General features: G+C 43.0%; 172 protein-coding genes and 1 rRNA gene (1 of these 173 cut by a window edge). 96 read left to right on the forward strand and 77 right to left on the reverse strand.

What is annotated here, in order from left to right; translation table 11 throughout:
- Positions 1-24 precede the first annotated feature (24 nt).
- From rrf to OS173_RS00075, 15 genes are all read left to right on the forward strand, one after another.
- Positions 25-139: ribosomal RNA gene (gene rrf, locus OS173_RS00005) — 5S ribosomal RNA — on the forward strand.
- A 379-nt stretch (positions 140-518) separates the two neighbouring features.
- Complete coding sequence (locus tag OS173_RS00010) at positions 519-1,085, forward strand: hypothetical protein (RefSeq protein ID WP_267182213.1); 567 nt, start codon at positions 519-521, stop codon at positions 1,083-1,085.
- Positions 1,086-1,361: 276 nt separating this feature from the next.
- Entirely contained in the window at positions 1,362-3,050 is a 1,689-nt protein-coding gene (locus OS173_RS00015; RefSeq protein ID WP_267182214.1) for a M14 family metallopeptidase, read from the forward strand.
- Between the two features lie 344 nt (positions 3,051-3,394).
- Positions 3,395-16,957, forward strand: coding sequence for a beta-propeller fold lactonase family protein (locus tag OS173_RS00020; protein WP_267182215.1), 13,563 nt, complete (start codon positions 3,395-3,397; stop codon positions 16,955-16,957).
- Positions 16,954-17,961 (forward strand): peptidylprolyl isomerase, encoded by a 1,008-nt coding sequence (locus OS173_RS00025; RefSeq protein WP_267182216.1) that lies wholly within the window; start codon positions 16,954-16,956, stop codon positions 17,959-17,961. The genes OS173_RS00020 and OS173_RS00025 overlap by 4 nt, the downstream gene beginning before the upstream one ends.
- The gene (locus OS173_RS00030; RefSeq protein ID WP_267182217.1) at positions 17,958-19,763 is read left to right on the forward strand and encodes an HAD family hydrolase; all 1,806 of its coding nucleotides are present in this window, start codon (positions 17,958-17,960) and stop codon (positions 19,761-19,763) included. Before OS173_RS00025 ends, OS173_RS00030 begins: the two co-directional genes overlap by 4 nt.
- A 10-nt stretch (positions 19,764-19,773) precedes the next feature.
- Positions 19,774-28,110 carry a hypothetical protein gene (locus OS173_RS00035; RefSeq protein WP_267182218.1) on the forward strand — a complete coding sequence of 2,779 codons (8,337 nt, stop codon included), beginning with the start codon at positions 19,774-19,776 and terminating at the stop codon, positions 28,108-28,110.
- Between the two features lie 2 nt (positions 28,111-28,112).
- Positions 28,113-30,386: a Calx-beta domain-containing protein gene (locus OS173_RS00040; protein ID WP_267182219.1), complete on the forward strand. Its 2,274-nt coding sequence runs from the start codon at positions 28,113-28,115 to the stop codon at positions 30,384-30,386.
- 129 nt (positions 30,387-30,515) lie between these two features.
- A complete protein-coding gene (pheA, locus tag OS173_RS00045; protein WP_267182220.1) occupies positions 30,516-31,601 on the forward strand; it encodes a prephenate dehydratase in 1,086 nt (361 codons plus the stop codon).
- A 211-nt stretch (positions 31,602-31,812) separates the two neighbouring features.
- Positions 31,813-32,925 (forward strand): Glu/Leu/Phe/Val dehydrogenase dimerization domain-containing protein, encoded by a 1,113-nt coding sequence (locus OS173_RS00050; RefSeq protein WP_267182221.1) that lies wholly within the window; start codon positions 31,813-31,815, stop codon positions 32,923-32,925.
- A complete protein-coding gene (locus tag OS173_RS00055; protein WP_267182222.1) occupies positions 32,925-34,091 on the forward strand; it encodes an acyl-CoA dehydrogenase family protein in 1,167 nt (388 codons plus the stop codon). Before OS173_RS00050 ends, OS173_RS00055 begins: the two co-directional genes overlap by 1 nt.
- A gap of 8 nt (positions 34,092-34,099) precedes the next feature.
- Positions 34,100-35,296, forward strand: a complete 1,197-nt coding sequence (locus OS173_RS00060; protein ID WP_267182223.1) for a thiolase family protein — start codon at positions 34,100-34,102, stop codon at positions 35,294-35,296.
- The gene (locus OS173_RS00065; protein WP_267182224.1) at positions 35,293-36,900 is read left to right on the forward strand and encodes a carboxyl transferase domain-containing protein; all 1,608 of its coding nucleotides are present in this window, start codon (positions 35,293-35,295) and stop codon (positions 36,898-36,900) included. Before OS173_RS00060 ends, OS173_RS00065 begins: the two co-directional genes overlap by 4 nt.
- Before the next feature lie 183 nt (positions 36,901-37,083).
- On the forward strand, positions 37,084-37,878 hold the full coding sequence (locus OS173_RS00070; RefSeq protein WP_267182225.1) for an enoyl-CoA hydratase/isomerase family protein: 795 nt from the start codon (positions 37,084-37,086) through the stop codon (positions 37,876-37,878).
- A gap of 214 nt (positions 37,879-38,092) precedes the next feature.
- Complete coding sequence (locus OS173_RS00075) at positions 38,093-39,118, forward strand: energy transducer TonB (protein WP_267182226.1); 1,026 nt, start codon at positions 38,093-38,095, stop codon at positions 39,116-39,118.
- Here OS173_RS00075 and mutS read toward each other — a convergent pair.
- Positions 39,115-41,676 carry a DNA mismatch repair protein MutS gene (gene mutS, locus OS173_RS00080; protein ID WP_267182227.1) on the reverse strand — a complete coding sequence of 854 codons (2,562 nt, stop codon included), beginning with the start codon at positions 41,674-41,676 and terminating at the stop codon, positions 39,115-39,117. The two genes, OS173_RS00075 and mutS, sit on opposite strands and share 4 nt — an antisense overlap.
- A 310-nt stretch (positions 41,677-41,986) precedes the next feature.
- Here mutS and recA point away from each other — a divergent pair, with 310 nt between their 5' ends.
- From recA to yaaA, 4 genes are read left to right on the forward strand one after another with little or no spacing between them, the layout of a single operon-like run.
- Positions 41,987-43,036: a recombinase RecA gene (gene recA / locus OS173_RS00085; protein WP_267182228.1), complete on the forward strand. Its 1,050-nt coding sequence runs from the start codon at positions 41,987-41,989 to the stop codon at positions 43,034-43,036.
- The gene (locus OS173_RS00090; RefSeq protein ID WP_267182229.1) at positions 43,036-43,488 is read left to right on the forward strand and encodes a regulatory protein RecX; all 453 of its coding nucleotides are present in this window, start codon (positions 43,036-43,038) and stop codon (positions 43,486-43,488) included. The genes recA and OS173_RS00090 overlap by 1 nt, the downstream gene beginning before the upstream one ends.
- Positions 43,489-43,491: 3 nt before the next feature.
- Positions 43,492-44,748 carry an adenosylmethionine--8-amino-7-oxononanoate transaminase gene (bioA, locus tag OS173_RS00095; protein ID WP_267182230.1) on the forward strand — a complete coding sequence of 419 codons (1,257 nt, stop codon included), beginning with the start codon at positions 43,492-43,494 and terminating at the stop codon, positions 44,746-44,748.
- The gene (gene yaaA / locus OS173_RS00100) at positions 44,745-45,521 is read left to right on the forward strand and encodes a peroxide stress protein YaaA (protein ID WP_267182231.1); all 777 of its coding nucleotides are present in this window, start codon (positions 44,745-44,747) and stop codon (positions 45,519-45,521) included. Before bioA ends, yaaA begins: the two co-directional genes overlap by 4 nt.
- Before the next feature lie 483 nt (positions 45,522-46,004).
- Here the strand turns inward: yaaA and OS173_RS00105 are convergent, their stop codons facing one another.
- Entirely contained in the window at positions 46,005-48,434 is a 2,430-nt protein-coding gene (locus OS173_RS00105; protein WP_267182232.1) for an EAL domain-containing protein, read from the reverse strand.
- A 307-nt stretch (positions 48,435-48,741) separates the two neighbouring features.
- Positions 48,742-49,509, reverse strand: coding sequence for a hydroxyacylglutathione hydrolase (gene gloB / locus OS173_RS00110; protein ID WP_267182233.1), 768 nt, complete (start codon positions 49,507-49,509; stop codon positions 48,742-48,744).
- 76 nt (positions 49,510-49,585) lie between these two features.
- Here gloB and rnhA point away from each other — a divergent pair, with 76 nt between their 5' ends.
- The 13 genes from rnhA (at position 49,586) to OS173_RS00175 (ending at position 61,306) form a co-directional block, all read left to right on the forward strand.
- Positions 49,586-50,032 (forward strand): ribonuclease HI, encoded by a 447-nt coding sequence (gene rnhA, locus OS173_RS00115; protein ID WP_267182234.1) that lies wholly within the window; start codon positions 49,586-49,588, stop codon positions 50,030-50,032.
- A complete protein-coding gene (gene dnaQ / locus OS173_RS00120) occupies positions 50,029-50,718 on the forward strand; it encodes a DNA polymerase III subunit epsilon (protein ID WP_267182235.1) in 690 nt (229 codons plus the stop codon). Before rnhA ends, dnaQ begins: the two co-directional genes overlap by 4 nt.
- Before the next feature lie 68 nt (positions 50,719-50,786).
- Positions 50,787-52,070, forward strand: a complete 1,284-nt coding sequence (serS, locus tag OS173_RS00125; protein ID WP_267182236.1) for a serine--tRNA ligase — start codon at positions 50,787-50,789, stop codon at positions 52,068-52,070.
- A gap of 56 nt (positions 52,071-52,126) precedes the next feature.
- Positions 52,127-52,915 (forward strand): FHA domain-containing protein, encoded by a 789-nt coding sequence (locus OS173_RS00130; RefSeq protein ID WP_267182237.1) that lies wholly within the window; start codon positions 52,127-52,129, stop codon positions 52,913-52,915.
- Positions 52,916-52,995: 80 nt separating this feature from the next.
- On the forward strand, positions 52,996-53,799 hold the full coding sequence (locus OS173_RS00135) for an enoyl-CoA hydratase-related protein (protein WP_267182238.1): 804 nt from the start codon (positions 52,996-52,998) through the stop codon (positions 53,797-53,799).
- Positions 53,799-55,268 (forward strand): 3-hydroxyacyl-CoA dehydrogenase, encoded by a 1,470-nt coding sequence (locus OS173_RS00140; RefSeq protein ID WP_267182239.1) that lies wholly within the window; start codon positions 53,799-53,801, stop codon positions 55,266-55,268. Before OS173_RS00135 ends, OS173_RS00140 begins: the two co-directional genes overlap by 1 nt.
- Positions 55,265-56,476, forward strand: a complete 1,212-nt coding sequence (gene pcaF, locus OS173_RS00145; protein ID WP_267182240.1) for a 3-oxoadipyl-CoA thiolase — start codon at positions 55,265-55,267, stop codon at positions 56,474-56,476. The genes OS173_RS00140 and pcaF overlap by 4 nt, the downstream gene beginning before the upstream one ends.
- Positions 56,477-56,533: 57 nt before the next feature.
- Entirely contained in the window at positions 56,534-57,502 is a 969-nt protein-coding gene (paaA, locus tag OS173_RS00150) for a 1,2-phenylacetyl-CoA epoxidase subunit PaaA (RefSeq protein ID WP_267182241.1), read from the forward strand.
- Complete coding sequence (gene paaB / locus OS173_RS00155; RefSeq protein WP_267182242.1) at positions 57,499-57,771, forward strand: 1,2-phenylacetyl-CoA epoxidase subunit PaaB; 273 nt, start codon at positions 57,499-57,501, stop codon at positions 57,769-57,771. Before paaA ends, paaB begins: the two co-directional genes overlap by 4 nt.
- Positions 57,771-58,523 carry a 1,2-phenylacetyl-CoA epoxidase subunit PaaC gene (paaC, locus tag OS173_RS00160; RefSeq protein WP_267182243.1) on the forward strand — a complete coding sequence of 251 codons (753 nt, stop codon included), beginning with the start codon at positions 57,771-57,773 and terminating at the stop codon, positions 58,521-58,523. Before paaB ends, paaC begins: the two co-directional genes overlap by 1 nt.
- Positions 58,523-59,002, forward strand: a complete 480-nt coding sequence (gene paaD / locus OS173_RS00165) for a 1,2-phenylacetyl-CoA epoxidase subunit PaaD (protein WP_267182244.1) — start codon at positions 58,523-58,525, stop codon at positions 59,000-59,002. Before paaC ends, paaD begins: the two co-directional genes overlap by 1 nt.
- Positions 58,995-60,047, forward strand: coding sequence for a 2Fe-2S iron-sulfur cluster-binding protein (locus OS173_RS00170; RefSeq protein WP_267182245.1), 1,053 nt, complete (start codon positions 58,995-58,997; stop codon positions 60,045-60,047). Before paaD ends, OS173_RS00170 begins: the two co-directional genes overlap by 8 nt.
- Before the next feature lie 5 nt (positions 60,048-60,052).
- On the forward strand, positions 60,053-61,306 hold the full coding sequence (locus OS173_RS00175) for an arginine deiminase (protein ID WP_267182246.1): 1,254 nt from the start codon (positions 60,053-60,055) through the stop codon (positions 61,304-61,306).
- Between the two features lie 3 nt (positions 61,307-61,309).
- Here OS173_RS00175 and mgtE read toward each other — a convergent pair whose 3' ends face one another.
- From mgtE to OS173_RS00190, 3 genes are all read right to left on the reverse strand, one after another.
- Positions 61,310-62,662, reverse strand: a complete 1,353-nt coding sequence (mgtE, locus tag OS173_RS00180) for a magnesium transporter (RefSeq protein ID WP_267182247.1) — start codon at positions 62,660-62,662, stop codon at positions 61,310-61,312.
- A gap of 193 nt (positions 62,663-62,855) precedes the next feature.
- Positions 62,856-63,893, reverse strand: coding sequence for a GGDEF domain-containing protein (locus OS173_RS00185; RefSeq protein ID WP_267182248.1), 1,038 nt, complete (start codon positions 63,891-63,893; stop codon positions 62,856-62,858).
- A 66-nt stretch (positions 63,894-63,959) separates the two neighbouring features.
- Positions 63,960-64,997, reverse strand: coding sequence for a GGDEF domain-containing protein (locus tag OS173_RS00190; protein ID WP_323373160.1), 1,038 nt, complete (start codon positions 64,995-64,997; stop codon positions 63,960-63,962).
- A gap of 128 nt (positions 64,998-65,125) precedes the next feature.
- Here OS173_RS00190 and ggt point away from each other — a divergent pair, with 128 nt between their 5' ends.
- Positions 65,126-66,814, forward strand: coding sequence for a gamma-glutamyltransferase (gene ggt, locus OS173_RS00195; protein WP_267182250.1), 1,689 nt, complete (start codon positions 65,126-65,128; stop codon positions 66,812-66,814).
- A 30-nt stretch (positions 66,815-66,844) separates the two neighbouring features.
- Here ggt and arsH read toward each other — a convergent pair whose 3' ends face one another.
- The 8 genes from arsH to OS173_RS00235 all read right to left on the reverse strand — a co-directional run bounded on the left by arsH (position 66,845) and on the right by OS173_RS00235 (position 74,318).
- Positions 66,845-67,567: an arsenical resistance protein ArsH gene (arsH, locus tag OS173_RS00200; protein WP_267182251.1), complete on the reverse strand. Its 723-nt coding sequence runs from the start codon at positions 67,565-67,567 to the stop codon at positions 66,845-66,847.
- Positions 67,564-68,568 (reverse strand): ACR3 family arsenite efflux transporter, encoded by a 1,005-nt coding sequence (gene arsB, locus OS173_RS00205; RefSeq protein ID WP_267182252.1) that lies wholly within the window; start codon positions 68,566-68,568, stop codon positions 67,564-67,566. Before arsB ends, arsH begins: the two co-directional genes overlap by 4 nt.
- A 12-nt stretch (positions 68,569-68,580) precedes the next feature.
- The gene (locus tag OS173_RS00210; protein WP_267182253.1) at positions 68,581-69,006 is read right to left on the reverse strand and encodes an arsenate reductase ArsC; all 426 of its coding nucleotides are present in this window, start codon (positions 69,004-69,006) and stop codon (positions 68,581-68,583) included.
- Positions 69,006-69,359 carry an ArsR/SmtB family transcription factor gene (locus OS173_RS00215; RefSeq protein ID WP_267182254.1) on the reverse strand — a complete coding sequence of 118 codons (354 nt, stop codon included), beginning with the start codon at positions 69,357-69,359 and terminating at the stop codon, positions 69,006-69,008. The genes OS173_RS00210 and OS173_RS00215 overlap by 1 nt, the downstream gene beginning before the upstream one ends.
- Positions 69,360-69,477: 118 nt before the next feature.
- Entirely contained in the window at positions 69,478-71,715 is a 2,238-nt protein-coding gene (locus OS173_RS00220; protein WP_267182255.1) for a DNA internalization-related competence protein ComEC/Rec2, read from the reverse strand.
- 59 nt (positions 71,716-71,774) lie between these two features.
- On the reverse strand, positions 71,775-72,467 hold the full coding sequence (gene lolD, locus OS173_RS00225; protein WP_267182256.1) for a lipoprotein-releasing ABC transporter ATP-binding protein LolD: 693 nt from the start codon (positions 72,465-72,467) through the stop codon (positions 71,775-71,777).
- Entirely contained in the window at positions 72,460-73,704 is a 1,245-nt protein-coding gene (locus tag OS173_RS00230) for a lipoprotein-releasing ABC transporter permease subunit (RefSeq protein WP_267182257.1), read from the reverse strand. The genes lolD and OS173_RS00230 overlap by 8 nt, the downstream gene beginning before the upstream one ends.
- Positions 73,705-73,838: 134 nt before the next feature.
- The gene (locus tag OS173_RS00235) at positions 73,839-74,318 is read right to left on the reverse strand and encodes a hypothetical protein (protein WP_267182258.1); all 480 of its coding nucleotides are present in this window, start codon (positions 74,316-74,318) and stop codon (positions 73,839-73,841) included.
- A 172-nt stretch (positions 74,319-74,490) separates the two neighbouring features.
- Between OS173_RS00235 and OS173_RS00240 the strand changes: the two genes are divergently transcribed.
- Positions 74,491-76,311, forward strand: coding sequence for an ExeM/NucH family extracellular endonuclease (locus OS173_RS00240; RefSeq protein WP_267182259.1), 1,821 nt, complete (start codon positions 74,491-74,493; stop codon positions 76,309-76,311).
- A gap of 55 nt (positions 76,312-76,366) precedes the next feature.
- On the opposite strand, the gene OS173_RS00245 is transcribed toward OS173_RS00240, so the two are convergent.
- A complete protein-coding gene (locus OS173_RS00245; RefSeq protein WP_267182260.1) occupies positions 76,367-77,566 on the reverse strand; it encodes a DesA family fatty acid desaturase in 1,200 nt (399 codons plus the stop codon).
- A gap of 77 nt (positions 77,567-77,643) precedes the next feature.
- On the opposite strand from OS173_RS00245, the gene OS173_RS00250 reads away from it, so the two are divergent.
- Genes OS173_RS00250 through pdxH form a run of 4 tightly spaced genes read left to right on the forward strand, consistent with a single transcriptional unit; the run spans position 77,644 to position 80,953 of the window.
- Complete coding sequence (locus OS173_RS00250; RefSeq protein ID WP_267182261.1) at positions 77,644-78,378, forward strand: ATP-binding cassette domain-containing protein; 735 nt, start codon at positions 77,644-77,646, stop codon at positions 78,376-78,378.
- Positions 78,359-79,126 carry an ABC transporter permease gene (locus OS173_RS00255; RefSeq protein ID WP_267182262.1) on the forward strand — a complete coding sequence of 256 codons (768 nt, stop codon included), beginning with the start codon at positions 78,359-78,361 and terminating at the stop codon, positions 79,124-79,126. Before OS173_RS00250 ends, OS173_RS00255 begins: the two co-directional genes overlap by 20 nt.
- Positions 79,127-79,137: 11 nt before the next feature.
- Positions 79,138-80,304, forward strand: coding sequence for a hypothetical protein (locus OS173_RS00260; RefSeq protein ID WP_267182263.1), 1,167 nt, complete (start codon positions 79,138-79,140; stop codon positions 80,302-80,304).
- Between the two features lie 13 nt (positions 80,305-80,317).
- Positions 80,318-80,953 (forward strand): pyridoxamine 5'-phosphate oxidase, encoded by a 636-nt coding sequence (gene pdxH, locus OS173_RS00265; protein WP_267182264.1) that lies wholly within the window; start codon positions 80,318-80,320, stop codon positions 80,951-80,953.
- Positions 80,954-81,007: 54 nt separating this feature from the next.
- Here the strand turns inward: pdxH and OS173_RS00270 are convergent, their stop codons facing one another.
- A complete protein-coding gene (locus tag OS173_RS00270; RefSeq protein ID WP_267182265.1) occupies positions 81,008-82,576 on the reverse strand; it encodes a SulP family inorganic anion transporter in 1,569 nt (522 codons plus the stop codon).
- A gap of 318 nt (positions 82,577-82,894) precedes the next feature.
- Here OS173_RS00270 and sstT point away from each other — a divergent pair, with 318 nt between their 5' ends.
- Together sstT and OS173_RS00280 are read left to right on the forward strand one after the other, a co-directional pair.
- Positions 82,895-84,106 carry a serine/threonine transporter SstT gene (gene sstT, locus OS173_RS00275; protein ID WP_267182266.1) on the forward strand — a complete coding sequence of 404 codons (1,212 nt, stop codon included), beginning with the start codon at positions 82,895-82,897 and terminating at the stop codon, positions 84,104-84,106.
- A 72-nt stretch (positions 84,107-84,178) separates the two neighbouring features.
- Positions 84,179-84,559 carry a VOC family protein gene (locus OS173_RS00280; RefSeq protein ID WP_267182267.1) on the forward strand — a complete coding sequence of 127 codons (381 nt, stop codon included), beginning with the start codon at positions 84,179-84,181 and terminating at the stop codon, positions 84,557-84,559.
- Here the strand turns inward: OS173_RS00280 and OS173_RS00285 are convergent.
- Positions 84,556-85,908, reverse strand: coding sequence for a M12 family metallo-peptidase (locus OS173_RS00285; RefSeq protein WP_267182268.1), 1,353 nt, complete (start codon positions 85,906-85,908; stop codon positions 84,556-84,558). The two genes, OS173_RS00280 and OS173_RS00285, sit on opposite strands and share 4 nt — an antisense overlap.
- Positions 85,909-86,053: 145 nt before the next feature.
- The gene (locus OS173_RS00290) at positions 86,054-87,496 is read right to left on the reverse strand and encodes a hypothetical protein (RefSeq protein ID WP_267182269.1); all 1,443 of its coding nucleotides are present in this window, start codon (positions 87,494-87,496) and stop codon (positions 86,054-86,056) included.
- A 175-nt stretch (positions 87,497-87,671) separates the two neighbouring features.
- Between OS173_RS00290 and OS173_RS00295 the strand changes: the two genes are divergently transcribed.
- On the forward strand, positions 87,672-88,964 hold the full coding sequence (locus tag OS173_RS00295) for a right-handed parallel beta-helix repeat-containing protein (RefSeq protein WP_267182270.1): 1,293 nt from the start codon (positions 87,672-87,674) through the stop codon (positions 88,962-88,964).
- A gap of 29 nt (positions 88,965-88,993) precedes the next feature.
- Here OS173_RS00295 and OS173_RS00300 read toward each other — a convergent pair whose 3' ends face one another.
- From OS173_RS00300 to OS173_RS00320, 5 genes are all read right to left on the reverse strand, one after another.
- Positions 88,994-89,647, reverse strand: coding sequence for a glutathione S-transferase (locus OS173_RS00300; RefSeq protein ID WP_267182271.1), 654 nt, complete (start codon positions 89,645-89,647; stop codon positions 88,994-88,996).
- Between the two features lie 6 nt (positions 89,648-89,653).
- Entirely contained in the window at positions 89,654-89,845 is a 192-nt protein-coding gene (locus OS173_RS00305; protein WP_267182272.1) for a YwbE family protein, read from the reverse strand.
- A 20-nt stretch (positions 89,846-89,865) separates the two neighbouring features.
- Complete coding sequence (locus OS173_RS00310; RefSeq protein WP_267182273.1) at positions 89,866-90,591, reverse strand: SDR family NAD(P)-dependent oxidoreductase; 726 nt, start codon at positions 90,589-90,591, stop codon at positions 89,866-89,868.
- Positions 90,588-91,484 carry a TIGR01777 family oxidoreductase gene (locus tag OS173_RS00315; protein ID WP_267182274.1) on the reverse strand — a complete coding sequence of 299 codons (897 nt, stop codon included), beginning with the start codon at positions 91,482-91,484 and terminating at the stop codon, positions 90,588-90,590. The genes OS173_RS00310 and OS173_RS00315 overlap by 4 nt, the downstream gene beginning before the upstream one ends.
- Positions 91,485-91,545: 61 nt before the next feature.
- The gene (locus OS173_RS00320) at positions 91,546-92,430 is read right to left on the reverse strand and encodes a DMT family transporter (RefSeq protein WP_267182275.1); all 885 of its coding nucleotides are present in this window, start codon (positions 92,428-92,430) and stop codon (positions 91,546-91,548) included.
- A 100-nt stretch (positions 92,431-92,530) separates the two neighbouring features.
- Between OS173_RS00320 and OS173_RS00325 the strand changes: the two genes are divergently transcribed.
- The 6 genes from OS173_RS00325 to OS173_RS00350 all read left to right on the forward strand — a co-directional run bounded on the left by OS173_RS00325 (position 92,531) and on the right by OS173_RS00350 (position 100,183).
- A complete protein-coding gene (locus OS173_RS00325; protein ID WP_267182276.1) occupies positions 92,531-95,740 on the forward strand; it encodes an amidohydrolase family protein in 3,210 nt (1,069 codons plus the stop codon).
- Positions 95,741-96,039: 299 nt separating this feature from the next.
- Positions 96,040-97,410 carry a hypothetical protein gene (locus OS173_RS00330; protein ID WP_267182277.1) on the forward strand — a complete coding sequence of 457 codons (1,371 nt, stop codon included), beginning with the start codon at positions 96,040-96,042 and terminating at the stop codon, positions 97,408-97,410.
- Positions 97,407-98,063, forward strand: coding sequence for a maleylacetoacetate isomerase (gene maiA / locus OS173_RS00335; protein WP_267182278.1), 657 nt, complete (start codon positions 97,407-97,409; stop codon positions 98,061-98,063). The genes OS173_RS00330 and maiA overlap by 4 nt, the downstream gene beginning before the upstream one ends.
- Positions 98,064-99,275 (forward strand): BaiN/RdsA family NAD(P)/FAD-dependent oxidoreductase, encoded by a 1,212-nt coding sequence (locus tag OS173_RS00340; RefSeq protein ID WP_267182279.1) that lies wholly within the window; start codon positions 98,064-98,066, stop codon positions 99,273-99,275.
- Between the two features lie 333 nt (positions 99,276-99,608).
- Positions 99,609-99,887, forward strand: coding sequence for a type II toxin-antitoxin system RelE/ParE family toxin (locus OS173_RS00345; protein WP_267182280.1), 279 nt, complete (start codon positions 99,609-99,611; stop codon positions 99,885-99,887).
- A 14-nt stretch (positions 99,888-99,901) separates the two neighbouring features.
- Complete coding sequence (locus OS173_RS00350; protein WP_407659803.1) at positions 99,902-100,183, forward strand: HigA family addiction module antitoxin; 282 nt, start codon at positions 99,902-99,904, stop codon at positions 100,181-100,183.
- Positions 100,184-100,354: 171 nt separating this feature from the next.
- On the opposite strand, the gene OS173_RS00355 is transcribed toward OS173_RS00350, so the two are convergent.
- The 4 genes from OS173_RS00355 to OS173_RS00370 form a co-directional block, all read right to left on the reverse strand.
- On the reverse strand, positions 100,355-100,942 hold the full coding sequence (locus OS173_RS00355; RefSeq protein WP_267182282.1) for an acyltransferase: 588 nt from the start codon (positions 100,940-100,942) through the stop codon (positions 100,355-100,357).
- A gap of 124 nt (positions 100,943-101,066) precedes the next feature.
- Positions 101,067-101,630, reverse strand: a complete 564-nt coding sequence (locus tag OS173_RS00360) for a hypothetical protein (protein WP_267182283.1) — start codon at positions 101,628-101,630, stop codon at positions 101,067-101,069.
- A 25-nt stretch (positions 101,631-101,655) separates the two neighbouring features.
- Positions 101,656-105,312, reverse strand: a complete 3,657-nt coding sequence (gene metH / locus OS173_RS00365) for a methionine synthase (protein WP_267182284.1) — start codon at positions 105,310-105,312, stop codon at positions 101,656-101,658.
- Positions 105,309-106,229, reverse strand: a complete 921-nt coding sequence (locus OS173_RS00370) for an ArsR/SmtB family transcription factor (RefSeq protein ID WP_267182285.1) — start codon at positions 106,227-106,229, stop codon at positions 105,309-105,311. Before OS173_RS00370 ends, metH begins: the two co-directional genes overlap by 4 nt.
- 334 nt (positions 106,230-106,563) lie before the next feature.
- Between OS173_RS00370 and OS173_RS00375 the strand changes: the two genes are divergently transcribed.
- A complete protein-coding gene (locus OS173_RS00375; protein WP_267182286.1) occupies positions 106,564-111,480 on the forward strand; it encodes an NAD-glutamate dehydrogenase in 4,917 nt (1,638 codons plus the stop codon).
- Between the two features lie 138 nt (positions 111,481-111,618).
- Here OS173_RS00375 and OS173_RS00380 read toward each other — a convergent pair whose 3' ends face one another.
- From OS173_RS00380 to OS173_RS00390, 3 genes are all read right to left on the reverse strand, one after another.
- Positions 111,619-112,431, reverse strand: coding sequence for an SDR family NAD(P)-dependent oxidoreductase (locus tag OS173_RS00380; protein WP_267182287.1), 813 nt, complete (start codon positions 112,429-112,431; stop codon positions 111,619-111,621).
- Positions 112,432-112,435: 4 nt separating this feature from the next.
- Positions 112,436-112,729 (reverse strand): c-type cytochrome, encoded by a 294-nt coding sequence (locus tag OS173_RS00385; RefSeq protein ID WP_267182288.1) that lies wholly within the window; start codon positions 112,727-112,729, stop codon positions 112,436-112,438.
- Positions 112,730-112,794: 65 nt separating this feature from the next.
- Entirely contained in the window at positions 112,795-113,121 is a 327-nt protein-coding gene (locus OS173_RS00390; RefSeq protein WP_267182289.1) for a c-type cytochrome, read from the reverse strand.
- 255 nt (positions 113,122-113,376) lie between these two features.
- Between OS173_RS00390 and azu the strand changes: the two genes are divergently transcribed.
- Positions 113,377-113,829, forward strand: coding sequence for an azurin (azu, locus tag OS173_RS00395; protein ID WP_267182290.1), 453 nt, complete (start codon positions 113,377-113,379; stop codon positions 113,827-113,829).
- A gap of 70 nt (positions 113,830-113,899) precedes the next feature.
- Here the strand turns inward: azu and murB are convergent, their stop codons facing one another.
- The 6 genes from murB to OS173_RS00425 form a co-directional block, all read right to left on the reverse strand.
- The gene (murB, locus tag OS173_RS00400; protein WP_267182291.1) at positions 113,900-114,889 is read right to left on the reverse strand and encodes a UDP-N-acetylmuramate dehydrogenase; all 990 of its coding nucleotides are present in this window, start codon (positions 114,887-114,889) and stop codon (positions 113,900-113,902) included.
- Positions 114,873-115,904 carry a quinone-dependent dihydroorotate dehydrogenase gene (locus OS173_RS00405; RefSeq protein ID WP_267182292.1) on the reverse strand — a complete coding sequence of 344 codons (1,032 nt, stop codon included), beginning with the start codon at positions 115,902-115,904 and terminating at the stop codon, positions 114,873-114,875. Before OS173_RS00405 ends, murB begins: the two co-directional genes overlap by 17 nt.
- A gap of 61 nt (positions 115,905-115,965) precedes the next feature.
- A complete protein-coding gene (gene amaB / locus OS173_RS00410) occupies positions 115,966-117,492 on the reverse strand; it encodes an L-piperidine-6-carboxylate dehydrogenase (RefSeq protein WP_456085692.1) in 1,527 nt (508 codons plus the stop codon).
- A 4-nt stretch (positions 117,493-117,496) separates the two neighbouring features.
- On the reverse strand, positions 117,497-118,429 hold the full coding sequence (locus OS173_RS00415; RefSeq protein WP_267182294.1) for an electron transfer flavoprotein subunit alpha/FixB family protein: 933 nt from the start codon (positions 118,427-118,429) through the stop codon (positions 117,497-117,499).
- Entirely contained in the window at positions 118,426-119,178 is a 753-nt protein-coding gene (locus tag OS173_RS00420; protein ID WP_267182295.1) for an electron transfer flavoprotein subunit beta/FixA family protein, read from the reverse strand. Before OS173_RS00420 ends, OS173_RS00415 begins: the two co-directional genes overlap by 4 nt.
- 83 nt (positions 119,179-119,261) lie before the next feature.
- Complete coding sequence (locus tag OS173_RS00425; protein ID WP_267182296.1) at positions 119,262-120,209, reverse strand: glycosyltransferase family 2 protein; 948 nt, start codon at positions 120,207-120,209, stop codon at positions 119,262-119,264.
- Between the two features lie 142 nt (positions 120,210-120,351).
- Between OS173_RS00425 and rfbB the strand changes: the two genes are divergently transcribed.
- From rfbB to OS173_RS00470, 9 genes are all read left to right on the forward strand, one after another.
- Complete coding sequence (gene rfbB / locus OS173_RS00430) at positions 120,352-121,428, forward strand: dTDP-glucose 4,6-dehydratase (RefSeq protein ID WP_267182297.1); 1,077 nt, start codon at positions 120,352-120,354, stop codon at positions 121,426-121,428.
- Positions 121,425-122,303 (forward strand): glucose-1-phosphate thymidylyltransferase RfbA, encoded by an 879-nt coding sequence (rfbA, locus tag OS173_RS00435; RefSeq protein WP_267182298.1) that lies wholly within the window; start codon positions 121,425-121,427, stop codon positions 122,301-122,303. The genes rfbB and rfbA overlap by 4 nt, the downstream gene beginning before the upstream one ends.
- Positions 122,300-122,857 carry a dTDP-4-dehydrorhamnose 3,5-epimerase gene (gene rfbC / locus OS173_RS00440; RefSeq protein ID WP_267182299.1) on the forward strand — a complete coding sequence of 186 codons (558 nt, stop codon included), beginning with the start codon at positions 122,300-122,302 and terminating at the stop codon, positions 122,855-122,857. Before rfbA ends, rfbC begins: the two co-directional genes overlap by 4 nt.
- Complete coding sequence (rfbD, locus tag OS173_RS00445) at positions 122,854-123,744, forward strand: dTDP-4-dehydrorhamnose reductase (RefSeq protein WP_267182300.1); 891 nt, start codon at positions 122,854-122,856, stop codon at positions 123,742-123,744. Before rfbC ends, rfbD begins: the two co-directional genes overlap by 4 nt.
- On the forward strand, positions 123,720-125,186 hold the full coding sequence (locus OS173_RS00450; RefSeq protein ID WP_267182301.1) for a mannose-1-phosphate guanylyltransferase/mannose-6-phosphate isomerase: 1,467 nt from the start codon (positions 123,720-123,722) through the stop codon (positions 125,184-125,186). Before rfbD ends, OS173_RS00450 begins: the two co-directional genes overlap by 25 nt.
- Positions 125,186-125,962: an inositol monophosphatase family protein gene (locus OS173_RS00455; RefSeq protein ID WP_267182302.1), complete on the forward strand. Its 777-nt coding sequence runs from the start codon at positions 125,186-125,188 to the stop codon at positions 125,960-125,962. Before OS173_RS00450 ends, OS173_RS00455 begins: the two co-directional genes overlap by 1 nt.
- On the forward strand, positions 125,959-126,741 hold the full coding sequence (gene cysQ / locus OS173_RS00460; protein WP_267182303.1) for a 3'(2'),5'-bisphosphate nucleotidase CysQ: 783 nt from the start codon (positions 125,959-125,961) through the stop codon (positions 126,739-126,741). The genes OS173_RS00455 and cysQ overlap by 4 nt, the downstream gene beginning before the upstream one ends.
- Positions 126,742-126,820: 79 nt before the next feature.
- A complete protein-coding gene (locus OS173_RS00465; protein WP_267182304.1) occupies positions 126,821-128,581 on the forward strand; it encodes an autotransporter assembly complex protein TamA in 1,761 nt (586 codons plus the stop codon).
- On the forward strand, positions 128,581-132,162 hold the full coding sequence (locus tag OS173_RS00470; protein WP_267182305.1) for a translocation/assembly module TamB domain-containing protein: 3,582 nt from the start codon (positions 128,581-128,583) through the stop codon (positions 132,160-132,162). Before OS173_RS00465 ends, OS173_RS00470 begins: the two co-directional genes overlap by 1 nt.
- Positions 132,163-132,286: 124 nt before the next feature.
- Here OS173_RS00470 and OS173_RS00475 read toward each other — a convergent pair whose 3' ends face one another.
- On the reverse strand, positions 132,287-133,027 hold the full coding sequence (locus OS173_RS00475; RefSeq protein WP_267182306.1) for a hypothetical protein: 741 nt from the start codon (positions 133,025-133,027) through the stop codon (positions 132,287-132,289).
- Positions 133,028-133,109: 82 nt separating this feature from the next.
- Between OS173_RS00475 and OS173_RS00480 the strand changes: the two genes are divergently transcribed.
- The 3 genes from OS173_RS00480 to OS173_RS00490 all read left to right on the forward strand — a co-directional run bounded on the left by OS173_RS00480 (position 133,110) and on the right by OS173_RS00490 (position 138,066).
- Positions 133,110-136,373, forward strand: coding sequence for a S41 family peptidase (locus OS173_RS00480; protein ID WP_267182307.1), 3,264 nt, complete (start codon positions 133,110-133,112; stop codon positions 136,371-136,373).
- A 316-nt stretch (positions 136,374-136,689) separates the two neighbouring features.
- The gene (locus OS173_RS00485; RefSeq protein WP_267182308.1) at positions 136,690-137,151 is read left to right on the forward strand and encodes a hypothetical protein; all 462 of its coding nucleotides are present in this window, start codon (positions 136,690-136,692) and stop codon (positions 137,149-137,151) included.
- A 27-nt stretch (positions 137,152-137,178) separates the two neighbouring features.
- A complete protein-coding gene (locus tag OS173_RS00490; protein ID WP_267182309.1) occupies positions 137,179-138,066 on the forward strand; it encodes an EamA family transporter in 888 nt (295 codons plus the stop codon).
- Here the strand turns inward: OS173_RS00490 and OS173_RS00495 are convergent.
- Complete coding sequence (locus OS173_RS00495) at positions 138,063-138,488, reverse strand: HIT family protein (RefSeq protein ID WP_267182310.1); 426 nt, start codon at positions 138,486-138,488, stop codon at positions 138,063-138,065. The two genes, OS173_RS00490 and OS173_RS00495, sit on opposite strands and share 4 nt — an antisense overlap.
- Before the next feature lie 128 nt (positions 138,489-138,616).
- On the opposite strand from OS173_RS00495, the gene OS173_RS00500 reads away from it, so the two are divergent.
- Positions 138,617-140,044 (forward strand): leucine-rich repeat domain-containing protein, encoded by a 1,428-nt coding sequence (locus OS173_RS00500; protein ID WP_267182311.1) that lies wholly within the window; start codon positions 138,617-138,619, stop codon positions 140,042-140,044.
- A gap of 3 nt (positions 140,045-140,047) precedes the next feature.
- Positions 140,048-140,437 (forward strand): hypothetical protein, encoded by a 390-nt coding sequence (locus OS173_RS00505; protein ID WP_267182312.1) that lies wholly within the window; start codon positions 140,048-140,050, stop codon positions 140,435-140,437.
- Positions 140,438-140,566: 129 nt separating this feature from the next.
- Here the strand turns inward: OS173_RS00505 and OS173_RS00510 are convergent, their stop codons facing one another.
- From OS173_RS00510 to OS173_RS00525, 4 genes are all read right to left on the reverse strand, one after another.
- Complete coding sequence (locus OS173_RS00510; protein ID WP_267182313.1) at positions 140,567-142,666, reverse strand: choice-of-anchor Q domain-containing protein; 2,100 nt, start codon at positions 142,664-142,666, stop codon at positions 140,567-140,569.
- A gap of 340 nt (positions 142,667-143,006) precedes the next feature.
- Complete coding sequence (locus tag OS173_RS00515) at positions 143,007-144,905, reverse strand: InlB B-repeat-containing protein (RefSeq protein WP_267182314.1); 1,899 nt, start codon at positions 144,903-144,905, stop codon at positions 143,007-143,009.
- Positions 144,906-145,221: 316 nt separating this feature from the next.
- On the reverse strand, positions 145,222-145,560 hold the full coding sequence (locus OS173_RS00520; protein ID WP_267182315.1) for a PAN/Apple domain-containing protein: 339 nt from the start codon (positions 145,558-145,560) through the stop codon (positions 145,222-145,224).
- Positions 145,561-145,622: 62 nt separating this feature from the next.
- Positions 145,623-147,620 carry a right-handed parallel beta-helix repeat-containing protein gene (locus tag OS173_RS00525; protein WP_267182316.1) on the reverse strand — a complete coding sequence of 666 codons (1,998 nt, stop codon included), beginning with the start codon at positions 147,618-147,620 and terminating at the stop codon, positions 145,623-145,625.
- 182 nt (positions 147,621-147,802) lie between these two features.
- Between OS173_RS00525 and OS173_RS00530 the strand changes: the two genes are divergently transcribed.
- Both OS173_RS00530 and OS173_RS00535 read left to right on the forward strand, forming a co-directional pair.
- Entirely contained in the window at positions 147,803-147,970 is a 168-nt protein-coding gene (locus OS173_RS00530; protein WP_267182317.1) for a hypothetical protein, read from the forward strand.
- Positions 147,971-147,978: 8 nt separating this feature from the next.
- Positions 147,979-148,266 carry a GIY-YIG nuclease family protein gene (locus OS173_RS00535; RefSeq protein ID WP_267182318.1) on the forward strand — a complete coding sequence of 96 codons (288 nt, stop codon included), beginning with the start codon at positions 147,979-147,981 and terminating at the stop codon, positions 148,264-148,266.
- A gap of 204 nt (positions 148,267-148,470) precedes the next feature.
- Here OS173_RS00535 and OS173_RS00540 read toward each other — a convergent pair whose 3' ends face one another.
- On the reverse strand, positions 148,471-149,022 hold the full coding sequence (locus OS173_RS00540; protein ID WP_267182319.1) for a hypothetical protein: 552 nt from the start codon (positions 149,020-149,022) through the stop codon (positions 148,471-148,473).
- A gap of 17 nt (positions 149,023-149,039) precedes the next feature.
- On the reverse strand, positions 149,040-149,462 hold the full coding sequence (locus tag OS173_RS00545; RefSeq protein WP_267182320.1) for a hypothetical protein: 423 nt from the start codon (positions 149,460-149,462) through the stop codon (positions 149,040-149,042).
- A 166-nt stretch (positions 149,463-149,628) separates the two neighbouring features.
- Here OS173_RS00545 and OS173_RS00550 point away from each other — a divergent pair, with 166 nt between their 5' ends.
- The gene (locus OS173_RS00550; RefSeq protein ID WP_267182321.1) at positions 149,629-150,162 is read left to right on the forward strand and encodes a sigma-70 family RNA polymerase sigma factor; all 534 of its coding nucleotides are present in this window, start codon (positions 149,629-149,631) and stop codon (positions 150,160-150,162) included.
- A complete protein-coding gene (locus OS173_RS00555) occupies positions 150,159-152,630 on the forward strand; it encodes a serine/threonine-protein kinase (RefSeq protein WP_267182322.1) in 2,472 nt (823 codons plus the stop codon). Before OS173_RS00550 ends, OS173_RS00555 begins: the two co-directional genes overlap by 4 nt.
- Before the next feature lie 8 nt (positions 152,631-152,638).
- Here the strand turns inward: OS173_RS00555 and OS173_RS00560 are convergent, their stop codons facing one another.
- The 4 genes from OS173_RS00560 to mfd all read right to left on the reverse strand — a co-directional run bounded on the left by OS173_RS00560 (position 152,639) and on the right by mfd (position 158,375).
- Positions 152,639-153,424: an enoyl-ACP reductase FabI gene (locus OS173_RS00560; protein WP_267182323.1), complete on the reverse strand. Its 786-nt coding sequence runs from the start codon at positions 153,422-153,424 to the stop codon at positions 152,639-152,641.
- 37 nt (positions 153,425-153,461) lie between these two features.
- The gene (locus OS173_RS00565; RefSeq protein ID WP_267182324.1) at positions 153,462-154,076 is read right to left on the reverse strand and encodes a YceI family protein; all 615 of its coding nucleotides are present in this window, start codon (positions 154,074-154,076) and stop codon (positions 153,462-153,464) included.
- On the reverse strand, positions 154,073-154,894 hold the full coding sequence (locus OS173_RS00570) for a CsiV family protein (RefSeq protein ID WP_267182325.1): 822 nt from the start codon (positions 154,892-154,894) through the stop codon (positions 154,073-154,075). Before OS173_RS00570 ends, OS173_RS00565 begins: the two co-directional genes overlap by 4 nt.
- A 79-nt stretch (positions 154,895-154,973) precedes the next feature.
- Entirely contained in the window at positions 154,974-158,375 is a 3,402-nt protein-coding gene (mfd, locus tag OS173_RS00575; protein WP_267182326.1) for a transcription-repair coupling factor, read from the reverse strand.
- 208 nt (positions 158,376-158,583) lie between these two features.
- Here mfd and rpsF point away from each other — a divergent pair, with 208 nt between their 5' ends.
- The 18 genes from rpsF (at position 158,584) to OS173_RS00665 (ending at position 177,489) form a co-directional block, all read left to right on the forward strand.
- Positions 158,584-159,045 (forward strand): 30S ribosomal protein S6, encoded by a 462-nt coding sequence (rpsF, locus tag OS173_RS00580; RefSeq protein WP_267182327.1) that lies wholly within the window; start codon positions 158,584-158,586, stop codon positions 159,043-159,045.
- A 2-nt stretch (positions 159,046-159,047) separates the two neighbouring features.
- Positions 159,048-159,302: a 30S ribosomal protein S18 gene (gene rpsR, locus OS173_RS00585; RefSeq protein WP_267182328.1), complete on the forward strand. Its 255-nt coding sequence runs from the start codon at positions 159,048-159,050 to the stop codon at positions 159,300-159,302.
- 14 nt (positions 159,303-159,316) lie between these two features.
- Positions 159,317-159,775: a 50S ribosomal protein L9 gene (gene rplI, locus OS173_RS00590; protein WP_267182329.1), complete on the forward strand. Its 459-nt coding sequence runs from the start codon at positions 159,317-159,319 to the stop codon at positions 159,773-159,775.
- A gap of 126 nt (positions 159,776-159,901) precedes the next feature.
- Positions 159,902-161,308 (forward strand): replicative DNA helicase, encoded by a 1,407-nt coding sequence (dnaB, locus tag OS173_RS00595; RefSeq protein ID WP_267182330.1) that lies wholly within the window; start codon positions 159,902-159,904, stop codon positions 161,306-161,308.
- Entirely contained in the window at positions 161,308-162,390 is a 1,083-nt protein-coding gene (alr, locus tag OS173_RS00600; RefSeq protein ID WP_267182331.1) for an alanine racemase, read from the forward strand. Before dnaB ends, alr begins: the two co-directional genes overlap by 1 nt.
- Positions 162,371-163,663, forward strand: coding sequence for an NTP/NDP exchange transporter (locus OS173_RS00605; protein WP_267182332.1), 1,293 nt, complete (start codon positions 162,371-162,373; stop codon positions 163,661-163,663). The genes alr and OS173_RS00605 overlap by 20 nt, the downstream gene beginning before the upstream one ends.
- Positions 163,664-163,757: 94 nt before the next feature.
- Entirely contained in the window at positions 163,758-166,637 is a 2,880-nt protein-coding gene (locus OS173_RS00610) for a penicillin acylase family protein (protein ID WP_267182333.1), read from the forward strand.
- Positions 166,638-166,751: 114 nt separating this feature from the next.
- On the forward strand, positions 166,752-167,141 hold the full coding sequence (locus OS173_RS00615) for a hypothetical protein (protein WP_267182334.1): 390 nt from the start codon (positions 166,752-166,754) through the stop codon (positions 167,139-167,141).
- Positions 167,142-167,300: 159 nt separating this feature from the next.
- Positions 167,301-167,801, forward strand: a complete 501-nt coding sequence (locus OS173_RS00620) for a DUF411 domain-containing protein (protein WP_267182335.1) — start codon at positions 167,301-167,303, stop codon at positions 167,799-167,801.
- Positions 167,798-169,204 (forward strand): TolC family protein, encoded by a 1,407-nt coding sequence (locus tag OS173_RS00625; protein WP_267182336.1) that lies wholly within the window; start codon positions 167,798-167,800, stop codon positions 169,202-169,204. The genes OS173_RS00620 and OS173_RS00625 overlap by 4 nt, the downstream gene beginning before the upstream one ends.
- Positions 169,197-170,990 (forward strand): efflux RND transporter periplasmic adaptor subunit, encoded by a 1,794-nt coding sequence (locus OS173_RS00630; protein ID WP_267182337.1) that lies wholly within the window; start codon positions 169,197-169,199, stop codon positions 170,988-170,990. Before OS173_RS00625 ends, OS173_RS00630 begins: the two co-directional genes overlap by 8 nt.
- Positions 170,983-174,123: an efflux RND transporter permease subunit gene (locus OS173_RS00635; RefSeq protein WP_267182338.1), complete on the forward strand. Its 3,141-nt coding sequence runs from the start codon at positions 170,983-170,985 to the stop codon at positions 174,121-174,123. Before OS173_RS00630 ends, OS173_RS00635 begins: the two co-directional genes overlap by 8 nt.
- Positions 174,120-174,503, forward strand: coding sequence for a copper resistance CopC family protein (locus OS173_RS00640; RefSeq protein WP_267182339.1), 384 nt, complete (start codon positions 174,120-174,122; stop codon positions 174,501-174,503). Before OS173_RS00635 ends, OS173_RS00640 begins: the two co-directional genes overlap by 4 nt.
- Positions 174,504-174,510: 7 nt before the next feature.
- A complete protein-coding gene (locus tag OS173_RS00645; protein WP_267182340.1) occupies positions 174,511-175,410 on the forward strand; it encodes a copper resistance D family protein in 900 nt (299 codons plus the stop codon).
- Positions 175,411-175,433: 23 nt separating this feature from the next.
- On the forward strand, positions 175,434-175,907 hold the full coding sequence (locus OS173_RS00650; RefSeq protein WP_267182341.1) for a YybH family protein: 474 nt from the start codon (positions 175,434-175,436) through the stop codon (positions 175,905-175,907).
- A gap of 77 nt (positions 175,908-175,984) precedes the next feature.
- A complete protein-coding gene (locus tag OS173_RS00655) occupies positions 175,985-176,434 on the forward strand; it encodes a DUF305 domain-containing protein (protein ID WP_267182342.1) in 450 nt (149 codons plus the stop codon).
- Positions 176,435-176,438: 4 nt separating this feature from the next.
- Positions 176,439-176,717 (forward strand): GNAT family N-acetyltransferase, encoded by a 279-nt coding sequence (locus OS173_RS00660; RefSeq protein ID WP_267182343.1) that lies wholly within the window; start codon positions 176,439-176,441, stop codon positions 176,715-176,717.
- Between the two features lie 31 nt (positions 176,718-176,748).
- A complete protein-coding gene (locus OS173_RS00665; protein ID WP_267182344.1) occupies positions 176,749-177,489 on the forward strand; it encodes a MauE/DoxX family redox-associated membrane protein in 741 nt (246 codons plus the stop codon).
- Between the two features lie 96 nt (positions 177,490-177,585).
- Here the strand turns inward: OS173_RS00665 and OS173_RS00670 are convergent, their stop codons facing one another.
- Together OS173_RS00670 and OS173_RS00675 are read right to left on the reverse strand one after the other, a co-directional pair.
- Positions 177,586-177,789: a CsbD family protein gene (locus OS173_RS00670; RefSeq protein ID WP_267182345.1), complete on the reverse strand. Its 204-nt coding sequence runs from the start codon at positions 177,787-177,789 to the stop codon at positions 177,586-177,588.
- A gap of 137 nt (positions 177,790-177,926) precedes the next feature.
- Entirely contained in the window at positions 177,927-178,973 is a 1,047-nt protein-coding gene (locus OS173_RS00675; RefSeq protein WP_267182346.1) for a phospholipase A, read from the reverse strand.
- 244 nt (positions 178,974-179,217) lie between these two features.
- Here OS173_RS00675 and pyrC point away from each other — a divergent pair, with 244 nt between their 5' ends.
- Positions 179,218-180,261: a dihydroorotase gene (pyrC, locus tag OS173_RS00680; protein WP_267182347.1), complete on the forward strand. Its 1,044-nt coding sequence runs from the start codon at positions 179,218-179,220 to the stop codon at positions 180,259-180,261.
- Positions 180,262-180,306: 45 nt separating this feature from the next.
- Here the strand turns inward: pyrC and OS173_RS00685 are convergent, their stop codons facing one another.
- Complete coding sequence (locus tag OS173_RS00685; protein ID WP_267182348.1) at positions 180,307-180,702, reverse strand: MerR family transcriptional regulator; 396 nt, start codon at positions 180,700-180,702, stop codon at positions 180,307-180,309.
- A gap of 509 nt (positions 180,703-181,211) precedes the next feature.
- Here OS173_RS00685 and OS173_RS00690 point away from each other — a divergent pair.
- The 4 genes from OS173_RS00690 to OS173_RS00705 all read left to right on the forward strand — a co-directional run bounded on the left by OS173_RS00690 (position 181,212) and on the right by OS173_RS00705 (position 187,073).
- Positions 181,212-182,528: a TolC family protein gene (locus OS173_RS00690; RefSeq protein WP_267182349.1), complete on the forward strand. Its 1,317-nt coding sequence runs from the start codon at positions 181,212-181,214 to the stop codon at positions 182,526-182,528.
- The gene (locus OS173_RS00695) at positions 182,525-183,439 is read left to right on the forward strand and encodes an efflux RND transporter periplasmic adaptor subunit (protein WP_267182350.1); all 915 of its coding nucleotides are present in this window, start codon (positions 182,525-182,527) and stop codon (positions 183,437-183,439) included. Before OS173_RS00690 ends, OS173_RS00695 begins: the two co-directional genes overlap by 4 nt.
- Before the next feature lie 11 nt (positions 183,440-183,450).
- On the forward strand, positions 183,451-186,555 hold the full coding sequence (locus tag OS173_RS00700; RefSeq protein ID WP_267182351.1) for an efflux RND transporter permease subunit: 3,105 nt from the start codon (positions 183,451-183,453) through the stop codon (positions 186,553-186,555).
- Between the two features lie 236 nt (positions 186,556-186,791).
- Positions 186,792-187,073, forward strand: coding sequence for a hypothetical protein (locus OS173_RS00705; RefSeq protein WP_267182352.1), 282 nt, complete (start codon positions 186,792-186,794; stop codon positions 187,071-187,073).
- An 896-nt stretch (positions 187,074-187,969) separates the two neighbouring features.
- On the opposite strand, the gene OS173_RS00710 is transcribed toward OS173_RS00705, so the two are convergent.
- The 7 genes from OS173_RS00710 to ribD form a co-directional block, all read right to left on the reverse strand.
- On the reverse strand, positions 187,970-188,527 hold the full coding sequence (locus tag OS173_RS00710) for a hypothetical protein (protein ID WP_267182353.1): 558 nt from the start codon (positions 188,525-188,527) through the stop codon (positions 187,970-187,972).
- Between the two features lie 165 nt (positions 188,528-188,692).
- The gene (locus OS173_RS00715) at positions 188,693-189,028 is read right to left on the reverse strand and encodes a type II secretion system protein GspG (RefSeq protein WP_267182354.1); all 336 of its coding nucleotides are present in this window, start codon (positions 189,026-189,028) and stop codon (positions 188,693-188,695) included.
- A 306-nt stretch (positions 189,029-189,334) separates the two neighbouring features.
- The gene (gene ribA, locus OS173_RS00720; protein ID WP_267182355.1) at positions 189,335-189,913 is read right to left on the reverse strand and encodes a GTP cyclohydrolase II; all 579 of its coding nucleotides are present in this window, start codon (positions 189,911-189,913) and stop codon (positions 189,335-189,337) included.
- On the reverse strand, positions 189,910-190,344 hold the full coding sequence (gene ribH / locus OS173_RS00725; RefSeq protein ID WP_267182356.1) for a 6,7-dimethyl-8-ribityllumazine synthase: 435 nt from the start codon (positions 190,342-190,344) through the stop codon (positions 189,910-189,912). The genes ribA and ribH overlap by 4 nt, the downstream gene beginning before the upstream one ends.
- A gap of 2 nt (positions 190,345-190,346) precedes the next feature.
- Positions 190,347-191,438, reverse strand: coding sequence for a 3,4-dihydroxy-2-butanone-4-phosphate synthase (ribB, locus tag OS173_RS00730; protein WP_267182357.1), 1,092 nt, complete (start codon positions 191,436-191,438; stop codon positions 190,347-190,349).
- Positions 191,439-191,441: 3 nt separating this feature from the next.
- Entirely contained in the window at positions 191,442-192,044 is a 603-nt protein-coding gene (locus OS173_RS00735; protein ID WP_267182358.1) for a riboflavin synthase, read from the reverse strand.
- A gap of 1 nt (position 192,045) precedes the next feature.
- Positions 192,046-193,167: a bifunctional diaminohydroxyphosphoribosylaminopyrimidine deaminase/5-amino-6-(5-phosphoribosylamino)uracil reductase RibD gene (gene ribD, locus OS173_RS00740; protein ID WP_267182359.1), complete on the reverse strand. Its 1,122-nt coding sequence runs from the start codon at positions 193,165-193,167 to the stop codon at positions 192,046-192,048.
- Between the two features lie 70 nt (positions 193,168-193,237).
- Here ribD and nadC point away from each other — a divergent pair, with 70 nt between their 5' ends.
- The 3 genes from nadC to OS173_RS00755 are packed head-to-tail and all read left to right on the forward strand — an operon-like array spanning position 193,238 to position 196,377.
- Positions 193,238-194,065 carry a carboxylating nicotinate-nucleotide diphosphorylase gene (nadC, locus tag OS173_RS00745; RefSeq protein WP_267182360.1) on the forward strand — a complete coding sequence of 276 codons (828 nt, stop codon included), beginning with the start codon at positions 193,238-193,240 and terminating at the stop codon, positions 194,063-194,065.
- Positions 194,066-195,721 (forward strand): NAD+ synthase, encoded by a 1,656-nt coding sequence (locus OS173_RS00750; protein ID WP_267182361.1) that lies wholly within the window; start codon positions 194,066-194,068, stop codon positions 195,719-195,721.
- On the forward strand, positions 195,718-196,377 hold the full coding sequence (locus OS173_RS00755; RefSeq protein WP_267182362.1) for a nicotinate-nicotinamide nucleotide adenylyltransferase: 660 nt from the start codon (positions 195,718-195,720) through the stop codon (positions 196,375-196,377). Before OS173_RS00750 ends, OS173_RS00755 begins: the two co-directional genes overlap by 4 nt.
- Positions 196,378-196,694: 317 nt before the next feature.
- Here the strand turns inward: OS173_RS00755 and OS173_RS00760 are convergent, their stop codons facing one another.
- The 6 genes from OS173_RS00760 to OS173_RS00785 all read right to left on the reverse strand — a co-directional run bounded on the left by OS173_RS00760 (position 196,695) and on the right by OS173_RS00785 (position 199,719).
- Entirely contained in the window at positions 196,695-197,423 is a 729-nt protein-coding gene (locus tag OS173_RS00760; protein ID WP_267182363.1) for a hypothetical protein, read from the reverse strand.
- 112 nt (positions 197,424-197,535) lie between these two features.
- Positions 197,536-197,847 carry a type II toxin-antitoxin system RelE/ParE family toxin gene (locus OS173_RS00765; protein WP_267182364.1) on the reverse strand — a complete coding sequence of 104 codons (312 nt, stop codon included), beginning with the start codon at positions 197,845-197,847 and terminating at the stop codon, positions 197,536-197,538.
- Positions 197,835-198,092 carry a type II toxin-antitoxin system Phd/YefM family antitoxin gene (locus OS173_RS00770; protein ID WP_267182365.1) on the reverse strand — a complete coding sequence of 86 codons (258 nt, stop codon included), beginning with the start codon at positions 198,090-198,092 and terminating at the stop codon, positions 197,835-197,837. Before OS173_RS00770 ends, OS173_RS00765 begins: the two co-directional genes overlap by 13 nt.
- Positions 198,093-198,178: 86 nt before the next feature.
- The gene (locus OS173_RS00775; RefSeq protein ID WP_267182366.1) at positions 198,179-198,706 is read right to left on the reverse strand and encodes a hypothetical protein; all 528 of its coding nucleotides are present in this window, start codon (positions 198,704-198,706) and stop codon (positions 198,179-198,181) included.
- Positions 198,707-198,779: 73 nt separating this feature from the next.
- A complete protein-coding gene (locus OS173_RS00780) occupies positions 198,780-199,436 on the reverse strand; it encodes an SdpI family protein (RefSeq protein WP_267182367.1) in 657 nt (218 codons plus the stop codon).
- 1 nt (position 199,437) lies between these two features.
- On the reverse strand, positions 199,438-199,719 hold the full coding sequence (locus OS173_RS00785; RefSeq protein ID WP_267182368.1) for a metalloregulator ArsR/SmtB family transcription factor: 282 nt from the start codon (positions 199,717-199,719) through the stop codon (positions 199,438-199,440).
- 349 nt (positions 199,720-200,068) lie between these two features.
- Here OS173_RS00785 and acs point away from each other — a divergent pair, with 349 nt between their 5' ends.
- The gene (gene acs / locus OS173_RS00790; protein ID WP_267182369.1) at positions 200,069-201,997 is read left to right on the forward strand and encodes an acetate--CoA ligase; all 1,929 of its coding nucleotides are present in this window, start codon (positions 200,069-200,071) and stop codon (positions 201,995-201,997) included.
- Between the two features lie 542 nt (positions 201,998-202,539).
- Here acs and OS173_RS00795 read toward each other — a convergent pair.
- The 3 genes from OS173_RS00795 to OS173_RS00805 form a co-directional block, all read right to left on the reverse strand.
- Positions 202,540-203,958, reverse strand: coding sequence for a right-handed parallel beta-helix repeat-containing protein (locus OS173_RS00795; RefSeq protein WP_267182370.1), 1,419 nt, complete (start codon positions 203,956-203,958; stop codon positions 202,540-202,542).
- Positions 203,959-204,239: 281 nt separating this feature from the next.
- Positions 204,240-206,588: a penicillin-binding protein 1C gene (pbpC, locus tag OS173_RS00800; protein WP_267182371.1), complete on the reverse strand. Its 2,349-nt coding sequence runs from the start codon at positions 206,586-206,588 to the stop codon at positions 204,240-204,242.
- Between the two features lie 3 nt (positions 206,589-206,591).
- On the reverse strand, positions 206,592-211,517 hold the full coding sequence (locus OS173_RS00805; RefSeq protein ID WP_267182372.1) for an alpha-2-macroglobulin family protein: 4,926 nt from the start codon (positions 211,515-211,517) through the stop codon (positions 206,592-206,594).
- A 305-nt stretch (positions 211,518-211,822) separates the two neighbouring features.
- On the opposite strand from OS173_RS00805, the gene OS173_RS00810 reads away from it, so the two are divergent.
- A complete protein-coding gene (locus OS173_RS00810; protein ID WP_267182373.1) occupies positions 211,823-212,755 on the forward strand; it encodes a transposase in 933 nt (310 codons plus the stop codon).
- A 254-nt stretch (positions 212,756-213,009) separates the two neighbouring features.
- On the opposite strand, the gene OS173_RS00815 is transcribed toward OS173_RS00810, so the two are convergent.
- From OS173_RS00815 to OS173_RS00860, 10 genes are all read right to left on the reverse strand, one after another.
- Positions 213,010-213,336 (reverse strand): hypothetical protein, encoded by a 327-nt coding sequence (locus OS173_RS00815; protein ID WP_267182374.1) that lies wholly within the window; start codon positions 213,334-213,336, stop codon positions 213,010-213,012.
- Positions 213,337-213,368: 32 nt separating this feature from the next.
- Positions 213,369-214,934: a phospholipase D family protein gene (locus tag OS173_RS00820; protein WP_267182375.1), complete on the reverse strand. Its 1,566-nt coding sequence runs from the start codon at positions 214,932-214,934 to the stop codon at positions 213,369-213,371.
- Positions 214,931-218,044 carry a DEAD/DEAH box helicase gene (locus OS173_RS00825; protein WP_267182376.1) on the reverse strand — a complete coding sequence of 1,038 codons (3,114 nt, stop codon included), beginning with the start codon at positions 218,042-218,044 and terminating at the stop codon, positions 214,931-214,933. The genes OS173_RS00820 and OS173_RS00825 overlap by 4 nt, the downstream gene beginning before the upstream one ends.
- 82 nt (positions 218,045-218,126) lie before the next feature.
- Complete coding sequence (gene proC, locus OS173_RS00830; RefSeq protein ID WP_267182377.1) at positions 218,127-218,957, reverse strand: pyrroline-5-carboxylate reductase; 831 nt, start codon at positions 218,955-218,957, stop codon at positions 218,127-218,129.
- Positions 218,954-219,340: a VOC family protein gene (locus OS173_RS00835; RefSeq protein ID WP_267182378.1), complete on the reverse strand. Its 387-nt coding sequence runs from the start codon at positions 219,338-219,340 to the stop codon at positions 218,954-218,956. Before OS173_RS00835 ends, proC begins: the two co-directional genes overlap by 4 nt.
- Before the next feature lie 44 nt (positions 219,341-219,384).
- Positions 219,385-221,349 carry an exodeoxyribonuclease V subunit alpha gene (gene recD, locus OS173_RS00840; protein WP_267182379.1) on the reverse strand — a complete coding sequence of 655 codons (1,965 nt, stop codon included), beginning with the start codon at positions 221,347-221,349 and terminating at the stop codon, positions 219,385-219,387.
- Positions 221,346-224,888, reverse strand: a complete 3,543-nt coding sequence (locus OS173_RS00845) for a UvrD-helicase domain-containing protein (RefSeq protein ID WP_267182380.1) — start codon at positions 224,886-224,888, stop codon at positions 221,346-221,348. Before OS173_RS00845 ends, recD begins: the two co-directional genes overlap by 4 nt.
- Positions 224,885-228,571 carry an exodeoxyribonuclease V subunit gamma gene (locus tag OS173_RS00850; protein WP_267182381.1) on the reverse strand — a complete coding sequence of 1,229 codons (3,687 nt, stop codon included), beginning with the start codon at positions 228,569-228,571 and terminating at the stop codon, positions 224,885-224,887. The genes OS173_RS00845 and OS173_RS00850 overlap by 4 nt, the downstream gene beginning before the upstream one ends.
- A 37-nt stretch (positions 228,572-228,608) precedes the next feature.
- Positions 228,609-229,577 carry a GGDEF domain-containing protein gene (locus OS173_RS00855; protein WP_267182382.1) on the reverse strand — a complete coding sequence of 323 codons (969 nt, stop codon included), beginning with the start codon at positions 229,575-229,577 and terminating at the stop codon, positions 228,609-228,611.
- Between the two features lie 132 nt (positions 229,578-229,709).
- A complete protein-coding gene (locus tag OS173_RS00860) occupies positions 229,710-230,102 on the reverse strand; it encodes a DUF6165 family protein (RefSeq protein ID WP_456085693.1) in 393 nt (130 codons plus the stop codon).
- Positions 230,103-230,217: 115 nt separating this feature from the next.
- Between OS173_RS00860 and mltF the strand changes: the two genes are divergently transcribed.
- Positions 230,218-230,686, forward strand: partial view of a membrane-bound lytic murein transglycosylase MltF gene (gene mltF, locus OS173_RS00865; protein WP_267182384.1) — the beginning only. Its footprint extends 965 nt past the window's final position; only the first 469 of its 1,434 coding nucleotides appear in the window; its start codon is at positions 230,218-230,220; its stop codon lies off the right edge, out of view.

Consider the following 230,686-nt stretch of genomic DNA (forward strand, 5'->3'; position numbering starts at 1 on the left):
GAACATCTCTTAAGCGACCAGTTTTCTGGTGAAAATAGAGCTATGGTACCACCTGATCCCATCCCGAACTCAGAAGTGAAACGTAGCATCGCCGATGGTAGTGTGGGAGTTCCCATGTGAGAGTAGGACATCGCCAGGATTTTATTTAAAGAAAAGCCTCAACACAAGTTGGGGCTTTTTTTTGTGATTAATAAAACAGAGTATGCAGTGATTTCAACATTTATATGATTGGATAACTTGTTTAACTCTGTAAAAACAAAGCCAATCATGAATAACCAAAGATTTTAAATTTATGCTATATTAATAGAGTCCTTTGCATAAATCGTGAATCGTGTTAAAACTAAAAGTAGGGCTTTTGGAAGGCAGTCTAAAATTCCACCAGTCTACGTTATGAAACTTACTAATAACGGCGTATTGGATTAAATTTTATGCTTTAACTGGTGAAATTTTAGCTCTTTTTACCTTCGATCCAGAATTATGCAAAGGTGTCTGGTAAAGATTTTTTAGGGGGTTAAGCGATGTCAGTTTCATTAGCTAGTTTGTGGTTACCAATTTTATTGAGTGGTGTGTTTGTCTGGATTGCCAGTGCTTTCATTCATATGGTCTTGAAATACCATAATTCAGATTATAAGCAATTAAATCAAGAACACGAAGTTGCAAAGGCTTTACGTCAATCTGCAGATAATCCCGGACTTTATAGCACACCATATTGTTCTGATATGAAAGAAATGAACGATCCTGCGGTGCAACAACGCTTTAAGGATGGTCCAGTTGTGATGATGACTGTAATGAATAAAGGTATGCCGCCTATGGGTAAATTGTTGGGTCAACAGCTGTTGTTTTTTATTTTTGGCAGTATTTTAATTGCCTATATTGGAACAATGGCCTTACAACCCAGTGAAGAGTTTATTCATGTTTTTCATGTTGTGTTTGTCGCAGCTTTTTCTGTTTATGCCTGGGCTTCCGTTCCATATAGTATCTGGTTTGGCTATCCATGGTCTGTCACGGTTAAATATTTTATTGATGCGGGAATTTATGCTGTTGTTATCGGTATAACATTTGCTTGGCTTTGGCCGACAATTTAGTGTCATAACTCAATCATAAAAATATCTTCAATTGATACGTAAATTTTTAAAACATTCACCACAGTAAAAATTGATGTTTGATTGACAAAAATTTGATTAACTAATCACTGCCTGTAAAAATCACCAAAGACATATTTATTAGAACGGGTATTTATGTCCTTCTTATGGGTTGAAAATATGTAAGTCAGTTATCCCAGGGTTTAATTACAATTTTTTAATGGATTTATATTTATGTGTCACTTGAAAAATATTTTGCATATAATTTTATTATTATTTTTGACCAATGCAAACTCTAAAACCCAATTACAAACCCCTTTTGAACAAGGCAACGGTAACCAAACAGCAAGCTATGAGCAGATAATCAATTTTTATCATCAACTCGCTACAAATTACAAAAGTATTTCAATAGAAACTGTAGGTATCACAGATGCTGGATTACCTTTGCATATAGTGACTTATCGACCGAATACGGGTTTTTCTGAAAAAGAAAATAATACTGATTTACTGACTATTTTAATTAACAATGGCATTCATCCCGGTGAGCCTGATGGTATTGATGCCACCATGATGCTGTTTCGTGATTATGCTCAGGGCACTATAAAGGCAGCAAAGAACACGCTTTTAGTGACGATTCCTGTCTATAACGTTGGCGGTGCGTTAAACCGTAATACAACAACACGCACCAATCAGAATGGTCCCGAAAGCTATGGTTTTCGTGGCAATGCCCGAAATTATGACTTAAACCGGGATTTTATTAAAGCCGATACCCACAATACACGCGCATTTATGGAGATATTTCATCGCGTTAATCCCGATGTGTTCATTGATAACCATGTCAGTAATGGTGCGGATTATCAATATGTGTTAACGCATTTAATGACGCAACATAATAAACTGGGTGGTGAACTCGGTGAGTTTTTAAAAAATAACTTTCAGCCCAGCGTGGAAAACGAGCTGACAAAGAAAGGCTGGCCCATCACGCCGTATGTCAATGTTTTTAACCGACCACCTGAAAAAGGTTTTAATCAGTTTTTTGATAATCCACGTTATTCCACGGGTTATACCACTTTATTTAATACCCTGGGAATGATGCTTGAAACCCATATGCTAAAACCGTATGCCGAGCGTGTAAAAGGCAGTTATATTTTCATGCATACCGTCATTAGACAGGCAGATAAATCACATCAGTTGATTAAAGATTTACGCAAGAAATCCTTTGCCCATTATCAGGTTGGGGATCAATATCCTTTGCAGTGGCAGTTGTCTGAAGAGAAATTTTCAATGATTAATTTTCTCGGTTATGAATCAGAAGAAATAATCAGTGATGTAACCGGTTTACAGCGACTTAAATATCACCGCAATAAACCTGTTAAGCAACAAATTCGCTACCAGGATACCTATGTACCGACATTATCTGTCACCATTCCTAAAGCCTATCTGATTCCACAAGGATGGCACCAGGTCATAGATTTATTAAAGAGTAATCGTATCTATATGAAACCGTTTAATCAAGACACCGTACTGACTGTCGAGACCTATCGAATTCAAGATTATTCAACGCAAACGAATGTTTTTGAAGGTCATTATGTTCACGATACCGTGACCCTTGATAAATCTACAGAGCGCGTTCAATTTAAGGCCGGAGACTTTTATGTCCCAAGCAATCAAAAAGGTGTCCGATATTTACTTGAAACCTTAGAACCCGAAGCCACCGACTCCTTTTTCAGGTGGAATTTTTTTGATACGATATTGACACAAAAAGAGGGTTTTTCTCCCTACGTCTGGGAAGACAAGGCTCGACAACTGTTAAAGGAAAACCCATCGTTAAAACAAGCCTTTGAAACCAAGAAAAAACAGGATGAGGTTTTTTCTAATAACGCTTATTTGCAATTACAGTGGCTGCATCAACACAGCGAACAGTATGAAGCTGCGCACAGACAATATCCTATTTATCGACTTAATTAGCACGTTTGTTTTGTTTCAAGCAGTATTTGTCAAAAGTTCAGTCAAATTGAGGCACAATTAGGGTTATGAACACCATCAATAATTTTTTATGCTATTTATAAAGTCCTTAATTATAATAAAAAACTTGCTAATAGGATTTTATTTTGATTAAATGTTTTTAGGTCATTACAAATTTGTAATGAGCGGGGGATAATAAAATGTGTGTAATTAATCAATATTTTCTGAGATTTCTATACCTAAAATAGACTGCCTAACTTACTAAGGCGGTTTTTTTGTGTCTGCTGTTCAGAACTTTTTTGCAATGACAAAAATAATTATTTGTCAGCTTAATAGTGGGAAAACACATGTTTCTGGGCACATATAAAAAACTTTCAGGTCTCGCCTTTCTGGCGTGTTCGTTATTTTCCGTCTCGGTCTGGGCCGATGACATTGCCGTCAGTATTTCAAAAAATCCGACTAACTTCACGCCCGGAGCATCAGCTTCAAACGCGTATGAAATTATGGTCAGTAAAACTGGCACAGGCACTGTTTCAGGTATTGAGGTTGATCTTTCTTTTGCTTCCACATCTGGTGTAAATGGTTTTAACTGGAGTTGTTCCGGTGTTGGAAGTTCTGCTTGTGTTTCTGCAAGCGGTTCGACCAATAATGCCATGGATACCATCACCATGACTTTGGATGGCACTAATGCGGTGACCATCGAATTAACCGGTGTTGATTATGAGGCTGAATTTTTCCAGGATTTAAATTTTTCGGTTGACTTGATCGATGAAGGTAGTGGTAATACTGATAATAACGCCAGTAACGATTCAGACAGCAAAACCATTAATCGTGCCTCAGAAACTGACATCAGTTTAACTGTTAGTGATTCTCAAACCACGTATACACCGGGTGAAAACAGCACCTATATCATAAAAGTATCCAACATCGGACCAAGTGCAGCCAAAGACCTCAATGTCAGTGATTTTGTGGCCACTGGTTTTAACATAACCGCTTGGCAATGTACGCCTTATACAACACCGGTTGCTAACAGTATTTGCTCAAGTAATGGTGGAAATAACGCCAATGTCAATCCAACCTTACAGCTTGGTGTTAATGATATTGCCACCATTACAGTGAATGCAGATTATGCGTCCTCGGCGACTGCAGACCCCATGGATTATGAAGTGCGTGTTGTACTTGGGGACACGCAAGCCACTGACCCAAACAATACCTCACCACTGAGTCAAAAAGACAGCAATACGCCAATTTTTGAAAGTCAATTGGATGTGATGGTAGAGACCTCACCTGTAAGCACTGAATACGTGCCCGGTGATAATCAGGTTTACACGGTTACTGTAACAAACAACGGTCCCAGTGACGTTAATAATGTGTCGGTGGTGGATAATAATCCAACACCGATAACATCGATATCGTGGAACTGTTCAGCCAGCACTGACAGTCACTGTGATTTAGGCAGTGATAATAACTTCATCAATACCACTGTTGATTTGGAGAGTGGTGGTGTGGCGACTTTTACAGTGACAGCTCAATACGATTCAGGTGCCACCTTAAACCCTTTGGTTTATGAAGTAACCGCCACCAACCCGTCAACGCATACACCAAGCACTGCGGTGACAGGTAGCGTTTCATTGCAACCGAATCCATTTTCACAATTCACAGTGTCCTTATCAGACAGTGACACAAAATATATACCCGGAACCACAGGACGAACATATATTTATACACTCACCAACATTGGCCCTTCTGATGCCATTGCTGTGAATGTGACCGATAATGCTTTACCTGAGTTTGAAAGCATTGCTTGGAGCTGTGATAAACAAACAAGTGGTACAAGTTCTTGTGATGATGCCAGTGGTACAACTGCCATTGATACAAGTGTTAACGTGGTAGCAGGTGAAACCTTGACTTTTACCATCGTCGTTGATTATTTCTCTAGTGCAGTAACCAATCCATTGGTTTACACCATAACAGCCGACAACCCGAACAACACTTCAGTTCCGCAATCAGTTGCCAATGACAGTGACGATTTGGAACGTCATGTCGATTTATCTATCAGCAAGCTGGGTAAAGTCGGCTCGCTGGTTCCTAATGAACCATTTACTTACGTTATAACAGTGGCCAATGCCGGCCCCAGTGATTTGGGTGCAGGTACTTTGCCCGGTGGTGATCCGGAGATTGGCACCTTATTAACTGACCAGCTGGATTCCATGTTAATCGATCACCCGACCAAGTGTTCCAATAATAATAGTGAACCCTGTTGGGAGTGGTGTGAATCTGATGAAGGTATTCCAGATAGTCAAATCAGTCCTGAAAACTGTTCCAGTAATGTTGAAGTTTCTTCCGCATCAGGCACGTTGCTAAATGTGCCGATACAATTATCAGCAGGAAGCCAATCTCAAATTTTTATACATACCCGTATTGCCAATGGTACTTATACAGAGTGTGACAGTAACATTGCCGGTAGCAATGAAATCTGTAACAGTGCACAAATAACTCTTCAGGATAGTGAAACCATTGATGCTGGTGGTCATATAAAAACTGATTTCACCAGTAATGAAATTGTTATTGGTACTGACTTAGTTGTTAGCAAAACGGATAACCAATTAACAGCGACACCCGGTAGCCAGGTAACGTATGAAATTGAAGTTACTAATGACGGTTATATCAATGTTGGAGGCATCTCAGTTGTTGATATATTACCTACATTTCCGCACCATACCGCAGGACTTATTCCCGGTACGATTCAGTGGTTTTGTGAGACCAATGATGTTGGTGCCTGTTGTACGTCCGGTACAGCAGCTTGTGGGTTAAATGCGCCAACGACGACAATCGTAGATGATGAGCTGCATGCCACCGTCGATTTAGCTGCTCAAACTTCAGTTAAATTTACAGTTGTTGGTACCATTGACAGTCAAGCCTCAGGCACCCTGAGCAATACTGCAGAAGCTGTTTTACCTGCTAATATTTTAGAAGCAGATCCTTCAAACAACAGCGCCGAAGATACCACTGATTTAGTGGGTTCTTCTGATATTGAGTTGCGCAAGAATATTATTGCCTCAGCCGTCAATAATAATTCAGATGTGGTTGATTTGACATACGAGATTCGTGTTAAAAATCTAGGTCCGTCACGAGATACAAATATACAAGTGATGGATAATCTCAATAGCAGCAAATTGGATTTAACCACGGCGTCATGGACTTGTGAGGTCACTGGAGTCGGCTCTTGTCTTCAGCCGGGTCCGATAACTGCAACCGGTATAAACACAGAGGTGGATTTAGCTGTTAATTCAGAGGCTGTATTTACAATTCATGTCAGTACACTTTCAGGTGCCAATGGTCAGGTCTATAACAGTGGCAAAACCACAGCTTCAGGTGTTGATGATAATACACTTAATAATGAAGACTATGCTGAATACTCGCTTTCGGGACAAGCAGAATTACTGATTGATCATGACGATGCCAGAACCACTGCGGTTCCTGGTGATGTCATATCTTACACCATGCGCATTTCGAATCAAGGTCCAGATGATTTATTTGGTGCTCAGGTAGAGAATATATTCCCGCCACAATTACAAAATATCAACTGGACATGTGATGCTGTCTCACCGATACCGGGTGATTTAACCTGGATGCAAAATTCACTGAAAACACTGCCCGGTTCAGCCATGGGTATCAGCCATGACGGTAGTCACATTTATGTGGGCAGCCCCGATACTGATGGTGCAGGACCTATTCATGGTGGTATTCAAGTTTATGAGCGAAGCACTTTATTAAATAGTCAGTTTGGACAAATTTTTAATATTCAAGAGTTGAAGCAAGCTGAAAATGGTCTTGAAGGAATCGAAATGCCAAAACAAATTGTGGTCTCTCCATCAGATCGATTTGTGTATGTGTTATCGCTTAATGAATCAGGCAATGTACCAATTGCGGAGGTGGCTGTATTTGCGCGTGTCAAAGACTCCCAGGCTTCAGATTTTGGTGAATTAAGTTATCAAGGCATTGTCACCGATCACATGCCGGAAGCACCTCAAATGATGCAAATAAGCCCAGATGGTAAGCATGTATATTTAAGTGGTGATGGTTTAATTCAGGTATACAATCGTGATGCAAATACCGGGGCTTTAAGCTTTAAAGAAACCGTGAACCATGCCAATGCCGGTGCCATTATTATGAGTTATGACGGTACAGCGTTGTATGTGGCGGATGCTCATGGTGCTAATGTGACTGCTTATAGCCGCAACAATGACAATCAATCGCCTCAGTTTGGTGCTTTAGTTGATTTAAACGTTTCAGTCACATTATCTGGATTATCCGCTATTCATGATATGGCCATGAGTGGTGACGACAGGCATTTATATTTAGCTGCAGAAGGTAGCCAACAAGCCTTAGTAATTAGTCGAGATGTATCTGACAACAGTATTTCTTTGACGGTTTCTTATGCAGGCAGTGATTTAAATTTTCAGGGTACGGAAACGCTTGCTGGGGTAGAGGCTGTTTCAGTGAGTGCTGACGGTGAGCATGTTATTTATGCCAATCACAATGACTCATCCATGTATGTATTATCTAGAAACAGCCAAGGTTTTTTGAGCCGGAGTCAACAAGTCACATATACCGGGTTAGCCGGATTGAGCGATGCTCAGTTTACTCCTGACGGGCGTCATGTACTGACCACAGCGCGCGGCAATAACCCAAAAACACTGTCTGTTTTTGAACGTCGTCAACCTGACCCATTATTTGCTTTTATGGAATCTGAGCGTAATGGTGATTATCTTTCCGGTCAGTCCGGTGGCCAGGTGGACGGCTTATTGGGTGCCAGCGCCATCGTTATGAGTCATGACGGCAAAAATATTTACGCCACCGGTCTTGGTAGTGATGCAGTGGTTCAGTTTAGACGTGACTCAGACAGTGGCACAGTACCGGCAACCGCTGCAGATCACTTAACTTTTGAACACAGTTATTTTAATAATTATGGCAATTTTACAGACCTCAAAGATCCTGACAGTATCGCCATTACACCCAATGATCAATTTGTGTTTGTGGCCAGTTCAGACCAAAGTACTTTAACTGTATTAGAACGTGATAATCAGGGTGATTTGAGTTTTGTTACCAGTTATGCACACCAAGCCAATCAAGATGACGGACTGTTGGGTGTATCAGATATGGTGATTGACAACAGTGGCCAAAATCTTTATATAACAGCGCGTTATCAAGCATCAGTAAGTCATTATAAAATTGCAAATGATGGCAGTTTAAGCTTGCAAAGTAGCATTGCTAATGGTGATCCCGGGGTATCCGGTTTAGCAGGAGCCATGGCATTAACTTTATCGCCGGATCAAGCACATGTATATGTGGCATCTGCGATAGATGATGCTGTGGTTATTCTGTCGCGAAATGTCAGTAATGGAGGTTTGCAATTTAAAGGTCGTAATTTGACTGCCGGAGATCAGCCTCGGGATGTGGCGGTCAGCAATGATGGCGCCCACATTTATGTGGTATCAGCCAACGACAGCAAAATTTCAATTTTTCAGCGCATAGCTAACCCCGTCAGCGATCAGTTTGGTCAGTTGTCACTGATTAAAACCTATCAAGATGGCACCGGCGGTTTTAACTACCTAAGCGGTGTTAGACGCATTGCCATTAGCCCGGACGACACCCGCATTTATGTGGCGGCAGAATTTGACGATGCCATTACTATATTAGACCGAGATGACAATCCCAACAGTGCCAGTTTTGGTTATTTAACCGTTGTTGAAACTCAGTTAGATGGTTTAAATAGCGATTATGATTATGCCCAGCCTTATGACTTAATCACCAGCTATGATGGCCGGCATGTCTATGTGGCAGGTTTTGCTGATCATGCCATTAATGGTTTTATATTAGGTTCCGGCTCCAGTTGTGCAGCTCAAGGCAGTGGTAATATTCAAGACCGTGTCGATATTGGAGCCAATGGTACCTTGACCTATCATATTGATGCCACCATTCGGCCCAATGCAGTGGGCCAATTAATGACCCAAGGTCGTGTTATTCCGCCGCCTAATTTCACCTTTATTAATAATGCGGATAATTGTCCCACAGACTCGACTCAGGATGTCTGTGATGCGGATTCCACCGCTTTAACCCCGATGTACGATTTAAGCTTAAGTAAAGACGATGGTCGTATCTCAGCGGTACCGGGTCAAAGCAGCGTTTATGAAATTGTGGTCAGTAATCATGGACCCAGTGACGCCATCAGTCGCCAGCAAGAAACGATTCAGGTTTTCGATGTGCTTAATCAAAAATTTGATTCTAATTCCGTTAGTTGGACATGTGAAGCCATCGGTTCAGGTTCCTTACAACAAACCCAGGTGATACTTAACAGTGACAGTAATGTATCAGGTTTATTTGGGGTTGCGGCAACTGCCTATAGTGAAAACCTGGCAGGATTGGGTCCTCATTTATTAACCGTCAGTGTTTTAGACAATACCGTCAGTGCATTCGCTGTTGATGAATTAACCGGTGAATTGACACAGGTGGCTCATTTAGCTGCAGATGGTTTGAATTATTTAGCCGGTGCCAGAGATGTATTGGTGCTTGATGATGATATTTATGTGACTTCACAAGTGGCCGATGCCGTTGTGCAAATTTCTGCGGTGGAGAATGGCGGAAGCTTGCAGCTGCAATTTCAACAAGCCCATCATTTTGCAAACGGAATCATCGGATTAAATCAAGCTTTGGCACTGGCAGCTTCGGCTGATGGTGCCTACCTTTATGCCGCTGGCGCCAATGATGCTTCCTTGGTGGTATTTAGAAGAGATTTAATTAGCGGTACCTTAACATTTGTTGAAACCATTCAACAGGGTATGAATGGTGCGGATGGTTTATCCGGTATTAATGATGTGGCTGTTGCTCAAGATGGTTTGTCTGTTTACACATTAGGTCTCAATCAATCAGCCATTGGAATTTATCAAAGGGACACAAGCAATGGTGAATTAAATTTTCAGGTATTAATTGATGAAACATTGACCGGGGTTAATATGTCCGGTTTATCTGCCATATTGGTGAGTGGCGATAACCGTCATGTGTATGCTACGTCCGCCGGTCAAAACAAACTCTTTGTGTTTTCACGTGAAATCACCCACGGCAGTCCAAATTATGGTGAAATTAGTTTATTGGCTACGGTTTCGCAAGGTCATGACAATGTTGTTGGATTATTAAGTCCTGCTAACCTTAATTTAAGCGCCGATGGTCGTCACTTATATGTGGCTGCAGAGCAAGCTGATGCTTTATTGTGGTTTAGCCGTGATACCGAAACCGGTTTACTAACATTTGCCGGTATTCTGAGCGATCGTGCCGGTCAGACAGATGGATTAAATGGTGTGATGGACATCGCGATTAGTGATGATGGTTCAACTGTTTATGCGGTCGCCAGTCAAGATCATGCTATTAGTGCTTATCAGCGCCGTGCCGATTCTCAATGTCCCGCATCGGGAACCGGTAACATCAGTTTGAACAGTGACACCGCAGGTGTGCCTGTGAGTATTGCAGCCCAAGGACAAGTTGTGTTTCGTTTGACTGCGGAAGTGGCCAGTAATGCCAGCGGCCAAATTATCAACGAGGCTGGGGTCTTTGCATGTCCCCAAGGTTTTTCTGGCGCCATAACTGATTGTGTCGGATCAGAAACTGATACCAGCAATAATACTGATAATGATATTAATGAGGTCAACACCAGTGCAGACTTAAGTATCACTAAAACGGATGGCTTGGCATTGTATGATGGTTTATTGGGTGCTGTCAGAGTCACTGGTAATAATGAACACCTCTACACAGCAGCACGCGGTGATAATGCCATTGGTGTATTTAGTCGTATCAATAATCAGGGTAGTTTAGAGTTTGGACAATTACATTTTGAGCAGTCTGTCAGCAACGGACAAGCCGGTGTGTCTGGTCTGTTATCGGTTTCTGATGTCATACTGCATCCACAGGGTGAAACGGTTTATGCCGCCGGTAGCGGCGATAATTCTGTGGTGGCTTTTAGACGAGATTTGAATTCTGGTCAATTAAGCTTTTTAGAAAAACAAAGCAGTGGTGTCTTTGGTGTTGAAGGACTGGAGGGTGTGAGTGACTTGGCGATTAGTGCCGATGGTGCGCACTTATACGCCACCGGCCCTTTGACAGGCTCTTTAACTGTCTTTGCGATTGACCAAAACAGCGGTGTTAATGTTGGTCGTTTAAGTTATAAACAGAATTTACAAAATGCCGTGGCCGGTGTTTCCGGGTTAGCGACCATCAGTGATGTGGTTGTGGCGCCTGATGGCAAGCATGTTTATGTGGTTTCAAACAGTGATAATTCCGTATCTGTATTTTTGCGGAATCCAAACGCCAATAGTCAAGGTTATGGTGAGTTGAGTTATGTGCAAACCTATCGTCAGGGCGATTCCGGTATTGGTGGTTTAGTGGGGCCAACCGAAATGATTATGTCGAGCCAAAATGGTGGCGATTTTGTCTATATTTTAGGTGCTGCAGATGCCTCTCTGGTGGTGTTCTCACGTGATCCGAGTAATGGTGATCTGAGTTTTGTTGAATATAAACAAAATGGCACCAGTCAGGTTGAAGGGTTAAGTAATGCCAGCCATTTGGTACTAAGTGCAGATGAATCGGCATTATATGTCGCCGGCCAATTAGAGGACGCACTGGTTCGATTTGATCGTGATATGTTGAACGGAACCCTACAGTTTGCACAAGCGATTCATCAAGGTGACCCATTGGGGCAGCCGGGCGAATCCGTTCGTGGCTTAGATGGTGTCAGTGGTTTATTTGCCACTTCTGATGGCCGTCAGGTCTTCACTGCTGCAGCACAATCCAACGCTTTAAGCAGTTTTTCAGTGGCTGATAGCGGACCTGCTTTAGGTGCTTTAAGTTACGCTTATTCGTTGGTTGACGGAGAAGGTGGTGTGGCCCCCGGTTCACTGGTGACTTATGTCATTATTGCCCGCAATGACGGCCCCAGTGATGCCGAAAAAGTTATTGTTAAAGATATTTTCCCACCTGAGTTTTCCACTGTTAGTTATGAATGTTTTCCGGTTAATGGTGCATCATGTCGGTCAGGTCAAGTCTATCAGGGCAATGTTAACGAAGTTGTTGATTTACCGGCCGGTTCTCAGGTGGAAATTATCGCCACCGGTCAGTTACGACCAGATGCCATCGGTTTATTGTCAAATACCGCCACGGTGATGTCTTCGATGTTGCCTGATTATGCCATCAGTGATCCAAATATGGACAATAATGCTGCCACGGATAACAACACCTTACTGGCACCGGCAGTCGACTTAGTGGTCACAAAAGACAATGGCCTCACTGAGGTTATTCCCGGAACACAAGTGACCTATGAAATCATTGTCCGCAATGAAAATACCTCTCACGTCAGCAGTAATCCGGCTGTATTACCTTCAGATGCTCGGCAGGTACTTGTTACTGATATCGCACCTGAGTCCATCAGTGATATCAGTTGGACATGTTCAGCCTATCCTGAGGTCGGTTTGTTAGAACCCGGTGAAGGTCTGACTGATTTTGTTTACTATCAAGATTTAGACAGCTATGCAGATGTTGTTGTCACGGTCAACGGAGCCGCTGCGTATGCCTTAGGACAGCTTGGTACAAATACGGTTCTAATCAGCTACGAACGTGATTCTCGTGATGGTGAATTGATTGAGGTTCAGCGTATTCTAAGCAGCGACAGTGGTATCAATGGTCTGGTTGGCGGCAATCAATTGGCTCTTAGTCACGATCAGCGTCACCTGTATGTCAGCTCACCGGTGGATGATGCCTTATTGACCTTTTCAATAAATGCTGCTGGTGAGTTAAATTTTGAGCAAGTTTTAATCGATGGCGTTTCCGGTGTCAACGGTTTAGGTGGTGTCGCAGATATTTTAATCTCAGCGGATGATCGCTTTATATATGCCGCCGGTTCATTTGACGACGGTATTGGCATTTTTAGTCGTTCTTTATCAACAGGGTTGCTAACACAACAAGGCTTTATTACCGGAACTGAGGGGCTCAATGGGGTGCAATATTTGGCTCTACATGGTAATGGTCAACTCTTGTTTGCCACCGCTGAACTGAATGAGTCATTAGCCGCATTTGAACGTAATCACAGTGATGGTTTATTAACACCAAAAGCGGTTATTCAGAATTTCCAATTGCCACAAGGTGGTTTATTACAACCCACTGACATCACAACCCTAGATAATAGGGTACTGGTAACAGATGGCAGTGGAAATCAGTTGACTGTATTTAATTACGAGGGTGATACAGACCAATGGTCAGTTGATCAACAGCTGGCATTGCCTAACGCGTCCAATCCATCGGCTGTTGTCACAGCCCATCAAGGTCAACAGGTTTATCTGGCTTCGGCGGGATTAGAAGCGGTGAGTTTACACCCATGGCGATTGGATAACTATCAATCCGCTTCAGCCACTTATGATTCCACTGATAGTGCCGGATTAGTATCAGTACAACGTTTAGTGCTATCTAGTGACGGCGCCTACATCTATGCTTTTGGTGACAATTTGGTGGTCATGGCTGTGCAAGATGGTTCCAGTTGTAAAGCCTCAGGCAAAGGCCAGTTATCTGATGTCGCTGACATTGTCGCCAATGGTTACATTAGTTATCAATTAACCGGTTGGGTGTTAGATAGTGCCACCGGTCAATTAACAAACTCAGCCACGGCCTTAACCCATGCCGATACCATAGAACTTTATCCTGCTGATAATACTGCCACAGACAGCGATATTTTAGAACCACATAGCGACCTTAGTATTACTAAGGATGATGGCTTAAGCGAAGTGGTGGCCGGAACTGATTTAAGCTATACATTAGATGTATTTAGTACCGGTCCAAGTGCGGTATTCCCGCTTTTAGAAGATGATATTCCAATCTTCCCAGGTAGTCCGGCAGGCATGGAAAGTGGTACGGTTCAGTGGACTTGTGAAGCACCTGATCCAATTGGTTTGAACATTGAATATGACAGCAATGATTTTGTTGTGCTTGATGCACCCACTGCCATGCAAATGAATGGTGCCGGTGATCGATTATTGATAGCCGGTGGTTCACCCGCACGAATTTCATTGTTTGAAAAAACCGCTGCCGGTGAGTTGTTATTATTAGACGAAGTGGTGGAGGGTGATAACTTCGGTGAAGATAACACCTTAACCGGTTTAACAGCTGTTTCTGATATACGTTACGATCAACAAGAAGAATTTGTGTATGTGGCTGATACCCACAGTGATGCCATTTACATCTTTACTTTGGCTCATGATAACTTACAGCTCATCGGACAGGTTAATGCCAATGATGATGGGGTTGTGGGTTTACTTGATCCGGTTAAACTACTAATCACGCCAGATAATTCTGGCATGTATGTGGCCGCCAAAGGATCTCATGCCATCACCGTTTTTAGTCGCCATCAAACCACAGGACAATTGACTTTTGTGGAGCGCGTTAAAGATGGTTTCGGGACCATTGTTCCGGCCAGTAATGTCATCATTGGAATTAATGATTTGGCCATGACTCCCGATGGCCGCTATCTTTACACTGCAGCAGGATTTTCAGATGCCATTGCTATATTTTCTAGAAATCTCAGCAGTCAAGTTTTGACTTTCGAAGCAGTACTACGAACAGGCGATAGTAACAATGGTGGTTCCTTGCCAGCTATGGATGATTTGAATCAGCTTATGCTGAGTCCTAATGCGGCGTTTTTATATGCCTTGTCACCTGGTGCTCAGCGGCTTTTGATATTCAGACAAACCCAGCAAACCGGTGCATTGAGCTATGTTGGAAGTATTGATGGTGCCACCAATAATGGTGGTTCATTAATACTGCCTGCCTCAATAACGCTGTCACCTGACAGTGGCAATTTGTTGTTATCCGATGAAATTGGGGCAGCTATAAACTTATATGAAAGGGATGAAAACAGTGGTTTATTGAGTCGTGTAGATACTTACTTTGCCACGGATGATCCAGGCCTAGCGATGACATCGCCGGAATCCATGGTAACAGATGGTGATTATGTATTCACTTTGAGTCCTAATGATAATACCTTGACAGTATTAAGACTAGTCGCCGAAGCAGACTGTTTAACACCATCAGGTCAGGCAGATAATGTGGCGGTCAATCTTTACATGAAACCAATTTCCTCAGCCCAAACAGTGGTCAATGCCCGTGTGCATCCATCAGCACGTGGTGAAATCATTAATCAAGCCACAATCATTATGCCACCGGGTTCTGTGGAAGATAATCCGATTGATAATTTGGCCGAGGATCGCACTCAAATTATTATTGAAACGGATGTCGCGATTAGCAAGTCAGCACCGTTAGAAATTATCGCCGGTGAAACCATTGAGTACATTATTGTTTTAACCAATTCAGGACCTTCTGATGCCTTGGGCGTCCAGGTTATTGATGACTTAGACAGTCATTTAACTCAGGTTAGTTGGGTCTGCGAAGCCACCGGCCGATCAATATGTCAAACACCCAGTGGCAATGGTGATTTAGCCGAAACCGTTAATGTTACGATTGATGGAACGGTTACCTTTACCGTCAATGCGCTGGTTGATCCTTACTTTACCGGTCAAATAAATAATGGTGTTGAAGCGGTGGTGTTTGAAGAAGGCTTTAATACGGATACTGACTTATCCAATAATACATCAAGTGTCACCACTGATGTCAGACAAGAACTTGATATGTCAGTCACCAAAGAATTGTTGACCAATCCGGTTGTCGCGGGTGAAACAGTTGATTTTGAGATTGTGGTTAGCAACCATGGCCCCAGCGCCAGTGATCAGGTTATGATCATTGATACCCTGATGAATGGGTTGAGTCATGCGTTCTGGACATGTACACCAAGCGGTCTTGCGGTCTGTAATTTAAGTGGTCAAGGTGGATTGAATCAGCTGGTTGATATTCCGCCGGGTGAAAAGGTAACGTATTTAATCAATGCCATGTTAAATGCAGACGCCTTAGGCAGCCTTGAAAACACGGCCAGTATCCAAGTACCGAACCCCGTGGTTGACGTTGATTTAAACAATAACAGTGATTCAATATCAGCTGCCATTACGCAACTGGCTGATGTTGAAGTTCAGATTACAGACAACATTGATCCTTTTGATCCGGATTCATCACAACGATTGATTTATAACTTGAAATTGTTAAATCACGGACCATCAACGGCACGAGATGTTTATAGTATCAGTACGATACCTGCTCTACAGGATGATATTTTAATTGTCGCACCGGGAAACAGTTGTCAGTTAAATACAGGTCAATTGATATGTGTTGTTGATGAGTTGGCTGTAGATGATTTCACAAGCACAGATGCCAGCATGTTGTTACTGGCGACCGCACCTGGGCAAGTTGTATTTGAAAGTGAAGTCAGCTCAGCTTATGCGGATCCTTATCTGATGAATAATGAGGCCATTGAAACCACAGATTTAATCTCAGGTATCGATGTGAGAATACAAAAGACCAATAATTTAGAAATTGTGGAACCGGGGGCTTGGGTTGAATACCAAATTACTGTCGATAACATCGGTTCAGTTGATGCCGGTGATGTCATCATTTCTGAGAATTTACCGGCCGGATTGATTCATGCCAGTTGGCAGTGCCAAGCTTATGGCGATGCAATCTGTATTAATGTCAATGAGACTGCAATAACAGGTGGCGCAAATCTACCTGCCGGTACTGCAGTTGTCTTTAGCTTAAAAGCGCAAGTTGATCCGGCGTTGGCTTACACATCTGAAACTGAAGTGGTTAATGAAGTGACTGTACAACTGGTTTCAGGCACTGAAACTTCATTGACAAATAATATCGCTAAGGATATTGATGCCTTAATTCTCTATATTTTCAAAAATGGTTTTGAGCAGGTGATACCATGAAAAAACAGTACATTGTCGTGGCCGCTTTGATGATTATTTCAGGTGCAGCAGGTTGGTTTTTATCCAGCATTAATTGGTCAACAGGCACACCTGAAATAAATGATAAGGTGTTGGCGGTGATTAATGATTCAGTTATTACGGAAGATGATTTCTTGACGCAAATGAAATTACGTGGAGGCAAAAATGCCGGCCAATACCACGACATCAAACAAAAACAAGTATTATTGGAATACTTGATCAATCAAAAGTTATTGATGAGTAAAGCTTTACAGTCAGGTACCGACCAAGATCCTTTGGTACAAAAAATTTATCAACAGACTGTTATTGATAAGTTTTTAGAGGCCGGGCTCAATGACGAATTAACCAAGATAAATGTGACCACGGCTGAAGTCGAACGCTATTTTGAAGAACATAAAAATAGTTATAACCGTCCGGCCAGACGTCGAGGTGCCATTATTTTCAAAAAAACATCCGACGATATGACGAATGCCAATAAACAAGCACTAAAAGATGAACTGTTAGCGGTCAAACAAGCAGCAATTCAGCTGCCTTCACACCAAACACACTTTGGAGAATTAGCGCGAATTCATTCAGATGACCGTGCCTCAATGTATCAGGGTGGCGTTATCGGCTGGCTGATTGAAAGTCCTAACAGAGCCTATAAGTGGCCACAAGCGGTCACAGATACACTTTTTAGTTTGTCTGAAAATGGAGCCTTATCCGATATTGTTGAGACCGATAAAGGTTATTATTTGGTGCGTTTAGTGGGCGCTGAAAATACCAAAGAAACTGAGTTTAAGCTCATCGCCAGCGGTATTAAGCAGAAGATATTATCAGACAAACAAGCGGCTGCCAAAAAAGCATTTTTAGCAGAGATACAAGCCAATGCCCACATTGAAATAAATGAGGCATTATTGCAATCCATTAATCCCATTAATCCAGAGCCGAAAGATGACAGCAACCAACCACCGGCTATGCCCGTTCAAGCAGGAGTTCAACCATGAATAATTACCGCAATAAAATAGTTAATTCTCATAAGCAGGCTTGGTTGAGCATTTATGTCATTTCTGCGGTTTTGATATTGAGCTTTGGTACATTTCAAACCGGTCATGCTGGCATTGCAACGGTTACTCAAACCATCGAATTAGAACCTGGTTGGAATGCAGTATATCTAGAAATACAGCCACAAAATAACAAAATTGAAAGTATTTTTTCGGGTATTCCTGTGGCCAGTGTTTGGCGATGGATCCCTGAAAAATTGGGTCGGGATTTTATTGTAAATCCGGCGGAAGGGTTACTCAATTTAGAAGGTTGGTACGGTTACTTTCCTGAACCTAAACCTGAAGCATTCCTTTCAAATTTATACACCTTATCAGCCAATACCGCTTATTTAATCAAGTTAGAAGGGTCTGTAGCAAAAACCATTGAAATAAGCGGCCAACCTAAGTTTGTTAAGAAAAATTGGCGCACCAACGGCTTTACTCTAACAGGCTTTCCTCTGGTGAAAGGAAGTGAGCCCAGTTTTGGTGACTTTTTTGCCAATTCTTCAGCCCATCAGGGTCAACCCATTTATAAGCTAAATCCACAAGGTGTATGGGAGGCAGTTTCTGATCCATACCTTGAACGTATGAAGTCAGGAGAAGCTTATTGGTTCTACACAAATGGCACTTCACGTTATCAGGGTATGATTAATTTAACCATCCAGCAAGGTGAATCTATGGAATATAAAGAAGCCTTTACTGAAATGGATTTGGTGCTTAGTAACTTAAGTGACGTTACCAATTTTGTAAGCTTAAACCGCTTAGAAGGTTCTTCTCTACCGATGAAATTTTTAAATGAAGACTTAGAAACCGGAGAAATAGCCTGGCCTGATTTACCCATGACCAAAGTTTACGAGATGCAACCGGGCGAAGATTTGGTGGTGACATTGGCTGTCGATCGATTGTCTTTTGTTGAGCAACGCATGGAGCAGGTATTTTCTATAACCAATGAACAAGGTGCAAAGGTTTTGCTGCATGCCGGTGGCAACACCATGCAACCTCTGGTTTTACCTTCAGGCAGCAATCAGCGTGGCACCCTAAAGTCTAATAGCAGTCAAAATTCTTATGCCGGATTATGGGTAGGGACTGTTCGAGTCAACGCGGTCAGCCAAGCACAATCAGGCGGGGTCAACCCTTTACCTGTGGGGAAGCCATTTTCACTACGTGTTTTGATGCATGTTGATGCCACCGGGCGGGTGAAGTTAATTAAAAACATCGTTCAAATGTGGGAGGAGGGCACCTATCGGGTGAGTCCGAAAAACCCGGATTTATTAGAAGTGGATGTCCCCGGGCGATACGTGTTGTTGACCCGGGATGAATTGATTCCAAATTATTCCGGGGTAACACGACGAAGTGGTCAATCGGCCGGCATCCGTTATAGCACAGTGGCCTATGATTTCAATGGGCCTGATATTGAAATGAACGGTGATTTTTCAATGAATAATCAAGTCAATGTCAGTCTCTTGATTGATCCTGATATGCCGACCAACCCTTTTCGTCACAAATTCCATCCTGACCATGATAATTTAGATGCCCAATATTTAAATTACAAACAAGAAGCCTTTCAGGTCACACGTGAAATGGAGTTCGTATTTGGAACCAATAATCCACAATATCCGGATGTTGCTAATCCGCCCGGTTGGGGCGTGAATCTAATGGGTGGGACGTATCGAGAGACGCTCACCGGGTTACACAAAAACGCCATTTTTGTCAGTGGTGACTTTCGGGTCACACGGGTCTCTTCAACTGCGATTTTAAATCAGTAAGGTGATAACAATGTTTAATCAAAAAAAGCTTATGAAAAAATCAGTGTTCAGTCTTTGCGCTCTACTTATGCTGTTGTTAACACCTGTTTCTCAAGCTGCCTGGCCGAATGGTGGTGGTGGCGCTGGATATGATAATGCGGTTGCCATTGAGACATCTGCATCTGGGAATACCTATGTTTTGGGTCAGTTCGAGGGCACTGCTTATTTTGGTGACTTTGAACTAAATAGCGCGGGTCTAAAAGACATTTATTTACTTAAAGTTAAATCAAATGGTGATATTGAGTGGGCCATTAAGGCTGGAGGCTCTTCGCAGGACACGCCCACAGCTTTAGCTGTTGATGAGGCTGATAATATTTACATCGTTGGTTCTTATTATGGCGTGGCTTTTTTTGGGGTTGATGATTTATCAACATCTACTAATCAAAATGGATTTGTCAGTAAAATTAATGCCGATGGTGAATTTAAATGGACTAAGAATGTCGGAACTTCAGGGCGCGAGTTAGTGGTTACGGACGTTGATCTGATCGCAGGTGATAATGCTGTCATTCCGCCGGTTGAAGGATCTGTAATTATTGGTGGTTACTATAAAACTCATGCCACCTTTGGAAATGCAGCGGGATCACCATTAAGCTATACGCCTAATACCAATTTGCACTCAGATTTATTTATTGCCAGATTAGAGCAGGATGGTGACTGGCAGTGGGTGAGAAACCGGGGTAATAATTCAACTTATGCTGAAAAATTAAATCATATGGAAGTCGCCAGTAATGGTCGGGTTTATGCCTTTGCTAAAACCAATCAAACCCAAGTTGACTATTTTGAGAATTTTTCATCAACAGCGCAAAATACAATTCCATCAGGTTGGAACAGCGATGTAGTCGGTAGTTGCAAACATGGTGTCTGGCCTCATAAGTTACCAGGTAATCACAGTCCTAAGTTAGAATTTGCCGGCGCTAATGAGATTAATTCTCAGGCACCTGTTCTCAACACGAGTGGGCTTGATCATATTGAAGTGTCATTTGATTTATGGGAGGGCAGAGATGCTTATGAGGGCAGTGAAGATCCTGATGGTGGCGAAAATCTTGAAATTTATTACCTCAACAGCTCAGGTGTACGTAAACAACTAGATGTCTTTGAAGGCGGTCCTCCAAGATCTATCGAATCGTTGTCATATGTGTTGCCAGCAGATGCTGCACACAATGGTTTTCGCGTGGTTTTTAAATACACGGGGGGGTCTCTGGATTGTTATGATTACTGGCATATTGATAATTTGAAGGTTGTGGGCAGCTATCAACAAAATATTGCCTTTCAGGTGAGTTCGACATTGAGTACGCCACAGGTTGGCCCAGCCACTAATTTACCATTAGGTATTGAAATTAATGATGTGGCCTACAATGATGCCACCAGTCGTTTGATTTTGTCAGCCACTAATAAACAAAGCAATCTGAATTATTGTGGGTTCCAGTCGCAGATTAAGCGTGGTGCTTTTGTGGCCAGTTTAAACATGTCTATGACACCCGCTTTCAATTGCGAATGGGTGGCGCATGCCCAAAATGACAGTGAGTCTCAAGCTGGTGGATTAACATTAGATAGTGAAGGACGTATTTACCAAATAGGTACATTTAAAGGTACGCTGGAATTTAATCCTGTTGATAACCAGTGTTTAGGCAATAGTCAGACCACAGGCCCCGAAACACTGGTTAGTCATGACAATACAGATGATGTATTTTTGGTTTCATACCAAACCAATGGTGTCCAGTGCTGGGCTACCGGCGGTGATAGATTTGATGCCAGTGATTCCTACCCGGCGATTATTGGAGAAATTGAACAGGAGCAAGGTATAGACATCAGTACCGATGGTTTATCAGCGCTATACATTACGGGTAATTTTAAATCCAGTATATTGTTTGGTGAGGTCATGCGCTTTAACGGCCAAGGCAAGACCGATATGTTTGTCACCAGTTGGGGCTTAGATGGCAGACCTTTTCAGGTGGAATCCTGGCCGGTAGGCGTGCCGTTAACAGCACCTGCCAATGCCTACCTTGAAAGCGCCACATTATTACCTGATTTTTATAGGGACGGTGTCAAAATCGATGCCTTAACAGAAAAATTATTTTATTGGGCTCAGCCGATACCCGGGCAACCCAAAGGCAGATTAATTCCGCTACAACCTTTCACTGAAATAGAAGTGCATTGGCGAGTCAGTAGCGTGGCACAAAATGAAAATCGTGTGATTACCATTGGTGGTGCTAACTGGCCCAATGAGTCTTGTAGTGACAGTGTTATCTCAAACTGTTATCAAGTTCATGTATCCGGTGCTCCGGTAGAAATTGAACCGGCCTCTGGCGATTCGTTATTTTTTGAATTGGCTTATGCCGGCGGGGCTGCACAAATTAATAATCGTGTGTTTAATAATGTTACCTCGGGATTTTCCACCTTAACTTATTTTAATGGACCTACGCCTGATCCCAGTCAATATTCTGTCAGTGTTGAGGTTGTCAGAACATTACCATTTAGTGCGACACCTAAGTTTGAAGATAATAAGGCCGCCACCATCGGCACCAAAGTCACCGATTCATATCACAATGAAATCGGTCGCAGCGGTTATGTCGTTAATGAGTTGGCTTTCTATGATGGTGTGGGCACCAGTGCTGCTTATAGTCGTGCGGCAAGAACCGGGAACATTATTCCGGTTAACCGAGTTGCTTCATCAAGACCACAAGATGTTGGCCGATCTTTGGTTGTTGCCTGGTATCATAATAATTATCGAGGTGTATATTGGCCTGATAAGCCGGTTCGGTATAATCCGCAATGGCCCTTTGACCCTGATAAGATTATTATCGCCAGTGAACAAGGTGGCGAAGTATTGGGGCAATTACCATTAGATTCTCAATTGTTTCCATCGGTCAGGCTTTATATACAAGATGATCCGAATTTACCGGGTTATAACCCCAATGATGAACACGCATTGTTTGCGCCGTCAAACACCGGTAGTGGTCATGAAGCTATTTTTGCATTACGATCGGATTTCGGCAGTCAGTTGGTGGGCGATGAAAATGCCGCTTCAGACCCCTATGTTATGGTCAAATACTATGATGAAGTTAGCCAAGAATGGCGTTTTCGGGTATATGAGGTATTGGCAACGGGAGCCGGCTTTAATCAGTTTAATTATACAGGAACTGCGGCCACCACAGTGGCACCACCTTATCCGGTTAAGTTGTTGCCAAGTTGTGGCGAAAGTCGTGCAGTAGGACAGGCTTTCGGTGAACAACCGCCACCCCCATTTTTCCAAGATTATAAAAACCAGATGTGGGCTAAATCTGCGGGCAGTGGTGCTTTAATGTACTATTATCCCTTACAGCCTGGTTATTTCTATGATCTGGATAATAATGACATTCAAGATGATGTTAATAATGATGGAACCCCTGATTTAGATGGTACTTGCGTGCCCTGGTTGGCGAGATTGTCAACGGCTGAGGGCGGTTCTGCTAATCCAACATCCCCCATTGAAGTCAGTTATAACATTACCTGGCCATCTGACGTTCCCCAATTGGTTATTGGTGAAACACTATTGACACCGAAGCGCGGGTTGCCTGATATTAAAAACCAAGCTGCCGTTGAAGTGGTTTATGATGACTTTTATAGCCAGCAAAGCGATCCTTTACCGACCGATACCCTGGCGCAAATGATTGATCCATTGTCGCCACGTTTTGTTCGTTTGGCAGCCATTCCTACTGAGATTGCCAGTGAACAGCAAACTGATGGCAAAAAAGCCATTTTAGGCTCTGCTGACGGCACCATCAAACTGCCGGCTTCTGTCAAAAAGCGGTTGTCGTTTGATCCGCTTAATCAGCGATTAACCTTGGTGGGTTTGTTTAATGAAACCGGTGCCGGAGAACCACTTTTGGTGCCTAATGTGTTGTCAAAGAATGATCGGCTTGTGTTAAAGAAACTTAATGGTGGTGATGGCAGCGAAGAATCCTCATTTAACGGCAATTGTGCGACTGTTGGTTGTAGTTGGGACCAAGCTGTGGAAGCTTTATTCCGGTATTCACGTAATTCTAATGGTATAGTAGAAATTTGTACATCCTCAATCATTCAAGATGGCCAGCGTATTTGTCAGGCCAGTCGCCCGGTTAGTCCGGACGATGTTTTGATTGGTTTCCAAGACAGTAATAACGATTTTGTCCTTGAACCTTATCAAGCGGTGGGTGTGGCCGGTGCTTTAACCGCCGGAAATTCTCAGGGTAGTGGTTTTATGACGGTGGCCTTTAACAATGATCCGGGTTTGAATCCTTTACCGGTTAGTTTGAATGTTATTCGCGTTGACTGTTTGGTTTATCCAGAACCACCGGTAACACCGGACTTAATAAAAACCTACCAGGGTCAATTAAATGTTATTGCACCTGAAAATATATTTGATGAGCAAATCGTCTTGCGTCACAGTGGCGATTTTGGTGGCAATCCTGATTCTCTTGAGTTTGAATGGTTTTTCCATCCGGATGAGGACGGCACACCTCCGCAACCCTTGCCAAACCCTGAAAGCGGTCAACTGAATGGATGGATTAAATATTCTGTGCCCAATGCCATGGGTGCTAATGAAATCACCATTTCCGGTGCCAATATTCAAACTTTATCTGATAACTGGTATGTGGCCAGGTATCGTGGTCTGCCGGCGTGTAATAACACGTCTGATTGGAGTTTATGGGCTGGTCAACCGGGTGGCACGCCGTTAAATGAGCGAGCGCAATTGGCCGAAGGTTGGGTTAAGCGGGTTTTAAATCGGTTAAATCCATTTGAAGCACGGGTGCAAAATTTCGCACAAGCGGCAACCAATAATTATGCCAGTATGCTGATTCAGCTCGGTGAACGTTACGAAGGTGATATTGCCATGAATAACGATCCAAATAACCTGAACAACATAGGATTAATCGAGGCTTATACCACGGTCATGAATCGTGCCATGGATTTGAGTGTTGATGCCACGCCTCCGGTTAATTATCCGCCGGCCAATAAGGCCATTTTACAGGTGGCTTCACGTTTGGTGGATTTTTATACCTTATTAGGTAATGAGGCCTATGCAGATGCCCAAGACCCCATGATTGGTATATCCAGTGATGGTGGTACCATGACCATTGCCAGCACTTTATTTAATTTCCAGAACCAACTGGATTCTTTACTCAGTGAAGAATTGGTGCTGTTACGTGGCCGTGATGATTCACAAGGACCGGTGTCAGCTAATCCGGTCTATAACAGACTGTACTGGAATTTCACAACCGGAGACGGTGAGGTGGCTTATGCTTTGAGTTACAATATTTCAGATCAGGATGATTCAGGGATATTGGATGAATATGATGCTCGGATTCAATTCCCACAAGGTCATGGTGATGCTTGGGGACATTATTTGACCGCCATGGATGTTTACTACAATTTGTTAAGACACCCATTTTATTCCTGGGGTACCACCACCGAAGCAATTACCATTGCAGGGGTACCCAATCAAGTGGACTTTCTTGATGAACGGCAATTTGTAGAAACAGCGGCCGCCAAGGCGCGCACCGGTTCTGAAATTGTACAATTAACTTATCGTTATGCCTATGTGGAAGATCCGGCGGGTCAATACCAAGGTTACGTTGACAGTGATGTTGATCGTGCTTGGGGTGTTAGTGGTTGGGCCAGACGGTCGGGTAGTGGTGCTTATTTTGATTGGGTGACTGCGAACGCCATTATTCCTGATGAAGATAATAATCCTGATCATCAAGGAATAGAGGTTATTAAACGCTCTAATATATTGGATCTCAATGAAATCATTGCCAGTTATAACAATATTCAGGCACAAATTGATAAGGCTGATCGAGGTCTGAATCCATTGGGCTTGGCCTCCGGCGTGGTGCCTTTTGATATTGATCCTGATGCCGTTAGTAATGGTGAAACCCATTTTGAGCAAGTTTATGCGCGTGCCATCGAGGCCATAGATAGCTTGGTGGATGTCTGGGACTTCGCCAACCAAATCACCAACTTAATGCGTCAAAATCAAGACGGCGTCGAAGAAATTGCCCGTGATTCCAGAGCCACTGAAAATGATTTTAATAACCAATTAATTGAAATCTTTGGTATGCCATATGAAGATGATATCGGCCCCGGCGGCACTTATCCCGCTGGTTACAGTGGTCCTGATATGTATCATTATATGTACATTGATGCACCTGCTTTAGCCGGTACGGAGTTTGACTTTAGTTGTACTGAAAGTAACGCTAACGGTGATTGTGTCGGGTATGATCCAAACAACAATAAAGTCGGTGTGGTGAAAGAATTCACCGGATCCTTTAGTCCGGTTGCCGGAGGAATTAACTTTTTCGATATGGGACCGGCACCCATCAATGCGCCACCTGCGCGTAGTCCTCAATGCGCTAATAATCCATTGGGTAAAGGTTGTGCCTTGGGTGAGTTAAATGTAGATGATTCCCTTGATGTGAAATATCGAACAGTTGAATCAGCTGATTTGGGTTTTGCATTTGCAAAACCACCTGAATGGACCACATCTCGTCGTGCAGTTGGTCGTTTGCAAGAAATTCAGCAAGAAATGGTGATGGCTCGTGTAGCCGTCAGACAAGCTTTAATTGATTACGATATATTACGTCAAGATATCCAAGATAGTATCGATGGATTAGAAGCGACATTCAATATCAGCGAAAGTAATATTGATATTCAAAACCAGGCGTCTGCAACAATTAAAGGTTTACAGGCAACAACCTTTACTTTGGAAAAAATTGCTGCTGTTGGTCACTTTGCGGCGGAAGTCATCGATACTTCATTCGAGAATACGGCGGAATGTATACCCAGGAACATGATAGCCGGTTTAGCTGCCGGTGGTGACGTTGCATCCGGTGCCGTATGTTCCATTAATTTCGGTGGTGATGCCACAGCGTTTGCCATTGATAAAGTGGCTGACGGTCTAGAGCAAGTGGCCAGTATGACTGACTACGCCGCTGAATTGGTTGGCAATGCCGCTGAAACAGAGGTAATACTCAATGAAACGGCTTTGGACTTATATGATGCCTCAGGTGAAATTTCAGCTTTATTACGACAAGAGCCTGCTTTGCGTGCTGAAATATATGCCCGTGCTGAGGCCGCGAAACAGTTGATTGGTCAGTACAATACGGCTCTGAGTGATGGTCTCGAGGTCTTTGAGCAATTGGTCTCATTCCGTAGAAAAGGGGCGGCAGAAGTTCAAGAGTATCGTTATGAAGATATGGCATTTCGAATTTTCCGTAACGATGCCTTACAGAAATACCGGGCGGCTTTTGATAATGCTGCGCGATATGTCTATATGGCAGCCAAGGCCTATGATTATGACACCAATCTATTGGGTTCTGATGCCCAGTCAGGGCAGGGCTTTTTAACCGATATCATCCGTGAACGGAGTATCGGACAAATAGTTCGTCGCGAACCACTTGTGGGATCTAAAGGGTTATCTGATCCAATGGCCCGTATGAAGCTTAATTTTGATGTCTTAAAAGGTCAAATGGGCTTCAATAATCCACAAATTGAAACCAATCGTTTCTCGTTACGTTATGAGTTATTCCGAGTGCCCAAAGATGATAGCAGTGATGAAACCTGGCGACAAATATTGGCCGATCATCGGGTCGATAATTTATGGGATTTACCTGAATTCAGACGCTTTGCCCGTCCTTTTGCGCCGGAAAGTGCCGGTCCGCAGCCTGGTATTGTTATTACTTTTGATAGTAACGTCTTATTTGGACTGAACTTTTTTGGCAATAAATTAGGTCCCGGTGACAGTGCCTATGATGCCAGTCAGTTCAGTACCCGTGTGCGCGGAGTGGGGACTTGGTTTGAAGATTATACCGGACTGTCTTTATCGAATACCCCTCGCATGTATCTATTCCCAGTGGGTGCAGATATTCTTAGATCACCATCGGCCAACGATTTTAGTATGCGAGAGTGGCAAATTGTGGATCAAAAAATTCCGGTACCATTGCCTTTGGGCTCTGGGGATTTAGATGCCTTTGATTGGTTACCCATTATTGATAACCAAATTGGTAATAGTACTGATATTCGCCGCTTTTCACAATACCGAGCGCACCATTTCAGTGAACCTTTTGATGGTGGTGAAATTATTTCCAGTTCGCGTTTAATAGGCCGCTCTGTATGGAACCGTAAGTGGATGATGATTATTCCCGGCGCCAGTTTCCTTAACGACCCCAATGAAGGATTAGATACTTTTATCGAGGGTAATTTAATTCAGGGTAGCGGGGGTGATCGCGATGGCAATGGGGTCAGTGACATTCACCTGTTCTTTACAACCTACTCATACTCAGGAAATTAATTATGAATAAGCAATTAATGATAAAAATCGCGCTGTTTGTATGTTTAATATCTTTCAGTGTAGAAAAAATTGAGGCCAAACTGTCTCAGCCTGATTATGTGCTTTATGGAACTGCCACATGGTTTGGTGGTCCTTTGGCAGTGGAATCTGAGATTTCATTGTATTTAGAAAACCAACTGTTGACAGTTACAAAATATTCCATGGGTACCGTAGATGCTTTGAACGGGTTATATGCGCTACGTGTGCCGATGGATAGTTTGGATCCGCGCAGTTATGGTAAGGCGCGTCCAGGCGACCCTGCGACTATTTTTATCAATGGTAAAAAAGTGGCTGAAATAATAATAGGTGAATATGGTGTTGCAGAACGTTTGGACATTGATCCAAGTAATTTAGCCGGTGACCAGTCGGTGGTTAACATCATGGACGGTCAAATCAAGGAAGGGGATTCCGGTCAAACGGATGTTATGCTAACCCTGACTTTATCAAAAGCATCAACTGAGTTGGTAACAGTTGATTGGACAACCTTAGAACAAACAGTTGCAAATGCGGCGCAGGGTGGTGAAGCGTGTGACTTTGATGTAGACTTTATCCATTCAAATGGAACTGTTGAGTTTGCCATTGGTGCTACAACCACTTTTGTTTCAGTTCCAATTTGTGGTGACTCAATAATTGAACCCAGTGAAACTTTTGAAGTGTTTATTAATAACTCGCAAAATGCCATGACTCAATTTGATAGAGCCATAGCGACCATTCTTGATGATGATGGTCAGCCTCAGTTGAGGGGGTTTGATCAAGTCATCTTTGAACCTGAAAGTGGGATGATAACGCAGTCGTTTAATGTTAAATTATCACGTGCTTATGAACAAAATGTCACCGTCAATTACATGACCCAAGCCGTTTCAGCGACTCCTGGTAGTGATTTTATACCCGTTTCAGGGATGCTGACCATTCCGGCAGGTGATCAAGAAGCATTTATTAATATCGATGTTTTGGCAGATAATGATGATGAAGGGATTGAGGTATTTCGTCTGGTGTTAAGTGAACCAGTAAACGCCACTTTAGTCAATAACCCGATGACGGCTTTTATTATGGATGCCAATCGAGACGAACAAACCAAACCGGATCAAGATCGAGGTGTTAATAATCAAGATGTACCGGCATTAACCAGTCCCACAGATGTGGTTTTCGCACCTAATGCTCATGATGTTTATGTGGGTACTTTGTTCCAGGGTGGTCATATTGTTCATTTGGGCTTTGATAACGGTCGTCTGCCTTTAAAACAGGTCATTAATAACCAATTAGTTGGTTTTGAATCGGCTTTATTAAACAAAATTAGAGACGTAAAAATGGCCGCTGACGGCACAACGTTGTATGTTGCAGCCAGTGGCGATCACGCCATTAATGTCTTCAGTCGGGATACGCAAACGGGTCAGCTTAGTTTGCTACAAGTAATTGAAAATGGCAGTCCAGATGATATGGGATTAGGAGAAGTTTATGCCATGGCATTGAGTCCTGGTGGTGCTCACTTATATGCTGTTGGAAGTTTATCTGATTCTGTGGCTGTGTTTGCGGTTGACGCGCTGGATGGTCAACTAAGCTACGTTGAACATGAGACCAATTCGGTTAATGATCCAAGTGATGTTGGACCACCGGTTGTTTTTATGGATCGACCAATAGATATTAAAGTTGCAGCGGATGGTTCTGCTGTATATGTTGCTGCTGACTATTCTTCAGCGCTGGTTGTTTTTGAACGTGATGGTACTGACGGCTCTCTAAATTTTAAAGAGAGTTTTAAATCTGGTGTCAATGGTGTTCAAAATTTAGGTGGTGCAGCTGCCTTGTGGGCCACCAATGATAATGAAAATGTTTATGTCGTGGGTCGTGCAGATAATACTGTGGCCCGTTTTACAGTGAGTGCTTCAGGGCAGTTAAGCTATGCCGATGCAGTGACTCAGGTTGATGCTGATTTTATTGGATTAGATGCGCCGACTGCCATTATGGGTAATGGTGATAACAGTCGAATTTATGCCCTTGGATTTGACGATTCCAGCATGGTTTCATTTAACCGTGATGTGATTGATGGGCATTTAATTTTTGCGGATATTGAACAAGATAATATCAAAGATGTGACAGACTTAGCCGGACCCATTGGTATGGATTTAAGTGCGGACAATCAATGGATATTAGTGGCGGCAGCGATAGACAATGCCATTATGGTTTTTAGAACACATCTTAATGATCTTATCTTTGATGATGGTTTTGAGGAACAGCCTTAAACTTAATTTTAAGCATTTGAGTTATAAAGCCGATTGTTATAACGATAAACTTTCGGCTTTTTTTATGTATTCAATGAAGCTTTTACAAATGTAACGTGTAAAATGTTGGTTTTGCCGTTGTATAACGCTATGAATGACCAACAACTGCCCGATCTGAATATTTTACGAGAACAAATTGATGGCATAGATGCACAAATTCAGTCGTTAATAGCACAACGTGCCGGAATTGCCAATCAGGTGGCGGCCAGTAAACGTAGTGATAAGAATGCCATTTATTACCGACCGGAAAGAGAATCACAGGTGTTAAGAGCGGTCAAAGCCCGAAATAAAGGGCCTTTATCAGATGAGGTTTTGGTGCGACTTTTTCGTGAAATCATGTCAGCCTGTTTGGCTCAGCAAAAACCCCTCAACATTGCTTTTTTAGGACCGGAAGGCACTTTTTCAGAAATGGCCACCTACCGCTATTTTGGTCATTCAGTACAAGCCATGCCTGAAGCCAGTATTGATCAGGTTTTTTCGGAAGTGGAAGCCGGAGTGGCTGATTTTGGGGTGGTGCCGGTGGAAAACTCCACGGAAGGGGCTGTTAACAGCACTTTGGATATGTTTTTATCCTCGCCTTTAAAAATTTGTGGTGAAATTGATTTGCCGATACATCATTATCTGATGAGCAAGCAGGAAAAGCTTAGCCAGGTTAAGGTTATTTTCTCTCATCGACAATCCTTAGCCCAGTGTCGCGCTTGGCTGAAAGCCAACGCACCGGATATTGAGACGGTTGCGGTATCAAGCAATGCAGAAGCGGCACGTCGAGCCGCTTATAGTGAATACGCCGCAGCCATTGCCGGACAAGCCACTGCGGCAATTTATGGTTTGTATATATTGCATCAGGAAATTGAAGACCAGGCCGATAATGCCACTCGGTTTTTAATCATTGGTCGACAATTATTGGCTGCCAGTGGTGACGATAAGACCTCCTTAATGATTGCAGCTAAAGATGAACCCGGATTGTTATATCATATTTTAAGACCGATGAATGAGCAGGGCGTCAGTATGACTCGCATAGAGTCAAGACCCTCAAAAAGAGGGCGGTGGGATTATGTGTTCTTTATAGATATGGAAGGTCATGTTGACGATGAGCCGATTGTCAAAACATTGAAAGAAATACAGCGTTTTACCCAACATGTTAAAGTACTGGGCTCTTATCCTAAGTCTGTCTGAACGAATGCGCTGTGGATGCAATAAAAACATGATTACTGTATAATGGCGCACGCTCTGAGGAGCGTTAACCCGAATATAAACAGACTTATTCAAAAGGCCCATAAGTGACCCGATGGTCAATCTTCTGGGGGACACCCGATGATTTTTTATAAAAAATCTTTCACATAATCAAGCGCAAGCCCTAATAAGGCTTGGGTCATGAGGAAATAGTATGAATATTTTTGAAACCATTGATAAAACTGAACACGAACAAGTTGTTTTTTGTCATAACAAGGATGTTGGTTTAAAAGCCATTATTGCCATTCACAACACCGTTTTAGGCCCGGCTTTAGGTGGCTTACGTATGTGGCCTTACAAAACTGAACAAGAAGCGGTCAAAGATGTACTGCGTTTATCCAGAGGAATGACGTACAAAGCTTCGGTCTCCGGATTAAATTTGGGTGGCGGTAAAGCCATTATCATCGGAGATCCAAAGAAGGATAAATCAGAAGAATTGTTCCGTGCTTTTGGACGTTTTATCAATTCCTTAGGTGGTCGTTATATCACTGCTGAAGATGTGGGTATAGACGTTAACGACATGGAATATGTTTTTCAAGAAACCAAAAATGTGGTGGGAGTTCATCAGGTTCATGGTGGTAGCGGTGATCCATCACCATTCACAGCCTATGGAACCTACCAAGGCATTAAAGCCAGCTTAGAAAAACGTTATGGTAATCAAAATGTGGGCGATTATAGTTTTGCCGTTCAAGGCGTTGGTCACGTGGGTTTGGAGTTGGTTAAACTGTTACATAAAGATGGTGCTAAAGTTTTTGTGACGGATATTGATAAAGAAGCCGTTCAATTTTGTGTTGATGAGTTGAATTGTGAAGCGGTTGGTTTGGACGATATTTATGATGTTCAAGCAAATGTTTATTCGCCCTGTGCTTTGGGCGGTACAATTAATGACGATACCATTAATCGCCTTAATTTTGATATAGTTTGTGGTAGTGCTAACAATCAATTAGAAGAAAATCACCACGGCGATGAATTAGAATCAAAAGGCATTGTTTATGCCCCTGATTATGCGGTTAATGCCGGTGGTTTAATGAATGTGTCGATAGAATTGGAAGGTTATAACCGTGAGCGTGCATTACGCATGACCCGTAACATTTATTACAACATTAAGCGAATTTTTGATATTGCTGAGCGTGATGGTATTCCTTCATGGAAAGCAGCTGATCGCATGGCTGAGGAGCGCATTGAGAAAATGGGTCGGGTAAAACTACCTTTTATGAGTCAGAATCATGTGCAGTTTTCAGGTCGTACTAAAAACGGGAACCAGTAATGGATTTTGATGTAGCCGTCAGTGAAGAGCTTGAGTTATTGCGAGACACCGTCCGTAAGTTCACTCAGGAAGAAATTACACCGCGAGCTGAGCAAATAGACCGAGATAATTTATTTCCTGCCGATTTATGGCAGAAAATGGGTGATTTGGGTTTGTTGGGTGTAACGGTTCCAGGTGAATACGGTGGTTCTGATTTGGGTTATTTGGCTCATTTGCTGATTATGGAAGAAATTTCTACCGGCTCTGCTTCCGTGGGTTTATCGTATGGGGCGCATTCAAATTTGTGCATTAATAACCTTTATAAGCACGCCACTGAAGAACAACGAGAAAAGTACTTGCCGAAATTATGTTCCGGTGAATATGTGGGGGCTTTGGCCATGAGTGAGCCGGGTGCCGGATCAGATGTGGTGGGCTCCATGAGTTGTCGAGCAGTTAAAGACGGTGAATACTGGGTCGCAAACGGCACTAAAATGTGGATTACTAATGGTCCTGAAGCCGATGTGCTCATTGTCTATATGCGTACCGCCGGAGAAGAAGCCGGCTCTAAGTGTATGACGGCTTTTTTAGTGGAAAAAGGTATGCCCGGTTTTTCCACTGCTCAAAAACTCGACAAACTCGGTATGCGTGGTTCCAATACCTGTGAGCTGGTGTTTGAAGATTGTCGCATTCATGAATCACAAATTTTAGGTGAAGCCAATCAAGCGGTTAGAATTTTAATGTCAGGTTTAAACACTGAGCGCCTGGTGTTATCCGGTGGACCATTAGGCATTATGCGGGCGGCATTAGACGTGACGGTTCCTTATGTCAGTGACCGCAAACAGTTTGGTCGTGATTTGGGTTCGTTTGGTTTAATGCAAGCTAAAATTGGTCAAATGTACAGCCAGTATCAAGCCGCCAAGTATTTTGCTTACGGTATTGCCCGTGATTATGATGCGGGTATTGAGTCCCGTTTAGATCCCGCAGCCTGTTTATATTTTGCATCAACCCGCGCTGTTGATGTGGCATTAGAAGCGATTCAGGCACTGGGTGGAAATGGTTATATTAATGAATACCCAACCGGTCGTTTATTACGTGATGCCAAATTATATGACATTGGCGCCGGTACCAATGAAATTCGTTTAATGCTGATTGGTCGAGAACTCTATCGACAAGCTAAACTTAATTGAGAAAACAGATGACTGAAATAAATCCCCAAGATGTCTATATCGTCCATGCCAAAAGAACCCCAATTGGTTCATTTCAAGGCAGTCTAGGAACAACGCCTTCACCACAATTAGGTGCCGCTGTTATTCGGGCATTAATGTCTGAATCAGGTATCAACACCGCTGATGTTGAAGAGGCCTTAATTGGTTGTGTGTTACCTGCAGGTGTTGGTCAAGCACCAGCCAGACAGGCTGTGTTAGGTGCTGAGATGCCCATGAGTGTGCGTTGTACAACAGTTAATAAAGTGTGCGGTTCTGGTATGAAAACCGTGATGATGGGTTACGACACTGTTAAAGCAGGTTCTGCACAGGTGGTGTTATCCGGGGGCATTGAATCCATGTCAATGGCACCTTATTTGTTGCCAAAAGCACGCAGCGGCTACCGAATGGGACATGCACAAATGCTCGATCATATGTTTTTTGATGGTTTACAAAATCCCTATGATGGCAATATGATGGGCCACTTTGCAGAATCTTGCGCTGATAAGTACAACTATAGTCGTGAAGCACAAGATGAATTTTCCACTGAGTCTGTTAAACGAGCTGTCAAGGCCATTGAAAGTGGCGCTTTTAAAGCTGAAATTGTACCTGTGACTGTTAAACAACGTCGTGATACTGTGGTGGTTGATACTGACGAGGAACCAGGTGGTATCAATTTATCAAAAATCAGTCAATTACGACCGGCATTTAAGCCAGAAGGTGGCACAGTAACAGCCGCCAATGCCTCAAAAATTTCTGATGGCGCATCCATGACCTTGCTGGCCAGTGGTGAATATATCCAACAGAACCAACTGAAACCGATGGCCAAGATTGTTGGTCATACTCAGTTTGCGCAAGCGCCGGAATGGTTTACGACAGCACCTGTAGGTGCCATAGATAATCTTTTGAAAAAGATTAACTGGTCCGTAGAAGATGTTGATTTATTTGAGATAAATGAAGCCTTTGCCGTAGTGACTATGGCCGCCATGGAGGAACTTAATATTCCCCACGATAAAGTCAATGTTAATGGTGGAGCCACCGCCTTAGGACATCCAATCGGTGCTTCAGGAAACCGAATTTTGGTGACTTTATTACATGCTTTAATAAACCGCGGCTTAAAACGTGGTATCGCTTCATTATGTATCGGCGGTGGAGAAGCCACAGCCATAGCTGTTGAGATGTGTGAATGAAAGTAATTGACAGTCAAATCGATGCTTTAAGTGGTGCGTTCTTAGAAAATAATGCTTTTATGACTTCCTTGGTGGATGATTTAAAAACACAATTGGCTAAAACAGCCCAAGGTGGTTCGGAGAAATCTCGAAAAAAGCACCAAGACCGCGATAAACTTTTGGTGCGTGACCGCATTAATTTATTACTCGATCCCGGTAGTCCATTTTTAGAAGTGGCGGCACTGGCGGCACATAATATGTACGACAATGCAGCGCCGGCTGCTGGTATGGTGGCAGGTATTGGTCAGGTTCATGGTCAACAAGTGATGATTGTGGCTAATGATGCCACCGTAAAAGGTGGTACTTATTTTCCAATGACTGTTAAAAAACACTTGCGTGCACAAGAAATTGCGTTAGAAAATCATTTGCCATGCGTTTACTTGGTGGATTCAGGTGGGGCTTTCTTACCTTTGCAGGACGAGGTGTTTCCCGATAAAGAACATTTTGGTCGAATTTTTTATAATCAAGCACAATTATCCGCAAAAAACATACCACAAATAGCTGTGGTCATGGGTTCCTGCACGGCCGGTGGTGCTTATGTGCCGGCGATGTGTGATGAGGCCATCATTGTTAAAGAGCAGGGTACCATTTTCTTGGGTGGTCCGCCTTTGGTAAAAGCCGCCACTGGTGAAGAAGTGGATGCCGAGTCCTTAGGTGGTGCTGAAGTACACTCCAGTGTGTCCGGCGTTACCGACCACTTTGCTGAAAATGATGAACATGCCTTGCAAATGGCGCGTAACGTCTTAAACTTTTTAAACAGACCGAAACAAGATTGGTTAAAGCAACAAGAACCTCGTAAGCCTCTTTATCCGGCACATGAGTTATATGGCATTATTCCGCAAAGTACCCGCACACCTTACGATGTTCATGAAATTATTGCACGTTTAGTGGATGGTTCTGAATTTCAGGCGTTTAAAGCTAAATATGGAACCACGCTGGTGTGTGGTTTTGCTCATATCAATGGCTATCCTGTAGGTATTGTAGCCAATAATGGTATCTTATTTTCGGAATCTGCATTGAAAGGTGCTCATTTTGTTGAATTGTGTAATCAACGCAATATACCTTTGGTATTTTTACAAAACATCAGTGGTTTTATGGTGGGAAAAAAATACGAAAATGAAGGTATCGCCAAGGCCGGTGCTAAAATGGTCACTGCGGTGGCTTGTGCAGCCGTACCTAAATTTACCGTCGTGATAGGGGGGTCTTTCGGAGCCGGAAATTACGCCATGAATGGCCGCGCTTATGGTGGACGTTTTATGTGGATGTGGCCCAACGCCCGAATATCGGTCATGGGCGGTGAGCAAGCCGCTTCAGTATTAGCCACCATAAAACAAGACGCTTATGACAAAGTCGGTAAACAATGGCCAGGTGATGATAAATCAGAATTTACCCAAACCATAAAGCAACAATATGAAGATCAAGGAAACCCCTATTACGCAACAGCTCGGTTGTGGGATGATGGCGTTATTGATCCTGCCGATACCCGCACAGTACTGGCATTAGCCCTTGAGACCAGCTTAAATGCCCCGGTAGAAGATACCCGTTATGGTATTTTTAGAATGTAAGAGACCTTTGAGTAAATCTGGATCGGTTGATAAAGTGATAAAATGCCACCTATCAAGGTGAGAATGTAGTTAATAGTGGTTCTATTGACAAATTTATTGGCATTTTAGCCTTTTTAACTCGATTACGATTCTTACAAAATCTTTGCAAATTAATTCAATTCAATTCAATTATCAGGAGTAACTATGCAATCATTTAAAACCCTCACATTATCTGTTGATAAAACAGGCTTGGCGACTGTGACCATGAACCGTCCTGAGGTTCATAATGCCTTTAATGCGGAGATGATTGCCGAGCTCACCCAATGTTTTCGTCAGTTACATGCCGATAAAACTGTGCGGGTTATTCTGTTACAAGCGGCCGGTAAATCATTCTCCGCAGGTGCAGACATTAATTGGATGAAAGGCATGGTTAATGCCACTCAGGAAGAAAACAAACAAGATTCCCATAAGTTAGCTGAATTACTGCGCACCATTAATTTCTGCAGTAAAACCACTGTGGCTAAAGTCAACGGTTTGGCTTTTGGTGGCGGTGTCGGTTTAATTTGTTGCTGCGATATTGCCATTGCCGAAAATAACGCTAAATTCGGTCTTACAGAAGCTAAATTAGGTTTAGTGGCTGCGGTGATTTCACCATATGTGATTGATGCCATTGGTATGCGAAAAGCCAGACGTTATTTACAAACAGCCGAGGTTTTTGATGCTGAACAAGCCCACAAATTAGGTATCATTTCTGAATTGGTTGACGGTGATGATTTGGACGAAAAAACCCAGGAAATAATCAAAGCCTTGACGAGCACCGGTCCCAATGCCAAGGAAATCAGTAAAAAATTAGTTATGTCGGTGGTCGGCCGCACTGTTGCACAACAGAAAAAAATTGACGAATACACCACTCAGGTGATTGCAGCAGTGCGCGTTTCTGATGAGGGTCAAAAAGGTCTTAAAGCCTTTTTAGAGAAGCAAAAGCCTGATTGGCACTAAGTCAAGTAGTGAGTCTAAACTAAAGTACCAGAATAACATCATTACGGTGCCGATTTGTGGCACTTTGTTGAGTCCTTTTCTCGTTTAAATCATTAAATTATAATTATTCATGCATTGGCAATTAAAAAGATTGCAAAGGCCGTCACAGTTTGTAGAATATAAATAAGTATATCAGCTAAATTTGAAATGGCTTGATATTTTAAAAACCTGTTGTATGAGAATGGTTATGTTGAAAGTGGTGATGATTTTTATGTTGTTTTTTAGTGGTTGGGCAGCAGCACAAAATGATGATGATCAAAAAGACCAACCAGAGGAACAAACCCGACGGCCAAGTTGGTCTTCAGGCTTGCCTGAAAGGCAAAAGGCAGATCCCATTGGAAGACCGGGTTTAAGTAATGAGTTTAAAGATGAACTTACCATTGACCGCTCTGAATTGGGTTTGCAACGGCCTGAAATAAGCATATCTTCCGAGGTAGATGATTCCGCGACTTCTGAAGAAAGTCCAGAGGTGATTGCTGAACCGGAGGAGCAGCCGGCGATTGAACAACAACCTATAGAAGAGTTGCCGGTTGTGGTTGAGGAACCTGTGGTTGAGCCGGAACCAGAGCCAGTAACTTATGAATGGCTTGTTCTGGAACAAGCCGATGTGGAATTCCCAACAAGAGGAATCAGAAATCAAGTGTCCGGTTGGGTTGATGTTGAAGTAACTTTAAACCCGCAGGGTGATGTGGTAAATGCCGAAGCGGTTGCTAATTCAAATGGTGCTGCGATTTATGTGGATTCGGCGGAAAGGTCAATTCGTAATTGGATTTTTCAGGCGCCTCAAGAACAGGGTGTCAATGAGTTGGTCAGCAAAGTCTATCGCATTGATTTTGTACCGCCACCCATTGAACAGGCGGTATCAACACAACCTGAGGTTTCGGTGAGTGAAGAGTTAACAGCGGATAGTGCTTCATCTATAGCAGCCGATGACTATCAGTGGCGTATCTTAAACCAAGTCCCATTAGATTATCCCATGGCTGCCGCCAGAAAACGGTTAGAAGGTTGGGTTGATATATTGGTGACCATTAATGCCGATGGTGAGGTGATTAATCTTGAGGAAGAAAATTATTCATCCCGTGGCCGTGTTTTTGTTGAGCCGGCTAAGGATTCGTTACAACAATGGCAGTTTGAACCACCCAAAAATAGTGGTATTACACAAAATTTAAGCAGAAGCTATCGAATTGAATTTAAACTTTAGTTCTGATCATTCATTAATTCAAGTAAGTGATAGAGAGCGTCTAAAGCTTGTTTAGGTGAGAGTTCATCGGGATTAAGTTGGTTTAAATATTCAATAAATTCCGGTGACTCTTGTTTTGCCGGCGGTATTTCATGGCTAAATAAGCTCATTTGTTTGGATTGATGGCTTAATTCTGATTGTTCTAATTGTTTTAAGTAAGATTTCGCCTGTTGTAAGGTTTTTTCAGGCAATCCTGCTAAAGCGGCCACTTGAATACCGTAACTTTGACTGGCAGCGCCATTCTTAACCTTATGCAAAAAGACAATGCGATTTTTATGTTCCACGGCAGTTAAATGGACATTTATAACGCTTGGTAACTCGTTGGCAAGTTCAGTAAGCTCAAAATAATGAGTGGCGAATAAGCACATGGCGCGATTATCTTTGGCCAAATGATTAGCGCAAGCATAAGCCAACGACAAACCGTCATAGGTACTGGTACCTCGACCAATTTCATCCATTAAAACCAAAGAGTGTTCGCCTGCATGGTGCAAGATGGTTGCGGTTTCACTCATTTCCACCATAAAGGTTGAACGCCCGCGACTTAAATCATCGCCGGCACCAATCCGTGTGAAAATACGATCAATATCACCGATTATGGCTTTTTGTGCAGGCACAAATGAACCGGCTTTCGCTAACAGCACAATCAATGCCGACTGTCGCATATAGGTGGATTTACCGCCCATGTTGGGGCCGGTAATAATGTGCATACGTCGTTGTGCATTCATGGCCAGATCATTGGCTTCGAAAGGTGTGGTTAAATGGTGCTCCACCACTGGATGACGGCCTTGAATGATTTCAATTTTAAGGTCTTGAATTAAGGTTGGTCGGGCGTAGTTGTGAAGCACCGCATGGGCGGCTAAATTACAAGCAATATCAATATCACAAACTAATTCAGAGGTTTTTTGCAAGTCACTGATAAAAGGTGAAAAATAATCAAGTAATTCTTCATATAATTGTTTTTCATAAGCCAGAGATTTTTCTTTACTGCTCAGGACCTTTTGTTCGAATTCTTTAAGCTCCGGTGTGGTATACCGCTCCGCTGCCTTCAGTGTTTGTCGTCTGATGTAATGTTCCGGTACTTTGTCACTGTGTTGTTTTGTAACTTCAATATAATAACCATGGACTCGGTTATAGCCGACTTTGAGGCTATTAATGCCGGTTTCTTGTTGTGCTTGCAATTCAAAATCTAATAAATATTGGCCTGCGTCGGTACTGATGGTACGTAATTCATCAAGTTGGGGGTCAAAACCATCAGCAATGACACCACCGTCACGAATAAGAACCGGGGGATTATCTTTTATGGCTTTATCTATATACTGCACAATGGCATCATGGCTCAGTAAAGCTGTCCCAAGATGTGATAAAACTGCGTTATCACTGGCTAATAATTGATCCTTGAGGTCTTTGCAGGCGATTAATGCCACTTTCAAACCGGTGATATCCCGTGGTCGGGCTGTTTTTAAACTAATGCGAGACACCATGCGTTGCATATCGCCCATGGTTTTTAAATGTGTTTGACAGTTTTCGTAGCTGGCTGAATTAATAAAAGCTTCAATCAAATCTAAGCGTTTATTTAATGTGTGGTTATCACGCAAAGGTTGTTTTAATTGAGCCCGTAATTTTCGAGAACCCATGGCGGTGCTGCAGTGATCCATAAATCCACACAGTGTTAATTCGTCTTTATTATCTGCATGGTAATCAATTTCTAAATTTTTACGGGATTGTGCATCAATGTGTAAATAGTGATGAAGTTGCTCAACCAGAGGTGGTTTTAAATGGCTTAAATCAACTTTTTGCGTATGTTCTATATACTGCAATAAGGCGCCGGCAGCTGGTAGTACAATATCATCAGATTCAATGTCAAAACCTCCCAAATCATGCACTTTAAATAAGTTTGTAAGTCTGTTGAGTGCGCTTTCACAGTCAAAATCCCACGGCGGTCTTTGCTGAATGTTGTACTCATCCAGATGCGTCATGACATGACTGCCTTCACTGATTAATAATTCACTGGGGTTTAAGCGACTTAATTGAGCCAGTAAAGTGCTGATGTCATCAATGCGTTGAACCAAGAAGTCACCGCTGCTCATGGACAAGTAAGCTAAAGCCAGCCGCTTTTTATCACTGTGTATGGCCACCAAAAGATTATCATTTCTGGCATCCAGTAATGCTTCTTCAGTGATGGTTCCCGGTGTAATAATGCGCACCACTTCACGCTTAACAGGGCCTTTTGATTCGCCCGCAGCTTCCATTTGTTCACAAATCGCCACTGATAAGCCTTTTTTAACGAGTTTTGCCAGATAATTGTCGGCCGCATGGTATGGAATACCGGCCATCGGTATTGGTTTGCCGCCGGATTGACCTCGCTGGGTGAGGGTGATGTCCAATAATTGAGCTGCCTTTTTAGCATCATCAAAAAACAGCTCGTAAAAATCACCCATTCTATAAAACAACAACATATCCTGATAATCCGCTTTAATCTTAAAGAATTGTTGCATCATTGGTGTATGTTGTTGTGTCATTAGGCGGTTTTATTCATTTCAAAGAAGCGGCTTATTCTATCAAATTAAAAGGGAGAGCTCGTGTTGATCAAAGCAAGAAAGTAACTTTATTGGCCAATATTTTGTCGGATTTTATGTTTTAATGGCGCTTATGACGCGCATACATTCAAAGCATTATGCACAGTCTCACTTTTTGCGACTGGTATCGATAAAATACTACATGGGTGAGAAAAAATAGACATCTTTTTATGGTATATGCGATTTTTTTCTCCATCAATAACTGCGATAATAGATCATTAAATTTACTGTACAAATTTGTAAGGAGCAAACAATGGATGACAACAAAAAGAAAGCCTTGGCAGCTGCGTTAGGGCAGATAGATAAGCAATTTGGAAAAGGTTCGGTGATGCGTATGGGTGACAATCTGGCGTTAACCACGGATGTTTACTCCACTGGTTCACTGGGGCTGGATGTGGCATTGGGTATTGGTGGTTTGCCACGTGGCCGAGTGGTCGAAATATATGGCCCTGAATCCAGTGGTAAAACAACCCTAACATTGCATGCTGTGGCAGAGTGCCAGAAAAAAGGGGGCACCGCCGCTTTTATTGATGCTGAACATGCCTTAGACCCAAGTTATGCCGCAAAATTAGGTGTCAATATTGATGATTTGCTGGTGTCACAACCTGATACCGGCGAAGAATCTTTGGAAATTTGTGATATGTTGGTGCGCTCAGGGGCTGTGGATCTGGTGGTTATAGACTCAGTGGCAGCCTTAACACCAAAAGCTGAAATTGAAGGTGAAATGGGGGACTCACACATGGGTCTACAAGCACGATTAATGTCACAGGCCTTGCGTAAATTAACCGGAAATATTAAACGCACCAATTGTATGGTGATTTTTATTAACCAAATTCGCATGAAAATTGGTGTGATGTTTGGTAGTCCTGAAACCACAACCGGTGGTAATGCACTTAAGTTTTATTCCTCCGTGCGTTTGGATATCCGTCGCATTGGTGCCATCAAAAAGGGTGATGAGGTGATTGGTAATGATACCCGGGTTAAAGTGGTTAAAAACAAATTAGCACCACCGTTTAAACAAGCTCAATTTGAAATTCTGTATGGGCAGGGTATATCGTTATTGGGTGAACTGATTGATTTTGGCGTGGAACATGATTTGGTTTCTAAAGCCGGTGCCTGGTATAGTTATGGGGAAACCAGAATAGGCCAAGGTAAAGAAAATGCCAAACAATATTTTAGAGATAACCCTGAACAAGCAATTGAATTAGAAGCTAAAATTCGTAAAATCTTATTACCTAGCCCAGAGGATATTAAGGCTCAGTTAGCGGAACAAGAGCAAGAGCAACCACAAGAACAAGAGTAATGCCTCAAAAAGCAGATGATCTAAATGCCAAGGCCAAGGCATCGGCTTTGGCTTCTTTGGCCATGCGTGAACACAGTGTCTTTGAGTTGCGCCAGAAGTTATTGCGTAAAGAAATACCTGAACAGATTGTGACAGACCTGTTGCTTGATTTACGGCAACAAAATTTACTCAGTGATTCGCGATTTGCTGAAGTTTATTGGCGGCAACGCGCCGGTAAGGGCTTTGGTCCCAATAAAATTGCTTACGAGCTTCAGCAAAAAGGCATTGACGATGCTTTAATTCAGTCCTCACAAGCCACCACTGAAATTGATTTTAATGATGTTATCAAGCAGGTTTATGCAAAAAAGTACCGTTCTCAGCCATGCCATGATTTAAAAGAGAAAGCCAAAAGACAGGGTTTTTTATATCGTCGTGGCTTTTCGGCAGATTTAATTAAAACAGTTTTGGATTAATGCATGGACGTAGATTTCGATTATCACCATATATGGCACCCTTACAGCCAAATGCCTGCACAATCAAAACCTTTGCCGGTGGTTTCAGCGGAGGGGGTTTATCTCAAATTAGCGGACGGTCGACAATTGATCGACGGTATGGCCTCTTGGTGGTCTTGCATTCATGGTTACAATCAACCACGATTGAATGAATCTCTGAAATTACAACTAGATAAAATGGCCCATGTCATGTTTGGTGGTTTGACCCATCAACCTGCCATATCTTTGGCAAAAAAACTGGTTAATATAACCGCCGAACCTTTGCAACACGTTTTTTTTGCTGATTCCGGTTCAGTGGGTGTTGAGGTTGCCATGAAAATGGCCGCTCAGTTTTGTTTTGAGAATGGCTTAGCGCAAAAAAAACGTTTTTTAAGTTTCAAAAAAGGCTACCATGGTGATACTTTTGGTGCTATGGCAGTGTGTGATCCGGTAACCGGGATGCATCATAAATTTAAGCGTTTATTAAACAAGCATATTTTCATCGAATCACCGCAATGCGGTTTTTATGAACCTTGGCAGCCACATTATATGGATGAGCTTGAACAGCAATTGGCTGCCCATCATCAAGACATTATTGCTGTCATTTTTGAGCCGGTGGTACAAGGTGCCGGTGGTATGAATATCTATCACCCTCATTACTTAAAAGCCGCACGTGAATTATGTGATGAATATAATGTGTTATTGATTTTTGATGAGGTTGCCACCGGTTTTGGTCGTACCGGAGAACTATTTGCTTATCAACATGGGGATGTTGTTCCTGATATTTTGGTTTTGGGTAAAGCCTTAACCGGTGGTTATATGACCTTATCCGCGGTATTAACTGGTTCAAAAATTGCCCATGGAATAAAAGAACCATTTATGCACGGACCCACTTTTATGGCAAATCCATTGGCTTGTGCAGTATCCTTGGCTTCGATTGAACTGCTGTTAAGCCAAGATTGGCAAGCCAATATTAAACGCATTCAACAACAATTAACGACACAATTATCACCTTGCAAAACCTTGGATAATGTTCAGTCCGTCCGGGTATTGGGCGGCATCGGTGTGGTGGAGCTAAAAGAAACACCTGATTGGTCCGCTATTCACGATTATTTGGTCAATAATGGCGTGTGGCTCAGGCCTTTTAAAAATTTGCTTTATATGATGCCACCTTATATCATTACTGAACAACAACTGACGCATTTAACTGAAACACTTTTTCAAGCACTCAAGAAAACATGATTATTTTATTATCACCTTCAAAAGGTCAAAATTTTGAACCATCTCAAGTTGATGAGTTTAGCCAACCCCAATTGCTGTCGGCCAGTGAAAAACTTATGGCAAAACTTAAAACCATGAAACAGTCAGAAATTCAGTCACTGATGTCTATTAGCGAAAAATTGGCTGAATTAAACCATGAACGATTTCAGCAATTTAAAACACCGTTTAAATTAGGCACTGCCAAACAAGCGGCTTTGGCTTTTCAGGGAGATGTGTACAGTGGTTTAAAGGCAGAAGAAATGGATTCGGATGATTTATCGTTTGCACAAAAGCACCTGAGAATTTTGTCGGGTTTATATGGATATTTAAAACCTTTAGATTTAATTTTGCCTTATCGCTTGGAGATGAAAACCAAATTAGCGGTTGCCGGTGATGAAAATTTATATCAGTTTTGGGGCGATACCTTAACCGAATGTTTAAATGACGAATTGGCGACAAAAGATACTGTGATTAACTTAGCATCTAATGAATATTTTAAGGCCATAAAACCCAAAAAGGTCAAAGCACCAATTATAAATATTAACTTTAAAGACAGTAAAGAGGGTAAGACAAGGGTGGTCGCTATTTACGCTAAAATTGCCCGCGGAGCCATGGCACGAGCGATAATTACTAACCGCATTGATAACCCTGAGGCCATTAAGAAATTGGTGGTTGATGATTACCGCTATCAAACAGATCTATCAGATGATTTGAACTGGACATTTACCCGTCAACAGCCGCCACCTAAATCGTAGTTTTTTGAGAAAAGTTAAGTTTAAATTTGCACCTAAACTATCCACCTCATTAAGTTTTTTTGTGCTTTATGGGATTATGGCTGTTTTATTTCAGGGTAGAAAATCAGATTCATTGAGAAGTGAATTTTTACTTCGGCTCTTTCCTGATATGTATCAACATATATCTAATTTCACCCTCAGTTATCTATTAATTGCGGGTATTGGATATGTCTGGATATTGACCGAGGTTAATTACTTATATATTTCATGGATGGTCTTGGTCGTTGTGGTGTTAAATTTTATCTATGAACTTTGCATTCCTATCCTAAATACACCGGATATTGTCGATGCTTATTATGGTTTAGTCGGCAGTGTTATGGCTTATGTTTTTCTGATAATTAGTAAACGATTTGGTCTTTTGAACATACAAAATTCCTCACTCAGTTAAAGACTTTGTACTAATCTTAAAACCCGTGAAAAGAAATCTAACGGCGGAAAAATCTATCAGGGTTGGGTTCCAATAATTAATTGCTCAGTGGGTTTTGCAAAATAGAACCCTTGATAGTAGTCACAATGCAGTGATTTAAGAAATTGATATTGATCTTGGGTTTCAACACCTTCAGCCACAATTAGTAATCCCATGGCGCGTGCCATGGCAATAATGCTCTGTATCATCGCCGCATGGCCGTCATTATTTGGAATGTCTTCAATAAATGAACGGTCAATTTTTATTTTATCAATAGGCAGTTGTTTAAGGTGAGTGAAGGATGAATAACCTGTTCCAAAATCATCAATGGCAATACGAATACCCATTAATTTAAGTTGATTAAGCATTTCCGAGGCTTGTTTACTTTCATACATTAAAATAGACTCGGTAATCTCAAATTCCAGAGATCCTGGTGTGATGTCATAGCGGTTAATCAATTGACTGATGTTGTCAATGAAATGCCGGTCTTTTAGCTGGCTCATGGATAAATTGGCACTGATATAAAAAGCATCATTCGGTGTTTGCTTTTTGTGACTTTGTATCTTTTGGCACACTTGTTCAATCACCCAATAACCAAATTCTCGCATCATTGATGTTTGCTCAATAATGGGTATAAACGTATCGGGTAAAAGCAGACCACGTTGTGGGTGTTGCCAACGCGCCAATGCTTCCCATCCATGATGCAAATTACTGTCAAATGTGAGAATAGGTTGGTATAGCATTTTTATATCATTATTTTTCAGGGCCTGATGAATGTCTGTTTCTAAGGCATGACGTTCTTTAACAGCATCTTCCATTTCTTTGTGAAAAACACGAACTCGACTTCGGCCTCGGTTTTTGGCTTCATAAAGCGCGGTGTCAGCGCGCTGTAATAAAGTGGTTACCCGCTCACCGTCCCGAGGGTAGATACTTAGGCCAACACAGGCTGTTACATGATAGGTTTTATGGGCAAACAGGATAGGTTCACAGACCCGGTCACAAACTAAATGAGCAAATTCGAGGGCTTTTTGTTCCGCCAAAGTGACGTCTGCATTGAGGTTTGATAAGTGCAAGATAAAAACATCACTACTGAGGCGACCGACCAAATCATTGACACGGATAAGATTTGATAATCGCTTTGATACCGTTTTAAGTACCACATCACCGAAGCGGTGGCCTTGGGCGTCGTTCAGGGTTTTGAATTGATCGATATCAATAATCAACAAAGCACCGTTACATGATTTTTCGGCACATTCCTGTAAACCGTTTTGCAAGTGTTCACGAATCAAATTGATATTGGCTAAACCGGTAAGTTCGTCGTGTTGAACCAGGTATTTAATTTTATTTTCAAATTGGCTGATTTCAGTCACATCGACAGCCACTGTTAACATTAAGTCATTTTTGCTGGGGTTATTTGACAGCAAAGTTTTTGAAACCATCAGCTCCCTGATTTCTTTTTGGTTGTTTTCAATTTTGATTTCATGGTGAATGTTATTGCTTGCTGCCGAGTGTTCAATTAAATCTTTATATTGTGGGCGGTTTGTTACAAACTGATAAATGTTAAGTGGTTGCTCATCAACAAGGGGTAGTCCTAAAAACTCTGCAGCACTGTGGTTTAACAAAACCACATCACCACGGTAATCATGCACAAAAATCAAGTGTGGCATGTGATTAATAATTTGTCTTAATTGTTTTTGTTGCGCCAGAATAATGGCCGTTGATTTGCGGAATTTTCGGTGAAAAATAATTGCGGTTATAAGGCTGCCCAAAGCGATGAAAAGTACCGAAATCATGGCAAAATAGAACCACTGTGGTAATTGATTTTTGGGTGATGAATCCAGCCATTTTTGCCGACTCTGATAATAATAAGAGTTTGGATCCTGCTTCCATGCCACTATGTTGCGATCGAAGGCTGATAAAAAGGTTTTGTCACGGTCTCTGTTTTGTGTGATGTACACCTTAAAGGGATCGAACATAATATTACTGGCAAAAAATGGATATTTTTTTGCCATGGCCAAACCGTAAACATTATTGGCCACCACAGCATCCACTTTGGCATTTTTTAGTAGTTCAAATACATCATTATAGGAATCGGCATACGTGGGGTGGCAAGTGACTTCGTATTCGTGACATTGTTTTAGAAAGTTTTGACCGTTGATGCCGTTTTTGAGCAAGCCGATGGTTTTATCTTGGAGGTCTAAAATGGTTTCTACTTTGGAATTCGTGGGTAAAAACACTTGGCCCCACACATTGGCAAATGATTCCTGACTATATATTAACCGCTGGGCACGTTCCTCGGTGTATCCCAAACCCGGCAGGATATCGATGGCGCCTAATTTGATGGCCTCCATGAGCGTAGGAAATTCACCATATTGCCATTGTATGGCGAGCTGGTTTTCTTCTGCAACGCGATTAATTAAATCGATAATGAAACCTTCCGGCTCTCCTGATTCATTAAGATAACCCATTGGGGGAGCATGGAAAAAACCAATGATCCATGGTTGGTTATCAGAAGTGGCGGGGAGTGATTCAGGTTTATTTTGATTTTGCGCAAGAGCTGAACTGCTTAACCAAAAGCCTATTATGAGTAGCCTCGGTATGAGTTTGTATCTATACACACTAACCTCAAAAAATCATGTTATTATCATAACTTATTTAAGGTAACGTTTGTGACGATTTAAAAAAATAATTGATACTTATCTCAGTAATCAGTTTTTCACAAAAGCCCCGTCTTTTCTTTTTTACTTAATGTGCGAAGGTTTCTTGAAGCGGGGATTAAAAACGATCTTTCCAGGCTCTTAACACAGCAAAGCAACTAATCTCATCTTTAATGGATATATTGTGTTGTGCTTCTAAATTTTTTTGTAATTCAGGATCATCTGTACGTAAAAATGGATTTAGTTGTTGTTCAATCAATAAAGATGACGGTAAAGTTGGTTGTTTTTTGCGCCGTAAATCATTGATATGACTGCAGAACTCTTTTAGTCGGTTAGAATTGGGTGATACTGTCAGTGCAAATCGACAATTATCCTGTGTATATTCGTGACCGCAATAAACCGCCAAAGAATCGGGTAGTGCTTTAATTTTATTCAGTGATGACACAAACATTGCCGGGTTACCCTCGAACATACGACCACAGCCCAGTGAAAACAGCGCATCACCGGAAAATAACCAGCTGTCGTTATAAAAAGCAATATGCGTTAGGGTATGGCCGGGAATAAACAGTACTTTTAGTTGGCTCTCCAGTTCTTTAAGCGTAACAACATCGTCTTCATAAACGTTCGTTAATTCGCCTGCGATGCGATCATCCTCAGGGCCCCAAGCCGGAACGTTATGTTGTTTTTGTAAAGGCAATAATCCACCCACATGATCGCCATGATGGTGGGTGATTAAAATGCCTGACAGGATTAATTGGTGTTTGGCGATAAATTCATTTACCGGATCAGCTTCACCCGGATCAACCACATAACAATGTTGTTTATCGTGAATGGCCCAAATATAATTATCCGTTAACGCTTTAATCGGTGAAACTTGAATTGTCATGTTATCATTTCTTTTTTTCTAACCACCCTTATAATGCCCATTATTTCATCAGCTTGCAAGCCACAGGATAATCGTTTTGAGTCAGATTAATAAACAAATTACCATTCATACCGATGGCTCATGTTTGGGTAATCCGGGGCCCGGCGGTTGGGCGGCACTGTTGCAATTCAATGGCCATGAAAAGTTAATAACCGGTGGTGATACCGATACCACCAATAACCGCATGGAAATGATGGCGGTTATAAAAGCCTTGGAATCATTGCGTCAACCTTGTGATATAGAGTTGTACACCGATTCTAAATATGTCATGGATGGTGCCACCCGATGGTTAAAAGGTTGGCGTGCCAATGGTTGGCGAACCAGTCAAAAAAAACCTGTTAAGAACATAGAATTATGGCAGCAGTTAGACAAATTATCAGAACCCCATAATATTGATTGGCACTGGGTTAAAGCGCATGCCGGTCACGAACACAACGAGCGGGTCGATGAAGCGGCCAGGCAACAAGCGGAACAACGATTATGAGTGATAAAAGATTAATTATGCTGGATACCGAGACCACTGGTTTTAAACCCGAAGAAGGGCATCGGGTGATTGAAATTGGTGCGGTGGTTCTCGAAAACCGTCAAATTACCAACCAAACTTACCATCAGTATGTAAACCCTGAATTTGCGGTTGATCAAGGGGCGTTAGAGGTTCATGGTATCAGTAATGAGTTTTTGCAAGATAAGCCTAAATTTCACGAGGTAATGGATGACTTCATGGCTTTTATTGATGATTCAATTTTGGTCATGCATAACGCACCGTTTGATGTGAAGTTTTTAAATAATGAACTGAAACTGACGGGCGCATCCAGGCGGTTAGAGCAAGTGGTTGATGTTGTCGACAGCCTGGTTATTGCCAAGCAAAAGCACACAGGTGCACGCAATAACTTAGATGCGCTATGCAAACGTTATGGGATTGGCAATGCCCATAGAACCTTGCACGGTGCATTATTGGATGCGCAGATATTGGCGCAAGTTTATTTGGCCATGACAGGTGGTCAAATAGGTTTGGATTTAGACCATGAATCTCAATCAGCAGATTCCGGCTTGCGGTTTGATTTGTCACAATTGCCACCTTTGAAAAGTGTTCATGCAAGCTCGGAAGAGCAGCGGTCTCATCAAGAATGGATTGCCCGACATCTTAAACATGATCCTTTTCAAGTTTAAGTTTACAGGCTTCTCTTAGACACTGAACTGGGCTAAAATGACGGGCTTATAAATACAATGATAAAAGCATGTTAGACCCTCAACTATTAAGAGATAACTTAGCAGCCGTGGCGCAAAAGTTAGCCGATCGCGGTTACCAATTAGACGTCGCTGCTTGGCAAAAATTAGAGCAACAAAGAAAGGCTCTACAAGTAGAAACCGAGTCCTTGCAAAGTCAGCGCACCAAAATTTCTAAAACCATCGGTCAGGCCAAGGCCAAAGGTGAGGAGGTACAACCCTTGTTAGATCAGGTCTCTGAAATTGGTGAGCAATTAGAATCCTCCAAAACCGCTTTGCAACAAGTGTTTGCTGATATGGAGCAGGTCACCTTATACACACCAAACTTGGCTCAAGATGATGTGCCGGTTGGTCAAGATGAAGCGGATAATGTTGAAATACGTACTTGGGGTGAGATTCCGAAGTTTGATTTTGCCGTTAAAGATCATGTGGATTTAGGCGCAATGAGTGGCTTCTTAGACGCTGAAGCTGCAGCGCAAATTGCCGGATCCCGGTTCACAGTTTTGTCACAAGATTTGGCCCGATTACAACGGGCGCTGACTCAGTTTATGTTAGATACACACATAAATTCGCATGGCTATCATGAATATTATGTACCTTATTTAGTCAATGATCAAGCCATGTTAGGTAGTGGTCAACTGCCTAAATTTGCTGATGACGCGTTCATCACAGAAGATGGTCGTTTCCTGATTCCCACGGCTGAAGTGCCGTTAACTAATTTAGTGGCAAACAGTATTCTTGAGGTAGAAGATTTACCCATTAAAATGACTGCGCATACACCATGCTTTAGACGTGAGGCCGGTAGTTACGGCAAAGACACCAAGGGTATGATTCGACAACATCAATTTGATAAAGTTGAGATGGTCCAAGTTGTGCATCCCGATCAGTCCGATCAGGCCTTAGAAGAAATGACCGGTCATGCGGAAAATATTTTAAAAGCCCTAAAGCTACCATATAGAGTCATTGTGTTGTGTACCGGTGACATGGGTTTTTCAGCCAGTAAGACCTATGATATTGAGGTTTGGGTGCCGGCTCAAAACACCTATAGAGAGATTTCATCTTGTTCAAATTGTATGGACTTCCAGGCTCGTCGAATGCAGGCCCGGTTCAGAACACCGGAAACCAAGAAACCACAGTTACTACATACATTAAATGGCTCTGGTTTAGCTGTTGGCCGCACCTTGTTGGCGGTCATGGAAAATTATCAAAATGCCGATGGTGGCATTCGGGTGCCGGAGGTTTTACAACCTTATATGGGTGGTAAAAAGGTGATTAACCAAGTGTCATCGCTTTAGTTGCTTGATAACTTGTCTTTGCATATAATAAATAACGACTTATACGGAAAACAAATATGAAACTGCACTTCCCCCACGGTGAACACCCTGATGTTATGTTGGAAAGTGGCCAATATACCATTGGTGGCGACAACGCTGCTGACATAACCATCGAGGATAAAGGTTTAGCGGATATACATGTGACACTGACCGTCAAAGGATCAGATTATTCAGTTTCAGTGCCAAATGAAGCCAGTTTAGTGTCTATAAACGGCAAGTTAGTAAAAGATGATAAAGAAGTGCGAGCCGGTGATTTACTGATTGCATCGCAAGTTCATATGAAGTTATTAGATCCAACTGCCAAAGAAAAATCTGAAGATGATGGTAAAACCAGAATCCGCATGGCTTTACCTCAGTTTATTTTAAGAGGTGTGTCCGGCGCTTATTTTGGTAAAACCTATCCGTTACGCGGCACCACCACCATTGGGCGTCATTCTGACTGTCATATATGCGTCAATGCTGATGGGGTGTCACGTCGCCACATGCAGATTGATGCCGACGCCACCGGCTTAGTGATAAAGGATTTAGACTCATCCAACGGTACTTTTGTGAACGGGAAAAAAGTCAAAACTCAGGAATTACAAGTGGGTGACGAAATTCGCATTGATAATATTCGTTTTTTGGTACAAACCCCCGGCATGAGTGATCCCACTTTAGATCAAACTGACAAAAAGCCCAAACAACGCACTGAACCTCCTGCAAGCTCGGGTGGTGGTGCTGCCAAGTGGATTGTGACTTTAGTCATACTTGGTGGAGCAGTCGCTGCTGCTTGGTATTTTGGTTATTTAGACGGCCTGTTAGGCTAATTTCAATGGCCGTGATCGGCCTTATATTGAATCCATGACTTGGCGACATCAGTCGCCAAGCAACTTCAAACGCAAAAAATATGACTGATACCTTAAAGAACCTCAAGACCATTGAGCTGTCTCTGGACGCCTCAGTGGCGCGCATATATTTAAACCGACCTGATAAACTGAATGCTTTTAACAATCAAATGCATGAAGAACTTCAAAGCGTCCTTGATGTGATTAGCCAGCGTGATGATATTCGCTGCGTATTTTTGTCCGGCAGAGGTCGTGGCTTTTGTGCCGGCCAAGACCTGGCTCAACGACAATCTGTAGATGGTAAACCGTTAGATTTAGGTAACACACTTGATCAGGGTTTTAATCGAACCATTCGCTTACTAAAGCGTGTTAAAGCACCGATTATTTGTGGCGTCAATGGTGTGGCCGCCGGAGCAGGCGCCAATTTGGCTTTAAATTGCGATATTGTGGTGGCTAAATATTCGGCCCGCTTTATTCAATCTTTTTCATCTATTGGGCTGATTCCGGATTGTAATGGCACTTGGATTTTACCGAAACTCGTGGGAATGGCGCGTGCCAAAGCCATCACATTGATGGCCACACCTGTGGAGGCCGAGCAAGCAGAACAGTGGGGCATGATTTATGCGGCAGTCCGAGATGAGGCTTTTGATGATTGGGTTGAAGCGCGGATAAAAGAACTTTCCAATCGACCGACCAAAGCGCTGTATCATATTAAAGCATTGATGGACGAATCAAATACTTCCGAATTTGATGCTCATTTGGAGCTTGAGCGAAATGCCCAACGATTATGTGGTCTGAGTCATGACTTTAAAGAAGGGGTGAGTGCTTTTAATGAAAAAAGACCACCTCAGTTCAAAGGACACTGATGATGATCACTCGTATAGCTATACTGGGTGCCGGCACCATGGGCATAGGTATTGCTGAAGTGGCCGCTGCCCATGGTTGTCATGTAAAGTTATATGACATTGACCCATCAGCGGCTAATCAGGCGATAAAAAACTTATCGACAAGACTTGATAAGCGCATTGCTAAAGGCAAAATTACCGATGATGATAAGCAATCGATTTTAACCAATATTTTATCTGTTGATGCCTTGGACGCGTTACATGACCGCGAGTTGGTGATTGAAGCAGTGGTTGAAAAATTGTCCGTAAAACAGGATTTATTCCAGCAATTAGAACAAATTTGTTCTGCTCAAACCATATTAGCCTCTAATACTTCGTCGATATCGATTACCGCGATTGCAACACATTTACAACATCCTCAGCGGATTCTGGGGCTGCACTTCTTTAATCCGGCTCCGATTATGAAGTTGGTGGAAGTTATCGCCGGTATTAAAACCGCTGAAGTGGTGCTTGATAAGGCTGTAACACTGGTTAAGTCCTGGGGTAAGGTGGCGGTCAAAGCCCAATCAGGCCCGGGTTTTATTGTTAACCGGGTGGCGCGACCTTTTTATGGTGAAGCTTTGAAAATGAAGCAAGAACAATTGGCGGACCCTGCCACCATTGATGCTTGTTTACAGGCTGCTGCTGGCTTTCGCATGGGGCCCTTTGCCTTAATGGATTTGATTGGCATTGACGTTAATTTTCAAGTCAGCAAAACCGTCTATCACGCCATGTTTGAAGATCCACGCTATCGACCTTCATTAATTCAATCAGAAATGGTGGCTGCCGGACTGTTAGGCCGAAAGTCTGGCCAGGGCTTTTATCATTATAATCAACAAAAAACAGATCAATCATCACCTTACAGTGGAACGCAAAAGGATTTACCTAAAAGCATCCAATTGAATGAATCTGACCATCCTTTTGAACAATTATTGAGCGAAGTTCGGGATATCTGTCAGGTGCACTCCGGTGGGCTTAATCAGGTAGGTGATACCGTATTATTTCAAACCGTTGGTCACTGTGCTGGAACCTTGGCACAGCAGCTGAAAAAGCCGGTGTGTTTGGTTGATTGGTCATTTGATTATCAACAGGCTAAAGCAGTTAATGTCTGTTTCAGCGAACAGGTCATTGACATCGACAAAAACCATATTATTGCCATGTTTCAAGCAATTAATAAACAGGTTGTTACTATCGATGATATGCCAGGAATGATTAATGCACGGGTACTGTCGATGCTAATTAATGAAGCCGCGGATGCCGTATTCAATGGTGTGGCAACGGCTGAAGATGTGGATTTGGCCATGCAGTATGGCACCAATTACCCACAAGGTTTGCTGGCTTATGCTGAGTATATTGGTTGGCAAAATCCGGCGTCGGTACTGACTGAATTACAGCAATGGTTTGGTGATGACCGTTATCGCTTATCGCCCTATATCAGGAGACAACTATGAAACCGGTTTATATTTGTGACGGCATCCGAACACCCATCGGTCGATTTGGAGGCGCATTGGCTTCTGTGCGGCCTGATGATATGTTGGCACATGTGATTAAAACTGTTATGCAAAACAACCCACAATTACCCATCGATGCCATCGATGACGTGATGGCCGGTTGTGCCAACCAAGCGGGTGAAGATAACCGTAATGTGGCCAAAATGTCGGCTTTATTGGCGGGTTTGCCACCGACGGTACCGGGTGTGACTGTTAACCGCCTTTGTGCCTCGGGATTGGATGCCATAGCCATGGCGGCACGTACCATTGCCTGTGGTGATGCGGAGGTGATTATTGCCGGTGGTGTCGAGTCCATGTCACGGGCACCCTGGGTTATGGCCAAGCCGGAACAGGCCTTTTCACGGCAGCCCGAAGTTTTTGACACCACCATCGGCTGGCGTTTTATTAACCCAAAATTGCAACAGCAATACGGCACCGATTCAATGCCGGAAACGGCGGAAAATGTGGCTGAAGATTATAAAATCAGCCGTGAAGACCAGGATCAGTTTGCCTATAACAGCCAACAGAAAACCCATCGGGCGCAACAAAGCGGCTATTTTAAGGATGAAATTGTGCCGGTCAGTATCCCACAACGTAAAGGCAATGCCATTGTGGTGGATCAAGATGAACACCCCAGAAGTGATACCCAATTAGACAAGCTGGCTCAATTACGCACACCGTTTAAAGCCAATGGCAGTATCACCGCCGGTAATGCCTCCGGTGTTAATGATGGTGCGGCGGCACTTATTATCGCCTCAGAACAAGCGGTGTCAGACTATGGTTTAACGCCATTGGTTAAAATTTGTGGCGCTCGGGTTGCCGGTGTAGAGCCACGGGTCATGGGCATTGGTCCGGTACCGGCCACTGAACAATTGTTGAAAGTCCACAATTTAACCATCGATGATATGGATGTCATTGAACTCAATGAAGCCTTTGCCGCTCAATCTCTGGCGGTGTTAAGGGCATTGGGGGTGGCCGATGATGATGCGCGGGTCAATCCCAACGGCGGTGCCATTGCTTTGGGTCATCCTTTGGGTATGAGTGGTGCGCGTCTGGCATTAACAGCAGCCCGGCAGTTAGCAAAGCAAAAAGGGCGATATGCTTTGGTCACCTTGTGTATTGGTGTTGGTCAGGGTATGGCGATGTTACTTGAGCGCGTGGATGACTGAAATAAATACGTCATTCTGTTAAAATCAATGACCCACATTAAGCAAGGTTTATAAATTATGTATTCACAAGGTTTACAAGATGCCAAAGGTGGCCCGGAGCCGGAAGGTTTACTCAAAGCATTCCAAAAACGCATTGATAACGAAGAAAAAATCGAACCGCGGGACTGGATGCCGGAAGCCTATCGAAAAACGTTGATTCGGCAAATGTCACAACATGCCCATTCAGAAATCGTTGGACAGTTACCTGAAGGCAATTGGATTACCCGTGCACCAACCTTAAAACGTAAAATGATTCTGTTGGCTAAAGTTCAGGATGAAGCCGGTCATGGTTTATATATTTATTCAGCCACAGAAACCTTAGGCATTACCCGTGATGAAATGACCCGTCAGTTATTAAGTGGTGAAGCCAAATATTCCAGTATCTTTAATTATCCGACACCCAGTTGGGCCGATATGGGCGCCATTGGTTGGTTAGTGGATGGTGCGGCGATTATGAATCAGGTACCGTTGTGTCGTGCGTCTTATGGACCTTATGCCCGTTCCATGATCCGGATTTGTAAAGAAGAAAGTTTTCACCAGCGCCAAGGTTACGATATCATGACGGTGTTGGCGCGTGGCACTGCCGCTCAAAAGAAAATGGCACAGGACGCCTTAAATCGGACTTGGTGGCCTGCCTTGATGATGTTTGGACCCAGTGATAAAGATTCAAAACATTCAGCCCAATCCATGCAATGGAAAATTAAGCGTTTCACCAATGATGACCTCAGACAAAAATTTGTCGATGCCACCGTACCGCAAGCGGAACATCTGGGATTAACCATTCCCGATAAAGATTTAAAATGGAATGAAGATCGTGGTCATTATGATTTTGGCGAAATCGATTGGCAAGAATTTATGGAAGTTATTAAAGGCAATGGCCCGTGTAATAAGCAACGTTTACGAGCTCGCCAAAAAGCCCATGATGAGGGCGAATGGGTTCGTAAAGCCGCTGAAGTTTATCAACAAAAACAACAGGATGCCGCATGAAGTTATATGAAGTTTTTATCCGAGCTAAATCCGGACTTAACCACCGGCATGTGGGTTCGTTGCACGCTGCCGATGCGCAAATGGCGCTACAAAATGCCAGAGACGTGTATACTAGACGTGAAGAGGGTGTCAGTATTTGGGTGGTTGAAGCAGCTGCCATCAGCGCCTCTAACCCTGAACAGTCAGAAGAATGGTTTGATCCGGCCATGGACAAAGTTTATCGCTATCCAACCTTTTATCCTTTAGATAAAGAAGTGGACAACATGTAATGAATAAAGCCATTGAACATTATTTACTGCGGTTAGCAGATACCGCCTTAACCCAATCGCAACGCATTGCCGAATGGTGTGGCCATGGCCCGTTTTTAGAAGAAGACATTGCACTCACGAATGTGGCGCTGGATTTGTTGGGTCATGCCAAACTATTGTACGAACAAGCTGCAGAGGTTTCAGAGCAAGACGTCAGTGCCGATGATTTGGCTTTTTTGCGTGATGTGGATGCTTTTAAAAACCCCATACTTACAGAACTACCTCGTGGTGATTTTGCCTTTACCACATTAAAACAGTATTTTGTAGATCAGTTTAATGTGTTGCTCTATCAGGCTTTGATGGACAGCCAATATCAACCGTTGAGTGATATTGCCACAAAAGCTTTAAAAGAGGTACGTTATCACTTAACCCGCAGTCGTGATTGGTGTTTGCGTTTATCGTTAAGTACCGATGAAGCCAAGCAAAAAATGCAAGCAGCCTTAGATGATTTATATTTCTATACCCCCGAATTATTTGAAACCGACGATCAGCTAAATCAGTTGATGGCTGAAAGCATCATTCCTGATATGTCAGCACTTCACAACCAGTGGCAACAACAAGTCGATGAATTACTTAACAAGTGCCAATTAAAAACCCCAACATCAGGCTGGCTTGCCACTGGTGGCTTGCGTGGTGAGCATTCAGAACATTTGGGTTATATGTTGGCTGATATGCAATTTTTACAACGTGCTTATCCAGGTTGTGAGTGGTGATGACAAAAACCACAACCCCACTTTCAGAATCACAGGTCAAAGCCTGGCTTGGTGACGTGAAAGACCCCGAAATTCCGGTGATTTCCATTGCTGACTTGGGTGTTTTGTACGACGTCACGGTAGACAATAATGAAGTGCTGGTAACTATTTTGCCAACTTATTCAGGCTGTCCGGCCATGGACACCATGCAAGAGGATATTGTTGAGCACCTGAAGCAACAAGGTGTTGATCAGGTTCGTGTGGTCGTCAAAAACACACCTGCTTGGACCACGGATCGTATCACCAAGCAGGGCCGCCGGCAACTACAGGCCTATGGTATTGCACCCCCACTAGAGAAAAGTGGTCAACCCATCTCTTGCCCCCAATGCGGTTCCACTAACACCACTTGTATCAGTCAATTCGGCTCGACAGCCTGTAAAGCTTTGTACCGTTGTGAAGACTGTTTAGAACCTTTTGATTACTTTAAATGCCATGTCTGAATTTCACACCTTAACCATAGCGGCTGTCAGCCAACAACCCAACGCCGTTATTTGGCATTTTGATATTCCTGAAAAACTTCAGGAAGAATATCGTTATCAAGCCGGGCAGCATTTAACCTTTAACCAAACCATCGACGGTGAGCAGCTTCGGCGCAGTTATTCAATCTGTTCTTCAAGCCTTCATCCCAATCGTTTGTCGGTGTTAATTAAGCACATCCCGGGAGGTCAATTCTCATCATGGGCACAACAGCAAAGTCCCGGCAACCAAGTGTCGGTATTGCCACCCACTGGTCGGTTTATACTTAAACCGGAGGAAGGGAAACGCTATGTGGGGTTTGCCGCCGGAGCCGGTATCACACCGATAATGGGTATGATGTATGCAGTATTGGAACAAACTGAAACTGCTGAGTTTATTTTGTTTTTTGGTAACTCGACAGCCAAAAATGTATTATTGCAACAGCATATTTCTGCTTTAAAAGACCAGTATGGTGAGCGCTTAAGTGTGCATTACTTTCTCACCCAACAGCAGGTTGATATGGCCTTTAACCAGGGCCGATTTGACACCCAAAAAGTGACTGATATTTACCAAAATCTGTTAAAAAATTTGTCGGTCGACGGCTATTACGTTTGCGGACCGGGATTGATGATTGATGATTTATGTAACTGTTTGCAGTCCTTGGGTATTGAACAATCGAAAATTCACAACGAACGCTTCCTAAGTGAAGGCCAGTTCATCAAAACTGAACGTAAACCGGCTGCCAAAGATGCCGATGTTAAAGTCACCATGGATGGCATCGAGCAACAATTTAATTTAAAAGCCGGTAGTGAAAAAACGCTGTTAGAGTCAGCTGAAGATGCCGGTATTGCTCTACCATATTCATGCCGCGCCGGTGTATGTGCCACCTGCCGTTGTCGTTTGTTGGACGGTGAAGTGGATATGATTAATAACTATTCTTTAGAGGATTGGGAAATCAAAGCCGGTTACATTCTTAGCTGTCAGTCAATGCCCCGATCTAATAAAATTCACATCTCTTTTGACGAGTAAATAACATGCAAAAAACCCCGATATCCAATCATTCAGAAATTGGTAAGTTAAACACGGTTATCATTCATCAACCGGGCCCGGAAATGGAAAACATGACCCCGGAAACCGCCCATGAGGTCTTATTTGACGATATCATTAGTTTAGATTTGGCGTTGGCAGAGCATGCTCAGTTAAGTGGAGTACTTAATAAGGTTTGTGGTGATGTATTGGAGTTTTCAGACTTATTGGCTGACGTGCTGACCGATGAACGTGATAAATTGGATGTATTAGAGGCAGTATGCCAGTTACATTCACAACAAGAATTGGTGGATGATCTAATGGCCTTGGATCCCAAACCCTTGGCTGCCCAATTATTTGAAGGCACGTTAATGGTCAAAAATAATTTGGAAAAATTCCTCAGTCCTTCTCGTCACGCCATACCACCACTTCCTAACGCCTTTTTTACACGAGATGCGGTGATGTGTGTGTATGACAAAGCCATTATTGGATCCATGGCTCATCGGGTGCGTTTAACAGAAGCCATTTTATTAAAATCCATCTTTAATGATCATCCCAAACTAGAAAGTCGTGGCTTTCATTTTGATGGAACCCGAAAAGACAATAACGATGTGACCATTGAGGGTGGTGATTTACTTGTGATTCGCGATGATTTATTGGTCATTGGTTTTTCTGAGCGCACCTCTGCTAACGGTATTGATCGTTTGGCGGAACGCTTGTCTAAAAATAAAGAAAAACTCGATATCATCGTGGTTGAACTACCTAAAATTCGCGCCACCATTCATCTGGACATGATTTTTACCATGCTGGATGTGGATACGGTGATGAGTTTTGCACCGTTGATTACCGGCCCCAATAAATGTCGGGCTTTTCATATGCACTGTCAACAAGGTGAAATTAAGCAGATCACAGAATATTCTGGACTTCCCAAGGCCTTGCTAAATTTTGGTTTGGAGCTTAATTTTGTTAACTGTGGCGGTGATGATGCCTTTACCCAAGAACGAGAGCAGTGGACCAGTGGTGCAAACTTTTTCACTTTTGCCCCGGGCCATGTCATCGGCTACCAACACAATAAAGCCACGTTGGAATCATTAAATCAAGCCGGCTTTGAAATCATCTCTGCCAATGATATTATCAATGACAAGATAACTATGCCCATCGGTAAAGCCGCTGTGGCCATGCAAGGTTCAGAATTATCCCGTGGTGGCGGTGGTTGTCGGTGTATGACCTTACCGGTGCACCGTGATCCCGTTAATTGGTAAATATTATAAGCCCAACCACCAGTTAGCAATTGAGAAGTAAATGATGACTCCCGAAATATCAGCTATCGAGGTGATTAGGGGGGCACTGGCTGTGGCTGGGTCAACGCCGACACGGGTAAAGATAAAAGGCAATGATAAACCCACCAAGCTACCGACCATAACGATAGCAACCATGGTCATCGCTACCACCGGTACCACTTCCGGGGCGCGTAAGCCTGCAACCGCAGCGACCCCTACGGCCATGGTTGAGCCAAGTAATAATGCCACCGGTATTTCTTTGGCGATGAGTTTTAGCCAGTCTTTCATATAAGCCTCTCCAGTGGCTAAGGCGCGCACCATGATGGTGGCTGACTGGCTACCGGCATTACCACCGGAATCAATCAATAACGGCAGAAAAAATACCAAAGCCACTGCCGATTGGATGGTGCTTTCAAAACTGGCGATAGCGGCTCCAGAAAACACATTAACCATGACTAAGACAAACAACCAAACGATGCGTTTTCGATACAAAAAGCCCACCGTGGCTTCCAGTGGGTTAAGCACACTGTCTTGTAATGAACCGAATTTATGAAAATCTTCCGTTGCTTCCTCTTCAGCCACATCTAACACGTCATCAACAGTTACAATGCCAATCAAAACGCCTTTACTGTCAGTCACTGGCAAGGCAATGCGGTCATACATTTTAAAGGATTGGATCGCAGTTTCTTGATCAGCATCCGCCTGTAAGGCAACAAAACGGTTATCCATTAATTTTTGTATTTTAATTTTTGGGTCAGCTAAAATGAGGTCTCTGATGCGTAAATCATCAATTAAACGATAATGGTCGTTAATGACATAAATGACGTTAATTGTTTCAGAATCGATGCCATATTTACGAATATGATCAAGGGCTTGATTAACTGTCCAGTAATCCTTAACGGCAACATAGTCGGTGGTCATCAAACGACCAATACTGTCTTCCGGGTAACCCAATAAACGAATGGCGGCAGTTTGCTCCTTTTCGTTCAACATGGTGAGCAACTTTTGGGTAATCTCACCAGGTAACTCCCCAAAAAACGCCGTCCGGTCATCCGGTGATATGGTGTTAAGTAAATCTGCCAAACGTTTGCGTTTACCGGCCAAGGCTTGAATCAATGCTTGTTGATGTTTGTGGGATAAATTTTCGAACACTTGAGCGGCTTTCTGACGTCGTAAGAGTCGAAACAGTAAAACCGCTTGATCGTCTGATAAAGTCTCAATTAAAACCGCGATATCAGAAGCATTCCAATCTTCAACAGCACGTCTTAGCGCAAAAAATTTCCCAGATTCTAAATACTCTGTAAATATACTTTTTAAGTTTTCTTGGTGTTGAAGCATGGCAATCTCTTGGCTATTGATTTGAGTGAACTAAAATTAAGGATTCATATTAGCATTTATAAACAGTTATCAGCAGGTGATAAAGTTTAAATGACAGTAAAATGTCATTAACCATAAATTTTACGATTTAATTGATAAAACTGCCAATGCTTTGGTTGGTAGAACGTGCCTATATCTGGGGTTTATGTGAGCGTTATACAACGATACGATTTCTGCCGGAATGTTTCGCTTGATACATTTTTTTGTCAGTCTCTTTGAGCAGGTTGGTCATTGAGCAATGGCGGTTTGAACATTCAGTCATGCCTATACTGACGGTGACGGATACGTGACCGTTTTCTGAAGAAATATCTAAATTCTCGGTCGCTAAACGGATTTTTTCGGCAATCTGAAGACATTCATTGAGCGATATCTGTGAAAAAATGACACAGAATTCTTCTCCGCCTAAGCGAAAACAGCTGCCATGCCGGCCACTGTATCGATTGAGTATTTCGGCAAATTGCTTAATGACCTGGTCACCGATGTCATGGCCGTGTTTATCATTAATCTCTTTAAAACGGTCTAAATCAGCCACCAACAAACTGATGGGTGTTTTATTTTCTATGGATTCATGAAGTTTTATTTGGAAAATTTCTTTGAGCATTGAACGATTAAACAGGCCGGTTAAAAAATCTCTACTGGCCAAAGAAATTAATTTTTCTTTATATCTCTCATTGGCTTGTTCGTAACTGAAAGACAATCCCCATATCAACAAAGTAACCGTGATGATATTGGCTATGGCGGCAGGGTGGTTAAAAACTTCGTGATTGATGTAGCGATACAGAAAAACCAACCCACTTAACATTAAAAAAAAAGTGGTAATGACCAGCCCGGTTTTTGTCCCTAATAGCAAATGAGCCAATAAAGGAATCAATAGTGCGAAAGTAAATACGGTGATGGATATACCGCCCTGAGAAAATGCAATGAGCATAATACCGCAGAACATGCCAACAAACAAAAGAGCTGCCAATTTAAAGTGGCTGTCATTATGAGAATTCTTAAGGTATATGAATAGCCCCAAGGACACCAAAGAAGCCACAATTTCCGTGGTGGCCAATAAGGTCATGCCTCTCAAGTAATTTATACTCGCAAATACAAAGCCACCAATAAAAGTAAATAGTAGCAATACATTTAAGACGCTTTTTTTGTGGCTATCAATGTGCTTGTTAAAAGTCAGTTTCTTTGACGAATTCATCAAGGTATATTAGCTTATTGATAACATTGTTGGCAAGAAAAACCCTTAAGTCAAAAAAACAATCCGTTAACCTACCACTTGATTACGGCCTTGTTGCTTGGCTTTGTATAGTTTTTGGTCGGCCAATTCTAATAAGTTGGACATTTCACAGGACATATTATGACAAGCGACTATGCCAATGCTGGCAGTCACCGGAATGGAGGACTTATCTGAATTGAGGGATATGGATTCTGTGGCCTGACGAATGTTTTCAGCAATTTCTCGGCAACGTTCGATATCCGTATTCGATAAGATAACACAAAACTCTTCGCCACCCACACGAAAACAAGCACTGTTAGCACCACTGTGTTGTTGAAGAATTTCCGCAAACTTTTTAATGAACTGATCGCCCGTCTTATGGCCATATAAGTCATTAATTCTTTTAAAGTGATCTAAATCAGCCACCAGCAGACTTAACGGTTGCTGGTTTCGAACGGATTTGTTTAATTTATAATGAAACACATCATTTAACATGGTGCGGTTATATAAACCAGTGAGGTAATCTCGACTGGCCATACGAATTAATGTCTCTTTGGCTTCTTCATTGGCTTGTTCATAGCTATAGGCCAAACCCCATATAAGCATGGTTACAACAATAAGGTTATAAAAGCCGGTTAAATCATTAAATATGGGATGCGTATGATATGACTGAAAGAAAATCACACCGGTCAAACATATAAAAATGGCCGTTATCACTAAACCGACATTGTTACCCAGTAGTAGATGTGCCATAAAAGGCATGAGAAGCACAAAGGTGTAGGCAGTTATGGAAATGTCTAATTGCCAAAAAGCAAACAGTAAGAAACCACAAAACATCACAACATAAGCAAAAGCAATGCGTTGAAAGTGTATGATGTTGGTTATACTTTTTAAAAAATACCACATCATAAAAGAAATCACGCCGGCCACCAATTCAATGCCAACTAACAGATATTTACCGCGTTGATAATTAACCAAAGCAAATATAACCAGAGAAATAGTAGTGAAAATTAACAGCACATTAAGCACCTTTTTTTTATGACTGTTAAATTTTTTGCTGATCTGGTTTTTGTTGTCTACATTCATATTCTTATAGTTTATGGTTATTGTTAAATAGGAATTGGGTGAAAATTAGTGGTTCTCAATGGAAAAATACTGATTAAATGATCCGGCTTGTTTTACAATAACTATTTCTTTTGTTCATTATAGAGAATATGTTTCAGATACTCACCATATGTTTATTGATGTTATCTACCTCGGCATTGGCCGTGGATCGTGTCAGCGGAGAAACCTTTGCTACACGATCACCTGTTTTAGCGTCTGAAGCGATGGCTGCCACATCCCAGCCTTTGGCTACCCAAGTGGCTTTACAGGTTATGCGAGAGGGTGGCAATGCCATTGATGCCGCGATTGCCGCCAATGCGTTGTTAGGACTGGTCGAGCCCACCGGTAATGGTATGGGTGGTGATATTTTTGCCATTGTTTGGGACGCCAAAACTAAAAAACTCTATGGATTAAATGGTTCAGGACGTTCGCCAAAGTCTTTGAGTTTACAATGGTTTAAAGACAATGGTTACGACAAAATACCTTCACACGGACCTCTGCCGGTGACTGTTCCCGGTGCGGTTGATGGTTGGTTTATGTTACATGATCGATTTGGCGAGTTACCCATGCAACAAGTTTTACAACCGGCCATTGATTATGCGGAAAAGGGCTTTCCGGTGACACAACTGATTGCTTATTATTGGAACCGCTCGGTGCCCATACTTAGTAAATGGCCGGGCTTTGCAGAACAAATGACGCTTGCTGGCAAAGCACCGCAGGAGGGTGATATCTGGAAAAATCAAAATCTGGCGAACACCTTAAAATTAATTGTTAAAGAAGGTCGGGACGCCTTTTATAAAGGCAAAATCGCACACACCATCGCCGAGTATATGCAAGCCAATGGTGGTCATTTAAGCTATCAGGATATGGCGAATCATCGGGGTGAATGGGTTGAGCCGGTCAGTACCAACTACCGTGGCTATGATGTTTGGGAATTACCACCCAATGGTCAGGGGATTGCGGCATTGCAAATACTCAATATTTTAGAGCAATTTGAGGTGGCTAACATGACGCTCGATTCGGCAGAATACGTGCATTTGTTTACCGAAGCGAAAAAACTGGCCTTTGAAGATCGCGCCAAGTATTACGCCGATCCGGCTTTTAACACCATCCCTGTGACTGAGCTTATCAGTAAATCTTATGCAAAAAAGCGGGCTAAATTAATTGATTTGAATAAAACAGCAAAAGCCTATCCGGCCGGTAATCCGGCCCTTGAAGCCGGTGACACCATCTATTTAACCACGGCTGATAAAGACGGTAATATGGTTTCTCTTATTCAAAGCAACTACCGTGGCATGGGTTCGGGTATGACACCGCCGGGCTTGGGTTTCGTTCTGCAAGATCGCGGTGAAATGTTTTCCTTAGATAAAGACCATTTCAATGCCTTTGAAGGCGGTAAGCGACCTTTTCACACCATTATTCCGGCTTTTATCACCAAAGATGATAAGCCTTATATGAGTTTTGGTTTAATGGGTGGTGCCATGCAACCCCAAGGTCATGCCCAAATTGTGGTTAATATGATAGATTTTGGACTGGATATTCAAGCCGCCGGCGATGCCCCACGAATTCACCATACCGGTTCCTCGCAACCCACCGATGAAGTGATGGCTGATGGCGGCGTATTGAATTTAGAAAGTGGTTTTTCTTACGACACCATTCGTGGACTTATGAGAATAGGTCATAAAGTTGAATTTGCCAATGGTCCTTATGGTGGTTATCAGGCGATTATGAAAGCCGACAATGGTGTCTATTGGGGCGCTTCTGAAAGTCGTAAAGATGGTCATGCCGCAGGTTATTAATTGTATCTGAATGCCAGTCAATGACGCGTATTATTGTAACGGGTCATCAAGCCGTTGTTTAAATTGCGCGTGTGATTCTGTTCGTTCAGAATAACGATCAACTAGGTGATCTTTGATATCTCGGGTTAGTAAGGTGAATTTAACCAGTTCTTCCATGACATCGACAATGCGATCATACAGAGCCGATGGTTTCATGCGATTGTCATCATCGAACTGTTTCCAAGCCTTGGGCACTGAAGATTGGTTTGGAATGGTCAGTAATCGCATCCATCGTCCTAAGATTCGCAATTGGTTTACGGTATTAAATGATTGAGAGCCGCCACTGACTTGCATCACGGCCAAGGTTTTTCCTTGGGTGGGTCTGACAGCACCTAAAGTGAGTGGAATCCAGTCGATTTGGGATTTCATAATGCTGGTCATGCTGCCATGTCTTTCTGGTGAGCACCAAACCATGCCTTCGCACCATTTAACAAGTTCATGGAGCTCTTTGACTTTGGGATGTTGGGAATCTTCACTATCCGGTTGTGGTAAGCCAATCGGGTTAAAGACTTTGGTTTCAGCACCCAGTTGATTAAGAATGCGTTGGGCTTCTTCCATGGCCAATCGACTAAATGAGCGTTCACGAATGGATCCATATAATAATAAAATCTTAGCCGGATGGGTGCTGACAGCACTTGGTTTTAATTGATTCAAATCACTTTGATTAAAGGTTGCTTGGTTGATGTTGGGTAATGAATTTATTTGTGTTTTCATGGTTTGAACCAATTCTGAGTGCGATTACTAAATGCCACCAAAGACAGCATCACCGGAACTTCAACCAGAACACCGACAACGGTGGCCAAAGCCGCACCTGAGTTGAGGCCGAATAAAGAGATGGCGACCGCCACGGCCAATTCGAAAAAGTTTGAGGTGCCAATTAAACAAGCCGGTGCAGCAATGTCATAGCTTAAACGCATTTTCTTGGCCACAAAATAAGCGATAAAAAAGATGCCGTAAGTTTGAATGAGTAGCGGAATGGCAATTAATACAATGGCCAGCGGTTGATGAATGATTTTCTCCGCCTGAAAACCAAACAGCAGTATCACAGTAGCCAGTAAACCAATGATGGACCAAGGCTTTAATGTTTTAAGCAAGCCTTCGACTTGGTTGTTGAGCAGCTTCCGTGTTAGCCAACCGGCCAACATGGGCAGTAAAACGTACAATACCACAGACACCGTTAAGGTTTGCCAGGGTACATGAATATCTGTTACACCCAACAACAGTGCGGCAATAGGGGCAAAGGCAAATATCATAATAATATCGTTAATCGAGACCTGAACCAATGTGAAGTTCGGATTGCCTTTAGTTAATTGACTCCAAACAAACACCATGGCGGTGCAGGGTGCCACGCCCAACAAAATCATACCGGCGATGTATTCTGTGGCATCGCCGGGATCCACCCAAGCAGCAAAAAACACCTTAAAAAACAAATAACCCAATGCCGCCATACTAAAAGGTTTAATGAGCCAGTTAATGACCAACGTTAACAACAATCCCTTTGGATTATTACCACTGTCTTTTATGGCGCTTAAATCCACTTGCACCATCATTGGATAAATCATAATCCAAATAAGTACAGCAATCACTAAATTGACATGGGCATATTCAAGCGCAGCGACTGTACTGAAAATGCTCGGAAAGAAATAACCAACTGTAACACCAACAGTGATGCAGATAGCCACCCATAATGATAAATACCGTTCAAATAAGCCCATTTGTATTCTCCGTTAGTTGAGGTGTTGTTCTATCTGCTTGACAAATGTTTTGATTTCATCACGTACACGGCGGTAGCAATCTAAAACTTCAGACTCTTCAGTTAAAGATTTAGCTAATGTTGGCGGGTCATCAAAGCCAACGTGTATGACTTGAGCTGAACCTGGAAAATAGGGGCATGTTTCATGTGCATGCCCGCAAACGGTGATCACGTAATTAAATTTTATATCCGATAAATCATCAAGACTTTTTGAATGGTGGCTACTCATATCGACATCAACTTCAGCCATTACCTGAACAGCCATGGCGTTAAGTCCATGTTGTTCAATACCGGCAGAATAGGCATTAAACTGCGTTGATTTTAAATGTCGCAACCAGGCTTCTGCCATTTGCGAACGACAACTGTTACCGGTACATAAAAATAAAAGGTTCTTTTTCATCAGCAAATGGGTTTAAGTTTTTGCATACGCATAATGTCCTGACGAAAGGGTGACTCGTTGGCAGCTTGTTGCAAACAAGTTTGAATTAAGGCCCAGCGGTTTTTAGGCATAGACTGATTTAATCGATAATGCACCCATTGGTCCTTCTGCTCAGTGGTGACTAAGTTCAAATCCCGCAATTGCTTAAAATGGCGTGAGATCTTTGATTGCGGGCAGTCAAGCAGTTCCATAAAATCACAAACACAGAGGCTGTCCGGGTACCTCATGGCGAGTAAGTTGAGAGACCGTAAACGAATCGGGTTGCCAAGCACTTTAAATAAATTGACTAATTCCATAATACTGAATATGCGCATATACGAATAAGCAGTATTATAAAAGTCAGTCATTATTTGTCAAGTTGTGTTTAGCTTATCCTGCTCTATGTGATTATCTACATTTGGCTCGATATAGTGAAAAATTTTAAACAGATTGTTATCTGCGCCAAAATCTGGGGTTTTGATGGCGGAATCGTTCAATTTGAAATTTATCTGTTGAATCATGCGATGTTGTCAGGGTAATGCGACCGCTGTTTTGGGTGTCAACCATTGGGATGTTTAAATCATCATAAACCGCTTTAACTTGTTCAGTTGGGTGTTTGAATTGATTGTATGCACCCGATGAATTGATGGCGATTTTGGGGTTAACGGTAGCTACAAATTCAGGTGTTGAAGATGTGTTGCTGCCATGGTGTGGTATTAATAGGATATCAGCACCAATGTCTTTAGTGTGATGTTGCGTTAATCGGTATTCTACTGCTTGTTCGATGTCACCTGTTAATAACAGTGAAGTCGTTGGGGTGCTCACCTTCAATACACAGGAACTGTCATTTTTAAAATTTGGATATAAATTATAGGGACTCAATACTTCAAAATTAACGTTATCCCATTGCCATTGTTGACCAACAATACAATGTTTATGCTGTCCATCCGTGCTTAAAACCTGTTCAATATTAATGCCTTGTGCTAAATAAGGATAGGCACCGGCATGGTCATTGTCATCATGTGATAGGATGACAACATCTAGTTGATTTATACGAAGCTGTTGAAGCATGGGTAAAACAACCGCATCCGCGATGTTGAAACCACTTGGAAAGCGGGCACCAACATCATACAGAAGATGGTGGTTTTGGGTACTGATTAATACCGATGTACCCTGTCCCACATCAAAAAACTCTGCCCGAAACTGACCTGCTGATAGATGTTTTGTCGCAGGCCATAAGGCAATGGCTATCAATAACAGTGCCCAATAGCGCTGGGGGACGGCTTTCGGCAGCAATAGAATCACAGCTGCCAGTGTCAATAAAGCAAATGACCAAAACCCATTGACCGGCCAGCCCCAGGCGACTTTATCCAGATGAGAAAAATGGTCAAGAAAACGCCAAAACAATTCACTGATGAAGCTTAGATAACTGACAAGAAAATCTGGAATATGTCCGCTTAATCCAGCCACTAATAAGGTTAGTAATAATACCGGAATATATAAAAATGTCATGATTGGAATCACCATTAAATTAACCAATGGTGCCCAAATTTTTAAACTGCCAAATTGCAGTAAGCTTAACGGCATCATACCGATGAGTAATAGCCATTGAATCTTGATGAAATCAATCAATTGTGATGATTTTGCCGGTCTGCCTTGAAATGCTAATATCAGTACCGCCACCGCCCAAAAGGATAGCCAGAACCCGGCATCCAAAATATTTAACGGATCGATTAACAGTACCAATAATAAACTAATTGACCACACATCCCAGGCGTAGGCACTGCGTCTACGCCACTTAAACCAACCATAAACAGCCAACATAATAAGCGCGCGCTGGGTTGACACGGAAAATCCGGCTAAGCCGGCATAAATAAAAGCCAGCGTTAAGCCCATCATAACTTGTATCAATGGGCGTGGAAGTCTTTGTTGCGGGAACAGGGCAAAGACTAACCAACCTAAAGCCGCGCCGATGGCGGCCACCATACCAATATGAAGCCCCGATATGGCAATTAAATGAGCGGTTCCGGAGATGTGCAGTAAGTTGTAATCACCGGACTCTAGACGGCTTTTATCACCAATGGACAAAGCATGTAGTAAGGCGTTGGTTCGGGTGTTAGTAATATTATTATCAAGCAATTGAGAAATTTGATATCGCCAATGATTTATTTTGCTGTTGATTGCCTGGCTCAAAGATATTTTATATGGCTCGATGGCTTGTGCATGTCGAATGCTGCCAACGCCATCTATTCCGTGACGAAACAACCACCGTTCACGGTCAAAGCCGGTGCCATTGGCAGTGCCATGCGGTGGCTTGAGTGATAATTCAAAGCGGTAATAGTCTCCGGGTTGATAGTTTGGCAGTTGTTTTGGTGGTGTTGAATTCTGATAACCACGGTAATGGCTTATCAAAAAGCGTTGATTACTGTGGCGGGTTTTGATTGTGAAACTAACTTTTTGTGGTGACACCAACGGTAAATCAGTGATAAAGGCATCTACCGTGCGATAGTCGTTTTGGGAAATTTGTTGTTGTTTCTGGGTGTTGGCAGCGGTTACCACCAGCAATAAACCCAATAAAAAAGCAATACTTGCTTTCTTAAAACCTGCGAAGAAATGGCTTACTAATAAACAAAACGGGATACTGACAATAAACAACAGACCACTGCTTAACACATCGGGCAACCACAACATCGGAATACAGCCGCTTAAAAAAGCCAGCGCAAAACCGGGTGTATAAACAGGTCGGGTTGTTAATTTGACAATGGCTGTAACTCTCCATGTTTTAAATGATAAGTGGATTGCATCATATTCGCCACTTGGCGATCATGGGTCACCACAATTAAAGCCGTTTGCTGTTGTTGGTTGAGCGCGATAAATAAGTTCATAACAGCTATGGCTGTGTCTTCATCTAAATTACCAGTTGGTTCATCCGCTAAGATGCAATCAGGATTGGTCACTAAAGCCCTTGCTATTGCGGCTCGTTGCCGTTCGCCACCGGATAATTGTCCGGGCCGATGAGTGAGGCGTTCACCTAAACCCACTTGCTCAAGAATGTCAGTGGCTTTATTCCGTGCCGCGGTTTTATGTTCACGGCCTATAAGCAGAGGCATCATGACATTTTCTAAGGCGGAGAACTCAGGTAATAAATGGTGAAATTGATAAACAAATCCCAAGTGCTCATTGCGTACTATGCCACGTTTTTTTTGAGTTAATTTTGCCATGTCATGACCACAAACACTGACTTGTCCGGAAGTTGGAGTATCTAAACCGCCTAACAGATGCAATAAAGTACTTTTACCGGAACCTGAGGCACCCATAATGGCAATGGTTTCACCAGATTGGATGCTGAGATTTAAATTTTCAAAAACCGATATTTTACGGTTTGCATCCATAAAATGTTTACTCAGGTTACGACATTCGATGACACTGTCTTTTTTATTCATAGCGTAGGGCCTCCGCCGGCTGAACCCGTGAGGCGCGCCAGGCCGGGTATAGTGTGGCCAACACCGTTAAACTGAAGGCCACAGCCACAATAGTGACGATATCCATGGTGTGCAAGTCAGCACTTATTTCCGTCACATAATAAACATCCTTGGCTAAAAATTCAGTGTTAAACCAACTTTCCAAGGTGGCAATAATGCTATTGATATTGATGGCCATTAAAATACCGGCAATGGCACCAATGATGGTGCCGATTAAACCGAGTAGGGTGCCGGTTACCATAAAGACACCCATAACTTGGCCGCCTGACAGGCCTAAAGTACGCAAAATGGCGACATCTGACTGTTTGTCAGTAACTAGCATGACCAACGTGGATAAGATATTAAAAGCAGCCACAGCCACAATCATAGATAAAATAATAAACATCATGGTGCGTTCAGTTTTAGTGGCCTTGAAAAAGTTAACATGTTCTTGTGTCCAATCACGAATGCGATAAAACCCTTCTAACTGAGGGCCTAATTCTCTGACTATCCGTGGTGCCTGCATTAAATCAGTGACTTTAATGCGCACACCTGCAGCGGCACCTGGAGGAATACGTAATAAAGTGGCCGCATCCTCGAGGTGAATAAGCGCCATTTTAAAATCGTATTCATACATCCCCATTTCGAAAATTCCGGACACGGTAAAACGTTTTAGTCTTGGGGTGATGCCGACAGCTGTGGTGCGAAATTCAGGCACATACAAGGTTACTTTATCTCCGGGACCAACGCCTAAATGCGCAGCTAAATCAATTCCAATAATGATTTTAAATTCCCCCGGTTGAAGGTCCTGTAACTGTCCATAACGTAAATTATCTTGGAACTCAGTTACTTTGATTTCATCATCAGGCAAAATTCCTTGAACAATGGCGCCTTCCGTGTTCATGCCTTGTAACATACCTTCGGTTCGAATATAGGGTGCTGCGCCAATGACTTCAGGATGAGCGCTGACCTGGTCAATGGCTTGTTGCCAATCGTTTAAATATTCGCCCTTAAAAGCTGAAATGGTGGCATGAGAAACGCTGCTGAGCATACGATCCTGAAATTGCTTATTAAATCCATTCATAACCCCGATCACCACAATAACGGTCATGACGCCAATGGCAATGCCACCCATGGATATCAAAGAAATAAAAGAAATAAAATGGTTTTTTCTTTTGGCGCGGGTATAACGCAATCCAATAAGAAGCGGTAAATTCATAGTTAATTATCCGAAAGTAGCGTTATATTTTGACTGATTGTGTTTATTAACTCAACATTATTACAAAGGTCTCTTTTACTGGAATAAAAAAACCACCGACGATGCGGTGGTTTTTTTGATAAGATTTTACAAAGTTAGACAGAAGGATTTGGTTCTTCTTTTAATTCTTCTTCTGCTTCTTCAGCAGCTTCTTCAACTTCGTCAGCAGCGTCTTCAGCAGCGTCTTCGGTATCATCCATCATGTCTTTGGCTTTTTCTTTGCCATCTTCGTACATTTCTTTGGTACCTTCTTTGGCATCTTCATACATGTCTTTGCTGCCTTCTTTAGCTTTCTCATACATATCTTTTGAGCCTTCTTTGGCATCTTCGTACATATCTTTGGCACCTTCTTTACCTTCTTGGTAAAGTTCTTCGGTCTTATCGGCGGTGTCTTCAGCAGCGTCTTCAATGGCATCGGCAGCATCGCTGGCAGCTTCTTTAGTGGCGTCAGCCGCTTGATTTAATTCAGTTTTTGCTTTGTCCATGGCTGATTCGCTGTCGGAATCTTTATCGTTACAGGCCGTTAATACCAGACTTAAAAGCGCTAAAATCAGCAGAGTTGTTAGTTTTTTCATTTTTTCCTCCAAATAGAAATAATTGTGAGCACATAAGTTATGGGTTAATGCTTATAAAGTCAATAGACAATTATTTGAAAATAGCTTTGAGATAAGCTAATCCCATATGATTTAACGTGGAATTTACATATTAAACAGGCGATAATACCGCTTTATAATAATTATTGTTGCCATGAAACTCTTGTTATTCTGTTTGTTGATATTTGTTGAGTCAACCTACGCTGCTGATTGTGATGGTACTTTTACGTCTATCGCTGTTATTCAAGGTCAACAAGATAAAAGTCCTTTACTGAACCAAAAAGTGGTTGTTAAAGCAGTGGTTACAGGCGTATTTACAGAAACCGGCGGATTAGATGGTTTTTTTGTACAATCTATGCAGCCCGATAATGATTTAAATACTTCAGAGGGTTTATTTATTTACACCGGCCGTTGGCAGCCCGATGTTACTCAGGGTGATGTGGTTGCTATTTCCGGTCGGGTATCAGAGTTACATGACTTAACACAGCTACAAGCCATTGAAGGCATCACATTATGTGAGTCTCAGCATAATTTACCGGAACCCAAAAATATTCAGCTGCCTTTAGATGACTTTAATCTTGAGAACGTGGAGAATATGCGGGTTACAGTTACTGGTGCCATTATTACTGACATCTATCAGTACCTTAAATTTGGAGAGTTGACGGTGTCTTCTGAACGGATGTTCTCGACCACAACGTTGGTAGAACCCGGTTTGGCAGTACCACCTTTAATGGCATTCCAGCAACGTGATCAGTTGGTTATTGATGATGGGCGCTTACAGGCTTACGCCAGACCATTTAGTGTTGGAGAGGATGGGCAAGCTTCGGTGGCAGCTGATAATCCGATTCGAACCGGTTATATGCTTGATGCTGTTGGGGTATTAAACTATGCCTTTGGCCAATATAAGTTACAGCCCACACAAGCCTTGAAAATCAGCCCGCAATCAAATTTTAGAGAACAACAACCTGATCGTCCAAACGGTAATTTAACAGTCGCCACTTTTAACATTGAAAATTGGTTTACTGATTTTAATGATGGTTCAGACCAATGTGGGAATATTAAGGGCATGGGATGTCGTGGTGCCCGTAATGAATTAGAACAGCGACGTCAGCTGGCTAAACTGGTCACCGTGATAAACCGTTTGGATGCCGCAGCCATTGGCTTGCAAGAATTACAAAATAATCAAAATGAATCATTACAGCGATTAGTAGAAGCCTTAAATGAAACCGCTGAATTTAATAAATGGGCTTATATTAATGCCGGCCAATTAGGCCAAGACGTGATAAAAGTGGGTATTATTTATCAACCACAACTGGTCGAACCTCAAGGTGAATATGCGTTGCTAAACAGCGAATCATTACCTGAATACGAAGACCACCGAAATCGAGTGGTGTTGGCGCAGACTTTTCAACATAATAATAGTCAACAATTATTTACCTTGGCATCATTGCATCTGAAATCAAAGGGCTGTCGTGATGCTGTGGGATTAGATATGGCTCAGAAAGATGGTCAAGGGTGCTATAACCCGACTCGTTCAAAAGCCGCTCAACAAATCGTCAACTGGTTAGATACTGATCCCACAAATATGGGCGCGGAATTACGTCTGGTGGTGGGCGATTTTAATTCTTATCAAAAAGAGGATCCGATTGTTGTATTTGAGAAAGCAGGTTATGTTAATCTGGCGCAAGAGTTTTTAGGTGTTGAAAACTGGACCACCTCCTATCGTGGCAAAGTGGGCTCATTGGATTATATTATGGTCAACAAGGCCTTAGCGGAGAAAGCCTCAGGCGTGACACAATGGCACATTAATGCCGATGAGATACGTGATTTTGGCTATCGGATTTCACCGTTGGCTGAGGGGATAGCGCGTCCGGTAAGCTTTTATCAAGCATCACCGTTTTCCTCATCCGATCACGACCCGGTCATCGCCGGATTTGAATTGTCGCTGAAACCAGTCCCCAGTAACAAAAAATAATCATAAAAAAGCCGCGATTGAAGCGGCTTTTTAAGGGTTTTTCTTGATGTAAGGTTTAGACCGATTTTAATTGCAGGCGATACTGCTGCATAGAACGGGCAAATTCTTGTAACATCTGAATGCCACTGGCTTCGGCTTTCTGGCACCATGCCTTCAGAGCCACAATCATGTCTTCCGTTGATTGACCGCTTTTATTCCAAATGGCTTGTAATTCCTGTTTGTAGCTCATCAAGATTTGGATGGTTTCGCTGCTGTTAAACTGAGAGTGTAACAGTCGGCTTTTGCGGCGTAAATAGCGGCTATCTAAAGACAAAAGTCGGCTATATTTTCGCATTTTGCGGCGCATGGCTTTTGATGCTTGACTGTACTCTTGGTTTAATTGTGGTTTGATCACATCGTTGATGTATTTTTGTAAGACGTTATATTTGTGGGTTACTAAAGCCTTCACTGTTTCGTTGTTAATGTCTTGTGATTGACTGTCGATACATAATTCCGGGATGGTTTTTTTGATTTCACATAAACCCAGCTTGTTCAATAACCGAATGGTGTACCAGCCGATGTCATGTTCACCTTTTTTATGGGCAAACTTACAAGAAGCCGGGAAGGCGTGGTGGTTATTGTGCAATTCCTCACCGTAAATAAAGAAGGCGAAGCGGGTTAAGTTTTGTGAGCTGTCATCGGTTCTATAGTTGCGGTAACCCATAAAGTGTCCTAAGCCATTGATGACGCCGGCGGCAAAAAACGGAATCCATGCAACCTGAATGGCAAATACGGCCAATCCGATAATACCGAATAAAGTCACATTGACGACAGCCAATAATAGAATACCTAAATAATGAAAGCGCGTATAAATGTTACGCTCTAACCAATCATCCGGGGTACCTTGTCCGTATTTATCCAGAGTTTCCTGGTTTTTACGTTCTTGGGTGTATAAATCCACACCATCAAACAGCACTTTTTTGATACCATGAACTTGTGGGCTGTGTGGGTCATCTTCGGTTTCACAAAAAGCATGGTGTTTTCGGTGAATGGCCACCCAGTCCTTGGTTAACATGCCGGTGGTAAACCACAACCAGAAACGATAAAAATGTTGTAAAACAGGGTGCATTTTAATGCCACGATGCGTTTGCTCGCGATGTAAATAGAGGCTAACACCGGATAAAGTGATTTGCACAGCAATAAAAGTGATGAGGATAATTTGCCAAGCGGATAGGTTAAGCAGACCTTTGTCTAAAAAATCGAGTAATGGGTACATAAATTAGGGGTTTTGTTTGTTTGATAAGCTTACTATAATGAAATCTCTATTTAATAGCCAGAGAAATTCGTTTTCACATGAATACAAGCGCCCATCAGTCATCTCTCATTCAGCTTCACAATCTGACGGTGCAGCGCCAAGGCCGTGTTTTGATTGATGAAATGAGCTTGCGTTTGCCATCTACCGGACTATGGGTGCTGTTGGGCGCCAACGGTGCCGGTAAATCGAGTTTACTGCGGTTATTGGCGGGTGTCAGTACCGCCACCTCCGGTCAGATTGAGTTTGCTGATGGTGTAGAGATTGGTTGGATGGCGGAACCGGCACGTTTTTATCGACAATTGACAGTGCTTGAACACCTGCGGTTACAAGCTGATTTATTGGATTTAGCGAACCCTGAACAGGCGGTGCAAAGGGTATTGGAGGAGTGGGGTTTAAACACGGTGAAAAATCAATTAACCGAACATTTATCCTTAGGCTATCGACAACGGTTATCACTGGCGGGTGCTTTACTGGCGCCGGTGAATGTGTTGTTACTGGATGAACCGATGAATGGCATGGATCCGATGCTAATGAAACACTTTAAATCATTTTTAGCCGAGTTTAAGCAACACAATCTAGTTCTGATGGCGACACATTTAATGGCTGAGGTCAGTAAATTAACCGATTGTGCCGTGGCGATGCACCAAGGCCAATTATTAGCCCAACACGATTTTCAACAACACGCTGTGACGGCAGTGGATTTATTACATTTTTATCAAAATAGTTTTGCAGACTGGCAAAAGATAATTACAGATGAAAAAGCAGCGATTTAGTTTCTACCATAAAGAGCAGAAAACCTTATGGGGCCGCAGTCGGGTGTGGTTGATATTGTCGCTTTTGGCTTTTGTGGTGAGCTGGTTGTTCTTACACATGTTAGACCGCTATATGGCGCTGCAACCTGAACTGCTTAAATTATCGGTACCACCAAACATCACCGAAGCGTTGTTATTGCCCTTAAGTCAAAATTTAATGACAGTGATGTTATTGGTGGTGGCAGTCACTGCAGGTGGCAGTGTTGCCCAGGAACGGCAAGAGGGAACCCTTGACTACTTGTGGCGAATACCGGCGAAACCGTGGTTTCACTTGCCGATTATGGCGAAGTTTAAAAGTCATTTATGGCTTACCGTGTTCCCGCTATTAATGTTGTTTGCGGTGGCTGCTTTATTGACTTTGGGTGGTGATGTCGATTGGCTCTTGGTGAGTGCCATGGGTTTGGCTTTATTACTGGGTTGCGCCTGGCTTATTGCCCTGGCTTTGTGGTTATCTTCTTTGGCCAATCAGGCTGGTTTTGCAGTGTTGTTAACACTGGTGGTTTTTATACTTATGTGGGTTATTGGCGGGCAATCTGCTTTGGATGAATATGGTATTAACTGGTTGAATTTGTTGTTGCCGGAGCAGCACCTTAATTGGCTTAGCCAGGGTAAAATAAACTTGTCTTCGTTGTTATATTTTGTTGGCGGCACGACGTTGTTTCTGTTAATGGCTCAGTTGCAAATTAACAATTTAAAGAGGCAACGATGAAAGTGGCTGTTATGACAAGAATTCTGTTGGCCGTTTCGTTATTGGTTTTGGTTCTGGTAGGCGCACTTTATGGGCCGCAAATTAATTTGAAAAGTGCTTATTTTGATCATTTGGATAACACCGATGTGGAGCATTGGTTGCAACAGGTGCCTACTTTAGAGATTGAAGTTATGGCTGCTGCCGATGGTCCTGCTGCCGGTTATGTGGCTAATTTTTTGGCGCCTTTAAATGACTATTGGTCCTCATTAACGATTCGTTATACTGATCCGACTAAATACCCCGATAAAGTCCGCGAATATGGCATCAAGGCCCGTGGAGAAATGGTTATTCATCATCAAGATAACTATTTTGTGTTATCCAGTTTATCCTATGAAACTTTATTTAATGGATTACAGCGATTATTGAACCCGCCCGATGGATGGGTGGTGATGTTGGATGGTTTTGGTTCACAGTCTTTGAGCTCTGACAGCACAGATGGTTTAGGCTTGTGGCTTAGTATGATTAAACAATTAAATTATTCTGTGGCGGCACTTCGGTGGCAGTCTGATATGACACTGCCGTCAGAAGTGAAGCTTATTGTGTTAGCCAATCCAACCCAGCCCATCAGTGATGAAGCGTTTCAATGGCTTCAACAACAGCTTAATCGCGGTGTTAATTTATGGTGGTTAAGCAACCCGGAAAGTATGGCGCAACAAGCTCAACTGTCGCTGTTGTTTGATGCTTTACCGACTGATCATGCAATCCGAGAAATTCCGGCATTAAATCAATACCCCAAGCATACCATTACCCAACAATTTGATTACCCAACCACATGGCGCGGGGTGGTGCCATTTGTAAGTTCCGGAGAAACAGTTTTGATGGCTGATGACGATCAGGTATTTGCTGCGTCACAAAACATGAACCAGAGTCGGTTACTGGTTATTGGTGACAGCGATTTTATTAACAACAGTTTGCTTAGAAGTGGTGGCAATCAGGCCTTGTCTTTACGGATGCTGGATTGGCTTATGCACCATGATAATCGCATCAATATGCCTGATTTGAGTGCACAACAAACCGGTTTATTTTTAACGGCACAGCAGGTGGTGATTATCAGTGTTGTGCTATTAATTGCTATACCCGGATTATGGTTGTTAGGTGCTTTAATGGTGATTTTTAATAACAGTCGACGACGACAATAACAAGGTTAGTAACATGGATATCTCAGATATAAGAACAGAATACGTTAAATATGGCTTGCAACGTGCTGATTTAGCAAATAATCCTTTAGATCAATTTACCACATGGTTCAGTCAGGCGCGGGCTGCAGAGTTGGCTGAAGTTAATGCCATGTCCTTAGCCACAGCGGATGCCAATGGCCGGCCGGATGTGCGCACAGTGCTATTAAAAATATTTGATGAGCAAGGCTTTGTGTTTTTTACCAATTACAAAAGTGCCAAAGCCAGACAATTACAAGACAACCCACAAGCGGCTTTATTGTTTCCCTGGTTAGCTCTGGAGCGTCAAGTCCGGATTACCGGTTCGGTTGAAAAAATCAGTGCCGCTGAATCATTTAAGTATTTTAGTTCCAGACCCCGTGGTTCGCAATTGGGTGCCTGGATTTCCGAGCAAAGCCATCCCATTAAAAACAGAGAGAAATTGAATAAACTGTTTCATACCATTAAAGAACGATTTAAAGAAGGTGAAATTCCTTTACCCAGCCATTGGGGTGGTTATCGGGTTATTCCCAATCACTTTGAATTTTGGCAAGGTCGCTCAAGCCGTTTGCATGATCGATTTAGCTATACCAAAACAGATAAAGACTGGCTCATTGAACGATTGGCGCCTTAATGAGCACTTAAACCCGCTGGTCCAAATCGGATTACCAAGGCCGCGATTCAAATGCTAATTTGAAACCTTAAGTGACGGGTTCGCGACTTTGTAATTTGGATCTTCGATTAGATTGACTTCCACTAAATCACCGGCTTTGCGTAGCATGCCCACACATTCTGCACTTAAATGTCGGTAGTGAACGGTTTTGCCGTGTCGCTGATAACGGTCCGCCAATTTGTCTAAGGCTTCTATGCCCGAATGGTCATAAACGCGGGCGTCGAGAAAATCAACAATCACATCCTCAGGATCGTCAGCCGGTGTGAAAATATTTTGAAAATTATGAATGGAGCCGAAAAACACCGGTCCCGACAAGTGATAGATTTTAGAACCATTCTCATCAATATGGGTGTCGGCATCAATGCGTTTGGCACCTTTCCAGGCAAACACCAAAGCACTGACAATCACCCCAACAATCACAGCAATGGCTAAATCTGCAATAACAGTAATACCAGAAACCAAAACGATGATAAAAATCTCTGACTTTTGTACTTTGGTAATCATACGCAAGCTGGCCCACTCAAAGGTGCCTAAAACCACCATAAACATCACACCCACTAAAGCCGCCAGTGGTATCATCTCAATCCATTTTGAGCCAACCAATATAAATAACAATAAAGCAACTGCTGCGGTGATGCCTGATAGTCGGCCACGGCCACCGGATTTAATGTTAATCATACTTTGACCAATCATGGCACAACCACCCATGCCGCCAAAAAAACCGGTGGTAAAGTTAGCGATGCCTTGACCCAGGCATTCGCGGTTGCCATTACCGCGGGTTTCGGTGACTTCGTCAATTAAGCTCATGGTTAATAAAGATTCGATTAAACCCACGGCGGCTAAAATTACCGCATAAGGTAAGATAATTTTAAACGTGGCCATGGTTAATGGCACTGCCGGAATAGAAAAAGTCGGCAAGCCGCCGGCTAATGTGGCGGCCGGGTTACCTGACTCAGCGCGCATATAATCGATGACATTGGGAATAGGAATATCTAACAAAATAACCAAAGCAGCGACCCCAACTATCGCCACCAGAGAAGCCGGTACCGCACGGGTGAGTTTGGGTAAAAAGTGGATAATGAGCATGGTTAATAGCACCATCGCAAGCATCCAGTATAAGGTGCCACCGCTCATCCAGACTTTAATGCCTTCATCGTTAATGACTTTAAATTGACCCAATTGGGCCAAAAAGATAACAATCGCCAAGCCGTTAACAAAGCCCAACATCACCGGGTAGGGCACCATCCTGATAAACATCCCCAAACGAAACACACCGGCCAGCATTTGAATAATACCGGTTAACACCACCGCGGCAAACAGATACTCAACACCATGTTGCGCCACCAAAGACACCATCACCACGGCCATGGCACCGGTGGCGCCTGAAATCATACCCGGACGACCACCAAATATCGAGGTTAACAAACCCACCATAAAGGCCGCATACAAACCCACAAGCGGATCAACACCCGCCACAAACGCAAACGCCACCGCCTCGGGAACCAGGGCCAAAGCCACGGTGAGACCGGATAGAACATCATTTTTAACGCTGTATTGGATGCGTTTTGAGAACAGATTAAACATCGGGGAAGTGGTGTTAAAAGGCGAGGTATCCTACCTGGATTTCCACAAAAGTCAATCATTTCATAGGCTTTGTTCGTTGTTGACTTCACTTAAAAACGACAACACAACTTCTATAAGAATAAAGAACTGCTTTTACCGCAATGCAGCAAATAGGATCTTTGAAAGTGAACTAAGTGTGGTCTTTATAAGCTTTGCGATAAAAGAAACACCGAGAAAAGTTTAAATTGTTACCGAAAGCAACAGAGGTGTGCTTTACAATACGCCCTTGATTTGGCACCAAGTCCTTTATTTATTAGCCACAGAACGGGAGTGTTATTAATGACAAAATTTATGCGTTGGCTGCAGTCCGGTAGTTTAATTCAACAAATTATTGTGGCTTTAATTTTAGGGATTCTATTAGCAGTTATCTGGCCACAAGCGGCACTATCCAGTGGCATATTAGGTCGATTGTTTGTGACAGCCTTAAAATCAGTGGCGCCGATATTGGTGTTAATTCTGGTGGCTGATGCCATCTCTAAACACCGAAGCGATCAGCCTTCCAACATAAAAAGTATCCTTGTATTGTATCTGTTTGGTACCTTTGCCGCGGCCATAACCGCCGTGGTCATCAGTTTTTTATTTCCGACCACACTTGATTTAAGTCTGGTGGAATCTGACATTTCACCACCCGGTGGCATAGCTGAAGTACTGAAAACCCTGGCTTTTAATGTCGTTGATAACCCGGTGCATGCCTTATTGAATGCCAATTACATTGGTATTTTAGCCTGGGCTATTTTAGGTGGTCTGGCATTACGACACACCGATGGCACCAGTAAACAGGTTCTGGCAGACGCTGCATTTGTCATCAGTAAGATTGTTGGTTGGGTGGTGCGCCTGACACCAATTGGTATTTTCGGGCTGATTGCCTATGCCATTGCCGATACCGGTTTCGAGGTGTTGGCGACGTATACAAAACTGATTGTGGTATTACTGTCAGCGATGTTGATTGTGGCTTTATTGTTAAACCCATTGATTGTCTTTATTAAGCTAAAACGTAACCCCTATCCACTGGTTTTCAAGTGTTTGTCGCAAAGTGGTATCACTGCTTTTTTTATGCGCAGTTCCGCTGCCAATATTCCGGTAAACATGAAATTAGCCAAAAACATGGGCTTGCGTAAAGAAACCTACAGTATTTCCATTCCTTTAGGTGCCACCATTAATATGGCCGGTGCGGCGGTAACCATCACGGTCATGACCCTGGCGGCTGCTCATACAGTCGGCATTGACGTTAATATAGTCACCGCTTTTTTGTTGTGTTTATTGGCCACCATTGGCGCCACAGGCGCATCCGGTGTGCCCGGTGGTTCTTTGTTATTGATTCCCATGGCCTGTAGCTTATTTGGTATAGATGACAGTGTCGCCGCGCAAGTGGTGGGTATTGGCTTTATTATCGGCGTCATTCAGGATTCGGCAGAAACCGGTCTGAATTCATCCACCGATATTTTATTCACCGCCGCCGCTGATTTAGCGGACCAGGACAAGAGGGTCTAGTAAGAAATACAATTGACCAGTGGGCATATTTTAACAAATAATAGATGTGCTTTTGATAATGAGGAATAAACGATGAACAAGCCCTTTAACGCGGTTGTCTGGTTTGAGATTTATGTGCAAGATATGACACGCGCGGTACAATTTTATCAAAACCTTTTTAACATTAAGATGGAGGCTTTAGATTCACCCACAGACGATGACATGTGGTCTTTTCCCGGTAATATGGAAAATACGGGCGCCAACGGTGCTCTAGTGAAAATGAAAGGTGTTGATTCCGGTGGTGGCGGTACCTTGGTGTATTTTTCTTGTGACGATTGTGCAGTGGAAGAATCACGGGTTGAAACCAATGGCGGTCAGGTAATTAAGTCAAAATTCAGTATTGGTGAGTTTGGTTATATTTCATTGATAAGCGACACTGAAGGCAATATGGTGGGCTTACATTCAATGCATTAATTTTCAAAGCCATTCATAAAAATGAAATCATCGGCTGCGGGTGTAATGCATTGTGGGTTCGATATGAATTGGCTTACGACATGGCTGCGCATTTTATTGGGTACCCGTTGGGGTTGATTGCCAAAGGGATGATTTTTACCCAAGGTCAGCGAAATATTATTTAATCCACCACCCAGTAAATGACAATAACTCATGATGGTGCCGCTGCCTTGGTTGATTGGTCCCGGTAGCGTTTCGGTTCCTGAAAAGCAACCTGCTTCATCGTTATAGCATTCATCAACCGGGTTGTTATAGCAATGGGTGTGTTCAGAATTAAAGTTATGTCCAATTTCGTGTGACACCACAACGATATCCCAAACTGGTTGTGGATTGGTGGGATTAAAACTACCTGATAAACTGGTGCTGACTCCATAAGCGCCACCATAATTACCGTAATCATTGCTAAACCCACAGTTGGCATTAGTGATATCAAGATTAAAGGAACCCCGGCAAAGCACACCTTTCCATGCGATACCACCCCATAAACTTTTACCACTGATAAAATGGGTGATGGCGCGGTTAATATTTCCATGTGTATCATTCCAATATTTGCCAACCTCATACAAAGCACAATCAGTTTTGGTTGCATCCCAGGGATCATTGGATGTAGTCCAGACACTGACATGACTTAATAGCACAAAGGTATTAATTTCGTTGTAATACATAAATGATAAATAACCGATCAGGCCACTGATGTAATCAATTTCATCACCAATGTCATTGAAGAATTGATAAAACTCATAATCAGTTTCAATGGCGATATTTAATTGATAATCAATGTTCGAACCACGCTGCTCTGTCGTAAGAGTACGTTGTTGAATGACTTCCGACTCGGGTATTTCAATGAAGTCTTTGGGATTAAAGTAACGGCTATCGCTTTGGGTCAGGGCATCAGTATCCGGTTTATCAAGTTTAAATTGATGACCCTTCATCCGATTCAATTGATATTTAGTACTATCATCGGTTTCTATAATGCCGTCAATATCACCATTTTCCAAGAAGCCGATAAAAACCCGGCTACCTTTTAAACCGTGAATGTCACCACTAAAATAGACATTATTCGGCATGGCTTGTCTTGTTGTGCCTTGATCACCATGAATCAGCACCTCGGCATTATCGGCAAACACTTTAAAGCGTTTTAAATTCAGTGTTACTGTACCTAAATGGTCTAAATCGACATCCGTGACTTGAATTTGTTCTCCGAGTGACACTGATTTAATGGCTGTTAGACTGTTGTGATCGGTTAATGACAGTTCCTTACTATGGGCAACAGAAGTGAAAATAATTAAGCACAGTAGAATGGTTTTCATGGGTTTTTCTCAATCGGGGGTTTTATTTTAGCGATTTAAGCCATAAACAACCATGGTTTTTAATGTTTGTGTGCGTGAGCGTTCACATTTAAAAAGGCCACATAGATGCAATGTAGCCATTGAATCGCCTGTCAATTTATAAAAACTACTTCTGTTTTGTCTTTGTATTAAATGGTTTTGGACCTATGTCACGGTCATTTTGTCTGTCTTTTTTAATTTGACGAACATAGCCTTTTTTCTTATTACCTGGGCTTGGGTCGCCGCCAAATGTGTCGTTGTCAAAGCGAATGGTGCCGGTAAAATCCTGAATAAAATAATATTTATTATTGGCACCATAGGCTAAGTCAACCGGCCGATTAAAGGTTCTGCGTTCATTCTCGTTGGCAATGAACTTATAGTCATTAATATTTTGACTGTGATTCTGAGAAGGTGGTACTTCTGACAATTTCATATAACCGGCTTTATTGACGCCTTCAATGGGGTCACCGCCAAAAGTCTTGTTATCAAAACGAATGGTTCCGGTAAAATTTTCTATGAAATGGTATTGGCCATTGGCACCATAAGCCAGATCCACCGGCTGATGAAAGGTTTTGCTCTGGTTTTCTGAGGCAACACGTTTATAGTCACTGATGTCCTGAGAACTGTGTGATTGTTCATCTGTTCGTTTGACGTAACCAAATTTAGACACGCCTCCAATGGGATCGCCATCAAAAGACTGGTTATCAAAGCGAATGGTGCCGGTAAAGTCATAGATATAATGGTATTGGCCTTTGGCACCGTAAGCTAAATCCACAGGCTTCCTGAATGTTTTGGATTCACCTTCTTTAGCCACCAGCTCATAATCATTTATATTGCTGTGTTGTTCAGGCTTGTTGCGGTATTTTACATAGCCGGTCTTTGTCACACCTTCAATGGGATCGCCACCAAAGGTTTTATTATCAAAGCGAATGGTGCCGACAAAATCATTAATGTAATGGTATTGACCATTGGCGCCATAAGCTAAATCAACCGGTCGTCGAAATGTCTTTGTTTCATTTTCATTAGCGGCGAATTGGTAATCATTAATTTCCTGGTCATTAGGATTGTTATCTGCAACATTGCGATGCGGTTTCATATAACCGGCTTTGGCAACGCCTTTGATGGGATCGCCGCCAAAAGTTTCATTGTCAAAGGTTATGGTGCCGATAAAGTTATCAATGTGGTGATATCGATCTTTGGCGCCGTAAGCCAAATCCACGGGCTGACGAAAAGTCATGGTTTCATTTTCATTGGCAACCAATTCATAATCACGAATAGGTCGGTTATCAGAGGACGTCACAGAGCTATTTTTAACATAACCGGCTTTTTCGACACCTTTAATGGGGTCGCCGCCAAAGGTTTTATTATCAAAACGAATGGTACCGACAAAATCATCTATATAATAATACTGACCATCTGCTCCATAGGCCAAATCTACCGGATAATTAAAAGTTTTACTTTGGTTTTCTTCGGCGATAAAAGTATAACCATCGGGGTTACTATGAGCGTAACCGGCAATCAATGTGAGCAGTAAAGCGAGAGTGGTATTTGTTGAAGTTAAATATCTCATGTGCAGTCCTAACAGTTTAATATGTTAAGTATTATAGAGCATGGGATATTAATTGCTCATTAAACTCATATACATAAACGTGATTATTGATTTTGTGAGCGATTATTCATTTATTTTTAATAAATAGATATATGCTCGTCATTTAATACCAAAGTTTTTAAATAAGACCAATCTAATGAGAAATGAATTGATAGGCTTAGGACTTATTATTACGCTGTCAATGGTTGCAAACAGCTTATTTGCTTCTAATCATTGTTTAAATGCGTCTCCATTACCTGAGCCAACAGGTTATATTGTAATGGTATCAAATGCACAGCAGTTACATGATGCCATCGATAACTTGCAAGCCAACACCACAGTTTTAATACAGCCGGGAGATTATGTTTTAAACAAAACGTTATATATTCAAGAAAACAATATTACCCTCAGAGGCAACAGTAATTACTGCGACCAGGTTAACTTGATTGGCCAAGGTATGGAACAAGCCAACTATGGCAATGTACCTCACGGTATTTGGACAAATGCCAGTAATTTAACAGTGCAGAATCTGACCATCCGTGATGTATATTTTCACCCGATACAATTTGATGCCAATGCTGATTCACCGACACTCTATAACCTGCGTTTACTTGATGCCGGCGAACAATTTGTCAAAGGCAGTTCAGGTGGTGGTTTGGGTACGGGCGTTGATAATGGTGTCGTTGAATACACCATTATGGCTTATTCGGTTTCGCCTCCAAACACAGATCATGGCGGTGGTGGAACAGGTTACACCAATGGTATTGATATCCACGGCGGTGATGGTTGGCAAATAAGACATAATTTATTCAAAAACTTCCACACCCCAGATGGTAGTGACCATCTGTGGAATCCAGCGATATTGATGTGGAACGGATCCAGTAACACCTTAACTGAAAACAATGTATTTATTGATGTAGATCGCGCCATTGCTTATGGCTTGACTAACCGGGCTTCGGGCAACGATCATTATGGCGGTATCATCAGAAATAACATGATTTACACAACACCAGGGATTTACAGTTCAACCCGACGGGCCAATTCAGATGCCATGATTATCGTCTGGGATTCACCCCAAACCCAGGTTTTGCACAACAGTATTTTGACTAATCTAAATCAGCGTTTCTCGATAGAATTTAGATTTGACACCACCGGCGGTCAGGTCAGAAATAACCTCAGTGATGCCGACATTGGCGACAGAAACGGTGCAACTTACAGTCAAAGCGGGAATTTAAGCAGCGCCAATCCAAATATGTTTATTAACCCGACCTCTGGTGACCTGCATTTAAAACACACGGCCACCGACGCCATCGATCAAGTGGCACCACCGGCCGATGCCATGCGTGACTTTGATCATGAACTTCGCCCGCCTGGGAATAACGCCGATATCGGTGCCGATGAATTTAGCTTGAGTTATGATCTTATTTTTAAGGATGGGTTTGAAAATTAAAAGAATGTAATGTTGGTGATATTAACGGCTTACATTTGCTCATTTCTGAGAAAATCATAGCGATAACCATCATTAAATAATTTAAACTTGGGCATGATACGTTTAAACAGTGAACTGTTAAGGTGTTTGTCCAGCCAGTCTTGCAAAGCCGGCCAATCTTGTTGGTCGAACCATTGTTTATCGACAAAAGCGTATTGTCGGATAAAGGGCATGATGGCGATATCGGCGAGTTGAATGTTGTCACCTAACAAATGGTCAGAGTTTTCAAGCTTTTGGTTGAGTGCGATTAAATAAGGCAAGGTGTTGGCCCGGTGTTCATCGAAGCTGAGTTCAGGATAGCCCACATGGTATTTATAACGGTCAAGCAGAGGCTTGAATTGAATGTCATATTCTTCAATCAGGCTAAGACTATCGGCTTTATAGAGCAACCAATTTTGCGGATCATTGAGTTGTAACACATGCAACATGATTGCCAGACTTTCGTCGATCACTGTGCCATCCTCTAAAATCAAAACCGGAACGGTGCCTTTGGGTGATGCTTTGAGCATGGCTTCGGGTTTATCTTTTAAGATAATTTCACGGAGTTCACAGCGATAGTCACTGACGGCGATGGCCATGCGTGCGCGCATGGCGTAAGGACAACGGCGAAAGCTGTATAAAACAGGTAAGTTCTGGTTACTCATAAATACTTAAACGATGGATTGAACGCGACCGACTTCACCACTGGTGAGTTCGACCTTAATGCCATGGGGGTGTGATGGTGATTTGGTTAATACGCGTTTGACCGTGCCTTCGGTGAGTTCACCGCTGCGTTGGTGGTGTTTTTGTACGATACTGACTTCGGTACCGGGTTGGATGTCTTTTCTAAGTGGTTTTTGCATACCCCGTATTGTAACAAAAATTACCAGGGAATGGTTTTGCCGGCGTAATCCAAAAACAGGGCTTCTTTGTGTGTATGCTGTTGGTGTTTCTCAATCTGCTCAATCAACATATCCGCAGTTTCATCTGCCGTTTGTAGCTGTCCCTGAGGTAATCGTTTCTGGAAAGGTTTGGATAAAGGTGTGTCGGTGGTGCCCGGATGAAGAAGCATAAATTTTATCTGCGGATGTTTTCGGGCCCATTCAATGCTGAGGGTTTTGATGCCCATATTTAAGGCTGCTTTACTCATGCGGTAGGCATACCAGCCACCCAGGTGATTGTCTTCGATACTGCCGATGCGGGCAGAAATGGACACCGCTAAGCCATGCTCAGCGTGGCTGAGCAACTTTTCGGCCTGTTTTAAAGCCAGTAAATGGCCCACGGCGTTGACTTGATAGCTATGCAAAAGATTATTCTGATTAACCTGCTGCAGAGATTTTTCAGGTTGATAATTGGCGTTATGCAATACGCCGGCACAGTTAATAATCCAATCAAGGTAATCAACCTGTTGTTCAATATAGTTAAAAGCAGCTGAGATGGATTCCTCCTGACTTAAATCACAGTTGACATGAAACAGACCCTCCGAAACTTTCTCCGGTTCATCAAACCGCCGTGATGTGATAAAGAGGTTATTTGCGTTGGTTGCCCATTGAGTCGCCAATGCCTGGCCAATACCCTGGGCACCGGCAATGATTAAAATATTTTTCATAGTGCGGCTTTCAGTCCCTCTGGAATACTTGGATGTTCAAAGCGAAAACCGGCATTTTGCAGTTTATCGGGGACAACATGGGCGTCGGCCAGTAAAAGTTCATCGGCCAGGTCTTTAAAGATTAAGCGAGCCATCACTTCAGGCATGGGCAGAAAAGCCGGACGATGGAGTTGTTTGGCTAAGGTTTGGGTAAAGGTTTTATTGGTGACAGCGTTGGGCGCGGTTATATTGACCGGACCGGTCATGGGCTTTTGCAATAGAAAATGAATGGCACGACTCACATCGGCTAAACTCACCCAGGAATACATTTGCTCACCGGAGCCGATGCGACCACCCAAACCCAGTTTAAAGGGCAACAACATGTTTTTTAAGGCACCGCCGGATCGGTCTAACATTAAACCAAAGCGCAGGTTTGTGACGTTGGTTTGTGGGCTTTGTAATTGTTGGGCGCTGGCTTCCCAATTTATTGATAAGTCAGCGACAAAATTATCACCGGCGGGGCTGTTTTCGGTCAGTTGTTCACCCGGTCGATGGCCATAATAGCCAATGGCTGAGGCACATAAAAATAATTCAGGTTGTTGTGACTGATTTTGGATGGTGTTGACCAAGTCATTGGTGCCATGAATTCGACTGTCAAAAATGAGCTTTTTATAGGCATCAATCCAGCGTTTATCGGCAATACCGGCACCAGCCAGATGAATCACCGCATAGGGTGCTTTAATCTCATGTTTTACTAAGGCTTGTTGGTAATTCCAGCTGGGTCGGTGCGGATCTGATTTGTCACGTTGTAACGCCACCGGCTGATAGTCTGCCGATAAATCAGCCATCAGTTGTTGCCCCAACATACCGGAAGCTCCGGTGATAAAAATGACAGGTTTACTGGTATCAGACATAAAAACACTTTGATTAAAGAATTTATTTTAACAAATAATCGGTGCAGAAAATGTCAAACTCTTAACCGGCCATTTGTAATACCATTAATACGCCGGCCACACTGATAATGGCACCGGTTAATTTACGAGGGTTCATGTCTTCTTTTAGTAACAGCCAGCCTAAAATAAAGATAAATACGGCTGCGGTTTCATTCAGTATTGAGGCGATTGAGGCATCGGTGTATTTATAACCGGCGACCCAGACCATGGTGGATAGGTACTGGCCCAAAAATGCACCGATTAATAACCACCATTTACCTTGATTTCGCCAGACGGAGAGTGGATTTAAACTGCGGTTTAAGAGGGCGTTAAAAATCAGCATGGTGGCTAAACCACCGATGGTTCGAATAAAAATAATCCAAAAAAACGGCAGTTCCGTGGTGATGGGTTTAACAATGACAATGCCTAAAGCCGTGCAAAAGACCGCCATGGCAGCAAACACAAAGCCAATTTTTGGCGGATGCGCGATGGCCAATGATTTTTTCCGTAAGCTAATAACTGCGACACCAACCATAACCAGTATCATGCCAAAGATTTGCCAGCCATTCAGACGTTCACTTAAATAGAAAAATGATATAAACACCACAAATGGGCTATAGAGGGAACCCGTGATGCCGGTGAGGCCTGCGCCAATTAATTGTAAAGCGCGCAAATAAAACATATCCGCCAGCATAATCCCGAAAAAGCCACTGATTAGCAGAATCATCCAATCTTCGCTGCTCAGTTCCGGTGGTATAAAACCGTCGGTAAAATACAAGGTCGGAATCATCAACAAAAAAGTCAGGACGATTTTAAACAGATTCATGGCACTGACGCTGCTGTGCTCACCGGCTTTACGATAACAAATGACCGCAAGTGCCCACAATAAAGCACACAATAACGACAGTATTTCACCTAAACCAAACATACGCTTTTAAATCATGCCAAAAAAGTTCGGATTGTAAGCGATTTTCTCTGCGAAACCTTTATAATTATGCGTTTTGGTAATCATAACTTCGAGGTTAAGCATGTCTTCAAAAATCAAATATTCTTTGACTCTTCTGGTGTTATTAGTAGTCATTTCGGTTTCAGCCGCCACAGATAAGCCTGAAGCCGATAAAGATAAATGGGATGTTAACAACCCACCCGGTGAAAAACAAATGATTGATATCAATACCGAAACCGGTACCTGGATGAACCTCGATGTCAGTCCGGACGGTCAAACCATTGTTTTTGATTTGCTCGGAGATATTTATACCATGCCGATTACCGGTGGTGAGGCCAAGAATATCACCAACTCCATGGCCTGGGATATGCAACCTCGATTTTCACCGGATGGCACAGAACTGGCATTTACCTCCGATCAGGGTGGTGGCGATAATATCTGGGTTATGAATGTCGATGGCAGTGATGTCCGCGCCGTGACCGATGAAAAATTCCGTTTATTAAATTCACCGGCCTGGTCACCGGATGGTGATTATATTGTCGCTCGTAAACATTTTACCGGGATGCGCTCTTTGGGTGCCGGGGAAATCTGGTTGTACCATAAATCCGGCGGCCAAGGTGTGCAGTTGAACAAACGACCCAACGAGCAAAAGGATTTGGGCGAACCTGTTTATACACCGGATGGACAATATGTTCTTTTTTCAAGAGATTCCACCCCGGGTCAATACTTTGAATATTCAAAAGATTCGAATAACCAGATTTACGAAATATACGCCATTGAGCTGGCCACCGGTGACATTAAACCGTGGGTATCAGGACCGGGTGGGGCGGTTAGACCGACACCTTCACCGGATGGTGACTCCTTGGCTTTTGTGCGTCGTATTCGTGCTGATACCGCATTGTTTATCCAAAATCGTAACAGTGGTGAGTTAACCCCAATTTTTGATAACTTAACCCGTGATATGCAAGAAACCTGGGCCATTCATGGTGTTTATCCTAATTTTGCCTGGCTGCCGGATGGCAAAGACATCGTGTTTTACGCCAAGGGCGGCATTCACCGCATCAATGTGGCTTCCAAAGAAGTCACTCAGATTCCTTTCAAAGTGGCAGATCAACGTGAAATTCGACAGGCTGTGACAGTAAGTAACGAAGTGGCTAAGGATGAGTTTACAACTAAAATGCTGCGCTGGTTACAAGTCAGACCTGATGGCAAGCAAGCTTTATTTCAGGCTTTGGGTTACCTTTATACCGTCAACTTGCCTAACGGTCGACCCGAACGCTTAACCAAACAAACAGACCATTTTGAATTATATCCACGTTACAGTGCCGATGGTAAGCAGATTATTTACAGCACATGGCATGATAAAGACTTAGGCACAGTGCGTTTGGCCAAACTCAATGGCCGCAGTCAACAACTGACAAAACAACCAGGTCATTATGTTAATCCGGTGCTGTCACCAAACGGTCAAACTGCGGTTTTTCAAGCCATTAAAGGCGGTTATTTAACCAGTCCCTTGTATTCCCATGATACCGGTATTTTTAAAGTTGATATTAAATCCGGTGAACAGAATAAACTGGCCGAATCAGGCAGTGAACCGTTTTTTACCGGCAACAACGAGCGTGTCTACTTCACCGGCGGTGATAAAAAAGGTGAAGTGTTTACCGGTCAACTGTACTCAACAGATTTAAGCGGTAATGATAAGCAGCAACATTATCAAGGTGAATGGATCAGTCATTTTAAAGTGTCTCCGGATGAAAAATGGCTGGCCTTTATCCAGAATTTCCAGGTCTATGTCACGCCATTTGTTCGTAACGGTCAGTACATAGCCACCGGCTCCGGGGCAAAGAATTTACCGCTACAGAAATTCTCGACCTATGCCGGCAAAAACCTCACCTGGAGCCAGGATTCAAAACAGTTAAGTTGGGCTATGGGGCCTAATCTTTATCAACAACCATTGTCAGCTGTGTTTAATTTTCTCAATGACAAAGCTGTTGAAGACAAACCTGAACCGCAACAAACCACCATTGAACTAACCGCGAAAACCGATAAACCTAAAGGTTTGGTGGCATTAAAAGGTGCGAAAATCATTACCATGGAACAAGTGGATGGTGCACAACAGGTGATTGACAATGGTGTGATTATTATTAAAGACAATCGGATTCAAGCGCTTGGTGCTGATATTGAAATACCAGCTGATGCTGAAGTTTTGGATGTCAGCGGAAAAACCATTATCCCGGGCCTTGTGGATGTCCATTGGCACGGCCCTTATGCCAATGACCAAATCATTCCCCAAGAAAACTGGAATGCCTATGCCTCATTGGCGTTCGGTGTCACCACCACCCACAACCCGTCGGCCAACACCGAAGCGATTTTTGCCGCATCTGAAATGCAGCAAGCGGGTTTAATCACCGCACCAAGAACCTATTCGACCGGTACCATTTTATATGGTGCAACCCATTACATCACCGCCAAAGTTAATAGCCTGGACGATGCCATGGGACATCTAAAACGCATGAAAGCCGCCGGTGCCTTTAGTGTCAAAAGTTACAACCAACCCCGCCGCGATCAACGCCAACAAATCTTAGAAGCCGCTCGCCAAACCGGTTTAATGGTGGTGCCTGAAGGTGGCTCCTTATTTATGCACAATATGAGCATGATTATCGATGGTCACACCGGTATTGAGCATTCCATTCCGGTGGCATCTATTTATGATGATGTCAAACAACTGTGGGCGGGTTCAAATACTGCCTATGTACCGACATTGGGCGTCGGTTATGGTGGCATTTGGGGTGAGCGTTATTGGTATGATAAAACCGATGTCTGGAAACACCCGATATTATCCAAATATGTACCGGCCAACATTCTTGAACCGGCATCGGTCCGTCGTTTCAAAGCACCCTTAGAGGACTACAATCATTTCAACAATGCGCGGGTCGCCAAAGAATTACAAGACGAGGGTGTTGATGTTCTATTAGGTGCGCACGGTCAGCGTGAAGGTTTAGCCGCCCATTGGGAAATGTGGATGTTTGGTCAAGGCGGCATGGAACCTTTGAACATTATTAAAGCGGCCACCATCGATGGTGCCAGATACATTGGCATGGACAATGACCTGGGCTCATTGAAAGTCGGTAAACTGGCTGATTTAGTCATCTTAAACCAAGACCCGATGCAAGACATCGAAACCAGTGATGATATCCATCAGGTGATGCTCAACGGTCGTTTATATGATACAGACACCATGAATCAGGTTTATCCAACAAAAACAAAACGAGGGGCTTTTTATTTTGAGTGAATATAGTCAACTTTTAAACCACATACTGGTTTGCTGAATATAAAAAAAGATAACCACAGAGGACACTCAGGCACGGTGTTGATGCAACGCATTGCACCGCCGTACCGGCGCAGGCCGGTAACCAGTGTCTTTGAGAAATGAGTTTAAAATTATTAAATAACCCAACATCTTTGTCATCGTGCTGAGACCCTCGGATCTGCGTCCGAGAGAGACGATAATCTGGGTTATTTTTGCTATATGATTTTTGCGGTTAATAAATGGTAACCACAGAGACACAAAGTTCACAAAGGAAAAATATTTTGAGTAAAAACCATCGAACAGAGATTGATAAAGCCATTAAGCATTTAATGGATTTTCAGCAAAAAGAGCCTTATATCAACGATTTCCAGATTCTTGAAAGCCAGCTTTGGCAGGAAGTCGGTGAATTTATCGGCGAGGATCCCATGGACTTTCGCCAATGGCTATATGCTGAATCGGGTATGGGTCACATGGCTTTTGGGTTTTTGTTTGAACGCTGGGGCAGTGTTATTTGGGGTGAGGGTGATCAAACGCCGATTGAAATATTTTTAAAAAACCGGGGTTGGCGTGAAGCACCCGCCGGCAGACAGTATTTAAAAAAATTGAATGACGCCGCCGTTAAAATCTATGAGGTGACCGACGTCAAGCCAGGCGAATACATAGTTGTTCGAGATATCGACCAACCGGATAAAAAAATTAAAGTTATCGAAAAGAAAGGCTCAGAAAACATCGTGCCCTGGACTTATCTGGCCGGCCGGGTTATTCATATGCGCGGACAATGCATGTTTACCGGTGCCTTTTTGCCACTATCGCACCAAGCGGTTGAAAACATAAAAGATCGATTGGAATATACCAAAAAAGATGGACTTACTTTCCTTAAACAAGCCATGGAATCTGAAGACATACATTTGTTACCAGACATGAAAGCCGCGCTGATGGCAGAAATTGAAGGCAATTTAGCGGATTATGTGTTCGTTGATTGGGTTATGGATATGATGGATAAAACATCACCGGAACAACCGATTGTTACGAATCGTGATGGTGATATTGTGGAAGATATGACCTTGCGGTTTACCATCGCCGTCAAGCCCAAAACCATAAAAAAGTATTTGGATGAAAGTGATCAGTTGATGCCGGAACCTAACCAGGATGATTGTTGGTTATGGCTGGACAGGGCGGCGCATGAACACGATCAACAAGTGCCCATTTGGGGTGTGCTGACGCTGGGTGAGCAGGATTTAACCATTCGGGTTAATTCACGCGGTCGCGCCAACAAAGCTAAAAAGTATTTAAAATCCCTGCTGGGCACGCGCATTAAACAGCCCATGATGGTCTATAACAATGATCAAAAAACTCAAAACACTCAAAACACTGGTATAGAAGATGTGATGTCCGATGACATCTCGCCTGAAGATCGCCTGGCCATCATTAAGGATTATATGATTCAACATTATAAAGACACCTTGGATCAGCCGATTCCGATGCTGGATAACCTCACACCGAGGGTTTGCGCTAAAAATCCCAAAAAGCGCCATAAAGTCATCGCCTGGTATAAAGAAATTGTCTCCCGCAGTGAAAAATTTCAGCCAGGTTCCGCCGAGGATTTGGCCTTTATTTTAGATGAACTCAATATCAGCCCGGAGGAGTTATGACATTAACACTGTACAGCTACTGGCGCAGTACCGCGGCGTATCGTGTCAGAATTGCCTTAAATTTAAAGGGCTTAGATTATGAAACTAAAGCAGTTCATCTGGTTAAAAACGGTGGTGAACAGCATCAGGCCGGTTACCGTGAAGTCAATCCACAGGGGTTGGTGCCGAGTTTAGTTACGGAGGATGGACATGTCATTACCCAATCCATGGCGATACTTGAATACTTAGAAGAATATCAGCCCGCGCCATCGATATTACCGGAAGATGCCATCAGTAGAGCGCACTGCCGCGCCGCTGCCCAAACCGTTGTCTCTGATATTCATCCTTTGGATAATTTACGGGTTTTACAATACCTGAAAAAACAGGGCTGGCAACAAGACCGTGTTGATACCTGGTATGCCCATTGGATTCATGAAGGTTTTAAGGCCTTAGAACAGCAAGCCAGTTCGGGTAAAACTCAATTCATGCATGCGGATTATCCCTGTATCTCAGATATTTGTCTGGTGGCACAAATCTATAATGCCAATCGCTTTCAGGTGCCCTTGAATGCTTACCCGCGATTGACTGAAATCTATCAACACTGCATGGTATTGGATGAATTTATCAAGGCTTCACCGGAACAGCAACCGGATGCCCCTGAGGTTTTAGCTTAATTGGACGCAAACACAAAAACCGACGCCTATGATGTCATTATCTTAGGCGCCGGAGCCGCCGGTTTAATGTGTGCCAAAACCGCGGCCGCTCGCGGTTTAAAAGTATTGCTACTGGAGAAAGCCAATAAACCGGGTAAAAAAATTCTGATGTCCGGTGGCGGTCGCTGTAATTTCACCAATATGCATTGTGCCCCGGACTATTTTTTATCCGCCAATCCACACTTTATGAAATCCGCCTTAAGTCGCTACTCTCAGTGGGACTTTATACAGTGGGTGGAAGACCATGATATTGGCTACCATGAAAAGGAGCTCGGCCAGTTATTTTGCAATCGCAGCGCCAAAGATCTACTGAACGCCTTATTAGATGATTGTCGCGAGCAGGGCGTTGATCTCCATTGTGATGTCAGTATTGAGCAATTAGCAATCGGTCAGCCGGTAACTGTGAAAACCAATATCGGACAATTCACTGCACCACAATTGGTGGTGGCCACCGGTGGTTTATCGATTCCGAAAATGGGTGGCTCGGATTACGGCTATCAACTGGCCGAACAAATGGGCTTAACGGTGTTGCCTAAACGTGCCGGTCTGGTGCCACTGATGTTTTCCGATCAGCACCAAAAATTGTTTTCTGACTTAAGTGGCAGCAGTGTGCAGGCTGAAGTCAGCGCAGAAAACGCGCAATCCTTTACCCATCAAGTGTTGTTCACACACCGTGGTTTAAGTGGTCCGGCGATTTTACAAATCTCCAGTTACTGGCAACCGGGTGAAAGCATTTATATTAATCTCATTCCGGATTATGATTTTTTGGCAAATTTAATCGAAGCCAAACTTAATACGCCGCAATTATCAATGCTACAAGTACTGCAGCGGTTTTTACCAAAACGTCTTGCGGAAACACTGGGGAAATTTATCAGTGGTGATGATTTACAACGTGAACTGCAAACATTTAATCAAAAGCAACTCGCTGGACTTGCTGAGAGCTATACCAACTGGGTGCTGAAACCGGCAGCCAGTGAAGGTTATCGCACCGCTGAAGTCACTTTAGGCGGGGTCGATACCAATCACCTATCATCCAAAACCATGGCCGTTAAAAGCCACCCCAATATTTACTTTATCGGCGAAGTGGTCGATGTCACCGGCCACTTAGGCGGCTTTAATTTCCAATGGGCCTGGTCGTCTGGTTTTGTGGCGGGGATGAGTTTAAAAAGTTAGACATGAAAGTTTTTTATCCTTCTTGAATAATACAAGACTGAAGTTTTAATAATAGCCGTAGGTTGGGCTGAGCAAAGCGAAGCCCAACTCAAAACCCTGCATAAAGAAAAATGTTGGGCTTCGCTGAGCTCAGCCCAACCTACCATTTAGTATCATTATCTTGATTCAAAAGAAACGATAATAAACTGTTATTGGATAAAATATAGGGAAGAGTTTCTTAATAATTCTCAAAAACCCATCAAATCATGGTGAAAATAATTAATACCTTTATACCATTTATGAATTAATTTACATTCATTTGACACCTGTAACGTTACAGGTTATATTTGTGAAATGATACGGAGCTTCAAGCATAAAGGCTTAGCAAAATTCTTTCGTTCCGGTAGCACGGCCGGGATTCAGGCCATCCATGCAAAGAAACTTCGTCTAATACTCGGTCGCTTAAATGTTGCCCATAAAATAAAAGATATGGACTTGCCCGGTTTAAGGCTTCATCAATTATCTGGTAATCGATCCAAAGAATGGTCAGTTATGGTTAGCGGCAATTGGCTAATAACCTTTCTTTTTGATGAAGGAAATGCGGAGGATGTAAATTATGAAGACTACCATTGAGATATAAAATGTTCATGTATAACCCACCACATCCCGGTGAAGTGATTAAAGAGCTTTACCTTGAGCCATTAGAACTGTCCGTGACTGCTGCTGCAAAGGCACTTGGTGTCAGTCGTAAGACCTTAAGTGCCATTATTAATGGCCATGCCGGTATTAGTCCGGAAATGGCGATTCGACTTTCAATTGCTTTTAACACCTCAGCTGAAAGTTGGGTTAACCAGCAAGCCCAATATGAACTTTGGCAAGCCGAGCAAAATCGAGACAAGTTAAAGGTCGAAAAATTAATAACAGCTTAAAAACACTTAAAATTCAGTAGGTTGGGCTGTGCAACGCGAAGCCCAACTTAAATTCTTAGCTGCAAGCAAAATGTTGGGCTTCGCTGAGCTCAGCCCAACCTACCAGTCAGCGCCTACCTTTCATATGAATTTCTTTCTGTATTCGTGATCTTTGTGGGTAATTAAAAGATTTTATTTCATGGGTTTGAATTTTGGTACGTCGAGGTCTTTTTTTTGCTGACCTATATCATTCAGGGGTTGGCAGGCGCGGAAGCTTTTGAGGCAGCGTTCGGTGAGGTTTTGGTAGACTTGGGTGCCGCGGGTTTTCCATTCGAGTTCGTGGTCTTTAACAGCGCGTTTGACTTCAGCCGGGGAGCCGTGGATGATGCTGCGGTCGGGGGCTTTGAAACCGGGCTTCACATAACTTAACGCACCGATAATACACTCTGCACCAATTTCGGCATTGTCCATAATCACGGTTTGAATACCGACCATGGTGTTTTCACCAATCACACAGCCGTGTAACACCGCACCGTGGCTAATATGGCCGTTTTTGCGGATACGGGTTTCACCGCCCGGAAAACAATGGGCAATGCAGCCGTCTTGCACGTTGACACCATCTTCAAGCACAATGCGACCGTAATCTCCACGCAAACTGGCATGGGGGCCGATGTAACAATTCTTGTCGATAATGACATGGCCGATAATGGACGCCGTTGGGTGCACAAAACTACTGTCATCGATCACCGGTCTAACACCGTCAATTTCGTAAAAACTCATAACTTTATTAAACCTTTTTGAATGTTAATATTTAAAATCATTTTTCTTAAGCCTATCAGTATCATAACAATAAACACACGCATGAAAACAGTGGCCAAATAGATAATCTATCATTTTGGTTGGGTTAATTAATAGGGGTCGAAGATAATAAACGGTATTTAAAAGTAAAGTGAGTGGTAATTACAATAAGCAATATTAAAAATACTAAAGCGATATCTGACATCGTATTGATAGCTAAAGGTTCGGAAACTCTAAAAGTTAAAATTGAACCATACTGAAGTGGTTGAGTATCAGGTGGCAAAGGGAAATATGAAATAGGAGTTATTAAACCAGTTCTCAATGAATATTCTCCCGCAGGCAATTCACCAAGCTCATAATATTCTCTTGGAGCAGGGGTCACCGGAAAAGGATTACATAATGGTATGCTTTCAGCAACCACAATTAAATCTATGTGATTTTCGGGGTATGAGGGTAAGCTGTTATTAAATTCGAACAAGTGGGTTTCACCATCCAAATTTTGTACCGGCAAAATTAAACAAGGGTAATGATAAGTATGAAATAAACCCACACGAATGGTATCACCAACCAGTGGATTAGGGGGATCAATAATAACCGGTGGTTCAAATTGAGCCTGGGCTGATGCCGCTAAGCATAATCCTATAAGTAATAATAACTTTATTCTTTTCATTAGACCATTATAAAGCAATCAAAACTTAGCGTGATAAATTGGCTCTCAGTATTTTACGGGCTTTGTCTTCAGAAATCCCGGCTCTTTGCGCATAATCCCGGGCTTGGTCATCGTCAATTTTGCCGACTACGAAATATTGTGATTCCGGGTGCGCGTAATAAAAACCACTGACCGAGGAGGCCGGATACATGGCATAACCTTCAGTGAGTTCGATGGCGGTGTGTTGGCTGACATTGAGCAAGTCAAACAGCACATCTTTTTGCGGATGATTGGGGCAGGCGGGATATCCCGGTGCCGGTCGGATGCCCCGGTATTTCTCTTTAATGAGCGCTTCGTTATCCAAATCCTCATCGACGGCATAGCCCCAATAGCGGGTGCGGACCTGGTGGTGCATGTATTCAGCGTAACTTTCAGCCAGACGATCGGCCAGGGCTTTTAGTAAGATGGCTTTATAGTCGTCATTATCGGCTTTAAAGCGTTCAATATGGGGTTCAATGCCGACTCCGGCGGTGACTGCAAAGGCGCCGATATAATCCTGTAAGTCACTGTCTTTGGGGGCGATAAAATCGCTTAAGCATAAGTTGGCTTTGGGCTTGTCGGCCTGTTGACGCAGGTTCAAAAGCCGATGGCTTTGTTCCTGATGTTCGATGATAACATCATCACCGTCTCTGTACGCCGGGAAAAAACCAATCACGGCTTCTAAAGACAGCCATTTGTGATCGATGATTTGTTGCAGCATGGCTTGTGCATCCTGAAACAATTCGCGGGCGCTATCACCCACCAGTTGATCGTCTAATATGGCCGGGTATTTGCCGTGTAATTCCCAGGCCTGAAAAAACGGTGTCCAATCAATAAAGGGTTTTAAATCCTCAATGGGCGTATTTTTAATGACTTTAATGCCGGTGAAGCTCGGTTTCGGTGGTTGGTAGTGAGTCCAATCCAGTTGTAAAGCATTATCACGGGCGGCTTGTATTGAAATGATTTTCTTATTTTGATCACGGTTTTTGCGCCGCTCTCTGAGCTCTTCATATTGGGCTTTGATGTCCTGACAAAAATCATCGCGGTCTTTTTCCGATAATAACTGTTGTACCACATTGACGGCCCGTGAAGCATCCTTCACCCACACGGTGGCGTGCTCATAACCCGGTTCAATTTTAATCGCAGTATGGGTGCGTGAAGTGGTGGCGCCACCAATCATCAGCGGTAAGTTCATACCACGTTCCTGCATTAATTCAGCGACATAGCACATTTCATCCAATGACGGTGTAATTAAGCCCGACAGACCGACAATATCGGCTTGTTGTTCGACCGCGGTATCAAGAATTTTCTGCGCCGGAACCATCACCCCTAAATCAATGATTTCATAGTTATTACAACCCAGGACCACGCCCACGATATTTTTACCGATGTCATGGACATCGCCTTTAACGGTGGCCATCACCACTTTGCCTTTGGTTTGTTGACGGCCTTTTTTGGCTTCAATAAAGGGTGTCAGATAGGCCACGGCTTTTTTCATAACGCGGGCGGATTTCACCACCTGTGGCAGGAACATTTTACCGGCACCGAATAAATCGCCCACCACATTCATACCATCCATTAATGGCCCTTCAATGACTTCGATGGGCTCTTCCAGATCTTGTCTGGCTTCTTCGGCATCCTGTTCAATGTAATCACTGATACCGTGGACCAATGAATGGCTAATTCGTTGATAGATCGGTAAGTCACGCCAGGCAGTTTTATCGCTGTTATCGGAATGGCTTTGTTGTAGTTCCTGAGCAAGTACCATAAGATCTTCAGTGGCATTGGGGTCACGGTTAAACAACAAGTCTTCAATTTTATCGCGAATATGAGCCGGAATATCATCATACACAGTCAGCTGGCCGGCATTGACGATGCCCATGTCCATGCCGGCTTGAATGGCGTGGTATAAAAACACCGAATGGATGGCTTCGCGCAGTGGGTTATTGCCACGAAATGAGAAGGAAATATTAGAGACGCCGCCGGAGACATGCACATGCGGCAGATTCTGTTTTATCCAGCGGGTGGCTTCGATAAAATCCACGCCATAATTATTATGCTCGGCAATACCGGTGCCAATGGCGAAAATATTGGGATCAAAAATAATGTCTTCCGGCGGAAAATTGACTTCCTGGGTGAGTAAGTCATAACAACGCTGGCAGATTTCAATGCGACGCTGTAAATTATCCGCCTGTCCTTGTTCGTCAAAGGCCATGACAATCACCGCAGCGCCATATTTCATCGCCTGGCGTGCATGTTCAATAAACTCCGCTTCACCTTCTTTTAAACTAATGGAATTAATAATGCCTTTGCCTTGAATCAGCTGTAAGCCGGTTTCCAGGACGCTCCATTTAGACGAATCAAGCATAATGGGCACTTTTGAAATATTCGGTTCTGAGGCAATCAGTTTTAAAAAGGTGGCCATCACCGCTTCAGAATCCAATAAGCCTTCATCCATATTGATGTCAATAATTTGCGCACCGTTATCCACCTGATGTTGCGCCACCTCCACCGCGGCATCAAGTTCATTGTTTTTGACCAGGCGCTTAAATTTAGCGGAGCCGGTGACATTGGTGCGTTCACCGACATTGATGAAGTTGATTTCCGGGGTGATGGTTAATGGTTCCAGCCCGGACAAGCGGCACAAGGGTTTTAAATCGGGTAGGGGACGCCCTGAATTGTTTAAATCCAAATCCGCCATTGCCTTGATATGCTCCGGTGTGGTGCCGCAACATCCGCCCATAATATTGATGTGCCGATGGCCAATCATGTCCTTTAAAATTGACGCCATGTGTTCAGGGCTCTGGTCATATTCGCCCAATTCATTCGGCAAACCGGCATTGGGATGAACACTGATATAACATTCGCAGATGTCATTCAGCTCTTTGATGTATGGAATCAAGTCATCAGCGCCGAGGGCGCAATTTAAGCCGATACTAAAGGGTTTGGCATGGCGTATGGCATGGTAGAACGCAGTCAGCGTTTGCCCCGATAAGGTGCGGCCACTGGCATCGACAATGGTGCCAGAAATCATAATTGGTACATCTATGCGGCGTTCATCTAAAATAGTTCGAATAGCAAATAAACAGGCTTTGGCGTTCAGGGTATCAAAGATGGTTTCCACCATCAGGATATCGGCACCACCATCGAGTAAACCGTTAATGGCTTCACTGTAGGCATCGGTTAATTCGCTAAACGTGACATTGCGAAATTCGGGTCGGTTAATGTCCGGTGAAATGGAGGCGGTGCGATTGGTGGGTCCCAGCACACCCACCACCCAGCGTGGTTTGTCCGGTGTATTGTATTTATCACAGGCTTGTTTCGCCAACTGGGCAGCGGCTTTGTTGATGTCGTAGCTGTAATCTTCTGTGTCGTAATCGGCTTGGGCGATGCGCGTGGCATTAAAGGTGTTGGTCTCAATCAGGTCACTGCCGGCGGCTAAATTCTGTTCATGGATATCTCGAATCAGATTCGCCTGGGTGAGCGATAAAATATCGTTATTGCCTTTTAGATCAGAGGCATGACCTTTAAACAGCTCGCCACGAAAATCAGCTTCATTAAGTTTTAAATTTTGAATCATGGTGCCCATGGCAGAATCCAACAATAAAATACGTTCTTTAACGGCTTGTGTCAGCGCTTGTCGGGCTGTGGCTGTGGTATTCATTTAATGGCCTCGGCAGTAATGATTTCAAAATGGGGCAAACGCTGTTCTTGAGAGGTGATCCGAGCGTGAACCGATTGACAGTTTTGTTGTTTAAAATAGGATTCAATGGTCTCGGTTTTAAAACCCATGTGAATATGGCCATATTCTTTTTGTACGTGCTGATGGGCGTGTTTATTGAGTGTCGCTAACATGATACGGCCTTTGGGTTTGGTGACACGAACAGCTTCTGAAATGGTTTTTTTGGGGTTTTCGGCATAGGTCAGAACTTGTAGCAATAACACACAATCAAAGGCGTTATCTTGGAACGGCAGCTGATGCATATCAGCTTCTGCGAATTGCACATTATCAAGATGGTGTAAGCGTTTTTTGGCTGCTACCATGGCTTTGTGGTTATTATCCACACAGGTGTATTGCTTTGATTGTGGTGCCATGAGTTCAGCCAACACACCATCACCGGAGCCAATATCCAAAACATTGTCTAACGCAATCATTTGGGCAATTAAGCGGGTGGTGGCTTCCCAGGTTCTGCCCGGTGAATAATGTCGCTCCATATCCCCCGCAACGCTGTCCACCCATTGATTGCCCTTGGCTTGTTGGCTGAGAACTTGTTTTAACCTTTTTTGGTCCTGTGCCACCAAAGGATTATTGTCGTAATGGTTGTCTAATAATGACAAAAACTCGGGATATTTTTGTGCAAAAGTACCGGCATTGATTCGATAATAAGCAAAAACACCTTGTTTTCGGACAATCACTAAGTCATTTTGTCGCAACAAAGATAAGTGTGTAGACACCCGAGGTTGTGGCATTTGTGTAATTTCAGAAATTTCGGCCACAGTCAATTCATTGTCTTGTAACATCAGTAATAATCTAATTCGTGACTCATCGGCCAATACTTTAAATAATTCGTTTAATTCCATATATCTATATATACGAATAAAGGGATATTATGAATTTTAGTGGGATTTGATAAAATTACAAGTTTATTTTTTGTTAAGCTGTTGTGAATGTTTGTGTTAGGTCAAGGAAATCAGAAATAGCCGTTTTCATCCTACCTTTTCAATGGTTAAAAAGTTACAATTCAATCAAATTATTGGTCGTCTCATAGATGACAGATTCGTGGTCTTTATTAGACCAATTGTTAATATTATTAAACGAGATCTTTGCCAAGGTCTCTAACCTGAGTGAAGATGTTTGAACGTTCGGGATGGTATAAATTCCGTGGTTAAAACAACTTCATAGGATGAAATTATCATGCATTCACTACTGACTTCTGATCATAAAAAGTTTATAAAAAAATTTGCGGCTCATTTAAAAAAAAATAAACAACCCTACAGCGACAGCGCTGAACAATTAGCCAAACAACTATTTACCCACATGACCATGGATGAGGTCAATTCTCACGATGTGGAATATTGGGTCGAAGTCATCACAAAGATGATTTCGGCAATGAGTGATTCTTCTTTGAAGAAACCTGTTATTAAAGTCACTGACTTTACCGATGATCAGTTGATATCACATATATTTTTAGTTAACGATAATATTCCGTTTCTGGTGGATTCTGCCACCATGGCCTGCGCTGAATTCGGGCTTGAGGTTAAATTAATTTCTCATCCAATTATTCAAATACAAGGTGAAGATAAGGATCGGGTATTGATTGATAAGCCCAAGAAAAATGATACCCAAGTCAAATCATTAATTTATATCGAAGTCTCACAAATCCACGACAAAAAAGAACAGCAAAAATTACAAACCTATCTAAATAATGTTTTTACACAAATTCGTTATGCTGTGGCCGATTGGAAACCGATGTTGGCTAAACTTGAGGAAGCCAAAGACAAGTTGGGCAGTTTGGGTGATGATACCTGTCAAAAATCCCAACAAAAATTCCTCGATTGGTTGGCTAATGATAATTTCACCTTTTTAGGTTACCGACGTTATCAAAAACAAAAGGATTATTTGGTGGCTGAGGAAGATTCCGGTTTGGGCTTATTGAGTCAAAAATTAGATGCTGATTCCAATGATGCCAGCCAAATTAAAGTCAGTGATTATAAAGTCAAAAAACAATCCGATTTGGTGGTACTCACCAAAGTCAATAAATTATCCAAAATTCATCGCAAAGGTAACCTAGATTATATTGGTGTATTGGAGACCAATGACCAAGGGGAAGTGGTGGCCGAACACCGCTTTATCGGCCTATTAACATCTCAGGCCATGAACACCAGCCCCTTAGAAATTCCTTACATTAAAACCAAAATAAAACAACTCATTAAACAATTTGCTTTTGAGGACAACTCTCATTCAGAAAAAATGTTGATGCACATTATCGACAGTTTTCCGCGAGATGAGGTGATGCAAAGTAACACCAAAGAATTGTTTTACGCCATATACCAATCTCTGGCGATACAAGAAAAAGTCACCACCCAAGTGATCGCAAGAATTGATAAATTTGGGCGCTATGGATCCTTCATGATTTATGTCCCCCGTGATTTATTTAATACCAAAGTCCGGCTTAAAATTCAAAAATTAGTCACTGAAGCCGTTGATGGTGTTGAGGTCGAATATGCGGTCTCTATTGATGACTCCCATTATGCGCGTTTGTATTTAGTTATCCGTGATATTAACAAGTTTGATAGAAAGTTAATTGATGAGCTTAAACAACAAATTATTGAAGTTGTAAAAACTTGGGAAGATCAGTTGCGTATGGTGTTGATTGAGCGTTTTGGTAACGAGCAAGCACAACCTTTGATGGCTAAATTTAAAGGTGCGTTTCCGGTGGCTTACACAGAAGATGTCAGTCCCCGGGTGGCGTCTTATGACTTAGAGCATGCCAATAAATTAACAGATGCGGATGATTTACAGGTTAGTTTGTATATGCCGCGTGTTAAACAGCAAGGAGAGTTTCGTTTTAAAGTGTTTCGCTTTAATAAGACCATGCCTTTGAGTGAAGTTTTGCCCGATTTGGAGAATCTGGGATTACAAGTGGTTAGTGAACGGCCTTATGAATGGCAGCTTGCGGATGGTCGCGTTATCTGGGTCCAGGATTTTGATTTGAATTTAGCCTCTGGGGCATCTTTGAAACTGGAGCTGGTCAGAGAGCGTTTTCACAGTACATTTGCTAAAGTATCTCGCAAAGAGCTGAGTTCTAATCCGCTCAATAAACTGGTTATTTTAGGTGGCTTAAATTGGCGTCAAATTTACTTTATTAATGGTTTAGTTAAATACTTACTACAAACCGGATTACCTTACAGTCGAGATTACATCGTTAAAGCTTTGGTTAATCAACCCCATATTAGTCGTTGGATTGTGGAATTATTCACCATTCGATTTAGTCCGGCATTGGATCAGTTGGATGCCTCAGAGATTCGCGATTACTTTAAAGCATTTCAGCAGAAATTTGGTGATCAGATGCATCACCTCAATATTACTTTAAACGAAAACCAACAAGCCTGTGTTGATAAGTATTTCCGTAGTCGAAAATTGGATCGTGAGAGCTTATCTGACAAAGTAGAAAAGGTTATTAATGCCTTATTGGTGAGTGTTTCATCGCAAGATGAAGATCGCATTATTCGTTATGTCACAGAAACCATTCGTGCCGTTATTCGAACTAACTTTTTCCAGAAGGATGCAGAGGATAAATTTAAACCGGCGATGAGTATAAAAATTAATTCATCGGCGTTGTCTTTTATCCCAAAACCGATTCCTTACCGGGAAATTTTTGTGTATTCGCCGGATGTGGAAGCCATTCACCTGCGGATGGGGGAAGTGGCGCGTGGGGGACTTCGTTGGTCAGACCGCTATGAGGATTTTAGAACCGAAGTGTTGGGCTTAATGAAAGCCCAACATGTTAAAAACTCAATCATTGTACCGGTTGGTTCAAAAGGTGGTTTTGTGGTTAAACGCTTACCCCAAGGTGACCGTGATGCCGTGATGGCAGAAGTTAAACGTTGTTATCAGATTTACATTGGTTCAATGTTAGATATCACCGATAACATTGTTAATGATCAGGTTGTTTATCCCGATAATGTGGTTCGTTATGATGACGATGATCCTTATTTAGTGGTGGCTGCAGATAAAGGCACAGCCACTTTTTCAGACATTGCCAATGGTATTTCAATTGAACGCAACTTCTGGTTGGGTGATGCTTTTGCATCCGGTGGTTCTGTGGGTTATGACCATAAAGGTATGGGTATTACTGCACGTGGAGCCTGGGAGTCGGTCAAACGCCATTTCAGAGAAATGAATATTGACTGTCAGAAACAAGACTTTTCAGTGGTTGGTATTGGCGATATGGGCGGTGATGTGTTTGGTAATGGTATGTTGTTATCAAAACATATTTGTCTAAAAGCGGCATTTAATCACATGCACATCTTTTTGGATCCAAATCCAGATTCAGCCAGCACTTGGAAAGAACGCAAACGTTTGTTCGAGATGCCGCGATCTTCTTGGGAGGATTTTAATCAAAAACTCATATCTAAGGGTGGTGGTGTTTATTCCCGTTTTGATAAAGCCATACCACTATCTAAGGAAGTCAAAGATTGGTTAAAACTGAAACAAGATGACATCGCGCCACAGGATTTAATTAAAAAATTACTGCAATCTGAAGTGGATTTAATTTGGAATGGTGGTATCGGTACCTATGTGAAAAGCAGCGAAGAAAGTCACGCTGATGTCGGAGACAGTGCCAACAACAGTTTACGTGTGAATGGCAATGAGCTGCGCTGTTTGGTGTTCGGCGAAGGCGGCAACTTAGGTATGACTCAGCGTGGCCGGATTGAATACGCAAAAACCGGTGGTCGATTGAATGCCGACTTTATTGATAATTCAGCCGGTGTGGATTGTTCTGACCACGAAGTTAATATTAAAATTTTATTACAGCAAATGGTTAAAGACGGCCAGATGGATTTACCGGCTCGAAATAAATTGTTAGCTGATATGACATCAGAAGTGAGTCGTTTAGTGTTAACCAATAACTACCGGCAAAATAAAATTTTATCTTTTATGTTGCATGTGAGCCCTGAACGTATCGGTGCGAAGGCACATTTAATTAAAACTTTAGAAAATAATGGTTTGTTGGATCGCGAAGTGGAGTTTTTACCCTCAGAAGCTGAGTTGAAAACACGACAACAAAATGGTGAAGGTCTTTACAGTCCTGAACTTTGTGTGGTGTTATCTTATTCTAAAATTGACTTGTTCAAAAAGCTGTTGGCATCTGATGTATTGGAAGATCCCTGGTTACGCGATGTGATGGTGCATTATTTCCCGAAACAGTTACAAAGTATTGATGCCAAGTATCTGGATAATCATCAGCTGAAAAGAGAAATTATTGGCACGGTTCTCACCAGTCAAATTGTTGACCGCATGGGTGCAACTTTTATGATGCGTATGAATGAGGATACCGGTGCTGATGTGAGTACCATTGCCTTGGCATACTTTTTGGTGGTTGAGCTCTTTAATTTAAATGATTTGTGGCAGGCCATTGATGATCATGATGGTGTTGTGATGGCGGACGATCAGCTTAAAGCACTCAAATCCATCTGGTCATTTGTACGTCATGGTGTGCGGTGGACGTTAAATAATATTGGTCACAATATAGATTTACAGGCCCAATTAAAACAATTGCAATCGGGTGTTAACGCCTTCAAAGCAGACTTTGAGCAATACATTACTCCCGCTGATAATCAGGTTTTTGATCGTGAACTTAAATCATTAGCAGATAAAGGCTTCCATAAAAAAATTGCTCGCCAACTTGCTGCTTTACCGTATATTAACGCCGCTTTAGATGTGGTTAAGGTCGCAAATGATGAAAAAGTCTCGGTTAAAAGTGCCGCTGATATGTATTTCCCATTGGGTCAATACCTGAATTTGGTGTGGCTCAACAGTATGGTTGAAAAACTGCCGGTAGACAGTCACTGGCATGTCCATGCCAGAGGCGATTTACGGGATGATCTCAGTGAACATCATGCCGAATTAACGGCCGCATTGATACGCCGATACGGAACCAAGAAGTCCGCGCAGAAAGTGATGGACCAATGGTTACATGATCAGCAGAAAATGGTTGATAACGTTAAGCAACTGATGACCAGTATTAAAAGTGATAAACAAGCCGACTATGCAACTGTAATGGTGGCAGTAAATTCTTTAAGTAATTTGGTATCAGCGACAAGATAATCCATATCTGATATGTGAATTAAAAGCAGTCTGTGCTTACTGTCAGGCTGCTTTTTTTATAAGCTAAAAAAACATGAAAACACGGATACACTGTCATTGCTTGAGGCTATTATAATCTTTTTAGACAGCTAAGAAAAACTAAGACTCGTTACTGCGTTTGCGGTATTTATTAATGTTTTTTTGAAATAGGGCACGGATAATTTTATCCGGCAATAAACGCGTCATCAGGGCAATTAATTGATTGCGCCAGCCGTTAATTTTCACTGCTTTATTGGCTTCTACTGCTGCAATTCCTTCTGCCACTACCTCGTCAGCTGACATCCACAGTGATTTGGATAGTTTGTTCATACGATGACGGGTACCATTGGCATCGTGGAACTCAGTGTAGGTAAAACCTGGACAGAGGGCTGAAACGTGCACCCCAAAATCTTTGCCTTCTAAATGCAACGAATGTGCAAATTTAATAACAAAAGACTTCATGGGGGCATACAGTGTGTGTCCTGCAGTCGGTGGTGCCAAGCCGGCTAATGAAGCCACCTGAATAATGCGTCCATAGCGGGCTTTTTTCATGGCGGGATAAAATAAATAAGTAAGTTCCACCAAAGAGTTAAGCATCACATTCAGTTGTGCTTGATGTTGCGGCCATGAGGGCTCGTCAAAGTCACCGGGCAATCCATAGCCGGCATTATTAACCAGCATGGCCACTGACCATTGTTGTGTTTGGCAATGTTGGTAAATTTTTTGGGCGGCATCAGCTTGAGCTAAATCGGCGGTTATGATTTGCGCATCAATGTTATGTTGATGTTGAAGTTGTTGCGCTAATTGTTGTAGACGGTCGGTGCGACGTGCGATTAGGATTAAAGACCAGCCACGTTGTGCCAGTTGCTGTGCAAAACAAGCCCCTAAACCGGCAGAAGCGCCGGTTATCAGGGCATATTTGGTTTGACCCATTGTATTATTTAATGTCTAAGGTCGGCAATCTTTTATCTTTTAAGGTGGCGTAGTAATAAGCCAGATTTTGAATGTCTTCATCGCTCAATGTGGCAGAAAACCCAGCCATAATGGCATTGCTGCGTACACCGGAACGGTAATCTTTCAGTGCCTTGATTAAATAATCAACATACTGCCCCGCCAGATTAGGGTAGGTAGGAATGATACCGACACCATCTAAGCCGTGACATGAGGCACAAACTTGTTCAGCTTTGGCTTTACCGGCTTCTGCATCAAAGGCCATCGCCGGTGATGCCATGAGGAAGCAACCTATAATCAGACACGATGTAAAAATGGATTTTCTGAGGTTAGTGTATAAATAGTTCATTGTTTATCCTGTTTTGCTTCACCAAATTGAGAAAAATAAGCGGCAATATCGCTGATGTCTTGGTCACTTAAACTGCCGGCTTGTGCCTGCATGGTACCGTGTTGACGAGCACCATCACGGTAGTCTTTAAGTGCCGTTTCAATATAAGCTGCATTTTGCCCACCAATTTTAGGTACATGGTAATTTGGGTAGGAGTTTTTATATTTCGGAATGCCATGACAACCCGAACAGGTATAGGCAATTTTTTCACCGCGATCCGCATCGCCTTCAGCCAAAACTGGACCGAAAGAAAATAACAAGCATAACAATAAAATTTTTTGCATGATGAACAATGAAATTAAAACGTACATTATATGCAGTAATGACAAGTGACTCAATTGTTAAAAGCCATTTTTACCCTGCAATGATCAAAAAAATTAAATTTTATTAAGAAGTTATTAACGTTCTATTAAGTTATGGCGGTTATAATATCGCCATTAAATTTAAAACATTATTTAACTATTTTATCGCGGTTGTTAGTCTTGATTTAAAGTGAGTTAACAACCATATTTATTGTACTTTTATTAGAAGGTTTTATTATGAAAAAATTAATCACATTAACTGTATTGCTTATGTCATTTGGTTTGGTTTCTGCTGTTAACGCAAAGACCTGCGAGTTGGAAATTGACAGTAATGATCAAATGCAATTTGATAAGTCAGAATTATCCATCGGTGCAGATTGTACCGAAGTTAAATTGACTTTAACCCATTCAGGCACTATGGCTGCCAATGTCATGGGTCATAACTGGGTATTGACGCAAACTGATGACATGCAGTCAGTGGCCACAGCCGGTATGTCAACGGGCTTAGAAAATGATTACATGCCTGAAGATTTGTCTAAAGTGATTGCCCACACTGAAATCATTGGTGGTGGTGAGAGCACTTCAGTTACATTTGACGTATCTGAATTGTCAAAAGACGTTAATTATTCTTTCTTCTGCAGCTTCCCAGGTCATTGGGGTGTTATGAAAGGTAAATTCATCGTTGAATAACATCGACATAAATGAGTTATTTAAAATCCCGGGGTTTCCCCGGGATTTTTTTGCCTAAAGTTAGTTGAATTTAAACAATTCGGACTTCTTCTTCGAGGGTGATTCCGAATTTTGATTTGACGGCTTTTTTGGCGGCTCGGCTTAAGTTTTGTAAATCTTCGCTGCTGGCCTTTCCATGATTCACTAAAATAAGGGCATGCTTGTCGTAAAAGCCGGCATCGCCAATTCGCTTCCCTTTAAAGCCACACTTTTCTAATAACCAAGCAGCACTGGTTTTCACCATGTCCTGTTTGTCATCCAAATTAAAAAACGACATGTCTTTGTATTTTTTTTGTAACCTATGGGCTAAATCTTGGTCAATAATCGGGTTTTTGAAAAAACTGCCGGCATTGGGTAGCTCTTTGGGGTTAGGAAGTTTGGATTGGCGAATTTCTGTAACGGCTTTAGCGATATCCGCATAACTTGGTTTTTTGTTTCTTGTCAGCTTGTCTCGTAAAGCCGGATAACTGAGATTAACAGGCCGATTCGGTCGTAAATCCAAACCGATTCTACTAATGACCCAAGGTCGATCATGGTACCTGAAAATACTGTGACGATAGCTGAAGTGGCATTCTTCGTTACTCAGACGGTGATATCCACCGGTTTGCCAATTATAAATTTCCACCCACACCAACACATCTTTTAGTTCTACGCCATAGGCACCGATGTTCTGGATGGGTGCAGCCCCAACAGTTCCCGGGATTAATGCCAGGTTTTCAATACCACCCAGTTGATGACTGACGGCCCAGACAACCAATTCATGCCAAGAGGTTCCCGCCCATGCGACCACTAAATTATCGACCACCTCAATGTGGTCGCGGGGTTTGATGTGTGCCACAAATCGGTTAATTTGGGGGCTTAGCAGTAAATTACTACCACCTGCCAGAACCAACATGTCAGATACTTTTAAGTCCCTTGGTAACGATTCTAAGTCACTTAAAGATTGAATGCTTAGGTATCGTTCACAGGAACTGTCAACGGCTAAAGTATTGAATTTTTTAAGATTATGGAGACGTGACATGCGTTTGTGTTAACCAGGCATTGATGTTGTTGATTAAAGTCGGACCTTGATATACAAAGCCGGTATAAATTTGGATTAAATCTGCGCCACAATCAAACCGCTGTTGGGCGTCGGTAACACCCATGATACCACCAACGGCGATAATTGGGAAATCAGTTCCCAGTAGCTGGCGCATGGTTTTTAGGGTTATGAATGATTTGTGTTTTAAAGGTGCGCCACTGAGACCGCCGGTTTCATGGATTAGCTGTTGGTTACTTATCAGTGTGTCAGGACGGCTAATTGTGGTATTGGTGCATATCAAGCCGTCGATTTCATTTGTTTGCAACACCCCGGCAATGGCTATTAGTTGTTGCTGATCCTCATCCGGTGATATTTTCACCACCAAAGGTGTGTATTGGCCACTTTGTTGTTGTGCTTTAAATTGTGCTTCTTTGAGTCCTGATAATAATTGATTAAGACTGTGTTCGCTTTGTAAAGCCCGTAAATTAGGTGTATTTGGCGAGGATATATTAATGGTAACATAATCGGCATAGCTGTGGGTTTTATTAAAACCAATCAGGTAATCATCCAAGGCCTTGCTGTTGTCGGTATCTTTGTTTTTACCAATATTAATACCTAATACACCTTGGTAAGATGTATTTTTAATTTGCTTAACTAAATAATCAACACCTTTGTTATTAAAGCCCATGCGGTTAATAATGGCGCGATCTTGTTTTAAACGAAATAACCGTGGTTTGTGGTTCCCGGATTGGGGTTTAGGGGTGACGGTGCCGACTTCTAAAAAACCAAAACCCAAACGACTTAAACCAGAAACCGCATCTGCATTCTTATCAAAACCAGCGGCCAAGCCAACCCGACCGGGAAATTGAATGCCCATTAATTTAACAGGCGCAGCCGGTTCGGCACAACCGGCTAATTTGGCTAACGGGCTGCCCAAAGAGTGAATTGCCATATCGTGGGCAGTTTCAGCGGGCAATTGCTGTAATAAGCGACTGTATAACTTTGAGATTATCATGATAAAAAAACCTCAACAAACAAGGCGTTTGATGAGGTTTTTTTTAAGCCTTTAATCATCATTAAATATCGAACTTGATACCTTGTGCCAAAGGCAATTCAGTTGAATAGTTAATGGTGTTGGTTTGGCGTCGCATGTAGGCTTTCCATGCATCAGAGCCGGCCTCACGACCACCACCGGTTTCTTTTTCACCACCAAATGCACCCCCAATTTCAGCACCGGAAGTACCGATATTGATATTGGCAATACCGCAATCGCTGCCATAAGCCGATAAAAACTGTTCAGCGTGGCGAATGTCGTTGGTAAATAAAGCTGATGACAAACCATGCGCGACACTATTATGCTGCTCAATAACCTCATCTAAATTTGAAAAAGTCATGACATATAAAATAGGGGCAAAGGTTTCAGTTTGTACGATTTCCCAATCAGACTCCGCTTTAATGATACACGGTTCAACAAAGAAACCCGGGCCATCACCATAAGGTTTACCGCCTGTTAAAACTTCGCCGCCGGCTTCTTTTGCGCGATTAACGGCATTTAAAAAGGCCTGTACTGATACGCCATCAATCAAAGGACCCATGAGGGTATCTTTGTGCAATGGGTTACCAATTTTAACTTGTTTGTAGGCGTGTACAATTTTGTCGATGAGCTCATCGGCAATGTCCTCGTGAACAAATAGACGTCGGGTGGTGGTACATCGTTGACCGGCTGTTCCCACAGCACCAAACACAATGGCCGGAACCGCTAACTTTAAATCTGCTGTTTTATCAACAATTAAACCGTTATTACCACCTAACTCTAACAGTGAACGTCCCATACGTTTAGCCACTTGCACACCCACTTGCTTACCGACTTGGGTTGAACCTGTGAAAGACAGTAAATTAACCCGCTCATCATCAACAAACTGTTTGGCTAATTCATTACCGCCGTCATTAAACATCATAAAAATGGGTGGAAAATCATGGTCTTTTAACGCTTGGTTACAAATGTTTTGAACTGCAACACCACAAAGTGCCGTTTTTGGGCTGGGTTTCCAGACCGAAATATTGCCGGCTATGGCCGCAATAAAAGCATTCCACGACCATACGGCCACCGGGAAGTTAAAGGCAGAAATAATTCCAACTACGCCCAAAGGATGCCATTGATCATACATGCGATGACCGGGACGTTCTGAATGCATGGTATTACCATACAACATGCGTGATTGACCCACAGCAAAATCTGCCATATCAATCATTTCTTGTACTTCGCCGTCACCTTCGGATTTGATTTTGCCCATTTCAGCGGACACCAAAGAACCCAAGGCATCTTTATGTTTTCGTAAGGCGTCGCCAACAATTCGGACCGCTTCACCGCGTCGAGGTGCCGGAATTTTGCGCCATTCTTTGGCTGCATCTTGGGCGGTCTTAATAACCTGTTCATAATCAGCTTCACTGGCGGAATATACTTTACCTAAAAGTTCACCGGTGGCTGGGTTATGTGATTCAATTAAGCCCGCTGATTCATCTTTTGACCACTCGCCAATACTGGTACAAGTGCCTGGGTTGATGTCTTTAAGACCCAATTCTTTTAAAAAATCCATCATAATCTCCTTAAACTTTTTCTATCATCTCGGGAATGACTTTAAATAAATCACCCACCAGGCCAATATCGGCCACTTCAAATATCGGGGCGTCGGCATCTTTATTGATGGCAACGATGGTACCGGCATCTTTAATGCCTGTTAAATGCTGGATGGCGCCTGAAATACCGAAACACATATAGAGGTCAGGGGCAATAATTTTACCGGTTTGACCCACCTGCATGTCGTTAGGAACATAGCCAGCATCTACTGCTGCCCGAGAGGCGCCGGTGGCGGCTCCGATTTTATCGGCCAGTTCAAAAACCATATCAAAATTTTCTTTGGAGCCGACACCGCGACCACCTGAAATAACTTTACTGGCTGTTTGTAAATCCGGTCGATCTGAATCACCGCTGGCTAATTTAACAAAGGTGGTGTGATCAGCTGCTGTGCTTAATGTACTTTCTTTGATTTCAGCAGAGCCACCGGTGCTTTTATCGGCTTCATAAGAAGCGGTTCGTACCGTGGCCACCTGGCGATCACTGTCGGTGCTGACGGTAATAATGGCATTACCGGCATAAATAGGTCGTTTATAGCTGGTATTATCAATCACTTCCATGATGTCGCTGATTTGATTGACGCCGAGTAGGGCGGCCACGCGCGGCATGATGTCTTTACCAAAAGTGGTTGACGGTCCCCAAATATGGCTGTAGTTTTGAGCCAAATCAGCAATCGTGGGAGCAATCGAAGCAGCCAATTGATCATGGTTGTCCTCACAGCTAACAACATGGACTTCAGAAACACCTTCATATTGTGCCAATTCAGAAGCCAATTCGGCATTCGGTACAAAGAGCACCATATCGATACCATCAGTCTTTAATTGTTTGGCGGCAGTCAGAACTTTGGCGGTTGACTGGTTAATGCTGTCACCATTGTGCTCAGCGAGAATTAATACTTTGCTCATGATAATAACCCCTTGTCTTTTAACATTGTGACGAGTTCATCAACAGACTCCACCATCACGCCTTTTTGACGTGGTTGTGGTGGTTCGTAATGGTTGGCCTTAATGTGGTGATCACTGCGTTCAGGTGCCAACTCGTCAATCGCCAAGGTCTCAAGTGGTTTTTTCTTGGCTTTCATAATATCCGGCAGTTTCACAAAGCGCGGCTCATTGAGACGCAGATCCGTGGAAATAACCGCCGGTAATTCAACTTCAATGGTTTCTAAGCCGGCATCCACTTCTCGGGTGGCTTGTAAGCCCTTGTCAGTGAATTCAATTTGTGACACAAATGTGGCTTGTGGTCGATTCCACAAAGTGGCCAACATTTGAGGTGTTTGGTTGTTATCATCATCAATGGCTTGTTTGCCGGTGATAACGAGGCCCGGTTGTTCTTTTTCAATGACTTTTAATAACACTTGTGCCGCTTGCAGAGGTTGAACGGCTTTATCTGTGTTTACCAAAATGGCGCGATCCGCGCCCATGGCCATGGCTGTTCGTAATTGTTGTTGTGACTCGTCGCCACCAATGGTGACCACCACAACTTCATCGGCTTTACCTTGCTCTTTAATGCGCAGCGCTTCTTCAACAGCAATCTCATCAAACGGATTAATGCTCATTTTGACGCCATCAATGGCAACCCCGGAGCCATCGGGTTTAACCTGAACTCGAACGTTGTAGTCAACAACGCGTTTAATTGCGACAAGTATTTTCATAAATTAGTTACGGTTATAAAAGGCGCTGAATTATATCACTTTTACTTTAATATTTCATTAGGCAGGGTGGCTTGATTCAGTGTTTAATCGGATTTTTTAAAACCATGTTTAATATTTTTTAAATAGCGCTGAAAAATCAGTCTCCGCGACACAAAAACAGGTTTGGGTATTGGCCAGGATAACAGCCATCCCAGTAACAATTCTGGCACATACTTGAGCCCAACAAATACTTGTGCCAGATATTTTTTCCAGCCGATGAAGTGTTTATTTATATAGATATGCTTGGCGGCCAGTGCAGCGCTTTTACTGCGTACGCGGTCACTGATTTGGTATTGCCCCGATACACCGTGATGGTGTAACCATTGGGTGCTGTCCGTGACGGCGACTTTTAGACCCAGCAGCGATGCGCGGCGACATAAATCCACATCTTCCATGAACATAAAAAAGTCCTCATCCCAACCGTTTAAGCGCTTGAAATCTTGATTTTTCATGAGAATAACCGCACCTGAAATCCAGTCACAATAGCTGACATTGTTTTCGTATTTTGTTGTTTTCGATTGTTTAAAAACCCCTCCCATTATCGGTATATAGCGATAAAGTGAAGGAAAGCGTCCGCAAACCCGCTGTGGTTTTCCTTGAGCATTAATCTGTGAGGGTGTCAACAAATCAACCCGTCGTTGGCTGTAAACCTGCATGAGATTATTCAATCCTTGTTTTGGGATTTCAATGTCCGGATTACAAAACAACAGTAAATCTGTTTTTGCCTTGGCAGCACCCATGTTACAGCCACTGGCAAAGCCAACATTTTCAGTGTTGTTAAGCCATTGGACTGTTATGTTTTGCTGGTCAAGTTGTTGGTTTAATGAACTAAAGTCAGGTTTAGCTTGGCTTGAATTATTGTCAACAATAATAACGTTTAGATCACGAATCAAATCCGCTGCAAGGGTTTGTTCAGTCAAACTTATCAGCAGTTGGGTTAATACCTGCCAGCTGTTGTAATTAACAATAATGATTGACACAGAAGGTGGCATGTGTGAGTTAATGGCAGTCTAAAAAATCGCCATTATAGCGTAACAAGCTGTGATGTTTTTTGTAAAACTTGTTTGTTGTCTTGGGGCTGACCCATTGTCACTGTTCTGCTATAATTGACGGTTTTCACGGATACCCATAACGATGCAGGAAAAATGGTTAGTAACCGGTGGTGCCGGCTTTATTGGCGGTAACTTTGTGTTGCGACAAGTCTTACAACATAACCGATTTATTGTTAATCTTGATAAGCTTACTTATGCAGGGAATTTGGATACTTTGGCTGCCGTGGCTGATGATCAACGCCATCATTGGGTGCAGGGTGATATACAAGATCAATCATTGGTGACTCAATTACTAAAACAACACAAGCCGGAAGTTGTGGTTCATTTTGCCGCCGAATCCCATGTAGATCGTTCCATTGAAGGGCCACAGGCATTCATTGATACCAATATAATGGGTACTTTTCATCTGTTACAAGCGGTTTTGGCTTATTATCAAAGTTTAACGGATAAGCAACAACAGGCTTTTAAATTTTTGCATGTTTCCACTGATGAGGTTTATGGCTCTTTGGGTGATACCGGCTTATTTACTGAAAGCACTGCGTATGCACCTAATTCTCCATACTCTGCATCAAAAGCCGCTTCCGATCACTTAGTACGCGCCTATCACCATACTTACGGTTTACCGGTGCTAACCACCAATTGCTCCAATAACTATGGGCCTTATCAATTTCCGGAAAAGCTGATTCCGTTAATGATTGATAAAGCATTAACCGGTCAGGATTTGCCGATTTATGGTGATGGTAAAAATGTTCGGGATTGGTTGTATGTGGAAGACCATTGTCGCGCCATCGAAACAGTTATCGAGCAGGGTCGATTAGGCGAAGTCTATAATGTCGGTGGTAATGAGGAATGGCAAAATATTGACATTGTCCATGCTGTTTGTGATTGCTTAGATCGCTTAAGACCGGCGTCGCAATCTTATAAAGAACAGATTACTTTCGTCAAAGATCGTCCGGGTCATGATAAAAGATATGCCATAGATTCCAGTAAGTTACAGAATGAACTTAACTGGAAACCTAAAGAAACATTTGAATCAGGCTTAGAAAAAACCATCCAATGGTATTTAGATAATCAAAACTGGGTAGAGCGTGTTAAAGATGGTAGTTATCAGGGACAAAGATTGGGTGAAGACCTTAAACAGTCACAGGAGACAGCATGAATCGTAAAGGCATTATTTTGGCCGGTGGATCGGGCACCCGATTATATCCTTTAACCCATTCCATCAGTAAGCAACTGTTGCCGGTTTACGATAAGCCGATGATTTACTACCCGTTAAGCACTTTAATGGGTGCCGGTATAAGAGAGGTGCTGATTATTAATACACCCCATGAACAACCACTGTTTAAAGCGCTATTAGGTGATGGTTCCCAATGGGGTATGACTTTACATTATGCGGTGCAGCCGGAGCCCGGTGGATTGGCACAGGCATTTTTAATAGGTGAGGATTTTATCGGTGATAATCCATGTTGTTTAATCTTGGGTGATAATATTTTTCATGGTGCCGGAATGCGTCAGTTAATGCGCAATGCCGGAGAGCGTGAAAGCGGTGCCACGGTGTTTGGTTATCGGGTACATGATCCTGAGCGCTATGGTGTGGCGGCTTTTAACGAAGCCGGTCAAGTCATTGATTTAGAAGAAAAACCTAAGAATCCAAAATCAAATTTTGCGGTTACGGGGTTATATTTCTATGATAATCAAGTGGTTGAAATCGCTAAAGCTTTAAAACCATCACCCCGCGGTGAATTAGAAATTACTGACTTAAATAAAGTCTATTTACAACAACAGAATCTACAAGTTGAATTAATGGGGCGAGGTTTTGCCTGGTTAGATACTGGTACCCATGACTCCCTGGCTGAAGCCACCAACTTTATCTCCACCATTGAACGCCGCCAAGGTATTAAGATTGCTTGCCCTGAAGAAATTGCCTACAACCAAGGTTGGATTGATGCTGATCAGGTGTTAAAACTGGCCGAACCCATTAAGAAAAATGGTTACGGACAATACCTAATCTCTCTGATCAAATATAAACAATGAAAGTCATTGAAACAGCGTTACCGGGCGTGTTAATCATCGAACCTAAAGTATTTGGCGATGAACGTGGGTATTTTATGGAATCTTGGCAACAACAACGTTACCGGGACATTGGCATTGAGCGAGATTTTGTACAGTCAAATGTCTCAAAATCAGCGTACGGTGTGTTACGGGGTTTACATTTTCAAAACCCAAACCCCCAAGGCAAATTGGTGTCGGTTCTGGTGGGTGAAGTGTATGATGTGGCGGTGGATATTCGTCACGGTTCGCCGACTTTCGGTCAGTACGTGGGTGTCACCCTAAGTGCTGAAAATCACCGCCAGTTTTATGTTCCGGAGGGTTTTGCCCATGGTTTTTGTGTGACTTCAGAGAACGCCATTTTCAACTATATGTGTACTGATTATTACCATGCAGAATCTGAAGCATCGATTGCCTGGAACGATAAAAACATTGGTATAGATTGGCCGATCGATGAGCCTAAATTATCTGCCAAAGACCAAGCCGCTAACCATCTATCAGATTATCCACTCAATAAATTACCAACTTATCAACCATGAAAATTTTACTCACCGGTGCCGATGGACAAGTGGGATTTGAATTGTGGCGAACGCTGCAATTTAATCGTGAAGTAATTCCAACCACATCAAACGGCCGTGATGTGAATGGTATGAGTACCATTAAATTTGATCTAAATGATGCGGATGATGTCAATAATAAATTAGAAGCCATCGCGCCTGATGTCATTTGTAATGCGGCTGCTTATACGGCGGTTGATCAAGCAGAAAGTGATGTTGCTAATGCGCAGCGCATTAATTCTGAGGCGGTGGCGCAAATGGCTGAATTTTGTTGCCAAAATAAATTGCTCATGTTGCATTATTCGACCGACTATGTCTTTTCTGGCGAGCATCGTTTTGCTTGGCGAGAACAGGACCCGATTAATCCACAATCTGTCTATGGCCAGAGCAAAGCGGATGGTGAACAGGCTCTAATTAATAGTGGCTGCGAATACATGATTTTTCGCACCGCGTGGGTGTATGCCAGCCGTCGGCATAATTTTTTAAAAACCATGCTAAAACTGGCACAAACACGTGATGCGTTAAACATTGTGAATGACCAGCAGGGCACTCCGACATGGGCTAATACCATCGCTTTGGCGACCATGCTGGCTTTAAATATTCCCGAAACCGGTGTTTATCACTTAACTGCCGCTGGCCATACAACGTGGTATGGTTTTGCAAAACGTATTTTTGAGCAAGCAGTGCGCATTGGATTACTGGAAAAGATGCCAAAATTAACCCCTGTTACAAGTGATGAATTTCCCACTGCGGCCACCCGACCAAAATATTCCGTACTTGATTGCCAAAAATTTTCAGGTACCTTTAATGTTAAACTGCCACATTGGCAAACAACTTTACAGCTATGTATGCAAAGGATGAATCCATGAACATTATTCCCGTTATTTTATCCGGCGGTGCCGGCACCCGATTATGGCCGGTATCTCGTCAAGCTTACCCGAAACCTTTTATGCAATTGTCAGATGGGCAAAGTCTGGCTGCCTTAACCTTTGATCGGGCTTTAAAAGTAGCTACCGATAACACGGTGTTGACTGTGACTTCTCGTGATTATTATTTTTTGTGCAAAGACATTTATCAAGCCAACCCACAAGCTGATATGCGTAAGCAGTACTTCTTGTTAGAACCCAGCGGTCGAAATACCGCCCCGGCGATTGCATTGGCGGCACTACAAACCCAACAGTTGTATGGAAATGAAGCGATAATGGTGGTGATGCCATCAGATCATCTCATTAAAGATGAGGAATTGTTCATTGATACAGTTAAAACAGCAGCGCAACAAGCTTCGCAAGGTTTCTTAACCACTTTTGGTATTTATCCGACCGCGCCTGAAACCGGTTATGGTTATATCAAAGCCGGTCAATCATTGACAGCAGAGGGGGTTTCGGAAATCGCAGAGTTTGTTGAAAAGCCCGATTTAGCCACTGCTAAAAAATACCTGGCTTCCGGCGAATATAGTTGGAATTCAGGCATGTTCTGCTTCCAGGTGGGTGCTTTGCTGCAGGCATTTGAAGACACAGCGCCGGATGTGTTGGCTGCGGCTAAAAACTGTTTTGACGCGGTTGATAGCAATCAACAGCAAATTGAGTTCAATGCCGATTTATTCACTCAGTTACCGGATATTTCCATTGATTATGCCATTATGGAAAAAGCCAAAAAGCGGGCGGTGGTTGATTCGCGTTTTGATTGGAATGACATTGGTTCATGGAATGCCATGGCAGATTTGTTAGAAGGTGACGAAAGTGGTAACCGCATTGAAGGCAAAGCGGTGGTCATTGATGCCAATAATAACTACATTCGAGCTGGTGATCGTTTAGTGGCGGTGGTCGGGGTTGATGATTTGATGGTGGTAGACACCACTGATGCGGTTTTAATTGCGCATAAAAATAAATCCCAAGGAGTTAAAGATGTGGTGCAATTTTTAAAAGCAAAATCCCATGAAGCCGCGGTTTATCACACCACAGTGCATCGTCCGTGGGGCAGTTATACCATCTTAGAAGATGAGGATGACTGTAAGGTTAAACGTCTGGTGGTCAAACCGGGACAAGTCTTGTCATTACAAAAACATTATAAGCGCAGTGAACATTGGACTGTGGTCACCGGTACTGCGAAAGTCAGGGTGGGTGATGATGAGTTTATGCTCAATGAAAATGAATCGGTGCATATTCCGGTGGAAACTTTACATCGATTAGAAAATACCACTGACACGGATATTGCCTTGATAGAAGTGCAATGTGGCAGTTACTTCGGAGAAGATGACATTGTTCGTTATGAAGATATTTATGGACGTGTCGCCAATAAAAAAGCCAATTAATGATGAATCAAGAGCAATTACAAAAAGCCACCGAGATGGCACGTTATGCAGCGGCCCAAGCGGCCGGTTTAATTCGTTCTTATTATATGAATCGAGATAATATCACCGAAGTGAAATCTGATAACAGTCCCGTAACCATTGCTGATAAGGAAGCTGAAAAAACCATTATCCGAATAATTAAAGAAGCCTATCCTGATCACGATATATTTGGTGAAGAGTATGGTCGTGATGGCGAAAACAGTGATTATTTGTGGCTGATTGATCCCATTGACGGTACCAAAAGTTTTGTTCGTGGTTATCCCTTTTTCTCAACTCAAATTGCGCTGATGTTCAAAGGTGAGTTGGTGTTGGGAGTATCCCATGCGCCTTTAATGGATGAACAAGCCTATGCGTATAAAAATGGTGGTGCTTATTTAAATGGTGAACCATTAAAAGTCCAACAACAATGGAGTGAACACAGCTCTTGCGTATCCACCGGAAATATCCAAAGTTTAGTGCATAATAATTGGCACAAGTTAGGCCAACTTTTGTTAAAATTCAGTAAAATTCGCGGTTACGGGGATTTTTATCATTATCACCTGTTAGCCGGTGGTAAGATTGATTTATTGATTGAAAGTGATGTTAATATTTTAGACATCGCGGCGTTAACCGTTATCGTTCGAGAAGCCGGTGGTTTAATTACCGACTTAAACGGGCATAACATTGGATTGGATACCACGGACGTGGTGGCCGGTAATCAACAAACACATGCTTTGGCAATGGATTATTTATCATGAAAACCTTATTAAATGCAGTAGAACAATTGGCTGTAAAAGCCGGTGATGCCATTATGGACATTTACCAGTCCGATGATTTTTCAGTGGAACATAAAGCAGATGATTCTCCGTTAACCCGTGCAGATTTAGCCGCCCATCATTGCATTGTAGAAGGCTTGCAGGCTTTGCAAGAAAACTACCCCATTTTATCCGAAGAATCTGCAGACATTGATTATGAAGAGCGCCGTCAATGGCAGCGTTATTGGCTGGTTGATCCTTTGGATGGTACCAAAGAGTTCATTAAAAAGAATGGCGAATTTACGGTTAATATTGCTTTAATTGATGACGGTAAGCCGGTTTTATCAGTGGTCTATGTCCCGGTACAGAAGTTGTCCTATTCAGCGGCCGAAGGTGTGGGTGTATTTAAACGCGATAACGGTCAAAAACAATCCATTAAAGTCATGAAAAACAGCCGTTATAAGCCCACAGTTGTTGGCAGTCGATCTCATCCCAGTGATGAATTAAAAGACTATTTAGAGCGCTTGGGTCAACACGAATTAGTGGCCATGGGCAGTTCCTTAAAATTTTGTATCGTCGCTGAAGGTAAAGCCGATTTATACCCACGCTTGGGACCCACCTCTGAATGGGATACGGCTGCCGCACAATGTATTGTTGAGCAAGCAGGTGGACATGTGGTGACCTTAGAAGGTGAACCTTTACGTTACAACCAAAAAGAATCCTTACTCAATCCGCATTTTATGGTGTTTGCTGATACCGGAAAAAACTGGGTCGGTGTATAAAATCAAATTGCTAAAATACAGAGTCAGAACAGTCTAAGTTGATACCTTATATTCAGCTTGTTGTTGTTATAATAAGGCCATGAAATCCACGATTGTTCTGGCAAAATACAGCCTCATTGCTTGGTTGTTATTACTGACATTGACTGTCTATGCGGCTGAAGACGAGCCTACATATCGTTTTAATGTATCCGGCGTGGATAAACCATTAGCCGATAATATTCTTATATTCCTCAATAATTTAACGCTTTCTTGTGACACATCTGAAAGCATGCGCCAAGCGGTTAAAGAAAAAATTCCCGAACAAGTACAGTTGGCGCTGCAACCATTTGGTTATTACCAAGCCACCGTTGAAAAAATTGATATTAGTGCCACTAAAGGTTGTTGGCAAACCGAGATTAAGGTGACGGCCGGTGAACCGGTTGTGGTTCGTGACATCGATTTTTCAGTGACCGGCCCGGGTTCTGAACACCCCAAAATTAAAGACATTAAGGTCAATAAGTACATAGAGAGCGGGCGGGTCTTTGTTGATCCTGACTATCAGCAATTAAAACAACAACTGCGTCAATGGGCCAATAATTATGGGTTTTTAGATGCTGAATTTAGTGAGCAAAAAGTCGATGTTTATCCCGCACAGCTGGCAGCGGATATTAAACTCACATTTGACACCGGCCCACGTTATCAACTTGATAAGGTGGTGATTGAGCAAGACCCGGATTTTATGCGTCCACGCTTTCTGCAAGGCTTGGTCGGTTTAGAGACGGGTCAATATCTCAATAATCAAACCTTAATTGATGTCCGAAAACGCCTGGTTGGTAGCCAATATTTTGGTAACATCAGTGTCACTTTTGGTGAGAAAGATCATCAGGCGGCCACTGTACCGGTGTTGGTCAAACTGACGCCGGGTTATCGCATTGATTACTCAGTCGGCCTGGGTTATACCACCGATACCGGGGCCCGTTCGACCTTTGAATATCAGCACCATCGTTTGAATGATCGCGGCTTTCAGCTGAGCACAAAATTACAATTGGCCGAAGTCAACAATGAATTCATCGCCCGCATGAAATTTCCGTCTTTAAGTAATCCCGATGAAAAGTGGTATCAGACTGAACTGGGTCATCGTCAGGAAAAAAATGATGTGTATGAAGCCGATACCACAAAAATTGGTCTCTCTCAAACCCGTTTACAATCGGACAGATGGCAAAACATCAACTTTATTGATGTCCTACAAGAAGATTATATTTTTGGTGATCAAAAGGGCAGTACCCGTCTTTTGGTACCGGGCACTGCCTGGACCTATCAGCACGTTGATGATCCGTTGAACCCGCGATTTGGATTTAAAGCCCAAATGGATTTTAAATTGGCCACCGAAAGTCTGCTTTCGGATATGAGCATGGTGCAAATAAGTGGTCGGGTTAAGACCATTTTACCGATTGCTGATGAGGATCGTTTGATTTTACGGGCGGAAATTGGCACCACCGCCACCAGTGATTTTGATCAATTACCGGCCTCTTATCGGTATTTTGCAGGTGGTGATCAATCTGTCAGGGGATTCGATTATAAAAATTTATCACCCTTGAATGATGAAGGTGATTCAATTGGTGGTAAACACTTAGCAGTGGCCAGTGTTGAGTACGAGCACCGTCTTTACGACAGTTACGCGCTGGCGGTATTTGCCGATGGTGGTAATGCATTTACCAATGATTTTAAAATGGCCGGTAGTGTCGGTATTGGCTTTCGCTGGTTTTCGCCCATAGGACCGTTGCGGGTCGATTTAGGTGTGCCTGTCACCGAAGCTGACCATGATTTTAGAATTCACCTGTCTCTGGGTCCGGATTTGTAATGACGGATAAAGACTTAAATAACGCAAAAGATACCAAGAAGCCGCGCTTCCGGCGTTGGATTGGCTATATGCTGGTCACATTGTTTGTTTTGCTTGGACTTCTTTTGATGTTGCTTTATGGCTTGCTCTATACGGAAACCGGAAGCCGTTGGGCTGTTGCTAAAGCTCAGGACTGGTTGCCTTTACATATCCGGCAAAGCGGCGGACGTTTGGCCGGCGAAATGACCGCCTTAAACCTTACCTATCAACAAGACGGCGTAACCGTCAAAGTCGATCGACTGACGTATCAAATCGCTGATATCAACTGGTGGCAAAGGCACATTGTTTTTGATAATGTTCACATCGGTCAGGTCAGTATTGAATTAGCCGATAATGACGCAGAAAAAGTAACCGAACCGTTGCCTGAAGGGGCAACGATTGAATTACCATTAAGTGTCGATGTCAACGAACTCTTTATCCAAAATATTGATATCAACAAGGGTCAAATTGCTTACGGACCAATTTGGTCGAAAGCGGCCTTACTAAAAGAAACCATAGAGATTGATACGCTACAATTATTAGACGAAGAGATTAGCCTGAAACTATCCGGTGAAGTCACTTTACATAACCGTTGGCCTTTTAATGTCAACACGCATTGGTCTTACAAGCCAGAGCAAATCAGCGGGCAGGGCCGTATCACCGGTGATATCACTGCTTTGAATTTATCACAACAAACGCACTTTAGTAACATCTATGCAGAAGGTGATGCACACATAGAGAGTCAAGTTACGCTGTACCCGACATTTTTAGTTGATGCCCATATAAGCAGTGACCAATTATCTATTTCATCGGCTAATACGCAACAAGTCAGCACCCGGTTTACCGATGTATTAATGACCGCTGATGGTGGATTAACGGATTATCGTTTAACCGTTAAAGCCACCGCTGAGCAGTCCATTAAATCCTTAATGACCGCATCGGAACAAAAAGCTGAACCGGCGACGTATTACAATGAAATAAACCTCACGGCTCAAGGCAGCACAGAACAGCTCAATGTGGACGCATTGACCATTGCGGGCGACTTTGGCCGCTTACATGCCCAATCAAAAATTAATTTCACGCCCAATCTTCAGGTGACAGCCAGTTTTGATACAGATGCATTTAACCCACAATGGCTGATGCCCGAATGGCCGGGTAAGCTCAGTGGTGCCGGGCAGTTGAGCTTGGCACAAACAAATACAGAATCATGGCAGTTGGCTTTAAATAATTTTAATGTGCAAGGTCAATTAAAAGGTCAGGATTTAACATTATCAGCCGATGTCGATTGGCAAGATGATTTATTGGATTTAAAGCCATTGTCTTTGCTGTGGGGTGATAACCAGATAAAACTGCAAGGTCAAGTCAGTTTAGCCGAGCAGGCGGCTTCGCAACAGCTTATGTTTGATCTGAAAATACCACAACCGCATTTATTTGTAGCTGAGTTGAGTGGTGATATTCAGGCCAAAGGACAATTATCAGGGTCCATTAATGCTTTGGATTATGATGTGAATTTACAAGCTCAAACACTCAATTACATGGATCAACAGATTAAAACCCTGGACATCTTAGGCAAAGGTCAATGGCCGAATCAATTACAGGCAAAAATTACAGCCACAGACATCCTAAGTGCCAATCAATACCTGCCTGCAGCCGAGCTCGAGTTAAATGGCAATCTGCAACAGCACCAATTACAAGGTGACATTTTGCATCAGGATTTCACCACACAATTGACCTTGGTAGGCGGCTGGTTGAATGATCAGCAAATCTGGCGCGGTCAAATTGAAAAAAATGCCATTCGTCTTAACGACAGTGACATGCAGTGGAACTTACAAGCCCCTGCGAAGCTGGTGATTGGGCAACAGATGCATTTGTCACCGGCGTGTTGGCAGTCACTCAATGGTGAAGGTGAAGCCTGTGCTGAACTGGATGTGCAAACCCAGGCAGTTACGCAGGTTTTGGCCAAGGTACAGCTCAGAAATTTACAGGTTAAGCTGTTTCAGAGTTTGTTGCCTCAGGGTTTAAAACTGGATGGCTTGATTCAGGGCAGCGCAGATCTGAATTATCAGCAACAAGCCTTGTCACTGACCGCTGATTTAAAAACGGAACAAGCCAATATTTATTACCGTGAAGGTCAAAAAAACAGCTACCAGGTGGCCATTAACAAAGCCACACTCACTGCGCGTCAGGACAACGGCCGCACTGAAGTGAATACCGTCATTACTTTGGATGACGGTGGCTATCTTAACGCTTCCGCCACGCTGGATGACATAGCAGATTCTCCTTGGCCTGAGGTTAATGCTGACATTGATGGTGTGATAAAACACACCCGTTTTTTGGTGGCTTTATCACCAGAATTAGAACAATTGCAAGGTGAATTTAGTGTCTCAGGAGAGGTTACGGGTCCTCTCAATCAGCCCGCTATTAATCTAGATTTAAAACAACAAACCGGCTTTCTTGTGTTAAGACAAACCGGCAGTCGTTTAACTAATATTGCGCTGCTGGTTAGCAGTCAAAAACCCGGTTTAATTGATTTAACAGCCAACGCTGACAGTGACACCGGTTCCATAGAAATTACCGGTGAATTAGATATTCAACAAGCAGATGACTGGTCTTATTATGGGCAAATCAGCGGCACTGATTTTCGATTATTGACCTTACCGGAAATTAAAGTCAATATTGACCCGAATTTAGAAATTGATGCCACGCCCAAAGCAGTTAACATCACCGGCAAACTGTCATTACCGATGGCCGAAGTTAATATAAAAAATCTTCCGCCATCAGCCACCACCACTTCCGATGATGTGGTTATTCATTACCCTGAACAAGACACCCCGGAAAGCAGCACATCGATACCCATTAATTACGATGTGACTGCAGAAATTAAAGAGCCCATCAACATACAGTTAATGGGCTTAGAAGCCAAAATGGCCGGACAGTTACGGGTTTTTAATGTCCGTAAACAAACCCATGCAGAAGGACGTCTTAACTTGACCGAAGGTTTTTATAAACTTTATGGTCAGCGTTTAGATATTGAGCGTGGTGAATTGATTTTTAATGGCCCGATTGACAATCCGGCCATTGATGTTAAAGCGGCGCGTAAATCTGATGATGGCACGGTGACTGCGGGTATTTTAATCTCAGGAACTGTGAACCAATTGCAGTCAACCCTGTACTCAGAACCGGCCATGAGTCAGTTAGAAATCTTGTCTTATTTAGCGACGGGCAGGGGACTTAATGAAAGTGGCGGTGGCACCAATGGCGAACAACTGGCACAAGCCGCTATTTTACTGGGCTTAAAGCGCAGCGATTCGGTGTTCTCACAATTGCAAAATGCCTTTGGCATCGATGTCCTCACCATTAAACAAGGCACCAATAACCAGGACAGCTACATCGAAGCCGGCCAAAATATCGGTGATGATCTCTACGTGGGTTATTCACAAGGCCTGTTTAATCGCCTGGGTTTTTGGATTTTACGCTATAAGATCAGCGAAGCCTTACGCTTAGAAACCACCCAGGGTGAGAATCAAACGGTCGATTTAATCTACGTGCGTCGAAAAAAATAAACCGTGAAATGATCAATGTCAAAAATAATACTTTGAATAGTATTGCCGGTTTTTAAAGGCTGTTTTTCACCAACAGACACTGGATACCGGCCGGCACCCAGCGTCTTTATGAATATACCTTATATTAACGATAATAATGGGCTTGAATCGGCTGTCGAATATACAGACCTAACAAGAAAACAAATACCACCAACGATATCCATAACATAATTCTCCAGGGGCTTATCATGGTATCTATAATGCTGGCCTGTTCCACCCAGATGGTTTCACAAGCACCATTGCCGGTATCAGTCCGAGTGATACTGGTTTTACGAAGATAGCCTTTTGGGTTGGTGTAATCCGCTAAATAACCGCGTAACACAATTTGGTCACCGATGTTCGCTTCGGCTAAAGTTTTACGAACGGATTTGTTCACCGATAAGACATGATTGTTGGATAACTGATTGGGGTTAAAAGCTTGCCAGGCCGTTTCGCTTCGAGTTTGATATTGACAGGTAAATTGACCGTTGCTGAATGTGAAATGTTTCAGAATCTTTGGATTGGTGTTTTCACCCCAAACCACACATAAATCTGCCACATTTAAGTAGTCTTCACTCAAGCCATGAAGTGAGCCTTTATAATCGGCTTGATGAACACGTTTTGACACCACCACACCATATAGCTCATAGTTAAAACGAGGCTGTACAGTATATGTTAAATCGTTATATTTAACTGTTTGCGAGACGTGATTAAGTGGTGATTGTTTGGGTTCAAAAGCCAATGCCTCAGCCAGAGGCAACTCGTCTGGCCAGCTGTTCCTGTTCCAAAAACTAAGGATTAATAGGATGCCGCTAATCAGCAAACCATATCGTATGAGTGAATTCAATTTAAAAATGACCTTCGGCCTATTATCAAAGGGCTTGTTTAAATGTTACCATTATCAACATTTTTAAGTACTGGAAATGTCCATGTTTCAAATTTTATCACGTAACGCCATTCAAGTTTTTGTTATTGCTTGCTTTAGCCTTATTTCAGGCTTGGTTGCAGCGCAAGAAACATCATCAGGCACTGCACTTTTACGCTTTGCCGATATCCATCAAGATGCAGTAACCTTTGTCTATGCCGGGGATATTTATATTGCTGATATCAATAACGGTGAAGCCAAAAGACTAACCTCCGATGTGGGTTTTGAAACCTTTCCTAAATTTTCGCGGGATGGTCAACGCATTGCCTTTTCAGCGGAATACACCGGCACCCGTCAAGTTTATGTGATGAATAAGGACGGCAGTGAGTTAAAGCAACTGACCTGGTATAACGATGTGGGACCGATGCCGCCACGCGGTGGTTATGATTACCGCATTTTAGATTGGTCTGCTGATGACAAAAATGTATTGGTGCGTGCCAATCGCTTGCCGTGGGGCGAGCGCATGGGACAACCTTACTGGGTACCTGTGGATGGTGGCATGGCGCAGCCTTTAGCGATTCCTGAAACCGGTGGTGGTATGTTATCACCGGATGGCACAAAATATGTGTACACCCCGATTGACCGTGAATTTAGAACCTGGAAACGTTACAGCGGTGGCCGTGCCCAGAATGTTTGGGTTTATGATTTAGAAAATAATACCTCAAAACAATTAACCACCAACCCCACCACCGATCATCAACCGGTGTGGGTGGGTGATGACATTTACTTTATCAGTGACCGAGATTACCGCTTAAATTTATACCGTTATAACCCTGAGGGTGAACCGGTTAAAGTTACCAACCATGATGAATATGACAGCTTGTGGGCATCAGCAGGACCAGATTCTATCGTCTATGAAAATGGTGGCTATTTATGGCGTTTTGATCCAAACACACAACAAACCAAACAGCTGAATATTCGCATCACCACCAATCAGGAAAACCTGATGGCACAGTATAAAAACGTCAGTGATTATATTGAATCCGGTGATATTTCTCCGGACGGTAAACGGGTGATGATTGGTGCCCGTGGTGAAATGTTTTCCGTGCCTGCTAAAGATGGTGAAATCAGGAACATCAGTAACACAGCGGCGGCCCGTGAAATAGCTGTTAAATGGTCACCGAATGGCCGTTATGTGGCTTATTTAAGTGACAAAAGTGGTGAGTATGACGTTTATATTTACGATATAAAATCCAAACAACATAAACGCATCACCGATGATGGCCATATCTGGCGCTTCGATCTGAAGTGGTCACCTGACAGTGAGAAAATTGCTTTTTCTGATAAAGATCATGTGCTGTGGTCGGTGGCCATCGATGGCGGTAAGCCGCAACGTCTGGACAGCTCAACCACCAATGACATTGAACATTACCGCTGGTCACCGGACAGCCGTTGGCTAACGTATACAAAAACAGAGAATACCGGCTTTTCTTCTATTTTTGTCTATGATTTTGATAACAAAAAAGCCCACAAATTAAGCACCGCTGCCTATCATGATTATGAGCCGGTGTTTGATGACAGTGGTCAGTACCTGCTGTTTTTATCCAACCGTGATTACAATTTAGCGTTCAGTGCTTATGAGTTTAATTACTTATACACCGATGCCACCCGTGTTTATGCGGCACAATTAACGACGCAATCACCGGCCTTATATCCTTTCAAAAATGACCAAGTCGATTTATCGACTGACAACAAAGGCAAAGATAAAAAGAAAGACAAAGATAACAAGTCAGTTAAGGTTGCTATAGATTTTGAGGGTTTTAATAATCGCATTACCGCTTTGCCAGCACCGTCCGGTAATTACCGTGGCTTACAAACTCACGGCGATCAGGTGTTTGTACTGAAACAAAATGACAACAGTGCCACTTTACAATTAATGAGCCTTGACAAAGATGATAAGCCTAAAACGGTTATTGCCGGTATTAACAATTACCGCTTAGCCGCTCATGGCGAACACATTCTGTTGCAAAAGGGCAAAAATTTAGCGATTGTCGAAGCCAAAGCCGATCAATCTATGGATGATTCTCAATTGGACTTAAGCCACTTAGCGATGAACATTGACCCGCAAACCGAATGGCAACAAATGTACAGCGATGCCTGGCGCACATTGCGCGATTGGTTCTATGATCCGAATATGCATGGCATGGACTGGACAGCCATAAAGGTTAAATATCAGCCTTTGGTTGATGCCGCCACCCACCGCAGTGATTTAGATTATATCCTGGGTGAAATCGCCGGTGAAATGAACTCCGGTCATATTTATGTCAATTCCGGCGATATGCCGAGCGTGAAGCGCCGGGAAAATGGCTTACTGGGTGCTGAATTTGAGAAACACGCTAGCGGTTACTTTAAGATCAGTAAAATTTTTGCCGGTGAAAACTGGAATAAAGACCGCTATTCGCCTTTAACTGACGCCGGTGTTAAAGCCGAAGAGGGCGATTATGTGTTGGCCATTAATGGTCACAGCACACAAGAGGTCGCCAATATCTACGAATTGCTTGAGCATCAGGCTGATCGAACAGTGACATTGACATTAAATAATAAAGCCAGTGCTAAGGGCAGTTGGCAGGCGGATGTCAAAACCATTACCTCCGAAGGTGAGTTGCGTTATTTGAACTGGGTGAATGAGCGCCGTGCCATGGTGGATAAACTATCTGATGGTCGCATCGGCTATGTGCATTTACCGAATACCGCGATTGAAGGTAATCGAGAATTGTTTAAGCAAATGTTACCGCAAATTGGTAAAGACGCTTTGATTATTGATGACCGTTACAATGGTGGTGGCTTTATCCCCGACCGCATGATTGAACTGTTGTCTCGCAAAACCTTGAGTTATTGGAAGCGCCGCAATTTGGATATTAACAGTATGGCCACACCGATGATTGCCCATGATGGTCCTAAGGTGATGCTCACCAATGGTTTATCCAGTTCCGGTGGTGATGCCTTACCGTATTACTTCCGTAAAATGAATTTAGGCAAAATCATTGGCACCCGAACCTGGGGTGGTTTAATTGGTATCAGCGGCAATCCAGGCTTGGCTGATGGTGGTTCTGTGATTGCCTCCACCTTCCGTTTTATGGATACCGAAGGCAATTGGGCCGTTGAAAACGAAGGTGTAACTCCGGATATCGAAGTCATTGACCGCCCGGAATTAATTGCCAAAGGCCAGGATCCAACCTTAGAACGCGGTGTTGAAGAGCTGTTAAAAGAACTCAAAACCAATCCCCGCAGCACCATTCAATCACCCCCGGAACCGACTGAGTTTTAAAACAATAAATTTAACCGGCAACCCTCAATTTTTGAGGTTGCCGGTTAAGTTCTCAAGTAATAGCTGTTCGCAAACACATTTTGTAAGGTCCAAGACCCTTTAAAGACGCTGGATGCCGGCCTGCGCCGGCAAGGGTAGTTGAGTTGAACGAGAAATATGTTATTAAAACCAGTTGAGTTTCAATATTTTTTACTGAATACAATCAACCTAAACAGAACATTTACTTGCCGGCGCAGGCCGGCATCCAGCGTCTTTTGCGATGCACTTAATGATAAGTCGTTTAAAAATTGGGATTATTTGCTGGTAAACTACGAACATGCCTAGTCACTCACAAGAAACCCAAAACAGTCGTAAATTTGCTGTTGGCAATGCCTTTATTGCTTGTGTTTTAGCGGTTGTACTACTGGCTTTTGTCATGCCAATAGGGATTGTTATTTTTAGTTTTATTGATGGTGGTGGAATCAATATTTTTAGTATTGATTTTCTATCTACCTATTTCATGATAAGCCTATTTTTTGGATTTTATGGTCTGATTTTATCAACTGTATTGGGTGTTCCTACGTTGTTGGTAGCGAATCACTTACGACTTAACCATCCTCTTTTATTGTTTGTCGTTGGAAGTATCTATGTGATATTAATCCTTGCGGTGTTTGCGGGTGGTTTTGACTTTATTTATAAATCAGCGTTAATTTGGTTTTATATTTTTTGTGGCGGTATCTGTGGTTTTCTCGCCAGTTATCTATTTAACAAAAAATGCCAACAACAATTGGCTGATTAACATCAAATTCATTGGACGATAACCTCTATGGATAAATTAAAGGGCATTCTTTTTGTTGCTTTTGGTGCGGCCAGTTACGGCTTGTTGGCGACCATGGTGAAGGTCGCTAATTTGCAAGGTTTGTCCACGGCGATGCTGACTTTTTATCAGTATCTCTTGGGTTTTTTAGTGCTTTCCTTGGCGGCTTATCATGTTGTGCGAAAGAAACCACCGGCCTTTCAACGCGGTGATAAGCGGTCTTTGATTTTATTTGGTTCTTCTTTGGGCTTTACCAGCAGTCTCTATTATCTATCGATTCAATATGTGCCGGTTTCAGTGGCCATTATCCTTTTGATGCAAACCATCTGGATGGGTGTGGTGGTGGAGTTGTTGATCAGCCGGCAAAAACCGCAGGCGTTAAAAATTATTGGTGCTTTGGTGGTGTTAATCGGGACCTTTTTAGCGGTGGATGCCTTTGATAATCTGGATCAGCTCAATTTAACCGGTGTATTTTATGGTGTTGCGGCAGCTGTTTCCTTTACCGTAACACTGACTGCCACCAACCGCATTGCCACCCATCTACCTAACATCATTCGCAGTCAGTATATGGTTTTGGGCGGTGTTTTGGCGGTGCTATTATTCTGGAACTTCAATCTCATCAGTTCTGAAATTTTCAACCCTAAAACCTTCACTTTTGGTTTATTTTTGGCGCTTTTTGGTACCTTGATCCCACCCATTATGTTCAACAAGGGCTTTCCCATTATCGGTATTGGCCTTGGCACTATTCTCACCGCCATCGAAATTCCTGTTTCCATGCTCTCGGCTAATTGGTTATTACAGGAAGAACTTAACGCAATTCAGTGGTTGGGTGTGGCCATTATCATCATCGCTGTGGTGATTATTAATTACCGACACTTAAACGCGAAAGAAGTCTAATTCTGCTGTGACTCAATGGCTTGTTGTAATTTAAGCTTAAAGTCATCAAGCTTTTCTTGAGAATAGGGTTTATCAGGTAGTTCACGCCCCCAAACCACATCCGGCCATAAAGGATCTTTGCGATTTCGACCAATGACATGAACATGAAGCTGCTGCACCACATTACCGATGGCGGCAAAGTTGATTTTCTCGCTGCCATGATGTTGCTTAAAATAGTGACCAATAACTCGGCCTAATTGGCTGATTTCCAATTGCCGTTCTATCGGTAAATCACAATATTCAATCTCATCGGTCCGCGGAATAATAATCACCCAGGGCAGGCTGGCGTTCTTGTGTAATCTAAAATGACAATGTTGCCAGTCGAAGAGGGCATGGCTATCGGCCAGCAGTCTTGAATCCAATGAAAAGTATTGATTAGTCATAATAACTATTTTACTGAGCGATGACTCAAATGTCATGTTTTTATCAGTACGTGAATGATTCAGGAAACGGATTGTTTTCTGTCAGTGTGAAGCGTTATGCTTTGTTAGTGTCTTAAAGAGAGGTTTTTATGCGACAATCATGTAAGGTGCTACTGATGGTTTTTGGATTGGGTCATTTATTGTCATGCGGACAAAGCAACCAGTTGAGTGGCTGGTTGGACAATGATAAGAAACTGTCTCAAGATGACGCGTCGATGATGTCCCTATGGTTAATGGATAACGGTTTAAATGCCGAAGCGTTTTCAGTATCAGAACCACCCAAAGGTCACAGCGGTGAGTTTTCAGTGATTGTGGCTGATCGACACATTCAATCTATCAGAGCCAAGGGTGCCAACAGCTTGAAAGGTTTGTCACAGTTGCCTGCATTGGCTGCATTGGAGCTCAACAACGTTAAAAAAGCAGATTTATCTGACTGCCCAAACCAAATCAAATCACTCAGGGTTTCAGGTAGTAAATTGGCAGTATTAGACGGCGTCCAAAGCTGTCAACAATTAGAAAAGATCAAAGTCGTTCACAGCGCGGTGACTTCAATGGCACCCTTATTGACTTTGCCACAACTCACCTCGATTAAAATTAACTTCAGTCAACTGACATCGGTTGAGATTGCGCACAAAGCACCGATGTTAAATTTTTTGGATTTAAGCCACAACCAAATCAGTCACTTTGTCATACGCGCTGACCTACCGCAGTTAGAAATACTGGTTTTGGATAACAACCAACTCACAAACTGGGCACACAATAACCACACCCCGACTTTGGAGGCTATATCTCTGTCAAATAACCAGATTGAAGACCTTGAAACAGTTGCGCCGATTAACAGCGTAAAGCGCATCACCTTAAAGAACAATCCATTGCATAACTTGACGGCTTTAACTGAGTGGCCAAATTTAAAGACCATCGATTTTGACGGTACATTGTCAGACCCATCAGCACCTATAAACCGTAAAATCAGTCAGTTAAGCGGCCCGCTTGAATTACAAATAGCCGAAGCTGAATACCTCAGGGAAAGCTTTTTAAAGAACGCAGAGTTTATCGAGCATTTATCCCAATCAACCGGTGGCAATGCTTATGGTGTGAGCAAAAACATCAGCAGTCATTTTAATCTTCACAAGAATCCCAAGGTATCGGGCGCTATCCGCATTGATACCCTGAATGGGCTGATGCGCCTTCAGGTAACCAAAACTGACGATATTTTACAGTACCACAGAAAAATTGTGATGCAAGGTCAGGCCACTGTTGAACAAGGACAATTGATCATTTACAGTCCCATCGAAACAGACTTTTGGGACATGGCCAAATTGTTTGTTGATACACCCATAAAACAAAGGCCTCAAGACCGGGATGATTTAGTCATAAAAGGATTTATCGTTCATCGGGTGACACCCGGTGAACCACATGAATTCAGAGCCAATCTGATAGCAATGGCGGGCATTTATTTTTTGTTGCTCGGTTCGGAACAGGGTGAGGTGTCCGGTATAAAACTTGAGTTTAATTAAATCATGAGTACTTTTGTTTGTGCGTTTATCGAATACCAAAGCGATGACTGTTGGCAATTAGTTGAAGCCATTGAGCTGGCAGAAAGAGAGCCGCCTTATAACTTTGCGCCACCTTCCTGGGGCGAATACAACTTCAAAATTTACTACCAGCAATCGGGTGAAAAAGATTTACCTGATGACCTCAGTGTTGGACTGACGAAAATCATAGCAAAGCAATTAAATAAGTTTGATGATGAAGCATTAAACCGGCCATCATGGATGTCATTGGAAGAACTGCTTGAATTCTTTGAGTCAGATATGGATTGTCAATACGCCCATTTTGATTTGGATTACCTACAACAGCTTTATGACATATTGAATGCAGACATCCGTGTGGTGTTTTGGGCTGAGTGATTAATTAATTGTTAGACACATCGAAACTAAGCTTTCTCAGTTAATCGTCTATACATAACATGTTATTTTATTCATTACAAAAAAATGGGTCACATCCTTGATAACCCATTCGGAGAGAACGATTGAGATTTATTCAAAATCATCTTTAAAAATAATGTCAGGATCTTGCATTAAAAACAGGTCAACGGTTCGATCGCTTGAACCCATGACGACTTTGCAAACGCCGTTAGTTGATATGGCATCACAACCCAGCCAGGTGTCTATCACAGTGTCTTCGCCCAGTTCAGCAGTTAAATTGACCACATCATTTTCAACAAAATCAGCAAAACAGTTTCGACCACAATGAATCCCAGCCGGTGCACTGACGATGGTGGCGCTTAAACCGGGTTCATTGGCGAATTTTCTGGTGGTTAATCGGATGGGCTTAACCACTGTTGCAAATTCAGCGGTGACTGTTTTGGCCGTATTCATGGTCACTTCACAGGTGGTATCTCCACTGCAAGCACCAGCCCATTGGATAAAGGTACTGTCGGCGTTTGGTGTAGCGGTTAATGTGTGAGTTTGGTTCTGGGTGATGCCCCATTCACAAGCTGTTTCAGACGAACCACAATCCACATCCAATGCAAACAGGTCAATCGCACCTTCGCCATCACCGGCGAAATTCAGCGTTAATTTATGTGCATCAGGACTTTCAACCGCGCCCAAGTCACACAAAGCCACACCATCACCATCGCCATCATGTGGTCGGCCTTCGCCAGAAAAATCATCACCGGTACAACTGAACTGATCCAACCACGGGCTGTCAGGTTTCAACGGCATTGAATGCACCACACCGCCATAATCCGCCAATGGCAGCAAGCCTATGCTGGCACCTGAAAAATCATTCACATCCGGGGCACAATCACCACTGCCGTGATGGACATTACCACCCAGAGAAACAATGGTTGAACTGGTATCACTTTTGAAACAATCATCTGTTAAGGCCGCTTGATTGAAAAGGTTGTTGGCCATACTAATTTGGGTCGTGCTGTCGGTAAAACTACTGCCCCCAAGCAGAAACCCCTCATTGTCAGTGAATGTGTTTTGTTTTAAATTTATCTCAAAGATTGGAACTTGAATGGTTTCATTGGTATTCAGCACAACCATCGTAGGTGTTTCGGCATTATTGTTAGTAGGTACATTGTTAGCAAATATGTTGTTTTCGAATAGGGTGTTGGATTCATTGATGTCAATGAGCCCATCAAGATTGAATGTTTTATTGTTTAAAAACAGATTTCGACTGATGGTGGCTGGCTTGGTGATAATGCTTATGGCATTGCCGGTATTTGCAGTAAATGATGAGGCAGTGATTGATGCGGGATAATAGGTGTTTGTATCTGTTGAATAAGGAGTTCTTAACTCTAAAACCGTTCGATGACTTAAACTTTGATTCCCAGAAAAGCGACTGTTTTCAATCAATACAGGTATATCACCAATAACCGACATGGCAGAGCCTTTTTGACTGGTCTGATTATCTATAAAATCGGTATTGATAATGTGTACTTCTTGACCTGAGTAAAGGGCACTATTGAATGCCGACAAAATATAAACAGCACCACCATTAGAGTTTCCAGAACTGGTGGTGTTTTGACTGAAAGTACTGTCAGTTATAATCACATCTAAGACACCTCTGATTGAAATGGCACCTCCATCTGAACTTGATACGTTATTGGTGAATGTTGAGCCATTAACCACCAATGCTTCAGAGTTATTCTGTGGTCCCGGAAAATAGACAGCGCCAAAACCCGAATTACCCACAAACTGCATCGATTCAAGTATTAAGGCATCAACCAGAGAAACTTTTAATCCCGCTGATCGACCGCCCACAATCCTAAACCCTTCTAACATCACATTATCGAGGGTATTAATTTCTATCAATACACCATTGAAACTTGGTGCAGGTTTTATTGCCAATGTATCGGGTCCTTCGATATGTACATCGCTGGTGATACTTAGTGTACTTTCTATCAAGATTTCATCATTCGCTATAAAAAGCACAATATAGTCATCACCCAGACCTTTGGCACAACCATTAAAAACAATGTCTTGATTTGCAGCCACCAGGGCTTCACGCAACGTACAGTCAGAATCGTCAGCCACCACATCGGCCGTGCTGTTAACGAATATCACATTGGCCTGGGTTACCCCACTGAATACGATTAAATAAAATATTGAAACTAAATACTTCATAAGTCACCTCTGATTTTTAGATGTATATCCCTGTAAACAGCTCAATAACATGCTTACTGCCAATTAGTTATAAAAATCGAGAATATAGTTTTATATGGCAACTTTTAGGAGTGCTGCTAAATCAGATACTAAGCTCATTGAGCCTATCCATGTGCATCACAATCTGAATTAGGCTTCGACGCGGCTCAACCGGCTTGGCAATATACATGGATTCATTTACTTTAGCGACTAAGTCCACTGAGCTTGTCGAAGTGTTATGATTCGAATAATTATAACGTTGAATATAAAATGGATCACATCCTTGATGACCCATTCTGAGAGAGCTTACTTAAATAAATATTTACTCAAAACCATTGGCGAAAATAATATCTGGATCGGCTATAACGTTGACAGTGACTGTTCTGTCAGCGGTTAAGCCCACTCTACAGAGGCGGCCATTTTGTAGAACGATGTCGCAGTTTTGCCAGCTGTCGATCTTAGTGCCTGGTTCAACATCCGCGGTTAAAGTCACCAGATCGCCTTCGATAAATCCGGCACTGCAGTTTGGCCCACATACAATACCAGCCGGGGAACTGGTTACGGTTACATCAAGTTGGGGGGAGGCTAAGTTTTTAACTATGGTCAGTTGCACTGGATTGGCTGCTTGAGCAAATTCAGCATTCAAAAATTTGAAGTTATCCATAGTAATGTCACACGTCGTATCACCCGAACACGCCAAACCCCATTGAATAAAGGTACTGCCTGCATCAGGCGTGGCCGTGAATGAATAAGTTTGGTTTTCTGGTAATGGCCAGATACAGGTAGAGTCCGCTACAGCACAAGTCAAAGAAAAATCATGTAATTGAATTTCACCGTCACCATCACCTGAAAAACTTAAATATAATCTGTGCGCATGGGGCCTTTCAACCGCACCTATGTCACATCTGGCTTGGCCATTACCATCACCATCTCTGCGACGACCTTCACCTGAGTAATCCTCGTTAGTGCAGTTTGCCCCTGCATCAACCAAAGGGCTGAGTGGAAAAGGTGGAGCAACTAACCTGTCGCCATCGTAATAACTTAATGCCATTAAATTGGCATCTGTATTGGGCATATCGGTTGCGTCGGATGTACAACTGGAACCGGCACTTTCAAGGTTATAGCCGTTACTTATCAATGTAAAACTGTTCACTTCAATACAACTGGTCGGATTTGAACCCGCGAAGGCATTGCCTTGTACTGCAACTTGAGCAAAATTATTCACTGTTATATCAATGGTATCTAAGGAATTAATAAAAGTGTTGTAGTTTACACTGACAATACTGGCTAAAGTCTGAGAAATCCCTGTTGCCAATATTGATTGACCCACATTGCTGGCTGAGAAAATAGAGTTTTTTATGGCTCCTCTGGAATTGGTTGCAGAAATGGTGGCAATACCTGTATTGTTGAGAAATAATGACGTATTGATGTCTAAAGTTTGTTGCAATGTAGCAACAGTTGAGCCACTACCCGTGTTGTTACTCACGAATTGGCTGTTGTTAATACGAGTAAAGATTGTATCTATATCTTGAAACAAACGATATTTCCGTAAAACTGCAGCCCCATCCTCTGTGGCTGTATTGTATTCGAATATACTGTTATTAACGATAAATTCATAAGCCCCACCGGCAGCGATGGCGCCTCCAAAATCTGCTGAATTTGATTGAAACAAAGTGTTTTCAATAATTAAGCTGTTGATAGACTGGGTCGTACCATCTTGAGTATCGGCGTGAATGGCGCCACCATAATTATTATCGCTGGCTGCCGTGTTATTTAAAAATTGCATGTCTTCAATGGTTAATTCACCTACATTCACCACATCAATGGCACTGGATCTGGCACCACCGATGCGCATGTCTTGTATTTTGATATCATCAGTGGTGTTAATTTGGAAGATATGCCCATCGAAACCAGCTGCTGGAAACAGCACCAAATTATCTGCACCTGGGCCCTGAATCTCTACGCCTTCAATAATGGGCAAGGTCGAGTTGAGTTGAATGCTGTCACCGCTGGTGCCAATTAATACCCAAATCAAGTCATCTCCCAAACCCTTAGAACAACCAAAATAAGCCACATCATAGTTGGCAGCAGCCAAGGCCTCTCTCAGGGTACATAGGTTGTCATCAATGGCCGCATCTTGGTTGCTGTTGACCACGATGAGATTGGCTTGAGCCATCATGCTGAGTAACAACAAGCCCGACAATAAACTGAATTTTTTCATAAATCACCATTTTTTTTTAATGTAATAACCCTTTAAACAAGCGAGCTGATGGTTTACTGCCAAATATTCTTTTAATTTTGTGATGAGTTTTACTGTGGTTACTTTGGTGAGGATCAAAGGAAGCTAAACTCATCCCCAAAGACGCTGGGTACCGGCCTGCGCCGGTAAGGTTGCTATTTATGGTTTTATCCTGAAATGATACGACCTGAGGTTCACTCAAACAACAGTTCCGGGTGTTTCTGGCTTCAGCAATAAAATCATTATTCCTTGCCGGCGAAGGCCGGCATCCAGCGTTTTTAGTCAGAATGTATAGGCGTTATTCAATCACGCCAGATGCAGCACCGGAGAAGGGAGTTGTTATGCCTTTTTCCTGCATCATCTTGGGCGATAGCTTGCATGAATTGGGACTGCCGAACCGTCCGGGTTTAAAAACCCACACCACACAGACATCTGCAGCTTCGCAAGCTTTTGAACATTGCGCGGCATCGGCCACGGTGCCTTTTTCAGGCTGTACATCATCGGCCAGATAAAACTGGTTATGGTCGCCATCAGCGGGCATGCTGTAAATGGTGTCTTTTTGCATGGCTTGCACACCACTGCTTAGACCCATTAAACCCATTAGAATGGTTGCTGTTACAAATTTTTTGTTTATCATACATTTCTCCGTTGGTTAAAGTACGGTTGGCTTTGCCCACCACAAAGCTACGATACATGCTTTTACTGGCAGACAATGCCATCAAAGCCGTCTTTGAATAGGTAATCACTGACTGCCAATTGTTTGATTTCCAGGAATTCGGTGCGAACCACCGGTCCGCCTTGAAGTTGGGCTGTGGCCGCCACTTCCGTGGTGTATTGGCCCGGCGATGTGGCTTGATGACCAAGCTTAATAGTGAATGGAACTGTGCTTTGCGTAAACGAAATGGTGTCCGAGGGTAAAAACACGCACTGGCTGTCCGGGTTGTCGCACGTTAACACCGGTTCTTCGCTCCAGCCGTTGATGGAATCGGCCTGACAATCAATGGTACAGGTCATGGCCGAGGTGGTGGTGAATGCGGTGGTCTCACAACTGATGGCAAAATCGGCATCGCCGGCCAGTTGAAATGAAGGTGAAAATTCAGAGGTACGGCCGGCCGCATCTGTGGCGGTGGTGACGATTAAATCGCCTTCGGCCACAGGGCCATCAGCGAACAAGGTCCTGAACACCGGCGTGCCGGACAGGTATTGGGCCGCAGTGTAGGTGGTACTTGCTAAAAAGGTCTGGCCTTCTTCACTGCTAATATCTGCGGCATAAATATCAATAGTCATGGGGTAATCGCTGGCACCAATTTGGCTGTCGACTGAAAAACTGATTTGTATGCGGTTACCGCTGGTATCGTATTGGGCGGCTTGAATATCCGGATAATTTTGTAAACGATTGGGGCCGGCATCCAAGTCTCCTGCATCATTGGTATCAGTGCCCATATCACCTAAATCTATGCCCAAATAATCGTTTTCATATATTTGATTACGTAAAATATGTGTGTGGCCGGTGCTGTACCCCGTGACGCGTACTCCGTAACGATTTTTAGCAATGATATTATCAGGGCCAATCACCACACGTTCGGCACCGCCGGATGACCAAATGGCGGTGCCGTTTGAAAATCCCGTGCCCGGAAAATTAACGCCGATGCGGTTGTTGCTAACGTTAACATCTTTGGGTTCATTGGTGATTGAAATGCCATAACTTTCATTGCCGGCAATGGTGTTGTTAATAATGCTAAAGCCGATTCCCCGTTGTATGTACATGCCATCCCGGTTGGGTAACGCAGCAGTGGCATTTCGATTAAGACCAATAATATTATTATTGATTTCAATGCCGCTGATCTCCTCAACCGGGTAGCCACTGACCTGCATACCTATTAAATTGCCCGAAATCAGATTTTGTTGTAACGGCATATTGGTAGAACCAACTCGATGGTTTAGGCCTTTTAACCAGATGCCAATGCTGTCATTCGGCACGGCGATTTGCCCATCGGGATCGGTGCCAATCATGTTGCCATGAAGCACCAAATTTTTTGACTGAGAAGTTGTTGCAACGCCGTAATGGGTGTTTCCTGATATAACATTGCCACTACCACCCAAAGTGCCGTAGATGGCATTCCCTGTTCCTTCACTGTCATACTGAATACCAACCCGATTGGGTGCAGCTGCAAGCCCATAAGGCAAGTTCAGACCAAACCAAGAGTTTGTGACTAAGTTTGTGGAACCATCGGTAATCCGCAACCCGGCTTCATCCCAATAAACCATGGCCACACCTTTAACAGTCACTCGACCTGACAGTGTTAATCCATCCATAGGATCTTGGTTGGTGCCAGTCCCTGCCAAAGAGCCATCAATCACAATCGTTGGATTCCCCGCCACAGAACTACCGGCAGTGGTGCCATCTAAAATGATTTCATTCAATTCAGGCAGTTCCGTGTTCGGTTGAATTAACCAATAAAAATAAGCATCTTGACCTGTACCGCCTGCCATATAATTTTGATTGACCGCGTCAGCCGGAATGTTGAAGTTTATGGTATCAACGCCAGAATTAGACAACGCTGCGTTGATGGCTCCCCTTAAGGTGCAAGTGCTGGCATTACACACATCACTATCTGCAGTGGATGTCACGATATATATGGCTGCTTGACTTAATGCAGCCGAACATAAAAATAGGATTAATAGAATAATTCGCATGGTTTTCCTCGTTGTTTTATAATCAAACAAAACAAAATGAAAAAAACTGCCAAATTTTTTATTTTAATTAATCAGGTGTTGCTTTCTGTAAGAAGCCGATTAAACGATAATTGATTGAGATTAACAGTGTTTTATTGAAACGCTATCATCGTTAGCTGATAGAGAAGGGTATGTGTTGGATCATGTCTAAAGACGCTGGATACCGGCCTGCGCCGGTAAGAAAATTTTTATACGCTATTTTTTCCAAGCAGTACAGCGAGAAAAGTATGGTGCATGATTCAAAGAAAACACTTGCCGGCGCAGGCCGGCATCCAGTGTCTTTGGGTATGGTGTTTAATGGTGTGATATGATTTAATTTATGAAACACCCTGCGGTTTATATCCTCACCAATAAAAGAAACGGAACGCTTTATATTGGCGCCACCGATGATTTAATTCGAAGGATTTATGAGCATAAAAATGAATTGGTGGATGGTTTTACTAAAAAGTACCATCTGCATAAACTGGTTTATTATGAATTACATGAGTCTAAGGATTCAGCGTTGTTACGAGAAAGCCAAATGAAGGAATGGAAAAGAGCTTGGAAGATTAACTTAATTGAAAAAAACAATCCGTATTGGAATGATTTGTACTTGGATTTTATTTAATGGGGTTGATTTAATCTAAGACACTGGATACCGGCCTTCGCCGGTAAGAAATGTTATTTATGTCTGTTCTGAAGTATTAAAGCCCATCAGTAAATTAAGATTAATAATCGGCAAAAACTAAAAACGACCATAAGTGGTAACTACCTTACCGGCGAAGGCCGGTATCCAGCGTCTTTGAGTCGGGTGGATACAAGGGTTGTTTTTTTATTCACAAACATACGGCACCATCCATTCGCCCCATTTTTCTTCCGCATCTTTGTTTTGTTTTTTGAGTAAATCAAAAAATGCGAACTGGGTGATGATGTTGATACCTTTTAATTTCTGATATAGTTCCGGGCTGGTCTTGTGGTAGGGGAAGGTATTTTTTGAGAAGTCTTCAAAACGTTTTTTAGCGGTTTCGTTGTATTGCATTGCCACATGTTCTTTGTTGATGGCGCTTTGTATTTGTTGTTGTTCAGCACCAGTCATGACCATGACATGTTGACCAATGAGCAGCAGTTCGGTTTGCCATGTCTTCAGTAATGCATTGAATTCGGCTTCAATGCTCTCCGGTTTGGCTTGGTTTTTCGTTAGCCTGTTGGTTTCATCCATGGCTTTTCGGTAAATCTCGACAATTTGAGTGCCGGCTTGTTGGGCGCTTAGTTTCATACATGTTGCTTCGGTTGTTGTTGGGTTGCTGTCTTGCTGACAGGCCATAAGAAGTAAACCACTCAGTACAATCATAAGCTGAGTGGTTAATTGAATGAACAGTTTCATGATTCAGTCTATGTCGCTCAATCTATGTCACCGAGGGCCATGGTGCCTTTGATGTCCAGGAATGCCAGTTGGGCTGTACCACCATCAAATTTAACGGTTTGAACGTACCAAGTGCCTTCGCTTTCTGGTTCCTCTTCAAATTTCATCAAGGTGTAGCTGTTTTTCTTATTCATCAATTGACTGATTTTGTAACAAGCTTTATTCAATGAACTGCGATCTTCACCTTCGGCCGAAGCCAGGTCTTTGTATTTTCGATCCCGATCCGAGCCGGAGTAGGCCACCAAGCCGGCCGCACCACTGTAATCTCCACCTTTGTCGGCACAGGCTTTGACCAATTTGGATAGATTACGCTCGACCCGTTCCCGGGGTGTACCACTTTCGCTGCAAGCTGAGAGTAGTGCCATCGGAGCGATTAACAAAAAAAGTTTACATACGTTCATATTTTTTTCCTCTTAGTTAGTGTGTATGGGTTTAAACAACCGAAATGGATTAAAACTGCCAAAAAAATGAAATATCTTCTTTGTATGCCTTGTCATCGTTAAAAATATGATTGTATTTGTTTTTTTCATTTGCTAATCTATTTAAAAATAATTCGCAAATAAAGTCATGGACCAAGCCGATCTCACCCAATTGTTAAATAACGACCAGTCAGACTTATCGGCACAACAACAGGTGGATATTGCTGAGGTGTATGCGCATTTGAAGAAAATTGCCCGCTCTCAACGGGTCAAAGTGAAGGGGACAGGAATTAACACCACAGCTTTGGTCAACGAAGCCTGGTTGAAAAACCAAAAAACCGCCAAAACATTCAATGACCGTAATCACTTTTTCGCTTATTCTGCTTTGGCCATGCGCCACATCTTATTAAATGAAGCCAGACGCAATCAGGTTCTGACCTATGTGGACGATCAAAGCGATACCGAAAACCCGGTTTTACAAGAATCGTCCTATTTACTGGATTTGGAAAAACAGTTACTCAAATTAAAGGCGTTTGATCCACAGCTTGAGCAGGTCTTTACCTATAAATTTTTTGGTGATATGGACTTTAACGACATCGCTGAGGTCATGGCCATCAGTGAACGTACGGTTTTTCGTTATTGGAAAAAAGCCAGGGCCATGCTGGCTGTTGCCTTGCAATGAAAGCAGGCGATGACATCGAGCGCTTGTGGCAGCAAATCAGTGAAGATTTCGAAGCCAATGATGACATTGATTTAACTCATTATTTGCAATCCAAAGGCCTGGGCCAGGACACCACACCTGACTCCTTAAATACTGCCGTTTCCCATTTGGTGACCTATGCGTTTACGCCTGAGCATGATTTAGATGACTCAATTCAAAGTAAATACAAAATCATCAAACAATTAGACAGTGGCGGGCAAAGTGATATTTACCTGGCTGAACGCATTGACGGTGTTTATCGTCAGACCGTGGTGATTAAATTTATTTCCGGTCACTACGATCCTGATACCCTGAAGCAACAATTTATGCAGGAAATGCAGTTGTTGGCGGATTTAAAGCATCCCGGTGTGGTGGGTATACTTGATGGTAATGTGTCTGCAGACGGTAAACCCTGGTTGGTACTGGATTATATTGATGGCGTGCACATTGATGACTATGTGGTGAACAATAACCTGGATACGGCGGATGTGGTCAGTTTACTGATGAATGTCTGTGAGATTTTGCAGTTTATTCATAAACGGGGTGTTTTGCACAAAGATTTAAAACCCAATAATATCCTGATTCAACAAAAGAACAAAGTGCCTTACCCGGTGTTGCTTGATTTTGGCATTGCTTCTTTACAGGGTGAGACCTCTGAATTGATTTTTGGCACACCGGCTTATAGTTCACCGGAGCAGATTAACGGTTTGCCCATGGATGCCCGATCAGACATATATAGCCTGGGTATGTTGTTGGGTTGTTTATTATTAAAAGTACAACGGTTCTCGTCTTTTCAACTGAACCATAAAAACAGCCGCGATAACATGCTGGCAGATTTAAAGCGGGCCGGTATAGATCGGGATTTACAGCAAGTGATTGCCGGGATGGTGGCCACTAAACCTGAAAACCGCTATCAATCTGCCGATGCGGTGCGTTCTGATCTGAATTTGTGGCAATCGGGCTACCCGTTAAGTTTTAACAGTCATAAATTACATCGAATCCTGCTGAAATCGATTCAACGTCATCCGATGGCCTCATTGGGTGTGTTGTTGGTTATTTTTATGGCCTTGTTTTTTGCCTTAAAATACACCCGGGACACCCAGCACTTACAACAATTGACCATTGCTGAAAAAAATGCCGGCGATGAGTTGATGAATTTTATGTTGGACGACATGTACAATAATTTAGAGCGTATCGGACGAATTGACGTGTTGCAACAAGTGGCGATAAAAAGTGTCGCTTATTTAGGCCAGCAGGATCCGCTGACACTGGATGAAGGCGGTCATCACCAGACAGCCAAAGCTTATCTGAATGCCGGACGGGTGTTTGATTATTTGGAACAATCAGAACAAGCCCAAAACATGTATCAGCAGGCTGAAAAACACCTTGAATTCATTCGCGATGATGCCTTGTCTTATCATCAATTGCTGGCAGAATTAAAGGTCCATCAAGCCCAGGTTTTTATCTCAGCCGGGCAGCAACAAAACACCCAACAAGCTTTACAACAAGCCATCGATGCCATGCATGTGGTGATGGCGATAAAACCGGATAGTGACGCCACCCATTTATGGGAAGCGCATCTGGAAATGGCTTATCATTTGATGGAATATGCGGATGCGGATGCCGCACTTCAACATATTAATCAGTCCATTGCATTGGCCACCGACGAAAAATACCGGCAAAACAATGCCGCCCAGTGGCTTTACAGCGAATCACACAGCTATCAACTGAAAGCCTGGTATGAACTTGATTTTGGTATCGTAACGGAGGGCATCAAAGATGTCCAAAAAGCCATTGAAGCCGCTGAAAAAAGTATTCAATTAGACCCCGAAGACATCAAAAAACAACACAATGTTCGCATTCTATATAATCAGCTCAGTTATTTTTACATGGAAAACCAACAAATCGAAGCAGCCCAACAAGCGGCGTTAACGGCCATTGAAAAAGGCCGGGCACTGAAAATAAAAGCGCCGTTTAATCAGGAATTTGAGCGAGAGTTGGCTTATTCATACACCACCGCCGGTGAAATTTATCAAACATTGGGTGACCTGCAAACCGCTCTAAAATACTATAAATTAGGTCGTGAGATTTCAGTCAGAAATTTTGCGGCTGATCAACATAATTATTCAACGGCTAACGACCTGGCTGTGGACTCCTTATTGATAGGCGGTATTTTACAACAACTGGGTCAAACAGAAGAGGCCATCAAAATGTTCACAGAAACGGAGCAGATGATGGACCCCATTTATCAGAATGAACCCAATAATAAATACTATACTCACACTTTATTGGTGACTAAATTACAGTTAAAGAAGTTTGATGAAGCGAAATCGCTTTTTAAACAAACCCAAAATAATGATATGGTGGATGGCGTTGTTGAGGGTTTGCTGACTAAAAATAATTTACAGGATTGGAATAGCGACTCACTTCACAAGGGTGAGTCGCTATAAAAGTGACCTTATTCTATATCGGCCATCGCCATAATATTGTAACCGGCATCCACATAGGTGATTTCACCGGTGATACCCGATGCCCAGTCCGAACACAGGAAGGTGGCGGCTTTAGCGACATCCATTTGATCGACGGTGCGTTTGAGTGGGGCGGCACGTTCCACATGGTGTAGCATTTTCTTAAAGTTGCCGATGCCCGAGGCGGCCAGGGTTTTAATGGGGCCGGCAGAGATGCCATTCACCCGAATGCCGTCCGGACCCATTGATTTTGCGATGTAGCGTACATTGGCTTCCAGCGCGGCTTTGGCGACACCCATGACATTGTAATTGTCCATGGCCCGCAGGGCACCCAGATAGGTCAAGGTGAGCAGGGCGGCATCACGGTCTTTCATTAAATAGTGACCGGCTTTGGCGAGTGCCGCAAAACTGTAGGAACTGATGTCCATGGCCGTTTGGTAGCCCTCTCGGCTGAGGTTTTCCAGATAATGACCCTGTAACAATTCACGGGGTGCAAAACCCACCGCATGCACAATAATATCCAAACAGCCCCATTGTTTTTCGAGTTCATCGAAGACCGCTTTGATTTGTTCATCAGAAGCGACATCGCAGGGCAGTACAATGTTTGAATTGGTTTGTTCGGCGATTTTATTCACCCGTTTGGCGAGTTTGTCGTCTAAATAGGTAAAGGCCAATTCAGCACCTTGTTGGTGCATAAATTCGGCAATGCTCCAGGCGATGGAGCGGTTACTGGCAACACCGACAATCAGTGCTTTTTTACCGGCTAAAATTCCCATAATATTTCCTCGTTTAGAGATCTGTAAAAGATCTCTATTATTTAATTTGTTTAAAATGAAGTTTGTAATCCACTTCTACCGTGTCTGCAATGCTGTTTAATCCAGCGATTTCACGTAGATTTTCAAGCGCTTCTTGTAGGCCAAAAGAGGTTGCTGATACCGTCACAGGTTCGGCACTGGTGATCATCATTTCGCCACCACCACTGTGTATCATCACCGGGCTTTGAAAGGATTGTTGATGATCTTTAAGTGTTAATGTGTAATTGATATCAAAAGGTGTCATTAACGGTAAATTGTTTGCAATATCAGCAGACACTGTGGCAGTGGGATGCACTTCGGTTTCAAAAAATAGTTCACGCATGCGCTCATCACGTATATCAATATTTGTGTCAATACTGTTGAGATCGATGCGTAGTTCTACATGTTTATCAGCATCAATTATGCCGGACAAAAATCGCAAGGTGTTATGTTCCTGAATATCACCGTTTTTTGTACTGATATACGTGATTTGGCTTTTATCAGTGTCCAGTTGCCATAAATTTTCTAATGCCGGTGGTGTTTGTTCTTGTGTTTCTTTTAAACTGGTTTGTTGGCAGGCGTTTAACACCAATATGGCCATTAAAATTAGATTTAAGCGTAAAAATGATTTCATAGTAACTCCTCTGCTTTAACGGCGGTAACTTTAATGAGCACACCAAACTGTTGGTGATCAAAGTATTGCCATTGATTTAGTTTGATTTGTCTTTGTTGCTTGCTGGCGTATATCAGGGGTTCATTTTGTTGATTGATTCTATAATAATTAAACTTAATATGTAAATGAGTAAAACGACCTTGTGACAAGGCCACTTGACCATCTACCTGAAAATCTCTGATATCTATTTTAGGTGTCAGGTTTTCATTAAAATCAGTCAAATCAATGACCATATTTTCGTCGTCAATGTTTGATTGATTAGTTGAAAATTCGTTGTCGTGGGTCTGGGTATTAATTTTGACATAAAGCGGATTGTTAAAAGGTGTGGCGGGTTGACGCCAGGCTTGCCTTAATAAGGGTTTATATTTTGGGTTATTGTCTAGCAAATTAACCACCGGACCGGTCAGTTGGTTGGTTTTTAGAAACCAAACCAAAACATCATAATCAATTGGTTTTTCGTCTAAGGGAACTTGCCATGAATCATCTTGAGGGTTTGCTGTTAATTGACTGTCATCAGAATTACTTTGAGCTAAATTTGTTTGAGTTTTGATAAATGGCCAATCTTCATCAGCTGGTAAAAAATCAACCGTGGCGGCCGCCTCTTGATCAAAAATGACAGCTTGTTGTATTGAATCGACTGTAGGTTGTGATAATAACTGACCAAAAACAATGACTTCAACGTCATAAACCGGTTCTTCGGCGGTTCGTTTAATGTAATTTTGGGCAGAAGCCGTCCCCATTAAGACGACTAATAATATGAGGGTAGTTGATTTTTTCATGGTAGCAGTATATCAAAATTAGGGCGTATAAAAGGCACATTTTAATCGGCTTTTATCAGCCCTAATTTTCAATTTAGGTTCATCTAAGCATTTCTAATAATTGGTAGACGGCATCTATACGTTGTTCAGCGGTTTCGAAATCACCGATATAGCGCAAGCCATTGTCCGGCAATGGTTTAAAGCGATTAGGCTCTGTTTGCAGTAATTTTATCAGGCCTGTGTAAAATGATTGTTCAGGGTGATTGAATTTAAGATCTGCATGTTCTTCAGTCATGATTAAACGAGTGATGTGCATTTTGACTGCCCGCAGCCGAATTTTTAATACGTGAAATAGATTTGATGCGTATTCAGGCAACTGTCCAAAACGATCTACCAATTCAGCGCGGATATTATCTAAGGCGTCGGCATCTTTGGCATTGTTCATGCGTTTATAAAAGGTTAGTCGCGTGTAGACATCAAATATATAGTCTTCAGGAATCAATGCCGGGATATTGAGCTCCACATCCACATGGCTTTCGTTATCTGCAATCAGATCGATGTCTTCACCTTTTTTCAAGGCTGCCACAGCACGCTCTAACATTTCGCAATACAGTGTAAAGCCAATATTTTGAATTTGTCCACTTTGCTCTTCACCGAGTAATTCGCCACTGCCACGAATTTCCATGTCATGGGTGGCTAAAGTAAATCCGGCACCTAAATCCTCAAGTGATTCAATGGCTTCTAAGCGTTTTTTCGCGTCTTTTGTAATGGCTTTCCAGCCGGGAATAATGAGATAAGCAAAGGCTTTGTGGTGGGAACGTCCAACCCGGCCGCGTAACTGGTGTAATTGCGCTAGTCCCAATTTATCGGCACGATTAATAATCATGGTATTGGCGTTGGGAATATCGATACCGGATTCAATAATGGTGGTACAGACCAGAATGTTAAAACGCTGCTTATGAAAATCAACCATCACTTGTTGTAATTCCTGCTCATGCATTTGACCGTGGGCTATACGAACACGGGCTTTGGGGTTGATTTTTTGCACCTGTTCAGCCATCTGCTCGATGGTTTGTACTTCATTGTGTAAAAAATACACCTGGCCACCACGTTGTATTTCACGGGTACAGGCTTCATTAATCAGGCTTTTATTCCATTCCACCACTTGGGTTTTAATGCTTAATCGGGCTTTGGGTGGGGTGGCGATAATCGATAAGTCACGTAATCCCGATAAGGCACTGTTTAAGGTACGAGGAATCGGCGTGGCGGTTAAGGTCAATAAATCAACATCGGCTTTGAGCTGTTTAAGGCGGTCTTTTTGACGTACCCCGAAACGTTGTTCTTCATCAACAATCACCAAACCTAAATTTTTTATTTTTAGGTTTTTCTGCAACAGTTTATGGGTGCCGATAACAATGTCTACGGTACCATCTGCCATGCCAGCAATGACTTCTTTGGTGTGCTTGGTACTGACAAAGCGGGATAATAATTCGACACGAATGGGGAAGGGGGCAAAACGATCCAGAAAATTGTCATAGTGTTGTTGCGCCAATAAGGTGGTTGGTACCAGCATAATCACTTGCTGGCCATCATTGGCTGCTAAAAAAGCAGCCCGCATGGCGATTTCTGTTTTACCGAAACCCACATCACCGCAGATGACTCGGTCCATGTGGGTGTTGGCTTGCATGTCCTGTTTGACAGCGGCAATGGCTTGTAACTGATCGTCAGTTTCGGTAAATGGAAAACCATCACAAAACAGCCGGTATTCTTGTTCATTGATACTGATGGGTTGACCGCCGGCGGCTTCGCGCATGGCATAAATTGACAATAATTCTGCAGCCACATCTTTGACCTTTTTGGCGGCTTTTTGTTTGGCTTTGGCCCAAGTTTCTGAGCCAAGCTTATGCCAGGGCGCCGCTTCACTGCCGGCGCCGGAATAGCGCGACACCAGATGTAGGGACGACACCGGCACAAACAGTTTATCACCACCTTGATATTCAACTTCCAAATACTCGGCTTCACCATCGTAATCGAGCATTTTTAAACCCCGATAACGGCCCACGCCATGATCAATGTGCACAATGGGCGAATCAAGATGTAAATCTGTTAAATTACTAATAATATCTTCTGGGTTGGCTTGGAATTTCTTACCTTGTTGTCGACGACTAACACGACGGCTAAATAACAAACCCTCGTCATAGATTCGTAACCCCAGGTTTTTCAGATAAACACCATGTTCTATCGAAGCCACGGTCAGACCACGGAGCGCATCAGAGGCTAAAAAGTCATTGATGTTGTTAAAATAACTAAAACTTGGAGCGGCTTTTTTAAGTTTTTCCTGGACTATATCCAAACGGCCTGGTGAATCTAAAGTGATGAGCACCCGATCTTGACTGCGATTAAAATAATCAGTCATGGTTTGTTGTTCAAGATCCGGCTTTTTAATGAGATTCGAATGTAGATTCACTTGAACCGCATCGACGTGCTTGTTGTTAATCCAGACTTGCCGAAATGCAGTCATTTGTTGACCGGTGTATTCTGCTGTTAAATACAAAGCATCCGGGGTTAGAAGTGGTCTTTGTAAGTCATGGCGGCGATCTTCATAACGGGCTTGGATTTGTTTTTCCCATGTGGCTAACACCGCTTGACTGTCGTGGCAATGTACCACCGTGGCATCATTGGGTAAATAATCAAAAATATCACTTAACTCAGTATGAAACATCGGTAAATAATGCTCAATACCTGAGAAATGTAAACCTTTTCGCACGTCTTGATAAATTTCTGAACGACCGGTATCAACATCAAATTGCTCGCGAAAACGGCTTAAGAACAGAGTACGGGCTTTGTCGTCAAATGGAAATTCATTGGCCGGCATCACTTGAATTTGCTGAACTTGACGAACGGTCAGCTGGCTGTCAGTATCAAACACGCGAATGCTTTCCACTTCGTCATCAAATAATTCAATGCGAAATGCTTCCAAGCCGCCCATCGGATATATATCCAATACCCCCCCACGTACGACATATTCTCCGGCTTCGCGCACTTCAGAGACATGGTGATAACCATTTTTATCTAAGCGTTGTCGCCAATGATCCAATTTAAGCTGTTCGCCCACTTTGACATGAAAACTGCGGCCATTGATAAAATCCTTTGATGGCACTTTTTGCATGAGGTTTTGTACCGGCATCACCACAATACCGTGGTCATTGCGCACACTTATTTGTTGTAAGAATTTTAATCGTTCAGAAATTAATTCGGGGTTTGGAGAGAACACATCGTAGGGCAGGGTATCCCATAAAGGAAAATGAAAAACCGATAAATCGCGTCCGGCTGTTACCACAGATAGTTCATGTTCCAATTGACGACTGTGGTGAACTGAATCTGTTAATAATAACAGCAAACCGTCGGTTTGTTGGTATAATTCAGCCACTGCCATGGGCAGAGCTAAACCATTGACGTGAATCCAGTTTTGGTTTTGATCGTTGGCAGGCAGATCAAACATACATTGTCCGTTTAAAAATGCAGGCATTTTAACTGTTTTCACGGTAGGGATGTACCGCCCTGTGCAATTAATCTTAAAACCAAGGACAACGACTTGCATTTAAACCATAAAGTCGCTAAAATCCGCCCACTTTTCCTTGCTACACCAATGAATTGGCAATAGGTGCTGATTTTATGTTGGGTGGCATTATTCCATAAGGAGCTATTTAATGCGACATTACGAAATTGTCCTGTTGGTCCACCCGGATCAAAGCGAACAGTTACCTGCCATGATTGAGCGCTATTCAGGCATGGTGACTAAAGGTGGCGGTGTGGTTCACCGTTCAGAAGATTGGGGACGCCGTCAATTGGCCTATACCATTCAACGCTTACATAAAGCCCACTACTTTTTATTAAACATCGAATGTGATCAAGAAACCATTAATGAAATGGTTGATGCATTTCGTTTTAACGATGCCATTTTACGTCATTTGTTATTGTCTGTTGATAAAGCTTTCACCGAAGATTCTCCTCTGAAAAAAGAAGATGATGACAGTGATAAGAAAGTATCAAAAGAAGATGTTAAGGCAGTAGAAGACAAAGAAGCAGCAGCTAAAAAAGAAGCTGAAGAAAGTTCATCTACAGAAGATGAGTCTGCTGATGACGAAACCGACACTGAAGAGGAGTCCTAATCATGGCTAAACCACAAAGACGCAGAAGACCCGCACAACGTATTATCAGCCGTAATTGCAAATTTACAGCAGCCGGTATTGAGCAAGTTGACTATAAAGATTTGGATATGTTGAAACAATTTATTACCGAAACAGGTAAGATTATTCCAAGTCGAATTACTGGTACTAAAGCGAAGTATCAAAGACAATTGTCAACAGCGGTTAAAAGAGCCCGTTATTTAGCCTTGGTCCCTTATTGTGACCAACATGATAAATAAAGCAGGAGCATAACATGCAAGTTATTTTATTAGATAAAGTACAAAATTTAGGTGATTTAGGTGAAGTGGTAGAAGTCAAAAATGGCTTTGCTCGCAATTACCTTATCCCACAAAAAATGGCAGCTCGGGCTTCTGCTGAAAATATTAAAGCCTTTGAAGCACAAAAAGCTGAATTGGTCGCTAAAGCCAAAGAATCATTAGCAGCCGCTCAAGCTCGTGCCGAAGCGCTTAAAGATGTCAGCGTTACCATTACAGCCAATGCCAGTCCTGAAGGTCATTTATATGGTTCAGTCGGCCCCCGTGAAATTTCTGAGAAATTCACAGAAAGCGGTTATCCGGTTGATGCCAGTGAAGTGACTATGGGTGAAGGCGCCATTAAAGCTGTGGGAGAATACGAGATTACCCTGATGCTTTATGCTGATGTTGATACAGAAGTGAAAGTGATTGTTGAAGCGTTGGAAGAAGACGCTTAAATTTTTCACATATAGTTCGATGAAAAAGCCGATTTGAAAAAAATCGGCTTTTTTTGTGTGTCATTTAGAGGCCTGTCCTGTAAACTATTTATTCGTTTTGTTTATTCTGTTTTTATCCTAATTAATATGTCTGAAATCTATCCCATCAATCAAGGTGATGCCACCAAAGCACTTAAAACACCCCCGCATTCCTTAGAAGCAGAACAAGCTGTTCTGGCAGGATTAATGCTGGTGCAGTCAGCTTGGGATAAGGTCAGTGGATTATTGAGTGAAGAAGACTTTTATTTTGCCAAGCATAAGTCCATCTACCAGGGTGTTAGCTTTTTAAACAGTCAAAATGAAGCATGTGATGTGGTTACGCTCAGTGAATGGCTGCAGTCACATGATCTGGAAGATAAAACCGGCGGTTTAGACTATTTAACTGAAATTGCTAACAATTATCCTGTGGCTTCAAACATCGCTGCTTATGCGAAAATCGTTCGTGATCGATCTGTGTTGCGACAAATGATAGAAATCGGTAATCAACTGGCAGAAAGTGCGTTTAATACTGAAGGTCAAAGTGCCGATGAGTTAATTGAGAATGCCGAAAAATTGGTGTTTAAAATTCGTGAGCAAACCCTGAAGTCAAAATCAGGGTTTCATGACATAAAAAATGTGTTAGCTGAAACCATCGAGCGTTTGGAAAAACTCTCTGAAACTGATGGTGAAATAACCGGTATTCCCTATGGCTGGGATGATTTAGATCGCATGACTGCAGGTTTACACAATTCTGATTTGGTGGTGGTTGCCGGCAGACCGGCCATGGGCAAAACCTCTTTTGCCATTAATATTGCTGAGCGTGCAGCCTGTTCTAATCAACATGTGGCCGTATTTAGTATGGAAATGGCAGCCACTCAGCTGGTGACCAGAATGTTTTCTTCATTGTCACAAATTGACTCAAGAAATCTTAAATTAGGTCGAATCAGTGATTCTGAATGGCCTCGTTTAGCGCAAACTAATGAGATGCTTCAGGGTGCATCCATTTATATTGACGATACACCGGCACTGACCCCGAATGAGGTTTTGTCGAAATGTCGACGGTTAAAAAATACCAAGGGATTGGATCTTGTGGTTATTGATTACCTTCAGCTTATGCAGGTTAAAGGTAAAGTGTCAGAAAACAGAGCCAATGAAATCTCTGAAATTTCTCGCGGTTTAAAGGCCATGGCAAAAGAACTCAATGTTCCGGTAATCGCCTTGTCTCAGCTTAATCGCTCATTGGAGCAACGTCCCAACAAGCGTCCAATCATGTCAGATCTACGTGAATCGGGTGCCATTGAACAGGATGCTGACTTAATTATCTTCATATACAGAGATGAAGTTTACAATCCGGAAACAGAAGACAAAGGTGTGGCAGAAATTATTATCGGTAAGCATCGAAATGGTTCCATCGGCAAAGTGGAGTTATTATTTCGCGGTGCCTATACGCGTTTTGATAATTTAGATAAACGCCATTTTGATGTTGACGTTGAACATGTTGAAACCTTTGATTGATGTATCCTGAACGCGGCACGCGCGCCGATATCTACTTACCTCATTTAGCACATAATATAGAGGTTTTTAAAGATTTACATGATGGCCCTATTATGGGTGTGGTTAAAGCCGATGCCTATGGCCATGGATTGGCACGGTTAACCGATACCCTCAAATCCTGTGATGCGTTGGCAGTTGCCACCATTGAGGAGGCTTTACAGCTACGCACTTTTATTCCGGATAAACGTATTTTATTGTTAGAGGGTGTGTTTAATCAGACTGAATTGGAATTGGCCATCGAAAAACAATTTGATGTGGTTGTTCATCAATCATATCAGATGGCATTATTGTCGAATGCTAAGTACACAGATGCCACGTTGGATGTGTGGCTAAAAGTAGACACCGGTATGCATCGTTTGGGTTTTGAGTGGTCTGAATACACGCAGGTTTTAACACAATTGCAACAGATCAAAATGATAAAAACCATTCGCTTAATGGCTCATTTTTCACAATCAGATCAAATTAATCAGTCGCAAACAAAAACACAAATTAACCGCAATAAACAATTGATGTCGCACGGTCTTGAATATTCTTTTGCCAATACCGGTGCCGTCTTAAATGGGCTGGCTTGTGCGGGCGAGTGGGCCCGAGTGGGTTTGGGCTTATATGGTATTTCGCCTTTACTGTCTCATGATGCAGCTGATTTTAATCTCAAGCCGGTGATGCAACTCAGTGCTAAATTAATTTCTATTAAAACCACAAATAAAGGCGAGCCGGTTGGTTACGGTGCTCAGTTTGTTTGTCCCCAAGATATGCCTGTTGGGATTGTCGGTATGGGTTATGCCGATGGCTATCCCTGGAGTCCTTATCACAGCCATGTGGTTATACGCGGACATCATGCCGCAGTTATTGGTCGTATCTCTATGGATATGTTGGCAATTGATTTATCAGCGGTAGAACAGCCACAAATAGGTGAACCGGTACAAATTTGGGGTGCAGAGCAACCCGTTGAGCAGGTTGCCAAAGATTTACACACCATTCCGTATACCTTGGTGTGCGGTATTACCGGACGGGTTAAATTTCATGTCGTTGACAGTCATTAAAAACTATTTTAAAAACCAAGTAAAAGCAGGGGAGTGGCCGGTACTTGTCTGGTCTTATTTGTATTTTGTGTTTTTATTGACCGGTTATTTTATCTTACGCCCGATTCGCGAAGAAATGGGCGTCACTGCAGGTACCGAAAATTACGGTTGGTTGTTTCTTACCACGTTTATTGTGATGTTATTGTTACAGCCTTTTTACGGGAAGGTTGTATCCAGCTATTCCCGTAAACAGTTTATTCCCATTGTCTATGGTTTCTTCGGTTTGCTGATATTTTTGATTTGGACGGGATTCCATGTTGTTGGTAAAGACAGTGTTGCTTTAGCCCGCATATTTTTTGTATTTGTTTCTGTTTATAACCTCTTTATTGTCTCTATATTTTGGAGTTTTATGGCAGATATTTACACCAAGGAGCAGGGCACCCGTTTATTTGGTGTAATTGCTGCCGGTGGCAGTACCGGTGGCATCATTGGCGGCCTTATCACCAGCCAGTTGGTGTTCTTGGTAGGCACCGTTAATTTGTTATTGATTTCGCTGTTTTTTCTTTTAATCTGTATCTATGCGGTGTTGAGAATTAGGCGTTATGCCGGAGAATCGCAGGTTAACCCCGAAGCCCCCTTAGGTGGCAGTCCCATGGAAGGATTTAAGCTTATGCTCGGTTCTCGGTTGTTGCAACAAATAGCGCTAATGACCGTGATAAGTGTCATCATAGGCTCCATTTTTTATTACCTACAAGGTGAATATGTTAAACAGTATTTCACCAGTCGCGATTATCGAACCCATGTGTTTGCGAATATTAATATTGCCACCAATGTATTGACGCTTTTTTTTCAACTGATACTCACGCCATTCTTATTACAGAAGTTTAAAATCAATCAAATTTTGGCAATCTTTCCATTGTTAATGGTCATGGCTTTAAGTTTATTTACATTAATGCCCGAGTTGATGGTTGTTTTAGCCGCCATCGTGCTACAAAGAAGTGGTGCTTACGGCATCATGAAGCCGCCCACCGATTGGCTGTTTACCGGTTTAAATGATGCCATTAAGTATAAGTTTAAAAACTTTTTAGATACTGTGGTTTATCGAGGCGGTGATGTTTTTGCTCAGTTAATTGTGGTACGGACTCTAGTGATTTTTTCTAAGGACCTGCGTGTGCTGTCAATGGTGGGTGTTGTGTTAAGCTTATTTTGGGTATGGAATGCCGTCACTGTTGGGCGATTAGCCATTAAGAAATTCAACGAATCCCACGTTCAAAATTACCCAATTTCCCACTAATTTCAGCAAGACAACATATTAAATTTATGTTAAGCTATTAAACGTATGTTTTAAATACGCACATATAATTTTTAACCATTTTCAAGGGGACGCAATGAAACCATTTATTTTAAAAAGCATGGTGGCATGTTTGGCTATGTCATCAACGTTGGCTATGGCCAACAATGACAAAACCGGATCCACCACTGTTCTAACTGACAAAGCGCTTAGTGCGCCGGCGAAGGTCTATTACAACGCCACCCAAATTCCAAGTGTCACAGCAGAAACGGAAATTGACGCGGCATTTGTATTGGGATATATTCAAGCCCAGGATCGTTTTTATCAGATGGATTATACCCGTAAGATTTCTCAAGGCCGTTTGGCCGAATTAGTGGGATCTCCAGCCATTTCCAATGATATTCAATTCAGAACCCTTGGTTTTGAACGTTGGGCGCGTAACTCAATGCAGGTTCTTAATGCTGACACCAAAGGCATACTTAAAGCCTACAGTGATGGCGTCAATGCCTGGCTTGATAACAACCCGTTACCACCTGAATATCAATCTCTGGAAATTGATAAGGCTGATCGCTGGCTACCGATTCACTCCGTGGCGATTGCTAAAGTGATTGCTTTTCAGTTATCCAATGACTTACAGGAAATTGACTGGACCATTGCCATTAATACTTTTCAGCAAGTCGGGCAGGCCGCCGGATTTGATGGTACGGCGTTATTTATGGAAGATTTATACCGGGCTGCACCACCCGATGATCGGGTCAGTATGCCGGATTTCTTCGCAGACATGGGAATCATCGGCGCTGCCGGGACTAAAAACCTGATGGATGTGGCCAAAGATTACACCTTGAACCTCAGTGAAACAGAGTTGGGCTTGTTGCATAATATTAAAGCAAACTGGGAAAGCACGCCATTAATTAAATCCATGAAAAATGACGGTGAAACTGACAAAGGCTCCAATTTTTGGGCAGTGTCATCGGAGCACACCGAAAACGGCTTCCCGTTGATTGCCAATGATCCCCATTTGAGTTTGGATTATCCGTCGGTTTTTTATCCCGCGCATGTCGCCACTGAAGATGGTTTGAACATTGCCGGTGTACAGTTTCCCGGCGCACCGATTACCGCGCAAGGCTGTAATGAAAGCCTGTGTTGGGGCAGTACCGTGCATCCGGTGGATGAAACCGATTTTTATTTTGAAAGCATTAAAACCAACAGTTTCGGTTTACCAACGCATACTGTTTACAAAGGTCAAGATGAGCCTCTGGTGTGGGTATTTCAAAGCTATTTCGTTAACCAAATTGGTGATGGCACAATGAACAATAAAGAGCGCGCCAATATTGGATACACCAACGGTGGCTTGACCTTCCTGGTACCGCGTCGAAATTATGGCCCTATTTTAAGTTTGGACACTGAAAATGCCCAAGCCGTGTCGATGCAGTTTACCGGTTTTGGACCGACCAAAGAAGTGGAATCATTTATTGAAATGAGCCGTGCTGAGAATATTGCAGAATTTAAACAGGCTTTAACGAAATTTGATTTCGGCTCACAAAACTTTGCGGTGGCAGATGTCCATGGTGATGTCGCTTACTACACCGGTGCGGAAGTGCCATTACGTGAAGATTTACAAACCATGATGCAGCCCGACGGCGTGCCGCCGATGTTTATTCGTGATGGTTCAGGCAATCGTATGAATGAATGGATGCCTTTAAATGATCCGGATATGAATCAGGCAACACCTTATGGCGTTATTCCTTTCGATGAAATGCCATACCAAATTAACCCAGATCGTGGTTATATCGCCAATGCCAATAACGATCCGGTGGGCGTGTCCTTGGATAACAATGTCCTCAATCAGGTTCGTCCAGGTGGTGGTCTGTATTATATTTCCCAAGGCGGTTATTCAGCCTTCCGTCAAGGTCGCTTAGACCGGATTATGGAAGCCGGCATGGCTGAGGGTAAAAAGTTCACCATGCAAGATATGAAAGAACTTCAGGCCAATAATCAAATGATGGATGCCGAATTGATTATGCCGCATATTATGAACGCGGTACAACGCGCTTCGGCCGCAGATGCCTGGCCGGGTATTCAGCAGTTCTTAGCCGATCCGCGGGTGCAACAAGCAGCCGGGTTTTTTCAACAGTGGGACTTTAGTACCCCGACCGGTTTAGCCGAAGGTTATGATCCTTTTGATAATGCCTTTGCCTTAAATCCACCGAGTCAGGATGAAGTGAATGCCTCGATTGCCGCCAGCATTTATGCGGTGTGGCGCTCAAATGGTATTCGCAATACCATTGATGCCACTTTAGCCGGTTATGACGATGCCATTGGTATGACTGTGTTGACAGAAAACAGACCGGGTAATTATTATTCATTAAGTGCCTTTAAACACTTATTGGATGCCTTTGATGAAAACCAGGGTTATGGCGCTTCGGGGATTAATTTCTTCACCAATCCACAGGCACCAACCCGCGAAGATGCCCGTGATTACATTATTCTGGCCTCATTAAAACAGTCCCTGGATCAGATGGCCGGTGATGATTATGCCGCGGCCTTTAATAATTCCATGGATTTAACGGATTACCGTTGGGGTAAATTACACCGCATTACCTTCTCACATTCATTGGGTGCACAATTATCCGTGCCCAATGGTATGTTCGGCTTAGCTACCGTGGATGGTTTACCGGGTGTCGCCAGAGCCGGGGGCTATCAGGTATTAGACGCCTCAAGCCATGGTGTTCGCGGCAATAACAGCAACGGCTTTATGTTCTCATCGGGTCCGGCCAGACGTTTTGTGGCTGAAATGACTTCTATGGGCGTGTTAGCCGAGCAGGTTATTCCGGGCGGTCAGAGTGGTAATATCACCACCGGTGCGAATTACGTTAATCAGTTGTTTTCATGGCTGGTGAATGATTATTTACCGTTAATTACGGATTTAAACACCATTCAGGCAATCGCCACTGATGAAGTCGAATTTACACCTTAAATAATCGATAAGGTAAGACAAAACGCCCTAATTTTTAAAATTTGGGGCGTTTTTTTTTGTGGTTTTGGCTTAAATAATTGAACTAAGACAATTTTTAAGTATCATAGGGGTATCATGAATTCGCATAAAAGGCACAAACCATCACTCAGTATAATCATCACGATGTTACTGTTGTTCTCAACAGGACAAGTGCTGGCGGTTGCTCATGCGCATACCATGAATCATGAAAGCCAGCCCCAAACAATGTCTCAAGATTGTGGTCATATGTCTGAACAAGGACAAAACAATCACGCCATGAATGACACAACCATGTCGTCCATGTCGGATTGTTGTGAAACTTTGTGCCAGTGCCCGCAGGCCATGTGCTCCACGGTTTTATTACTGCCTGCAAAAGTCCAATCCACACAATTTTATCTCTTGAAACCGATGACCCATTGGTCATTCGCAGATGGCTTTCACCTCAATAAAGACCATTCTCCCTTGTATCGTCCTCCAATAATTTAATTTCCACAGCCTAGCTGCGCCTGAAATAAGTGCTTATGCGCCTTTATTTCATTGCCTGAGAAATTAAATTTTAAGTTTTAAACTTAAACGGGTTCTTATCCATACCGCTCATTAAAGTCCGGTGTGATTGAGCCTCGATTAAAAACAATTGGAGTTCCTATGAAAACGTTAAAAAATACCTTATCTGTTGTGTTGGCAACATTAATCTTTTTAATGCTGCCAACCATGAGCGTTCATGCATCAAAAACAGATACCGCTGATCATGCATTAACCGTCTATAAAAGCGCAACTTGCGGTTGCTGTGTGAAATGGATTGATCATGCCAATGACAACGGTTTGAGTGCCAAAGGCATTAACACCGTGCAATTAAACAAACTCAAAGACCAACACCAGGTCCCGGCCAATTATCGATCATGCCATACGGCAATCAGCCGCGACGGCTATGTCTTCGAAGGTCATATTCCGGCCAAGTTTGTGCAAAAATTCTTACAAGAAAAACCCGACAATTACATCGGTTTAGTGGTGCCCGGCATGCCTGTAGGCAGCCCCGGCATGGAATATCAAAACAAATTCAGTCCCTATGTGATTATGGCTTTTGATAAAAACGGCAGCCTCACACCGTATGCTGAAATTAATTCTTTTGAGGCGCAATTCGAATGATATCCCGTAATGTTCACCTGTTGATTTATGTCAGTGTGTTGGTGATTATTTTGCAATCACCAACAACACAGGCACAAAGTTCAGTTTCAGAGCAGACCTTAAGCTTAGCCGACGCATTAGAGCTGGCCAATAAAAATGACCCCTGGCTGAAAGGCAGTGAATTGTCGCAAACTGAAATGAAGTCATTGGCGGTGGCCGCCGGGCAATTACCGGACCCAAAAATGTCTGTAGGATTAATGGGCATGGGTGCAGATACCTTTCATTTTAACCAGGAAGGCATGACTCAATTGGCGGTGGGTGTGTCACAAATGTTTCCACGCGGTCAAAGCCGCTCATTAAACCGGGAACGGCTTAACACCCTGGCGCAACAATATCCGCATCAACGACAAAATCGTAAAGCTGAATTGGCGGTACAGGTGAGTCAGCTTTGGCTCAGTGCTTATCAAGCACGGCAAAGTATTCAATTAATTAATGACAACCGTTCCCTGTTTGAATATTTAGTGGATGTGGTTGAAGCCAGCTACGTCAGCGTATCGGGTAACACCAGACAACAGGATTTAATCCGTGCACAATTAGAGTTAACCCGGCTTGATGACAGACTCACAACCCTGTATCAGGACCAGGAGCAAGCCATGCAACAACTTAATCAATACTTAGGTCATTATGGCGTGAATCAGCCGGACACTGATATTGATTTTTATAACGGGTCAGCCGCGCAACAACCGGTTGTTAGTACAGAGTTGCCCAATATACAATTAATACAATCACCCTTACTTGATGGCACAAATTTTGTCGATAACAACCGTATCCATCAATTGCTGTCTGACCATCCGGCGGTTAAAGCGCTACAACAACGCATCGAAGCAGAACAAGTGGGGGTGGCGTTAGCCCGTCAAAAGTACAAACCGGAGTGGGGCGTCAACGCTTCTTATGGCTACCGTGCCAATGCTGATAACGGTATGCAACGCGCAGACCTGATGACTGTCGGCATCACCTTTGACTTACCGTTATTCAGCAAAAACCGTCAAGACCAGGAACTCAAAGCCGCCATATCATCGGCGGAAGCCATCGAAACTGAAAAAGATTTGTTGCTGAGAAAAATGATGGCCTCATTACAAACGAATCAAGCCTTATTAAATCGCCTCAAGCAAAGGCAAGCGCTGTACAACAAGCAATTGTTACCCCAAATGAGCGAACAGGCTGAAGTGGCATTAACCGCGTATACCAACGACGACGGCGATTTTGCTGAAGTGGTCCGTGCTCGCATTGCTGAATTAAATGCCCGCATAGATGCCCTCAAGATAAATATCGATATCGCAAAAACCAAAATCAAACTTAATTATTTGTTAATGACAAATCCAAAGCAAGTCGTGACCGCTACACCGGAGAACAGCAATGACTAAACAAATGACCAGCCTGAAAGCTATTATCATAGGACTCATTCTGGGTATTGCCCTGAGCTTATTGGCATTTAATTTTTTTAACTTTAGTGATCACTCACAATCAACGGCATCATCGGATACCAATGAACCACTTTACTGGGTGGCTCCGATGGATCCTAATTACAAACGCGACCAGCCGGGCAAATCACCCATGGGTATGGATCTTATTCCTGTGTATGCAGAGTCCGGTGAATCGTCTGAAACCGGACCCGGCACCATCAAAATATCCCCGGCTGTGGTGAATAATTTAGGCGTCAGAACTGAAATGGTGAACAGACAGGACATCCATACCCAAATTGATACCATCGGCTACGTCCAATATGACGAAGATTTATTGGTGCATATTCACCCGCGGGTTGAGGGCTGGATTGAAAAACTTTACATCAAAACCGCCGGCAATCCGGTCAACCGGGGCCAGGCCTTATATGAACTGTATTCACCGGAACTGGTGAATGCCCAGGAGGAATACATACTGACACTGGGTAGGAACAATCAACGCTTAATCACGGCCGCGGAAAACCGTTTGAAATCGCTACAAATATCAAACGAGCAAATCAAAGCACTGAAAAAAAGCCGGCAGGTTAAACAAAGAATCACTTTTTTCGCGCCACAAACAGGCGTGGTGGATATATTAAATGTTCGTGAGGGTCATTACATTAAACCCGGCGATAAAATCATGTCTATTGGCTCACTTGAAGACGTGTGGGTAGAAGCTGAAGTGTTTGAAAGACAAGCGGATTTATTGGCATTAAAGCAAAAGGTCACCATGACCTTAGATTTTTTACCGGGACAGGAATGGATCGGTGAAGTTGATTATATTTATCCCACGTTAGATCCCGAAACCCGTACTTTAAAAGTCAGGCTTAAGTTCAATAATCCCGATCACCAGCTTAAGCCTAATATGTTCGCCCAAATTACCATCCACACCAATCCGCTGAAAAATGTCCTGGCAGTACCCACAGAAGCTGTGATTAGAACCGGTGACTCAGATCGCGTGGTACTGGCATTGGGTGAAGGGAAGTTTAAATCAATACAAGTCAGGTTAGGTCGGTTTTATAACCAAAATGCCGAAGTGATCAGTGGCCTTAAGGCAGGTGATAAAGTGGTCACTTCAGCGCAATTCTTACTGGACTCAGAATCCAGTAAAACTTCCGATTTTAAACGCATGCAAGCACCGCAAGACAAACCGAATCGTGTTTGGACGGCCGCCAGCATTGATGCCGTTATGGTTGATCACAGGATGATTAGCGCCAGCCATGAACCCATCGAAGCCTGGGATTGGCCTGCAATGACCATGGACTTTATGGTGTCAGAAGATCTGGATATGACCGCTCTAAAACCCGGAATGCGTGCCCATCTGCAGATAGAAAAAACAGATGAACAAGCCTATCAGGTCATCGGCATTCATATTCAATCAGATGGCGAGGAAGCCTCAACCATGAATCATTCAAACCATGATATGGCAACCATGGATCACAGCCAGCATGAGATGTCAGGTGAAATGACAGATAAAATGTCAGATGAGACAGCTGAACATGAAACCATGGACCACTCAGGCCATGACATGTCATCCATGGATCATAGCCAACATGATATGTCCATGCAACAACAGTCAGCGCCTAACAATGACAGCCAAAGCGACCGGGCAAGTGACCAACTAAGTGAGCAACCAAGTGACAAACCGGATGACAACAAAGCAAGTGATCAGTTGAATGATCATGATAATCATGGAGCCGATCATGATTAAAGCTGTTATAAATTGGTCGATTCATAACCGCTTTTTTGTGGTGTTGGCGACCTTAATACTCATCGGCATGGGTTTGTTTTCTCTGAAAAACACGCCGGTGGATGCCATCCCGGATTTATCTGATGTCCAGGTTATTGTGAAAACCAGTTACCCCGGACAGGCACCGCAGGTGGTTCAGGATCAGGTCACTTATCCCTTAACCACAGCGCTATTATCGGTTCCCGGCGCCACCACCGTCAGAGGTTATTCATTCTTCGGTGATTCCTATGTGTATGTGATTTTTGATGATGACACCGATATGTACTGGGCCAGAAGCCGGGTGCTTGAGTATTTAAGTCAGGTGGCACCGCAATTACCGGCACAAGCCAAACCACAACTCGGCCCGGATGCCACCGGTGTCGGTTGGGTGTACCTGTATGCCCTGGTGGATAAAACCGGACAACATGACATCAGTCAATTGCGCAGCCTGCAAGATTGGTTTTTAAAGTATGAACTGCAGGCGGTCCCCGGGGTGTCTGAAGTGGCTGCCATCGGCGGCATGGTTAAACAATATCAAGTCAGGGTTAATCCGGAGAAATTACGGGCATTCAATATCCCGTTGGCGCAAATTGAAACTGCCATCCAAAGAGGCAACCAGGAAATAGGGGCCTCCGTGGTGGAACTGGCGGAAGCGGAATACATGGTCAGAGCCACCGGCTATATACAAAGCGAAGCGGATCTAAGGCACATCCCCTTAGGCACCACAATCAATGGTACGCCCTTATTACTTAAAGATGTGGCTGACATCGGTGTTGGCCCGCAAATGCGCCGCGGTGTGGCTGATTTAAATGGCGAAGGTGAAACCGTGGGCGGCATCATCGTCATGCGCTATGGTGAAAACGCCCAAAAGACCATCGATTTGGTGAAAGCCAAATTAGCACAATTGAAACAAGGTTTACCGGAAGGGGTTGAGGTGGTCACCGTTTATGATCGCAGTGGTTTAATTAAAGAAGCGGTCAATAATCTTTGGATCAAACTACTGGAAGAATTTGCCGTGGTGGCCTTGGTTTGTATCGTCTTCTTATTTCATATCCGATCTTCATTGGTGGCGATTATTTCCTTACCGGTGGGCATTTTAACCGCCTTTATTATCATGCATTTACAAGGTTTAAATGCCAATATTATGTCGCTGGGCGGTATTGCCATTGCCATTGGTGCCATGATTGACGGTGCCATTGTGATGATTGAAAACATGCATAAACACATGGAGCGCACCGAGGTAACCGCTGAAAACCGCTGGCAAATCGTGGCCAAATCAGCCGGAGAAGTGGGACCGGCGCTGTTCTTTAGTTTGTTGATTATTACCGTTAGTTTTGTGCCGGTATTCACTTTAGAAGCCCAAGAGGGCCGTATGTTTTCACCACTGGCATTCACCAAAACCTATGCCATGGCGGCTTCAGCGGCATTGGCCATTACTTTAGTACCGGTTCTGATGGGCTATTTTATTCGCGGAAAAGTGTTGCCGGAACATAAAAACCCGATTAACAGAGTCGTTACCGCACTCTATTTACCGGTGTTAAATACAATACTTAAATTTCCCAAATCGACCTTGGTATTAACCTTAGTGGTTTTAGTGGTTGGTTTTTGGCCTGTCAACAAAATCGGCAGTGAGTTTATTCCACCTTTGGATGAGGGTGATCTGATGTATATGCCCACCACTTATCCGGGTATTTCCATCGGTAAAGCCCGCGAATTATTACAACAAACCGATAAACTCATTAAAACAGTGCCAGAAGTTGAAACCGTGTTTGGTAAAGTGGGGCGGGCCGAAACCGCCACCGATCCGGCGCCTTTAACCATGATTGAATCTTTCATCCAGTTAAAGCCTCGCGATCAATGGCGACCGAACATAAGCACCGATGATCTGATTAAAGAACTGGATTCATTGGTCAAATTACCGGGTGTCACCAATGCTTGGGTGATGCCGATTAAAACCCGCATTGATATGTTAGCAACCGGCATTAAAACCCCGGTGGGCATAAAAATAGCCGGTCCTGAATTGGGTCAGATCCAGCAAATTGGGCAACAGTTGGAAACCATTTTAAAAGATGTGCCGGGTACCACGTCAGTGTATTCTGAGCGGGTGGCCGGTGGCCGGTATATTAAAGTCGATATCAATCGCGTCAAAGCCGCCCGTTATAATCTGAATATTGTCGATATCCAACAGGTCATCGCCACCGCCATCGGCGGTATGAATGTGACCCAAACCATCGAAGGTCTGGAACGGTATCCGGTGAATGTTCGTTATCCGCAGGATTATCGCAATTCCCCGGAACAGCTGGCCTTATTGCCGATTGTTACACCCAGTAAGCAACGCATTGCCTTGGGTGATGTCGCGGACATTCAAATTGAGGATGGCCCGCCGGGCATTAAAAGTGAAAATGCCCGACTGAACGGCTGGACCTTTATTGACATTGAAGGGGTGGATATCGGCCATTATGTGGAACAAGCGCAACAAACCGTTAGCGATCAACTGAACCTGCCAACGGGCTATTCCATTGCCTGGTCGGGACAGTATGAGTATATGTTGCGTGCCAAAGAAAAACTCACGTATGTCATACCCTTAACGTTGGCCATTATTATTATTTTATTGTATATGAATTTTCGCTCGTTCACCGAGGTCGCTATTATTATGGGAACCCTGCCTCTGGCCATGGTGGGCAGTATTTGGTTGATGTATTTAACCGGCTATAATTTCTCAGTGGCTGTGGGGGTCGGGTTTATTGCACTGGCAGGCGTAGCGGTTGAAATTGGTGTCATTATGCTGGTCTATCTGAACCAGGCCTATCAGGAACTCTGTACAAAACCAGCAGATCAGATCAATCAACAGACCTTAAAAGAGGCCATAGTCGAAGGCGCAGGACGACGTTTACGCCCGGTCTTAATGACATCCCTGTCCATCATTATCGGCCTGTTACCGATTCTACTGGCCACCGGCACCGGCTCTGAAATCATGAGTCGCATCGCCGCACCGATGGTCGGCGGCATGGTCAGTGCCTTAATACTTACCTTATTAGTGATACCCGTGATCTATTATCTGTGGCGCCTACAAGCCATTAAACAACATTTAATTCCAACAGAGGAAAAAATATGAACATTAAAACATTAGTAACAATTAGTTTATTATTATTCAGCACACTAAACTGGGCGCATTCTGATTTAGACGTGTCCATCCCAGAAGCGGGTGAAACCATGAACACACCGCCTGATGAAATTGTCTTGATCTATACAGAACCGGTGAAATTGGTTAAATTTGAATTGATAAACGCTGACAATCAGGCCGTGGACACAGGTTTTAAACCCTCGTTTGAAGATCACGCTGAATTTGTTATTAAGGTCAATGATTTAGACAATGGTCTTTATACGGTTTTGTGGACCATTATGGGTGGTGACGGTCATAAGGGTGAAGGTGATTTTACCTTTACCCTGAAACAGTCAAAGCCTGATAAACACGCTAATCATCACTCAAATTAACTGATTCATGCCATCATCTATATGGGAAATTGCGACACTGGTAACCAAGCTGCTGATTTATGCGGGCTTTGCCCAGGCCGTCGCAATACCTTTTATCGCTGTTTTGTGCCGATTTAATCACAGCATTTTAAATCAACTAAAAAAAGTCAGTTATACCGGACTGTTTTTAGCCCTGTTAGCAACCACCGCATATTTTTTCATTCAAGTTGCGGTTTTTGCAGAGAACGGCTTAAGTGGTGCTTTTGATCAGTTCTATATCGAACTTATTTGGCACTCAGGCGTGGGTGAAATGACGGTCTGGCGAGCCAGTGCCGTTATCATGTCTTTACTTAGTTTGGTGCTGATTTACCGTCATGTGAATAATCCCAATCAGAGGTTACTGGTGCTCAGTATGATTATTTATACCCTTAATTTGTTCGTGATTGGCTTATCTTTTACAGCTTCAGGCCATGTATCAGAATTATCAAGCTTAGCCCACTTTGCCATCGGTTTGCATGTGTTGATGGCTTTTGGCTGGCTCGGATCATTATGGCCGTTGATTATTATTTGTCGAACATTTAAGCCACAGGCAGTGGCTCATGTCATGCATCGCTTTGGACAAATTGCCTTGATCATGGTGGCTTTATTAATCGCAGCAGGGGGTTATCTGGCGTTTAATCTTATTGTTGATTTTAATGCCTTAGCGAATACTAATTACGGTCAGCTCTTTTCATTAAAGCTGATACTGGTTTTTCATATATTATTGTTAGCGACATTTCACAAATTTATATTGGTTCCGGGTTTATTAAAAGCCCGTAAATCGAAACAATCATTGGCCGGCTCAATTAAAGCTGAACTTAATATCGGCCTGGCAATTTTAATCGTAACGGCTGTACTGACAACTTTTGTTGGTCCGGCTTCACATTAACGTATTAACCTGAGGAAACTATTATGAACAAAAGAATGATTAATTTAACAATTTTACTAACATGGGCACTCTCATTTAATCTGTTCGCGCACCAAGGTGAGCATCAAGAGAAACAAACTAAGCTGATGACAGGTCTTGACAGCGAAGCAGCTCAAGTAGTCACAAAATTCCACCAAGCACTCAGATCTAAAGACACAGACTCGGTTCGTTCATTGCTCAACGATGATGTCCTCATTTATGAGTCCGGAAAAGCCGAACGTTCCTTAGAAGAATATGCCGCCGGTCACATGAAGGCTGATATGCAGTATTTGGCTCAGATCAAATCTAAATTACTTGAGCATCAAGTCAAGGTTAGTGGTGATACGGCCATTTCAACCGCCCGTTTCGAAAACACCCGCATGGTGGCCGGCAGAGCGCGAGTCAGTATCTCCATGGAAACCATCGTGGTTTCCAAAATCGATGGTGAGTGGCTTATTTCGCATATTCATTGGTCATAGGTGAATAACCTTGAAATAAAAATTTAACATTGATTTGATATAATGATTGTAAATTCAATAACATACAGGAGGAAATCATGACCTATAAAAGATTTTTATTAATGATTTTAACATCAACTGTGGTCATGTATATGGCCATGTACTTAAATAATTATACCTGGGATCATATTTTTTGGAGTGAAACCCGGGCCTATATGTCACTGATTATGGGTGCCATTATGGCCACGGTGATGTTGTTATTTATGATTGACAAATACCCGAATAAAAAAACCAATGCTTTTGTATTTATCGGCAGTGCCGTGTTGTTTGTCGTTGCCTTGTTTTTGGTGCGCTCACAAACCACCGTGGATGATGTCTCATGGATGAAAGCCATGATTCCGCATCACTCCATTGCCATTCTAACCAGTAAACGTGCCAACATTTCAGACCCGAGGGTACGGCAACTGGCGGATGAAATTATTAAAGCACAAGAACGCGAAATTAAAGAGATGAAACGCTATATTAAAGACCTGGAAAATAAGGAGTAATCATATGAGTATTAACATTGAACACAACAAACAAGCCCGCCGCTTTGAGGTCCATATCGATGGACACAGCGGCTATTTGGAATACAAAGAGCAGGGCGATGGTGTTTTGGATTACGCCCATACTCTTGTCCCCAAAGAACTGGGCGGGCAGGGTGTTGGCTCGCAGTTGGTTAAAAATGCTTTGGATTACGCTCGCGACAATAACTACAAAGTCATTCCCAGCTGTTCCTTCGTGGATTCTTATATGAACAAGCACGAAGAGTATCAATCCCTACGGGCATGAAACTTTAAATATTATTTAAGGAGGATCAACCATGTCAAAACAAGCCATCTTATACCGCATGAAAACCTCGGAGCATATTTGCCCCTATGGTTTAAAATCACGCCATTTATTGAAAAAGAACGGTTATGAAATTGATGATCATTTATTAAAAACCCGTGAAGAGACCGATCAGTTTATGGCCGAGCAGGGTGTGGACACTACGCCCCAGACTTTTATCGATGGTAAGCGCATCGGTGGCTATGATAATTTACGGGAGTATTTTGGCTTAGAAGTCAAAGACGACAACGAAACCACCTACCAGCCGGTGATTGCCATTTTCAGTGTTACTTTTTTAATGGCACTTGCCTTGATGTTGAATGTCTTTGGCCGTTTTCAAATCGAGACATTATTAATTTGGTTTGTGGCCATCAGTATGTGTGCATTGGCCATTCAAAAACTCAAAGACTTAGACGCTTTCACCAATCAATTTATCGGTTACGACTTACTGGCGATGAAATACATTCCCTATGCCCGTATTTATGCTTTCGCCGAAGCCTATGCCGGTATCGGGATGTTATCGGGTGTCAATCCCTGGTTCTTTGCACCGGTGGCTTTATTTATTGGATCCATCGGAGCGGTTTCAGTATTCAAAGCCGTTTATATCGACAAACGCGAACTCAAATGCGCCTGTGTCGGCGGTAACAGTAACGTGCCCTTAGGCTTTGTATCGCTAACCGAAAATCTGATGATGGTGGCTGTGTCTGTTTATATGCTAGTCAAATATTTGGTGTAAATTAATCCAAAGTCATTGTGTTTTTAGCTATATGCACGAATAAAAAAACCACCGGACTTTCACCCGGTGGCTTTTTTATTTAATGGTTGAGAAAAACTATTCTTTCAAGGATTTGCGCCATTCTTCGGCTTCTTTTTCAGCCTTGTCTTTGGCGTAACCGTAACGCTCTTGGATTTTACCGGCCAGGCGTTTTTGGTTACCGGCAATTTCATCGAGATCATCATCAGTTAATTTACCCCAATTTTTTTGGGCGCTTCCTTTAAATTGCTTCCATTTACCTTCTAAAATATCTTTATTCATAATGACTCTCCTGGTTGATTAGTGATTATCATTATGTCAAAACATGCATTAAGAATTAGTACATAAAAGGTTAAGATTTTGAAATCATAAAAAAAGCATAGAAAAATAATATAAATCAGATTGTTAGCAGTTGTTATTTAAAGTAATCCATTCAGTGTGATACCTAAACCAAATCGTGTTTGGCGGTAATTATAATCAATTAAGCTGTCACCATAGCCATTAGAGGCGACCGCGTAACCCTGAAGCTTACCCCACAACGGGAAAGTAAAGCCTAATTCTGAATAACCTCTGTCGGTTGAGAAGTTCCTGCGGCCTTTAAAACTAAATTCAAACTGGTTTAGTTTATAGGCCATGTTGAGCTCAAAGTGCCCCATAAAATCCAGGATATCCGGATTGTCATCACCTTTTGGGTCGAGTTCAAATTGTTTTTCATCTTCAGAAAACCGTACCCAAGGTTTAAGCGAAAGAGCAAAATTACTGTGTTCATATAAAAAATGTGCATAGACGCGGTTCCAGCTTCTTGATAAAGCTTGGGTGCGCCCATTGGATTCATGCTCAATACCAAATACCAACGCTGTGTTACCATTTAATATTTTCCATTTCAGGGGCATTAAATAAAACAATTCCGGATTGTAATTGGTTTCACGGAATGGTTTAGAGATGCCTTCAGAATACACTTGCCACCAGGCCCTTAAGGTAAAACCTAAATACAAGGCATCGTTTTCAACAAACATACTTTTTGGATTCAGAGGCACTTTATAACTAATTTGAAACATGGCCTCCAGATCCTCTAAGTTTTCTTCATATCCCTCAAACAAATGATATTCATCTTTATTGATGGCATTGGTTGAGTAGGCCGGTAGTATGTAGTTCATTTTGTGCGGCGTTAAGACAAACGGATTATCTCTTGTTTTTCGCTCTTTCTTCAAACGTTGAGAAATAACGCCAAGTTCTTGAATGTCTTCTGATTGATTTGAATCCAATTCAGCATCGCTCACTGATAACGCCTGTTGTCGTTGACAAATGTCCTTTATTTTGGCGATGGTTAGGTTCTCTTTCGCTTCAGCAAACTGCTGTAAAACACAGGCATCAAAAGCACCAGACGGTGTGTCTTGCGCCAGCGCAATAAAAGGCAGTAAACTCAGCGCGATTAATATTGAATAGGGCAAATAATTATTTTTCATGGGTTGATTTTAATGGTTCCGGTCGAGAATAGAGCGGGTTTTTAAAAAAAGTGGCGCATTATAACGTGTGAGCCTTTTATAAGTCGGTGTTTTTGAACAAAATGACATTGAAAAATGTGTTAACTGCCAAGCGCCCACTTTTAAAAAGATAACTGGCTCAAGGTTTTAGTCAATATCACGGTCGTGTCTTTAGTTCATAACAGCGACACGGTATAATCACCGCAGTTTTATAACCCTCTTATCTATGACCGCTCAATCCATAACTTTGATTAAACCCGATGACTGGCACGTGCATCTGCGTGATGGCGAGATGCTGAAACAAGTGGCTCCGTATACCGCCCAACAATTTGCTCGTGCCATTATTATGCCGAATCTGCTGCCACCGGTGACCACAACAGCGATGGCGGTTGATTATCGACAACGTATCTTAGCGGCCACGCAAGATTATCCGGACTTTAAGCCCTTAATGGTTGCTTATCTTACCGATGACTTAGATGGTAAGGATTTAATTAATGGCCATCAGCAAGGTGTTTTGACGGCCGCTAAGCTCTACCCGGCCGGTGCCACCACCAACTCAAGCCACGGTGTGACCGACATTAAACACATTTATCCGGTGTTAGAAGCCATGCAAAAGCAGGGCATGCCTTTACTGGTGCACGGTGAAGTGGTTGGCGATGACATTGATGTCTTTGATCGTGAAGCCCGCTTTATCGATGATGTTATGCAGCCTTTGTTGAAGGATATGCCTGAATTAAAGGTGGTGTTTGAACACATTACCACCAAAGATGCCGCAGATTTTGTTATGAGTGCAGGAGATAACGTTGCCGCCACCATCACCGCCCATCATTTACAGATTAACCGCAACGATATGCTGGTCGGCGGTATTAAACCCCATCTATACTGCCTACCGGTGGCTAAACGCGAACAACACCGCCAGGCTTTACGAAAAGCTGCCACATCAGGCCATCAAAAATTCTTCTTAGGCACTGACACCGCTCCACACGCCATCAACGCCAAAGAATCCGCCTGTGGTTGCGCCGGTATCTTCACCGCACCGCATGCCATCGAGCATTACGCGCAAGTGTTTGAAGAAGAAAACGCCCTGGATAAACTCGAAGCCTTTGCGTCTATCAATGGCCCCAAATTCTATCAACTATCGATAAATAAAGACCACATAACCTTGATTAAAAAAGATCAACAAGTCCCTGAAAAAACTATAGATAAGGGCTTATCAATAGTCCCTTTTAAAGCCGGCGAGATATTAGCTTGGCAGTTGCAAGCTGATTAAAATACAGAAATACCTGACTGTTTCGTACAACCTGGAATTTGAGAATTAATACGATTCTTGAAGGTATTTAATGATACCGCAATCGCTGACTTTTCTGCTTTGAGTGCATGAATTGCTCAAGGCTTTGAGCTGTGTTTCTAACTGCTTGAGTTCTTGCATTTTGACTTTAACTTGTTTGATTTGATCGATAATCATTTCGTCAACTTCATGACAGGGGGCATGAGAGTTTGTACGTAACTCGTTGATACGCTTGATGTCACCGAGCGATAAATCTAATAAACGGCAGTGTTTAATAAACTTTAATTGATCGATGACCTGATTATCATAAATTCTGAAGTTACCTTCTGTTCTGCCTAATGATTGAATCAACTCTTGAGATTCGTAATAGCGAATGGTTTGTACCGGAATGTTGGTTTGTTTGGAGACTTGACCAATTTTCATAAATATTCTTGACTCTATAGTAACTGTAGATATTAAACTGCGCTAAAAATAAAAACAAATTTATTTACGCCCATGGCTCAATGAATTGATTGTCCTCATAATGAACTATAAAGTACTCATAACATTGATTGTGATGGCTGTCTCCTGTCAGTCCTTTTCGGCTGTAACTGAAGTTGGCATCACTGAGTACGCCGAAATTTGTGAAAACACATTAATCAGTACCGCACAATGTGACACAGAATCAACGCATTGCGATCAATGCTGTTTCTGTCATTGTGGTCAAATATCCTCCACCATAACAAAAATAGTCAACTTTCTTTACTTTGACAATGATAAGGATATTGTCATATCTGAACACATCTATACCAGTGGCATAATCACCCGATTATTACGACCGCCACAAGCTTAAGCTAAAAGTCTCACTTTAACACTTTACTCTTTGATCTGCCCTATAAGGATTCTTTGGGTGGCTCATGTATTCATAAAATAAATTATCAGGCATATTTATCATGATAAATGTTCAGAAAAATAGCTTAATTGACATCAAAAAATGGCGACAAGTCTGCTTTTGCTTGCTGATGGTTTCAGGCATGTTATCAAATCCACTCTCTGCCAAAGAGATGTCCTTGACGACCGCCATCAGAAACATGTCAGCCTATAACCCATCGCTTAAAATATTTGATTTAAAACAACAAGGCCTTGATGGTGCGCAAATAACCGCAGGCTTAAATCCTGAATATAAGCTGGGTATTGAGGCTGAAAATTTCACCGGCAGTCAGCCGTACACCTCATTTGAACAAACGGAATTATCTATATCATTGTCTTCAGTGATTGAATTGGGTGATAAAAAAGAGGCCAGAACAAACTTTGTGCTCACCAAGTATGAACGTCTTAAAGCCCAAAGAAAATTGAAGTCGTTGGGTCTTATTGCGGAACTGACAACGCTGTATATTGATATGTTAGCGACCCAGGAACGGATCAAGCTGGCCCAACAATCAGTGCAGCTCAGTGAAGATATCTATGCTTCGGTACAACGAAAAGCGAATGTGGGTGCCATCAGTGACATTGAAGTTAAGCGCGCCTTGGCGGCCTTGAAGCGAGCAGAATTAACCCTACGCGCTGAGCACGCTGAGTTTGATAAACAACGGGTTGAATTAAGTTTATTTTGGTCAGAAAAAAATCCGGATTTTGATCAAATCACAGGTCAACTATATGATTTTGGAATCGTCAAAGAGATTGACGTACTCTATGATCATGCCGATGAATCCACGGTTATTCAGCTAATCACCATGAATCAGCAATTGGCCGAGTCGAAGCTCAAGGTTATTGAAGCTGAATCTAAAACAGATATTAACTGGTCCCTGGGCGTTAAAAGATTTGAACAAACCAATGACGCTGCCTTAACGGCGGGTATCAGTATCCCGCTGTTTAAATCCAATCGAAACCAAGGGGCACTGATTGAAGCAGAAGCCGATATCGATTCAATACAGTCACAACAACAGATGACTTTGCTTGAACTCTATGGGCAGATTAATGAATTCTATTCACTGAGAACAACCGCCATAGACCGTTTCAATACCCTGCAAAACGACATCATTCCCGCCTTAACTGAAGCACTCGATATGACTCGTGAAGCTTATTTGGAAGGTCGCTATGGTTATCTGGCGTATTCGACCGCCAGAACGGAATTAATTCAGTCAAAGAAATCATTAATCGACACCGCCCAAAGCATTCTTAAATATGGTGTGCAATTAGAACGCATTATGGCCATGCCCATTTATAAAGACACGCCACAAAACCCACAAAACCAAGGAGATGATTCATGAGATCAATTCTATTTAAATCAGTCAACATGCTCATATTGCTATTGTTTGTTTTGTCAGTCGCGGCTTCAGATGACCACGACGACCATGATGATCATGCTGAAGAAGAGGCGATGGTGACGATTGATGAGGCGATTGCACATCAATCTAAAATTAAAACCCAAACAGCCACCGCCGGCACCATCGTAAAACAAGTCAAAGTTTACGGGCAAACCGTTTTTGACCCCAGTCAAATCAGTCATATACGCGCACGATTTGCCGGTACCATTCAAGCCGTTAATGTAGAAATAGGTGACAGCGTCAAAGTAGGGGACATCTTGGCATTTGTTGAGTCCAATGAAAGTCTTAAAAAATACCCAATAAAATCCGCGCTGCAAGGCATCCTCATTAATCGACATGCCAACCCGGGCGAAATGGCCCATGACCAGGTGCTCTTTACCATCGCTAATTACCAGAACATCTGGGCCGAGCTGAAAATATTTCCGGAACAAATCGACTTGGTTAAACCCGGCCAACAGGTCATCATCAACGGCAATAGCAAAACCCTTGAGGCTGAAATCAAGCACATCATTCCGGCCCATGAACAGCAACCCTATGCCATCGCGCGGGTCCCGATTAACAACCAATCAAACACGTGGATCACAGGTCTCATGGTCACCGCACAGGTCACGGTTGATTCCGTTCATGCCGATATTGTCGTGCCGACTCAGGCCATACAAATGGTTGATAACAATCAAGTGGTTTTTGTCAAAGACGGTCAATCCTACCTGCCTCATATTGTCGAAACAGGACGCGCTGATAACCTGATGACTGAAATTTTATCCGGCTTAAGTTTAGGTGATGAGTTTGTTGCTGAGAACAGTTACGTCATTAAGGCTGATTTAGAAAAATCAGGCGCTTCACACCACCATTAAAGGAATAAATAATGATTGAGTCAATAATCAAGACATCTATTCAAAAGCGCTGGTTGGTGATGGTTGCTGTACTGGTTCTGATTGCCTTGGGACTGTGGAATGTGCGCAATTTGCCCATCGATGCGGTGCCGGATATCACCAATGTACAAGTCCAGATTAATACCAATGCACCCGGTTATTCACCCTTAGAAACGGAACAACGGATCACGTACCCGGTAGAAACGGCACTGGCCGGTATTCCGAATTTGGCCTACACCCGATCACTGTCACGTTATGCCTTATCGCAGGTTACCGTGGTTTTTGAAGAAGGCACGGATATTTATTTTGCGCGCAATTTAATTAATGAGCGACTGGGCGCCATTAAAAGCCGTTTACCTGAAGGCTTAACGCCGGAAATGGGCCCCATCACCTCAGGGTTGGGTGAAATATTCATGTACACCGTTGAGGCTGAACCAGGTTATACCAAGCCCGATGGCAGCCGCATCAACGCCATAGAATTAAGAGAGATTCAGGATTGGATTATTAAACCTCAGCTGGCTTTGGTTAAAGGGGTGACTGAGGTTAACAGCATTGGTGGTTACAATAAACAATATCATGTTAATCCAAGCCCGGAGAAGATGCTGAATTATGGTATTTCCTTTCAAGACATTGAACAAGCCTTACAGCAAAACAACCTCAATCAGGGCGCCGGCTATATCGAAACCAATGGCCAACAAATATTGGTCAGATCACCCGGTCAATTAAAAACCATTCACGATATAGAGCATGTGGTGGTAAAAACATTTGAGTATGCACCGATTAAGATCAAAGACATTGCCACAGTCAACATCGGCAAACAACTGCGTTCAGGTGCCGCCACTAAAAATGGTGCAGAAACGGTATTGGGAACGGCCATGATGCTGGTTGGTGAAAACTCGCGGGCAGTGGCGCATTCCGTGGCGCAAAAGGTGCAAGAAATCAGTGGCACCTTACCTGAAGGCGTCCTCATTAATCCGGTTTATGACCGAACCACATTGGTTGATAAAGCCATCTGGACTGTGGAAAAAAATCTCACGGAAGGTGCGTTACTGGTTATCGTTATCTTGTTTGTGCTGTTGGGCAATTTCAGGGCGGCTTTGATAACCGCTGCAGTGATTCCCATCGTGATGTTGGTTACCATCAGCGGTATGGTCGAAGCCGGTGTCTCTGCCAATCTTATGAGTTTAGGGGCCTTGGATTTTGGTTTGATTGTCGATGGCGCGGTGATTATTATGGAAAATTCAATCAGACGACTGGCCGAAGCCCAAAAAGAGCAGGGTAAGCTACCACTAAAAGAACGATTAGAAGTGGTATTTAATGCCACCAATGAGGTCATCAGACCCAGTTTATTCGGGGTGATCATTATTACGGTGGTTTATATACCCTTGTTTTCACTGACAGGCGTCGAAGGCAAAATGTTTCATCCCATGGCAGCCACTGTGGTTATGGCCTTGCTGGCCGCGCTGGTGTTGTCTTTTACCTTTATTCCGTCCGCCGTGGCGATATTTATGAATGGCAAGGTCAGTGAAAAAGAAAGTATTCTTATTCGTGCCACTAAATCAATCTATCGTCCCATGCTTAAAGGCGCGATTAAATTACGCTGGCTGGTGTTGTTCGGTGCCATGGCTTTGGTTGGTTTTTCCGGCTGGCTCTACACCACCATGGGTTCAGAATTTATACCCGAATTAGACGAAGGTGATTTGCTGATTCACGCCATCAGGATTCCCGGTACCGGACTTGATCAAGTGGTTAAGATGCAATTTTTGTTGGAAGAAAAACTGGCTGAATTTCCTGAAGTTGAAGACGTGTTTTCAAAAAGTGGTACACCGGAAATTGCCAACGACCCCATGCCACCCAATGTTACCGATACCTTTGTCATATTAAAACCTTATAATCAGTGGACGGATTCGACACTAACCAAGCAGGGATTGATTGAAAAAATCGAACACGTCATTAAGCAATTACCCGGTAATAATTATGAATTCACGCAACCGATTCAGATGCGTTTTAACGAACTCATTTCCGGGGTCAGGGCTGATTTGGGCATTAAGATCTTTGGTGATGATTTAGATTTATTGCTCAAGTCAGGGAATGACATACTATCAATTCTCAATCAAATTGAAGGTGTCGCAGATGCCCGGGTTGAACAGATTACCAACTTACCCATGCTGTCCATTGTCCCTAAACGTGACTCGATGGCGCTTTATGGTCTTCATGTGGCTGACGTTCAATATGTTATTAAATCTGCAATTGGTGGCACAGGCGCGGGTGTCGTTTATGAAGGCGACCGCCAGTTTGAAATCGTGGTTCGTTTAGATGAAGATTCACGTCGGGATATCAATTATCTGAATGCACTGCCTGTGCCTTTAACTACCGGTGGCTATGTGCCTTTAAGCGAAGTCGCCGAGATTATTTTGGCGCCCGCACCGAATCAAATTAGTCGCGAAAATGGTAAACGCCGCGTGGTGGTGACAGCCAATGTCAGAGACCGGGATTTGGGCTCGTTTGTTGATGAAGCTAAAACAAAAATCACCACCGAAGTTAAATTACCTGCCGGTTATTGGCTGGATTATGGTGGTACATTTGAACAATTAGAATCAGCCAACAAAAGGCTGTCCATTGTTGTACCAATTACCTTGGCCATTATATTCGGATTACTGGTTATGGCCTTCAGCTCCTTTAAAGATGCGCTGATTATCTTTAGCGGCGTACCTTTGGCGCTGACCGGCGGGATTATATCTCTGTGGTTAAGAGGTATGCCTTTGTCGATTTCAGCCGGCGTCGGCTTTATCGCATTGTCCGGTGTTGCCGTACTCAATGGCTTGGTGATGTTATCCTTTATGCGAGAATTGTGGAAGCAAACCGGTGAGCTCTATCACTCGGTCATCCAGGGTGCCATGACCCGATTACGCCCGGTCTTAATGACCGCTCTGGTGGCGAGTTTAGGCTTTGTACCCATGGCACTAAATACAGGAATTGGTTCGGAAGTTCAACGTCCACTGGCCACGGTGGTCATTGGTGGTATCATTTCATCCACCATATTAACTTTATTTGTACTGCCTATTTTGTACCACTTCATTCATCGGGAGAAAAATTGATCTTAGGGTATGGACACAATAGTAGGGTAAATAGATGACTCATGGGTAATATTGATAGCCCTTGATATTTTATAAATTGAATACATTAAAGGTGACATAAACAGTAAAATACATAACCCAAATATCGACATGATTTTGTTCAAACATTGTATAGATTCATGTTTTAAATTTGATTCTATAACGACAGAAACATTAAATTTTATATTACCCTAAATGGCGTGAACCAATAATTTTATATGATTGCCTCAAATAAATTTAATGTTTTCCTGTGCCTGGCTGTTCTATCATTTACGGCGGCATCTGAAGAGAAACCATATTTTTCTGACCATGTGACGGGAATTCAGGCAGTCACTTCTCTTCACCATGAAAATAATAATGATGATTTAGATCTTTGTTTATTAAAACCTGCCAAGAAAGTTTCACACGTATATTGCCAGGATCAGTATTATTTTCAGAATTCTAAGCAAAAATTTTTCAGCTACCTCCCTAAATCCCCTCGGGGACCTCCGGTTATTTAAAGAAGTTTCTTAAAACGATCTTTAATCATATTAATGCATTACTACTGTCATCACGATGATGTCTGCAGCGTATATGCGTACATGAGTTTAGGTGATTATTTAATGAAGATGCCTCGCTTGCTTGCTTCAATTTTCATCACTGAAATATAGGCTCTTTTTTTGAATTAACCTTATTCAGATTCAGCCATCTCAGCAATTTTCAGGCGTCAATGGCTGACGTCGAAATAATCGACATAAACAATGGGTCATAATGACAATGACCCCAGAATTAATAGAACACCGGAGATTAATATGCTCAACCAACTTAATACATTGACCGCCACAAATGCCTTTGTGTTTTTTATATTTGCCTTACTAATAACACAACACCTTTGCTTATTTTTTGACATTTCCAGGTTCCAAAAACACCCACTCAGTCAACTGAATTATGTGAACGCAGGAGTACTGTCTGCGTTAATAACAACGGCAGCCTTTTACACTGTTAGGCTGTCATCAATGACACATAAAGTGATGTTAATAGCAGTCATTGCTGTCATTTCTGCGACCACAATTACTCTGACACTACAAAGGGTCTCTGATTGGCTATTTCAGCGTAACTCAAAAACTGCCTAATTGACAAATAAACAAACAAACGCAACACGCGTTTTTCGAAACAAGCCAGCTTGGGTTTTCAGGCTGGCTTATTGCGTGATAATGAAGGAATTTTAGTATTCAGTCTATTGCTGGAGATCTTAAAACTCTGACCATTGAGAGTTGTTCGAAAGTTCAGCGATCAATGGGTTTTTGGTGATAAAGGGGAGGGAAGTGACGCCTAAGAAATAGGAATGTATTTTTCTGATGTTCCGAATAAGGATGAATAACCACACAAATCCCTTTGTGTGGCTTTTTGTTGCGTTTTAAAACATAAAACGAAAACCAACGTTGGCGCCCAAGTCACCGTCAAGGCTTTCGAACTCCGCGGTAAAGGCATGTGCTCTGGATATTTTGAATAAGCCTTTAACACCGGCCTCAAAATAGCCGTCGTTGGCTTTATCCACTTCGGTATAGCCGGCCTTGGTGATTAATTCAAAATGAGGGTTAAAGGTGGTGCGGGTACCCACAAAAGCACCATAACTAAAACTGTCATCAAAGCGGCTTTCAAATTGTCCCAATTTGAGTTCACTGTAAAAATCCGTGATGCCGGTTAAACCGGTATGAAAACCAAGTTTTGCACCATAACGATCTAAACCACCGCGACCACGATTTGGACTCAAGTCACTGTAGTAACCGCCCAGGTAAAAATGTCGGCTTAAATCAAAAGCACCATCAACATAAAAACCATCGGCATGGTTACTACCGGAAAGATCCAGATAGTTATAACCTAATTCAAAATAATTATATTTAATGGCTTCTGCTGCCATGGCCGAACCGGCTGTTCCAGCCAGAAATAGGGCACCTAATAATATTTTTCTCATTTCGCACTCCAATTTAATTAAATTAAGATATGAGATAACCTCTCATTGTCGGCGGCATTATAGGCATTTCAGTCTGAACAATCAGTGAACTGTTTTGAATTATTCCAGATCCGCTACGTATAGACCTTTAATTATGATTAAGAAATACTGATGAGATTTTAGGGTTTAAGGTATAGACCATACAATATTTCCTGAACTGAGTTGATAGTAGGCATTATTTCCGTCTTTATAACCGATACTATTTCCTGCTGAGTACAAGCTATATACCGACGTTTTAGGGTCATAGTTATAGCCATATTCGACACCCCATGGGTCAGTTAAATGTTCTATATTTATAAATGGGTCCATCCAGGGTTTTTTAATTGGTGTGTGTAATTCTGAAAGGCTATTAGGATAAGTCCCGGTTATAAATTTATATTGAGCCAAAATTTGATCAACTTTTCTTAAACCTTTGGATGATTGAACATGTTTATCTTTCTCTGGATTAGGGTGATAAGTCATGATGCATGCAGTGCTGTAAAGAAACCAAACACATAATATGATGACGATCATAAATATAGAGACAACGTAAGCGAATATTTTTGATTTGCTCATTATGAGTTTTTAGGGGTGTTAGCAAATACTGACTCATGCAATTAGCTTTAGTTCAATATTGAGCATTACAAATATGCGCATAATATATATTATGTTAAATTATAGATGGATTTATGGTTAATGTATTTTCTTAGGTAAATGGGATAAACCATTATCATTAAACGATATATTTAAACTTAATGTAAATTATAGGCCTATTTTGGATATGGCGGATTAATCCAGGTGTTTAAATCGGTTTCTTTTGGTGTCGATGTAGCGTTTGTTGTGGGGATTGTGGCCGACGTGTAAGGGAATGCGTTTGTGTACGCTGATGCCTTGAGATTCTAAGGCCTCTATTTTTTCTGGGTTATTGGTCATGAGATCGACCTGTTTGATGTTGAGATGGGCGAAGACCTCTTTGAGCATGCCGTAGTCGCGGCTGTCAGCGGCGTGACCTAGTTTGATGTTGGCGTCGAAGGTGTCCATGCCTTGATCTTGGAGTTGGTAGGCTTTGATTTTTTCAGTGAGTCCGATGCCCCGACCTTCCTGACGCAGATAGATTAAGACGCCCTGTCCGGCTTTTTGGATGGCTTGCATGGCGTGTGCCAGTTGTGGTCCGCAATCACAGCGTAAACTGAATAAACCATCTCCTGTGAGGCACTCAGAATGAATTCTGGTGAGGACAACATCACTTTCAGACAAGCTGCCCATTACCAAGGCCAGATGTTCCTGTCCATCGTCTTCAAATACATGAACCTGAAATGTGCCGAATTCTGTGGGTAATTCAGCTTGTGAGATAAATCGTAAGCTCATCGTTGGATGGTTTTTTTCAATTCAAGTAAGCTCACCACGGCATGAGCGGCTTCGTTGCCTTTGTTATGTTTGCCCATGGATTCATCGGCAGACGATCTGGCCAATGCCTGGTTTTCATTTTCAACGGTTAAAATGCCATTGCCGATGGGTATGTTGTGTCTCAACGAAACATCCATCAGTCCGCGGGCACTTTCCTGGCAAACATAGTCAAAATGGGCCGTTTCGCCGCGAATCACTGCCCCCAGGGCAATTAAACCGTCAAATTGTTCGGTTTCGGCCAGCATTTGGCAAGCGAGCGGTATTTCTAAGGCCCCGGCGACTTCAAAGTACTGAAAGTCGATGTTTTTACCGGATAGATAGCGGGTGGCACCCTCATATAAGCCATCGATAATGTGTTTGTAGTAGGGCGCCAATACGATGCCAATATTCATAATTATTTCTCGTAAGTAAGGTATTCACAAATCGTTAATCCAAAACCAGATAAGGCGGGATAACGGGCTTCAGGGCTCATGAGTTGCATTTCGCCAACGTTTAAATCTTTCAGAATTTGGGAGCCGACACCGACATTTTGGTACACTGATTCTCGTTTTTTCTGATGATTGAATTGATCATCGATATCAATCGGTACGGATTCATTGCTGTTAAGAATCACCAACACGCCCTCGCCCCGATCTGCGATGGTTTTCATCGCCCGTTGTGCCGTCCAGTAATTATCATTTGAGTCAAGACCGCGTAATTCACGGAAAAAATGACCAAATTGAACCCGCACCGGTACTGGTTTATCCGCCTGTAAATCACCGCGATAAAAGGCCAGGTGTTCACAATTGGCAATGGCATCACGGTATTTCTTGACCTTAAAAGAACCCCATTGAGTATCATAACTAAATTCATCTTCCACCGTTACCGTGGTTTCATTCATGGAACGGTATTCAATTAAATCAGCGATGGTACCGATTTTAATGTCATGCTGCCTGGCAAATTTTACCAAGTCATCCCGTCGCGCCATGGAACCGTCTTCATTCATGATTTCCACAATCACTGCGGCCGGTGTGCGACCGGACAACAGTGCCATATCACAACCGGCTTCGGTATGCCCTGCTCTCGACAACACCCCGCCCGGCTCTGCCATTAGCGGAAAGATATGTCCCGGCATCACCAGATCTTCGGGCTTGGCATTGACTTCGACCGCATCAATGATGGTTTTATAACGGTCATAGGCTGAAATGCCGGTGGTAATGCCATGCGCCGCATCAATCGACACGGTGAAATTGGTCGCCAATTGTGCGGTATTTTCATGCACCATCAGCGGTAATTTAAGCTGTTCACATTTTTCCCGGGTCAAGGTCAAACAAATAAGTCCACGGGCATGCTTGGTCATGAAATTAACCACTTCCGGGGTGATGGCATTGGCGGCGATGATAAGATCACCTTCATTTTCGCGTTCTTCATCATCCATCATGATGATCATTTTGCCGGCTTTAATGTCTTCGATTAATTCGGCAGTGCTATTAAGTTCTAATGGCATTTTTCACCTATTATAATATTGCAGCATTTTGTCTGCATATCGTGCCATGGTATCGATTTCAAAATTGACCTGGTGGTTAACTTGAATCGAATCCAGATTGGTGGCTTCGAGGGTATGGGGGATGAGGTTAACGGTAAATTGATCACCGTTTACTTCGTTAACGGTTAAGCTTACACCATTCAGTGTAATCGAGCCTTTTGGCACCACAAAACGTTCAAATCCCGGGGGTAATTGAAAAGTAAACACTTCGCTGCGGGCTTCAGATTCTCGCTTAACACAGGTGGCCAGGCCATCCACATGACCGCTGACCAAATGTCCACCCAAAGGCGTTTGTAAGGTCAGGGCCGGTTCAATATTGACCGCAGTGCCCGGTTGCCAGGCCTTGACCGATGTTTTACGCACGGTTTCCATGGATACATCCACCGCCACCACATCGTCGCGACGATCCACCACGGTTAAACACACCCCATCCATGGCTATGGAATCTCCGATTTGAATGCGTTCATAATCGGCCAATGCGGTATTAATGTGAAACCGTAGGTCGCCCTGGTCTTGGCTGTTGTGCTCGATGACTTCACCGATGCTTTGTATAATTCCGGTAAACATATTATTTTAAGGACGCACGAAGGCGCCAGTCTTGGCCAAAAGCCTGCATTGAGATTGTGACGATATGGAGTCTGTTGGCCATTTTATCAATATGAAAATTCAATAAAGGTCGTCCTGAAGCACCCATCAGCACCGGTGCGGTATAAATCACCAGTTCATCCACCAATTTAGCTTCAACAAAAGCCCCCGATAAAGTCGCTCCGGCTTCCACCAGCACCTCATTGATGCCCAGCTCGCCCAGATAATGTAACACCGCGGCTAAGTCCACACGTTGATTTGTTCCCGGCATGGATTGTACGGTACATCCGGTTTCGCGAAAAGCCTGTATACGTTCCTGTGACGCGTTTGCACACACCAGTAACACCGGTTGCTGCTGCAAAATTGTGGCATTAAGGGGTGTTCGTAATTGGCTGTCAATAATCACCCGCAATGGCTGTTGCTCATTAAAAAAGTGTGGTTTGCTGTAATCTTTTTCCGGTAATGCCTCAGGCCGTACGGTTAAGCGGCAATCATCCTGAATCACTGTTTCCACACCAGTGATAATGGCACCGCTGCGTGCCCGCCAATGTTGAACATCACGTCTGGCCGCTTCACCGGTAATCCAATAACTTTCACCACTGGCCATGGCTGTGCGGCCATCAAGGGATTGAGCCAATTTGCAACGCACCAAGGGTATTTTTTCACGCATACGTTTAAAAAATCCCGCATTCAAATCGTCGCCCAGTTCTGATAAAACGCCGGTGGTCACATCGATACCGGCCTCTTTAAGCTGTTGTAAACCCTGGCCACCGACCAAACCATTGGGATCGGTATTGGCCACCACCACCCGCGCCACACCGGCATCAATCAACGCCTGACTGCATGGCGGTGTTTTGCCGTGATGACAACAAGGTTCTAAGGTGACATAAGCGGTACTGCCTTTGGCCCGTTCACCGGCCTGTTGTAAAGCGTAGATTTCCGCATGGGATTCGCCCGGGCGTAAATGAAAACCTTCGCCTATAATTGAACCATCTTTGACCAAGACACAGCCGACTCGCGGATTTTCGCCGGTGGTGAACAGGCCTTGTTCAGCCAATTCAAAGGCTTTTTCCATGTATTTTAAATCTTCGCGCTTGTGATTCATGGCGTGCTTTACGATAATGTGCTGACTTGGCCGAAAGGCCGTTATTTTAACAGGAATTGGATTAAAGACCATGAATCCCACGCTTTATCGACCGATTATTGCCAACGCGTTGGCTGAAGACATTCACCATCAAGACATCACCGGTGAAGGCATCTTTACTCAACAGGATCAATGCCATGCGAAATTAATCGCGAAGGAAAATGGCATCGCCGCCGGTTTGGCGGTCTTTAAGGAAACTTTTTTACTGCAAGATTCGTGTATTCAGGTCGAATTAAAAATAAATGACGGGGATCAGGTGACGGTTAAAGAAGTGGTGGCGATAATTTCCGGGCCCACGCAATCAGTCCTGGCCGCAGAACGGGTGGCTTTAAATTTATTGCAACGCATGAGCGGCATTGCCAGCTTAACCCGGCAATTTGTGGATTTGTGTGAAGGTAAAAGCCATATTTTAGACACCCGCAAAACCGCACCGAATTTACGTATCTTAGATAAATGGGCGGTGCGCTTGGGTGGCGGTATGAACCATCGCATGGGTTTATATGACATGGCCATGCTCAAAGAAAATCACATCAAAGCCGCCGGCGGTATTGCAGCGGCGGTGAATAAACTCCGTGATTTTCACCATGATGCGATTTTGATTGAAGTTGAAGTCACCAATTTAGACGAACTCAAACAAGCGCTGGCCTGTGATGTTTATCGCATTATGCTCGATAATATGTCCAATGACATGATGCGCGAAGCGGTGGCCCTCAGTGACGGCAAAACACCCTTAGAAGCCTCAGGCAACGTGAATTTAGACACAGTCGCCGGGATTGCCGCCACCGGTGTGGATTTTATCTCGGTGGGTGCCCTCACCCACTCGGTTAAAGCCCTCGATTTCAGCTTATTGGTGGTTTAAATGTCTGCCCAACAAACACACATAGCGCAACTGCGTATTTGCCTGGCGCAAATTAATACCACGGCCGGTGATATCAGCGGTAACCAACAACATATTATCAGCGCCGTTGAACAAGCACAAAAAGACCGTGCCGATTTGATTGTCTTTCCGGAATTAACCATCAGTGGTTACGGTTGTGGCGATTGGCTGTTGCATGATTATTTTATTGAGGATTGTCTCAGCGCAGTTAATGAAATCGTACCCAAATGCTCAGATCTTGTGGCCGTTATCGGCCTGCCACGCACAGCGCCGGTGGGAGAGGATGGCCAGCCGCGTTGCTATAACAGTGCCGCGGTTATTCAGAACGGCCAATTACTGGGTTTTTATGATAAACAAGCCCTGCCCAATTACCTGATATTCGATGAAGTGCGGCATTTTGTCGTCGGCCAAGGCGATGGTGTATTTTCACTCACCATTAACAACCAAGACATCGCCCTCGGTGTCAGTATTTGTGAAGACCTGTGGCATGAGGCCCGGGCGGTTAAACAACAAGCCGAAATGGGCGCTGATTTATTGATTAATTTAGGTGCTTCACCCTATGCCCTGGGCAAACCCGAACGCCGCCATCAGCAATTTGCACAAACAGCCCGGGAACTGAATAAACCGCTGGTTTATGTTAACGCCATTGGCGGCCAGGATGAATTGGTGTTTGACGGTCACAGCGGTCTGGTGCATGGTGATAACAGTGAACAATTACCGGGCTTTCAGGAAGCCATCAAAAGCCATACATTAAATCAACTGGCAGGCCGAAGTGTTGACAAAAATCCTTTGGCGGATTTATATGCCGCCTTGCGATTGTCACTCAAAGATTATGTCCATAAAAATGGTTTTAACGAGGTCATCTTGGGTTTATCCGGCGGCATTGATTCGGCACTGGTGGCCACTTTAGCGGCCGATGCTTTGGGTGCGGATAAAGTCTATACCCTGCTCTTACCATCAAAATATTCTTCGGATCATTCTGTGGATGATGCCCAACAATTAGCCAACAACCTCGGCATTCAATCTGAGATTGTGCCAATAAAAACAGCCCATGATGTCTTTGAAAAACAGTTAACACCACACTTTAAAGACTACCACCACGGTCTGACCGATGAAAATCTGCAGGCCAGAATCCGTGGTCTGTTGTTGATGGCTTTTTCCAATAACCACAATAAACTGGTGCTCGCCACCAGTAATAAAAGTGAGTCTGCAGTCGGTTACAGCACCTTATACGGCGATATGGTTGGTGGCTTTGCGCCGATTATTGATGTCTATAAAACCGACGTGTATGCCTTGTGCCGATATCGCAATCAGCAAAACCCTGTGATCCCGGAAAATATAATCAGCAAGCCACCCTCGGCGGAACTGCGACCGGATCAAAAAGACAGCGACAGCCTACCCGATTACGATGTCCTCGATACCATCTTAACTGCCTACATCGAGCAGCGACAATCGCCGCAAGCCATAGCCACTATTTTAGAAATCGATCAGGCCGTGGTTAAAGACGTTATTAACAAGGTCAATCGGGCTGAATACAAACGTCGGCAGGGTGCCATCGGCTCATCGGTCAGTGGCATGAAATTGGGCGCAGACCGTAGAATGCCGCTCACCTTTAACTATAAAAAGCCGACAGCATGAATAACAATCAAGCCATCACCTGGGTATTCGGCCTGACCGCCGACCCCATCCATCGCGGCCACGAACAGGTTGTAAAAAATACACTGGCTAAGTCTCAAGAACTCGGTTTAAAAACGTCCGAATTTATCCTTGTTCCAACTTACCAACCCAATTTGATCGCCGATAAATCATCTCCCATTGCCACATTTGAACAGCGCTTTGAAATGTGTAAGTTAGTGGCCAAAGAGTTAAGCCAAGAATTGGAAACAGATATCACCGTCAACGATATTGAGCAAAAAATCCATAACAGGCAACCCAGTTACACCTACGACACCCTGGATGCCTTAGCCAAAGATCACGATAACTTAATCCTGATAATCAGCAGCGACCATGCCCACGGCCACGCCCCAAAATTCCGCCAATGGCACCGCTGGGATGAATTGATTAACCGCTTCGGCCTGATAATCCACGAACGCCCCGGTTACCCTTTGAACGACTGCTTCGTCAGCTACCTCAAAGAACTTAATCCCAACGTTTACGTTGCCAAAAACCAAGCCAACATCGACATCTCATCCTTAAGATTAAGAAACGCCTACGCCTACGGTGCAGAAGTCTCAGAAGCGCATATTAATCCGGCGGTGGATGGTTATATTAAGCGGTTTGGGTTGTACAGTTAAACGACTTAGACAATGTCAAGAACTGCGACATCGATTTGCATGGATGCAAGGAATGCAGAGATTGTCTGATCACCAACAATAGGGCCCTTAAGGCAACGGCAGGACAGCCGTTTTACCATGCGCAGCAAGCCCGAAGGGCTGATGACATGAATGTCATAAAGTACAACAACTGCCTCATGCCCCGACACGGAGATCCAATCGCTATCGAGTCCAATCTATCGCGATACACCTAAATCCTTGTAGGCGAGTATGCGAAGCATACAAAAGCAAAGCTTTTAATTATTAAAGGTGATAATCATTACTTTATTCAGAATTTTTTAAAGCAAAACTTTTAAATTCTGTTGCTTTTCTTCAAGTAGCTTACTAAAGGCTTCTGTATCAATATCTCTTTTTATGTATTGCTCAAGACTGAGAGTCACAAACGTTAAAATATGTGGAGGCGTATTTATCTTAGGTGACCAGGTTTGACCATACATTTGACCATATTGATTGCCATTAACATAAAACTGATGAATCTCACCAACATTTGCAGAAGAGCACTTATTGTAAACAGAATATTTTGTTTTAATGAGAACCTGTTCGAATATGGCACTTAAGTTATTAACCAAATCGACCTTAATTGGTCGATAAATGGTATCAATGTCGCTTAATTTTGCTTTTGATAAATCCTCAGCTTTGGAAAAAGTTAATGCTGCCCGAAAATGTCCTTTTTCATCATCTAAAATAGTAATTATTTTCGCTTGGCTAAATGATGGATAAACAATGGTTTCTAAAACCACTGACTCATTATCGGACATAATTCGCTTTTTACCAAGCACCTCAGCAGACATGAAATAATTTCCATAGCTATTATCTACAGGCCAAAGATGTTGAGACTCTTCTTTACACCTTATTTGTTCATCACCTGAATCCTGAGCAATCGCATTAAATGCAGGTAAAGCAAATACCATAATTAACCAAAACAAGCATCCTTTTAATGTTTTAAAAGCAGTGTTATCAGTGAGAATGAATTGTTTGGTTTTATTTAACTTCAAATTTTTAAACATAAAATCAATGTATATTAAGGATCAATCTTTTATTATAACTTTGAAACTGCCATTCAAAATAAAGAATATTCCATAAATATAATTTCATTTTAAATCGAAATTAATTGGTGTTTTAAATACTACGGTCACTCAACATATACCGACGCAAAAGCCGCTCGCTACTCATTACATAAACGATATACACTTTCTCACCTTGAACGCGATAAAAAATAAGACAAGGTTTAACGACAAGTTCTCGGTAACGGGTGTTTGCAGTGAGTTCAGCCGGTTTTTTACCGGAATCAGGGAATTGGGCCAAGCGCTTGACCTTGGAAAATACTTTTTGAACTAAATGTTGTGCCGCAGTGGGTTTATCAAGTGCAATATACTCAGCTATTTCATCTAAGTCGATTAAAGCCGATTCCGTCCAAATTATTTCAGCCATTTCGCCATTTTTTCAGACGCTTGACTGTGTGAATACGTGCGCCCTTCTTCAATGGCCGCTTCACCACGGGCAATGCCTTCTATAATAGCCATACGCTTTTGCAGCATGTCATAATGTTCGACATCAACAAGATACGCAGACGGTCGACCATGCTCAGTTATCAGTATAGGCTCTTTAGATTCACGCAAATCAGTTAATATTTTTGTGGCCTGATGCTTCAATATTGTGGCAAGTTCTGTTTTCATACAGTTATTATACTATCACTTTCATGAATACAAGCATCTCTCGATAGTTATCAATGGATTAATGAATAAGGTTGAACTAAGCTAAATCACCCCTCATCCCGCACAACCCTATAATAATAACCTTTAATCAATGCTTCAATCTGAGGCAGGTCTTCTTTTTTAAAGGCATATAAGTAAAAATCCTGATACCAGCGATCATCTTTCCAATGATAAATACCATCGGCATTGTCGCCAACTTGGTAATGTGAGATCAGTTGTTGTGCTTTTAATTCTATAACCAGTTCCACATTCATTTCGCCACGTGTTCGGATTTGGATTTTCACATCACCGCGGATCGGTTTATTTGCCATCGCGATGTGTTCGGCGGTTTCTTTTGAAACTTGTTCCGTGATGATATTTATATCAGCTAAGGTGTTTTGAAATGATTCTAACTGTTCAACATCTAGCCAAACCACCTGCGGTGCCGTCACCTGCAAATCAAAAACAAAATCACGCGCTGCTAACCAGGAATCAAAAACAGCATAATCTTTCAAAGCCATCATCACAGGAATAAAAGCAAACTTTTCTGATAAAGGTTTTATCGTTAGAGGAATTTTAGGTGATTGAGTGGTCATGGTTTTAATATGAATTAATTTATTAAAATCTCAACATCATAATATAGCTTAATAAGCTCAGTAAAAATTTGCTTTAATTTTCATCGCCACCAAACCCTTCTAATTTTTTATAAACATACAACGAATACAGTATCGGTACGATTGCCATAATACCGATAAGAACTAAGATGAGGCCGGTGGAAGCGCCTGTGAACGCGGCAATCATGATGACTAAGCCTGAGAGGATGAAGACCCAGGCACCGAGTCGGTGGGTTTTATACCAAACTTTGTCGCTGGCAAGAGTCCAAGGGGTGCGGATACCGAGAAAGAAGTTTTTTGGGACTTTGCTTAAGAAATTACCAATAATCATCATCAAAGCACCGGTGCCAGCCAAAATCCAGGCAGTGATATCAAGGGGTTTGCCTAATGCCACATGAAACATCAGCAGCATAATGCCAAGCAGGAACATGGCTGTTAATAGAGTAATGATGTAATAAACCCGAAGTGCGGAATCCAGCCGAAATCCTTTGGGGGAGATTTTTGGTAACAATAATAACAACAGAGTTGTGGCAGTGCTAATTGACGGTAACATGTATACGCCCCATGGCTTACTGGTGTAATCATCGATTTGTCCATCGATGTTCCAATGAGTGGGTATCATTTCAGGTAGTTTTGAATAGTAAAAGAATGCTGTTAACCAGGTGACAATCAAAACCACCACCACAGATATAATTAAATTTTTCTCTCGCATTTTATTCTCCCGACTGTCCGGTTAAGTTTTTAAACATAATGAGTAATTGTTCCAGCACACTCGTGTTTAAGGTGTAAATTCGTTTTTGCCCTGCCCGTCTAACCCGCACTAAATCTGCTTGTTTTAAAATGGTTAAGTGGTGCGATAATGTGGCGCCGCTGATATCGAGTTTATCGTTAATTTCTGCCACCGATTGTTCGCCGGTTTTCAGGATTTCGAGTATCCGCCTTCTTTGCACATCGGCAATGGCTTGGAACAGTGTTTGTTTGTTATCTTCTTTCATGTAAAGATTTTTTAAAGATTTATATTTAGATTATCATCGAAATATCTATTTAGCAAGAAAATTTATGTTTTTTGATAGGAATTTAAGTTACGAATTTGATCAATATGTGCACAGTACTTTTTGAAAACCCTGCTTTGTATTACGATGATTCAAACGGCGTTGTGAATCATAAGGTTCATAGAGTATTGCGCTATAAAACAGGGACACCAACATTAGGGCACCTTAGGGCAGCCATGCGGTTAGAGTGTTATACAATGTGATTTTGATTCTGAATTAAGCTTTCCTGCATGACAGTTGAGCTTGATATTGGTTATAATAAATTAACTAATAAATATTATTTGAGGTCAATATGTCAGAACCGATTAAAAATAAAGCCCCGTCCCGATTTACCATGCAAAGTTATCAGGATTTGTATCAGCAAAGCATCACCAATAATGAAGCGTTTTGGCGACAGCAGGGGCAGATTTTGGATTGGTTTAAGCCTTATTCTGAGGTTAAGGATGTGTCTTTCGATCAGGATGACTTGCATATTCGCTGGTATGGCGATGGTGAGCTGAATGTGTCTTATAACTGCATTGACCGGCATTTACCGGAAAAAGCGGATAAGACGGCGATTATTTGGGAAGGCGATGACCCGAAAAAAAGCCGGCATATCAGTTTTGCTGATTTACATGATGAAGTCTGTCGATTTGCCAATGTTTTGAAAAAAATTGGCGTTCAAAAAGGCGACCGGGTGACCCTGTATATGCCGATGATTCCGGAAGCGGCCTATGCCATGCTGGCGTGCACACGAATTGGTGCTGTTCATTCGGTGGTGTTCGGCGGTTTTTCGGCGGATGCCCTGGCCGATCGCATTATTAATTGTGAATCACAGTTTGTAATTACGGCGGATTATTCGCGGCGCGGCGGCAAAAAAATTCCCCTCAAAAGTAATGTGGATAAAGCCTGCGCAAAAACCGGTGTGATGGATTATTTAACTGATGTTCTGGTAATTCAGACCGATGATGAAGCGGTTAAACTACAAAACCATAATCACTGGTACCATGAACTGGCCAAGGACGTCAGTGATGAATGTCAGCCGGTGGCTATGAATGCCGAAGATCCCTTGTTTATTCTTTATACCTCCGGTTCCACCGGTTCGCCCAAAGGCGTTTTACACACCACCGGCGGGTATTTGGTGTATTGCGCTTTGACCCACAAAGAAGTATTTGGGGTGCACAATAATGACATTTACTGGTGTACCGCCGACATCGGCTGGGTCACCGGTCACAGTTATGTGGTGTATGGTCCCCTGGCCAATGCGTGCACCACGATGATGTTTGAAGGCGTGCCGAGTTATCCGGATTACAGCCGCTTTTGGCAGATTGTCGATAAGCACCACGTGGATATTATTTATACCGCGCCCACCGCCATTCGGGCTTTAATGAAACAAGGCGATGAGTTTCTTAAAAACACTTCGCGTAAATCGTTGCGGGTCTTAGGTTCTGTGGGCGAGCCGATTAATGTCGAAGCTTGGGAATGGTATTATGAGATGGTCGGTGACAAGCGCTGTCCGGTGATTGATACCTGGTGGCAAACCGAAACCGGGGGCATTATGATTTCGCCAATGGCCGGTGTGACACCGTTAAAACCGGGCAAAGCTTCCCTGCCCTTTTTTGGGATTCAACCGGCTCTAATGGACGCAGACGGTCAAGAATTATCCGGTCAGAATGAAGGTCAATTGGTGATTAAGGACAGTTGGCCCGGACAAATGCGCACAGTTTATGGTGATCACGAGCGTTTTTACCAAACCTATTTTTCCATGTTTAAAGGTGTTTACACCTCCGGTGACGGTGCCCGTCGTGATGAAGACGGCTTTTATCGCATCACCGGTCGGGTCGATGATGTCATTAATGTCTCGGGACACCGTATGGGTACGGCCGAAGTGGAAAGTGCCATTTGTGAGCATGACCAGGTGGTGGAAGCCGCGGTGGTCGGCTATCCCCATGACATCACAGGCCAGGGTATTTATGTCTATGCCATTTTAAATAATGATGACGATGCCGGTGATGAACTGGCGGCAGAGTTAAAGCAATGGGTGCGCAAAGAAATCGGCCCCATTGCCACCCCGGACCTGATTCAATTCACCCCCAGCCTGCCGAAAACCCGCTCCGGTAAAATCATGCGCCGCATTCTCCGGAAAATCGCCGCCAATGAGATCGATACCCTCGGCGATACCACCACCTTGGCTGAACCCGATGTGGTCGATCAGCTGATTGAGAAGCGGTTGAATCGGTAGGGTTTAAACATTAGAAAAGCTTCGCTTTTGTAGGCTTTGCCTACTGGGTATCCGGGTCAAGCCCGAATACGTCGCGTATTTGGGGCTGATTTAAATTTTAAATTGCGACTTCCTCGGACTTGATCCGGGGATCCAATTTGCGATAGCAAATAAAAGCTTTGTTTTTTTCATTGCACTATAGAGTCATGCCTAAAATGAATTATTCTAATAGTTCACAGACAGCAGTATATACTAAATCAACCCGTGGTGCATTTGGGAGAAAAAACAAATACTGTCATATCGACCGAGCGGAGCGAGTGGAGATATCTCCCAACGGTAGAAATTTGTCGCAAAATTGAGGAGATTCCTCCATGCGCTTCGCTTAGTCGGAATGACATACCTTTTTTTGGAGGTAAAACCATCTTTATTTTCCAAAAATCACTCCAAATCCACCACGGGTTCAATCAATATTTTAGATTTCATTTAACTTCTCTTTGGACTTTTTCAATTTGTAAGATATCTTTACAAGTTGTTTAATGGGTAAACTGCTTAGCTTAGTGTTATCACTCAAACCCATCGGCAAAAATCAGGTCGATGGTTTCGTAGGCGCCGATGTCGAGGATGCCGTCGTTGAGTCGGGGTTGAGCTTGTTGGTGTTTTTGGTATTCGAATTGGGGTGAGTGGGTGCTTAGGTTTGTGGGGATGGCCATGCCCTGGTTGATGCTGGCGGCGTTGATATTGAGGCGGTAGTTCTGGCTGTTGAGGTCGATAAAATCCGGGGTGCTGCCGGTGATTTGATTGCCAAGATTATTGACCACGCCATTGGGGCTGCAATGGCAGTCGCTGTAATTGGTTTTAAGCCAATTGTGCTGATAGTTCAAAGTGCCGTTACCGGCCATCAGTGCCAGGGTATGCCCGGAGGCAGTACCGTAATAGATGTTATTAAAGACTTCGGTGCTTTCATCGTTGGTGGATAATCGCACCAAGGTGGTGTTGCCGCTGCGTTGCGAGATGAAGGTGTTGTTGTATAGATGAAGCGTGCCTTTACGGTAATCGGCCAGTGTGCCGCTGTCACCGCCGTAATGTATCATTTGCGAATTGCCGTCGTTGTCCGGTTCAATCAGAATATTGCCATAGACATGGGTTTCGTTGTAACTTGGGTGATTGACCAAAACGCTTGAATCTTCGGCATCGACAAGGTCCAACTGGCGATTACCGCCTTCAATCCAGTTATAGGCCACCACCAAACCGGCGGAACGGTCTTTCAGGTTATTGCCCCCGGCCCCGGCTTTTAACGGCCCAAAACGATTAAACTGATAGGTGATGTCGATGGCGGCGGTGTAAGTGTTGTGCTCATAAATACGACCGACCACACCGTTACCGTAAATATGGTTTTTCTCAATCAAGATGTTCTCGGTCTGACCGTTAAAAGCACCGATAAACAAGCCGTTTCCGGAGTTACTGAGGCTGCAGTTGCGAATGGTTAAATGCGCGGCTTTTTCGACATAGATGGCGGCGGCATTGTTGCTGTAGGTTTCGGTTTGGCCTTCATCATTGGTGAATTGATAATCCGGATGGCCGGAACGGATGTCTAAATTCTCAATGATAATGTGCTGTGGTAAGCCATCACTCGGCACATTCGAGCCACCAATTTTAATCACGCCACGGAGTTCATTCCAGAAGTTCAGACCGGCCACCGTCACGGCATTCTCACCATCAATCACCGGCTGTTGACCATTTGGCCCATTAACGCCAATAATCGATATGGGGTTCTGTGCCGTACCCTGGACATTAATCACCCATTTTTCCCGATAAGGTGTTGATCGCCAGTGAATATAAACCCGATCGCCGGCTTGTAAAGTGGTCCAATCGACATCGGCAATGGCCGATAAGGGCTGGCCCGGGCCAATGTGGTAGTCGGCAGCCTTAACTGAACAGCCAATCAGCAAAAAGGCAATAAAGGTGTACGTTTTGCGTTTCATAGTATGATTATAATCCCACAAAACCACATTATTGAGAATGGACTCACAAAAAGCATGGTTTATGGCCAGATGACAAGATTTCGCTTAGTCTGGATAGAACCTCAGCCATTCCGTCATTCTCGTGCTCCGACACGAGAATCTCATAACTATTACGCCATACAAAAAAACAATGTTATTTGCACAGATTTTAAGTGTTACTCATTGTTTAATCATACTCTTAACTTACTGAGATCCTCGGATCTTCGTCCGAGGATGACGTGATGCTTGATATACAGAATTCCTTACATCGCCACCTCGAAATTCAGGCTGGCTTGTTGGGCACTTTGGTCGATAACGCGCAATTGATAGTGGCCGGGGGTGAGTTGATCGAGTTGTACGGTGCTTTGTGAATTGTTAATCAGCCGGTCGTTGAGAAACCAGTAATGCCGGCCGGTGGAGCCGGCGACGGTGAGTTCGATGCTGGGCAGTTGCCGGCTACCGGCTTCGGGATAGAGGGTGGCATCGGGATGGATGCCAACGATTTCTAAGCGGTTTTGGTTGTGCCACAGGCGGCAGTCCTCAGCAAAATCCGGTAATAACTGATCACGGTGCCAGCGTGGTGGTAACCAGGGTTCCAGTACCACCGGCCAAACGGTGATTTGTTGTTGCCGGGCTTTACCGCTAGAGCATTGCGGTGTGACGCGTTCGCCTTGGTTATTGAGTAATACCGTTAAGCGGGGTTTTTGAAGTTGATTCATCAATCCGTCATGGCGGGTTGGCGGCGTCATGTTATTCAGAGTATAGGCCTGTTTCTTACGGTGGCAATCGGCCGGATTTTGTAAATTTATGGCCGTACCCAAGGGCCAGCAAATGGTGGTTAATTGGACACTGGCCGGTGCCGGGTACATGTCAGCATTTTTAGGAAGCATGCCGTGGACTTGTCGCAGTAAAGGCACCGCAGCTAAGCGTCCGGTGTTGTCGCTGACAAAAGCGCCATCGGGCCGCCCCACCCAGACACCGATGGTATAAGCGGTATTAACGCCAACGGCCCAGGCGTCGCGGCCACCATAGCTGGTCCCGGTTTTAAAAGCCAAATCCCGGTTACCGGTTAAATCATCGTGATAGAGTCTTTTTTCAAGCTGCCCCTGCGACAGGATGTCTTGCACAATCCAGGCAGATCCGGCACTTAATAAAGGCCGTTCTATCAGCTTTTGTTCCGGTACGTAGCGTAGAAATCCTGCCTGTCCGTTGCGCCCCAAAGCACTGAATACTTGCATTAATTCCGCCATATTAACCCCGCCGCCACCTAAAGCCATGGACAGATTGGGTTGTGCCCGGTTTGGCAGTTGCAGGTTTAAACCGGCGTTATGCATGGCAGCATAAAATGGTTCAGGACCGATGGCATCGAGTAATTGTACCGCGGGCATATTTAAGGATCGCAACAAAGCTTCTGAAGCACTGACCGGTCCGCTGAAATGCTCAGAAAAGTTATGGGGTCGATAGCCGTCAAAAGACATCGGTACATCCAACAGCAAAGATTGCGAATGAATTAAGCCCTGATCAAGCGCCAGTCCGTAAATAAAAGGTTTTAAGGTGGAGCCCGGTGAGCGCACCGCTTGGATCATGTCCACCTGCCCTGCGCGGCTGTCACTGAAAAAATCTGCACTACCAAGGTATGCGGTCACAGCCATGGTTTGATTATCCACCACCATCACCGCCACTGACATGGCTTCACCACTGTTTTCGGCGTATTCTTTTGCCAGCCATTCCAGTTCGGTTTGTAAATCACGGTCGATGGTGGTTTGAATGAGGGAACGATCGGGGTATTGCCCGCGCAAATCACGCGCCAATAAAGCGGCTGTCATGGGCTGGGTTTTGTATTGTGCATAGACCGGTTCATGCCGGGCTTCCTGAACGGTTTGTTGTGACCAGACTTTATAATCGGCCAGCCGGTTTAGGACCTTATCGCGGGCCTGTTGCGCGCGTTCCGGATAACGATCAGGCCGATACAAACTTGGTGCCTGCGGCATCACCGCCAACAGTGCGGCTTCAGCATGCGTTAGTTGAATGGCCGATTTACCTAAATAAGCATGGGTGGCAGCTTCCACACCTTCTAAGGGGCCGCCAAAGGGTGCATAATTGAGGTAAAAATTGAGTATGTCTGTTTTACTGTAATGCCATTCCAGTTGTAAAGCACGAAACATTTGCCCGACTTTTCCGCGCAGCGTTTTGTCATGATTCTGCATAATTCTGGCCACTTGCATGGTCAAGGTCGATGCACCGGAGATATATCGCCCTGCCCGCAGTCGCTGCCAGGCGGCACGCACAATGGAGAATGGATTAACACCAAAATGCTGATAAAAATAGCGGTCTTCGTAGTTGATTAAGGCTTCAATGTACAAAGGCGAGACCTGATCCACTGTGGTTGGGTAACGCCAGACGCCATTGTCATCGGCAAAAGCGCGCAACGGTAAGCCATCTTTATCCACCACCACCTGGGCAAAATGCCGTTGCTCAAAGGATTCCACCGGCAACGGCCATATGCGATCCAGAATTAAAAAAGTGAGCCAGGTGGCGACACAACATAATAACAGCAACCACAGCGGTTTTTTTAGCCGCTGTCGTAAGCTGATCGGATGCTTTGTGGCCATACTTTATCGGACTTTAATGGTTAGCTGCGCATCGGTGTCTGATAAGCCCCGAATGTCAGGTCGGTACATGTCTTCCACCAAAGTCTGGGGCACGGTGTAAGTACCCGGTGTCACTGCCCGCACCAAATAAACCAAATGCGTCGCTTCATAAGACGACAAGGTAAAGGCTGCTACGTAACGGTCATCCCGGTATTCTTCATGCTTTAAACGGTTGTTTTCATTCCATTGTTTCGGCGTTTTACCATCAATTTGAATGTCATCCAGACTCATGGCGTGATCAAGCGCCTGATTTTCAGGTTCAAAGCCTGCCGGCAGCAAGTCCACCAATAAGGCATCAGGCAAATAACCAATCGATTTATCGAGGCTGGCACTGATTTTAACAATCACCAAGTCTCCGCTACTGACTGTTGATAAATCCAACACTTTACCCGACAAGTCATAATACTGTTTATCGACGCTCACACCTTCCGTTAACGCCATGGGCTTATTCGGGTAGCCCTGATAAATCCAATCAACATACAAAGCTTCATCACCGGTATTTTCAATCTTAATATCGGTTTTGGCATCGTCCCCGACATATACATTGACCAGATCCTGCTGACGCTGAATGGCGGTGGTTTCACCGGCGTTGGTCAAATTAATCTGCCAGTTACCGTCAGATTGTTGTGCCAGGGATTTTGCCGTTCTAAATAACATGCCACGCTCTTGGGTTGAGAGCCAGCGGCGTTTTGTGAGTTCAGATTTGATCTCAGGTAGCATGGACAACACCGATTGCGGTAATTGATTTAACAGTGGACTTTCTAAGCCTAAACGTACCACGGCGGTATAATCGCGGATTTTTGAGCCATAGTTACCGTAGTAGGCATGGCGGTCAGTCTGCCATTGGAGGTCCATCACCTTTTGCCAGGCTTCGGTGGCGCGTTGTTGATCGCCCATCAGTTCCAGGGCCCGGGCACTGTGTGCTAAAGGCAAGGGGCTGTTGATGTCTTTTGGAATACTGTCATAAACCCGGCGCACATCGCCGATACTGAGTTGTTGACTTTGTGCCAATACATAGGCGGCATAGGCTTTCACCGAAACCCGAAATACATCCTGGTTACTCAAATAGCGGCTGAGATCTGACTGCAGACGAAATTGGCTTTGCACATAATAACGCAGGCGTTCAGTGGCTTTATTCAAAGCATGAGTCGGCACGGAATAACCTTGGTTTTGAGCGGTCAACAGAAAGTCCGTAGCAAACACGGTTAACCAATTGGCTTCGTGGCTGTCATTAGACCAATAACCAAAACTGCCATTGGATTTTTGCATACTAAGAATACGGCCAATGGCAGTTTCGATGTGTTTATGCCGGTTACTGAATAGGTCTATATTGCTTTGTTTGGCATACACCGAAAAATCCTCTTTATCGGCCAATATGAGTGGCCATGCACGGCTGGTGGTTTGTTCCAGGCAACCATAAGGGTATTGTAACAATTCAGCCAATTGTTGCTCTTCGGCCAGGATGATTTGATCAGAAATTGTTAACACCGATTTCAAACCATCAGATTCAAAATGATTATGCCAATCCTTTTTGTTGGACACTGTTGCACCGGCCTGGACAATCAGACTATGCTGTTGGGTGATGGCCGGACGCGCCGCACGCAGTCCCAAAGCCCATTGGCGATCCATACGAAAGTCACTGTTACTGGCATCAGCCTGAATCGTGAGGTGGCCTTGACCCTGATGATTGGTGGCTTTAATCGGCAATTCGATGCGTTGTTTTTCATCGGCTGTTAATGACAATGTTAAGTCTTTATGTTCGCCGCCAAGGGCTTGATCGGCTTTGATACTGAGTTTGATTTCGGTGTCTTTGTTTTCGGTGTTATGGACTTCAATAACGGCGGTTGACTGATCGCCTTTAGCCATAAAGCGCGGCAAGGAGGCTTCAATCACCACCGGCGCAGCGACTTTCACGGTGCTGTCAGTGCTGCCGATTTGGTGGTTATTAAAAGCCACTGCCATCAGGCGCAACTCGCCATTAAAATAAGGCAGTTTAAAGTTTATCTCCGCTTCACCCTGTGCGTTCAGCGGCACTTTCTCACTGAGTAAAGAGACGATTTGAACTTCAGACTTGGGTTTGTCGCCACCACGGCTGATGTCGGCGTCACCACCAAACTTTTGCACCGCTTTCTTGGCATCAATCAGTGCAATTAAACGGCCATACATGTCATGAATCGCCGGCGAATATTGTCGTGGATTAAAAAACCAGGCAAACGGATCCGGGGTTTTGAACTGACTGACATTCAAGACACCGGTGTCCACCGCAGCCAGCGTCACAAAGCTTTGTTGTTGTGTGTTAGCGTTAAGATTATTGACTTTAAGCTGAACTGTGAAATGTTGATCAGGTAAGACTTTGGGCTGATGGTTGAGCTCGATTGCGAGTTTTTGGTCTTGTTTATCCAGCGGCACATGAATAATTCCCAAAGCCCGTTGCGGTAGGTGTTTACGTTTCGGTTGCCCGGCTTTAATGACCGTAACCACAGCGTAAATGTCCTGACGGTGCCAGTTTTGGTCAATGGGTATCTTTATTTCAGTGCTTGCTTGATCTAAGGTCTGCACCTGATGCCACAGCAATTCATCTGATTCCACGGTAATCAATGCGGTTCCGGCAAACGGCGCTTGAACACTTAAGGTGGCACTTTCACCGGGCGTCACCGCATGATGCTGCCAATTGAGCTTCACCTGATCAGGTTTTTCAGCTTGTAAATTATTCGGATCATACCAGCGCCAACCGGCAAAAAAGCGGTAAGAACTGAGGATATTTTGTTGTTCATCCCGCACTTCTAATCGGTACTGGCCGTATTGCAAAGGCAACTGGATTTGTACCGCCTGGGCGGCGGTTAAGGGCTGTATGGCACTGTAAACGGTTTGTTCCTCATCACGATTACGATAGGCCCAGCCATCATCACCCCAATGCCAATAGCGCTGGCTGTTTTCCTGAACCAGAACCACCTGGGCATCAGCCATATCAATTTGCTCGCCGGCTTGATTAACCGCTATTAATTCAAAGCCATTGGCGGTATTGGGGTCGGCAAAGCGGCTGTCCCATAAAGGCTTAATGCCGACAGCACGGTCATGGGGCCAAACCTGCAAACGACTGTAACGCGACAAAGGTCGGCCACCAGCCTCATAAACATTAACATGGGCGGTGAGGTTTAAAGGAAACTGTGTGTCCTGCCATTTATTCGGTATGATTAAGGTGCCTGTCCCTGCTTCACTCAGTTGTGCTGCATCGACGGTGAAACTGTCATTATATTCCTGATAATGGTTGGCGCCAAATTGATAATCGCTGTAGTCCTCAAAAAGTTTTTGCGCTGTGGATAATGTCACGGTGGCATCAAAGCGATTGCCGGCGGCCGGTGCGCCGTATAGATAGTCTGCCAGGATACTAATTTTGGCCGGTGCGTCCGCTGCGACTTGTTTGTTGTCAGGTTTCAGGGTCATAGTCAAACGTTCAGGCAAAAAGTCCTGCACCGAAAAGTCATACTGAAAACGGCGTTTATCCGATAAATGCACCACAAATTGCCATTGTCCGGTCATGGCATTGTCCGGTAACTCGAATGTTGTGCTGTAAAAGCCCTGCGCATCACCGGCCCAGTTAAAGTGCCGAATCACACGGTTATCCGGGCGCTTGACATCAACAGTCAGCGGTAAAGCACGTTCAAAGCGACCGTCATCATTGCGCAACAAGCCATTAATATGCACCGTTTCTCCCGGACGGTATAAATCTCGGGGCGCGTACAAGAACAATTCCTGGGGCTGATAATGGCGACCACTGATCGGGTATTCGCTTATGTCGAGTTTCGGTTCATTGAGCCTGAGAATTTGGATTTGCTTATCTTTTTCAGCGACGATAAATTGGGCTTTTTTACGCCCTGAAGTGGGTAATTGAGCAAAACCACTGGCATCAGTAAGCGCTTCGGCCTGGATAGTGCCTTTGTCATTGTAAACCGTTAGCTTGACATTTTGATAAGCAGTTGCGTTGGGCAGTTGTTGCACAAATAAGGCCATCGATTCGCTATATTGACGGCTGTGTAATGCGATGTCGGTTTGGATAAACCAGCTGCTGGCATAATCATAATCGTAGTTTTCGGCGCCCATCATGGTGACAAAATAAACCCCGGCCTGGGTGATTTCATCTATGCCATTCATCGGTAATTGATGTTGTTCTGTTTTATTGGCGGTGCTGTCTAAATCAAATTGTGCGGTATAAACTAAATCAGCCATTTTGGCTAAATCACGCAGCTGATAGGTGCTGGTTTTGTGTGGATTTTGCAGAAACTGATGCAGTTGATTGCTGTGGATACGCCAGAATTTCAAATCTACGGCATTCACATTGACCGCTTCAATCGGCAGCGTCTTATCGCTGGAAAGCATGGTGTAGCCTTGCGATACAAATCGTACCGATTGCTGGGGCGGTTGTGTTTTTAGGGTTTTTTGGTGGTTCTGGCTCAACGTTTTACCGGATTCAGATTGCAACGATTGGCTGATCTTTATGGTATAGTCGGTATCGGTTTCAATAAAGGGGTAATATAACGCCAAACCCTGCTCATCGATTATCCAGGCAGGTTGAATCCTCTGCCCTGATTCGGTAACCTGAATCCGCTGATTAAAATCCTGTTGTCGATCCAGTGGCTGATTGACATTAATCTGCAAAGCCGCGGTGTTATCATAAATCCCTTCTGAAATATTTAAAACCTGAAATTCACCGGCATGGCTGACCACAATTTGAGCAGTTTCACTATCGGTTTCTTGGGCCGTCGTGGTCTGATCTATTGGTGATTTGGTGACTTTGTTGTCAGCTTGTTGTTGTGATTGATCATCGCTTGAATCACCACACGCAGCGAGAGTTAAAACAGCCAAAAACAGAATCCATTTGATGTGTCGCATTTGTCTACCCATTATGATTATTGGCTATTATTGTAGCCAATGAATCTGACAAGAAAATGATTATTTCGGGCAAAAAGCTGATAATCGTGAAACTAATCACATTATCCGCATGAATTGTTAATCAAACGAATCGCTAAAAATCAAATCATCACCCATTTGGCAATTTAACAAAGAATCAAGAAGAATTCAGGACAGAAGAATTCAGGACAGTCACCTCATGTAGTCATTTTCTTACAAGCCCAATCGACATTTGCTACAGATTTTATTTTTCTATTCGGCGAAAATGGCGTTTTGATAGGGAGATTATGATGACTGTCGCCAGAAAACAGCAAATTTGTGTGAATCAGACGCCTTATTACCACATCATTTCACGATGTGTCCGTCAGGCCTTTTTATTTGGTAAAGACCCCTTAACGGGAGATTCGTATGAACACCGTCGGCAATGGCTGGTTGATCGTATAAAAAAGACCGCTTCGGTCTTTGCCATTGATGTCTGTTCTTATGCCATTATGAGTAATCATTTCCATCTGGTATTACGAATTGGTGATAATGCTCAGTGGACCGATAAACAAGTCCTGATGGCTTGGTTATTTTTATACTCACTACCCATTCTTTGTCAGCGTTATTTACAAGATGATGTAAGCGATGAATTAGAACTAAAAGAAGTAAAGCAATATGTAGAGTTATACCGTGAACGGTTATGTTCTATATCTTGGTTCATGAAGACTGTCAATGAATACATTGCTCGCAAAGCTAATCAGGAGGATGAGTGCACTGGTCATTTCTGGGAAAGTAGGTTCAAGAGCCAGGCATTGCTTGATGAGCGGGCTTTGTTAACTTGTATGGCTTACGTTGATTTAAACCCGATTAGGGCCGGGTTAGCCAAATCTTTGCGTCATTCAGAGTTTACCTCGATTAAAGAACGGATTGAACACAAGAGTACGGACTTATTGGGCTTTGGTCAGGGCGATCATGACCTGCCCTTTTATCTATCAAGCTACCTTGATTTACTCGATCAAACCGGTCGCATTATTCGGGATGATAATCATGGGTTTATTTCTGTTGAAATGGCATCTGTTTTAAGTGATTTGCACCTGAATCCTGATACCTGGCTGGATGAATTAAAGGCCTTTAAATCCTTTGGTTTTTCTGCGGTGGGTACGGTTAAGCAACTTCAGGAATACTCAGCCATAACCAAGAAAAAATGGTCGGTGGGCTTACGGCTTGAGCCGGCATAGCAATAATTTTTAATCAACAAATTTTACCGTACTTCACTGTATTGAAGACATTCGGCTCGTTCTAAATAAGTTGATATTAGAATTCAAACCCACTTTTAAGTCAAAAGTCCTAGGTTCAAATCTCAAAAACAGTTAAACCCCAGCATTGAGCAATTATTACCCACGGACAATGCGTTAAAAACATTAAATTATTTGATTACTATAGTGTCTGTCTATTCTTTTATGGGATGAATAGGTGACTGTCCTGTTTTTGGTTATTGTTGGTTTTGTTGGGTGATTTTCCAGAATTGCTGTTTTGTTTTGGGGAGGATGGTTTTTAGGTGAGCGTTGATGTCAGGGCTTTTAGGGATTGGTTTATTGTTGATGTAATTCCATAAATCGACGGTGGTGAAAGTGGTTTTGTATTCTGCGCGCAGGTTTGTGTTGTGGGCGTAGCACAGGGATTCAGTGTCTGTAGTATTGGCTAAAAAGACCATATCGGTTGCTTGTTCGAGTTCACGGATAAAATCAAAATCAGCCGATTCATTGCGGTATTGAGCCAGCATATGGCGGACACACTGTTCGGCAAAATTATTAGACATTCTGAGTGTTATGGAAATTCATGTTGAAAATTTTATAACAATTTCTGAATCGGTAGCCAGCCGATAAGGGTTAGCATCATACGCTGCAAGGCGGTGCTGTTCGGGTCTTTATGGTGTTCGACAGTGTGCCCGGGGCTTTGGTATTCGAGCCAGGTTATATGGCCTGTTTCGTCAAGCTGTAATTTGTAGGCTTGGCGGTGAAGGTCTTTTTGAAAGTGTTGGTGTATATCCCGGGCCAATTGCGGGTTGTCGATGACAACGCCCATTTCGGTATTAAGGCGGGCGGAACGGGGGTCGAAATTAAAAGAACCGATAAAAACCAAATGATCATCCACAGCGAAGGTTTTGGCGTGTAAGCTGGCGCCTGATGAGCCCAAAAACCCGAGATCGGCTTTGTTTTCTTCGATGGCGTGGTTGGCTTTTAATTCATAGAGTTCGATACCGGCTTGTAATAAGGGTTTGCGGTATTTGGCGTAGCCGGCATGCACCGGTATAACATCATTGGCTTCAAAGGAATTGGTGAGTATGCGGACTTTAACGCCACGGGCAGCAAGGTTCGCAAATAAATGCACTGATTTGGCTGGAACAAAGTATGGCGTGACAATATCCACTTTGGATTCCGGTGATTCTAAAATGCTGCTTAAGCGGGTCACCATTAAGACATCTTTTCTGTTGATCCCTAAGGATTTTTTGGGATGGTCACTGATTAATTTAACGTCTGACCAGGTTGTTACAAGGTCGTGATTTGGAATGGCCTGAGCCAATTCACTGTTAATAATGGCTTGTCGATAAGTGTGGTACTGTTGCGATTGCTTAAGCGGTGTGAATGCCTGTCCCAGCAAATCTTTATTCACTTTAGTTTGGTTAATAATATGCTGGGCCGGTATGGCCAGCGTGCTGTTGTAAAAAAGATCAAAATTATCGGCAATATCCGCGGTTACTTTTCCTATGGTTAATACATCTAAATCATTGTAGTGAGGGTTTAAGCCGGTGTTGAAATATTCATCACCGATATTACGGCCGCCGATAATGGTGGCCAGGCCGTCGATGATCATGGCTTTATTGTGCATACGGTGATTGAGACGAAAGAAATCCCAGGTGAAATTAATTAACTTAAAACGCCGAAACACAAATGGGTTATAGAGCCGAATATCAATCAATTCATGTTGGCTTAACTGGTTAATAATACCATCCAAACCGCCGATGCCATTGTCATCCAACAGCAGGCGCACCCGAACACCGCGATCTGCCGCTTCTTTAATGGCCTGTAATAACCACAGTCCGGTTAAATCATGATGCCAAATGTAATACTGGGCATCGATACTGACCTCGGCCTTTTTGATCAGTAATAATCGCATGATAAACGCATCCAAACCACTGGCCAGGGGCTTAATGCCGCTTAAGTTTGGGTGTTGTTTTGCCTGGGTGTTGATATATTTTGACCATGGGCTGTGGGTTGGCGCAGCCAACGATTGGCTGTCTGACTGATGTTGGAAAGTGGGTAAGGGAAACAACTGGCGCGCCACCACCACGAATATGGCAAAAAATAACACCAACAGTATGATGTCTTTAAACGTTTTTAGGAGAATTCTTTTCATGCCGAAATGGGTTTAAGTAAATCCTGCCACTGATGTTCACTGAGTTTTAAGCCTTTACTGTCGGCTGTCAACAATTGCGAAGCCAATTCACTTTTTTTCTGCTGCATCTGGTATATTTTTTCTTCCACGGTACCGCGGCTTATGAGTTTATAGACAAACACTTGTTTATCCTGACCGATGCGATGGGCACGGTCACTGGCTTGTTGTTCGGCGGCCGGATTCCACCAGGGATCATAGTGAATCACGGTATCGGCAGCGGTCAGGTTAATACCGGCACCACCGGCTTTCAAGCTAATCAGATACACCGGAACCTCTTCAGCCTGAAAACGTTTGATGTCTTGTGTGCGTTGTTTGGCCAGGGTTTTACCGGTTAGAGAAAGATAGTCGATGCCTAATTTTTTTAATTCTTTTTCAATTAATGACAACATGCCGGTAAAGGAAGAAAAAATCAAAATACGTCTGCCCTCTTCCACTAAGTTCGCAATGGCGGTTTTCAGCCAATCAAGTTTCGCCGAGGGGGCGCTTTTATCCACGGAAGCCAACTTCACAAGACTTGGGTGACAGCACACTTGGCGCAATCTGAGTAAAGCATTACCGATCAGGATTTGATTGCCCTGATGGTCTTTAAACGCTTGCTTGATTTCATCCACCATGGTCAAGCGTATGCTTTCATAGACGTGTGCCTGGCGCTCATTCAAATCAATCATTTTCACGATTTCATTTTTATCAGGCAGCTCTTTAGCCACTTGAGACTTGGTGCGTCGCAAGATAAAGGGCGCCATGCGTTGTTGCAACTCCTGTAACCGTTCCTGATTCTGCTCTTTTTCAATGGGCCATTGATAGACCTGTTGGAATAATTTTTCACTGCCTAAGAAACCGGGCATCAAAAAATCAAACATCGACCACAGTTCACCTAAATGGTTTTCGACCGGCGTTCCGGTTAAGCATAAACGGTGTTTCGAAGGGATGGCTTTGGCGGCTTGGGCGGTTTGGGTTTTGCGGTTCTTGATGGCCTGGGCTTCATCCAGAATAAGATAGTGAACCGGTTGTTGGGTCAATCGCGTCATATCACGGTTCATTATGCCGTAACTGGTCACCACTAAATCGTAGTGTGACCAGACTTTATACAAATCATCGCGGTTATCACCACTTAATATCAACACCTTGAGGTCCGGTGTAAATCGTTCGGCTTCAGCCTGCCAGTTACCCAATAAACTGGTGGGCGCCACCAATAAGGACGGTGCTTGTGGTTTGTTGTTTTGTTTTTGGTGTAACAATAAAGCCAGGGTCTGGATGGTTTTACCCAAGCCCATATCATCTGCCAATAAACCGTGTAATTGATGTTCCTGTAAAAAACAGAGCCAGCTAAAGCCGTTCACCTGATAATCGCGTAAAGTGGCTTTTAATCCGCCTGGCGGCTTAATGACGGGTAATTGTTTGATTTGCTGAAGTTGTTTAACTTTGTCTTTAATGGTGTCATCACCTATCCATTTGAGGCGATTGCTGGAATCATCGGCCTGTTGTTGTTTTTTTGTCGGTAGTTGTTCCTGCCAACTCTGTTGTAATCGTGCCACTTGCATAAGCTGTTGTTCCGGCAGCGTAATTTGATTGTGCTCATCCAGTGGTTTGTCGCTGTATAACTCTCCCATGGTGGCAATGATTTGTTTCACTTTTGCGGCATCCAGACCAACCATTTGATCCGATTCTAACTGTAAAACCAATTCATTTTGGACTTGTTCAAATTGGCCTGTCTTAATGGCTTTGACTAAGTACGGCATGATATTAACCTGTTGCCCATCGACTTCGACACCAAGTTCTAAGCCATAAGATTGGGCACTCTCCGTTGCCGCTGTTTTTTTCTCCACTTTGAGGTACCAGTCCTTGGCTGAAAGCCGATTTAAACGGAAACTATCGGCAAAGCCAACATCCCAGCCCAAACCATGCAAAGCGGTTAGCAAGGTGGCAAGTCGTACAAAATCATTGGCTATAAAACGGTCATTGATTTCAAATCGACTGCTGATGGGTGATTCAAAATGTGCATGCACGGAGTCAAGCTTATCTAATAAATAGCAAAATCCGGCAATTACAGTTAACTGGTCGGCGTCGATGCTAACCCGACCATGACGCACATCGCTTAGTGAAAAACTAAAATCATTATCACCCACATAAAACTCAAGCGCTGCCCAATCAAATTGATACAGTGTTTGTGGTGGCCATGGAAACTGAATTTGTTCACTGTGGATGCGTATTCTGGGTTTGATGGTCAGTGCTTGTGGTAATTTGATGTTTTTTAGGGCTTTCGGCTTATGCGGTGTTACAGAATTTTCCGACAACACAAAATCAAAACCGCTGGTTAATCGACGCGGTGGTTCCATTTGCGGCTCAAGCTGATATTGCAGTTGAATGGGATTGCGATAACATGCCCGCCAAAAGCTACGGCCGGTCTCAACAATGGCTTTAAGCAGTTCATCATCACGTTCAGCGTTTAGTTTAATGGTATGGCTTTGTGTGAGACCCAATTCATGCATGATATAAAATACTTTTTGATCAGCCAGTGACACAAATTTAGGGCGATTTTTTAACCACAACAAGCTGTTGTCAATGGATTCTTTAATGGTGTAGCGATCATCCTGACTTAAGTAAGCTTTGTGGATGGTGATGACATAAGCGTCTTTATCCGGATGTTCATCCAATAAGTACACCACACGGTGTCTGGCCATTGCCGGAAAAGGGTCATGGCTTTGCTTTTGCATCCAGACCATAAAGGTTTGATTGATGTTCTGTAGCGCTTTAATCTGATGGGTAAACGGCTGAATTCGGCTCAAGCGGCTGCGGTTTAGCAAAGCCAAAGCTGCGACATGCTCACAATGTGAGCTGCTACCACAATCGCATTGGCCTTTTGCATTATTACTATGGTCTTGGATTGGCCATGCGAGTTTAACAGCATGGCCGTCAACATGAGCGCGGCTGATACCGGTACTACCGGGTTTTTGCCAGTCATGAACCTGATTACCAATGATTAATTGACAGGCTTTATAGAGCGTAGTTTCGCTGAATAACTGACTTAATCGATTACCGGGACCTTGAAACGCAAGCGGCGTTTTTTGCATAAATATCAAACAATTATTTTAACCAATCAACCATTATAAAACATCCGGGACAGAAACCCCAAGGATTGACTGAATGCGGTGGTTAATTGCTGTCAGAGGATAATTCTGCAGAGCGTTTTGTCGCTGCAATCACCGCTTGCTTTACAATGTCCTCAAAATTCAAATCTCGTAATTGTGTCAATGCCGCATGGGTGGTGCCTTGTGGTGAAGTTACTTGATCAATTAGTTCAAGCATCGATAAGTCACTGCGTTCAGCCAATAAGGCTGCACCAATCGCTGTTTGCTGCGTTAATAAGGTGGCATTTTCTTTAGATAAGCCAAGTTCTTCAGCAGCGGCTTGTAATGCTTTAATAAAGGTGAAGAAATAAGCCGGTCCACTGCCCGATAAAGCAGTGACAATATCCATATCCGTTTCTTTCGTAACCCAAACAGAGGTACCAACCGCATCCATCATTTGTTCACACATTAAACGTTGTGATTTTGTGACGTGTTCATTGGCAAACATACCAATGGCACCCTGGCCGATGGCAGCCGGCGTATTGGGCATGGTACGTACGATGGCTGTGGGATGTTGTAACCATTGTTGCATTTGTTGGGTGGTGATACCGGCAGCCACTGACACCACCACCGGTGTTGAATTATGAATGTTGTCACGAATTTCAGTTAATGCGGTTTTCATCACTTGTGGTTTGACTGCCATAACCACCACATCAGGCCAGCCAAAGTGTTCATTATTGTCATCAAACACTTGGATTTTAAAGCGGTTACGAATGTATTCGCGCTGGTTATAATTAGGATTTGTGGCTTTTATATGGCCGTTATTAAGGCCTTTATTGAGTAAACCACTGATTAAGCTGGCAGCCATGTTGCCGGCACCGATAAAACGTATTTGGATGTCTTTGATGGATTTCATGATTGCGCACTAATTTGTTTCGGTGACCACAGTTCAACTTTAAAACCTTCAGGATCGATAAACCAGCCAAAATCACCGTAGTCTTCGGTTTCAATATCCCCCACTTGTCGGGCACCGGCTTGGCAGACTTGGTCTAACATGGCTTGCACATCATCAACAATAAAATTAAACATAAAACGTTGTCTGGATGGCGCAAAGTATTCAGATTCGTTTTTAAATGCTCCCCAAACTGTTTTATCGGCTTGTTGAGCTAGCTGAGGATTAAAAGATGCACAAAAAGGCGCTTCTAATTCAAAACCCAGGTTATCCTTATACCAGGTGGCTAACTTTTCCGGGTTATTACATTTAAAAAATAACCCACCGATTCCTCTTACTTTTTGCATTGTACTCTCCATTGTTTGAACAAGCGCGGCATTGTAAATTTCAATCACCAGAATTGCAAACCGCTATGCCGTTCGCTGTAACTTTCAATGGCTTTACTTAATATGGCTTGGGTGCCATAGATAACAACCGATGATTTGGCTCGGGTCATTCCGGTATATACAATCTCACGGGTTAACAAACGATTATTGATATCACCAGGCATTGGCATTAAGACATGTTGATACTCAGAGCCTTGGCTTTTGTGAACAGTGATGGCAAACGCGGTGGCTAATTCAGATAAAAGTGGCAACAGAAATGAACGATAACCTGTGGTTCCTGGAAACACCGCTCGCCAACCGTCATCAGCGTCTAACAACACCCCAACATCACCATTAAATAACTGTTTATCATAATCATTATGACGCATCATAACTACTTGACCATGGAAATGGTTTTGCGTCAGATCAATGTGCCACTGCTGTTTAATTTGTTGACAAATATATTGGTTAATAATCTGCTGTCCGGCAACCCCTTGGTTAAGCAGAGTAAGAATTTGCTGATTATAAATGTGCTGAAAAATGCTGTCTAAGTGGCTTCGGTGCTGATTAATGTCTTGGTCTTTAAAATGCTGGCATTGTGCTAAAACCTGTTTGTATTGTTTTAGATTAATGTGGTGGTTAAACCATCGCCAAATGACGTCCAGTCCACTGTTTTTTGTATCCTGTTGAGATGATAACCAGATGACGCCTTGTGCTCGTTGTAACACGGTATCGCCATCATGTTCAAAAGTGATCAGGTCCGGATGACTGAAAAAACCGGCTGCATCGCCTACGCGAACACATTCACTGAGGTTTTGAATGGCTTCAATACTGCGGTGAGATTGTTTTAATACTGTGCAACTATCAACCAATAATCCTTGATGTTCATCTTCTGTCGAACTTATCACATCTTTTTTTGAATTGACATAAGGCGCCATCAGTTCAGATATAAGTTTCGCAAACTGCGGACTTAATGACAGTGAACGGTTTGCCGGTGGCATTAAATCTGCCAACACCGCACCGGATTCCACTGAAGGTAGTTGGAATTGGTCACCCACCAGAATTAAGCGACAGTCCCTGTCCACTGCAGCTAATAATTCGGTCATAAGTTGTAAGTCAACCATTGACACTTCATCGATGACAATTACTTTAAAAGGTAATTTGTGGTTTTCATGATACCGATTACTTTGATTGAAACGGGTGGTTTTTCCAATCAAACGATGGATGGTTTGCGCTTCTAACTGTTCTAAATCAACTGCCTTGGATTGGCGATTAGTCAGCGCTTGGTTTATCCCCAACTGTAATGATTCAGTCATTCGATAAGCCGCTCGTCCGGTGGGTGCAGCTAGTGCCATATCCTGAACAGACACACCTAAAAGATTTAAACAACGTAATAATGAAGTCACAATGGTGGTTTTACCGGTACCCGGACCACCGGAGACCAGACTAAATGATTTAATTAAGCCAGTGATAACAGCTTGAATTTGCTCTTTATTCAATGGATAGCTTAAAGTTTGTAACACTGATTTGAGGACGGCCTGAATGGCTGATTGGTTATAGTGGCTGCCTTGATAATTATTAATCAAAGCGTCAATTTGACGATATAGGGTTTGCTCAGCATAAAAATACTTTTCAAAATATAAATAATCTTGGTGATGAATAATGACCGGATTGTCAGCTAAGGTCAATTGAGAAAGCACCATCTCTAAGTCTGAAAAATCGGGCAAATTAAACAAGTTCTGATGTTGTCTAAAACGGTGTGATGACAGGTCAAGACAGGAAGATCCGCGATTAATTTCATCCACCAATAGCAGCATATAAAGCCAGAAGTCCTCAGATAAATCGAATTTTCGCCAGTGTTGATAACAGTCACTGATTAACTGCAAATGAGCCAAATCCAAATTAAGTGTGGTGACAAGTTTGGCATAATCCAGGTCAAGATTCGGAAGTCGCTTTTCTAAAAAAGAAGGATTGATTTCAAATAGATTCATGACTTTAAACCTGTTGTCAGTTCAACAATCTGCTGTTTTGTGTTGTTATTTTGCTGATTTAAATCACTGAATTCATGATAAAAAATACCATCTTGCTCATTTGATTCGCAGTTAATACCTCGAGAGAACATATAAAGTGCGCCTTTTAAACGGGCATTTGGCAGCGCTAAATGATGAAACCACTGATCAACAGCCGCGGCGTAAATATGGTATTGCAGATCATAATGATGTTGTTGCATCACTGTTTCTTTCAGTATCTCCGGAGAATAACCAGCAGCATTAATATTACTTTTCCAATCTAAAATAAAATAATCATCGCCACCTTGTTGGTTCTTAATACGAAACAGTAAATCAATATAACCGGTTAATTGTTGTTCCTGATGACGCCAATGAAAAGACATTTCATGGCGTCTGTTAGCGGCTGAAATCATTCCGAGACTTTTGTCATCTAACATTTTTAAGGGTTTCCTCAGCGTGTGCCAAACCCAGGCAGCCATTTGTTGGCGGTAGTCAAGAGCTGAGGTACGCTCATTATTGGGCTGACTTATTAGTTGGTTTTTTAATTTGAACAATTGCATTTGCGCATCCACCACGCCCATTATTAAGATATCAGCCCACAAAGAAGATAAATCATGGTGTGAAATGACTTGTTTAAAATTAACATGTTCAAAAATGCCATGCAGCACATGACCGGTGGTTACCCCGCCGGGGATTAATGGTTCTTCCGTTACCACTTGCGTTTCTTTAATCGGCTCGTCTGAAGTTTTATTAGATTCTCCATAGCGGTGTTCATCAGCGGTGATTACAGAATTCACCATTTTTTGACTTAATGATGAAAACGAATGAATAAAATAACTGCGCGCAGATAAACGCGCCGGTGACTGAGAAAATTTCACATACAGTGGTTCAGCTTCTTTAATAAGCTTAATCATCGGACCCGGTTTTGATGCCATCTCTGTGTTAGCGGGACGGCTTTCATCAGCCACCGGTAAAAAACCACAACAGGCATCTATATTGGCAATGATTAATTGCTTGTAATCTTCAGAAATACCTTTGGATTTAATATTTATATAAGGAATGAATAATTTAAAAATACTCCGTGTCATCGCCACGTAATACAGTTGTTTGAATTCATTATGAAACGCCATCTCCTGTAACGATGATGACTGTTTACTGACGTCATAAATAGTTGCTTGGTGATCTGAGTCGTAAAATTTGTGGTATGGTTTATTTTTACTGGGGGGTGTTAAGCCGTCAAATATAAAAACCACCGGAAACTCTAAGCCCTTAGCCGCATGCATGGTCATGACTTTAACTGCTTGCTGGTCAGTGTCTTGGTTTTGGCTGTCTTTGTCCTGTTCTTCAGCCGTCAGTCTTAATTTCTTATAAAAGCGCAACAATTCGGCACGATTGGCATTATGTTGTAAGGCGTAATCACATAAGGTGTTGGCAATTTTTTTGAGATTCGCCAATAGTCGGTTATCGTTGTCTTTTTCTGCGCGTAATCGTGTGCCGCTGCCATCGATTAGCCAATCAAATACAGTGACCCATTCGCCCAACTTCGCCCATTGTAATAATTGCAACCAATGGTGATTGATTGATTGTATTTGTGCTTGTGATAATTGCTCAGGTGTCGTGTAAGCGTAATTAAAAAACAGGGTGCTCAAGGCATTATGAACCCGGCCGTTGTTTTGAGGTTGGTGTAAAGCACTGAGAATCACTTCAAATTGTACAGCTTCTGGTTGCCGATATAGCCCTTTACTACGCTGGATACTGACCGGTATGTGCATCGATTGACAGGCCTTTTTGATTATTACACTGTCTTGATTCGAGCGAACTAAAATACAAATATCATCATAATTCAGTATCTTATCTTGTTTTTTTAATAAAAACTGTAAACGGCCAATTAGGTGTTTTTTAATGATTTCTGCAATCTGACGGGCCAATTCTACCCGTCTGGAGTCGGCATCATTCTCACCATCCAGTGGTATGTAGTTAAATACTGATAAGCCGGAATTGTCTTGTATAAGCTGAGGTAATTCAGGTTTGTTTTGACGATCTGCCGCTTCTACTTTGATGCTGTTTTCATGGTACCAATAAGAAGGACTATCAGGGTTTTGCTGTTGACTAAAAAAATGATTAAAGGCATTAACAAGAGGAGCCATAGTGCGATAATTGGTATTTAGTCGATAGCATTTGGCACCGAATTCCTGCATCTGCTGACGTGCCTGGAAATACGTGCTGACGTCAGCGCCGCGAAAACCATAAATGGATTGTTTGGGGTCACCGATTACCCATAATCGATGTTGATTGGAGTCTTTGGTCAAAAACAGCCATTTAAAGATATGCCACTGATAAGGATCTGTGTCCTGAAATTCATCAATCATGGCGACCGTGAACTTGCCACGAATGGCTTGTGTTAATGACGTTTGTCCCGTCTCTTGCTCACGTTTTAAAGAATCAAATAATTGCCGGATAATGCGATCGTACGTGACTTGTCCATGGGTTGCTAAATGTTGCGAAACATCGTCATCTAAAAAATCTAAACAATGTTTAATAATGGCCGCTTGTTTAAATTGTTGAATGGCTTGTATGTGCTTTAATAGATGAAAGGCTTGTTCCAATTGCGTACAAATTAGTGGGTGTTTACGTTTGTTGGTTTGCCAGTTATCATCTATATAAGCATTGGGCGCACTCAAAAAGAAATGTTCAAATGGGGTTTTCTTCTGCAAAAACTGTGTTGTGATGTTCTTTAAATAATCATATTTTTCGTTATTGGATAAATGATTGTCGGCCAAATTTTGCAGTAATGGCTGAACGCGTATGGACCAGTTTTTCTTCATATAAGCATTGGGTTTTCCGTCCTTGTTGGTCAACAATTGCATATACGCTTGTTCAAGTTCCTCAAGCTCAGCCATTAATTTAAAATTATCCAGACAAGGCAATGGCTCTGGTTCGGTCGGATAAATCAGATCAAAATCAGGATTAATTTGGCCGGCTAATTGTAAGACTGTCGATTTAAGGCGGCTTAAACTATGGCGCTCATCTGCGCCTAAATAGTCTTGAAAAGCCGATTGAATCGTATCGTTAGACAGCCAAGTCCGTAAAAACGCATGAAAGCGGGATTCAATAACACTGTTACCATCTATTAACTCCTTATCGAAGACTTCTCCAGATTCAAAAGCAAACTCGCTGGCCATGCGTTGACAAAAACCATGAATAGTATAAATAGGAGTAGATTCAATGCTTTGTACCGCTTTATTAAAGCGATTTTTAATGATATCTGGTAACCCTTTTGTTGCCAGCCTTTTTTTAAGTTCGTCCCGAATACGGGTTTTTAATTCATTTGCAGCGTTTTCGGTAAATGTGGTGAGTAAAATTTTGTCCAGTGGCAAACCCGTTTTTTCATCGCTCATCAATCGCAACACCAGTTCCACCATGGTGTAGGTTTTCCCGGTACCGGCAGAGGCTTCTATCACCGCATGGTAATTTAAATCAACATCGGCTGCGGACTTAATCATTTGAAAAGAGTCATTCATGATAAAGATCTGGTATCGATTTGATCCAATACTGCAAAAAACAGCATAAATCGCATCCGATAGTCATGCAGGATATTGTTTGAGGGTGGATAATGTAAGATGGATTTGATTTCATCGTATTGGATTGTATTTGTGCCACCAAATGATTTAGGTATTTCACCGGCAGACATGACGGCTTGCTGGTAATTTTGTTGTAATTGTTCGCTTACGTGTGATGGCAGCTCTTGAAAAGCAAAATAAATTTTATCGCTAAAGTTGTACAATCTATGCGCTAATTCTGATTCGTCTTTTGATATTTTTACGCTTAAATCAGAGCGCAATTTTAAAGGCACATAATCATTATTAGCGGCGACACACAGTTGGCTCAAATAGCCTAAGTAATCTTTAATGATTTTGTTATCCACTAAATGGCGGTGTAAATCATAAGTCATCACCTTGTCTTGAAATATTAACCAAACACAATAATCCTCGGCCACATCAAGGTCATCATGAAGTGACATAATGCACCACTCTAAAAATGCCTTAATCATTAATTCAAGACTTTTGTTTTTGTTGTATTTCCCAGCACGGGTAATAACTTTACCGGTGATTTGATGGTTATGATTGTTGAGCAAGTGGCTGATGGTAGAACTCAATTCAAAAGATGTGTTCTCTGTTGAATTGAGCTGATAAGCGGGTATTTTTTTTAATACCGCTTGTTGACTATAAGTTTGACCAATCATTAAATGGCCACGCCAAGGTATCAATGTCTTATCTTGTATATTCGAACGAAGCGATTTGTATTCTACATTGTCTGCCATGTCTTTTAAGGGTTCAACAGCCGCAAATAACTTGATAGGCACCCTGCTTTGACGTAAAAACCCATTATATTCATCATCCAAAAATCCACTTAGGTTATCGGCTTGAGACGATTCAGACTTAATATCAACAGGCAGAAATTGTAAGTCGGATTCCACCGCTTGATTAAAAAGCTTATGTTTATCCAAAGGATTTATGGTGATGGGTTCATCGCTTAATAATTCAGTGTCTTCTATGCGCTGTAAAATACCACCTTGTTGCCTGAAAATGTGCTCCGTCGGGTTTATTAAGTAATCACTTAAATCTTGGATATTGACTGGTATGCGTTGATTTGAGATCGGCTTGATTGGTTCAGAATCGTTGCTCTGCCCTACTTTAAAAAGATCGTTAAATTGATTAAGTTCGGATTTTTGGTGGTCTGTCAAATGTGATAACTCAGCCTCACTCAAAAATTCATTCGGATTATGCTGACGGCGATACAGCAAATAATCTAAAAATTGGTGGTTTTGGTTAAATGAATGATTGTTATGTGCTTGTTGTTTAAAGTTATCGGCACTTGCCAATGACAGCGGAACAGGATTTAGCGCATTGGGTGTATATCTTGTGACCCAAGCCATAATATCATCGACAACAACGCTGGGTGCCAGTTGATCGCCGGATTGTTCATCACGGCCAACAAAAGATAAAAACAGTTTGTCTTGAGTGCTCATTAAAGTTTCTAAAAACAGGTATTTATTATTATCCACTTGATCAATGTCACCGATTCGGCGTGAATAAGCGGCTAAATCTAAGGTATTTTGGCGAATTTGCCCAGGAAATCGAGATTCGTTTAATCCCAATATGTAGCTGACTTTAAATGGGACGGGACGCATTGGTTGTAATGCGGCACAAACAACGCCGCCGGATAAGTAACGACCACGTCCGGCACTGATTTTGCTGACTCTGGATAACATAATTTGTTTAATGTCATCATAACTTAAGATCAATTGTGATTGATTGTCCACCAGTTCTTGCAAAAATTGAGCCACCGATAACGCCACCGTCTCTTCTTGAGGGTGGTCTTCGGGGACGGCAATAAACGTATCAAATATACTTTGCAGGATTTTTTGCCATTGTGATGCGCTGTGCGATTGATTGAGTTGAGATTTGTATTCATTGAGTTGTGTGAGGGCAACTGACAGACGCCCCGTTTGTTCAGAGCTTAATGGATTATTAGCCACTGTTGATTGTGCCAATGAGCGGTGTAATCGTTGCAAACCCTGACGCCAGGTATATAACTGATTAATGTCTTCATTCGGGCCATCATATAATTGTTCAAAACCACGAAAAACACCTAAATCAACCGCAGTTTGTAACCAGGCATCCACTTCATTCTGATGGCTGTTTAAAGCGGTCATTACACAGGGGTTGTTTAACAAAACAAATACTTCATCACGGATAAAATTAGTTTCTAATATGTTCAGTAGTTGCGTTACCGCACGGGCATATAGACTTTCTTCTCCGGCACTGGAGTCACTGATGCTGTAACGCAAAGGACTCACCACATGTTGATTAAGTCGATTAAAAACACGTTCAATGACATAGCGGTATGTTTTCATGTCGGTGACCAAAATCACAATATCAGTTAGCTTAAGGTCCGGGTCTCGTTTTAGTTCATACAAGATGCTGTTATAGACTTGGTTGACTTCTACTTCAATCGACGGTGCTGAAGCCACCAGTATGGAGTTTGTGAGTGTGCTTTGTCGATCATCGCTACCTGGCACGCGATTCAGAATTGCTTGTTGTAAGGCATTCAATGTGGAACATGGTGTTCGTATTGGCACATCAAGTATTTCGTCCAGCAGTACATCTTGATAACTGATTCCGGCATGAATGGCATCATTTTCTAAATCGCTTAATAAGCGTAAGGTTTCACGGCCGGGTTTACCCCAGGCTTTTAATAAAGGGTTTTCAAATTCATCTAAACCCTGCTCTAAGTTAAAAAAGCACTCTCCGGTTAGTTGTTGTGAATTTAGGTCATTACTTGTGCTAATTAATCGACCATCTTTATCAGTGGCTGTTAAACTGAGTTTTCGGATTTTGTTACGCCAATTTAATTCTTCATTGGTTTCCATATCCAGCCAAAATTCTCGGCAAACGTTAAAGTGGTATATATGTAAAGGGTAATAGCGGGCCAATATCAAAATGGTTTGTCGGTGTAATGGACTTAGCCGTGATGGTACAAAAAGAAACACTGGTTGTTTATCGTTTGGTTGCATGACATCAATGCGTCGAAGCAAACCACTCAAGGTGACCTTATGGTCTGTTTTGCTTAATAATGTTCTGTATAAAATAGCTTGTGCTTTCTCAATTTCATTAAGACGATTGTTGTGACTGTTTTCAAAGTAACTTTTATGTGAAAGCCACGCTTGAATCATTTCCGGTCGTGATAGTTCGTAATCAATAAATAGCAAAGCCAGTTGTTGTGATAGCTGCCACCTTTTTTGCGCCAATAGCTGCGGGTTTTGATTGGTTTCTAAATAATTAAATAAGGGGGATAAGTCAGTATTTTTTTGATTAGTCTCATCACATAAAAAAGCCAAGATGGCCAACTCCATGTCAGCAATGGTTAATAATTGTGTCTCATTAGCGGGTAGTAAAGATACCAAGGCTTCGAATAGTCCGCTTTCCAGAAATGGAAACGCCATGTTGGCAGAAATACCATTAATTTCTGTTAAACGCTTGGTTAAATACTTTTGAATGTGACCGTTTGGAACAATGACATTGAGCGGTTTGAGCGGATCTTGATGTGATTGGTAATAATTTAAAATATTTTTATTCAGAGCATTAACCAGATTTTCAATGTGGGCACTGTAGTAAATCTGAATTGAGTTTGCTTTAATCATTTAATCGATGTGTGAATGTTTGGCAATAATCGTGTAACTAACCTAAGTCAGTGAGAAAAATGACTTGATTGCGACCATTTTTCTTGGCGTCATATAAGGCTGCATCTAAGCGATTTAACCAATCACTTATTGGCTCGTTAGGTTGACGACTTGCCACTGCCATAGACAAAGTTAATTGATGTTTTTTTGCCAGTGGATTATCAGCAAACTGCTGATGAATGGATTGTGATAATTGGCAGACATCATGCCAATTTAGTTGATCTACAAGCACCACAAATTCATCACCACCCATGCGATATAAGCGATGTTTACAGTCTAACAGGTCATTAATTAAGTTGGTTGCGGCAGTTAAAACAGCATCACCTTCAACATGACCCAGACAATCATTCACATTTTTAAAATTGTCAAGATCAATAAAGATAGCGGTTAGATTTTTATGGGTGGCTTTACGGCGCCTTAAATCCTCATAAAAGGCACGGCGGTTATGAACCTTGGTCATAATATCCTGACGTGCCATCTTTCGCAGGTTTTCATTCTGTTGTGTCATTTTCATCGCAAACAACAAACAGAACATACTGGTCACAATTAACGTTGATGAGATGTTAATGATCTCAATCAAACTGGCATCCATGATTTGCAAAGCTAACAGAACTAAACCGGCAGTCCATAAAATAATGGCGTGTTTCGGCGGCAGTAAATAAAAGACTAAAGCCACAGCCGGATAAGCCCAAAATATTTGACCAATACCTTTCAGCGCCACTGTTAGTTCAACACCAATAACGGCTAAAACGGCAACATAATAGCTAGATAACCGTATATTCCTACCGCGCCAAGCATAAATAAATATAACAATGGAGGCGAGCACCAATGACCAATCTAAAATCATCATGGCGTATTCCTCTCGCCACATTCGGTATGCGCCTATTGAGCCGACGAAAACAATATAGATTCCTATCAAACCTAAAACAATGATGTCTTGTTCAGTTCGTTTCGTTTGTCCATTCACGATAGATTCCCCTTTTTTTATTTTATATGCTCATTTTTTATTATACCAATACCCAAGTGGACACCAAGAATAATTGCTGTTAATTTTCATTTAATGCGTCCTATTAGTGCGCAACCATGGCTGCTTTCCCATTTAACGATAATCTTCATAAGATTTTTCTTCGATAAGTTCTGAGCCGGTGATAAGGTTAATTTGTTTTTTTATCGCTGCTCTGTCGTCATTTTGAAAATAAACACTGCGTGCCAACTGAATAAAAGCATCATCAAATTCAGATTTTTTTTCTTTAATTCGAATATCATCTTCAATCGTCCAGAGCGTTAAATTAACTTTTTTTAAGGCCTCTTTCTGAGTTTTTACTTCATCGGTTAAGATGTTTTCTTGTTCACATATGGATGTCAATAACGACAGTTCGTGTCGAACGTTTTTTAACTTTTCTGGATCTTTTATTTTTTCTTTTTTGATTTCTAAAATGGTCACTTTATCCAACAGTTCACCGACTGATATGGGGGTGCTAATTAAGCTCATTACAATCTCCTTACTTTGAAAGAAAGCCATTATAAACAATCCGGCATCGTAAAATGACATGAACCGGACTTTTAAAGTGATTCACGTTGAATTAAAAGGGCTCTTTTAAACGGGTGTGAATATTGACTTTTATTTGTTATCGTGGTTTTATGATAAATCATTGATACAAACTTTAGCCATAAACATAATACCCCGAAAAAAATATCTCAGGCTTATTTGGATTCCCATTATATGGTGGTTTGTTACCAGCCCGTGGGTTCAGCTAGGTCAATGGGACTACATTAAAGAGCGTGGAGTACTTCGATATGGTACCCAGGTGTCTTTACTGTCTTATTTTAAAGACACGCAATCAGTTTCAGGCTATGAATATCAAATATTAGCTGCTTTTTGTAAGGCGCATAATCTTACGTTAGAGGTTGTTATTTATGATAACAATGCGAATTTGTTGAAAGACCTATCGATTGGCCAGATTGATGTGGCTGGTGGGCATTTAACAGTCACTGAACAACGTTTAAAACACTATAAGTTCACTCAGCCCATCAGTAATACGTCCGTGTCTTTGGTTACTCACTATGATTATCGTG

Origin of the sequence: Marinicella gelatinilytica (assembly GCF_026410405.1) — a bacterium.
Classification (GTDB): domain Bacteria; phylum Pseudomonadota; class Gammaproteobacteria; order Xanthomonadales; family Marinicellaceae; genus Marinicella; species Marinicella gelatinilytica.

Bases quoted from the DNA above. Each gene is read 5' to 3' on its own strand.
- OS173_RS00495 (WP_267182310.1), bottom strand. From the start codon at position 138,488: ATGACTAATCAATACTTTTCATTGGATTCAAGACTGCTGGCCGATAGC.
- OS173_RS00235 (WP_267182258.1), bottom strand. From the start codon at position 74,318: ATGAAAAAACTAACAACTCTGCTGATTTTAGCGCTTTTAAGTCTGGTA.
- ribB (WP_267182357.1), bottom strand. From the start codon at position 191,438: ATGCCATTAGAACTTAATAGCACTGCCGAATTAATCGAAGACATTAAA.
- OS173_RS00135 (WP_267182238.1), top strand. From the start codon at position 52,996: ATGACTGATACCTTAAAGAACCTCAAGACCATTGAGCTGTCTCTGGAC.
- OS173_RS00415 (WP_267182294.1), bottom strand. From the start codon at position 118,429: ATGAGCAAAGTATTAATTCTCGCTGAGCACAATGGTGACAGCATTAAC.
- mgtE (WP_267182247.1), bottom strand. From the start codon at position 62,662: ATGCTTCAACACCAAGAAAACTTAAAAAGTATATTTACAGAGTATTTA.
- OS173_RS00690 (WP_267182349.1), top strand. From the start codon at position 181,212: ATGATAAATGTTCAGAAAAATAGCTTAATTGACATCAAAAAATGGCGA.
- OS173_RS00260 (WP_267182263.1), top strand. From the start codon at position 79,138: ATGACAAGAATTCTGTTGGCCGTTTCGTTATTGGTTTTGGTTCTGGTA.
- OS173_RS00860 (WP_456085693.1), bottom strand. From the start codon at position 230,102: ATGAGCTTAATTAGCACCCCCATATCAGTCGGTGAACTGTTGGATAAA.
- pheA (WP_267182220.1), top strand. From the start codon at position 30,516: ATGAATGACCAACAACTGCCCGATCTGAATATTTTACGAGAACAAATT.
- OS173_RS00490 (WP_267182309.1), top strand. From the start codon at position 137,179: ATGGATAAATTAAAGGGCATTCTTTTTGTTGCTTTTGGTGCGGCCAGT.
- rfbA (WP_267182298.1), top strand. From the start codon at position 121,425: ATGAATCGTAAAGGCATTATTTTGGCCGGTGGATCGGGCACCCGATTA.
- OS173_RS00290 (WP_267182269.1), bottom strand. From the start codon at position 87,496: ATGAGATATTTAACTTCAACAAATACCACTCTCGCTTTACTGCTCACA.
- OS173_RS00325 (WP_267182276.1), top strand. From the start codon at position 92,531: ATGTCTTCAAAAATCAAATATTCTTTGACTCTTCTGGTGTTATTAGTA.
- OS173_RS00305 (WP_267182272.1), bottom strand. From the start codon at position 89,845: ATGCAAAAACCACTTAGAAAAGACATCCAACCCGGTACCGAAGTCAGT.
- rfbC (WP_267182299.1), top strand. From the start codon at position 122,300: ATGAAAGTCATTGAAACAGCGTTACCGGGCGTGTTAATCATCGAACCT.
- alr (WP_267182331.1), top strand. From the start codon at position 161,308: ATGTATCCTGAACGCGGCACGCGCGCCGATATCTACTTACCTCATTTA.
- OS173_RS00610 (WP_267182333.1), top strand. From the start codon at position 163,758: ATGAAACCATTTATTTTAAAAAGCATGGTGGCATGTTTGGCTATGTCA.
- OS173_RS00295 (WP_267182270.1), top strand. From the start codon at position 87,672: ATGAGAAATGAATTGATAGGCTTAGGACTTATTATTACGCTGTCAATG.
- OS173_RS00810 (WP_267182373.1), top strand. From the start codon at position 211,823: ATGATGACTGTCGCCAGAAAACAGCAAATTTGTGTGAATCAGACGCCT.
- OS173_RS00545 (WP_267182320.1), bottom strand. From the start codon at position 149,462: ATGAACGTATGTAAACTTTTTTTGTTAATCGCTCCGATGGCACTACTC.
- OS173_RS00250 (WP_267182261.1), top strand. From the start codon at position 77,644: ATGAATACAAGCGCCCATCAGTCATCTCTCATTCAGCTTCACAATCTG.
- OS173_RS00560 (WP_267182323.1), bottom strand. From the start codon at position 153,424: ATGGGAATTTTAGCCGGTAAAAAAGCACTGATTGTCGGTGTTGCCAGT.
- OS173_RS00655 (WP_267182342.1), top strand. From the start codon at position 175,985: ATGACCTATAAAAGATTTTTATTAATGATTTTAACATCAACTGTGGTC.
- OS173_RS00630 (WP_267182337.1), top strand. From the start codon at position 169,197: ATGACTAAACAAATGACCAGCCTGAAAGCTATTATCATAGGACTCATT.
- OS173_RS00370 (WP_267182285.1), bottom strand. From the start codon at position 106,229: ATGGAATTAAACGAATTATTTAAAGTATTGGCCGATGAGTCACGAATT.
- OS173_RS00735 (WP_267182358.1), bottom strand. From the start codon at position 192,044: ATGTTTACCGGAATTATACAAAGCATCGGTGAAGTCATCGAGCACAAC.
- OS173_RS00515 (WP_267182314.1), bottom strand. From the start codon at position 144,905: ATGAAAAAATTCAGTTTATTGTCGGGCTTGTTGTTACTCAGCATGATG.
- OS173_RS00420 (WP_267182295.1), bottom strand. From the start codon at position 119,178: ATGAAAATACTTGTCGCAATTAAACGCGTTGTTGACTACAACGTTCGA.
- paaB (WP_267182242.1), top strand. From the start codon at position 57,499: ATGAAGTTATATGAAGTTTTTATCCGAGCTAAATCCGGACTTAACCAC.
- OS173_RS00140 (WP_267182239.1), top strand. From the start codon at position 53,799: ATGATGATCACTCGTATAGCTATACTGGGTGCCGGCACCATGGGCATA.
- OS173_RS00055 (WP_267182222.1), top strand. From the start codon at position 32,925: ATGGATTTTGATGTAGCCGTCAGTGAAGAGCTTGAGTTATTGCGAGAC.
- OS173_RS00050 (WP_267182221.1), top strand. From the start codon at position 31,813: ATGAATATTTTTGAAACCATTGATAAAACTGAACACGAACAAGTTGTT.
- paaD (WP_267182244.1), top strand. From the start codon at position 58,523: ATGACAAAAACCACAACCCCACTTTCAGAATCACAGGTCAAAGCCTGG.
- OS173_RS00660 (WP_267182343.1), top strand. From the start codon at position 176,439: ATGAGTATTAACATTGAACACAACAAACAAGCCCGCCGCTTTGAGGTC.
- OS173_RS00540 (WP_267182319.1), bottom strand. From the start codon at position 149,022: ATGAAACTGTTCATTCAATTAACCACTCAGCTTATGATTGTACTGAGT.
- pcaF (WP_267182240.1), top strand. From the start codon at position 55,265: ATGAAACCGGTTTATATTTGTGACGGCATCCGAACACCCATCGGTCGA.
- azu (WP_267182290.1), top strand. From the start codon at position 113,377: ATGAAAAAATTAATCACATTAACTGTATTGCTTATGTCATTTGGTTTG.
- bioA (WP_267182230.1), top strand. From the start codon at position 43,492: ATGGACGTAGATTTCGATTATCACCATATATGGCACCCTTACAGCCAA.
- OS173_RS00815 (WP_267182374.1), bottom strand. From the start codon at position 213,336: ATGTCTAATAATTTTGCCGAACAGTGTGTCCGCCATATGCTGGCTCAA.
- OS173_RS00405 (WP_267182292.1), bottom strand. From the start codon at position 115,904: ATGATAATCTCAAAGTTATACAGTCGCTTATTACAGCAATTGCCCGCT.
- OS173_RS00665 (WP_267182344.1), top strand. From the start codon at position 176,749: ATGTCAAAACAAGCCATCTTATACCGCATGAAAACCTCGGAGCATATT.
- acs (WP_267182369.1), top strand. From the start codon at position 200,069: ATGTCAGAACCGATTAAAAATAAAGCCCCGTCCCGATTTACCATGCAA.
- OS173_RS00375 (WP_267182286.1), top strand. From the start codon at position 106,564: ATGCATTCACTACTGACTTCTGATCATAAAAAGTTTATAAAAAAATTT.
- OS173_RS00075 (WP_267182226.1), top strand. From the start codon at position 38,093: ATGAGAATGGTTATGTTGAAAGTGGTGATGATTTTTATGTTGTTTTTT.
- rpsR (WP_267182328.1), top strand. From the start codon at position 159,048: ATGGCTAAACCACAAAGACGCAGAAGACCCGCACAACGTATTATCAGC.
- OS173_RS00685 (WP_267182348.1), bottom strand. From the start codon at position 180,702: ATGAAAATTGGTCAAGTCTCCAAACAAACCAACATTCCGGTACAAACC.
- OS173_RS00570 (WP_267182325.1), bottom strand. From the start codon at position 154,894: ATGAAAAAATCAACTACCCTCATATTATTAGTCGTCTTAATGGGGACG.
- OS173_RS00645 (WP_267182340.1), top strand. From the start codon at position 174,511: ATGCCATCATCTATATGGGAAATTGCGACACTGGTAACCAAGCTGCTG.
- OS173_RS00615 (WP_267182334.1), top strand. From the start codon at position 166,752: ATGAATTCGCATAAAAGGCACAAACCATCACTCAGTATAATCATCACG.
- pyrC (WP_267182347.1), top strand. From the start codon at position 179,218: ATGACCGCTCAATCCATAACTTTGATTAAACCCGATGACTGGCACGTG.
- OS173_RS00220 (WP_267182255.1), bottom strand. From the start codon at position 71,715: ATGTTGTGGTTGCCCGATGTGTTAAGCAGTGGTCTGTTGTTTATTGTC.
- OS173_RS00240 (WP_267182259.1), top strand. From the start codon at position 74,491: ATGAAACTCTTGTTATTCTGTTTGTTGATATTTGTTGAGTCAACCTAC.
- rfbD (WP_267182300.1), top strand. From the start codon at position 122,854: ATGAAAATTTTACTCACCGGTGCCGATGGACAAGTGGGATTTGAATTG.
- OS173_RS00510 (WP_267182313.1), bottom strand. From the start codon at position 142,666: ATGAAGTATTTAGTTTCAATATTTTATTTAATCGTATTCAGTGGGGTA.
- OS173_RS00175 (WP_267182246.1), top strand. From the start codon at position 60,053: ATGCAAAAAACCCCGATATCCAATCATTCAGAAATTGGTAAGTTAAAC.
- OS173_RS00750 (WP_267182361.1), top strand. From the start codon at position 194,066: ATGTCTGCCCAACAAACACACATAGCGCAACTGCGTATTTGCCTGGCG.
- arsH (WP_267182251.1), bottom strand. From the start codon at position 67,567: ATGAAAACACAAATAAATTCATTACCCAACATCAACCAAGCAACCTTT.
- serS (WP_267182236.1), top strand. From the start codon at position 50,787: ATGTTAGACCCTCAACTATTAAGAGATAACTTAGCAGCCGTGGCGCAA.
- OS173_RS00020 (WP_267182215.1), top strand. From the start codon at position 3,395: ATGTTTCTGGGCACATATAAAAAACTTTCAGGTCTCGCCTTTCTGGCG.
- proC (WP_267182377.1), bottom strand. From the start codon at position 218,957: ATGAAATCCATCAAAGACATCCAAATACGTTTTATCGGTGCCGGCAAC.
- OS173_RS00355 (WP_267182282.1), bottom strand. From the start codon at position 100,942: ATGAGTTTTTACGAAATTGACGGTGTTAGACCGGTGATCGATGACAGT.
- arsB (WP_267182252.1), bottom strand. From the start codon at position 68,568: ATGGGCTTATTTGAACGGTATTTATCATTATGGGTGGCTATCTGCATC.
- OS173_RS00380 (WP_267182287.1), bottom strand. From the start codon at position 112,431: ATGGGTCAAACCAAATATGCCCTGATAACCGGCGCTTCTGCCGGTTTA.
- OS173_RS00255 (WP_267182262.1), top strand. From the start codon at position 78,359: ATGAAAAAGCAGCGATTTAGTTTCTACCATAAAGAGCAGAAAACCTTA.
- OS173_RS00565 (WP_267182324.1), bottom strand. From the start codon at position 154,076: ATGAAATCATTTTTACGCTTAAATCTAATTTTAATGGCCATATTGGTG.
- OS173_RS00320 (WP_267182275.1), bottom strand. From the start codon at position 92,430: ATGTTTGGTTTAGGTGAAATACTGTCGTTATTGTGTGCTTTATTGTGG.
- rplI (WP_267182329.1), top strand. From the start codon at position 159,317: ATGCAAGTTATTTTATTAGATAAAGTACAAAATTTAGGTGATTTAGGT.
- OS173_RS00040 (WP_267182219.1), top strand. From the start codon at position 28,113: ATGAATAAGCAATTAATGATAAAAATCGCGCTGTTTGTATGTTTAATA.
- OS173_RS00760 (WP_267182363.1), bottom strand. From the start codon at position 197,423: ATGTTTAAAAATTTGAAGTTAAATAAAACCAAACAATTCATTCTCACT.
- OS173_RS00230 (WP_267182257.1), bottom strand. From the start codon at position 73,704: ATGAATTTACCGCTTCTTATTGGATTGCGTTATACCCGCGCCAAAAGA.
- OS173_RS00385 (WP_267182288.1), bottom strand. From the start codon at position 112,729: ATGGCATCACCGGCGATGGCCTTTGATGCAGAAGCCGGTAAAGCCAAA.
- metH (WP_267182284.1), bottom strand. From the start codon at position 105,312: ATGAATACCACAGCCACAGCCCGACAAGCGCTGACACAAGCCGTTAAA.
- OS173_RS00035 (WP_267182218.1), top strand. From the start codon at position 19,774: ATGTTTAATCAAAAAAAGCTTATGAAAAAATCAGTGTTCAGTCTTTGC.
- OS173_RS00315 (WP_267182274.1), bottom strand. From the start codon at position 91,484: ATGTCTGATACCAGTAAACCTGTCATTTTTATCACCGGAGCTTCCGGT.
- OS173_RS00620 (WP_267182335.1), top strand. From the start codon at position 167,301: ATGAAAACGTTAAAAAATACCTTATCTGTTGTGTTGGCAACATTAATC.
- dnaQ (WP_267182235.1), top strand. From the start codon at position 50,029: ATGAGTGATAAAAGATTAATTATGCTGGATACCGAGACCACTGGTTTT.
- ribA (WP_267182355.1), bottom strand. From the start codon at position 189,913: ATGAGCTTACGATTTATCTCACAAGCTGAATTACCCACAGAATTCGGC.
- OS173_RS00070 (WP_267182225.1), top strand. From the start codon at position 37,084: ATGCAATCATTTAAAACCCTCACATTATCTGTTGATAAAACAGGCTTG.
- OS173_RS00820 (WP_267182375.1), bottom strand. From the start codon at position 214,934: ATGAAAAGAATTCTCCTAAAAACGTTTAAAGACATCATACTGTTGGTG.
- ribD (WP_267182359.1), bottom strand. From the start codon at position 193,167: ATGAATCACAAGCGCGAAGATTTAAAATACATGGAAAAAGCCTTTGAA.
- dnaB (WP_267182330.1), top strand. From the start codon at position 159,902: ATGTCTGAAATCTATCCCATCAATCAAGGTGATGCCACCAAAGCACTT.
- OS173_RS00280 (WP_267182267.1), top strand. From the start codon at position 84,179: ATGAACAAGCCCTTTAACGCGGTTGTCTGGTTTGAGATTTATGTGCAA.
- recD (WP_267182379.1), bottom strand. From the start codon at position 221,349: ATGAATCTATTTGAAATCAATCCTTCTTTTTTAGAAAAGCGACTTCCG.
- OS173_RS00835 (WP_267182378.1), bottom strand. From the start codon at position 219,340: ATGCAAAAAGTAAGAGGAATCGGTGGGTTATTTTTTAAATGTAATAAC.
- sstT (WP_267182266.1), top strand. From the start codon at position 82,895: ATGACAAAATTTATGCGTTGGCTGCAGTCCGGTAGTTTAATTCAACAA.
- gloB (WP_267182233.1), bottom strand. From the start codon at position 49,509: ATGACAATTCAAGTTTCACCGATTAAAGCGTTAACGGATAATTATATT.
- OS173_RS00770 (WP_267182365.1), bottom strand. From the start codon at position 198,092: ATGAAAACAGAACTTGCCACAATATTGAAGCATCAGGCCACAAAAATA.
- OS173_RS00520 (WP_267182315.1), bottom strand. From the start codon at position 145,560: ATGATAAACAAAAAATTTGTAACAGCAACCATTCTAATGGGTTTAATG.
- maiA (WP_267182278.1), top strand. From the start codon at position 97,407: ATGACATTAACACTGTACAGCTACTGGCGCAGTACCGCGGCGTATCGT.
- OS173_RS00030 (WP_267182217.1), top strand. From the start codon at position 17,958: ATGAATAATTACCGCAATAAAATAGTTAATTCTCATAAGCAGGCTTGG.
- paaA (WP_267182241.1), top strand. From the start codon at position 56,534: ATGTATTCACAAGGTTTACAAGATGCCAAAGGTGGCCCGGAGCCGGAA.
- OS173_RS00625 (WP_267182336.1), top strand. From the start codon at position 167,798: ATGATATCCCGTAATGTTCACCTGTTGATTTATGTCAGTGTGTTGGTG.
- OS173_RS00605 (WP_267182332.1), top strand. From the start codon at position 162,371: ATGTCGTTGACAGTCATTAAAAACTATTTTAAAAACCAAGTAAAAGCA.
- OS173_RS00390 (WP_267182289.1), bottom strand. From the start codon at position 113,121: ATGCAAAAAATTTTATTGTTATGCTTGTTATTTTCTTTCGGTCCAGTT.
- murB (WP_267182291.1), bottom strand. From the start codon at position 114,889: ATGTCACGTCTCCATAATCTTAAAAAATTCAATACTTTAGCCGTTGAC.
- OS173_RS00700 (WP_267182351.1), top strand. From the start codon at position 183,451: ATGATTGAGTCAATAATCAAGACATCTATTCAAAAGCGCTGGTTGGTG.
- ggt (WP_267182250.1), top strand. From the start codon at position 65,126: ATGTTTCAGATACTCACCATATGTTTATTGATGTTATCTACCTCGGCA.
- OS173_RS00345 (WP_267182280.1), top strand. From the start codon at position 99,609: ATGATACGGAGCTTCAAGCATAAAGGCTTAGCAAAATTCTTTCGTTCC.
- OS173_RS00455 (WP_267182302.1), top strand. From the start codon at position 125,186: ATGATGAATCAAGAGCAATTACAAAAAGCCACCGAGATGGCACGTTAT.
- OS173_RS00185 (WP_267182248.1), bottom strand. From the start codon at position 63,893: ATGAATTCGTCAAAGAAACTGACTTTTAACAAGCACATTGATAGCCAC.
- OS173_RS00635 (WP_267182338.1), top strand. From the start codon at position 170,983: ATGATTAAAGCTGTTATAAATTGGTCGATTCATAACCGCTTTTTTGTG.
- OS173_RS00555 (WP_267182322.1), top strand. From the start codon at position 150,159: ATGAAAGCAGGCGATGACATCGAGCGCTTGTGGCAGCAAATCAGTGAA.
- OS173_RS00190 (WP_323373160.1), bottom strand. From the start codon at position 64,997: ATGAATGTAGACAACAAAAACCAGATCAGCAAAAAATTTAACAGTCAT.
- mutS (WP_267182227.1), bottom strand. From the start codon at position 41,676: ATGACACAACAACATACACCAATGATGCAACAATTCTTTAAGATTAAA.
- OS173_RS00550 (WP_267182321.1), top strand. From the start codon at position 149,629: ATGGACCAAGCCGATCTCACCCAATTGTTAAATAACGACCAGTCAGAC.
- OS173_RS00170 (WP_267182245.1), top strand. From the start codon at position 58,995: ATGTCTGAATTTCACACCTTAACCATAGCGGCTGTCAGCCAACAACCC.
- OS173_RS00525 (WP_267182316.1), bottom strand. From the start codon at position 147,620: ATGCGAATTATTCTATTAATCCTATTTTTATGTTCGGCTGCATTAAGT.
- pdxH (WP_267182264.1), top strand. From the start codon at position 80,318: ATGGATATCTCAGATATAAGAACAGAATACGTTAAATATGGCTTGCAA.
- OS173_RS00480 (WP_267182307.1), top strand. From the start codon at position 133,110: ATGTTTCAAATTTTATCACGTAACGCCATTCAAGTTTTTGTTATTGCT.
- OS173_RS00065 (WP_267182224.1), top strand. From the start codon at position 35,293: ATGAAAGTAATTGACAGTCAAATCGATGCTTTAAGTGGTGCGTTCTTA.
- OS173_RS00465 (WP_267182304.1), top strand. From the start codon at position 126,821: ATGAAATCCACGATTGTTCTGGCAAAATACAGCCTCATTGCTTGGTTG.
- OS173_RS00780 (WP_267182367.1), bottom strand. From the start codon at position 199,436: ATGCGAGAGAAAAATTTAATTATATCTGTGGTGGTGGTTTTGATTGTC.
- lolD (WP_267182256.1), bottom strand. From the start codon at position 72,467: ATGAATAAAAAAGACAGTGTCATCGAATGTCGTAACCTGAGTAAACAT.
- OS173_RS00850 (WP_267182381.1), bottom strand. From the start codon at position 228,571: ATGATTAAAGCAAACTCAATTCAGATTTACTACAGTGCCCACATTGAA.
- OS173_RS00090 (WP_267182229.1), top strand. From the start codon at position 43,036: ATGCCTCAAAAAGCAGATGATCTAAATGCCAAGGCCAAGGCATCGGCT.
- pbpC (WP_267182371.1), bottom strand. From the start codon at position 206,588: ATGGCCACAAAGCATCCGATCAGCTTACGACAGCGGCTAAAAAAACCG.
- OS173_RS00130 (WP_267182237.1), top strand. From the start codon at position 52,127: ATGAAACTGCACTTCCCCCACGGTGAACACCCTGATGTTATGTTGGAA.
- OS173_RS00650 (WP_267182341.1), top strand. From the start codon at position 175,434: ATGAACAAAAGAATGATTAATTTAACAATTTTACTAACATGGGCACTC.
- OS173_RS00450 (WP_267182301.1), top strand. From the start codon at position 123,720: ATGTATGCAAAGGATGAATCCATGAACATTATTCCCGTTATTTTATCC.
- nadC (WP_267182360.1), top strand. From the start codon at position 193,238: ATGAATCCCACGCTTTATCGACCGATTATTGCCAACGCGTTGGCTGAA.
- OS173_RS00530 (WP_267182317.1), top strand. From the start codon at position 147,803: ATGTCTAAAGACGCTGGATACCGGCCTGCGCCGGTAAGAAAATTTTTA.
- OS173_RS00010 (WP_267182213.1), top strand. From the start codon at position 519: ATGTCAGTTTCATTAGCTAGTTTGTGGTTACCAATTTTATTGAGTGGT.
- OS173_RS00535 (WP_267182318.1), top strand. From the start codon at position 147,979: ATGAAACACCCTGCGGTTTATATCCTCACCAATAAAAGAAACGGAACG.
- OS173_RS00775 (WP_267182366.1), bottom strand. From the start codon at position 198,706: ATGACCACTCAATCACCTAAAATTCCTCTAACGATAAAACCTTTATCA.
- OS173_RS00710 (WP_267182353.1), bottom strand. From the start codon at position 188,527: ATGAGAAAAATATTATTAGGTGCCCTATTTCTGGCTGGAACAGCCGGT.
- OS173_RS00425 (WP_267182296.1), bottom strand. From the start codon at position 120,209: ATGCCACCTTCTGTGTCAATCATTATTGTTAATTACAACAGCTGGCAG.
- recA (WP_267182228.1), top strand. From the start codon at position 41,987: ATGGATGACAACAAAAAGAAAGCCTTGGCAGCTGCGTTAGGGCAGATA.
- OS173_RS00285 (WP_267182268.1), bottom strand. From the start codon at position 85,908: ATGAAAACCATTCTACTGTGCTTAATTATTTTCACTTCTGTTGCCCAT.
- OS173_RS00105 (WP_267182232.1), bottom strand. From the start codon at position 48,434: ATGGGTTATCTTAATGAATCAGGAGAGCCGGAAGGTTTCATTATCGAT.
- ribH (WP_267182356.1), bottom strand. From the start codon at position 190,344: ATGAATATTGGCATCGTATTGGCGCCCTACTACAAACACATTATCGAT.
- paaC (WP_267182243.1), top strand. From the start codon at position 57,771: ATGAATAAAGCCATTGAACATTATTTACTGCGGTTAGCAGATACCGCC.
- OS173_RS00500 (WP_267182311.1), top strand. From the start codon at position 138,617: ATGCGACAATCATGTAAGGTGCTACTGATGGTTTTTGGATTGGGTCAT.
- OS173_RS00470 (WP_267182305.1), top strand. From the start codon at position 128,581: ATGACGGATAAAGACTTAAATAACGCAAAAGATACCAAGAAGCCGCGC.
- OS173_RS00270 (WP_267182265.1), bottom strand. From the start codon at position 82,576: ATGTTTAATCTGTTCTCAAAACGCATCCAATACAGCGTTAAAAATGAT.
- OS173_RS00675 (WP_267182346.1), bottom strand. From the start codon at position 178,973: ATGAAAAATAATTATTTGCCCTATTCAATATTAATCGCGCTGAGTTTA.
- OS173_RS00845 (WP_267182380.1), bottom strand. From the start codon at position 224,888: ATGAATGACTCTTTTCAAATGATTAAGTCCGCAGCCGATGTTGATTTA.
- OS173_RS00025 (WP_267182216.1), top strand. From the start codon at position 16,954: ATGAAAAAACAGTACATTGTCGTGGCCGCTTTGATGATTATTTCAGGT.
- OS173_RS00215 (WP_267182254.1), bottom strand. From the start codon at position 69,359: ATGCGCATATTCAGTATTATGGAATTAGTCAATTTATTTAAAGTGCTT.
- OS173_RS00060 (WP_267182223.1), top strand. From the start codon at position 34,100: ATGACTGAAATAAATCCCCAAGATGTCTATATCGTCCATGCCAAAAGA.
- rpsF (WP_267182327.1), top strand. From the start codon at position 158,584: ATGCGACATTACGAAATTGTCCTGTTGGTCCACCCGGATCAAAGCGAA.
- OS173_RS00670 (WP_267182345.1), bottom strand. From the start codon at position 177,789: ATGAATAAAGATATTTTAGAAGGTAAATGGAAGCAATTTAAAGGAAGC.
- OS173_RS00715 (WP_267182354.1), bottom strand. From the start codon at position 189,028: ATGACTTATCACCCTAATCCAGAGAAAGATAAACATGTTCAATCATCC.
- yaaA (WP_267182231.1), top strand. From the start codon at position 44,745: ATGATTATTTTATTATCACCTTCAAAAGGTCAAAATTTTGAACCATCT.
- OS173_RS00825 (WP_267182376.1), bottom strand. From the start codon at position 218,044: ATGCAAAAAACGCCGCTTGCGTTTCAAGGTCCCGGTAATCGATTAAGT.
- OS173_RS00805 (WP_267182372.1), bottom strand. From the start codon at position 211,517: ATGCGACACATCAAATGGATTCTGTTTTTGGCTGTTTTAACTCTCGCT.
- cysQ (WP_267182303.1), top strand. From the start codon at position 125,959: ATGAAAACCTTATTAAATGCAGTAGAACAATTGGCTGTAAAAGCCGGT.
- OS173_RS00785 (WP_267182368.1), bottom strand. From the start codon at position 199,719: ATGAAAGAAGATAACAAACAAACACTGTTCCAAGCCATTGCCGATGTG.
- OS173_RS00210 (WP_267182253.1), bottom strand. From the start codon at position 69,006: ATGAAAAAGAACCTTTTATTTTTATGTACCGGTAACAGTTGTCGTTCG.
- OS173_RS00310 (WP_267182273.1), bottom strand. From the start codon at position 90,591: ATGAAAAATATTTTAATCATTGCCGGTGCCCAGGGTATTGGCCAGGCA.
- OS173_RS00765 (WP_267182364.1), bottom strand. From the start codon at position 197,847: ATGGCTGAAATAATTTGGACGGAATCGGCTTTAATCGACTTAGATGAA.
- OS173_RS00705 (WP_267182352.1), top strand. From the start codon at position 186,792: ATGATTGCCTCAAATAAATTTAATGTTTTCCTGTGCCTGGCTGTTCTA.
- OS173_RS00640 (WP_267182339.1), top strand. From the start codon at position 174,120: ATGAACATTAAAACATTAGTAACAATTAGTTTATTATTATTCAGCACA.
- OS173_RS00755 (WP_267182362.1), top strand. From the start codon at position 195,718: ATGAATAACAATCAAGCCATCACCTGGGTATTCGGCCTGACCGCCGAC.
- OS173_RS00695 (WP_267182350.1), top strand. From the start codon at position 182,525: ATGAGATCAATTCTATTTAAATCAGTCAACATGCTCATATTGCTATTG.
- OS173_RS00360 (WP_267182283.1), bottom strand. From the start codon at position 101,630: ATGAAAAGAATAAAGTTATTATTACTTATAGGATTATGCTTAGCGGCA.
- OS173_RS00795 (WP_267182370.1), bottom strand. From the start codon at position 203,958: ATGAAACGCAAAACGTACACCTTTATTGCCTTTTTGCTGATTGGCTGT.
- OS173_RS00505 (WP_267182312.1), top strand. From the start codon at position 140,048: ATGAGTACTTTTGTTTGTGCGTTTATCGAATACCAAAGCGATGACTGT.
- OS173_RS00485 (WP_267182308.1), top strand. From the start codon at position 136,690: ATGCCTAGTCACTCACAAGAAACCCAAAACAGTCGTAAATTTGCTGTT.
- OS173_RS00245 (WP_267182260.1), bottom strand. From the start codon at position 77,566: ATGTACCCATTACTCGATTTTTTAGACAAAGGTCTGCTTAACCTATCC.
- OS173_RS00350 (WP_407659803.1), top strand. From the start codon at position 99,902: ATGTATAACCCACCACATCCCGGTGAAGTGATTAAAGAGCTTTACCTT.
- rfbB (WP_267182297.1), top strand. From the start codon at position 120,352: ATGCAGGAAAAATGGTTAGTAACCGGTGGTGCCGGCTTTATTGGCGGT.
- mfd (WP_267182326.1), bottom strand. From the start codon at position 158,375: ATGTTTGATCTGCCTGCCAACGATCAAAACCAAAACTGGATTCACGTC.
- OS173_RS00300 (WP_267182271.1), bottom strand. From the start codon at position 89,647: ATGAGTAACCAGAACTTACCTGTTTTATACAGCTTTCGCCGTTGTCCT.